This is a genomic window from Streptomyces agglomeratus, assembly GCF_001746415.1.
Taxonomy (GTDB): Bacteria; Actinomycetota; Actinomycetes; order Streptomycetales; family Streptomycetaceae; genus Streptomyces; species Streptomyces agglomeratus.
Genome location: NZ_MEHJ01000001.1, coordinates 113,597 through 344,282, shown reverse-complemented (window position 1 = coordinate 344,282; position 230,686 = coordinate 113,597). Strand labels below are relative to the sequence as shown.

Genomic DNA, 230,686 nt, shown 5'->3' with positions numbered 1-230,686 from the left:
GACAAGAGCGTCGCCAAATCGGCGGTGTAACCGGCGGCCGGATGCTGGGCAGTGGGCGGCTCTGTGCCACGAGGTCCGGAATCGCGCCGCAAGATCCGCCTGCGACGTTGCCGGGCACCGGCACGCCGCAGACGCCGTTCGCCCTCCGGCATGGACGCTTGGGCGCGGGGAGTGGGAAAGGAGCGAGCGTCGTTCATGATGTCGGCGTCGGCGTTGGCTCTGCCGCCTTCCGTTCGCACATCATGCGCCGCGCATCCCGGGCCGGCACGGAGGGCGAGTCGTCGTTTTGTGCCCCGGCGCACGACACCAGGCCGGTACGCGCCAACTGTGGGTGGTATGCGCCTTCGCCTACTCGGTCGGCCTGGGCGACTCTGGAACGTCTTGTCGCTGCGTCGGGTGGGGGCACCGTGCTGGGAGTGGAGTGCGGCAGCCGCGCTCGGTCCGGGTTTCATCAGTTTCCAGTCGTCGGCTCCAGTGCGCTGAGCGGAGAGTCATTGTGCATGCCGAATCCGCCCATCCTCCTGCTCTCGCCTCGTTGCCATGTTCCCGCCGGGCGGGTTCGGGTGTGGGAATGGAGGCCGACCGGGTCTGCCGGGACCTGGTGAGCCGGCTCGCGGCGCAGGTGACGCAGGACGGCTGTGTGCCGGGGCCGTGCGCGAGCCGGGTTCTGGAGTCGGCGCTGCCACTGACGCTGCTGCGCCGTGAGGGACAGCACGCCGGCGTGCAGGAGAGGCTCGAGGGGTTCTTGTCACGGGATACCGGTGGTGGCAGGACGCGTTTCGACTCGGCACTCAGCGATGGGGTACTGACGGGCCGGCAGGCCGACGCGGACTGGGTGCACGCGGAGCTCCTTGCCGACTTCGACCACTTCACCTTTGCCCGGAAGCGGTTGTTTTTCGATGTGTGTCTCGCGGTCGTCGGAGCGATCGACTTCGATGCGGGGATGCGGCCGGAGCGCATCGACAGCGGGAACCGGGCACCGTGGGTGCAGATGATCATGCTGGCGTTGAAGGTGACGATCGCCCACGGACTGCGGCGGCCTGAGGCTGTCACCGCCGCCGACCACGAACGGCTGGTGACGCTCCTGCGTGAAGGCCAGCGCCGCAGCGTGTGGGAGAACCACGTCACAGCGCACCTGCTGGCGCTCCTAGCCGTCAGCGCCTTCGCACCCCGCAGTGCCGACGTCGCCAAGGGCTTGCGTCTGCTGGTGGAGTGCGTGAACCCGGACGGCGGCCTGCCCAGTATCGCGAACCTGTCCGTGTTCTGCACCGGCGTAGCGGGTCTTGCCCTGGCCAGGGCGGGAGCCGATCGCCAGGTGACCGTGCGCATGGGCGACTACCTTGCGGCGATGCAGGGCCCGGACGGCGGCTGGCCGTTCGGCGAGAACATGATGCAGAGTGACGTGGACACCACCTCCTACGCCCTCGCCTTCCTCGCCTCACTCGATACCGGGCGCTACGCCAAACCCCTCCAGCGGGCTGGGAGCTACCTGTCTGCGGTCGCGGGCCAGGACGGGGGCTTTCCCACCTACGTGGCGGGGGACCCGTCCGAGGTGGGAATGACCGGCGGGGCCGCCAGCGCCTTGGGCTGGGCCGGGGACGCACATGCCGGTCTGCTGGAGAACGCCGCGCGCTACCTGCTCGGGGCGCAGAAGCCTGATGGCACGTTCGAGCGCAGCTGGACGTTGAGCGAGGCGAACACCATCTGGCGGGCCATGTGGGCCCTGCACTCGCTGCCCCCTTCCCGCCTGCCGCAGCTGCGTGCCGGTCGCGAACAGGCGGTTGCTCGCTCGTGGGGCTTCTTCGATCTGGCGCAGAACGATGACGGAGGCTGGGGCTACCGTCCCGGGGATGCGAGTGACACCACCAGTACCGCCTACTCGCTGCTTGCCCTGTCCGCGATGGGGCGGCCCGCCGGGGCGGACGTCACCGCACGCCGCGGCGTCTTCCACCTTCTGGCCCGCCAGGAGGCCGATGGAGGATTCACCGCCCTGCCCGACCAGGTCGCCCCCCGGCCGCTGCTCTTCGACGCACCCGTCTTCGCTGACATCTGGGCACTGCTCGCGCTCGGCGCCTGTAACGAGAGCTGGCGCTGGTGACCAAGGCCGACGACTGCCACACCGGGCACCGTAGCCATGCCACGGATCGGACGACCGGCCGTGGGGCACCGCAGGGTGCTCTTCCGTTCCCGCCGCCGGGACGGCCACCAGCCACGCCTAGGGCCGGGTAGGAGATGAGCCGCTGTGAGGCTCGCTCGCATGGGCTGGTCCCCGACCCCGGCGAGTGTGCGCGGCCGGTCAGGATGCGCCTGGGAACCTGGGCGGGATACGTCCATCCGCTCGGTACCGCAAGCCTGCGCCGGATCAGACCGGCTCCCGGGCCGAGGCGCAGGGCATGGCCCACGCGATGCTTCACAGCCACCTGCGTCACTTCCACGCCGCCGCACGCCTGAGCCCGCCTGCGTCAGCGGCGCCCCGCATCTCGCTGTCAGTGAAAGGGAACCGATGATCGAGCCGACCCGGGCCCCAGGGCTGCTCACGCACGACTTCGGGATCCTTGTTCCCGACCGGATCCACCCGCGAGCCGAGCCCGTCGGCAACCGCCTGGCCGCGTGGGCTATGCGGGTGGGCCTGACCACCAGCGCCGCTGAGGACACACGCCTGCGCCGTTCAGCATTTCACCTGGTGGCCGCCCGCTTCCTGCCCGACGAAGCCGAGGCGGACGTCGAACTCTTCGCCCAATGGGTCGTCTGGCTCTTCCACCTCGACGACGAGCAGGACGAAGGCGCTATGGGCCGCTCACCCCAGAGCGTGCACGCCACCTACACCGCTGTCACGGCCGTCATCCAAGGGCGGCCCACGCCTGCCACAGGTTCGCCCGCGGTCAGGGCCCTGGCCGACCTGTGGCCCCGCACCACCGCCCGGATGTCCCCGGCGTGGCACGAGCGGATCCTGGGCCACGTCCACCGGCACCGCGACGCCTTCCTCACTCAGGTCACCCACCGGCAGGCTGGCACCTTCCCCACCCCGGAGGAGTATCCGAGCCTGCGCCGGGACGCCAACGGCATGTTCATGTACGACCTCGTCGAAGTCGCCTGCCGCACCGAAATCCCCCCGCACCTGGCCGGCAGCGCGGACTGGAACGAACTGTGCGCGGCTTCCAGCGACATCACCGCCTGGTGCAACGACGTCGTCTCCCTGCCCCGCGAACGGGCCAACAACGAACCCACCAACTACGTCACCGTCCTGCGCCACGCCCAAGGCTGCACCGAGCAGAAAGCCGTCGAGCAGGTCCGCGCACACATCACCCGGCGATTGCAGGACCTCCGCGAAACCGAGCGCGCTGTCCTCACCGCGGCACACCAGGAAGACCACGCCTCGGACCGGCTTCATCGCGTCGTGGGCATCATCGGTGACATGCCAGGCACTCACCTCGGCTGGATGCTCGCTTCCGGTCGCTACCTATAGCTGCAGACTGTGACCCCCCGGTGTGGCGGCAGGCCGGGAAACCGGCTGTCGCCACACCGCACAAGACCAGGTGAGCGGAACGGAGGACGGCGCACATGAAGGATGAGACCCGCACCGCACCGATCACGGCACTGCCCAGCGAACGCCGCTGCCCCATGGACCCACCGGACGAATACGCCCGCCTGCGGACCGAACAGCCGGTGGCGCGCCTGGCTTTCCCCGACGGCCCCCCAGGCTGGTTGGTCACCCGCTACGACGACGTCCGCGCCGGCCTGGCCGACCTGCGGCTCAGCTCCCGCCGACCCCACCTCAACTCCCAGGTCAGACCCAGTCTCATCACCGAAGAAGAGATGGCGCAGTTCCGGACATCGGACCTGCTCACCACCGATCCGCCCGAACACACAAGGCTGCGGCATCCGCTCATCGGACAGTTCTCCATGCGCCGCATCCGCACGCTGCGTCCTCGCATCGAGCAGTACGTGGACGAGCACCTCGACGCCATCGCGGCAACGCCTACTCGCCCGGTCGACCTCGTTCCCGCCCTCGCCCTGCCTGTGCCTTCCCTGGTGATCTGCGAACTGCTGGGCGTCCCCTACGCCGACCACGACCACTTCCAGCGCCTCACCGGCGAGCTACTGGCTCTTAACCGGACGCGACAGCAACTGCTGGCCAGCAAGAAGGCCATGCACGCCTACCTGAGCGGCCTGGTGGAGACCAAGCGCCAAGACCCGGCCGACGACCTCCTCAGCGCGCTGACCCAGCACCGTCCACCCAGCGGCCCACCACTGGCCATCGGCGAGATCGTCTCCCTCGGCCAGCTGATGCTCATCGCAGGTCACGAGACCTCGGCGAACATGATCTCCCTCAGCATCCTGACCCTGCTGCGCTCACCCGCCCTCTGGCAGCGCCTGCAAGCAGACACGTCGCTCATCGACAACGCCGTCGAGGAACTGCTGCGCTACCACACCATCCTGCAGTTCGGACTTCTCAGGATCGCCAGAGAAACACTCGCCATCGGGGGACAGCGGATCGAACCCGGAGAACGCGTCGTCCTCCACATGCCTGCCGCCAACCGTGATCCGCGGAAGTTCCCCGATCCCGACCGCCTCGACCTCCACCGCCACAACAGCCGCCAGCACCTCAGCTTCGGCCACGGACCCCACCAGTGCATCGGCCAGCAACTAGGGCGCCTCGAAATCGAAATCATCCTGACCAAGCTGCTGCACCGTTTCCCCACCCTCCAACTGCACGACGCAAGCGCCCCACCTGCTACCCACGACCATGCGGTCGTCTACGGACTCCGGGCCCTGCAGGTCAACTGGTGATCTACCAAGGAGCCGGGAGGAGAGTGTCGGCCGGCTCCGCGGTGGGTGCACACGCGTGCCGGTGAAGGTGATTACAGCGAAAGCGGCAGGAACGGCACTGGCCACGGCTTAACCAGCGTCTGCGGGAGGGATCGGCGACTTTTGTCATGGGACTTCGGCACGACACTGCGGTGACCATCACGGCACCCGCGCGGATGGAGCTCTGCGAGCCAGCGCACGGGAATGCTCGGTGGCAGCCTTGCTGGGCTGGGCTGTGGGTCGGTAGCCCCGTCAACCGCTGCGGCACGGACGGGGGGTCTCACTCACGCTTGTCGGCTGCTGCACGGCCCGGCAGCGGGTGCAGCTCCGGGCCGGCGGCAGGTTCGGCGCTTCTCTGATCAAGGGGCTCAGCCCTCCGCGATGACCTCGTCCGCCTGCATACCTCTCTGGCCCTGCACCGCGACGAAGGGGGTGATGAAGCCGAACCCCTTCTCGTCGTTGAACCACTTCACGGTGCCGGACTGTCGCTCCGCCATATCCACTCCCTCGAATCACATGCTCTGGTTGGACGTGCACGACGCCCCGATGAGCTGATCAACCCCGGTGGTGGGACGAAGGTTGCGCAGTTCAGGCGCCTGGCCGGTAAGTGTCGGGCCGCTCGGGCGTGCCTCCGCGCGCTGTCTCCCGCGTCTTTGCTCAGCCTTCGGTGCGTCGCACCGAAAGGGGGGTGGTCGCATGAGGAACCCCTTCCGTTCCAGGGAGGACGAGGGGAGCCCCCTTGCCGGGACGACGGGGCAGAGGGTCTCGCGCACAGACGATGTATCACCACTGGTGGCTTTCTGTACATAGAAAGTAACTCCGCCGGGTGAGCGATCCACTGCAAGGAGTGACAATCTCGCCGTAGTGCGCATGTCTGTCGCGGCGTGGCCCAACACTCCTGACTATGCCGGGCGCTCATGCGGCTGAAGTGCCTTGTGGGTGCCGAACGGCGTTGTCCGGCATGCCGTTTTCCAGTGAGGGGACGTGGGGGAGTGCGCACATTGACAGGCAAACGGTGGGGTGCCCGGTGGGCCTTGGTGGCGGCCGCGGGGCTGACCGTGCTGACAGGGTTCGCGGCCGAAGGGCCAGCCCAGGCTGTTGCGGGGCCCGAGGTCATGAGCTGGGGGGCAGGGGATGCGGGGCAGTTGGGCGATGCGGGCAGCGGGGACCGTTGGTCGCCGGGGCCGGTGACCGGGCTCAACCGGGGACAGGTCGCGGAAATCTCTGCGGGCGGTACGGGCAGCGACACCTCGTTCGCCGTGGCCCGGCTGGAGGACGGCACGGTACGCGCCTGGGGCCATGACGCGGCGGGGCAGCTGGGCAACGGCACCCGCCACGACCGGGCCGTACCCGATGTGGTGGCCGGGCTGCAGGGCGTCGATGACGTGGCGGCGGGCGGCGCGCACGCCCTGGCGACCGGCAAGGGCCGGGTGTGGTCCTGGGGCGAGAACGGGGACGGCCAGCTGGGCAACAACCGCTTTGGTGACGACAGTACGGTCCCGGTGCGGGTGCCGAGCATCTCGCAGGCCCGGCAGGTGGCCGCGGGCTGTGACTTCAGCCTCGTGCTGATGGAGGACGGCACCGTGTGGTCGTGGGGCAGCGGCGAGCGCGGGCAGCTCGGCACGGGCGAGCGCGCCGCGCAGAGCTTGCCCCAGGAGGTCAAGAACCTGAGCAACGTCGCCGAAGTCGTGGCGGGCTGCCACCACGGCGTCGCCCGCACCGAGGACGGCATCGTGTGGACCTGGGGCGACAACGGTCAGGGCCAGCTCGGCGACGGCACCGCCAAGACCAGCAGCAGCGAACCGGTCAAGGCCAGGTGGCTGCGGGACATCCGCCGCATCACCGCCGGCGCCGACCACACCTTCGCCCTCCGCAACGACGACACCGTCTACGGCTGGGGAAGCAACCGCTACGGGCAGTTCCTCGAGCCCGAAGCGACCGACGCCGCCCGGACCAACCGCAACACGCCCGTCGCGATCGACGTGCTGGAGGGTGCCCGGGAGCTAGCCGTGGGCCGTAACCACAACCTCGCCGTCTTCGCGAACAAGGTCGTCGCCTGGGGCGCCAACGGCCAGGGCCAGCTTGGCGACGGCACGAACGCCGACCGCTTCACACCGGTGACAGCGGTGAGCGGCGACTTCCACCACGTCGCCGCCTCGCTGGCGGGCAACTCCAGCTACGCCTACTGAGCGCCCAGGAAGGGCACACCCGAATGAAGACGAACCAGACCAATGTCAGTGCCCGACGACTGCGGGCCACCGGCGCGGCGTCAGTGACCGCTGCCGTGATCCTCGGGGCGCTCGCGGGCGCCGCCGCGCCGTCAGCGGCCGACACCGGCTCGCCCGACCCGTGGGTCTACAGCTGGGGGCAGAACGCCTCCGGTGAGCTGGGCAACGGCTCGACTGTCGAACTCCACATCCCGGGCCCCGTCCAGGGGCTGGCGCGCCAGGACGTGAAGCAACTGGAGGCCGGCGGGAACGCGACTACCGGACCGTTCGCGGTGGCGCTGTTGAAGAACGGCAGGCTCAAGTCCTGGGGTGACAACACCTACGGACAGCTCGGGGACGGCACCGTCAAGGCCCGCTACTTCCCCGCCACTGTCACAGCCCTGAACGCAGTCAAGTCCCTCGCTGTCGGCTGCAACCACGCGCTCGCGCTGAAGGACGGGCGGGTGTGGGCCTGGGGCCGCAATGACAGCGGCCAGCTGGGCGACGGGACCTTCAGCACCAAGGACACCGGCTCCGGCAAGCCGGTCGCCGTGCAGGGCCTGGACAAGGTCAAGGCTATCTCGGCCGGATGCAACTTCAGCGTGGCGTTGAGCCAGGACGGCACGGTATGGACCTGGGGCAGCAACGACAACGGCCAGCTCGGCATCGGCGGCACAACGAACCGCAACACCCCCCAGCAGGTGCCCGGCCTGGACGAGGTGGTCGCGCTCGCACCGGGGGCCTTTCACGCCGCTGTGCTCACCGCCGGTCACACCGTCAAGACGTGGGGCGACAACAGCGTCGGTCAGCTGGGCAACGACAGCAGCATCACCGTCGACAGCAGTACACCGGTCGATGTGAAGCACCTGGAAGGTGTTGAGAAGCTCTTCGGCGGCGCTTACTCCGACTATGCGCTTCTGTCCAACGGCAGCGTCAAGGGCTGGGGCCGCAACTCCGAAGCGCAACTGGGCGACGGCACGCAGGTCAACCGCACCGCTCCCGTTCTTGTCGACGGGCTCACCCATGTCCGGGACATCGCCGCAGGGCAATTTCACACGGCAGCCCTGCGTGAGGACCAGTCCGTCGTCGCTTGGGGTTACAACGCCAGCGGCCAGTTGGGCGACGGCACGACGGCACTCGCCTTTAAGCCGGTGACCGCGCTTGCCGCCAACAGCGGCGTGAACCACCTCACTGCTGGCCGCAACGCGAACAACACCTTCGCGTACTGAGCCTCGGCTTTCTCGAAAGGAACCCACCGTGACCGTTCGTACCGTATGGGCCCGACGTGCCCTGGCCCTGGCGGCCGTCATGTGCGCCGGCGCTCTCTACACCGCCCCGTCAGCCGGGGCCATCGCCGCTCCGCCGCCGCCAGCTGAGTGCGCCGAGGACGACAAGCAGTGTCAGGAGGAGCAGAAGGAAAGGGAGCAGGAGGCCAAGCGCGAGAAGGGGGAGAAGGAGGCCGACTCCGGACGCGAGCAGGTCGCCAAGGACTCCACCGCCGCCAAGCAGGACATCTCCAAGGCCAAGGGCCAGGTGGAGTCCTGCCCGCCGGAGTCCAAGGACTGCATGAGCAAGCTCGTGGGCGACGGCAAAGAGCAGCAAACAAGTATGGATGAGGCCAAGCAGAAGGTGCAGGACTTCAAGCCCGAGCCGCAGAACAACGCCGGTGTTGCGGTGGGCCGCGCCTGCGACGGTTTCGCCGCCACGCTGCCGCCCTCCGCCGCCAATGACCCGTCCCTCACCGACATCTGCGAGCTGATGGCCCAGTGAACAACACCCCCCGCACCTCTCGCCCCTCCCGCGGCCGGCGCCCCCGACTCACCGGTCCGCTGTCTCTCACCGCACTGGTGGTGGCCGCGCTTGTGCCGGAATCCGCAGCCGTAGCGGCCGGGCCCCTCGCCGCCGACCAGGCGACAACACGCCCGGCCATCCCCCAGGCACAGGCATTCGACAAGAACAACAAGCCGATGGCTTCGGTCGAGCCGGTCGTGCGGTACTGCGCCGGCACACCCGGCGGCTGCAACTTCAAGATGGCCGCCGCGGCCCAGCCGCAGCAGTTCTTCAGCACCGTGAAGTCCCTGGGCAACGCGGTCATCAACTGCACCAAGAACGACATCACCGTGGACCGCACGGTCCAGCTGCAAACCGGCAGCCAGGACAACCTCGGCGGTGAGATCACCGGCTCCGCCGCCGTACAGGGCCACATCAACGCCTCCGGCGAGGTCTCGGCCGGGGTGAACGGCGAAGGCCACGCCACCGCCAAGACACCCAACCTCAAGGACGGGCCGAACGCCGAGGTCGGCGCCAAGGGCGGCGTCAACGCCGGCGGCAAGGTCGGCGCCCAGGTCGGCCTGCAGGCCTCCTTCTCCGCCGCGTTCAAGGCCCACTACGCCAAGACCTGGACTACCACGCACACCGAGTCCACCAAGTACCAGATGACCGTCAAGCGCGGGGACGTACTGGTCTTCGGGGCCAGCGCGGCCATGGAGCGGATCTCCGGCACGCTGAGGACCAACACCGGCCAGAGCGTGACCAACGTGATCGTGGACGGCCCTTCCACCGTCAACAGCAGCTCGTTCATCGCCCGCACCAACACCGCACCCGGCGACACCTGCGACCGGCTGCGCCCCGCGGGCAGCACCGCGGCCGACAACAACCGCTCACTGTCCCCCAAGGCCACCGACCGCTCCCTGCCGGTACCCAAGGCACAAGGCTCCGCCCCGGGCACCGGCGGCGGCCCGTCCACGCCACAACTCCCGGACGGCCTGACCCCGCTTCCGGCCGATCTCGCAGGAAAGGCACGGCAGCCCCAGTGACCCGACCCCGATCACTCCAGCACCGCACAGCGCGCGCGTCCGTAGGGCGCCGCCCGGCCTTCACCGCGACAGTCTTCGCCGCCGTGGCCGGCACCGTACTGGCCGCGGCGGCCACCACCGCGCCGACGGCCACCGCAGCCGAGCCCGCCCGCAGTGTTCCCGTGATCAACGGGGACTTCACCGAGCCGTCCTTCACCGCCAGCGGCAGTGGGGACAAGCTCAGAGGGTGGACCGTGCAGTACCCCTACCGGCTCCTGCCCGCAGACGCCGCCCACCCCGACAACCTGCCCGCCCTGCTGCTGCGCAACAAGCGGGCCACCGACCAGAGCGTAAGCCAGCGCCTGCGCGGTGTACGGACCGGTGCCAAGGTCACCATCACCTTCGACGACAACACCGGCGCCTGCACCGGCGCCCAGCTCGCCAACGGGCAGCCCTACACCCTCCAGGGCTCCGGCGGCCCCCAGCAAAAAATCACCACCGATCCGGGCAGCACCGACTGGCACCGCGGCCGCACCTACACCTTCACCGCCGGCGAGAACGAACCGCTGATCACCTTCGCCTCCACGCAGACCACCGGACGCTGGGAATGCGGCCCCCTCATCGCCAAGGTCCGCGCCACCCACGTACCGCCCCTGGTCGACAAGACGGTCCCCAAGAACCGGCTGCCCGCCCCCGAAGCCTTCGAGGGCAACAACCGCATCGACACCCGCACGGCGGCAGACCACTGCGCCAGCGCCCGCAACAACTGCACCTACACCGTCGACAGCACCTACTCCTACACCTACTACGACAAGGCGCGCATCATCGGCGAAACCTACCTCAACTGCACCCGCAACACCGTCGAACACGACCGCCCCGTGCGATTCACCGGCCGCTCCCAGGACAACCTGAGCCAGCAAGCGGGCATCGACCGCCTACCCAACCTCAAAGACAACCTCAATCAGCAGTTCGAGACCGGCGTCACCAAAAGCTCATCCGAGCCGTGGCGCTGGACCACCACCGCGGACCGCAAGATCCACGAAATCATCGAAGCCGGCGAAGCCAGCTGGATCGAAGCCCAGCCGGGCCGCCAGCGCACCGACGGCTGGTTCACCAGCGACACCGACGACCCTGACAAGCAGATCCGCCTGTACGTCGTCGCCGACGGACCATCACCCCTGGTACCCGACCGCATCTACCAGCGCACCGGCCCCATGACCTCGGCCGAGCAGCAACGTTGCCGCTCCGACCGCCCTACCGCCCCCACCCCCGTGGACGCGGACGCCCCGGCATCAGCCACCGACCGCGACGACTGACCCCCGTCTCGTCCGCCAGCGAAACCGCGCAGACGTGCCGCTTCGGACCTGCAAGTTGTGCAGATTCTGGTAGTTGATATTGCGCATGACCGCCATCCCGTGGAGCGGGCGAGCGCAGGAGGAATCGGAAGATGCTTGTTGAGCGGCGGACGCTGAGCACCGGCGTCAACCCGGTATCCACATCAGGACGCCGAGGATCACCGGAGTCTCGCGGTTTCCGAGGCGTCCGAGGTCTCCCATGACCTTGGCGATGACGCCGGAGGAGGAGATCCAGGTGACACCGGCCAGAGCGACGTCTTCCTTGCCTATGCCAGTACTCGTGGCCGCACGCTGATCGACCGGCGCCGCCTGGATCGGCAGCGCACCCGACGACTAGCTAGGCAGCGGCGTAGGGGTTGTGATGCGATGTGGGCGGCGGGCGGTCGCGAGGACGGGCTGGGGGAACTGCGGGCCCGCGACGTAGTGGCGGCCCTTGGTGTGCCCGACCGCGGTCAGCACGCCGGCCTTCGTCAAAGCTTGCAGGTTCCGGGTCGCCTGCTGGGTGTTGATCGCTTCCTGCCGCTCGTAACGCGAGCGTCGTACCCGGTTCACCATGGCCACCTCGTGCAGAGCGGTGACCTGCCGCTCGCTAATTCCGTGCGCCTCGGCATGCTGCATCAGTTCGAGCCACACCTGGTTCGAGCGATCGACCCGGTACTGCACCCGCTGCGTCTGCTCGTGGTAGGCACGCAGGTTGAACTTGATCCAAGGCAGGGTGTCGCGCTCGGGGGAGTACACCGGGCCGCCTACTTCCCGCAGTACCTCGTAGTACTCCCAGGTGTTGCCGGGCATTCCAAGCCACTCCTCGATCGAGGAGAACTCGGGTGCCAGGACGCCGCCGCGGGCGCCCAGCAGAGTCTGCAAGGAGCGGGACATGCGGCGTTTCCGTCGGACCACGGGTGGATCTTCACCAGGTTCAGGTGCGCCATAGCCGCCCGGATCAGGAAATGCGTTTCGGTGTCGCCGTCGTTGAGCCAGTCCACCAGCTCGGCCATCAGGCCCGGCACGAGTTCCGGATCCGGGCCGTCGTAGTCAGTGGCCAGCTCATCCCCGGGCGCCGTGATCCGGATCGAAGTCTTGCGCCACTGCCCGGCCGTGCGCTGCGAGTGGTGCCCCTGCAGCATCCAGTGCAGAGCGTGGACCCACGTCCGCAACGACTCCGCGGTGATGCCGAGATCCGCGGCAACGGCGGCGTACGTCCGATTCCCGGCTGCGCCGCGGTAGAGCGCGACAGCGTCCTTCCTAAACTCCTCCGGATACAGAGACATGCGTCCCACCTGGACATCCCTCCCTGGACCATCAACATCCATTGTCAGGGTGTCCACTCCCAAAGGATCAGCCTCACTGCACGACAAGGCCCCCTACCGAGAACTCGGAACCGACCACTTCACCCGCCGCGATCCCGGACGTGCCATGCGCCGCATGATCAAGGAGGCGAACAGTCTCGGACTGACCATCCGCTTCGAACCGATCACAGAGTGACCGGCTCAACCACGGGGTCATTTTCGTGTCAGTCCCGCTGAGCGAGTCGAGCCGACGGCGGTGCTTGGGCCGGTAGCAGCATCGCCTCGTCCATCCGAAGCCAGGGCTGTGAACAGGGCGTCGAGGGCGCCTGGGTAGGCGTGTTCGGATGGGGCTGCGAAGCCGATCAGCAGGCCATGGGGACAGTGGGCGGGGTCATGGTGGAGTTCGGTGAGACCGCGCAGGGCGACGCCGTGGTGGGCACATCTGGTCAGGAGTTGGTGTTCGGTGGGGCCGTCGGAAGGGAGGGTGAGGAGGGTGTGCAGGCCGGCGGGGACGCCGTGGGCGGTAAGGCCGGGGATGGCAGCTGCTCGGTTAACGAGGAGTTCACGGCGGCGGCGGTAGCGCAGGCGGGCGGCGCGGGTGTGGCGGTCGTAGGCGTGAGTGGCGATCAGGTCGGCGAGGACGAGTTGCCCCAAAGTCTCGGTGTACAGGTCGGCTTCTCGTTTGGCCCGCACCATCGGTGACACCAGGTGGGGCGGCAGGACCATCCAGGCCAGGCGGAGGGCGGGGCCGAGGGTCTTGGACGCGGTGCCGCAATAGACGACCTGGTCGGGGGCGATGCCTTGGAGGGCGCCGACGGGTTGGCGGTCGTATCGGTACTCGCCGTCGTAGTCATCCTCGATGATCAGGCCGCCGGTGGAGCGCGCCCAAGCGCGCAGTGTCTGGCGGCGACTGGGATGCAGCGGAACGCCGGTCGGGTACTGGTGCGAGGGGGTGAGGAACACAGCCCCCGTGCCCTGTGTCAGCGCATCGACGTGGGCGCCGTGGGCGTCGACGGACAGGGCGAGGGTGGTGAGCCCGGCGCGCCGGACGACTTCGCGGAGGAGGTTGTGTCCTGGATCCTCCACGGCCGCAGTGCTGATCCCGCCCGCCGTCAGTACGCCGCTGAGCAGACCCAGGCCCTGGTGGTAGCCGGAGGTGATCACAATCCGGTCCGGGGTTGTGAGCACGCCGCGAGTACGGCCCAGGTAGTCGGCGAGCGCGCTGCGCAACTCGATCCGCCCCTGCGGGTCTCCGGCGCCGAAGACCTCGGGGCGGGCGTGGGTGAGTACCCGGCGGGTGGAGGCGAGCCAGGCTCGGACAGGGAAGGCGCTGACGTCAGGGAGCCCGGGGCGAAGGTCGTGGCGGGGAATCGTCGGCGACGTAGGTGCGGGGCGGGCGGGAGCCGAGGGGCGTTGCGGTGCCTCGGCCACGGTGGTGCCCGAGCCGGGCCGTGTGGTCAGGTAGCCCTCCTCGACCAGTTGGCCGTAGGCAGCACTCACAGTGCCCCGGGAGAATCCGAGTTCCTTGGCAAGTCCGCGGGTGGACGGCAGGAGCGTCCCGGCGGACAGGCGTCCCTGGCGAATCGCCGACCGGAGTGCGCACTCCAGGCCGGAACGCCGCCCGCCCGCGGCATCGAGGTCCACGTGCAGGTCGAGCCGGGAACTGGCCCAATGATTCGGCATGGAACTGGATCTTATGCCTGGCCCGGTGGCCCTCTACGTTCGAGGTCGAACTGGACGAGGGGAGAATGAACGTGAAACGGATCGATGTCATCGGGTTCGGCGCGATGGGTACGCCGATCGCCCACCGGTTACTGGCCAATGGCCGGCAGGTCATCACCGTGAATCGCTCGCCGCGATGGGGAGCGACGCTGCAAGTGTGGGTGGGTGGCCCCCAAGAGCTGGTCAAGCGATGCTTGTCCTTGCCTGCGTGGTCGGGCTCACCGACGTTCCGTCGGGGGACTGGGAGCCGACGTGTTCAGCGGATCCCTCGCGCTGAGCGGGGCATGGGGAAAGTCCGGGAGGCTCTGCACGAAGTCCCGGGCGCGACGCCGTTGGACTGGGGAAGCCACGCGTCGACGCCATGTGATCGGCGCCCACGACTGTCCCACGCGCTTCGAGTTCGCACCGGCCCGCAAGGACGCCGGCCCCGTCGCTGACGTAGTCAGTGACGTCGGGCGCGGCACCGGTCCGACCGCCGAGGGCCGGGACTGGCTCGTCGACGCCGAGCCCGCGGGGCGCGCCGGTCAGGACTACTCGGCCGTGCCGGCACACAACCTGTACGCCGCGACGAAGGGACCACAGCGGTGATCGTGATCGCTCACCTCAGCGACATCCACATCGACGGCGGGCACCGCAGCTTCGAGCGCACCCGGACCGTTATGGACTACCTCGAAGACCTCCCCTATGACCTGGACGTGGTCCTGGTCACCGGAGACATCGCCGACCATGCCCTCCCCGCCGAATATGAGCAGGCCCGCCGCCTCCTGACCTCCCGGCACCCGGTTGTGATCTGCCCCGGCAACCACGACGCGCGCCCCGCGTTTCGACAGTTTCTGCTGGGGCAGCCGGAATCGGCGACACCGATCAACCAGGTTCACCACGCCGACGAACTCGTCATCGCGCTATGCGACTCTTCCGTGTCGGGCAGCGACGAAGGCTTCTTGGATGACGAGACGCTGGTGTGGCTGGAGGATGTCCTGACTCAGACCCCGGCCGAGATGCCCGTACTAGGCCGTGTCTGACAAATGATCACGGACGGGTTCGCGGAGCCAGAGGATCAGCGAGGCCAGGACGACTCCGGCGCGGTAGCGGTCGGCGAGCTTGTCGAACCTGGTCGCGATTGCGCGGAACTGCTTAAGGCGTGCGAAGCATCGTTCGACGACGTTGCGGTCGCGGTAGATCTCCTTGTCGAAGGCGGGCGGCCGGCCGCCGAAGCGCCCTCGGCGCCGGCGGTTGGCCGCTTGGTCGCGGCGCTCGGGGATCGTGACGGCGATGCCCCGACGCCGCAGCAGGTGCCGGATCGCCCGGCTGGAGTAGGCCTTGTCGCCCAGGACTCGGGTCGGTGTCGTGCGCGGGCGGCCGGTGTCGGCTCGCGGAACGCGTATCCCGTCCAGGACCTGACCGAATGCGGTGGCGTCGTTGACGTTGCCGGGCGTGAGCACGATCGACAGGGGCAGGCCCCGGCCGTCGACGGCGAGGTGGACCTTGGTGGTCAGCCCGCCTCGGGACCGGCCGAGGGCCTGGCGCGTCTGCGAGCGGCCCGGATCTTCCAGTTCGTCCCCGTCTGCGGCCCCTTTTTACGTGCGCCGGCGGCGTGCTGGTGGGCACGGTTGACCGTGGAATCGACCGCGACGGTCCACTCCACCCGGCCCACCGCGTCGTCACGGACCTGCGCATGCTCCAACAGCCTTGCCCACGTGCCATCCGCCTCCCAGCGGGCGAATCGCTCGTAGACGGTCTGCCACGGCCCATACCGCTCCGGCAGGTCACGCCACGGAGCCCCGGTCCGCAACCGCCACAGCACACCATTGACCACCTGCCGGTGATCACGCCACGGCCGACCACGCCCGTCCACCTGCGGCAACAAGGGCTCTATCCGCTCCCACGCCGCATCATTCAACTCACCTCTACCTGCCACAAGATCAATTATCAGACAGGCCTTAGTGCCGCATCAGGCAACGTTCGCCCTGTCGACCACGGCCCGTAGCCGTTGATCGTCGGCATGACGGTTCCGCCAGATGATGTAGCGACGGATGATGCTGCCCTGCTCCTTGTGGCTGGCGTGGTCGGTGCCGTCGAGGGTGAAGTAGCGCAGGGCGGTGAACTGGGCCTCGATGCGGTTCAGCCACGAGCTGTTCGTCGGCGTGTAGGCGAACTCGACGTTGTTGGCCGCGGCCCAGTCGCCGACCCGGTTGTCCTTCTTCGTGGTCAGGTGCGGGGAGAAGTTGTCAAGCACGATCGCGATGCGGATCTCCGGCGGATAGAGGCTGCGCAGGTAGCGGCAGAACTCCAGGAACCTCGTCCGGTTCTTCTTCGGTTTGATGTGGCCGTAGAGCTTGTCTTTGCCGAGGTCGTAGGCGGCGAACAGGTGCCTGACCCCGTGCGGGCGGGTGTAGGTCGCCCGCCTGCGGGGCCTCGGCTCCCGGTCGGGGTCCTTGTGCCGTCCTCCGCGCTCGGCCCACTGTCGGCCGGGGTGGGGCTGGAGGTTGAGCGGGCCGAACTCGTCCAGGCATAAGACGATTTCGGGTTCGCCGTCCTCGGGTATGACCTCGCCGTCGGCGATCGAGTAGAGGTGCTCGACGCGGGCTTTCTTGGTGGCGTAGTCGGGATCGCGGGAGGTCTTCCAGGTCTTTATGCGTTGAAACGACACGCCCTCCTCGCGGAGCAGAACCCGAAGGCCCTCGTGGCTGATGTCGTCGACCACCCCCTCGGCGACCAGGAAGTCGGCCAGCTTGGCCAGGCTCCAGGTCGAGAACGGCAGACCGTGCTCGGCCGGCCGGGACTTGGCGATCTTCTTGATCTCACGCCGCTCGGGCAGGGTGAATGTCCTGGGCCGACCGCCTTTGTACTTCGGGTAGAGGGAGTCGAAGCCGTCGGCGTTGAAGTTGTGGATCACATCCCGGACCCGGTCCGCGCTGGTGAACGTCACCTCGGCGATCTTCTCCGCGGACATGCCCTGCGCGGACAGCAGCACCATCTGTGCCCGCCGCCACGTCACCACCGACCCGCTGCCCCGACGGATAATCCGCAGCAGGCGCTGTCCCTCGTCGTCATCGATCTCGCGGACGCGTACTCGCTCAGCCACCAGCACAGCTTCCCTGCCGCGCGCTGCCAGCGAGTGTCATTCCGTCGGCGTGCCGATCCGAAGCCGGTTGCTGTCAGGGTCGCGCAGCTCAATCTCACGCGCCCACGGAGCGTCCTTTGCCTGCACACCGAACTCGGAAGCGATTACGTCGACATCACGAACGCGTAGGTAGACCAACGTGTCGGGACGGGCGTCGCCCTTGTGCTCCGACAAGAACAAGCGCACCCCGCCCCGGGCGACCTCGACGAACGCAGGAAGTCCCGGTTCGAAACGGTGTTCCCATTGCTTGGCGAAGCCCAGCCGCTCGTACCAAGCGACCGCCGCCGTAGCGTCCTCGACGCGAAGAATAGGGATGACTTCCTCGTCCATAGAGTTATCGTCGCAGACCGCCCAGGGCGAACGTTGCCTGATGCGGCACTAGTCGGGTTCCACCACCCGCCGGCCCTGCTGCACGTTCCCTACATCGACGGCATCCGCCAGTTCGGCGCAGAGCGGCTCGCCGCACTGACGGGCCGCCACCCCAACCTCGCGGCCTTCCTGTGCGGTCACGCCCACACCCCTGCGGCGACCACCTTCGCCGGACGCCCGCTGCTGGTGGCACCAGGAGTCGTATCCACACTCCGCCTCCCCTGGGAGCGCCGGGCCCACGCCGAGGATCACGTACACCTCGACCAGCCACCCGCGCTCGCCTTCCACATCCTGGACAGCAAGGGAGGGCTGACTACTCATTACCGGTGCGTCAATGCCCAATCATGGGCGAACAGAAGGCAGCCAAGCAGAACCTGAGGCAGTCGCTGAGACAGTAACCCTCGTCGCTGCTGTTCCGGATGGCGTCCCGCTGCGTGGTAGGGGATCCCCGCAGCTGAGTCCGCAGGTTCCGCTCCCTCACATACGGGTTGCACTGCCCGTTCATCCAAGGCCAGTGGCAGCCGCCATCACCGTCGACCGCGGTGCATGGCGCCATCCGCAGCGCTTCGTCCGGCTGCGCCTGGCGTGGCGGTGGCCGACGTGCCGCCGTTGGAGCCGAGCGCTGGATGGCAGGACTGAGCTTCTTGGCGGGACTCAAATCTGTTGGTCGTTGCTGTGGCGGCCGTGGCCGAAGCGTTCGAAGAGGGCCGGCATCAGGCTCTCGCCGTCGGCTGGGCAGTCCAGGCCGAAGAGTAGTCAGGGAATTCCACGTTCTGCTGCACCGCCCAGATTCCTTCGTGGTCCTCTGGCGGAGAGATGCGCACCGGGTCGCCGACTGCAACTCAGCCGATCGGTACCATCCAGTCGGCGGGCAGCACGGTGCGCAGATGCACGATGCCGTTGATCCGCCCCTCGGAGCGGGTTCCGATCCATGCTCCGTTGAAGACGCGGCTGCCGGTGGCCAGGAAGACCTCGTCCTCGACCCGGCAGCCGGTCAGGTAGGAGGTTGGGCCTACCATGCCTGCCGTCCTATGCTCAGCGGATCCCGTCGGGTACCACGCAGGACCGCGTTGTCCATCACGATGCTGCCCTCGCCTAGCTCCACTGGCCCGCCCTGCGCGGTGAGCACCGCACCGAGCAGCACCCGGCACCACTTACGGCCCTCATGGTGCAGGACGGCGTCCGTCTCCTGCGGGCTCGGTCTCGTCGCGGATATCGGACCGGTGACGGGCCCCTCGTCGTCGCGCCTCCTGTCAGGAGCCGCAGAGGTAGCGCTCGAGGTCCGAGCTCGTCATGGCCACGACGGCGGCATCCTTTCCCACTTCGGCAGGAAAGTGTGCCCGGTCCTTCTCCTCACGGAGAATCACCGGCCGACCTGTCGGGGGCAGACTCGCGCCGAGGCGGTCCGCCAGCTCGGCCAGGAGCTCAAAGAACTGGCCGGGCGGGTAGCGGTTGGCGGCGACGCAGGCTTCGTTCACGTCCATCTCGTAGCCGTCGGTGGTACGGATCAACACACCGTTTGTGAGGTCCCGGGGTAAGCAAGTCCGGCCAACATCTGAGCAGCGGGTGGGGAAATTCAGTAAGCCTCATCAGCACTGGCCACGCAGGCGTGCCAGTGTTCCTGCAACTCCGCACGGCGCGCGCATTCTCCAGTCCGGCACGCGCCAATCAGACCGCCCGAGTATCCCGGGCTGTTCGAGCTGCCGCGCTGAAGCGCACATACGCGGCCTGCGGTTCCTGCGGCAGACAGCGATCCCGCGCCACGTTTCCTGCGGTGGCGCTCTTCTCAGGCTCTGTGGATCCCGTGGAACGGGTCACCTAGCATCCGGGTATGGCGATGCTCATGCATTTGACCTGTTCCCCACCCCTGACGGGGGAGACTACTGCGGGAGCGCGGTACCGCCACGGCTGCGGAGGTAGGCCAGGACGGCGCGGACGCGGCGGTGCCCGCTGTCGCCGGCCGACAGTCCGAGTTTGAGGAAGACGTTGCCGATGTGTTTGTGGACAGCATTGTCGGTGATGAGGAGTCTTTGGGCGATGGTCGCATTGCTGTGACCCTCGGCCATCAGCGCGAGTACCTCGCGCTCGCGTGGGGTCAGTGTATCGACAGGGTCACCGTGTGTCAGGAGTTGGGCGATTACCTCGGGGTCCATGGCGGTGCCGCCGTCAGCCACGCGGCGCAGTGCGTCGGTGAACTCCGCGACGCGGCTCACTCGGTCCTTGAGTAGATAGCCGATGCCGCCCCGGGCGTCGGCGAGGAGACGGCCCGCGTATTCATGCTCCACGTACTGCGACAGGACCAAGACGGGAAGTCCGGGGTGGTCTCGGCGGGCCTGGACCGCGGCCCGGACGCCCTCGTCGCGGAAGGTTGGCGGCAGCCGCACGTCCACGATGGTGACGTCCGGCCGGTGGGTCTTGACGGCGGTGAGGAAGCCGGCGGCGTCGACCGCGATCGTGACGACCTCGAACCCTCGGGAGTTGAGCAGGAGTTCAAGCCCGGATGACAGCAAGACGTTGTCCTCGGCGATCACTACGCGCACGGCAGCTCCAGGGTCATGACGGTCGGCCCGCCCGGCGGGCTGCTGATCTTCATGGTGCCGTCCAGAGCGGCCACGCGGCGGTGTATTCCGCCCAGGCCGGATCCTTGGGCGGCGTCCGCTCCGCCGGTCCCGTTGTCGGCGATCTCCGCGCAGAGCAGCGCGCCGTTGCGGGTGACGCGAACCGATGCTCGGGTGGCCCGGCTGTGTCGGGCGATGTTCGCCAGCGCCTCGGTGACGGCGAAGAAGGCGATCGCTTCGACCGCTGCGGGGACCTCACCGAGCGTACCGATGTCGATGCGGGTCGGCACCCCGGTCCTGGCAGCCAGGGTGCTGAGCGCGCCGGTGAGGCCCAGGTCAGCCAGCACCGGCGGGTAGATGGTGCGGATGACGGAGCGTAGCTCGGTCATCGCGTGCTCCGTCTCGGCGTGGGCCTGCCGTACCAGAACGGCGGCCCCGGCGGGGTCGTCGGAGAGGCTCTCGCCGGCCACTGCGAGCCGCATCGCGATGGCCACGAGGCGGGCCTGGGTGCCGTCGTGCAGGTCTCGTTCGATCCGGCGGAGTTCCGCACTGTGTGCCTGCAGGACGTCTGTACGGGTTTGGGTGAGTTCTGTGACGCGTTCGACCAGATGCTCCGCGGGCGATGGCGCCAGGACCGCGAGGCAGCACCGGGCGTGCGCTCGGGCGAGCGGCGGGAGGCCGATGGCGGCCAGTCCCGCGAGGACCACGAGATTCACCAGGCCGAGCGACAATGCGGTGCCCCAGTCGGTGATGCGAACGCTGATTACGGGCAGCCACGGCGCCGTGGGAAAGGCCCACCACGACACGGTGATGACGGACGTGAACAACAGGCTGCCCAGGCAGATAAGGCCCAAGGCGCCCGCCGGCAGACCGGTGACCACCTGCGTCACGAGCCACACAAGGTTGCGGCGGGCGGCGCGAGGGCGCGGCTCGACCGACTGGCCCAGCTGCATGCCGGCACGCCGGCGATGCTGCTCCGTCCAAGACTGTGCCAGCGACGGAACACATAGCAGAGGCGCCGCGGCGAGCGTCACCGTCGCGGCCACCAAGGTGCCCAGCAGGTAACGCCCGCTGCACCATGTCCTGAGCCACCGTGTGCGGGCCGCGACGGGTATGCCTAGCACCTGTCTCGCTTTCCCTGTGTCGTGCAGGAGGATTGTGGGAGGCCCACGGGATTCACCCTAGATAACCAGGAGAGCGTGCGGCACTACAGGTGGCTGTACCTTTCATGCGGGAGCCTGTGGTAGCGACTCGCACCGAGGTGCTTACCTAGCGTCGGGGAATGACATCCACGAGCCCAACCGTCGCGCCGCACCACGCGGACGCTCCCCAGTCCGACCAGTCCGATCGACAGCACCGCTACATCGGCAAACGCTGGCTGGCCGCCGCTGCGGCCGTCCTCGTCACTGCCGGCGCGGCCGTTGCCGTCCAGCTGCCGGCAGACGGACACGAAGCGACCGCGCCCGGATACGGGCAGGACGATCTACGCCGGGACACTGACGCCATCCGGGCGCTGGGGGTCACCGGCGTTCAGGCACGGGTGACCACCGGCCCTGGCCGTGACCTGCTGGCCACGAGCGGCGTCGCCGAGGTGGGCACGAACCGTCCGGTACACCGCAGCGGCTACTTTCGAATAGCCAGCACGAGCAAGGCGCTTGTGGCAACCGTGGTCCTGCAACTGGTCGACGAGGGCAGCCTGGCGCTCGACGACAACGTGGAGCGCTGGCTGCCAGGCTTGGCGGACAGTAACGGCAACGATGGACGCCGGATCACCATCCGCCAACTCCTTCAGCACACCAGCGGCATCCACGACGACGATCTCCCCGGCTACACGAGCCCGCAGGAGTACTACGAGCGTCGGTACGACACCTACGCACCCCAGCAGATGGTCGCGCTGGCGATGAGGCACCGCCCGGACTTCCCACCCGGCACTGGTTGGAGCTATTCAAACACCGGCTACGTCCTGCTCGACATGATCATCGAGAAGGTCACAGATCGCCCCTGGCACCAGGAGGTCGAGAACCGGGTCCTGAAACCGCTCGCTATGGACCACACATACCTGCCGGGCCGGACCCCCACACTCCGTAGTCCACACGCCAACGGCTACCAGGTCTTCCCCTCCGGCGAACGGGTCGACGTCACCAACGTGATCCTCCCCGACCCCGGGGGCCTCGTCTCCACCACTGCGGATGTAAACCGCTTCTTCCGGGCCCTGCTCGGCGGCGAGCTATTGCCCCAGGCGCGGCTGGCCGAGATGCAGGACACCGTCCCGGTCAACAAGGAAGTCCAGGTGTTCTGGCCACACGGACGCTACGGCCTCGGCCTGGTCAACCGGCCCCTGTCCTGCGGTGGCAGCTACTGGAGCCACGAGGGAGGCAATGGCGGCTACATCACCCTGAACGGCGCCACCGACGACGGCAGCCGCACCGTCACCGTCTCCATGTCCACCGCCCTGCACGACTCACCCGACAACGCACTCAGACAGGAGCAAGCCGCCAGTAACCTCGTCGACCACGCCCTATGCGACACCCCCGGCAACGGACGGCACAGGCAAGGCGCCTTCCCCGACATCCGGGCATGGCCGACGGTGGACGGTGTCATCGGCGAGTGGAACGAGGGAAGGTCGCCGGCGAGGTCCGCAACCGCCCCAGCGCCGAGACCTCTTCAGCGGCCAGCACCAGAAGCACGGCCAGTTCACCTGCCACCCGAGCCGCCCGCCCGCGCCGAACTCCTGCCGGCACTCCCGATCCAGCTCGCCCCGCGTCAGCAGGCCCAGCCCCGGCACCCGCTGTAGCCCTCAACCACCCGCACTGCCCACACCGCACCAGCCAATCACCATCGTCGCGCTGCCGTCCGCACCAGGGGCGGCCCGGCCGGTGACATGCTGCGGTCGCCGTCCGCGGGATCGGGGGCGGTGGAGGACCACTCGGTGGTGAACGGCCCGCCCCCGCGTTTGCGGACGTCGTTGATCCATGGTCAGGCGTGTCCACACCACAGGGATCACCTCACTGGTCGTCCCGCCCGGGCAACTGGACACCCCGCCCAGTGCGCTCAGCCCAGATGTTGCGGCACTTGCCCTGTCTCCCGGTCAATGCCTGGATCCCCGACCAAGGGGGGACCGGAGCCATGACCGCCCTCTGCTGCCGCGCCGCGTCAGCATCCTCGTTGAACCGGACAGGGGCCCGGAGTCTGTCCCGCTGCTGTCCGGCAGTTGCTCGACCGGCTGGTCGTCTCCGACCACTGCGGGACAGGCCGGTGACGCACCCGCTTTCGCGGAATGGCACTCTACGCGTCCCACGTCGACGCGGACGGCCCCGAACCCAGCCGGACATGGTCTTGGCCGACAAGGCGTATTCATCGCGCGCCATCCGCGAGCATTTGCGTAATCGCGGTATCCGCGGGGTGATCCCTGTCCCCGGGGACCAGAGGGGCCACCGACCTCGTGCGCAGCGTGTTCGGCCCGCTCCAGCAAGCCCCCCGAAGCGCAGCCGCTCATCGACACCCTCAACGCGTACTTCGACACCGGGTGTGGTCGCCGAGGCCGCCCGGCGGCTTTCCTTGAGCGTGAGAGCGATGACGTACCGGCTCGGGCGGATCCACCAGTTGACGGGCGCGGATCCCGGCGATCGGTACACCTTGCAGACGGCGGTGGTCGGAGCCCGCCTGTTGGACTGGCCGGGCCAGGCGCTTTGACGACGGAGCTGCGTCGAGTGACCGGCGAGCAGGCTGGTCATCTTCTCGCAGCGCGCCCCGGTCCTGTGGCGTACAGCCGGCCGTGCGGCGCGGATGGAAACCGCGCGCGTGCCCATGACACGCCGACGACCCCGGCTGCCGCCACCCCGTAGGCGCTTGTGGCGGCAGTGCCACCCGCGAGGTAGGCCACCGCCCCGGCAAGGGCGACGCCGATCCACTCCCACCGGCCCCCGAGGGCGACCAGGGCGACGAGCAGGAGGGCGTACCAGGAGTAGCCGGGGGTCAGGAGGAGGAACGCCGTGCCGGTGGTCAGCAGCGCGCCTTTCCAGGGGGCTTCGGGGGCGCCGGGCACCGTGACCCCCAGGGCGACCGTGACCAGGCCGAGCAGCGCGGCCGGGAGCGCCCACGCGTCGGGCAGGACGAGCCGGAGCAAGGCGTACCGGCCGCCCGCGCCCGGGTTGTCGTACCCCTCCTCACCGGCGTATCCGCCCAGGTAGCCGAGCACGGACTGTCCCCGCCGACACCCCGGCCCTCTGCGCCTGACACCCCCTGGCCCGGCCCGGTCCCCGGCGCCGCTGCGGTGGCCTGGGGTTGCGGTGATCATCACCCCGCCCCCGGGCCGCCCTAGACCCGCCCACCGCCCCGGGGACTTGTGCGCCTGGGGCCCCTGCTCACACGACTGTTGAGAACTTCGCGATGAGTGCCACGCTCCGCGCCCACCATGCCCGCACAGCCCGCTCGCCCTGCTACGCCGACCGCCGTCCCCGCCCGGCCCGCGCTCGACGAGCCGTACCGTCGGAGCTGCCCGCTCCCGTCTCGCCCGCTCACAGGCGTCCGGATGGCATCGTGCCGTGGGGCAAGTCGCGCGTGCTGAAGGGGGAGCGGCGGCACAGCGTGCAGCAGGCCGCCATCCGTCGCGGGGGCATGGCGGTGGCGACGGTGTGGCGCTGCGGGACGTACGGCCGTGCCGTGTGGTTCCCGAACGTCGACCGCTCGATGCTGTCTCGCGGGGAGCGCATCGGCCGCCCCCGACGCTGAGAGCCTCCCACGCGCCCTTCCCTACGGCCCGTTCGCCACCGACGACGACGCCCGTGCCTGGGCCGCAGCCCACCTCGCCCCATACATGACGTTCACCGTTGCCTCCCTCGCCATGGCGCCGTGCGGGGCTGGTGGCTCTGGCAGCTATGGCAGGCCTGACACGGTGAATGACGGGCGAGGCGGTGACGGGCGTCGATGAACTTCTCGACGTCCCCGGTCGGCCTTCCCTGACGCAACCGTGGTCGCGGAGACCTCGACCGGCCAAGCCGACGCAGGGGAGGACGGAGGCTCAGCAGGTGCGGATCGCCGCTCCCTGCACAAACCACTGAACAACGGCGAGGTGGATTCCTGCCCTGGAAGATTCCAGGGTCTCGGGCACGGTGCAGGCCTGGGCGCCGTGGCGCGACGTCTGTCCCTCTCACAGGGCACGCATCATCGCTTCGCCGGGGTGATCGGATCGCGAGCGGCGCCACACCGCAACCGTGCACAAAAATCCGGATCCCGCCTCCCGGGACACCCGGCGAGGCTTTTTTGGGGGCAGCTCCTTCCCTTCCACCCCTTGGGCCGCACTCACCAGTCGGCTTGTTGCAGCGACGGAGCACGGCACAGCCTTCGAGGAGCCCACCGACTGCGTCGAACGGAGCTGACATGGATGAGCCCGGAGCTCAAGCGCTCACCTGGGCTTCCCGACTGGTGGTGGGGGGGGGAAGGGCCGCCCGTACGCGCATCCGCACCCGCGCCCCACCCCGCCCCGCGCTACGCCCCCAGCGCGTCCAGGGCCACGTCCGCCTCCTTCAGCGCGTCCGCCCCCGCCCCCAGCGAGTCGTACGTAAAGTGCACCTGCGCGTCCTCGATGCCGCAGTACTCCGAGATCCCCACCCGCAGCAGACGCCCGACCAACTCCTTCCAACCCCGCTCCACGAACGGCTCCTCGCCGTAGGCGGCCAGCGCGAGCCACAGCATCCGCTTGCCGCGCAGGCGCGGCGCGCGCTGCCCGTAAGCGAAGCCGTTGTTCCACACCCGGTCGATCCACCCCTTGAGAATGGCGGGCAGCCCGAACCACCACAGTGGGAAGACCACGACGATCGTGTCCGCCGCCTCGACGCGCCGCATGTGGGCCCGCACCTCGGCGGAGTACTCCTTGTTTAGGTCCGCCCAGTCCGGCTCGTCGCTCGGGCTCATCCGCGGGTCGAACTCCTCGGCGTGCAGGTCGAGTACGTCGACGCTGTACCCGTCCGCGGCGAGGCGCGCGCGGGCCCGCTCCGCGAGCTGCGCGGTGAGGGAGTCGGGACGTGGATGAGCGACTACCAGCAGTGCGTGCTTGCTCATCGACGGCCGCCCTCGAGACGGACCAGCATCTTGCCGGTGTTCGCGCCGCGCATCATGCCGAGGAACGCGGCCGGCGCCTGCTCGATGCCGTCGGTCACGGTCTCCTCGGTGTGCAGTGAACCGTCCGCGATCCAGCCCGCCGCCTTGCCGATCCACTCGGGGAAGACATCGAAGTAGCTGCTGACAAGCATGCCCCGCATGGTGACTTCGCGGGCGGCGGCCTGGAACAGGTTGTTGGGACCGGGCGCTGGTTCGGTGTCGTCGTAACCGCTGATCGCGCCGACGAGGGCGATGCGGCCGTTGGTGTTCATGGCACCGATCGCGGCCTGGAGATGGTCGCCGCCCACGCTGTCCAAGTAGATGTCGATGCCATCGGGGGCGGCCTGCGCGAGCTGCTCGGCGACGGCGCCCTGGCGGTAGTCGACGGCCGCGTCGTAACCGAAGACGTCGAGCAGCTTCTTGGTCTTGGCCGGGCCGCCCGCCGAACCAATCACCCGGGAAGCGCCGAGGTTTCTTGCCAGCTGCCCGGCGACGCTGCCGACCGCCCCCGCGGCGGCGGACACGAACACCACGTCGCCCTCGCGGACCGGGGCGACCCGGGTGAGCGCGGCGTACGCGGTCAGGCCGGTGGTACCCAGGGCGCCGAGGTAGTCCTGCGGGCGGACCAAAGCCGGGTCGACCACGGCCGCCGCCGCCGCGTCGAGGACGGCGTACTCCCGCCAGCCCAGGAAGTGCGAGACGGTCGCGCCGACGGGGACGGAAGCGTCACGGGAGGCGATGACCTCGCCGATCGCGCTGCCCTCCATCGCGGTGTCCAGGGCGAAGGGCGGGATGTAGGAGGGGGTGTCGTTCATCCGGCCGCGCATGTACGGGTCGACGGACATCCAGGTGTTACGGACAAGGATCTGACCCTCGGCGGGCTCCGGCACGGCGGTGGTGACGAGGGCGAAGTCCTCGAGGACGGGGGCGCCGACGGGGCGGGAGGCGAGCCGGACTTCCCGGGAGGCGGGGGCGGTGGCAGTTTGAGACATGGTCTGTGGGTCCTTTTCTCGGTGCTTCGGTCGGGCTGATGTGACTACTTTGGAGTGGGCCGCGCACGGACCACTGACGGTCCGCGCACGGCCGCCCAACAGCACTTCCGTAGCGCGCATTAGCGTGGGTGCCATGCGATTCGAAGTGCTGGGCCCGCTGAATGTCACGACGGACGACGGGGCACCGGTCGCCGTACCCGAGCCCAAGGTCAGGGCGCTGCTCGCGTGTCTGCTCGTTCACCACGGGCGGCCTGTGGCCGTGGACCGGCTGATCGACGACCTGTGGGGCGAGGACGCGGCACCGGGCAACCCCGGCAACGCCCGCAACACCCTCCAGACCAAGGTCTCTCAGCTGCGCCGGACCCTGGAGAAGGCGGAGCCCGGCGCCCGCTCGCTGGTGGAGTACGGTCCGGCCGGATACGCCCTGCGCGTCGCGGACGAGGCGGTGGACGCGGCCAGGTTCGGTGCGCTGACCGCGCGTGCCCGCGCCCGCGCCACCGCGGGCGGTGTTGGGCAGCGTATGAAGGTCGCGCTGTTCGCGGATGCGCTGAGCCTGTGGCGAGGCGACGTCGCGTACGCCGAATTCCGCGACGCCCCGTTCGTACGGGCGGAGGCGACCCGGCTGGAGGAGCAGCGGCTGACCGTGGCGGAGGAACTCGCCGAGCTGCGCCTGGAGCTGGGTGAACACAGCATCCTGGCCGACGAGTTGGCGGGCCCGGTGGCTCTGCACCCGCTGAGGGAGCGCCTGCGTGCCGTTCACATCCGGGCCCTCTACCGGGCCGGTCGCCCCACGGAGGCGCTGGACGCCTACCACGACCTGAAGCAGCGTCTGGCCGACGAACTGGGCCTCGATCCCGGGGCCGAACTGACCGCCCTCCAGCAGGCGGTGCTGGAGCAGGCCCCGGCGCTGGCCGCCCCCAAGCCCATCCCCTCTACTACCGCCGCCTCCGTCGATGCCAGGCCGCCGCATACCAACCTGCCCGCCCCGGTGACCACACTGGTCGGGCGCGACGACGTGGTCGCCCGGGTCTGCGCGCTGGCAGGCGACGCCCGGCTGGTTACGCTCACCGGCCCCGGCGGGGTGGGCAAGACGCGCCTGGCGCTGGAGGCGGCGGCGCGACTCACGGACGCCTTCGCCGAAGGCGTTTGGCTCGTCGAACTCGCGGGCGCCCGCGGCGGCGAGGCGGCGTCGGTGGTCGAGAGCGTGGCGGCGGCCCTGGGCATACGCGACGACACGCCACGCGACGGGATCACCGCTGCCGGCACCACGCTGGACCGCCTCGCCGAGGCGATGGGCCACCGGAGGCTGCTGCTCGTCCTGGACAACTGCGAACACGTCGTCGAGCCCGTCGCCGACCTCGCCGAACAACTCCTGCGCCGGGCGCCACACCTGCACATCATCGCCACCAGCCAGGAGCCGCTGGCCATCGCGGGCGAGACCCTGGATGCGGTGGCGCCGCTGGCCGAGGCCGACGCGGTGCGGCTCTTCGCGGCCCGCGCGGCGGCGGCCGCGCCCGGATTCGTACTGGACGAAGGGAACACCGAGGCCGTCGCCCTCATCTGCCGCCGCCTCGACGGCATCCCGCTCGCCCTGGAACTCGCGGCGACCCGCGTACGTGCTCTGGGTGTCCACGTACTCGCGGACCGCCTGCACGACCGCTTCCGGCTCCTCAACCAGGCCCGCCGTGACGCCCCCGCGCGCCAGCGCACCCTGCGCGCGGTGATCGACTGGAGCTGGGAGCTGCTGACCGCCCCCGAGCGGAGCGTCCTGCGCCGGCTGGCGGTGTTCCGGGGCGGGTTCGTGCTCGACGCGGCGGAGGAGGTGTGCGCGGCCGAGGACGTTCGTACCGACGACGTGCTCGACGTGCTCACCCGCCTGGTGGACCGCTCGCTAGTTGTCCCGGTCGAGGACGTGTACGACACGTACGACGCCCGCTACCGGATGCTCGAATCCGTGACGGCGTACTGCAGGGAGCGGCTGGAGGAGGCGGACGAGTCCCTGTCGGTACGGCTCCGGCACGCCTCGCACTTCGCCGATCTCCTCGAACGGGCCGAGCGCGGGCTCTACGGCGGCGACCAACGCCGCTGGCTGCGCAGAATCGACAGCGAAGCCGCCAACATGCGCACCGCGCTGGACACCGCCGTGGAACAGGGCGACGCGGCGCTCGCGCTGCGCCTCGTCAACGCGATGTCCTGGTACTGGTTCCTGCGCGGACGCCTCGGCGAGGCGTGCCGGACGCTGGATCTCGCGCTGGGCTGCGCGGGCGGACCGGCGCGCGCCCGGGCCGACGCCGGGGCGAGACGCGCGGCCTTCGCGCTGCTCACCGGGGACGATTCGCTGCTCGGTGAGAACTTCGAAGCGGCGGAACCGCGGGCGCGCCTTCTGCTGGAGTACGCACGGTGCGGATTCGAGGGCATGGAGGTCCGGGACGCCCCGCTCGACACGATGCTGGCGGAGTTCAGATCAGCCGGCGACCGCTGGGGTGTGGCGGCCGTACTGAACGCCCGCGCGACCAGGGCGAGCTACCAGGGCGACCTGCCCGCCCTGCGCGCCGGCGCGGAGGAGAGCGCGGCGCTGTTCGGCGAACTGGGCGACCGCTGGGGTCAGCTGCGCTCATCGGAACACCTGGGCGTACTTGCGGAGATCGCCGGATCGTACGAGGAGGCGGCGCACCTGCACCAGGAAGGCGTACGCAGCGCTCAGGAACTGGAGCTGTGGACCGACGTGTCCTACCGGCTGGCCCGCCTCGGCCGCGTCGCGCTGCTGACGGGCGACGACGCGAGAGCCACCGACTACCACGAACGGGCCGCGCGGCTCGCGGCGGAGCAGTCCCACCGGCCCGCCGAACAGTTCGCCGAGACGGGCCTCGCCCTCGGCGCCCGCCGACGGGGGGATCTCGACACCGCCGAGAAGCACCTGCGCCCCTGGCTGGAGTGGAACCGTCGCCTGGGCGTCGACTCCGGCACCGCGCTGATCCTCGCGCAGCTCGGTTACGTCGCCGAGCAGCGCGGGGACGCGGAGAGTGCGCTGGCACTCCACCGGGACGGGCTGGCGGCGGCCCGCAGGACGGAGGACCCGCGGGCGGTGGCTCTGGCCTTGGAGGGCTTGGCCGGCGCGCACGCGGCGGCAGGTGCGGCGATTCGTGCCGCGGAACTCCTGGGCACGGCCGCCGCGCTCCGCGACTCGGTGGACGCGAGTCTGCCGCCGGCTGAACGCGCCGACGTGGACAGGGCGGCGGCGCGGGCGGTGGCGGCGCTGGGCGAGGCAGCGTTCACCCAAGCGATGTCCCGGGCCGGACCCTGCCCCGGAGGCCCACGGCTGACCCTGCGGGGTGTTCTCCCCACCCAGCCCCCTCCCGAACTGGGGCTCCGCCCCAGACCCCGGACGCCCTTCGGGCGTGTCCTCCAACTCCGGACGGGCTGGATGCGCCGGTTTGCCGCGCACCGGACACGCCCCGCGACCAGCGCCCCGCACGGCGGGCCGTCCCGCGCGGTGGACCCATCTTCACTTAAGCGGTTGTACGCACAGCTGGGACAGCCGTTCCTGCTGCTCGGGCGTGAGGTGTGCCCAGGTGCCCGGCTGGGTCTGCCGCTCCAGCCATCGTCCGATGTCGTTGCCGTCCATCAGCACGCCGGGTTGGATGTCGGGCAGGTGGCCGTCGGCGTCGACCAGGGCCGCGAGGACGCGGTAGTGTTCGTTGCCAGTCCAGCGGCCAGGGGCAGTTCCAGTCCTCACCGATCGCGGTCAGTTGTTTCGCGCGCTCCACCGCCCCCTCCGCGCCTTTGCCAAGGCCGTCTTTGCGGCGGAGGTTGGCCATGTGCCCCCCGATGGGCACCATCACTTCAAGATGTCCGACGACCGCTGTGATCCCTTAGTTGGCCTCGCAGCCGATGCCGTCACCGTCGCGGTCGAGGTTGTGTGGGTCGGACGGGCCGACCCAGACGGGTCCGGGAAGCTCTGGGCAGTCGACGTCGGGCTCACCTTCGGAGGGCCCGGGCGGGTAGGCGCTCTCGCGTTCGTCCGGCGCCGGCGCTTCAACAAGGCGTATGGCGGCGTCAACGATAATTCCGCCCCTGACTGTGTAGGTGCCCTCGAAGGACTGCTGGGTCCCATCTGGCCGCAATACATCGATCACTACAGTTACGGTCCCGCCGCTGACATCAAGGATGTGAACGGTGTCGCGTTCAACATCGGCAAACCCTGCCGCGAAGGACGAGTAGGAAGGGTCGCCAAGGTTCTTGCCTCCGAGGTCCCACGCCCGCCGATAGTCGCGCGCATTGATGGCATCGAAGTACGCCTCGACGGTGGAAGCTGCGTCAGTGGGGGCGGACGGCTTAGACGTGGTCGGGGCTGGGGGCGGAGGCGGCGTAGTGGCTTCGGGCGGTGTCGGGGAGGGCGTTGGCGGCTCAGGGGCGGCGGTCCGGGTCTCGGTCTGGGTCTGCGTCCGGGTGACTGTTGGAGTGGCCTCCTGCGGCTTCTCGTCGTTGTCGGAACCACAGCCACTTAGCCCTGCCACAGCAACGGCCGCCGCCAGCAGGAAGGCGGAGCCTGAGGACAGGACGCGGCGCATAGGCATCACCTCACGCAGAGGATCCCGCATTCACTCCAGTGTGCGCCGACGGTGTAGGACGCGCCTGTGGACCACGTGTCCCGAGATGGTAGGTAGCTTGCCTCGTACGGCAGCAGCCGGGCTGCACCCGACCGAAGGAAGCGTGAGCGCCGCCTGGCTGAGTTCCGTTACGCGGAGGCGATGAACACGATCGCGGCCAGCACATCCCGGTCCCATGCGGGCGTGGGCCACCGCCCTGAGGCCGCGTCGGTGCCTGCGGCGCTGCCCGCTGGAACAGCACCCGCAAACTCGTCCCGGCCCTGGCCCCGGCACGGGCGCCGGGACCGGTGCTGGCACGGGCCTGGTGCCGGCGGTGTGCGGGATGGTGTGGGTGGTATGAGGCGGCCCGGTCGCTGAATGTCGCCGGGAGCGGGGGTTGCGCGGGTGGTGCGACAGGGGTTGCGCGGGGTGTTGCGGTACGCGTTGCACTGGGTGTTGCGCGTCGCGGGGCCGCCTGTGTGTCAGCGCAGGTCACCAGGAGATTTCGGCGTGGTCGGTTTGCTGACATCCCCGTTGCGGCCGCTTTTGCCCATGTTCCTGGCTGGAGTTGAGGGGTGGGAGGGCGGGTTGGGCGGTGCGGACGCGGCCGGAGATCGGGGCGCTGGGCCGGGTTGCGCGTCGGCCGTGCCGCCGCGCCGCCGTCAGGGTGGTGGTGACGTCGGGCGTGGGGTGTCGGTGGGGGGAGGGTTGGGGCGGGCGTGGTGCCGGCGTGCGGGGTGTCGCCTTCGGCTGGAGGCGTCCGGGTGATGTCGACGCCCACTTCCACGACCGGCTCTGGCTCCACCAGCGTGACGACCAGTTTTCATGGCTGCTACCGGCCTGGGAGAGAGCGGTCAGCCCGTCCATGGATGACCGCGCCCGTCCCGCAGTGAGCAGGCCGGTGACCGCAACTTCTGTTGCCCGGGCGAGGGTGGTGGTGCGGCCGGCGTGCTCAAGCCGCCTATCGGCGTCGTATCTGCCGTGCGGCAGCGTGCGGTGAGCGGCCAGAGGGCCGGTGACTGCGCCGACGTTCGCCTCGTTCGTGTCGCGGACCTTGGATTTCTGCCGGCTCTTTACCGGGGGCCGGCAGGCGTTGTTCAGCCTCTTGAAGACGCACACGAGAGGAGGCCACGTTGGGTGGTCTTGGCGTGCGCGTGTGCGGGGGTGACGGCGAACAGCACTCCGCCCTGTGTGTCGGTGCGGGTCTTCGCGCGGCCTCAACCGGTTTCGGCCAGGGCGGGTAGCGCCAGTCCCCGATCTGGGCGGTCTGGAGGCCGGGCGACTCGGCGCGTTCACCGGTACCCCGGCCGATCCCGGAACTGCGACCTCGAGCCTGGCCCACACCGAACTCGACAAGCAGATCCGTTTCCCTGGAGATTGCCGCCAGGCTCCTGGGCTCGCTCGGCGCCCCTCGCGGGCCTGCGGGTCAAGGACGCGGGCAGCTCCGGGGTTCCCTCGGCGCGCTCGCGGACGGCCCTCGGTGGGCATGTGGGGCCGGCTGCCGGCGGGTGCGACGGCTTTGAGGGGCGCGTTGCTCTTCTCGTGCCTGGAGGAGCGAGGGCGGGCCTGATTCCCGTACGGCGTTCCTCGAAGGGCGGGAACCCGTACGCCGGTTCCCGCCCTTCGGCGGTTCGCATACGTCGGTGTGTGCCTCGCCTGTGCTCAGCCGGCGTAACTGCCCACCAGTCGCGCCAGCTGTCGGCCTGCGGCTCTCAGTGGCTCCTCGCTGCGGTTGACCTGGGCTGTGACCTCGGCGCCCTCCAGCGCGCTGATGACGGTGGTGGCCACCTCGCGTGCGTCCTGGTCGGTGAACCCGCAGGCGCGGAGTTTCTCGGCGACGATGTGTTCCCAGCCGTGCAGGGCCTGGGCGCACACCTGCTGGATCTCGGAGTTGGTGCCGAGGGTCTCCAGGGCGGCGGCGGTGAGGGGGCAGCCGTCCATCCAGCCGGAGGCCCGCAGGCCGGTGGCGAGTTCTACGGCGCAGGCCTCGACGGCCGCGGCGGGGTCGTCCTGGCCGGCCAGCACCGTGCGCAGCAGCGCCGCGAACTCTTCGTCGCCGTGCTTGATCGCGGCCACGGCGACGGCTTCCTTCCCGCCGGGGAAGAAGTGGTAGACGGAGCCCAGGGTGGCATCCGCCTCCGTGGCGATCTGTTTGATGCCGGTGCCCACGTAACCCTGGCGCTGGATGAGCCGTGCGGCGACGGCGACGATCCGCTCGCGTGTGCTGGCCGTGGCGGCGACGGCGGACTTCTGAGGCATGGGGCCACTCTACCCACCTTCTAAGTAGAGCGTTCGTTCTAGAGCTGTGCTACGTTTCCCCGCAGCGCTAGATAGAGCGCTCGTTCTAGTCGCTCCACGTATACTCTGGAGGCACTCATGTCGCAATCCGTCACCGTCATCGGTCTCGGCCCCATGGGACAGGCGATGGCCGCCGCATATCTGGACCACGGCTACGAGGTCACGGTCTGGAACCGCACCCCGTCCCGCGCCGACGCGCTCGTGGCACGCGGCGCCACACTGGCAGCGACCCCCGAAGAAGCCCTGCGCACCAACACGTTGGTGATACTGAGCTTGATCGACTACGAGTCGATGTACACGGCGTTCGAGGGGGCCGAGCAGGCCGTCGCGGGCCGGGTCCTTGTGAACCTCAGCTCGGACGTGCCGCAGAAGGCGCGCGCGGCGGCCCGCTGGGTGGCCGAACTCGGCGGCACGCATCTGACGGGCGGCGTCCTGTCCCCGCCGCCGGGCATCGGCAGCCCGGACGTGTCGACCTTCTACAGCGGCCCACGCGAGGCGTACGACAAGCACCGCGCGGACCTGGAGGTCATCACCGGCAGAACCGACTACCGGGGCGAGGACCCGGGCCTTGCCGCCCTCATGTACCAGCTCAACATGGTCATCTTCTGGCCCGCGATGCTCGCGTACTGGCAGGCCGTCGCCCTCGCGGGCGCGCACGGCATCACCGCCTCACAGATCGCTCCGTACGCGGCCGACAACTACGCGGGCATGCGCCAGTTCATCGACTTTTACGCGCCCCGGATCGACGCCGGGAACCACACGGGCGACGTGGACCGCCTCTCCATGGGCGTGGCGAGCATGGAACATGTCGTCCACACGAACGCCGACGCGGGCGTGAACATAGCGTTCCCGCAGGCGGTCCTGGACACCTTCCGCCGGGGCGCGGAGGCGGGCCACGGCGCGGACAGCTTCAGCAGCCTGGTGGAGCTGCTCCGCAAGCCGGCCTGACCGGAGCTGTCAGGCCCGGCCTTCCAGCTGCTGTCGCGTGGGGCGGCTGAGCTGCCAGGCAGGACCGCGCCCCCCGCTCAGGGCCTTCCCGCGCTCCTGGCATGGTCTTCCCCGCCTGCTGCTCCAGGTGCGCATCAGCCCTGTGCTGATGATCTGCAGGCTCTTGCCGGTGGCGGTTCGGCGTTGTCATGTCAGTGGGTGAGTAGCGGGTCCTCTGCTGTTCGGTGGGTTGTCGTGGGTGGCTCGGCTGCTGCCGCCCCTGCCGGTCAGGGGCTGACGCTCTTGGTGATGATGCGGGTCAGTTGGCTGCTGGCCGGTACAGCGTGAGTCCTGTTATCGCTCGTCCGTCAGGCTCGCCTGACGCCCGTCTGCTGGCATCGTGAGTCTCGAGTCGTTCGGAAGGCGGGCCGTGGGGACACCCGGCTGTGGTGAGTGGGGCTGGTTCGGAGCAGCGTCGCCCCCAGGGCCGGCCGCACCGGCGGCCGGCCCCGAGTCGTGCAACCCGCGCCCTGCCGGATGCTGCACCCTGGTCGGCTCGCTGCACCGCCGATCACCAGTCGGCTGGGGCTGTTCCCGTCGTCGCCCTGCTTCCCAGTCGAGTCCCGGCCCGGCGCGTTGCTTGTGTAGCGGATCACCCGCGAGAGCGAACAGCGCCGTGCTCCAACCGACTTCTCCACTGGGGTGGGGCTGGGTGCGCCGGGGCGGCTACCGCTGCTGCGGGGGACACCGCCACACCCGAAGCAGGAACCGGCGCGTGAGGTCGTCACGCACCGCCGCGGCTGTGAACCCGGGCCGACTGCGGCGCGCCCACGTGAGGGTGTCGGCGTACCGGGGCGACCGCCTGGCGGTCCTCGGCACTCTCACCGGCGAGCAGCGGCGCCACAGTGGTCTCGTCCCGCAGATCGACCACAGGGTGGAACACCCGGTCGGCGGGCAGATCCCCTCCAGTTACCCGAGCCAGCCGCTCCGACAGCGGCATCCCGGGCCCGGCGCCAGCCGGGTGCAGGGAGCGGTGTTCCAGGTAGGCCGCCCACCTCTGGTCGAACTCCGCATCGAATACCTGTTGGTAGACGACGCGGTCTTCGGCCGACAGCTTCAGCCCGTCGACGCGCGCATGGGCGAAGGCGTTGGACCACCGCCTGAAGTGAGTGGTCGCCCAGGTCCCGAACGGACCGGGCTGCCACTGTCGGTCGGTATCTCGGGTGCGAACATGCATGACAGCCAGGGCCTGGAGCCGCTCGTGCGGGGTATCCCGCCGATCCGCTCGCGACGCGGGCCGCGCCGCCGCAAGCCCGGCAAGCTGCACGGCGATAAGGGGTACGACTACCGCCACCTGCGCCAATGGCTTCGCAGCCGGGGCATCACACACCGCCTGGCCCGGCGCGGCGTTGAGTCCTCCACGCTTGCGTGAAGGGGGCGGGCGGGGGGCAACCTGTGGGGCGCGCTGCAGAAAAGGCTGTGCTGAGTGATTCCCGGCTGCTTGCAAATGCGCCATGAAAGACCTGGGGCCTAATCGGCGGAGGGGAATCGGGGGAGGCTGTATAAGCCGAAATTCTCCCACGACTGTCCCTAGGGTTCTCCTTAGAGATTCCCGGCTGTCAATGCTCCTGCACGTCGACCATTGGGGATTCCCCTAAAGCTGATCCGATGCAGCGGCGGAGCGCGGCTGCGGGACCGAAACTAGGGTCACACCGCAACTTGTTGCCGCCCGGTCGAACCGATCGCCTGTGCCGTGGCCGGCACGGTGCGGTGCCTTTTCATTCTCTGTGCGGGTGGGTGGAGTGCAATATGGTCGAGTCCGAGCTCAACGGAATGGTGAATCGGTCCGGTTCGGCTTCGGCGGATTCGGCCGATGGTATAGCTGTGATCGGCTTGGCGTGCCGACTGCCGGGGGCCGCCGACCCAGCCGCCTTCTGGCGGCTGCTCAGCGAGGGCGCGGACGCGATCACCGACGTCCCCCCGGACCGGTGGGACGGGGCCGCGGTGGGTGACGCCGACCCGTCCGCACCCGGCAGGACCGACATCCGACGGGGAGGATTCCTCGACCGCATCGGCCACTTCGACGCCGGGTTCTTCGGAGTCTCCCCCAAGGAGGCCGCCGCCATGGACCCGCAGCAGCGGCTTGTGCTGGAGCTGGCCTGGGAAGCGCTGGAGGACGCGCACGTGCGTGCCGGGACGCTGCGCTCCACCCGGACCGGGGTATTCGTCGGCGCCATCTGGGACGACTACGCGACCTTGCACCACCGCTCCGGGCTCACCGCCATCTCTCCGCACACCGTCACCGGCCTGCACCGCAGCATCATCGCCAACCGGGTCTCGTACTTCCTCGGGCTCAACGGCCCCAGCCTGACCGTGGACTCCGGCCAGTCCTCCTCTCTGGTCTCGGTCCACCTCGCCTGCGAGAGCCTCCGCGAGGGCGAATCGACGATCGCCCTCGCGGGCGGCGTGAACCTCAACATCGTTCCCGAGAGCGCCATGGGCGCCGCCAAGTTCGGCGGCCTGTCCCCCGACGGCCGCTGCTTCACCTTCGACGCCCGCGCGAACGGCTACGTCCGAGGCGAGGGCGGCGGCATCGTCGTGCTCAAACCTCTCGCCCAGGCCGTCGCGGACGGCGACCCCGTCTACTGCGTGATCCGCGGCAGCGCGGTCAACAACGACGGTGGCGGCGACGGGCTGACCGTGCCGCTGCAGGCGGGGCAGGAACAGGTGCTGCGTCTCGCCTACGAGCGGGCCGGGATCGACCCCGCCCACGTCGGCTACGTGGAGTTGCACGGCACCGGCACCAAGGTCGGCGACCCCGTCGAGGCAGCCGCGCTCGGCGCAGTGCTCGGTGCGGGACGCGAGCGCGGCCGCCCACTGCGGGTCGGCTCGGCCAAGACCAACGTCGGCCACCTGGAGGGAGCCGCCGGCATCACCGGCCTGCTGAAGGCCGCCCTGTCGCTCAGCCACCGCGAACTGCCCGCCAGCCTCAACTTCGAGACGCCGAACCCGGCGATCCCCCTGAACCGGTTGAACTTGCGGGTGCAGACCGAGCACACGTCGTGGGAGGGCCAGGAGGACCGCCCGCTGCACGCCGGCGTCAGCTCGTTCGGCATGGGCGGCACCAACTGCCACATCGTGCTGGCGGAACACCGGGCGACCGCGGCGGGCGCGGCCGCGGAGGCGGGTACGAGCGCGGCGCCGACCCTCTGGCCGCTGTCCGCTAGGACCGCGTCCGGGCTGCGCGCCCAGGCCGCCGCCCTACTCGCACACGCCGAGGCGCACCCCGGTCTCGTCCTGCCCGACGCCGGCTGGTCGCTGGCCACCGGCCGCACCGCCTTCGAACACCGGGCGGTCGTCGTGGGCGAGGATCGCGACGACTTCTTGCGCGCCCTGCGAGAGCTGTCCACCGGCGGCATCGACGCCGCACTGACCACGGGCCGCACGAGCGCGCGCGGCGAGCTCGCCTTCCTCTTCTCCGGCCAGGGCAGCCAGCGAGCTGGCATGGGACGCGAACTGGCCGAGGTCGTCCCCGCGTTCGCCACCGAGCTGGACGAGGTGTGCGCCCACCTCGACCCCTTGCTGCCGCGGCCGCTGCGCGAGGTCATGTTCGCCCCCGAAGGCACCGAGGAAGCGGCCGAACTCGACCGGACCCTCTACACGCAGACCTCGCTGTTCGCCCTCGAGGTCGCCCTGTTCCGGCTTCTGGAGAGCTGGGGCATCACCCCCGGCGTGCTCGTGGGCCACTCCATAGGCGAACTCGCCGCCGCGCACGTCGCCGGCGTCCTCTCGCTCGCCGACGCCTGCGCCCTCGTGGCCGCGCGCGGGCGTCTGATGCAGGCGCTGCCCGCCGGCGGCGTCATGATCGCCGTCCAGGCCACGGAGGACGAGGTCCGCGCCCGCATCGGCGACCGCACGGACCGCGTGAGCATCGCCGCCCTGAACGGACCGGACTCCGTCGTCGTCTCCGGCGACGAGGACCTCGCCACCGAGATCGCCGACGCCTTCGCTGCCCTGGGCCGCAAGATCAGCCGGCTGAGGGTCAGCCACGCCTTCCACTCCCCACACATGGAACCCATGCTGGCGGAGTTCCGCGACGTGGCCGAGGGCCTCACCTTCCACGCCCCGCGCATCCCGATCGTGTCCAACGTGACGGGCCGACTGTCAGAAGAGCCCTCGGAGTACGAAGGGTGCACGGCCGCGTACTGGGTCCGCCATGTGCGCGACGCGGTCCGCTTCGCCGACGGCATCGCCCGCCTCGACGAGCAGGGCGTCCGCACCTACCTGGAGCTCGGCCCGGGGGGCGTGCTCACCTCCATGGCCCGCGCCGGCGCTGACAGCGAGTCCCTGTTCGTCCCCGCCCTGCGCGCCCGTCGCCCCGAGGCGCAGGCCCTGCTTGCGGCAGTCGCCTCGCTGCACGTCCACGGCGTGGAGCCGGACTGGGACGCCCTGTTCGGCGGCGGGCGAGACGCACGCCGCAAGGTCGCACTGCCCACCTACGCGTTCGAACGGCAGCGGTACTGGCTGGACGGCGACGCCACGTCGTCTGTCGCCACCACCGGCTGGGCTCCCGCGGCTCCGGAGCCGGACGCCATCGCCATCGCCATCGCCGAGACCGACAGCGCGCCCCTCGGAGCCCTGGGCCGACGGCTGACCGGACTGCCCCGGTCCGAACGCGACGAGGTCGTGCTCGACCTGGTCCGCGCACACATCGCCGCCGTCCTGGGCCACGCCGAAGCCCGCCAGGTCAAGACCGAGTGGACGTTCAAGGACCTCGGCTTCGACTCGCTCAGCTCGGTGGTACTGCGCAACCAACTGGGTGAGGCCACCGGCCTGCGCCTGCCCAGCGGGCTGCTGTTCGACCACCCGACCCCTGCCGCGCTCGCCCGCCACCTCGCCGCCCGGTCCCTGGGCGGCGAGGACACGGCGGCCTGCGCGTCCGCGACGTCGGCCGACCCCGACGAGCCCATCGCCATCGTGGCCATGAGCTGCCGTCTGCCCGGCGGGGTGAGTTCCCCCGAGGACCTGTGGCGGCTGGTCGCCTCAGGTGGCGACGCCATCTCCGGATTCCCGGCGGACCGCGGCTGGGACGTCGAAGCGCTCTACGACCCGGAGCCCGGGACGCTCGGCAAGTCCTCGACGCGGCACGGCGGCTTCCTGCACGAGGCGGCCGAGTTCGACGCCAGCTTCTTCGGCATCAGCCCCCGCGAGGCCGCCGCGATCGACCCGCAGCAGCGGCTGGTCCTGGAGACCGCGTGGGAGGCCTTCGAGCGGGCCGGCATCGACCCGGCCACGCTACGCGGGAGCCGGGCGGGCGTGTTCATCGGCGCGACGGCACAGGACTACGGCCCCCGGCTGCACGAGCCGGCCGACGGCATCGAGGGCTATCTGCTGACCGGCACGACGACCAGCGTCGCCTCGGGCCGCGTGGCCTACTCGTTCGGCCTCGAAGGCCCGGCGGTCACCGTGGACACGGCCTGCTCGTCCTCGCTGGTGGCGCTGCACCTGGCCGTCCAGTCGCTGCGGAGCGGCGAGTGCACGATGGCCCTGGCCGGCGGCGTCACCGTGATGTCCACGCCCGGCATGTTCGTGGAGTTTAGCCGCCAGCGGGGCTTGTCGGCGGACGGCCGGTGCAAGGCGTTCGCGGCCGGTGCGGACGGTACGGGCTGGGCCGAGGGCGCGGGCATGCTGCTGGTGGAGCGGCTCAGCGACGCCCGGCGCAACGGTCACCGGGTGCTGGCCGTCGTGCGGGGCAGCGCGGTAAACCAGGACGGCGCGTCGAACGGACTCACGGCGCCCAACGGCCCCTCCCAGCAGCGCGTCATCCGCCAGGCCCTGGCGGCCGCCGGACTCGCGCCCGCGGACGTCGACGCCGTGGAGGCGCACGGTACGGGCACGCGGCTCGGCGACCCGATCGAGGCAGAAGCCCTCATCGCCGCCTACGGCCAGGGACGGGACGGCGACCGGCCGTTGTGGCTGGGCTCGCTGAAGTCGAACATCGGCCACGCCCAGGCCGCGGCGGGCGTGGCCGGTGTGATCAAGATGGTCATGGCGATGCGGCACGGCGTGCTGCCGCAGACCCTGCACGTCGATGAGCCGACACCGCACGTGGACTGGTCGGCCGGTGATGTCCGGCTGCTCACCGAGGCCGTGGAGTGGCCTGCGACCCACGCGCCGCGGCGTGCCGCTGTGTCGTCCTTCGGCATCAGCGGCACCAACGCCCACGTCATCGTCGAACAGGCCGCGACGAGCGACGAGCCTGCCCGCGAGACGGCCGTTACGGGGCCGGTGCCGTGGGTGCTGTCGGCGAAGAGCGATGGGGCGCTGCGGGAGCAGGCGGGCCGGTTGCTGTCCTTTCTGGACGCCGATGGCGTCGGGGGCGCTGGGGTTCGGCCGGAGGATGTGGCGTTCTCGCTGGCGACGTCGCGTGCGGTGCTGGAGCGCCGTGCGGTGGTCGTGGGGGAGGAGTTCGGGGAGTTCCGGCAGGGGTTGGAGGCGCTTGTTTCCGGTGCTGCTGTGGTGGGCGGTGCCGTCGGGGGCAAGGTCGGGTTCTTGTTCTCGGGTCAGGGTTCGCAGCGGGTCGGTATGGGCCGCGGACTCTATGACGCCTTCCCGGTGTTCGCCGCTGCCTACGACGAGATCCGCGCCCATCTCGACGTCACGCTTGACGCGGACGCGGGGGAGTTGAACCAGACGGGTTGCACGCAGCCGGCGTTGTTCGCGGTGGAGGTGGCGCTGTTTCGGTTGCTGGAGTCGTGGGGTGTGCGGCCGGATTATGTGGCTGGTCATTCGGTGGGTGAGATCGCGGCTGCGCATGTGGCGGGTGTGTTGTCGCTCGGGGATGCGGCGAGGTTGGTGTCGGCGCGGGCAGCGTTGATGCAGGCGCTGCCCGCTGGTGGTGCGATGGTGGCGGTGCAGGCGGCCGAGGACGAGGTGCTGCCGCACCTGACCGACGAGGTCGGGATCGCCGCGGTCAACGGCCCCCGGTCCGTGGTCGTTTCCGGTGCGGAGGACGCGGTTACGGCGATTACCGAGGTGTTCGTCCGACAGGGCCGCAAAACCTCGCGGTTGAAGGTCAGTCACGCGTTCCATTCGCCGTTGATGGATCCGATGCTGGAGGAGTTCGCGCAGGTCGTTCGCGGTCTGGCTTTCGACGAGCCGCGGATCCCGGTGGTCTCGAACCTCACCGGTCGCCTGGTTGAGGCGTACACGCCCGAGTACTGGGTGCGGCACGTGCGTGAGGCGGTGCGCTTTGCCGACGGCATTGAGACTCTGGGCGATCTGGGTGTGAGCACGTTCGTGGAGATCGGTCCCGGCGGTGTGCTGAGCGGCATGGCGCAGGGCTGTGCGGACGACATCGTCACCATTCCCGTGCTCCGGGCCGACCGTCCCGAGCGGCAGGCCGTCGTGACCGCGCTCGCCGAGTTGCACGTCAGCGGTGCCGAAGTGGACTGGCACGCCTTCTTCCCGGGCGCCCGGCGCGTCGACCTGCCCACCTACGCCTTCCAGCGCGAGCGCTACTGGCTCGACGCGCCTCAGGCGACCGCCGGCGCCCCGGAGGCGATGGACGCCGAGTTCTGGGACTCCGTCGAGAGCGAGGACCGGGCATCTCTCGGTGCACTCCTGGGACTGGAGCCCGCCGAACTGGGCGTGGTCGCACCCAAGCTGGCCGCATGGCGCCGGCAGCGGCGCCAGCAGTCCACCGCCGACGGCTGGCGCTACCGGATCACCTGGCAGCCGCTCGGTGACATGGTCGGGGCCGCTCCGTCGGGGACCTGGCTCTACGCGGTCTCCGAGGAGACCGCGTGGACCGAGGCGATCCGCGCCGGGCTCACGGAACTCGGCGTCGCGCTCGTACCGTTCGCCGTGGGCGAGGACACCGACCGCGACGTGCTCGGCCGGGCCTTCGCCGACACCGGGCACGAGCAGGCCGACGGCATCCTGTTCGCCGCAGCACAGGGAGAAGCGGGGGCTGATGCCCTCCAGCGGCTCGTTTTGTTGCTCCAGGCCCTCGGCGACGCCGGGATCGAGGCCTCGCTGTGGTGTCTGACCAGCGGCGCGGTGTCGACCGGCACGACGGACCTGCTGACCGACCCCGTCTCCGCCCAGCTCTGGGGCCTGGGCAGGATCGTTGCCCTGGAACAGCCGCAGCGCTGGGGCGGGCTCGTCGACCTGCCTGCCGAGCTCGACTCCCGCGCGCTGGAGCGACTGGTCGGCGTGCTGGCCCAGGCCGACGAGGACCAGCTCGCCGTACGCGCCTCCGGAGTGTCCGGCCGCCGCCTCGTGCGCGCGCCGCAAAGCACGGAACCCGCGGACGCACCCTGGTCGCCGCGCGGCACCGTGCTCGTGACCGGTGGTACGGGTGCGCTGGGTGGACACGTGGCCCGCTGGCTCGCCGGTGCCGGTGCCGAACACCTGGTGCTCACCAGCCGCCGGGGCCCCGACGCCCCGGGCGCCACCGAACTCAAGGCGGAGCTGGAGGAGTTGGGCGCCCAGGTCACCGTCGTCGCGTGCGATGCGGCCGACCGCGACGCGCTCGCCGAGTTGTTCGGCCGGCACACCGTGAACGCCGTGGTGCACACCGCAGGCGTACTCGACGACGGTCTGGTCGAATCGCTCACGCCCGAGCGCCTCGACCACGTGCTGCGCCCCAAGGTGGACGCAGCGCTCAACCTGCACGAGCTCACCCGGGACCGCCAGGGCCTCGACGCCTTCGTGCTCTTCTCCTCGATGACCGGTGTCTGGGGCAACGGCGGCCAGGGCGCCTACGGTGCCGCGAACGCCTTCCTCGACGCCCTCGCCGAGCAGCGCCGGGCGCAGGGCCTGCCCGCGCTGGCCGTTGCCTGGGGATCCTGGGCGGACGGAGGCATGGCCGACGGCGCCGCCGGTGACCATCTGCGGCGGCGCGGCGTACGGGCGATCGCGGCCCTTCCCGCGATCTCCGTGCTGCACGGTGCGCTGACCCACGGCGAAACCTCCGTGACCGTCGCGGACGTGGACTGGGACCGCTTCGTCCCGGCCTTCGCTAGCACGCGCCCTTGCCCGCTGCTGCACGGTGTACCCGAGGCCCGCAAGGCCCTCGAAGTACGCGCCCAGGCCGCGCAGAATGCCGAAGTGCCCGCGTCCGCGCTGGTCCAGGGCCTCCTCGGCGCCACGCCGGGGGAGCAGAGCCGCATCCTGCTGGACCTGGTCCGCGAGCAGGCCGCCACGGTGCTCGGCCACACGGGCAAGGGCGCCTTCGAAGCCGACCGGACGTTCCGCGAGACCGGCTTCGACTCGCTCACCGCCGTCGAACTGCGCCACAGGCTCAACACGGCCACCGGCCTCACGCTGCCCACCACCTTGGTCTTCGACCACCCGACCCCCACCGCCCTCGCCCGTCACCTGGGCGTGGAACTCCTCGGCCGGCACGGGCCGGCGGCGGACGCCGCGCAGGCGACGGCCGCCGCCGCGGCCGACGAGCCCCTCGCGATCGTCAGCATGAGCTGCCGCTTCCCCGGTGGCGTTCAGTCGCCGGAGGACCTGTGGGAGCTGCTGAGCTCCCGCCAGGACGCGGTGTCCGGCTTCCCCACCGACCGCGGCTGGGACATCGATGCGCTCTACGACCCCGACCCCGACCGACCCGGCAAGACGTACGCGCGCGCGGGCGGCTTCATCCAGGGCGCCGACCGCTTCGACGCCGGTCTCTTCGGGATCTCGCCGCGCGAGGCGCTGGCCATGGACCCGCAGCAGCGGCTGCTGCTGGAGACCGCGTGGGAGGCCTTCGAGCGCGCCGGTATCGCCCCCGCCTCCGTCCGCGCCAGCCGCACCGGTGTCTTCATCGGCACCAACGGCCAGGACTACGCCAACGGACTGCGCAATGCGCCCGAGGAGATCGAGGGGTACGCGCTCACCGGCAAGGCGGCCTCGGTCGTCTCCGGACGCATCTCCTACACGTTCGGCCTGGAGGGTTCGGCGGTCACGGTCGACACGGCGTGCTCGTCGTCGCTCGTGGCCCTCCATCTCGCCGCGCAGGCACTGCGGAGCGGCGAGTGCACGATGGCCCTGGTCGGGGGCGTCACCATCATGACCACGCCGGACCTGTTCGTGGAGTTCAGCAGGCAGCGCGGTCTATCGCCCGACGGGCGGTGCAAGGCGTTCGCGGCCGGTGCCGACGGTACGGGTTGGGGCGAGGGCGTCGGTCTGCTGTTGGTGGAGCGGTTGTCCGACGCCCGTCGGAACGGCCACAAGGTACTGGCCGTCGTGCGGGGGAGTGCGGTGAACCAGGACGGTGCGTCCAACGGTCTGACCGCGCCGAACGGTCCCTCGCAGCAGCGGGTGATCCGGCAGGCGCTGGCGAACGCCGGGCTCACGCCGGCCGACGTGGACGCCGTCGAGGCGCACGGCACGGGCACGAGGCTGGGCGACCCGATCGAGGCGCAGGCGCTCCTCGCCACGTACGGGCAGGAACACTCCGACGACCGGCCGTTGTGGCTGGGCTCGGTTAAGTCCAACATCGGTCACACGCAGGCCGCCGCGGGTGTCGCCGGTGTGATCAAGATGGTGTTGGCGATGCAGCACGGCATGCTGCCGCAGACGCTTCATGTGGACGAGCCGACCGCGCACGTCGACTGGTCGGCGGGCGCCGTGCGGCTGCTGACCGAGTCGGTGCGATGGCCCGGGACCGCCAGGCCCCGCAGGGCCGCGGTGTCGTCCTTCGGCATCGGCGGCACCAACGCGCACACGATCATCGAGGAGGCGCCCGCCGCGGCCGTGGCCGACCCGGCCCGGGAACACCGCCCGGTGCCCGTGCCGTGGGTGCTGTCAGCAAAGAACGAAGTGGCGCTGCGGACCCAGGCGGAGCGTCTACTGGCCTTCGCGACCGACGATGTGTCGCCCGTCGACGTCGGATTCTCGTCGGCCACGACGCGGTCGGCGCTGGAGCACCGGGCTGCGGTGATCGGCACCGACCCGGTCGAGTTGCGGGCAGGTCTTGAGGCCGTCGCGGCAGGCGAACCGGTGGCGAACGTCGTCGCCGGACGCGCTCACTCGGCGGACAAGGTCGGGTTCTTGTTCTCGGGTCAGGGTTCGCAGCGGTTGGGGATGGGGCGTGAGCTGTACGCGGCGTATCCGGTGTTCGCGGCGGCGTACGACGAGGTGTGCGCACATCTTGAGGTCACGGTCGATGTTGGTTCGGATGAGCTGAACCAGACCGGTTGCACCCAACCGGCCTTGTTCGCCGTCGAGGTGGCGCTGTTTCGGTTGCTGGAGTCGTGGGGTGTGCGGCCGGATTATGTGGCTGGTCATTCGGTGGGTGAGATCGCGGCTGCGCATGTGGCGGGTGTGTTGTCGCTCGGGGATGCGGCGAGGTTGGTGTCGGCGCGGGCAGCGTTGATGCAGGCGCTGCCCGCTGGTGGTGCGATGGTGGCGGTGCAGGCGGCCGAGGACGAGGTGCTGCCGCATCTGACCGACGAGGTCGGGATCGCCGCGGTCAACGGCCCCCGGTCCGTGGTCGTTTCCGGTGCGGAGGACGCGGTTACGGCGATTACCGAGGTGTTCGTCCGACAGGGCCGCAAAACCTCGCGGTTGAAGGTCAGTCACGCGTTCCATTCGCCGTTGATGGACCCGATGCTGGAGGAGTTCGCGCAGGTCGTTCGCGGTCTGGCTTTCGACGAGCCGCGGATCCCGGTGGTCTCGAACCTCACCGGTCGCCTGGTTGAGGCGTACACGCCCGAGTACTGGGTGCGGCACGTGCGTGAGGCGGTGCGCTTTGCCGACGGCATTGAGACTCTGGGCGATCTGGGTGTGAGCACGTTCGTGGAGATCGGTCCCGGCGGTGTGCTGAGCGGCATGGCGCAGGGCTGTGCGGACGACATCGTCACCATTCCCGTGCTCCGGGCCGACCGTCCCGAGCGGCAGGCCGTCGTGACCGCGCTCGCCGAGTTGCACGTCAGCGGTGCCGAAGTGGACTGGCACGCCTTCTTCCCGGGCGCCCGGCGCGTCGACCTGCCCACCTACGCCTTCCAGCGCGAGCGCTACTGGCTCGATGCCCCCGCCTCGGCCGGTGATCTGCGCGCGGTGGGGCAGGGCGAAGCCGGTCACCCGCTCCTCGGCGCCGCCGTGCCGCTGGCCGACGGCGACGGACACCTGCTCACCGGGCGGCTCTCGACGCACACGCACCCGTGGCTGGTGGACCACGCCGTCAGTGGGGTCGCGCTCCTGCCGGGAACCGCGTTCGTCGAGCTGGCGATCACCGCTGCCGACGCCGTGGGCTGCGACCTGTTGGAAGAGCTGACATTGGAGACACCGCTGCTCGTGCCCGAGCGCGGCGGCGTCGCCCTGCAGGTGCGCGTCGGCGCCGACGACGGCTCGGGCCGCAGGCCGCTGACCGTGCACTCGCGGATCGACGACGGGGACGTGTACGCCCACGAGGACGACTTCGAACGGGTATGGGTCCGGCACGCCTCCGGCTCGCTGACCGTCGCCACAGGAGGGCCCGCGAACGGCTCGCTCACCGCGTGGCCGCCCGTGGGTGCGGAGCCGGTCGACGTCGACGGGTTCTACGACCGCCTCGCCGACATGGCGCTCGACTACGGCCCCGTCTTCCAGGGGCTGCGTACCGCGTGGCGGAGCGGGGACGACTTCTTCGCCGAGGTGGAGCTGCCCGGCACGGAGCGGACGGACGCCGGGAAGTACGGACTGCACCCCGCCCTGTTCGACGCCGCCCTGCACTCCGTCTGGCTGGGCGCGGTCGAGCCTGAGGCCGGGACGGGGAACGGACTGCTGCCGTTCGCCTGGAGCGGCGTGCGCCTGGCGGCTGCCGGAGCCTCCGACCTGCGGGTGAAGGTCTCGCGCGTCGGAACCGGCGCCTCCATGGTGTCGCTGGTACTGGCCGACGGCACCGGTGAACCGGTCGCGCAGGTCGACTCGCTGACGCTGCGCCCGGCGCCCGCCGACCAGTTGCGCGCCGGTTCCGGCAGCGACGACGCGGTCTTCGGCCTGGAGTGGACGCCGTTCGGCCTGCCGTCCGCGCCGGACGGCATGAGGATCGAGACGTACGAGGATCTCGCCGCGCTCCGTTCCACTGACTCGCCGGCGGACAGCGATGCCGCAGCCGTCGCCGATGCCGTGGTCCTGCCCTGCCCGACCGGGACCGGTGCGGACCTGGCCACCCGGATCCGTGAGGTCACCCACGCCGTGCTGGAGCTGGTGCAGTGGTGGCTTGCCGAGGAACGTCCGGCGCGTCTGGTGCTGGTGACGCGTACGGGAGACCTCGCCCAGTCGGCGGTCCGCGGACTGGTGCGCTCGGCGCAGACCGAGAACCCCGACCGCATCGTGCTGGTGGAGACCGCCGGTGATGCCCGTGCCGACGTCGTCAGCGGTGTTGACGGTACCCGTCTTGCCCGCGTGCTGCCCGGCCTGATCGCGTCGGGTGAGCCGCAGGCCGCGGTGCACCCGGACGACGAGGTCCGGGTGCCGAGACTGGTCCGCGTCGCTGCGCCGAACGCGGAGCCGGAGCTGCCCGGCCTCGGCTCCGGCACCGTTCTGTTGACCGGCGCGTCGGGCGGGCTGGGTGGACTGTTCGCCCGGCACCTGGTCGCCGAGCACGGCGTCCGCAGTCTGCTGCTTGTCAGCCGCCGCGGCGGCGACGCACCCGGCGCGGCCGAACTCACCGCCGAGCTGACCGCGAACGGCGCCGACGTCACCTGGGCCGCGTGTGATGTGGCCGACCGCGACGCCGTGCGTGCACTCCTGACCGGCCCCGGGCAGAGCCTGTCCGCGATCGTCCACACCGCCGGCGTCCTGGACGACGGAATCATCGGCTCACTGACCCCCGAGCGGCTGGACGCCGTGTTCCGTCCGAAGGTGGACGCGGCGCTGAACCTGCACGACCTGGCGGGCGAGCTGTCCGGCGACCTGTCCGCGTTCGTGCTCTTCTCCTCGGTGGCGGGCACCCTCGGCACGCCCGGCCAGGCGAACTACGCCGCTGCCAACACCTTCCTCGACGCCCTCGCCGAGCACCGCCGTTCCGTGGGCCTGCGGGCCACGTCGCTGGCCTGGGGCCTGTGGGCGCAGGACAGCGAGAGCGCCATGACCGGCAGCCTCGACCACACCGATCTCACCCGCATCAAGCGGATGGGCCTCGCCGCGATCCCGCCGACGGACGGCCTGCGGATGTTCGACGCGGCACTGGCCATCGATCGGGCGGCAGTCGCCCCGATCCGGCTCGACACGTCCACCTTCCGTGACGGACCGGGGCAGCCCGTGCCGCCTGTCCTGCGCGGCCTGGTGCGGGTCGCGCCGGTGCGGCGCACGGCGAGGACCGCGCCGAAGGGATCGCTGGGTCAGCGGCTGGCCGGGCTGCCGGAAGCCGAGCACGAGCACGTGGTGCTGGACCTGGTGCGTACTCAGGTCGCCGCTGTGCTCGGGCACGCCGCCGCACAGTCGGTCGGCGCGGACGACTCGTTCAAGGACATCGGGTTCGACTCGCTGACCGCCGTCGAACTGCGCAACCGGCTCAACTCGGCCGTCGGTATGCGCCTGCCCGCCACCCTGGTCTTCGACTACCCGAACCCGCTTGTCCTCGCCCGCTTCCTCACCGCCGAAGCCGCAGGCGCCGGCGAGGCGGCGGCAGTCGTGCCGGCGACCCTCTCCACGCCCACCGGAACGGCGGACGAGCCGATCGCGATCGTGGGGATGGCCTGCCGCTACCCCGGCGGCGTGCAGTCGCCCGAGGACCTGTGGCAGCTGGTGTCCTCCGGCGGCGACGCCGTGTCGGGCTTCCCCGAGGACCGCGGCTGGGACGTGGAGCGGCTCTACGACCCGAACCCCGACCAGTGGGGCACCAGCTACACCCGAGAGGGCGGCTTCCTGCACGACGCGGCGGACTTCGACGCGGACTTCTTCGGGATCTCGCCGCGTGAGGCGCTGGCGATGGACCCGCAGCAGCGGTTGCTGCTGGAGACGTCGTGGGAGGCGTTCGAGCGGGCCGGGATCGACCCGGCGACGGTACGGGGCAGCAGGACCGGTGTCTTCGCCGGCGTGATGTACCACGACTACGGCGGCCGCGTGCACACCTCGCCGGCAGGGCTGGAGGGCTACCTCGTCAACGGCAGCGCGGGCAGCGTCGCTTCGGGGCGTGTTTCGTACTCGTTCGGGCTCGAGGGGCCGGCGGTCACGGTCGACACGGCGTGCTCGTCGTCGCTTGTGGCCCTCCACCTTGCCGCGCAGGCACTGCGGAGCGGTGAGTGCTCGATGGCCCTCGTCGGCGGCGTCACGGTGATGGCAGGCCCGTCCGTGTTCGTGGAGTTCAGCCGTCAGCGGGGCTTGTCGGCGGACGGCCGGTGCAAGGCGTTCGCGGCCGGTGCGGACGGTACGGGCTGGGCCGAGGGCGCGGGCATGCTGCTGGTGGAGCGGTTGTCCGACGCCCGTCGCAACGGGCACAAGGTGCTGGCGGTCGTTCGCGGTACGGCGGTGAACCAGGACGGCGCGTCGAACGGTCTGACGGCTCCGAACGGTCCGGCGCAGCAGCGGGTGATCCGGCAGGCGCTGGCCAATGCGGGCCTGTCTTCGGAGCAGGTCGATGCGGTGGAGGCGCACGGTACAGGTACGAAGCTGGGTGATCCGATCGAGGCGCAGGCGCTGATCGCCACGTACGGTCAGGAGCGTTCGGAGGAACGGCCGTTGTGGCTGGGCTCGCTGAAGTCGAACGTCGGTCATGCGCAGGCGGCCGCGGGTGTCGGTGGTGTGATCAAGATGGTCATGGCGATGCGGCACGGTGTGCTGCCGCAGACCCTGCACGTGGACGAGCCGACGCCGCACGTGGACTGGTCGGCGGGCGCGGTACGGCTGCTCACCGAGGCTGTGGAGTGGCCGGTGACCGACGTGCCGCGCCGCGCCGCCGTGTCCTCCTTCGGTGTGAGCGGCACCAACGCCCACGTGATCGTCGAACAGGCGCCTGGTGTGGCGGAGGATTCCCCGGCTTCAGCTTCGGCTTCGGCCTCGGGTGCGGTTGTGCCGTGGGTGCTGTCGGCGAAGAGCGATGGGGCGCTGCGGGAGCAGGCGGGCCGGTTGCTGTCCTTTCTGGACGCCGATGGCGTCGGGGGCGCTGGGGTTCGGCCGGAGGATGTGGCGTTCTCGCTGGCGACGTCGCGTTCGGTGCTGGAGCGCCGTGCGGTGGTCGTGGGGGAGGAGTTCGGGGATTTCCGGCAGGGGTTGGAGGCGCTTGTTTCCGGTGCTGCTGTGGTGGGCGGTGCCGTCGGGGGCAAGGTCGGGTTCTTGTTCTCGGGTCAGGGTTCGCAGCGGCTGGGGATGGGGTGCGAGCTGTATGCGGCGTACCCGGTGTTCGCGGCGGCGTACGACGAGGTGTGCGCGCTTCTGGACGTGCCGGTCGGCGTCGACTCGGAAAAGCTCAACCAGACGGGTTCGACGCAGCCCGCGCTCTTCGCCGTCGAGGTCGCCCTGTTCCGGCTTCTCGAATCGTGGGGCATCCACCCGGACTACGTGGCCGGTCACTCGGTCGGTGAGATCGCGGCCGTGCACGTGGCGGGTGTGTTGTCGCTCGGGGATGCGGCGAGGCTGGTGTCGGCGCGGGCAGCGTTGATGCAGGCCCTGCCCGTCGGCGGGGCGATGGTGGCGGTCCAGGCCACCGAGGACGAGGTACTGCCCTACCTGACCGACGAGGTCGGGATCGCGGCGATCAACGGCCCGCGGTCGGTCGTCGTCTCCGGGGCCGAGGACGTGGTGGTCGCCATCGGTGAGGCCTTCCGGGAGCAGGGTCGTAAGACGTCCCGTCTGAAGGTCAGTCACGCGTTCCATTCGCCGTTGATGGATCCGATGCTGGAGGAGTTCGCGCAGGTCGTTCGCGGTCTGGCTTTCGACGAGCCGCGGATCCCGGTGGTCTCGAACCTCACCGGCCGACTGGCCGAGCCGTACACGCCCGAGTACTGGGTCCGGCACGTCCGTGAGGCGGTCCGCTTCGCCGACGGTGTGCGGACCTTGCACGAGCTGGGCGTGAGCACGTTCGTGGAGATCGGCCCCGGCGGTGTCCTCAGCGCCCTTGCCGAAGGCTGCCTCGACGACGGCACAGACATCGTCACCGTCCCCGCCCTGCGCGCCGACCGTGCCGAGCCGTACGCCCTCGTCACCGCCGTAGGGCGGCTGCACACCCACGGCGTCTCCCCGGACTGGCAGGCGCTCTTCCCCGGCGCCCACCGCGTCGACCTACCGACCTACGCCTTCCAGCGCGAGCGCTACTGGCTCGACGTTCCCCAGACGTCCGGGGACGTCCGGGCCGCCGGCCTGGAGGCGGCGGACCATCCGCTGCTTGGTGCCGCGATTGCGACGGCCGACAGCAACGGGATCCTGCTCACCGGACTGATTTCCCTCAAAACCCACCCGTGGCTCACCGACCACGCCGTGAACGGGACCGTTCTGCTGCCGGGCACCGCGTTCGTCGAGTTGGCGATCCGGGCGGGCGACGAGACGGGATGCGGCTGGGTCGAAGACCTCACCCTCGAGCTTCCCCTGGTCGTGCCCGAGCGCGGTGGCGTCACCCTTCAGGTGGCTGTCGGTCCGGAGGACGAGTCCGGCCGGCGGCAGCTGAGCGTGCACTCGCGCGTCGACGACGGTTCGTGGCTGCGACACGCGACGGGTGTGCTGTCCTCGGCAGAGGCACCGTCCGCTGCGGACCTCGGCGCATGGCCGCCGACGGGTGCGGATGCCGTCGACCTGACCGGGTTCTACGAGGGCATGGCCGCTGCGGGCCTGGACTATGGTCCGGTCTTCCAGGGGCTGCGCTCGGTGTGGCGCGCCGGGGACGACGTCTTCGCCGAGGTCGAGCTGCCGGACGAGTCGGCTGCCGAGGCAGCGGAGTTCGCCCTGCACCCGGCGCTGCTGGACGCCGCCCTGCACGCACTGGCCGCCGGTGGGCTGGTGGCGCTGGACGAGGGCCCGGTCCTGCCGTTCGCGTGGTCCGGCGTCGCCGTACAGGCTGCCGGTGCCGCGATGGCGCGGGTGAAACTGTCGCGGACGGCCACCGGTTCGGTGACGCTTGCCGTGGCCGATGGCACCGGTGACCCGGTGGCCTCGGTCGAGTCGCTGTCGTTGCGGGCCGTCTCGGCGGAACAATCGCGCGGTGCCGGTGGCGGCGATCAGCTGTTCGCGCTGGAGTGGACGCCATTCACCCTTCCCTCCGCCACCGACGCGCTGGTGATCGAGACTGTCGCGGACTTCGACGCACTGCGGGAGTCGGAAGGGGCACCGGACGTCGTCGTCGTTCCGTGCCCGGCGGGGTCCGGTACGCAGACCGCCGACCGTGTGCGCAGCGTCGCGAGTGAGGTTCTGGCGCTGGTGCAGTGGTGGTTGGCGGAGGAGCGTCCGGGGTGTTTGGTGCTGGTGACGCGTCCGGGCGATCTGGCTCATGCTGCGGTGTGGGGGCTCGTGCGGTCCGCGCAGTCGGAGAACCCGGACCGGATCGTGCTGGTGGAGGCCGAGGACACCGATGAGGCGGTCGGTGTGCTGCCCGCCGTGCTCGCTTCCGGTGAGCCGCAATTCGCGGTGGTCGACGGGGAGGTGTTCGTACCGCGCCTGGTGAAGGCCACCGGGACCGCCACCGGCACGCCGGACTTCGGCTCCGGCACCGTCCTGCTGACCGGCGCGTCCGGTGCGCTGGGCGGGCTGTTCGCCCGGCACCTGGTCGCCGAGCACGGTGTGCGCAGTCTGCTGCTGCTCAGCCGTCGCGGCGCGGACGCACCCGGTGCGGTCGAGCTGGAGGCCGAACTGGCCGCGTGGGGCGCCGAGGTGCGTTGGGCGGCCTGCGACGTGGCCGATCGGGACGCCCTCGCCGAGGTGCTGTCCGGCACGCCGGTGACGGCCGTGGTGCACACGGCCGGCGTCCTCGACGACGGAGTGATCGCCGCGCTCACCCCGGAGCGCATGGAGAAGGTGCTGCGCCCGAAGACCGACGCCGTGCTCAATCTCCATGAACTGACGAGCGACCTGTCGGCGTTCGTCGTCTTCTCCTCGGTGTCCGGAATCCTGGGCAGCGCGGGACAGGGCAACTACGCGGCGGCGAACACCTTCCTCGACGCCTTCGCCGAAGCCCGCCGCGCCCGGGGGCTCCCCGCCACGTCGCTGGCATGGGGCCTGTGGGAGCAGGGCAGTGGCATGGCCGACCGGCTCGACCAGGCGGACCTCGCCCGGCTCAAGCGGGTGGGCCTGGCCCCGATGGCCGTCGACGAAGGACTGCGGCTGTTCGACGCGGCACTGGCCCTGGACCGGGCCGTCGTCGCCCCGCTGAGGCTGGACCTGGGCGGGCCGCAGGGCACGGTGCCGCCGGTCCTGCGAGGGCTGCGTGGCCCGGCACGGGGCACCGCGCGGCGCACGGCGAGGACCGCGCCGAAGGGATCGCTGGGCCGGCGGCTGGCCGGGCTGTCCGAGGTCGAGCGCGAGCAGGTGGTGCTGGACCTGGTGCGTACCGAGGTCGCCGCCGTGCTCGGCCACGCCTCGGCCCAGGCCGTCCAGCCGGAACACGCGTTCCAGGACGCCGGTTTCGACTCGCTCACCTCGGTGGAACTGCGCAACCGGCTGAACACGGCGACCGGGCTGCGGCTCCCCGCGACCATGGTCTTCGACCACCCCACGCCCGTCGCGCTCTCCCGCTTCCTGCTCGCCGAGACACTGGGCGTCCAGGAGCAGTCCGAGGCCGCGGTCGCCGCGGTGACCGGAGCGGCGGACGAGCCGATCGCAATCGTGGGCATGGCCTGCCGGTTTCCCGGTGACGTGCGGTCGCCTGAAGACCTGTGGCGCCTCGTCGCCTCCGGCGGCGACGCGGTCTCGGGATTCCCCGAGAACCGCGGCTGGGACGTCGAGAACCTCTACGACCCGGACCCCGACCGCTCCGGCAAGTCCTACGTGCGCCACGGCGGCTTCCTCCACGAGGCTGCCGAGTTCGACCCGGCTTTCTTCGGGATCTCGCCGCGTGAGGCGCTGGCGATGGACCCGCAGCAGCGGTTGCTGCTGGAGACGTCGTGGGAGGCGTTCGAGCGGGCCGGGATCGACCCGGCGACGGTACGGGGCAGCAGGACCGGTGTCTTCGCCGGCGTGATGTACCACGACTACGGCGGCCGTGTGAAGACGGCTCCGGAGGGCATGGACGCCTACCTGGGCAGCGGCAGCGCGGGCAGCATCGCCTCCGGCCGGCTCTCGTACACGTTCGGGCTCGAGGGCCCGGCGGTCACGGTGGACACGGCGTGCTCGTCCTCGCTGGTGGCGCTGCACCTGGCGACCCAGTCGCTACGCAGCGGCGAGTGCTCGATGGCGCTGGTCGGTGGTGTGACCGTCATGGCGACTCCCTCGACGTTCGTGGAGTTCAGCCGTCAGCGGGGCTTGTCGGCGGACGGCCGGTGCAAGGCGTTCGCGGCCGGTGCGGACGGTACGGGCTGGGCCGAGGGCGCGGGCATGCTGCTGGTGGAGCGGTTGTCCGACGCCCGTCGCAACGGGCACAAGGTGCTGGCGGTCGTTCGCGGTACGGCGGTGAACCAGGACGGCGCGTCGAACGGTCTGACGGCTCCGAACGGTCCGGCGCAGCAGCGGGTGATCCGGCAGGCGCTGGCCAATGCGGGCCTGTCTTCGGAGCAGGTCGATGCGGTGGAGGCGCACGGTACAGGTACGAAGCTGGGTGATCCGATCGAGGCGCAGGCGCTGATCGCCACGTACGGTCAGGAGCGTTCGGAGGAACGGCCGTTGTGGCTGGGCTCGCTGAAGTCGAACGTCGGTCATGCGCAGGCGGCCGCGGGTGTCGGTGGTGTGATCAAGATGGTCATGGCGATGCGGCACGGTGTGCTGCCGCAGACCCTGCACGTGGACGAGCCGACGCCGCACGTGGACTGGTCGGCGGGCGCGGTACGGCTGCTCACCGAGGCTGTGGAGTGGCCGGTGACCGACGTGCCGCGCCGCGCCGCCGTGTCCTCCTTCGGCATCAGCGGCACCAACGCCCACGTGATCGTCGAACAGGCGCCCACCTCTGCGGAGTTGTTGCCCGTGTCCGACACCGGCGCGGTCGTACCGTGGGTGCTGTCCGGCAGGACGGAGGCGGCGCTGCGGGCACAGGCGGAGCGTCTGCTGTCCCTGGCGACGGCTACGGACCTGCAGGCGCCCGACATCGGGTTCTCGCTCGCCACCACACGCTCGGCCATGGAGCACCGGGCCGCCGTGGTGGGGGAGCACCGGGACGAATTCCTGGAAGGGCTCCGTGCGCTGGCCGCAGGCTCTCCGTCCAACCGGGTCCTCCTGGGTGAACCGGGCACCAGCGGCAAGGTCGGGTTCTTGTTCTCGGGTCAGGGTTCGCAGCGGGTCGGCATGGGGCGTGAGCTGTACGCGGCGTACCCCGTGTTCGCGGCGGCGTACGACGAGGTGTGCGCGCTTCTGGATGCGCCGGTCGATGTCGACTCGGAGGAGTTGAATCAGACGGGTTCGACGCAGCCCGCTTTGTTCGCCGTCGAGGTGGCGTTGTTCCGTCTCCTCGAGTCGTGGGGTGTGCGGCCGGATTATGTGGCTGGTCATTCGGTGGGTGAGATCGCGGCCGTGCACGTGGCGGGTGTGTTGTCGCTCGGGGATGCGGCGAGGTTGGTGTCGGCGCGGGCAGCGTTGATGCAGGCCCTGCCCGCGGCGGGGCGATGGTGGCGGTCCAGGCCACCGAGGACGAGGTACTGCCCTACCTGACCGACGAGGTCGGCGTCGCGGCGATCAACGGGCCTCGGTCGGTCGTGGTTTCCGGTGCGGAGGACGCGGTCGTCGCCATCGGTGAGGCCTTCCGGGAGCAGGGTCGTAAGACGTCCCGTCTGAAGGTCAGTCACGCGTTCCATTCGCCGTTGATGGATCCGATGCTGGAGGAGTTCGCGGAGGTCGTTCGCGGTCTGGCTTTCGACGAGCCGCGGATCCCGGTGGTCTCGAACCTCACCGGCCGACTGGCCGAGCCGTACACGCCCGAGTACTGGGTCCGGCACGTCCGTGAGGCGGTCCGCTTCGCCGACGGTGTGCGGACCTTGCACGAGCTGGGCGTGAGCACGTTCGTGGAGATCGGCCCCGGCGGTGTCCTCAGCGCCCTTGCCGAAGGCTGCCTCGACGACGGCACAGACATCGTCACCGTCCCCGCCCTGCGCGCCGACCGTGCCGAGCCGTACGCCCTCGTCACCGCCGTAGGGCGGCTGCACACCCACGGCATCTCCCCGGACTGGCAGGCGCTCTTCCCCGGCGCCCACCGCGTCGACCTACCGACCTACGCCTTCCAGTACGAGCGCTACTGGCTGGATGTGCCCGAGGAGTTCACCGGCAGCGCCGCCGCCACCGGACTCGGGCTGGGTGCGGCGGAGCACCCGTTGGCCGGTGCGGCGGTCGCACTGCCCGGCGCCGACGGGTTCCTGGTCACCGGGCGGCTCTCGCTCAGGACGCACCCCTGGCTCGCCGACCACACGGTCATGGACAGCGTGCTGCTGCCGGGTACCGCGCTCGTGGAGCTGGCGGTGCGTGCGGGCGACGAGGCCGGTTGTGCACAGGTCGAGGAGCTGACACTGGAAGCACCGCTGATCGTCCCGGACCGCGGCGGTGTGGCCGTGCAGGTGTGGGTTGGGGCCGAGGAGGAGCCGGGCAGGCGCGCGCTGAGCGTGCACTCGCGACGGGAGGATGCCCCGGACGACGCGCCGTGGGTGCGGCACGCGGTCGGCTCCCTGACGGACGCGCTGCCCGAGCCGCCGCATGGTGCAGACCTCGGCGCGTGGCCGCCGGCGGGTGCCGAGGCCGTCGACCTGACCGGGTTCTACGAGGGCCTGGACGGACTCGGCCTGGGCTACGGCCCGGTCTTCCGGGGCCTGCGGTCGGTGTGGCGCAGCGGGAACGACGTTTTCGCCGAGGTCACCCTCCCCGAGGGCACGGAGGCGGGCGCGTTCGCCGTTCATCCGGCGCTGCTGGACGCGGCGCTGCACGCGATCGGCGCGGGCGGGCTCGGCCCCGTCGTCGACGGGCCGCTGCTGCCCTTCGCTTGGTCCGAGGTGGGTGTGCGTGCCGCGGGGGCGACGGCGCTGCGGGTCAAGGTCTCTCGCACGGGTACGGACGCGGTGTCGCTGACCGTGGCCGACGCCTCGGGCGGTCTGGTGGCCACGGTCGGCTCACTGTCGCTGCGGCCGGTGTCGCGCGAGCAACTGCTCGTGGCGGGCGGCTCCGGCAGGCGTGCCGACGACTCGCTGTTCCGCCTCGTATGGCAGCCCGCGGCCCTCACGGCGACTGACGCTGCCGTCGGCCTCGACGTACGGAGCTACTCGGATCCGGCCGCTCTGCCCGCCGAGCCGGCCCTTCCCGATGTCGCGGTGGTCACCGTCGTTCCGTGCCCGGCGGGGTCCGGTACGCAGACCGCCGACCGCGTGCACCGCACTGCGAGTGAGGTTCTGGGATTGGTGCAGTGGTGGTTGGCGGAGGAGCGTCCTGGGCGTCTGGCCTTGGTGACGCGTCCGGGCGATCTGGCTCATGCTGCGGTGTGGGGGCTCGTGCGGTCCGCGCAGTCGGAGAACCCGGACCGGATCGTGCTGGTGGAGGCCGAGGACACCGATGAGGCGGTCGGTGTGCTGCCCGCCGTGCTCGCTTCCGGTGAGCCGCAATTCGCGGTCCGCGACGGGGAAGTGTTCGTACCGCGCCTGGTGAAGGCCACCGGGACCGCCACCACTACCGCCGCCGACCTGCCGGACCTCGCCGACGGCACTGTCCTCGTGACCGGTGCCTCCGGGGCGCTGGGCGCGCTCGTCGCGCGGCACCTGGTGTCCGAGCACAAGGTGCGCCGACTCCTGCTGGCGAGCCGCCGGGGCGCGGACGCACCCGGTGCGGCCGAGCTGGAGGCCGAACTGGTCGCATGGGGTGGCGAGGTCACCTGGGCGGCCTGTGACGTCGCGGACAGGGAGGCCGTCTCCGGAATGCTGGACGGGCTCGGCGAGCATGCGCTGTCGGCCGTCGTGCACACCGCGGGTGTTCTCGACGACGGGGTCGTCGCCTCGGTCACACCGGAGAGGATGAGGGAGGTCTTCCGCCCCAAGGTGGACGCCGTGCTGAACCTGCACGAGTGCACCCGGGAAATGGGCCTGACCGCCTTCGTGGTGTTCTCGTCCGTCGCCGGCATGGTTGGCAGCGCCGGTCAGGCGAGCTACGCGGCGGCGAATTCCTTCCTCGACGCCTTCTCGGCGCACCGGCGCCGTGAAGGGCTGCCCGCCACATCGCTGGCATGGGGTGTGTGGGAACAGTCCGGTGCGATGACGGACGGCCTCGCCGAGGCCGACCGGGCGCGGATGGCGCGCAGCGGAGTGCTGTCGCTGCCGCCGGAGGAGGGGCTGCGGCTGTTCGACGCGGCACTGGCTTCGGACGAGGCGGTACTCGCCCCGGTCCGCATCGACACCGGCGCGCTGCGCGCCGGTGAGGCCCCGCCGGTGCTGCGCGCCCTCGTGCCGGCCACGGCCGCCCGGAGGGCCGCGCAAGCTGCCGCCGCTCCCTCCGCGTCCTTGCTGGCCGAGCGCCTGGAGGGGCTGCCGGAGGCTGAGCGGGAGAAGACCGTGCTGGACCTTGTCCGGGCCGAGGCGGCCGCGGTCCTGGGGCACGCGTCGGACCGTACGGTCCGGCCGGAACACGCCTTCCAGGACCTGGGCTTCGACTCCCTCACGGCCGTCGAACTGCGCAACCGGCTGAACAAGGCCTCCGGGCTGCGGCTCCCCGCGACGCTGGTCTTCGACTACCCGACACCCGCTCTTCTGGCCCGTCACGTACTCATGGAGACGGCGGGGGCGGCCGGACCGGCCCTAGTAAATTCCCTACTTGCCGACCTGGACAGGATTGAACAAGAATTGGTCACGCAGTTGTCAGCGAGTGAAACTCGCGACCGGATCGTGTCAAAGCTCCAGGCCGTATTGGCGATTGCCGGTGAATTCGGCAAGGTGCCGGTCCAGGAAGGACCTGGTACGGGCGGTAGCGATCTGGAATCGGCTACGGACGACGAAGTATTCGATCTGCTCGGCAAGGAATTCGGGATTTCCTGACCGCTTCGGCGCGGTCCGGTGACCCCTTGCCGAATTCCGGTAAGTCTTCGCAGGGGTGAGGGACGATTTCGGTGGCGAACGACGACAAGCTCCGCTATTTCCTGAAGCGAGTCACCGCAGATCTCCAGGAGACCCGGCGGCGCCTTCGTGACTACGAGGACGCCGCCGGGGAGCCGGTGGCCATCATCGGGATGAGCTGCCGCTACCCGGGAGGGGTCGACTCGCCCGAGGATCTGTGGGAGGTGGTCGCAGGCGGCCACGACGCCGTCTCGGAGTTCCCCGCCGACCGCGGCTGGGACCTGGACGCGCTCTACGACCCGGACCCGGAGTCCCGCGGGACCAGCTACGCCCGCGAGGGGGCGTTCCTGCGGGACCTGGCGCGGTTCGATGCCGGCCTCTTCGGGATCTCGCCGCGTGAAGCGCTCGCCATGGACCCCCAGCAACGGCTGCTGCTGGAGACGTCGTGGGAGCTCTTCGAGCGGGCCGGTATCGATGCCGCCTCGCTGGCGGGGAGCAGGACCGGCGTGTTCGCCGGCGTGATGAACCACGAGTTCCTCGCCGCCCTCCAGAACTCCCCGCAGGACCTGGAGGGTTACCTTGGGACGGGCACCTCGGGCAGTGTCGCCTCCGGCCGGGTGGCCTACACCTTCGGCCTCGAAGGCCCGGCCGTCACGGTCGACACGGCCTGCTCGTCGTCCCTGGTGGCCCTGCACCTGGCTGTCCAGTCGCTGCGCAACGGCGAGTGCTCGCTGGCCGTGGCGGGCGGTGTCACCGCGATGGTCGGTCCCGCCACTTTCGTCGGTTTCAGCCGCCAGCGCGGACTGGCACCCGACGGCCGCTGCAAGGCGTTCGCGGCCGGTGCCGACGGCACTGGCTGGGGCGAGGGCGCCGGCCTGCTGCTCGTGGAGCGCCTCTCGGACGCCCGCCGCAACGGACACGAGGTCCTCGCGGTCGTCCGGGGCTCCGCCGTCAACCAGGACGGCGCGTCCAACGGCCTGACCGCCCCCAACGGCCCTTCCCAGCAGCGGGTGATCCGACAGGCCCTGGCCGCCGCCCAGTTGACCACCGCACAGGTCGACGCGGTGGAGGCGCACGGCACGGGCACCCGGCTCGGCGACCCGATCGAGGCGCAGGCGCTGCTCGCCACGTACGGGCAGGGCCGTCCCGACGACAAGCCGCTGTGGCTGGGCTCGATCAAGTCCAACATCGGTCACACCCAGGCCGCGGCCGGTGTGGCGGGCATCATCAAGATGGTCATGGCCATGCGCCACGGCGAACTGCCGCGCACGCTGCACGTCGACGCGCCGTCCCCGCACGTCGACTGGTCGGCGGGGGCCGTACGGCTGCTCACCGAGCGCACGCCCTGGCCGGCGTCGGACAAGCCGCGCCGGGCCGGTATCTCCTCCTTCGGGATCAGCGGCACCAACGCGCACACGATCATCGAGGAAGCCCCGTCGGCCGAAGCGTTCGCGCAGGACGCCGAGGCCCGACAAGCGCCGGAGGAAGGCGCGGAGAGCGCCGGGGCCGTCGTCCCGGAGGCGGCGCGCCCGGCCGCGGGCGGACCGGTGCCGTGGGTGATCTCCGGCAGGACCGAGGAGGCCCTGCGCGCACAGGCCGAACGCCTGCTGTCCCGCACGGACGCCGAAGTCCCCCCGCTCGACGTCGCGTTCTCGCTCGCCGCGACGCGCACGGCCCTGGAGCACCGCGCGGTGGTCCAGGGCGGGACGCCGACGGAACTCGCCGAGGGATTGCGGGCCGTGGCCTCCGGCTCCCCGGCACCGGGCGTCGCGCGCGGTCTCTCCGGCACCGGCGGGCGCGTCGGGTTCCTCTTCTCCGGCCAGGGATCGCAACGCCCGGGCATGGGGCGTGAGCTGTACGCGTCCTACCCGGCGTTCGCCGCCGCGTACGACGAGGTCTGCGCGCACCTCGGCACCGCGGCCGACGTCGACTCGGAAGAACTGCACCGCACGGGCGTAGCACAGCCTGCTCTCTTCGCGGTCGAGGTGGCGCTGTTCCGGCTCCTCGAATCCTGGGGCGTGCGGCCGGACTATGTGGCCGGTCACTCCGTAGGCGAGATCGCCGCCGCACATGTGGCCGGGGTGCTGTCGCTCGACGCCGCCGCGAAGCTCGTGTCCGCCCGCGCCCGCCTCATGCAAGCCCTGCCCGCCGGCGGAGCGATGATCGCTGTCCAGGCCACCGAGGACGAAGTCCTTCCGCGTCTCACCGCCGGCGTCGGCATCGCCGCGATCAACGGCCCGCGGTCCGTCGTGGTGTCCGGAGCAGAGGACGCGGTCACCGCGATCGCCGAGGTCTTCCGGCAGCAGGGCCGCAAGACCTCCCGGCTGAAGGTCAGCCACGCGTTCCACTCGCCGCTGATGGACCCCATGCTGGAGGAGTTCACTCAGGCCGTCCGCGGGCTCGCCTTCGGGAAGCCGCAGATTCCGGTGGTCTCCAACCTCACCGGCCGCCTGGCCGAGCCGTACACCCCCGAGTACTGGGTCCGGCACGTCCGCGAGGCGGTCCGTTTCGCCGACGGCGTCCGGACTCTGCACGACCTGGGTGTGACCACGTTCGTCGAGATCGGGCCGGGGGGCGTGCTGAGCACCCTGGCCCAAGGCTGCCTGGACGACGACGTGGTCACCGTGCCCGCCCTGCGCGCCGACCGCCCCGAGCGGGCCGCACTCGTCGCCGCCGTCTCCGAACTGCACGCGCACGGCGTCTCCCCGGACTGGCACGCCTTCTTCCCCGGCGCCCGCCGCGTCGACCTGCCGACCTACGCCTTCCAGTACGAGCGCTACTGGCTCGACGGCTTACCGGCCGCACCCGGTGACGTCCGCGCCGCCGGACTGGGCTCGGCCGACCACCCGCTGCTGGGCGCCGCCGTCTCCCTGGCCGGCGGCGACGAGCGGCTGCTGACCGGCCGACTCGCCCTGCGCACGCACCCGTGGCTGAGCGACCACGCCGTGCTCGGAACCGTGCTGCTGCCGGGCACCGCGTTCGTCGAACTGGCCGTGCGTGCCGCCGACGAAGCCGGCTGCGACCTGCTGGAGGACCTCACCCTCGAAGCGCCCCTGATGGTGCCCGAGCGGGGCGGCGTCGCGGTTCAGGTGTGGGTCGGTGCGGCCGACGGCACCGGCCGCAGGCCGCTGACCGTGCACTCGCGCCCCGAGGACGACACCGACCTGCCGTGGGTCCGCCACGCGACCGGCTTCATCACCGAAGGGACCGAAGAGACAGGCGCCGCGGCTGCCGGCCGGGCGCTCACGGCGTGGCCGCCGACGGGCGCCGAGCCGGTCGACCTGGACGGCTTCTACGACCGGCTGGCCGCCCTCGGCCTGGCCTACGGACCGGCGTTCCGTGGACTGCGGAACGCCTGGCGCGCGGGCGAGGAGGTCTTCGCGGAGGTCGCCCTCCCCGACGGCACGGACACCGGCTGCTTCCTCCTGCACCCGGCTCTGCTGGACGCGGCGCTGCACGCGATCGGCGCGGGCGGTTCCCTCGCGGCCGAGACGGACGGGCCGCTCCTGCCGTTCGCCTGGTCCGGGGTGTCCGTGCGCGCCATGGGCGCGTCCACCGTACGGGTCAGGCTGGCACCGGCCGGTACGAACGCGGTGTCCCTGCTGGTGGCCGACGGCGCCGGCGAGCCGGTGGCGTCCGTCGAGTCGCTGACACTGCGCGCAGTGTCGGCCGAGCAGCTCCGCAAGCCCTCCGGTGACGCGATGTTCACCGTCGGGCGGGCGCCGCTGACCCTGCCCTCCGACGACGCGGACGGGACTGCGGTCGCGTACGTCCCGGACATCGCCGCACTGGCCGAGGCCGACGGGCCGTCGCAGCCGGACGTGGTCGTGGTTCCGTGCCCCGACGGCCCGGAAGGGGCGACCGGGGCCGAGCGGGTGCGTGCGGTCACCATCGACGTGCTGCGGCTGGTTCAGCGCTGGTTCGCCGACGACCGGACGCCACGCCTCGTGCTGGTGGTGCGCTGCGACGACCTCGCGCACGCTGCGGCGGGCGGACTGGTGCGCTCGGCCCAGGCGGAGAATCCCGGTCGGATCGTGCTGCTCGAAACCGACCGCCCGGACGAGGCGGCCGCGTTCGTGCCCGGCGTCGTACTGTCCGGCGAGCCCCACGTCGTCGTCCGCGAAGGGGAGGTCAGCACACCGCGCCTGGCCCGCGCCGCCTCCCCGGCAACGCAGGACGCGGCCACCGGCCTTGCGGACGAAGCGGCCTCCGCCCCCGCCGAGGGCGCTGCCTTCGGCCTCGGCACCGTGCTGCTCACCGGCGCCTCCGGCGCGCTGGGCACAACCCTCGCCCGTCACCTGGTGACCGGACACGGCGTGCGTCAGCTGCTGCTCGTCAGCCGCCGCGGCGCGGACGCCCCGGGCGCCGCGGACCTGAAGGCCGAACTCGCGGCGCTCGGCGCCGAAGCGACGTGGGCCGCCTGCGACCTCGCCGACCGTGACGCCCTCGCCCGGCTGCTGGCCGCCACTCCGGTCGACTCCGTCGTGCACAGCGCGGGTGTGCTCGACGACGGTGTGATCGCCGCGCTGACCCCGGAGCGCGTGGGCGCCGTCCTCGTGCCCAAGGCCGACGCCGTGCTCAACCTGGACGAGCTCACCGGCGAGAGCACGACGTTCGTGCTGTTCTCCTCCGCAGCGGGCGTCTTCGGCAACCCCGGACAGGGCAACTACGCCGCGGCCAACGCCTTCCTCGACGCCTTCGCCCGGCGCCGCCACGCCCAGGGGCGGCCCACGGTCTCGCTGGCGTGGGGCCTGTGGGAGCAGGAGGGTGCCATGGCCGACGCCCTCGACGAGACGGGCAGGTCGCGGATGGCGCGCTCCGGCGTCCTGCCGCTGTCCACCGAGGACGGCCTGCGGCTGTTCGACGCGGCGCTCGCCTCCGACGAGCCCGTGCTCGTCCCCGTCCGCCTCGACACCGCCACCCTGCGCAACCGGGGGGCAGAAACCGTACCGGCCCTGCTGCGCGGACTCGTCCGCGTCCCCATACGCGGCACGGCCCAGCGCGCCGCCACCAAATCCCTGGCCGAACGCCTCGCCGCTCTGGCCGCCGACGAGCGCGACGAGGCCCTCCTGGAACTGGTCCGGGCCGAGGTCGCCGCCGTGCTCGGTCACTCCTCGCCTCGGGCCGTACCGCCCACGCACGCCTTCCAGGACCTGGGCTTCGACTCGCTGACGGCCGTGGAGCTGCGCAACCGGCTGTCCCCCGCCATCGGCCTGCGCCTGCCCGCCACCCTCGTCTTCGACCACCCCACCCCCGCCGCCCTCGCCCGGTACATCGGCACCGAACTCCTCGGCGAGGCCCCGGCCGCTCCGGCCGCGACCTCGGCGAGGCAGGCCGCGGCCGCCGTCGACGAGCCGATCGCCATCGTCGGGATGAGCTGCCGCCTCCCGGGTGGGGTCCGCTCGCCGGAGGACCTGTGGCGGCTGGTGGCCTCCGGCCGGGACGGCATCTCCCGGTTCCCGGACAACCGCGGCTGGGACGTCGACGGGCTCTACGACCCCGACCCCGAGCACCTCGGCAAGACCTACGCGCGCGACGGCGGCTTCCTGTACGAGGCGGCCGAGTTCGACGCCGGCTTTTTCGGCATCAGCCCCCGCGAGGCCCTGGCGATGGACCCGCAGCAGCGGCTGCTGCTGGAGGCGTCCTGGGAGGCGTTCGAACGCGCCGGGATCGACCCGGCGACGGTCCGGGGCAGCCGTACCGGTGTCTTCACCGGCCTGATGTACCACGACTACGGCCAGGGCCCGCGCGAACTGCCCGAGGGCGTCGAGGGTTTGCTCACCACCGGAGGCTCCGGCAGCGTCGCCTCCGGGCGCGTGTCCTACACGTTCGGTCTGGAGGGTCCCGCCGTCACGGTCGACACGGCGTGCTCGTCGTCGCTCGTCGCCCTGCACCTGGCCGTCCAGTCACTGCGCAACGGCGAGTGCACGATGGCGCTGGCCGGCGGCGTCACCGTCATGGCCGTCCCGACGGTCTTCGTGGAGTTCAGCCGGCAGCGCGGGCTGTCGCCCGACGGGCGGTGCAAGGCGTTCGGTTCCGGTGCCGACGGCACGGGCTGGGCGGAGGGCGTCGGCATGCTGCTGGTGGAGCGGCTGTCCGACGCGGAGCGCAACGGCCATCGTGTGCTGGCCGTCGTGCGGGGGAGCGCGGTCAACCAGGACGGTGCGTCCAACGGTCTGACCGCGCCCAACGGCCCCGCGCAGCAGCGGGTGATCCGGCAGGCACTCACCTCCGCGGGCCTCACCACCGCTGATGTCGACGCGGTGGAGGGGCACGGTACGGGCACGAGGCTGGGTGACCCGATCGAGGCGCAGGCGCTCCTCGCCACGTACGGGCAGGGACGGGACGGCGACCGGCCTTTGTGGCTGGGCTCGTTGAAGTCCAACATCGGTCACACGCAGGCCGCCGCGGGCGTCGCCGGTGTGATCAAGATGGTCATGGCGATGCGCCACGGAGTGCTCCCGCGAACCCTGCACGTCGATGAGCCGACGCCGCACGTGGACTGGTCGGCCGGTGACGTCCGGTTGCTGACCGAGGCCGTCGACTGGCCCGAGTCGGACCGTCCGCGCCGTGCCGCGATCTCGTCCTTCGGTGTCAGCGGCACCAACGCCCACACCATCATCGAGCAGGCCTCCGCGACCGAGGCGCTGCCCCCGGCGTCCGGATCCGGCACGGCCGTGCCGTGGGTGCTCTCCGGCAGGACCGAAGCAGCGCTGCGGGCGCAAGCCGCCCGCCTCGCGTCCTTCCTGGACGACAACGACAACGACAGGGACAACGACAACGACGGCGACAGGGACGACGACGGTGAGGCGGCCCTGGCGGCCGACGTGGCGTACTCTCTGGCCACGACCAGGGTGGCCTTCGAACACCGCGCCGCAGTGGTCGGGCAGACTCTCCAGGAACTCCGGCGGGGACTGGCCGGTGTCGCCGGCGGCGCTACGCCACCCGGCGTGGTGACCGGGACCGCACGCACCGGCGGCAGGACCGTCTTCGTCTTCCCCGGGCAGGGGTCGCAGTGGGTGGGCATGGCCACCGAACTGCTGGAGACCTCCCCGGTCTTCCGTGACCGGATCGAAGCCTGCGAACGCGTCCTCGCGCCGCACGTGGACTGGTCGCTGACCTCGGTGCTGCGCGGCACCTCCGAGGCCGAGCAGGACCGGGTCGACGTGCTGCAGCCCGTGCTCTGGGCGATGACGGTCGCCCTCGCCGAGGTGTGGCGCTCCTTCGGAGTGACCCCCGACGCGGTCGTCGGGCACTCCCAGGGCGAGGTCTCCGCGGCGGTGATCGCCGGAGCGATCTCCCTGGAGGACGGAGCGCGCATCGTGGTGCGGCGCAGCCTCGCGGTCCGCGAACTCCAGGGCTGCGGTGCCATGGCCTCGGTGACGCTCCCGGACGAGAAGGCACGGGAACTGGTCGGCCGGTGGACCGGCCGCCTCGGCATCGCCGCCGTGAACGGGCCCGCCACCGTCGTGGTCTCCGGGGACACCGACGCCCTCGACGAACTCCTCGCGCACTGCCGACAGGAGGGCGTCCAGGCTAGCAAGGTCGCCGTCGACTACGCCGCACACTCGCCGCAGATCGAACGCGTCGAAGCACAGGCGAGCGAGGGGTTCGCCGGCATCAGCCCGCTCCCCGGCTCCGTGCCCTTCTACTCCACGGTGACGGGCGGGAAGCTGGCCGCGGACGAGCTCGGCTCCGGCTACTGGTACCGCAACATGCGGCAGACGGTACGGTTCCACGACGCGATCCGGTCAGCTCTCGCCGACGGGCACGACGTGTTCGTCGAAGTCAGCCCGCACCCCGTCCAGTTGGCGGGCATCCAGGATGCCATCGAGGCCGCCGACGCGGACGCCGCGGTCGTACCGACGCTGCGCCGCCGCGACGGCGGACGGACCCGGCTGATGCTCGCCCTGGCCCAGGCCCAGGTGCACGGTGTCGCCATCGACTGGGACGCCGTCCTGCCGGGCGCGCGCCGTGTCGGCCTCCCGACCTACGCGTTCCAGCACGAGAGGTACTGGCTGGAGTCGGGCGCTCCGGCCGGTGACGTACGAGCGGCTGGGCTGGACGCCACCGATCACCCGTTCCTCGGCGCCGCGGTGGAGCTGCCGGACGCCGGCGGCCACCTGCTGACCGGGCTGCTGTCCCTGCGGTCCCAGCCCTGGCTGGCCGACCACGTGGTGCTGGGCACGGTGCTGCTGCCGGGCACGGCCTTCGTGGAACTGGCCGCCCATGCCGCGGCCGAGACCGGCTGCGACCATGTCGAGGAACTCACCCTGCAGGCACCGCTGGTGCTGCCCGAGCACGGCGGCGTCGCGCTCCAGGTCCTCGTGGGAGCCCAGGACGACTCCGGTCGCCGCCCGCTGAGCGTGCACTCGCGAGCCGGGGACGGCTCCTGGACACGCAACGCCACCGGCGTCCTCACCACCGGCGCAACCCCCTCCGGGACAGACCTGAGCAGCTGGCCCCCGGTCGACGCCCAGCCGGTGGACCTGGACGGCTTCTACGACCGCCTGGCGGACCTCGGCCTGAGCTACGGCCCGCTGTTCCGGGGGCTGCGCGCCGTGTGGCGCGGCCACGACGCGGTCTACGCCGAACTCGCCGTCACCGACGAGGCGCAGGCGGACGCGTTCGGCGTGCACCCGGCCCTGCTCGACTCCGCGCTGCACGCGCTGGGCGCGGGCGGCCTCGTACCGGCCGCCGACGGGCCCCTGCTGCCCTTCGCGTGGTCCCGCGTCACGCTGCACGGAACCGGAGCGGCGAGCCTGCGGGTACGGCTCTCCCCGGCCGGTGGGGACACGGTAAGGCTGGAGGCCGCCGACGGCACGGGCCGTCCCGTCATGTCGGTCGAGTCGCTGACGCTGCGTCCGGTGTCGGCCGAGCAACTGCGCACGAGCTCCCGGGACTCCCTGTTCACCGTCGAGTGGGCACCGCTCGCCGCCACGGCTGACGCGCGGACACCGGTCGTACAGGCCTACGACGACATCGCCGCCCTCCTCGCTGCCCCCACGGTGGAGACCGGGGCGCAGGCGGACACGGACGCCGTCGTCGTCCCCTGCCCCGGCGGGTCGGGTACCGATGCCGAGCGGGTCCGGAGCGTCCTCGCCGAAGTGCTCCGGCTGGTCCAGTGGTGGCAGGCCGAGGACCGGGCCGCCCGCCTGGTGCTGGTGACCCGGGGCGCGGTCGCCGCCGGGGACGAGCCGGAAGAGGGCGACCCGGTGCAGGCGGCCGTGTGGGGCCTGGTCCGGTCGGCACAGTCGGAGAATCCGGACCGCATCGTCCTCCTCGACAGCGAAGAGAATGCCGACCTGGAGCGGGCCGTGGCGACAGCCGTCCCCCGGCTCCTCGCCTCCGAGGAGCCGCAAGCGGCGCTCCGCGGCGATGCGCTCCTGCTGCCCCGGCTCGCCAGGGCCGCCGCCGACGCCCCGCGGGCCACCCCGGACCTCGGGACCGGCACAGTGCTTCTGACCGGCGCGTCCGGCGCTCTGGGCGGGCTCGTCGCCCGGCACCTGGTCGCCGAGCACGGTGTGCGCAGCCTGCTGCTGATGAGCCGGCGCGGCGCGGATGCCGAGGGTGCGGCGGAGCTCCGGGCGGAACTGACCGCCGCGGGTGCCGAAGTGCTCTGGGCCGCCTGCGACGTGGCCGACCGGAACGCCCTCGCCGAGGTGCTGTCCGGCACGCCGGTGACGGCCGTCGTCCACACGGCCGGCGTCCTCGACGACGGCGTGATCGGTTCGCTCACGCCGGAGCGCCTGGAGAAGGTGCTGCGCCCCAAGGCCGACGCGGTGCTGAACTTGCACGAACTGGCGGGCGACGTGTCGGCGTTCGTGCTCTTCTCCTCGCTCGCGGGCACGCTCGGCACCCCCGGCCAGGCCGGCTACGCCGCGGCCAACGCCTTCCTGGACGCCTTCGCCCGGCACCGCCGCGCCCAGGGGCTGCCCGCGGTGTCGCTGCCGTGGGGCCTGTGGCAGCGCACCGGCACCATGACCGAGTCCCTCGGCGGCGCCGACCGGACCCGGCTCGCCCGCGGCGGCGTGCTGCCACTGTCCGACGAGGACGGCCTGGAACTTCTCGACGCCGCGCTCGCGCTGCAGGAACCCCTCGTGGTGGCGGCACGGCTGGACCTCGCCGCCCTGCGGAACGCGACCGCACCGGTGCCGCCGCTGCTCAGGGCGCTCGTAGGCGGCCGGCCGCGGCGCATGGACCGGGCGGCTTCCGTACCGCTGGCGCAACGGATCGCGGGCCTGCCCGAGAGCGAGCGCGAAGAGGCCGTCCTGGACCTCGTCCGCTCCGAGGTCGCCGCCGTACTCGGCCACAGCTCGGCCAAGGCCGTCCAGCCCGACCAGGCCTTCGGCGACCTGGGCTTCGACTCGCTGACCGCGGTGGAGCTCCGCAACCGGATGCACAAGGCCACCGGCCTGCGGCTGCCCGCGACGCTGGTATTCGACCACCCGACGCCCGCGGTACTCGCGCGGCGGGTGCTGAAGGACCTCCCCGGTGGTACGGGCGGGACGGCGCCGGTCCTCGACGAGTTCGACCGCCTCGCCGCCGCCCTCGACGGCGCCGGAGCGGACGGCGTCGACAACGCCACCCGAACCAAGATCAACATGCGTCTCCAGGCGCTGCTCGCCCGCTGGAACGGGGACGAGCCGGCCGATCCGGGAGGCGCCGGCGGAGCCGGGGACGAAGACGACCTCAGCTCGGCGAGCGACGAAGAGCTGTACGAGCTCCTCGACGACGAACTCGGCATCTTCTGAACTGCGCAGGTCAAAAGGGGGCGGGCGACACCGATGATGAACGAGGACAAGCTCCGGGACTACCTCAAGCGGGCCACCACGGACCTGCGCCAGGTCCGGCGGCGCGTGCGCGAGCTGGAGGCCCGCGACCAGGAGCCGATCGCCATTGTGGGCATGAGCTGCCGGTTTCCCGGCGGCGTCGGCTCCCCCGAGGAGCTGTGGCGGCTGCTGGCCGAGGGCGAAGACGCCATTTCGCAGTTCCCCGAGGACCGCGGCTGGGACGTCGACGCGCTCTACGACCCCGACCCCGAGCAGCCCGGCAAGGTCTACACCCGGCACGGCGGCTTCCTGCACGACGCGGCGGACTTCGACGCGGACTTCTTCGGGATCTCGCCGCGTGAGGCACTGGCCATGGACCCGCAGCAGCGGCTGCTGATGGAGACCGCCTGGGAGGCCTTCGAGCACGCGGGCATCGACCCCGCCGGCCTCAAGGGCAGCCGCACCGGTGTTTTCGCCGGCCTGATGTACCACGACTACGGCTTCACGCCCGGAGTCCTCCCCGAGGGGGTCGAGGGGCTGATGAGCACCGGCAACTCCGGCAGCGTCGCCTCCGGGCGCATCGCCTACACCTTCGGGTTCGAGGGCCCCGCGGTCACCGTCGACACCGCCTGCTCGTCCTCGCTCGTCGCCCTGCACCTCGCCGTGCAGGCGCTGCGGAGCGGCGAGTGCTCCATGGCGCTCGCCGGCGGCGTGACGGTCATGGCGGGCCCGAGCGCCTTCGTCGAGTTCAGCCGCCAGCGTGGACTCGCCCCCGACGGCCGCTGCAAGTCCTTCGCGGCGGCCGCGGACGGCGCGTCCTGGTCCGAAGGCGTCGGCCTGGTGCTCGTGGAGCGGCTGCGGGACGCCCGCCGGCTCGGCCACAAGGTGCTCGCCGTCGTCCGGAGCAGCGCCGTCAACCAGGACGGCGCGTCCAACGGCCTGACCGCGCCCAACGGCCCCTCCCAGCAGCGCGTGATCCTCGAAGCGCTGGCCGGCGCCCGGCTGTCCGCCGAGGAGGTCGACGCCGTCGAAGCACACGGCACGGGCACGAACCTCGGCGACCCGATCGAGGCGCAGGCACTGCTGGCGACCTATGGACAAGAGCGCGAACGACCGCTCCTGCTCGGCTCGCTGAAGTCCAACATCGGCCACACACAGGCCGCGGCGGGCGTCGCCGGCGTGATGAAGATGGTGCTGGCGATGCAGCACGGCGTGCTGCCGAAGACGCTCCACGTGGACCGGCCGACCCCGCAGGTCGACTGGTCGGCCGGCTCGGTCGAGCTGCTGACCGAGGCGATCGCGTGGCCGGAGACCGACCACCCACGCCGGGCCGGGATCTCGTCGTTCGGGATCAGCGGCACCAACGCGCACGTCATCGTTGAGCAGGCGCCCGAACCGGAGGCGGAGGACCCGGTCGGCGACAGGACCGAAGGCGAGGGCGCGGCCGAGGAACTGCTGCGGGCCCGGACCACGGTGGTGCCGTGGGTACTCTCCGCGAAGACCGGGGAGGCGCTGCGGGAGCAGGCACAACGACTGCTGTCGTCCGTGGACCTCGCGGCCGCGTCCCCGGCCGACGTGGGGTTCTCGCTGGCGGCCACCCGCTCGGCGCTGGAGCACCGGGCGGCGGTCGTCGGCGCGTACGGGGCAGAGCTGCGCGCGGGGCTGACCGCCCTCGCGGCGGGCGAGCCCGCGGCACAGGTGGTGACGGGGCGCGCCGGTGCCGACCGGGGCAAGGTCGGGTTCTTGTTCTCGGGTCAGGGTTCGCAGCGGCTGGGGATGGGGTGCGAGCTGTATGCGGCGTACCCGGTGTTCGCGGCGGCGTACGACGAGGTGTGCGCGCTTCTGGATGCGCCGGTCGATGTCGACTCGGAGGAGTTGAATCAGACGGGTTCGACGCAGCCCGCTTTGTTCGCCGTCGAGGTGGCGTTGTTCCGTCTCCTCGAGTCGTGGGGTGTGCGGCCGGATTATGTGGCTGGTCATTCGGTGGGTGAGATCGCGGCCGTGCACGTGGCGGGTGTGTTGTCGCTCGGGGATGCGGCGAGGTTGGTGTCGGCGCGGGCAGCGTTGATGCAGGCCCTGCCCGTCGGCGGGGCGATGGTGGCGGTCCAGGCCACCGAGGACGAGGTACTGCCCTACCTGACCGACGAGGTCGGCGTCGCGGCGATCAACGGGCCTCGGTCGGTCGTGGTTTCCGGTGCGGAGGACGCGGTCGTCGCCATCGGTGAGGCCTTCCGGGAGCAGGGTCGTAAGACGTCCCGTCTGAAGGTCAGTCACGCGTTCCATTCGCCGTTGATGGATCCGATGCTGGAGGAGTTCGCGGAGGTCGTTCGCGGTCTGGCTTTCGACGAGCCGCGGATCCCGGTGGTCTCGAACCTCACCGGCCGACTGGCCGAGCCGTACACGCCCGAGTACTGGGTCCGGCACGTCCGTGAGGCGGTCCGCTTCGCCGACGGTGTGCGGACCTTGCACGAGCTGGGCGTGAGCACGTTCGTGGAGATCGGCCCCGGCGGCGTGCTGAGCGCCCTCGCCCAGGGCTGCCTCGACGACGCGGACATCGTCACTGTTCCCGCCCTGCGTACCGACGCCCCCGAACCCCAGGCGCTCACCCTCGCCCTCGGGCAGGTGCACGCGCACGGTGTCTCCCCGGACTGGCAGGGGCTGTTCCCCGGCGCCCGGCACGTCGACCTGCCCACGTACGCCTTCCAGCGCGAGCGCTACTGGCTCGAAGGCACGGCCGCGTTCGACGTCTCCTCGGCGGGCCTGGACTCCTCCGGCCACGCCCTGCTCGGCGCGGTGGTTGAGACCGCCGGTACGCGGGACGTGCTGTTCACCGGTCGGCTGTCCCCGGCCGACCTGCCCTGGACCGCGGAACACACGGTCGGCGGCGTGCCGGTGCTCCCGGTCGCCGCGTTCGTGGAGCTCGCCCTGTCCGCGGGACGGCAGACCGGGTTCTCGCACCTGGAACAGCTGGACGTGGACGCCCCGCTGGTCCTGGCCGAACAGAGCGCCGTACGCGTCCAGGTGCAGGTCGGTGCGGGCGACGATCCCGACCGGCGCTCCGTGCGCGTCTTCAGCCGACGCGCTGCCGACGGCACCGGCGAGCCCTGGGTCTGCCACGTCACCGGAGAGCTCACCCGGAACGCTCCGGCGCCGGAGTTCGACATGACGATGTGGCCGCCGACGGGTGCCGAACCCGTCGACATTGAGGGCCGTCCGGGTCTGCGCGCCGCCTGGCGCGCCGGGGACGAGCTGTACGCCGAGGCCGTACTGACCGTCGCGGAGCGGGACCGGGCGGACCGCTACGCCCTGCACCCCGTACTGCTGGACGCCGCCCTCGACATGCTGGCGTCGAGCCGCGCCGAAGACCCCGGCAAGGTGCTCATGCCCCACGCCTGGAGCGGCATCTCCGTGCACGCTCCGGGGCCCGGGGCCGTACGCATACGCATCCGGCCCGCCGCCGACGACGCGGTGGCGATCGAACTGTCCGACGCCGACGGCTCTCCCGTCGCCTCGGTCGCGTCCGTCCGGACACGGTCGATGTCCCCGCAGCAGGTGCTGGCCTCGCGCGTGGCGCACCAGGACCGGATGTTCGAGGTCGACTGGGTCGAGCACACCGCGGCTTTCGCCCCCGCACCCGCCACCGCTCCCAAAGCCGCGTGGGCGGTCCTGGGCGACGAGGGTTCCCACTCCGACATCGACGGGCTCCGCAAGGCGGTCGACGGCGGCGCGGCCACGCCTGCCCACGTCCTCCTGCCCTGCGCCCCGAGCGAGGGCGATGCCGCCGCCGCGACGCGCGGGCTGCTGGCCGATGTGCTGTCGGCCGTCCAGGAGTGGGTCGCCGACGAGCGGTTCTCCGACGCTCGGCTCGTCGTGATGACGCGCGGAGCCGTCGAGCCGGACGGCACAGCTCCGGACCTCGCGCACGTCGCGGTCTCCGGTCTGGTGAAGTCGGCCCAGACCGAGCACCCGGACCGGCTCCTGCTCGTCGACGCGGACGACTCGGTCACGAACGGCGGCACGGTCACGAAGGGCGGCCTCGACCCGGCGCTGGCCGCGGCCCTCGCCGCTCTGGACGAACCGCAGGCCGCGGTGCGCGACGGAAAGCTGTACGTGCCGCGCCTCGCCCGGATCACCCCGCCCGAGGAGCCCACCGGTCACGCGTGGGACCCCGAGGGGACCGTGCTGCTCACCGGCGCGACCGGTGGCCTCGGACGGTCGCTCGCGCGGCACCTCGTCGCCGAACGCGGCGCACGGAGGCTGCTGCTGACCAGCCGACGGGGCCCCGCGGCCGAAGGCATCGGCGAACTCGTAGCCGCCCTCTCCGAACTGGGCGCGCACGTCGACGTGGCCGCCTGTGACATCGGGGACCGGGACGCCCTCGCGGAACTGCTGGCCTCGGTCCCGGCCGAGCACCCGCTCGTGGCCGTGGTGCACGCGGCGGCGGCCCTGGACGACGGCGTGGTCACCGCCCTGACCGCGGAGCGCCTGGACTCCGTGCTGCGGCCGAAGGCCGACGGGGCGCTGCACCTGCACGAGCTGACCCGGGACCTGGACCTCTCCGCGTTCGTGCTCTTCTCCTCCCTGGCCGGAATCCTGGGCAGCGCCGGCGCGGCGAGCTACGCCGCTGCGAACGCCTTCCTGGACGGGCTGGCGCGGCAGCGCCGGGCCGCGGGCCTGCCCGGCACCTCGCTGGCATGGGGCCTGTGGACGGACAACGGCGGCATGGGCGACCGGATCACCAACGCCGACCGCAACCGGATGGGGCGGGCCGGAGTCGTGCCCTTCACCCCGGCGGAGGGGCTGGCCCTGTTCGACGCCGCCCTCACCGTGGACCGGCCGGTGATCGTGCCGGCCCAGCTGGACGTTCCAGGACTGCGCGCCATGGCCCGCGCCGGCATGCTGCCCGCCGTCCTCCGCGGCCTCGTCGGCGACACCGGCGCCGCGGCCGGCGAGACCGCGGCCGCACGGACCCCCGTCCTGGCCCGCCGCCTCGCCGGAATACCGGAGGCCGACCAGGAGAAGGTCCTGCTGGACCTGGTGCGCCATCAGGCGGCAGCCGCCCTCGGCCACGCCACCGCTGCCCGCATCGAGCCCACCACGGCCTTCAAGGACATCGGCTTCGACTCCCTGACCGCCGTGGAACTGCGCAACCGGCTCAAGGTCGCGACCGGGCTCCGGCTCAAACCCACCCTTGTCTTCGACCACCCCAACCCCGTCGCGATCGCCCGGCTCCTCCACAAGGACCTGGTGCTCGACCTCACAGCCGAGGCCCCGCCCGTGCTCGCCGAACTGGACCGGCTGGAGGCGCAGCTCGCCGCGCTCGCCCCACAGGACGCGGTGCGAGACAAGGTCACCGCCCGGCTCAAGGCGCTGCTCTGGAAGTGGACGGACACCCATCAGGACGCCGCGGCGAACACCGCCGACGCCGGCCCCGGCACCGACCGCGACATCGACCTGGACCGGATCGACGCCGCCACCGACGACGAGATGTTCGACCTCATCGACCAAGAGCTCGGGTCCCACTGACCCATCTCACGCACTGCTACCGAGGACGTAAAACATGTCGAACGACGACAAGCTCAGGGATTACCTCAAGCGCGTGATGGTGGACCTGCGCCAGACCCGCAGGCAGCTGGGTGAGCTGGAGGCGAAGGACACCGAGCCCATCGCCGTCGTCGGAATGGCCTGCCGCTACCCGGGCGGCGTCGGCTCGCCCGAAGACCTGTGGCAACTGGTCGTCTCGGGCGGTGATGGAGTGTCCGAGTTCCCCACCGACCGCGGCTGGGACCTGGACACGGTCTACGACCCCGAGCCCGGACGGACGGGCCGCATATACGTGCGCGAGGGCGGCTTCCTCCACGACGCCGGCGAGTTCGACCCCGCGTTCTTCGGGATCTCCCCCCGCGAGGCACTGGTCATGGACCCGCAGCAGCGGCTGCTCCTACAGACGTCCTGGGAGGCCCTCGAACGCGCGGGCATCGACCCCGTCACCGCACGCGGCACCCGGGCCGGCGTGTTCGTCGGCACCAACGGCCAGGACCACGCCTACCTCCAGCGGCAGGGCGACAGTGACATCGAGGCCCACCTCGTCACCGCGAACACCGCCGCCGTGGTGTCCGGTCGCATCTCCTACGCCCTCGGTCTCGAAGGCCCGGCGGTCACCGTCGACACGGCCTGCTCGTCCTCGCTGGTGGCGCTCCACCTGGCCGCCCAGGCGCTGCGCCGCGGCGAGTGCTCGCTCGCCCTGGCCGGCGGCGTGACCGTGATGGCCACGCCGAACACCTTCATCGCGTTCAGTGCCCAGCGCGGCCTGTCGTCCGACGGCCGCTGCCGCGCGTTCTCCTCGACCGCCGACGGCACGGGCATGTCGGAAGGCGTCGGCGTGCTCCTGCTGGAGCGGTTGTCCGACGCCCGCCGGCTCGGCCACGACGTGCTCGCCGTCATCCGCGGCAGCGCCGTCAACCAGGACGGCGCCTCCAACGGCCTCACGGCCCCGAACGGCCCGTCGCAGGAGCGTGTGATCCGGCAGGCGCTGGAGAACGCGCGCCTGACCGCCTCCCAGGTCGACGCGGTCGAGGCGCACGGCACGGCCACCACCCTCGGCGACCCGATCGAGGTGGAGGCACTGCTCGCCACGTACGGTCAGGAGCACTCGGGCGACCGGCCGCTGTGGCTGGGATCCATCAAGTCCAACATCGGTCACACGCAGGCCGCCGCGGGTGTCGCCGGTGTGATCAAGATGGTGATGGCCATCCGCAACGGCGTCCTGCCACAGACGCTGCACGTGGACGAGCCGACCGCTCAGGTCGACTGGTCGGCGGGCGGCGTCAAGCTCCTGACCGAGGCCGTCCGGTGGCCCGAGTCGGACCACCCCCGCCGCGCCGCCGTCTCTTCCTTCGGCGTCAGCGGCACCAATGCGCACACGATCATCGAACAGGCCCCGGCCCTCGACGAGGAGCCCGCCGCCGAGCAGGCCGGGGCCCCGGCCGACTCGGCGCTGCCGTGGGTGCTCTCGGCGAAGAGCGACGCGGCACTGCGTGCCCAGGCGGAGCGCCTGCTCTCCTTCCTGGAGGACGGCCGGAGCGGCCCCGGGAGCGCCCCGGCCGACATCGGCTTCTCCCTCGCCACGACACGCACCGCCTGGGACCGCAGGGCGGCCGTCGTCGGCGAGAGCTTGGAGGAACTCACGGAGGGTGTAAGGGCGTTGGCGTCCGGCGCCCCGTCCGCGGCCGTGGTCCACAACGCGGCCCGCCTCGGCGACAAGACCGGGTTCCTGTTCTCGGGTCAGGGTTCGCAGCGGGTCGGTATGGGCCGCGGACTCTATGACGCCTTCCCGGTGTTCGCCGCTGCCTACGACGAGATCCGCGCCCATCTCGACGTCACGCTTGACGCGGACGCGGAGGAGTTGAACCAGACGGGTTGCACGCAGCCGGCGTTGTTCGCGGTGGAGGTGGCGCTGTTTCGGTTGCTGGAGTCGTGGGGTGTGCGGCCGGATTATGTGGCTGGTCATTCGGTGGGTGAGATCGCGGCTGCGCATGTGGCGGGTGTGTTGTCGCTCGGGGATGCGGCGAGGTTGGTGTCGGCGCGTGCCGCGTTGATGCAGGCGCTGCCCGTTGGTGGTGCGATGGTGGCGGTGCAGGCGGCCGAGGACGAGGTGCTGCCGCACCTGACCGACGGCGTCGGCATCGCTGCGGTCAACGGGCCTCGGTCCGTTGTGGTCTCCGGTGCCGAGGATGTCGTGTTGGAGATCGCCGAGGTGTTCGCTGCACAGGGTCGTAGGACATCCCGTCTGAAGGTCAGTCACGCGTTCCATTCGCCGTTGATGGATCCGATGCTGGAGGAGTTCGCGCAGGTCGTTCGCGGTCTGGCTTTCGACGAGCCGCGGATCCCGGTGGTCTCGAACCTCACCGGTCGCCTGGTTGAGGCGTACACGCCCGAGTACTGGGTGCGGCACGTGCGTGAGGCGGTGCGCTTTGCCGACGGCATTGAGACTCTGGGCGATCTGGGTGTGAGCACGTTCGTGGAGATCGGTCCCGGCGGTGTGCTGAGCGGCATGGCGCAGGGCTGTGCGGACGACATCGTCACCATTCCCGTGCTCCGGGCCGACCGTCCCGAGCGGCAGGCCGTCGTGACCGCGCTCGCCGAGTTGCACGTCAGCGGTGCCGAAGTGGACTGGCACGCCTTCTTCCCGGGCGCCCGGCGTGTCGACCTGCCCACCTACGCCTTCCAGCAGCAGCGCTACTGGCTCGATGCCCCCGAGGCCGAGACGGCCGCCGTGGACGCGGTCGACGCCGAGTTCTGGGCGAGCGTCGAGCGCGAGGACGCCCAGTCCCTCGCCGCCACGCTGGGGCTGAGTCCCGAGGAACTAAACGTCGTAGTGCCGAAGTTGTCGGCCTGGCGGAGTCGGCGGCGCGAGCAGTCCGTCGTGGACGGCTGGCGCTACCAACTGGCCTGGCAACCGCTGAACGGCCTGTCCGCAGGCGACCTGTCCGGCAGCACATGGCTGTTCGCCGCACCCGAGGGCGACGAGTGGGCCGGCACGGTCCGCGCGGCCCTGGCCGGACGCGGCGCGTACCTGATCCCGCTGACGGTCGGCGCCGACGCCGACCGCGCGTCCCTGACCGACGAGCTGACCCGGGTCGCGGGCGAAGCCGGATCGCTCGACGGCGTCCTGTCCCTGCTCGCGACCGACGAGACCGCCTCGCCCGAACACCCCGCGCTCTCCCAGGGCTTCGCGCAGACCGTGGCCCTGGCCCAGGCACTTGGCGACGCGGGCATCGACGCGCCGCTGTGGTGCGCCACCCGCGGAGCGGCCGCCACCGGCCGCTCCGACGACGCACCGCTCAGCGCGGTGCAGAACCAGGTGTGGGGCCTCGGCCGTGCCCTGGCCCTGGAGCACGCCCGGCGCTGGGGTGGCCTGATCGACCTGCCAGCGGCCGTCGACGAGCGCGCCGCCGGCCGTATCGCCGCCGTACTGAGCCAGGGAGCCGGCGCCGCCGATGGCCAGGAGGACCAGGTCGCCGTCCGCGCCACCGGCGTGTTCACCGCCCGGCTCGCCCACGCCCGAAGCGGCGCCGGCCGGCCGTGGTCGCCGCGCGGCACGGTGCTGATCACCGGTGGTACGGGTGCGCTGGGCGGACACGTGGCCCGCTGGCTCGCCGGTGCCGGTGCCGAACACCTCGTGCTCACCGGCCGCCGCGGCGCCGACGCTCCCGGTGCAACCCGCCTCAAGGACGAACTGGAGGAGCTGGGAGCGCGCGTCACCCTCGCCGTGTGCGATGTCGCCGACCGCGACGCGGTGGCGGCGCTGCTCGCCGAGCACACGTTCACCTCCGTCTTCCACGCCGCGGGCGTGGGACAGTTAGCCCCCTTCGACGAGCTGACACCGGCCGACTTCGCCCGCACGGTGGCGGCGAAGGCCCACGGCGCCGCACACCTGGACGAACTGCTCGGCGACCGCGAGCTCGACGCCTTCGTCATGTTCTCCTCGATCGCCGGCGTGTGGGGCAGCGGCCACCAGGCCGCCTACGCGGCCGGCAACGCCTTCCTCGACGGGCTCGCCGCCCGGCGGAGGGCCCGGGGCCTGGCCGCCACCGCGATCGCCTGGGGCCCGTGGGCCGACGGCGGCATGGTCACCGACGCCGACGAGGAGTACCTGCGCCGCCGCGGCGTCGTCACCCTGCCCGCCGCACTCGCCGTGACCGCGGTCCAGCGCGCCCTGGACTGCGACGACACCGCGGTCGTCGTGGCCGACATCGACTGGGAACGGTTCATCGGACCGTTCACCCTCGGCCGCCCGAGCGCCCTGCTGTCCGAGTTGCCCGAGGTGCGCCGCGCCGGCACCGCCGCACCGGCCGGCGCCGCCACCGGCGCCGCGCCCCTGGCGGCCCGGCTCGCCGGACTGCCGGAGGCCGAGCGCACGGAGAGACTGATCGACCTGGTCCGCGCGCACGTCGCGGCCGTCCTGGGCCACTCCTCGGCGGCGGAGGTCGAGCCCGACCGGGCGTTCAAGGACCTGGGCTTCGACTCCCTGACCGCCGTCGAACTCCGCAACAAGGTGAACACGGCGACCGGTCTCGCGCTGCCGCCCACGCTGGTCTTCGACCACCCCAACGCCACGGCGCTCGCCCGCTTCCTGCAGAGCGAGCTGCTCGGATCGAAGGCCGCCGTGGAGCAGGAGCGGCACGCGGCCGCCGACGACGAGCCCATCGCCATCGTGGCGATGAGCTGCCACCTGCCCGGCGGCGTCGACTCGCCCGAGGCGCTGTGGGACCTGGTGACGTCCGGCGGCGACGCCGTCTCCGCGTTCCCGTCGAACCGCGGCTGGGACGTCGAGGCCCTCTACGACCCCGACCCCGACCGCCCCGGCAAGACGTACGCGCGCGACGGCGGCTTCCTTTATGGCGCCACCGACTTCGACGCCGGCTTCTTCGGGATCTCCCCGCGTGAGGCCCTGGCGATGGACCCGCAGCAGCGCCTGCTGCTGGAGGCCTCGTGGGAGGCCTTCGAGCGGGCCGGGATCGCCCCCGCGCAGCTGCGCGGCAGCCGGACCGGCGTCTTCGTCGGCATGGCCTACCAGGGCTACGGAGCCGATGTGCGCCGCGCGCCGGAAGGCGTCGAAGGACACCGGCTCGTCGGCGGCGCGTCGAGCGTCGTCTCCGGCCGGGTGGCCTACACCTTCGGACTCGAAGGGCCCGCCGTCACGATCGACACGGCGTGCTCGTCGTCCCTGGTCGCCCTGCACCTGGCCATCCAGTCGCTGCGCAACGGCGAGAGCACGATGGCGCTGGCCGGCGGCGTCACCGTCATGGCCAGTCCGAGCGTTTTCGTGGAGTTCAGCCGCCAGCGCGGGCTGGCCCCTGATGGACGGTGCAAGCCGTTCGCCGCCGGGGCCGACGGCACCGGCTGGGCGAGGGCGTCGGCATGCTCCTGGTGGAGCGGCTGTCCGACGCCCTCCGCAACGGGCACCAGGTGTTGGCGGTGGTACGGGGCAGCGCCGTGAACCAGGACGGGGCGTCCAATGGCCTGACCGCGCCGAACGGCCCGGCGCAGCAGCGGGTCATCCGCCAGGCCCTGGCCTCCGCCGGGTTCGCTCCGGGCGATGTGGATGTCGTCGAGGCGCACGGTACGGGCACGAGGCTGGGTGACCCGATCGAGGCGCAGGCGCTCCTCGCGACCTATGGACAAGAGCGTGAACGGCCGCTCCTGCTCGGCTCGTTGAAGTCCAACATCGGTCACACGCAGGCCGCCGCGGGCGTCGCCGGTGTGATCAAGATGGTCATGGCGATGCGCCACGGAGTGCTCCCGCGAACCCTGCACGTCGATGAGCCGACGCCGCACGTGGACTGGTCGGCCGGTGACGTCCGGTTGCTGACCGAGGCCGTCGACTGGCCCGAGTCGGACCGTCCGCGCCGTGCCGCGATCTCGTCCTTCGGTGTCAGCGGCACCAACGCCCACACCATCATCGAACAGGCCCCCGCCACGACGGAGTTGCCTCACACGCCCGACTCCGGCGCGCTCGTGCCGTGGGTGCTGTCGGGCAAGGGCGAGCCGGCGCTGCGTGCCCAGGCGGCCCGGCTGGCCGGCCACCTCGACGCGAACGACGGCTGGACGGCTTCCGACATCGGCCTCTCCCTGGCCTCCCGCGAGACGTTCGAGGACCGAGCGGTGCTCCTGGCGGAGGGCTCGGACAAGCTCCGGCAAACCCTCACCGCCCTCGCCGCTGGTCAACCGGCGGCGAACGTGACGCTGGGACGAGCCCGCTCCGAGGGCAAGGTCGGTTTTCTGTTCTCGGGTCAGGGTTCGCAGCGGATCGGTATGGGGCGTGAGTTGTATGAGGCGTTCCCCGCCTTCGCCGATGCGTACGACGAGGTGTGTGCGCGTCTGGAGGCACCGGTCGACATCGATGCCGAGAGCCTGCATCAAACGGGGTGCGCTCAGCCCGCGCTTTTCGCGGTGGAGGTGGCGCTGTTTCGGTTGCTGGAGTCGTGGGGTGTGCGGCCGGATTATGTGGCTGGTCATTCGGTGGGTGAGATCGCGGCTGCGCATGTGGCGGGTGTGTTGTCGCTCGGGGATGCGGCGAGGTTGGTGTCGGCGCGGGCAGCGTTGATGCAGGCGCTGCCTGCTGGTGGTGCGATGGTGGCGGTGCAGGCGGCCGAGGACGAGGTGCTGCCGCACCTGACCGACGGCGTCGGCATCGCCGCGGTCAACGGGCCTCGGTCCGTTGTGGTCTCCGGTGCCGAGGACGCCGTGCTGGAGATCGCCGAGGCTTTCACTCAACAGGGCCGCAAAACATCGCGGTTGAAGGTCAGTCACGCGTTCCACTCGCCGTTGATGGACCCGATGCTGGAGGAGTTCGCCGAGGCTGTCCGCAGTCTGACGTTCAGGCAGCCGAAGATTCCAGTGGTCTCCAACCTCACGGGTCAGCTCGTCGAGGCCTACACCCCTGAGTACTGGGTCCGGCACGTCCGTGAGGTGGTCCGCTTCGCCGATGGCGTCGGGACCCTGCACGGCATGGGCGTGACCACGTTCGTCGAGGTCGGCCCCGGCGGCGTCCTCAGTGCCCTGGCACAGGCCTGCGCGGACGACATCGTCACCGTCCCCGTACTCCGAGCCGACCGCCCCGAGCAGCAGGCACTCCTCACCGCGCTCGCCGAACTGCACGTGCACGGCGTCTCCCCGGACTGGCAGGCCCTCTTCCCCGGCGCTCACCGCGTCACCCTGCCCACCTACGCCTTCCAGCGCGAGCGCTTCTGGCTGGACGGGGAGGGGGACGAGGACCTGACCGCCGCCGGCACCCCGGCCGACGCGGCGGACTCCGGCTTCTGGGACAGCGTGGAACGCGAGGACGCGGAGTCCCTCGCCGCGACCCTGGGCGTCGGCGCGGACGCCTCGCTGAGCGCGCTCCTGCCCAGGCTGTCCGCGTGGCGCCGTCAGCGCCGCGAGCAGTCCGTGGTCGACGGCTGGCGTTACCGCGTCACATGGAAGCCACTCGGCCCGCTTCCTCGGCCCAGCGCGTCCGGGACCTGGCTGCTCGTCGTGGCCGGCGAGAGCGAGTGGACCGCCTCGGTGCGCACCGCGCTCGGCGAGCTCGGCCTGGAACTGGTGACGCTCGTCGCCGGTCCCGGCACCGACCGCGGGACGCTGGCCGGCGAGCTGGCCGGCGTCGGCCCGCTGACCGGCGTGCTGTCCCTGCTCGCCGAGGACGAGAGCGCCTCGGCAGGCCACCCCGGCCTGTCGCACGGCCTCGCGGCGACCCTCTGCCTCGTGCAGGCGCTCGGCGACGCGGGCGTCGACGTCCCGCTGTGGTGCGCCACGCGCGGCGCGGTGGCCACCGGCCGCTCCGACCGCGTGGACCGCCCGCTGCAGTCGCAGGTGTGGGGCTTCGGCCGGGCGGCGGCGCTGGAACACCCGCAGCGCTGGGGTGGACTGCTCGACCTTCCGGATCTGCTGGACGCCCGCGCCGCGGCCCGCGTGGCCGCCGTTCTCGGCCAGACGGCCGAGGACCAGGTGGCGGTCCGGGCCTCGGGCCTCTTCGGGCGCCGGCTCGTCCGGGCCGCCCGCGCCACCGGCCCCGCCCAGGAGTGGTCGCCTCGCGGCACGGTGCTGATCACCGGTGGTACGGGTGCGCTGGGCGGGCACGTGGCCCGCTGGCTCGCCGGTGCCGGTGCCGAACACCTCGTGCTCACCAGCCGCCGAGGCCCCGCGGCGCCCGGCGCCGCGGAGCTCGTCGCGGAGCTGGAGGAGCTCGGCGCGGCCGTGACCGTGGTGGCCTGTGACGCGGCCGACCGTGACGCCCTGCGGGCGCTGCTGGCCGAGCACCCCGTCAATGCCGTCGTCCACGCCGCCGGCGTCGGCGACCACGTCATGATCGAGGACTCCGATCCGGCCAGGTTCGCCGACTCGGTGGTGGCCAAGGCCGCAGGTGCCACGCACCTGGACGAACTGCTGGCCGGTCAGGAGCTCGACGCGTTCGTCATGTTCTCCTCGGGCGCCGGCATCTGGGGCGGCGCCGGCCAGGGCGCCTACTCGGCGGCCAACGCCTACCTGGACGCCCTCGCCGAGTACCGGCGGGCACATGGGCGCACCGCGCTCGCTGTCTCCTGGGGCGGCTGGGCCGAGGGCGGCATGGCTGGCGTCGGCGACGGAGAGGAGATGCTGCGCCGCCGCGGTTTGCCGCCCATGCGGCCCGCCCTCGCGGTCTCCGTGCTCCAACAGGCGCTGGCCCACGGCGAGACCGCCCTCACCGTCGCGGACTTCGAGTGGGAGCGGTTCATCGGCCCGTTCACGGTCATCCGCCCCAGCGCTCTGTTCTCCGATGTGCCCCAGGCGCGCCGAGCCCTGGAGGCGCCGGCCTCCGGCGGCGCCGAAGCTGGCAACGCGCTCGCCGCGAAGCTGGCCGGGCTGTCGGCGGGCGAGCAGGACCGCACGCTGGTGGACCTTGTCCGTACGCACGCGGCCGCCGTGCTCGGCCACGACGGTGCCGCGGCGGTGGAGCCCGGCCGGGCGTTCAACGACCTCGGCTTCGACTCGCTCACCGCCGTCGAACTGTGCAACAAACTCACGGCCGACACCGGCCTGAAGCTGCCCACCACTCTGGTCTTCGACCACCCCAACGCCACGGCTCTGGCCCGGTTCCTGCGTGCCGAACTGCTCGGTTCGCAGGGCGCCGTGCCGCAGGAGCAGCGCACGGCCGCTGTCGGCGACGAACCCATCGCGATCGTGGCCATGAGCTGCCGCCTTCCCGGTGGCGTCGGCTCGCCCGAAGACCTGTGGCAGCTCGTGACGTCCGGCGGCGACGCGATCTCCGGCTTCCCCGAGGACCGCGGCTGGGACGTCGAGGACCTCTACGACCCCGACCCGGGCACCCCCGGCAAGACCTACGCGCGCGACGGCGGCTTCCTCTACGACGCTGGCGACTTCGACGCCGCGCTGTTCGGGATCTCGCCGCGCGAGGCGCTCGCGATGGACCCGCAGCAGCGCCTGCTGCTGGAGGCCTCGTGGGAGGCCTTCGAGCGGGCCGGCATCGACCCGGCCTCTCTGAAGGGCAGCCGCACCGGCGTGTTCGTCGGCATGTCCTACCAAGGCTACGGCGCGGGCCTTCAGGAAGTCCCGGAAGGTGTCGAGGGCCACCTGCTCACCGGCAGCGCCGCGAGCGTCGTCTCCGGGCGCGTGGCCTACTCGTTCGGCCTGGAGGGCCCGGCCGTCACCGTCGACACGGCGTGCTCGTCGTCCCTGGTCGCCCTGCACCTGGCCATCCAGTCGCTGCGGGGCGGCGAGAGCACGATGGCCGTCGCGGGCGGGGTGAACGTCATGGCCGTACCGGCCGCGTTCGTGGAGTTCAGCCGCCAGCGCGGTCTGTCGCCCGACGGCCGGTGCAAGGCGTTCGGCGCCGGCGCCGACGGCACCGGCTGGGCGGAGGGCGTGGGCGTGGTGCTCGTGGAGCGGCTGTCCGACGCCCTCCGCAACGGGCACCAGGTGTTGGCGGTGGTACGGGGCAGCGCCGTGAACCAGGACGGGGCGTCCAACGGGCTGACCGCGCCGAACGGCCCGGCGCAGCAGCGGGTCATCCGCCAGGCCCTGGCCTCCGCCGGGCTCACCGAGGCCGACGTCGACGCGGTGGAGGCACACGGCACGGGCACCGCTCTGGGTGACCCGATCGAGGCGCAGGCGCTCCTCGCCACGTACGGCCAGGAACGCCCGGAGGACCGGCCGCTGTGGCTCGGCTCGCTGAAGTCCAACATCGGTCACGCCCAGGCTGCGTCCGGCGTGGCCGGTGTGATCAAGATGGTGATGGCGATGCGCCACGGCGTCCTTCCGCGGACACTGCACGCCGATGAGCCGACGCCGCACGTGGACTGGTCGGCGGGCGCGGTGCGGCTGCTGACCGAGGCCGTCGGCTGGCCGGAGACGGACCGTCCGCGCCGTGCCGCGATCTCGTCCTTCGGTGTCAGCGGCACCAACGCCCACACCATCATCGAGCAGGCCCCGCCGGCCGAACCGGCCGCCGTCGCACCGGTCGAGGTCGCCTCGCCAGCCGTACCGTGGGTCCTGTCCGGCAAGTCCGAGGCCGCGCTGCGCGCCCAGGCCGAGCGCCTGCTGTCCCTCACGGCCGACGGCGCCGAACCGTCCCTCACCGACGTCGGCTTCTCGCTGGCCACCACCCGGACCGCCCTGGAGCACCGCGCCGCCGTGGTCGGTGCCGACCACGGCCGGATCGCCGAGGGCCTGCGGGCCCTGGCTTCGGGGGCGCCCGCTCCCGGCGTCGCTCTCGGCCGCGCCGGCGCCGGCCAGGTCGGGTTCCTGTTCTCCGGGCAGGGCTCGCAGCGCATCGGCATGGGGCGGGGACTGTACGAGGCGTTCCCGGTCTTCGCGGAGGCGTACGACGAGGTGTGCGCCCACCTCGACCGGCACCTCGACCGGCCACTGCGGGACGTGGCCTTCTGCGAGAACGGTCACGAGGACGGCGAGGAGCTGAACCGCACCGTCTTCACCCAGCCGGCGCTGTTCGCGCACGAGGTTGCCGTGCACCGCCTGCTCGAATCGTGGGGCGTGCGGCCGGACTTCCTGGCCGGGCACTCCGTGGGCGAGATCGCGGCCGCCCACGTGGCCGGGGCCCTGTCGCTGGAGGACGCGGCCGCACTGGTGACGGCTCGTGCCGCGCTGATGCAGGCCCTGCCCGCCGGCGGGGCGATGATCGCCGTCCAGGCCACCGAGGACGAGGTGCTGCCGCAGCTCACCGACGACGCCGACATCGCGGCGGTCAACGGCCCGCAGTCCGTCGTGGTCTCCGGAGCCGAGGACGCAGTGGCCGCCGTCGCGGACCACTTCGCCCGGGAGGGCCGCAAGACCTCCCGGCTCACCGTGAGCCACGCGTTCCACTCGCCGCTGATGGACCCCGTGCTGGCGGACTTCGCCCGCGTCGTCGGCGGTCTGCGCTTCGAGACACCCCGGACACCGGTCGTCTCGAACCTCACCGGTGAGCTCATCGACGCGTACACACCGGACTACTGGGTCCGGCACGCCCGCGAGGCCGTGCGCTTCGCCGACGGCATCCGGACCCTGGCCGGGCTGGGCGTGACCACGTTCGTGGAGACCGGCCCCGGCGCGGTGCTCAGCGTCATGACCCTGGGCTGCCTGGACGGCGCGGTCACCGTTCCCTCCGCACGGTCCGGCAGCCCCGAACCCGAGGCGATCACCGGCGCCCTCGCGCAACTCCACGTGCACGGTGTTCCCGTCGACTGGCAGGCGTTCTTCGCCGGCCGCGGCGCCGGGCGCGCCGACCTGCCCACCTACGCCTTCCAGCACCGGCGGTACTGGCTGGAGACCACCACGCCCACGGCCGCCGCCGTCGCGGGGACCGACGCCGTGGAGGCCGGGTTCTGGGCGACGGTGGAGCGCGAGGACACCCAGTCCCTCGCCGCCACCCTCGACCTGCCCGCCGAGCAGTTGGACGCGGTGCTGCCCCGGCTGTCCGCGTGGCGGCGACAGCAGCGCCAGGAGTCCGCCGTGGAAGGCTGGTCCTACCGCACGGGCTGGAAACCGCTCAGCGGCCTCCGGGCGCACGAACTGCCGGGCGACTGGCTGTTCCTGGTCACCGAGGACACCGAGGACACCGCGGACGCCGAGGATGTCGAGTGGACCGCCGCCGTCGCCGACGGGCTCGCCGCCCGCGGGGCCCGGCTGGTCCGGGTGGCAGTCGACCCGGCCGCCGACCGCGGCGCACTGCTGCGGCAGCTCGGCGACGCCGTCCGGGAGACCACGGTCGACGGGGTGATCTCCCTGCTCGGCACCGACGAGCGTCCCCACACCGGACACCCGGCTCTCTCCGTCGGCATCGCGCTGTCCCTCGCGCTCGTCCAGGCCCTGGGCGACGCAGGCATCGACGCCCCGCTGTGGGCGCTGACCCGGTCCGCCATGTTCACCGGCCGTGCGGACACGGTGCCGAGCGCCACTCAGAACGCCGTCTGGGGCCTCGGCCGGGTCGCCGCGCTGGAGCACGCGCCGCGCTGGGGCGGTCTGATCGACCTCCCGGACACGGTCGACGACCGGGTCGCCGACCGCCTCGCCGCAGTGCTCGGCCAGTCGGTCGAGGAACAGTCGGCCGAGGACCAGATCGCGATCCGCGCCCGCGGCGTGTTCGGCCGCCGGCTGTCCCACACCGCCGCCCGCAGGAACACCCGGGCCGGGCAGCGGTGGTCGCCGCGCGGCACGGTGCTGATCACCGGGGGTACGGGTGCGCTGGGCGGGCACGTGGCCCGCTGGCTCGCCGGTGCCGGTGCCGAACACCTTGTGCTCACCAGCCGCCGCGGCCTCGACGCGCCGGGCGCGGCCGGTCTCCTCGCAGAGCTGGAGGCGACCGGTGTCCGGGTCACCGTCGCCGCGTGCGACGTCGCCGACCGTGAGGCGCTCGCCGCGCTGCTCGCCGAGCACCCGGTAAACGCCGTCGCCCACACGGCGGGCGTGGACCACCTGGAGCCGCTGGAGGCCATGACACCGGGCTCCTTCGCCGACGTACTGTCCGCCAAGGCAGCCGGCGCCCTACACCTCGACTCGCTCCTCGCCGACCGGGAACTCGACGCCTTCGTCCTCTTCTCATCCATCGCCGGCGTGTGGGGCAGCGGCCATCAGGCCGCCTACGCGGCGGCCAACGCCCTGCTCGACGGACTCGCCGAACGCCGCCGGGCCCAAGGCCTGCCGGCGACCGCCGTGGCCTGGGGCCCGTGGGCCGGCGGCGGCATGGCCGAAGCCGACGGCGCGGACGAACGACTGCGCCGCCGCGGCCTGATCCCGATGCCCGCCACGCTCGCTGTGGCCGGCCTCCGGCAGGCGCTGGAATCCGGCGAGGCGACCGCCACGGTGGCCGACGTCGACTGGGAGCGGTTCCTGCCTCCGTTCACCCTGGGCCGCCCGAGCGCCCTGCTCGGCGACCTCCCGGAGGCCGACCGGATCCTCACCGCGGGCAGCACCGCCGGCGGGCCCGGCACGGCCGCCGCCTCGCCCTTGGCCGACCGCCTCACCGGGATGCCCGAGACTGAGCAGCACGCGCTGCTGGTCGACCTCGTCCGCACACACGCGGCGGCCGTCCTAGGTCACAACAGCGCCGGCGAGGTCGAGGCCGACCGGGCCTTCAAGGACCTGGGCTTCGATTCCCTGACCGCCGTCGAACTCCGCAACAAGGTGAACACGGCGACCGGTCTCGCGCTGCCGCCCACGCTGGTCTTCGACCACCCCAACGCCACGGCACTCGCCCGGCAGCTGCGCACCGAGCTCACCGGCCTCACCGTCGCGGCCTCACCGGAAGCCGCCGCCGCGCCCGCCGAGGACGACGACCCCATCGCGATCGTCGGCATGGCGTGCCGCTACCCGGGCGGGGTGCGTTCCCCCGAGGACCTGTGGCAGTTGGTGGTCTCCGGCGGCGACGCGGTCGGCGAGTTCCCGGCGGACCGCGGCTGGGACGTGGAGGACATCTACGACCCGGACCCGGACGCGTCCGGCAAGACGTACACGCGCCGCGGTGGATTCGTCTACAACGCGGGGGAGTTCGACCCGGGGTTCTTCGGGATCAGCCCGCGTGAGGCCGTGGCGATGGATCCGCAGCAACGGCTGTTGCTGGAGACCACGTGGGAGGCGTTCGAGCGCGCCGGTATCGACGCGGAGTCGGTGCGCGGCAGCCGTACAGGAGTCTTCGTCGGTTCCGGATACCAGGACTACGCCGCCCAGGCCTTCCACGCGATCGACGACTCCGAGGGCTTCTTCGGCACGGGCAACTCGGCGAGCATCATGTCCGGCCGTATCGCCTACACCCTCGGCCTGGAGGGACCGGCCGTCACGGTCGACACGGCCTGCTCGTCGTCGCTCGTGGCCCTGCACTGGGCGGTCCAGGCCCTCCGCAACGGCGAGTGCTCCATGGCGCTGGCCGGGGGCGTGATGGTCATGTCCACCCCGCGCGCGTTCGTGGAGTTCAGCCGCCAGCGCGGGCTGGCCCCTGATGGACGGTGCAAGCCGTTCGCCGCCGGGGCCGACGGCACCGGCTGGGCCGAGGGCGTCGGCATGCTCCTGGTGGAGCGGCTGTCCGACGCCCTCCGCAACGGGCACCAGGTGTTGGCGGTGGTACGGGGCAGCGCCGTGAACCAGGACGGGGCGTCCAATGGCCTGACCGCGCCGAACGGCCCGGCGCAGCAGCGGGTCATCCGCCAGGCCCTGGCCTCCGCCGGGTTCGCTCCGGGCGATGTGGATGTCGTCGAGGCGCACGGTACGGGCACGAGGCTGGGTGACCCGATCGAGGCGCAGGCGCTCCTCGCGACCTATGGACAAGAGCGTGAACGGCCGCTCCTGCTCGGCTCGTTGAAGTCCAACATCGGTCACACGCAGGCCGCCGCGGGCGTCGCCGGTGTGATCAAGATGGTCATGGCGATGCGCCACGGAGTGCTCCCGCGAACCCTGCACGTCGATGAGCCGACGCCGCACGTGGACTGGTCGGCCGGTGACGTCCGGTTGCTGACCGAGGCCGTCGACTGGCCCGAGTCGGACCGTCCGCGCCGTGCCGCGATCTCGTCCTTCGGTGTCAGCGGCACCAACGCCCACACCATCATCGAACAGGCCCCGCCGGCCCCGACCGAAAAGGCCACAGCCGTTCCGGCCCCGGCACTCCTGCCGTGGGTGCTCTCCGCCAAGACCAGCGATGCTCTGCGCGACCAGGCACGACGGCTGCTGGACTTCGTGGAGGACGGCACGTCACCGGCCGATGTCGGCTTCTCGCTGGCCACCACCCGGAGCACCCTGCGCCACAGGGCGGCCGTCATCGGCGAGAGCTGTGACGACTTCCGCCGCGGACTGGAACGCCTGGCAGCCGGAATGCCGTCGCCCGGAGTCGTCCAGGGCCGACCGGGAGGCAGGGTCGGTTTTCTGTTCTCGGGTCAGGGTTCGCAGCGGATCGGTATGGGGCGTGAGTTGTATGCGGCGTTCCCCGTCTTCGCCGATGCGTACGACGAGGTGTGTGCGCGTCTCGAGGCACCGGTCGATGTAGACGCCGAGACTGTGCACCAAACTGGGTGCGCCCAGCCCGCGCTTTTCGCGGTGGAGGTGGCGCTGTTCCGTCTTCTCGAGTCATGGGGTGTGCGGCCGGATTACGTGGCTGGTCATTCGGTGGGTGAGATTGCGGCCGCGCATGTGGCCGGGGTGCTGTCGTTGGACGACGCCGTGAAGCTGGTGTCGGCGCGTGCCGCGTTGATGCAGGCGCTGCCTGCTGGTGGTGCGATGGTGGCGGTGCAGGCGGCCGAGGACGAGGTGCTCCCGTACCTGACCGACGAGGTAGGGATTGCGGCGGTCAACGGCCCGCGATCGGTCGTGGTCTCCGGTGCCGAGGATGCCGTCCTTGAGATCGTCGAGGTCTTCACCCAACAGGGCCACAAGTCCTCTCGGTTGAAGGTCAGTCACGCGTTCCACTCGCCGTTGATGGACCCGATGCTGGAGGAATTCGCCGAGGTCGTCAGCGGTCTGACGTTCAGTGAGCCGCAGATTCCTGTGGTCTCGAACCTCACCGGCCGGCTGGCCGAGGCGTACACGCCCGAGTACTGGGTCCGGCACGTGCGCGAGGCGGTGCGCTTCGCCGACGGCATCGAGACCCTCGGCGATCTGGGTGTGACCACGTTCGTGGAGATCGGTCCCGGCGGTGTGCTGAGCGGCATGGCGCAGGGCTGTGCGGATGACATCGTCACCGTCCCCGTACTCCGAGCCGACCGCCCCGAGCGGCAGGCACTCGTGACGGCGCTGGCCCATCTGCACACGCACGGCGTGTCCGTGGACTGGAGCTCGTTCTTCGCCGGTGCGCGGAAGACCGACCTGCCTACCTACGCCTTCCAGCACGAGCGGTACTGGGTCGACGCCCCGGAAACCGCTGCCGCCAGCGCGGTCGCGGCGGACCCGGTGGACGCGGAGTTCTGGGAGACCGTCGAGCGCGAGGACCTGCTGTCCCTCGCCGAGACGCTCGACATCGGGGCTGGGGACGCGTTCAGCGACGTGCTGCCGAGGCTGTCGTCGTGGCGGCGGCAGCGCAAGGAGCAATCCACCGTGGACGGCTGGCGCTATGGCGTCACCTGGAAAGCGATACCCGACCCCTCCCCGGAGGACCCTGCCCGGAACGGCATATGGCTGGTTCCGGTCAGCGCTGCCCAGCTCGGCGACGACTGGGTCGCCGCCTGCCTCCGCGCGCTGACCGAGCGGGGCCTGGCCCCGCTGCCGGTCCCGGTCGAGCCGGCCACCGGCCGTGAGGACCTGACCGCGCAACTCGCCCGAGCGGCCGGGGACGAGACCGTGGCGGGCGTCCTGTCGCTGCTCGCCGTCGACGGCGAGGCCGCCCCGCAGGCCGCCGCGATGCCCGTCGGCGTCACGCTGTCCGTGCTGCTCGTCCAGGCCCTGGGCGACACGGGCATCGGCGCCCCGCTGTGGTGCGCGACCCGGAACGCGGTGGGCTTGAACTCCGCCGACGAGGCGGCGGACCCGTACCAGTCCCTGGTCTGGGGTCTGGGCAGGGTGGCGGCGCTGGAGCACTCGCGGCGCTGGGGCGGTCTCGTCGACCTTCCCGGCACGGTCGACGACCGGGTCGCCGGCCGCCTCGTCGCGGTGCTCGGCCAGTCGGCTGAGGACCAGGTCGCGATCCGCGACCACGGGGTGTTCGCACGGCGCCTGTCGCGTCTGCCCGCAGCCCGGAGCGACCGTTCGTGGTCGCCGCGCGGCACGGTGCTGATCACCGGTGGTACGGGTGCGCTGGGCGGGCACGTGGCCCGCTGGCTCGCCGGTGCCGGTGCGGAGCACCTGGTGCTCACCGGCCGCCGCGGCGCCGACGCTCCCGGTGCAACCCGCCTCAAGGACGAACTGGAGGAGCTGGGAGCGCGCGTCACCCTCGCCGTGTGCGATGTCGCCGACCGCGAAGCGGTGGCGGCGCTGCTCGCCGAGCACCCGGTGAACGCCGTCGTCCACACGGCCGGCACCGCCGAGGCGGGCATGCTCGCCGAGACGAGCCTCGGCGACTTCGCGGCGACGGTCGCCGCGAAGGCCGTGGGGGCCGCGCACCTCCACGAACTGCTCGGCGATCAGGAGCTGGACGCCTTCGTCCTCTTCTCCTCCATCTCCGGTGTGTGGGGAGGCGGCGGGCAGGCCGCGTATTCGGCCGCGAACGCCTTCCTCGACGGCCTGGCGCAGCACCGGCGGGCCCGGGGCCTCACCGCGACCGCGATCGCCTGGGGCCCGTGGGGCGAGGGAGGCATGGTCGCCGACGCCGGGGACGAGGAGCGGCTGCGACAGCGCGGCCTGACCGTGCTGCGGCCGGACCGGGCTGTCTCCGCGCTGCACGGTGCGCTGAGCGGCGGGGACGGCACGGTCACCGTGGCCGACGTGGACTGGGAGCGGTTCGTCGTCCCGTTCACCGTCGGCAGGCCGAGCGCGCTGCTGAGCGACCTGCCCGAGGTCAGGGACGCCCTCGCGGAGGAGCCCGCCGAGCAGACCGCGGAGCCGTCCGCGCTCAAGGCGAAGCTGTCCATGCTGTCCGAAGGCGAACAGCAACACCTGCTCGTGGACACGGTGTGCGCGCACGCGGCGGCAGTACTGGGCCACAGCGGATCCGCGGCGGTGGAACCGGACCTGGCGTTCCGGGACCTCGGCTTCGACTCCCTGACCGCGGTGGAGCTGCGCAACCTGCTCACTGCCGACACCGGCCTGACCCTGCCCGCGACGCTGGTCTTCGACCACCCGACGCCCGAGGCGATCGCCCGCCACCTGCGGAGCGAACTCACCGGCGAGACGGGCCCGGAGGAGGTGTCGGTCTTCAGCGAGCTCGACCGGCTGGAGTCGGTGATCTCGACGGCCGCCTCGGCCGAGGAGACGGTCCGGTCGGGGGTGCGGAGGCGGCTGCAGGAACTGCTGTCCCTGGTGAATTCCGCCGGAGAGCAAGGCGCGGAATCCGCCGACGCGCAGCGACAGCTCCAGGACGCGACGATCGACGACATCTTCGATCTGATCGATCAAGATCTAGAAATTTCCTAGTTCTTGGCGCTCTACCTTTAACGACAGCCGAGGACGGATGAGGCGGATGAGCAGCAACGAAGACAGGCTTCTCGAGTATCTCAAGCGCGTCACCGGAGACCTTCGTCAGGCCCGGGAGCGCCTTCGCGAGGTCGAGGAGAAGGACCAGGAACCCATCGCGATCGTCGGCATGGCGTGCCGGTATCCGGGCGGGGTGCGTTCGCCCGAGGACCTGTGGCAGTTGGTGGCCGCCGGTGGTGACGCGGTCGGCGGGTTCCCGGCGGACCGGGGCTGGGACGTGGAGGACATCTACGACCCGGACCCGGAGGCGACGGGAAGACGTACGCGCGGCACGGCGGATTCCTGTACGACGCGGGGGAGTTCGACCCGGGGTTCTTCGGGATCAGCCCGCGTGAGGCCGTGGCGATGGATCCGCAGCAGCGCCTGTTGCTGGAGACCACGTGGGAGGCGTTCGAGCGCGCCGGTATCGACGCGGAGTCGGTGCGCGGCAGCCGTACCGGAGTCTTCGTCGGCTCCGGCTACCAGGACTACGTCAACCTCCTGGTCGGGGTGGGCGGCGAGTCCGACGGCCATCTCGGGACCGGCAACTCCGCCAGTGTGATGTCCGGTCGCATCGCCTACACCTTGGGCCTGGAGGGCCCGGCGGTCACCGTCGACACGGCGTGCTCGTCGTCGCTGGTGGCGCTGCACTGGGCGATCCAGGCGCTGCGCAACGGCGAGTGCTCCATGGCGCTGGCCGGCGGCGTGCAGGTGATGACCACGCCTACCGCGTTCGTGGAGTTCAGTCGCCAGCGCGGGCTGGCCCCCGACGGCCGCTGCAAGCCGTTCGCCGCCGGGGCCGACGGCACCGGCTGGGCTGAGGGCGTCGGCCTGCTCCTGGTGGAGCGGCTGTCCGACGCCCGCCGCAACGGGCACCGGGTGCTTGCCGTCGTCCGTGGCAGCGCAGTCAACCAGGACGGTGCGTCCAATGGTCTGACCGCGCCGAACGGCCCCGCGCAGCAGCGGGTGATCCGCCAGGCGCTGGCATCGTCCGGCCTGTCTCCCGCCCAGATCGACGTCGTCGAGGCGCACGGCACGGGCACGACGCTGGGCGATCCCATCGAGGCACAGGCACTGCTCGGCACGTACGGCCGGGAGCGGCCGGAGGACCGGCCGCTGTGGCTGGGCTCGCTCAAGTCCAACATCGGCCACGCGCAGGCGGCCGCGGGCGTCGGCGGCATCATCAAAATGGTCATGGCCATGCGCCACGGAGTGCTTCCGCAGACCTTGCACGTGGACGAGCCGACGCCGCACGTGGACTGGTCGGCGGGCGCGGTACGGCTGCTCACCGAGGCCGTCCAGTGGCCGGAGACCGATCACCCACGCCGTGCTGCCGTGTCGTCCTTCGGCGTCAGCGGCACCAACGCCCACACCATCATCGAGCAGGCCCCGCCGGCCCAGGACGAGGAGCCCGCGGGGGTTTCCGCCGACGGCCCCTGGCGTGGGTGCTCTCCGCCAGGAGCGACGTGGCGCTGCGGGCCCAGGCGGACCGGCTGCTGCCCTTGGTACGGGGCGAGGTCCGGCCCCAGGACGTCGGACTGTCGCTGGCCACGACTCGCGCGGCCATGCGTCACCGGGCCGCGGTCGTGGGGAGGAACCGTGAGGAACTGCTCCTCGGGCTGGCGGACCTGGCCGCCGGGACCCCTTCGTCCCGTGTGCTGCTGGGGCGCCCGGCCGGCGGCAGGACCGGCTTCCTCTTCTCCGGGCAGGGATCGCAGCGCATCGGTATGGGGCGCGAACTGTACGCGGCGTTCCCCGCCTTCGCCGCGGCCTACGACGAGGTGTGCGCGCACCTGGACGCCCCCGTCGACGTCGATGCCGAAACGCTTCACCGGACCGGGTGCACCCAGCCCGCCCTCTTCGCGGTCGAGGTGGCCTTGTTCCGGCTCCTCGAATCCTTAGGCGTCCGGCCCGACTTCGTCGCCGGCCACTCCGTGGGCGAGATCGCCGCCGCGCACGTGGCCGGTGCGTTGTCCCTCGACGACGCGGCGAAACTGGTGTCCGCGCGTGCCGCACTGATGCAGGCACTGCCCGTGGGCGGCGCGATGGTCGCCGTGCAGGCCACCGAAGAGGAAGTCCTGCCCCACCTCACCGACGGGGTGAGCATCGCCGCGGTCAACGGCCCTTCGTCGGTTGTGGTTTCCGGTGTCGAGACGGCGGTCCTGGCGATTGCCGCGGGCTTCGCCGAGCAGGGCCGTAAGACGTCCCGGCTGAAAGTCAGTCACGCGTTCCACTCGCCGCTGATGGACCCGATGCTGGAGGAGTTCGCCGAGGTCGTCCGTGGCCTGGCCTTCGAGCAGCCGCAGCTCCCCGTCGTCTCCAACCTCACGGGTCAGCCTGTCGAGGCTTACACCCCCGAGTACTGGGTCCGGCACGTGCGCGAGACCGTCCGCTTCGCCGACAGCGTCCGCACCCTGCACGACCTGGGCGTGAAGACCTTCATCGAGATCGGTCCGGGCGGTGTGCTGAGCGGCATGGCGCAGGGCTGTGTGGACGACATCGTCACCGTCCCCGTACTCCGGGCCGACCGCCCCGAGCGGCAGGCCGTCGTGACGGCGCTGGCCCATCTGCACACGCACGGCGTGTCCGTGGACTGGAGCTCGTTCTTCGCCGGTGCGCGGAAGACCGACCTGCCTACCTACGCCTTCCAGCACGAGCGGTACTGGGTCGACGCCCCGGAAACCGCTGCCGCCAGCGCGGTCGCGGCGGACCCGGTGGACGCGGAGTTCTGGGAGACCGTCGAGCGCGAGGACCTGCTGTCCCTCGCCGAGACGCTCGACATCGGGGCTGGGGACGCGTTCAGCGACGTGCTGCCGAGGCTGTCGTCGTGGCGGCGGCAGCGCAAGGAGCAATCCACCGTGGACGGCCGGCGCTACCGCGAGTCGTGGAAGCGCCTGGGCGAGCCCGCGTCGGCCGGCATCGGCGGCACCTGGCTGTTCGCCGTGCCGGAGGAGGAGAACGAGCAGACCGCCGCGGTCCGCACCGCGTTCACCGCCCGCGGCGCCACTCTGAAGACGCTGGCCGTCGGCGCGGCGAGCGACCGCGCCGGTCTGGCCGGGGAACTGGCCGGGATCGGACCGGTCGACGGCGTGCTGTCCCTGCTCGTCACCGGCGACCCCGTGCTGCCCACCCTGCTGCTCGTCCAGGCCCTGGGCGACGCGGGCGTCGACGCCCCGCTGTGGTGCCTCACCTCGGGCGCGGTGGCCGTGAGCGGCTCCGACGCTGTACGCGACGCCCGGCACGCCCAGGTCTGGGGCCTGGGCCGCACCGTCGCCCTGGAGCTGCCCCGGCGCTGGGGCGGCCTGATCGACCTGCCGGAGTCCGTCGACGACCAGGCCGCCGCACGCCTGGCCGACGTGCTGGGACAGGCGCTGACGGGCCGGTGGGAGGAGGACCAGCTCGCCGTCCGTTCCTCCGGCGTCTTCGCCCGGCGGCTCGCCCACGCACCGGCACGGGCGGCCACCCGCCGCTGGCAGCCCCGCGGCACCGTCCTCATCACCGGTGGTACGGGTGCGCTGGGCGGCCACGTCGCCCGCTGGCTGGCGCGCGGCGGCGCCGAACACCTCGTCCTCACCAGCCGTCGGGGCGCGGACGCCCCGGGCGCCGCCGCCCTGCGGGACGAGCTGGAAGCCCTCGGTGCCCGCGTCACGCTGGCCGCCTGCGACGTGGCCGACCGCGACGCCGTGGCGGCCCTGCTCGCCGAGCACGCCTTCACCGCCGTCGTGCACGCCGCGGGGGTCGCCGACGCCGGCACGGTGGACGCCACCACCCCGGCCGTCTTCGCCGCCGCGCTCGCCGCCAAGGCCGGCGGCGCGGCGCACCTGGACGAACTGCTGGGCGACCAGGAGCTCGACGCCTTCGTCCTCTTCTCCTCCGTCTCCGGCGTCTGGGGCAGCGGCGGCCAGGCCGCCTACGCCGCCGGCAACGCCTTCCTGGACGGTCTCGCCCGGCGGCGCCGCGACCGCGGACTCACCGCGACCGCCGTCTCCTGGGGCCCCTGGGCCGACGGCGGCATGGTCGAGGAGGGCGACGACGAGGAGCGACTGCGCCGCCGCGGCCTTCGCGCGATGACCCCCGCATCGGCGATCACCGCCCTGCAGCACGCGCTCGACCTCGACGAGATCCTGCTGACCGTGGCCGACGTGGACTGGCCGCGCTTCATCGTGCCCTTCACCCTCGGCCGGCCCAGCCCGCTGCTCGGCGACCTCCCCGAGGTACGCGCGACCCTCACGGAGGGCGCCCCCGAAGCGGGCCGCGGCTCCGGGGCGCTCGCCGAGAGCCTGGCCGGGCTGTCGCACGAGGACCGTGCACGGGCCCTCGTGGACCTCGTGCGCACGCACGCCGCCGCCGTCCTCGGCCACCGCGGAGCGGGCGCCGTCGAGACCGACCGGCCCTTCCGGGACCTCGGCTTCGACTCCCTGACCGCGGTGGAACTCCGCAACCGCATCAACGAGGCCACCGGCCTCGCCCTGCCCACGACGCTGGTCTTCGACCACCCCACGGCCGCGGACCTCGCCGCCCACCTGCTCACCGAACTCACCGGCGGCCAGGACGCGAAGGCCACGGCCGCCACGGCCGCCGCGGTGCTGGACGAGCCGATCGCCATCATCGGCATGGCCTGCCGCTACCCCGGCGGCGTGCGCTCACCCGAGGACCTGTGGGAGCTGGTCGCCTCCGGCCGCGACGCGATCTCCCGCTTCCCCGGCAACCGCGGCTGGGACGTCGAACGGCTCTACCACCCGGACCCCGATCACCCCGGCACCACGTACACCACCCAGGGCGGATTCCTGCACGACGCGGACGAGTTCGACCCCGCGGTCTTCGGAATCAGCCCGCGTGAGGCCGTCGCCATGGACCCGCAGCAGCGCCTGCTGCTGGAGACCACCTGGGAGGCCTTCGAGCGCGCCGGGATCGCCCCCCACGCGATGCGCTCCACCGCCACGGGCGTCTTCGTCGGCTCCGGCTACCAGGACTACACCGGCCGCCCGCTCAAGGTGCCCGACGGCGTCGAGGGCTACATTCCCAGCGGCAACGCGGCCAGCGTGATCTCCGGCCGGCTCTCCTACACCTTCGGCCTGCAGGGCCCGTCGGTCACCGTCGACACCGCCTGCTCGTCCTCGCTGACCGCCCTCCACCTCGCCGTGCAGGCGCTGCGGGGCAGCGAGTGCTCCATGGCACTGGCCGGCGGAGTGATGGTGATGGCCGGACCGTCCGCGTTCACGATGTCCAGCCGGCAGCGCGCGCTGTCCGCCGACGGCCGCTGCAAGGCGTTCTCCTCGTCCGCCGACGGCACCGGCTTCGCCGAGGGCGTGGGCATGCTCCTGGTGGAGCGGCTGTCCGACGCCCGCCGCAACGGGCACCAGGTCCTCGCCGTCGTGCGGGGCAGCGCGGTCAACCAGGACGGCGCCTCCAACGGCCTGACCGCGCCCAGCGGCAAGGCCCAGCAGCAGGTCATCCGGCAGGCGCTGGCCAATGCCCGGCTCGCCGCGGACGAGGTGGACGCCGTGGAGGCCCATGGCACCGGGACCCGGCTCGGCGACCCGATCGAGGCACAGGCGCTGCTGGCCACGTACGGCGAGGAGCGTTCCGAGGACCGGCCGCTGTGGCTCGGTTCGCTGAAGTCCAACATCGGCCACGCGCAGGCGGCCGCGGGCGTCGGCGGCGTCATCAAGATGGTGATGGCCATCCGCAGCGGCGTCCTGCCGCGGACGCTGCACGTCGATGAGCCGACCCCGGACGTCGACTGGTCCAGGGGGAACGTGCGCCTGCTCACCGAGCAGACCGCCTGGCCCGACCGGGACAGGCCACGGCGTGCGGCCGTCTCCTCGTTCGGGATGAGCGGCACCAACGTGCACACCATCATCGAGCAGGCCCCGCGGACCGCGCCCGCCACCGAGGGCGAACAGACCCCCGCAGCGCAGGACGCGACCGCCGCCCGACCCCTGGACGTGCTCCCGTGGGCGCTGTCCGCGAAGACCGCCCGGTCCCTGCGCGAGCAGGCCCGACGGCTCCTGAACCACCTCGACCGTGCCGAAGGGCTCTCGCTGCCCGACGTCGGCCGCGCCCTCGTCACCACGCGGACGCCGCTGGAGCAGCGGGCCGTGGTCGTCGGCCACGACCGGCACGAGCTGCGGGTCGGGCTCGCGGCGCTCGCCGACGGCGAACCCGCGGACACCGTGGTCCAGGGCACCGCCGCGGCCTCCGGCAAGGTCGCCTTCGTCTTCCCCGGCCACGGCTCGCAGTGGACCGAAATGGCCCGCGAACTGCTGGAAACCGCCCCGGTCTTCGCCGAGCAGGCAAAGGCCTGCGCCGAGGCGTTCGCCCTCTACCTCGACTGGCCTCTGCTCGACGTCCTGCGCGCCGAGCCCGACGCGCTGGACGTGGCCGAGGTGGAGGTTGCCCAGCCCGCGCTGTTCACCGTCATGGTGTCGCTGGCCGCCCTGTGGCGCTCCTACGGTGTGACGCCTGCCGCCGTCGTCGGCCACTCGCAGGGCGAGGTCGCCGCCGCGTACGTCGCGGGCGCGCTGACCCTGGACGACGCGGCCCGGATCGTGGCCCTGCGCAGCCGCTCGCTGACCAAGCTCATCGGCAAGGGCGCCATGCTCGCGGTCACTATGCCCGCCGACCGGGTGCGCGCGAGGCTGGAGAAGTACGGGGACCGGCTGTCGGTCGCCGCCGTGAACGGGCCCGCCGCCCTGACCGTCTCCGGAGAGCCCGACGCGGTCGACGAACTCCTGGCGGAACTCGAAGCCGAGGGCGTGCGCGTGCGCAGGGTCCGCGGCGCCACCGGCGCCGGGCACTCCGCCCAGGTCGAGAGCCTGCGCCCCGAACTGCTCGAGCTGCTCGCCCCGGTCGCGCCGCGCGCGGCGGACATCCCCTTCTACTCCACGGTGACCGGCACCGTGCTGGACACCACCACCCTGGACGCCGAGTACTGGTACCGCAACGCGCGGCACACGGTGGAGTTCGAGCGGACCGTACGGTCGCTGCTGACGGACGGGCACGGGGTGTTCGTCGAGTGCAGCGCGCACCCGCTGCTGGCCGGCTCGGTGCAGGAGATCGCGGAGGAGGCCGGTGCCGACGCCGTGACCGGCGCCTCGCTGCGCAGGGGCCAGGGCGGCATGGACCGCTTCCTGCGCTCCGTGTCCGAACTGCATGTGAGCGGCGTGCCCGTCGACTTGACGGTCCCCTTCGCCGGGCGTCCGGTACGGCGCGTGGACCTGCCGACGTACGCGTTCCAACGGCAGAGGTACTGGCTGGAGAGCGCCGACCCGGTGCCCGCGGGCACCGATCCGGTCGAGGCCGGGTTCTGGGAGCTGGTGGAGAACACGGACCTGTCCGGGCTCGCCGATGAACTCGGGGCGGATGACGCCGACCTCGTCGGCCCGGCGCTGCCGGTGCTGTCCGCGTGGCGTCGGCGCAGTCGCGAGAAGTCCACCGTGGACGGCTGGCGCTACCGAGTCTCCTTCCGGCGGCTGACCGACCACCCGGCCCCCGGCCTGGACGGCCTGTGGCTCGCCGTTTTCCCCGCCGGAATGGCGGACGAGCAGTGGGCGCCCTGCGTCGTCGGCGTGCTCGGCGCCCACGGCGCCAAGGTGCGGGTCGTCGAACTCCCCGTCGACTGTGACCGGTCGCAGGCCGCGAAACGGCTCACCGAGGAACTCGGCGGCGAACAGCCCGCCGGTGTCCTGTCGATGCTCGGCCTCGCCCCCGGCCGCCACCCGGCCCACCCCACGTTGTCCGCGAGCCTCGCCGCGACCGTCACCCTGGTGCAGGCGCTGGGCGACGCGGACGTCCAGGCACCGCTGTGGTGTGCGACCCGCGGAGCCGTGTCCACCGGAGCCACCGACCCGCTGCGCGACGCCGGCCAGGCACAGCTCTGGGGCCTGGGCGTCGTCGCCGCACTGGAACTGCCCCGGCGCTGGGGCGGTCTCGTCGACCTGCCCGAGAAGCTGGACGAGCACGCGCTGCGCCGCCTGGCCGGGGCGCTGGCCCGGCACGACGAGGATCAGCTCGCCGTACGGGTCGACGGCGTGTACGGCCGGCGCTTGGTCCGGGCGCGGCCCGCCGACGTGGAGTCCGCGACACCGTGGCAGCCGCGCGGCACCGTCCTGGTCACCGGCGGAACCGGTGGCGTGGGCCGGCACCTCGCCCGTTGGCTGGCCGGCGCGGGCGCGCAGCACCTGGTGCTCACCAGCAGGAGCGGGCCCGACGCCCCCGGTGCGCGGGAGCTGCACGCGGAGCTGACCGCCCTGGGCGCCGAAGTGACCATCGTCGCCTGCGACATCGCCGACCGTGACGCGGTCGCCCGGCTGCTCGCCGGCATCGAGTCCCGGCACCCGCTCACCGCGGTGCTGCACGCCGCCGGCACGGCACGGTCGTCCCCGCTGGCCGACGCCAGTCTCGACGAGTTCACCGAAGCCGCAGCCGCCAAGGTCACCGGCGCTATCCACCTCGACGAGTTGCTCGACGGCCGTGAGCTGGACGCGTTCGTCCTCCTCGCCTCCGGTGCCGGCGTCTGGGGCAGCGGCGGGCAGGCCTCCTACGCCGCCGCCAACGCCTTCCTGGACGCCCTGGCACTGCGGCGGCGGGCCCGCGGCCTGACCGCGACCTCGGTCGCCTGGGGCGGCTGGGCGGGCGGCGGCATGGTCGACGACGCGGTCCAGGAGCGCGGCGAGCGGCGGGGCCTGGGCCTCATGGCCCCCTACCTCGCGATCACCGCCCTGCGCCAGGCCGTCGAGCACGACGAGGCGGCCCTCACCGTCGCCCCGATCGACTGGGAGAAGTTCCTGCCCGCCTTCACCGTCGGACGGCCCAGCCCGCTGCTGGCCGACCTGCCCGACGTACAGCGGCTCCTGGAGGCCGAGCAGGCCGCCAGCGAGGAGACCGGCGCCGAAGCGGCGCTGGCGACCGAGCTCGCCGCACTCGCCCCGGCCGAGCAGGAGGAGCGGCTGCTGGAGCACATCCGCGCCCAGAGCGCCGTGGTCCTCGGCCACGCGTCGGCCGAGGACGTGCCGCCCACCGCGCACTTCCTGGAGCTCGGCTTCGACTCGCTCACCGCGATCGACCTGCGCCGGCGCCTGTCGGCGGCGACCGGTGTCCGCCTGCCCGCCGGACTGGCCTTCGACCATCCCACGCCCGCCAGGCTCGCCAGGCACCTGTTGACGCGGCTCCGGGGCGCCGGCCACGGCACGGCGGAGGAGCGGCCCGCCGACATGCTGGTGCAGCTCTACCGGCACGCGAGCGAGAACGGGACGGCCGCCGAGGCCATGGGGATGCTGATGGAGGCGGCCCGTTTCCGGCCCTCGTTCCAGCGGCCCGAGGAACTGGCCCAGCGGCCCGCCCCGGTACGGCTGTCGCAAGGCGACCGTCCCCTCGCGCTGATGTGCTTGTCGCCGTACGTCGTACCGGCCGGGGCGCATCAGTACGCGCGGTTCGCCGCACCCTTCCGCGACCGGCTGGACGTGTGGGCGCTGGTCCACCCCGGCTACGAGAAGGGCGAGCCGGTCCCGTCCGATCCGGACGTCGTGCTCCGGCTGCACGCGCAGACCGTACGGGAGTGCGCTGGCGGAAAGCCGGTCGTCCTGCTCGGCTACTCCTCGGGCGGCTGGATCGCCCACGGCGTGGCGGCACACCTGGAGGCCATGGGCGAGCGGCCGGCGGCCGTGGTCATGGTCGACAGTTTCAGCCGCGAGGTCCCCTTCGACCACCAGGTGCTCAACGCGATGGCCCAGGCGCAGTCGCAGCGCCTGGACTTCATGAGGTCCGGCGGCGAACAGCTCACCGCGATGGGCCGCTACATGTGCCTGTTCGACGACTGGGCCGCGCCGCAGATCGCCGCGCCGACCCTGCTCGTACGGGCGAGCGAGCCCATGCTGGCCGACGCCACGGACGGCGACGGGCGCGCGGCACCGCCCGAGCACGTGGACACGATCGTCGAAGTGACTGGAAACCACTACTCGATGCTGGAGGACCACGCCGGCAGCACCGCGGCGGCGGTGGATTCCTGGCTGGCGGACGTCGTCACCGATCCGTCCGGCCCTGCCGCACCTCCGGACGCAACGACCGCATGACCGGCCCGCGACCACCGCGGGCACCCCGGACCCGGACAGAGCAGATGTGGGAGAGAAACCATGACGAAGACTCTCTACGAGATAGGCGAGACCCCGCCCCTCGGTGAGGTCCCGCGGCAGATGTACGCCTCGGTGATCCGCCAGAACCGCTTCGGAGAGCCGAAGCAGGCGTTCCGCACCGAGGTCGTCGACACCCCCCAGGTGGGCCGGGGCCAGGTGCTGGTCTACGTGATGGCCGCCGGCATCAACTACAACAATGTGTGGTCCTCGCTGGGCGAGCCGGTCGACGTCATCGGCATGCGACAGCGCCAGGGCCAGCCCGAGGACTTCCACATCGGAGGCTCGGAGGCCTCCGGCGTGGTGTGGGCCGTCGGCGAAGACGTCCGCAACGTCGAGGTGGGTGACCACGTGCTGCTCACCAGCGGCCAGTGGGACGAGGCCGCCGCGGACATCCGGCTGGGCACGGACCCTCTGGTCTCGGAGAGCATCAAGGCCTGGGGATACGAGACCAACTTCGGTTCCTTCGCGCAGTTCTGCCGCGTCGACGAGTACCAGTGCCACCCCAAGCCCGCCCATCTGTCGTGGGAGGAGTCGGCGGCCTTCCTGCTCACCGGGCCCACCGCCTACCGGCAGCTGTTCGGCTGGCAGGGCAACACGGTCCGCCCCGGCGACCCCGTGCTGATCTGGGGCGGTGCGGGCGGCCTCGGCTCGATGGCCATCCAGCTCGTCAGGCTGGCCGGCGGCATCCCGATCGCCGTGGTCTCCAGCGAGGACCGCTCCGAGTACTGCCGCCGCCTCGGGGCGGTGGGCACCATCAACCGCCGTGACTTCGATCATTGGGGCCGGCTGCCCGATGCCGGGGACGCCGAGGCGTCGGCGCGGTTCCTGCGCGGCGCTCGCGGGGTCGGCAAGAAGGTCTGGGAGATCCTCGGTGAGCGCAGGTCCCCGCGGATCGTGCTGGAGCACAGCGGCCAGGACACCCTGCCGACCTCGATGTACCTGTGCGACAACGCCGGCATGGTGGTGATCTGCGGTGGCACCTCCGGCTACAACGGCGACGTCGACCTGCGCCACCTGTGGATGCGCTCCAAGCGCCTCCAGGGCTCGCACTACGCCGACACCCGCCAGTGCCGCGAGGTCATCAGCCTCGTCGGCGCCGGCATGCTCGACCCCTGTCTGTCCGTCTGCGAAGGCCTCCAGGACATCGGGCGCATGCACCAGATGATGCACGACAACGTGCACCCCTCCGGGAACATGGCCGTCCTCGTGAACGCGCCCCGGCGCGGCGAGATCGCGCTCGAACTCGCCGCCGCCTGACCGTCCCGCCGTACGAACCCCCTTTCCACAAGCTCAAGGAGAGTCATGCCCGAGCCCACCGTCGACGTGCCCGCCGTCCCCAAGGCCCGCAGCTGTCCGTTCCTGCCGCCGGACGGCATCGCCGACATCCGGGCGGCCGCCCCGGTGACCCGGGCCACCTTCACCAGCGGCCACGAGGCGTGGCTGGTGACCGGTTACGAGGAGGTGCGCGCCCTGCTGCGCGCCCCCTCGTTCAGCGTCCAGGTGCCCCACGCACTGCATACCCAGGACGGCGTCGTCACGCAGAAGCCCGGCCGCGGCAGCCTGCTGTGGCAGGACGAGCCGGAGCACACCTCGGACCGCAAGCTGCTCGCCAAGGAGTTCACCGTCCGGCGCATGCAGGCGCTCCGGCCGAACATCCAGCGCATCGTCGACGAGCACCTCGATGCCATCGAGGCGCAGGGCGGCCCGGTCGACCTGGTGAAGACCTTCGCCAACCCGGTGCCGTCCATGGTGATCTCCGACCTGTTCGGTGTCCCGGTCGAGCGCCGGGCGGAGTTCCAGGACATCGCCGAGGCGATGATGCGGGTCGACCAGGACGCCGCCGCCACCGAGGCCGCCGGCATGCGCCTGGGCGGGCTGCTCTACCAGCTCGTCCAGGAGCGCCGGGCCGACCCCGGGGACGACCTGATCTCGGCGCTGATCACCACAGAGGACCCCGATGGCGTCGTCGACGACATGTTCCTCATGAACGCGGCCGGCACCCTGCTGATAGCGGCCCACGACACCACCGCCTGCATGATCGGCCTCGGCGCGGCGCTGTTGCTCGACCGCCCCGACCAGCTGGCCCTGCTTCGCGAGGACCCGTCGCTGGTCGCCAACGCGGTAGAGGAGCTGCTGCGCTACCTCACCATCGGCCAGTTCGGCGGCGAACGCGTCGCCACCCGGGACGTCGAACTCGGTGGCGTGCGCATCGCCGAGGGCGAGCAGGTCGTCGCGCACGTCCTCGCCGCCGACTTCGACCCCGCCTTCGTGGAGGAGCCGGAGCGGTTCGACATCACCCGCCGCCCCGCCCCGCATCTGGCCTTCGGCTTCGGCGCACACCAGTGCATCGGCCAGCAACTCGCCCGGATCGAGCTGCAGATCGTCTTCGAGACCCTGCTCCGCCGTCTCCCGACCCTGCGCCTGGCCAAGCCCGTCGAGGAACTCCGCTTCCGCACCGACATGGTCTTCTACGGCGTGCACGAGCTGCCCGTCACCTGGTGACCTCCGCACCACGGCTCACTCCCAGAGGTGATCAGCGCCCGCGGACCGCGTGCGCTGATCACGCCTTCCGTCGCCGCCTCGCGCCGGGGGCGGCCAAGGCGGCCGTGCGCACCACTGGTTGCCTGCTTCGGGTGCGTGACCGTCGGACCTGGAGAGCCCGCATGCCGGTCTTCGTGCCGCCGGGACTCTCCCGCCGCTGCCGCGGTCCTCGCGCCGGCCGTCCCCGAAGCCGCTTGCCGCACGCCACAGCGCGACGCAGCGGCGGTCGCGTCCCGGGCGGCCCGGCGCGCAGTCCCGTTCACCGAGGCGGCCGTCACCGAGCACGGAGCCGGTCACTTGCCCGACGAAAGGGTCCGGGGCCGGACGGCCGGGTGCAGACAGGGCTGCTTACGGCTTGCCGACGGACTGAAACCTGTTTCCCGTAGCCCATCACTCACCGATGAACGACCGTACTGCCGATTGCGAAAGGCACGACATGACCGAGAGCGAAATGCGCCTCACCGGGTCGCAGACTCCGTCCTTCCCTCAGGACCGGACCTGCCCGTACCAGCCGCCGAAGGCCTACGCGGAATGGCGGGGTGAGAGCCCGCTGACGCAGGTCACGCTGTTCGACGGCCGACCGGCGTGGCTGATCACCGGGCATGCCGAGGGACGGGCGCTGCTCGTCGATCCCCGGCTGTCCTCCGACTGGGGTCACCCGGCCTTCCCCGTCGTCGTCCGGCGCACCGAGGGCCGCGGCGGGCTCGCCTTCCCGCTGATCGGCGTCGACGACCCCCTGCACGCCCGTCAGCGGCGCATGTTGATCCCCAGCTTCGGCGTCAAGCGCATGAACGCCATCCGTCCCAGGCTTCAGAGCCTCGTCGACCGGCTTCTGGACGACATGCTGGCGGAGGGGCCGGTCGTGGACCTGGTGTCGGCCTTCGCCCTGCCGGTGCCCTCCATGGCGATCTGCGAGCTGCTAGGCGTCCCGTACGGCGACCATGACTTCTTCGAGGAGTGCTCCCGCGACTTCGTGGGCGCCGCGACGTCGGCGGAGGCCGACGCGGCTTTCGGCGAGCTCTACACGTATCTGCACGGCCTGGTCGGGAAGAAGCAGGCCGAGCCCGAGGACGGTCTGCTGGACGAGCTGATCGCACGCCAGTTGGAGGAGGGCGAGCTGGACCACGACGAGGTGGTCATGATCGCGCTGGTCCTGCTGGTGGCCGGCCACGAGACCACCGTCAACGCGATCGCCCTCGGTGCACTCACGCTCATCCAGCACCCCGAGCAGACCGACGTGCTGCTGCGCGACCCCGGTGCGCTCCCGGGAGTGGTCGAGGAGCTGCTGCGGTTCACCTCCGTCTCCGACTACTTGGTCCGGATGGCCAAGGAAGACATCGATGTCGGCGGCGAGACCGTCAGGGCCGGGGACGCGGTGCTGGTCTCCATCACACTGATGAACCGCGACGCGAAGGCGTACGAGAACCCCGACGTCTTCCACGCCCGGCGCACCGCACGCCACCACGTCGGCTTCGGCCACGGCATCCATCAGTGCCTGGGGCAGAACCTCGCCCGCGCCGAACTCGAGATCGCCCTCGGCGCGCTCTTCGCCCGCATCCCGGGCCTGCGGCTGGCCGTACCCCTGGACGAGGTGCCCATCAAGGCTGGCCACGACGCCCAGGGCCCGATCGAGCTCCCGGTCACCTGGTGAGGGGCCGGGCGGAAGGAACGGAAGGAAGCGAGGCCGGCCACACCATGCGCATCACCGTCGACCGCGACCGGTGCATCGGCTCCGGCCAGTGCGTCATGACCGCACCCGGCGTCTTCACCCAGGACGACGACGCGCTGGTCGCCCTGGTCCCGGGACATGAGGACGCGGCGGCGGACCCGCGCGTGCGCGACGTCCCTATGGCCTGTCCGGTACAGGCGATCGCGATCCACGAGGACTGAGCTGCATCGGCCGTGAGGCCCGGGGTCCCCAACCGTGCGAGTGGTGGCTCTCCGGGAGCCGGTCGGTCAGGGCCACCGCTTGCTGAATCCCGCAGCGGCGCGTCACGGGGACATGGAACTGGATGAGTCGACCGGCGAGGCAGAGCATGGATGCATCACGCTCGTCGGCCGGAGCCGGGCCCGTCCCGTCCCGGGCCCCGCCCCGTGAGCGCGTCGTCGGCACCGTGGCTCAGCAGTTCGTGGAGCAGCGGGGTCGCGGGCAGTGCCGGGTGGAGGTACACGCGCTCGCGGCGTTGCTCGACGGCGGCCAGCAGCTTCCGGAAGGTGGTCCTCGCCTCCTCGATTCGCCCGCCGTGATGTTGCGCCTGGCCCAACAGGCCCAGGTGGAGCGGGTGGCGTAAGTACGTCCTGGACTGGCCTAATTCAGCCAGTGAGGTGTGGATGAGGGCGAGGCCGTCGTCGTGATGTCCTGTGTGCGCCAGGCCCCACCCTTTGACGACGCCCAGCATTGCCTTCCAGTAGAGCAGTCCGTGTTCGCCCGCGACGCGGATGCCCTCGTCGCTCGAGGCGAGTGCGGTGAGGGTGTCACCCTCCCAAGTCGCCACGACCCCGTCCACGTACAGCGCGAAGGAGCGGTCGGACGGCCTGCTTTCGTACTCGGTGAGGCTCAACAGCTCACGTCGGCGCGCGCAGGCGGTCCGCCGGTGTCCAAGGAGCCAGTGGGTGAAGGTGTCGTAGGAGCGGCAGGAGACGCGTGGGTCGTGCTGGAAGGTTCGCGCCAGCGCGTGATTCTCGTTGGCGAAACGATCCGCTATGCCGACGCCGCGCTCCAATTCGGCGAGTGCCTGCGGGAGCATCCCGCGCACATGCAGCACGATGCCTTCGCCGTACGCCGCACCGAGCGCCGCCACGGGCTCCCAGGTCTGCCGCGAGATCTTCCGCAGCAGGCCGGAGAACTGCCGCGAGGCGTCGTAGCGGCCGGTGACCATGTACGCCGTACACAGCGCCCAGAGCACCGACGGGTCCTCGGGGGCATGAGCGGCCGTGCTGAGGGCGCGACCGCGCGTCAGTGCCGTCTCGGCCTCAGGGTGGCCGTAGCCGCGAGTGGTGGCGAGTACCTGGCCGAGTTGGATGTGCAGGTCCTGTTCCAACCTCCCTGTGGCGGGATCGTCCTGCGGCAGGAAGCCGACCAGGTGCACGGCGCGGCGCAGCCAGATCTCCACCTGCTCGTACGCCATGGACTGCTCGGCGTGTTCCGCGGCGAGCAGAAGCCGAGGCAGCACCTCGGCGGCGGGCAGCGCACTCTTGGCGTGCCAGCTGTGATGCGCCACCCGCTCGATCTCCTCGTCCCCCACCTGCCCGCGCCTGCGCGCGCACAGCGCGTCGGCGACCCTGGCGTGCAGACGGTGGCGGTCCTCACGGGGGAGCTCGTCGACGAGCGTCTCCTGGACCAGGGCGTGAGCGAAGTGCAGCCGCCCCGGATGGTGCGGGTCCTCCCAGAGCAGGCCAGCACGGATGGCCGACTCAAGACCCGCGACGACCGGTTCGTCGTGCGTGGCGGTCCGGTGCAACAGGTCGGTGTCCACCTCGGCGCCGATGACGGCGCACAGGTGAAGCACTCGCAGGACCGGCTCGGGCAGCGCGGCGAACCGCTGGTGCAGTGCCTCGCGTACTCCGGTGGGAATGTGAGCCAGGAGCGTGTCGGCCGCATCCGGGCGACGGAGCTTACGCGCGTCGTCCACGAGAGAGAGAAGCTGGATCACCGAGTACGGGTTGCCTTCGCTGCGCCGGTGCAGCACCTCGACGACCTTCGGGTCCACACCGGGTCCTGCGTGTGCCTCGACGAGGGCACCGACGGCCTGCAGGGAAAGCCCGCCGAGCCGCAGCGTCTCGGTCCTGGGGCCGCGTAGCACCTCGGAGACCATCCGGCGCAGCGTCGCGTCCGACTCGGCCTCGAACGCCCGCGCCGTGAGCACGATGCTGATCGGATGGCCCTGGCAGCGGGTGCTCAGCAGCCTGAGCAGGTCGAGGGAGGCGGTGTCCGCCCATTGCAGATCTTCGAGGAGCAGGACGAGCGGGTGTTGTCCGGCGAGGGCGAGCAGCACCTCGCAGACCGCGTCATGGGCGAGGAAGCGGGCCTGGCGCCAGTCGGATGCCCATCCCGGGTCTCCGGTCCGGGCCGCCGACCGTTCGGGCATCAGTGGGGCGAGCAGGGCGCCGAACGGTTCCGTCGCCTCGCGAAAGGCATCCGGCCGGGTCGCGGACAGCCGCCGCAGGATCTGCGTCCACAGCCAGTAGGCGGGCACGCCCTCGCCGGGGAAGCAGTGGCTCCAGAGCACCTCCAGCCTGGAGCCGTTCTCGTGCGCGTCCATGCTCTCCAGACGCGCCGCGAGTTCGAGCAGCAGGCGGGTCTTTCCGACTCCGGGGGGGCCGAGGACACCGGCCACATGGCCGTGGCCCACGACCGCGCTCGCGGCGGCGGTCGTCAGGCGGTCGAGCTCCTGGCCACGGCCGGTGAACGGCGAGGGGGCAGGCGCCCACCCCGACTCGAACTCCGGGGATTCCCCGGCTTCCCGGGCGGCAGCCGGCTCGTGTTCCGGTCCGGGTACGGGCCGCGACCGGGACGACCCGGTCCGCGCGCCGGCGGCATCCGCCCGCGGGCCCGGCGGCACATCGGTTCGCGCCCTCGGGCGCGCGTCGGTCCCCGCGATCCCCTCGCGTTCGACGGCCGTGCCGGACTCGTCCGTCCCGTTGGCGCCGCCGGATGCCACCGCCGGGCCGTACCCCCGGACCGTGACGGCCGTCCCGCCGTTCCAGGAGGCCCCGAATCTCTGCAAGCCCTCGGAGTCTTGTACTCCGACGTCACCGATCTCGTTCGTCACCGGCGGGACACACGACGCTCCGGTGGACTCGAGCGGTGGGGGAGGCAGCTTCTTCGAGGGGGCGCTCGTTCCCGGCTCCTGGCGCAGGATCGCGCCTCTGACCCGGCGCAGTTCGGCCGAGGTGTCCACGCCGAACTCCTCGACCAGATGACTGCGCGTCCGCTCGTACACCTCGAGCGCCTCGGCCTGCCGCCCGAGCCGGGACAGTGCCGTCATGAGGTGGCCGACCAGCCGCTCCCGCGTGGGATGACGGCGCGCCTCCCCGTCCAGATCGGCGGCCACCTCCTCGGCCGCGCCGAGAGCCAGCCGTGCCTCGGCGCGGGACTCGACGGCGGTGAGCCGGATCTGTTCGAGTCGGGTGCACTCGTCGCTGAGCGGCGGATGGCCGTCGAACTCCGCGTACGGCGAGCCGCGCCACAGCCCCAGAGCCTCGGTGAGCCGTGCATGCGCGGCGCGCGGATCGCGCTGCTCCAGCAGCCGCCGTCCGTCGGTGACCAGACGCTCGAAGCGGCAGGCATCGACCTGTTCGGGGTCGAGATCGAGGACATAGCCCGGTGTCCGATGACGCAGCACCGAAGTTTGGCCTGTTCCCGTCTTTGCGCGCAGGGACCGTCGCAGATGGGAGACGTGACTCTGGAGTGTGGCGACGGCGTGCCGGGGCGCCTGGTCACCCCACAGTTCCTCGACGAGCAGCTCGGTGGGCACCACACGGCCGAGGCGTACGAGCAGCAGGGCGAGCAGGGTTCGCCGACGTGGCGGGCCGAGCGGCAAATCATGCCCGTCGTGTCGCGCCGACATGGGCCCCAGAACGCTCAGGAGGAGCTCAGCCTGGCCGGTCGTCCCGGGTGACACGTCTGCGGGCGGAGGGAAAGGCATGAACGGTCCTCATCGTGCTTGCGGATATGGCTGACGGACGGTTCGAGCTGGCTGGTCTCACACCTTCTTCTGTGGATCCTGACATGGCGAACGGCGCCCTCCAAGCCGGAGATCCGGCGATTGGCAAGAAAGCGTCAGGTGTCCGGCAAGGATTTCGACAAGGGGGCCGAAAAACGACGGCGGGCGGCGGCAAGGTGCCGCCAGCGGCTCGACCAGAACCCTGCAAGGGCCGTGAAGCACGATGTTCGCATCTGGAGTTACCGCTGGTCCCAGGGCCGATGACGCCCCTGCCGACAGCCTCACGGCCGTTCGCCGGCGTCCGAGTTTATTTCGCCCAAGTTTCCTAACTGGGAGGTCTCTCTTGCTGAGTCCAGCACCTGCAACTCCGGGCCTGTGCATGGCGAGCCTCGATAAAACCTTGACCATCCAGCAGGCGAACCAGGAGTTCTTCAGGCAGTTCAACGGATCGTCCGAGGACATATGCGGTCGCAATTTCCGTGACGTCGTGCACCCGAGCGTGCAGCAACCGTTGATGCGTCAATTATTGAATTTACTCGAAGGGAAACACCAGCGATTCGTCACGCCCGTCATCGCCGTGGGGCCCAGCGCGGAGTCCGCCTTCACCGTTCCCCTCACCGCGGTCGCGGTACGCGGCGTCCTGCCCGACACGACCGCGATCCTGGTCATGATGCCCACGGCCGGGGACGCCGAGCAGACACCTGTGATGCCCCGACGCAAGAAGATCCTCTCCTCGATGGACGCGCGCATCCTCGAAGGCATCGCCGCCGGCGTCTCCACCATCCCCTTGGCGGCAAGCCTCTACCTCAGTCGGCAGGGCGTCGAGTACCACGTGACCTGCCTGCTGCGGAAGCTGAAGGTGCCCAACCGCGCCGCGCTGGTCTCCCGTGCCTACTCACTGGGCGTACTCAAGGTCGGCACCTGGCCCCCCCAGGTCGTGGACGGCTTCGTGAAGTGAGCGGGCACGGGGCCCGCGCCGGGCGCCCGCGCGCGGGTGGCCGGCGCGGCGTTCGCCCGGGCCGGACACAGGGTCGCCGGACTCGCCGTTCACCCGGTATCCGGCAAGCACATGGCGGAGCGGCTCGCGTGCGTGCACGCGCGGTGGACGAGCACCTCACCGGCGCCTACCACAGGCTCCGGGCCGCCGGACGGCCCGAACCGGCCGCGTCCTGCCCTCTGCCGCCCGGTCCGGCGGACGCCTGAAGACATGCGTGAACTCTGCCCGCGCCCGGGAACGGCCGTACCGTGACGCCCTCTTCCGCGCCCCGGGCAACCGAACAGCCGTGCCTGGCCTTCACCGGGTCGACTCGCGTCCGATCCGGACGTCGCCGACGGCCTTTGCGCGATCTTCACACGGTCCGTTCCGCCCCGGACCGCCACTCCGGTCGGCGTTCCGATTCATCTTTCCCTCCAAGTTCAGGAGCCACAGCGTGATTGACCACCAGCCTCTGTCCCGCCGCCGCATGCTCGGCCTGGCGGTCCTGGGTGCCGCCGCACTCGGGGGGCAGACCACGATCACCGCCGCCCCCCGGGCGGCCGCTGCCACCGCAACCAGTGGTTCCGGCGGCACGTTCGTCCCTGCCGTCGTGGTCGGCACCGGTTACGGCGCGGCCGTCTCCGCCCTGCGCCTCGGTGCGGCAGGGGTCCCCACCCTGATGCTGGAGATGGGCCGACTGTGGAACCAGCCCGGTCCGGACGGCAACGTGTTCTCCGGAATGCTCAAGCCCGACAAGCGCTCCAGCTGGTTCAAGACCCGCACCGAGGCGCCGCTCGGCTCCTTCATGTGGCTCGACCTCGCCAACCGGGACATCGAGCCCTACGCGGGCGTACTGGACCGGGTCAATTTCGACCAGATGTCCGTGTACGTGGGACGCGGGGTCGGTGGCGGTTCGCTCGTCAACGGCGGCATGGCGGTCACGCCCCGGCGCTCGTACTTCGAGGAGGTGCTGCCCCAGGTCGACGCCGAGGAGATGTACTCCAAGTACTTCCCCCGCGCGAACTCCACCCTCCGGGTCAACAACATCGACAAGAGCTGGTTCGAGCAGACCGACTGGTACTCGTTCGCGCGTGTCTCGCGCCGGCAGGCCTCGAACGCGGGCCTGAGCACCACCTTCGTGCCCAACGTCTACGACTGGGACTACATGCGCCGTGAGGCGAACGGTGCGGTGCCCAAGTCCGCGCTGGCCGCCGAGGTGATCTACGGCAACAACCACGGCAAGGTCTCACTCGACAAGAGCTACCTGGCGGCCGCCCTGGGCACCGGCAAAGTCACCATCGAGACCTTGCACGAGGTCAGGACGATCCGTCAGCAGAACGACGGCACATATGCGCTGACCGTCGAGCAGAGGGACGCCGACGGCAAGCTGCTCGCGACCAAGGAGGTCTCCTGCCGCCACCTCTTCCTCGGCGCAGGCAGCCTCGGCTCGACCGAGTTGCTGCTGCGTGCCCGGGAGACCGGCACCCTCCCGAACCTCAGCCCTGAGATCGGCGGAGGCTGGGGCCCCAACGGCAACATCATGACCGCCCGCGCCAACCACATGTGGAACCCCACGGGCACCAAGCAGTCGTCGATCCCCGCCCTCGGCATCGACGACTGGGACAACCCGGACACCCCCGTCTTCGCCGAGATCGCCCCCCTGCCGGCGGGAGTCGAGACCTGGGCCAGCCTCTACCTGGCCATCACCAAGAACCCGGAGCGCGGCACCTTCGTCTACGACGCCGCCAAGGACCGGGCGGACCTGCGCTGGACCCGGGACCAGAACGCACCCGCGGTCGCGGCCGCGAAATCGCTGTTCGACCGCATCAACAAGGCCAACGCCACCGTCTACCGGTACGACCTCTTCGGCAAGCAGATCAAAGCCTTCGCCGACGACTTCTGCTACCACCCGCTCGGCGGCTGCGTCCTCGGCAAGGCCACCGACAACTACGGCCGCGTCGCCGGATACAAGAACCTCTACGTGACCGACGGCTCACTCGTCCCCGGCAGTATCGGCGTCAACCCGTTCGTGACCATCACGGCACTGGCGGAGCGGAACGTCGAGCGCATCATCAAGCAGGACGTCACGGATTCCTGACCAGCGGTAGGCGCGGCCCGACAGCGCCCCACCCCTTCTCCTCCCGGCGAACGCCCCGCCACGGCGGGCGGTCGAACCGAAACCGAAAAGGAACGACTCCGTGAACTCCGCGCTCACCGAGAACAACAGCCTCTGGATCCGCAGGTTCCACCCGCGCCCCGACAGCCGCGCCCGGCTGGTCTGCCTGCCCCACGCGGGCGGCTCCGCCAGCTTCTACTTCCCCGTTTCCCGGTCCATGCCCGACAGCGTCGACGTGCTGTGCGTGCAGTACCCCGGCCGCCAGGACCGCCGCACCGAACCTCTCCTGGACTCCGTACCGGCGCTCGCCGACAAGGTCTACGAGGCCCTCCTGCCCTGGACCGACCGGCCCATCGCCCTGTTCGGCCACAGCATGGGCGCCTCCCTCGCCTACGAGATCGCCCGACGGCTGGAGCAGGAGCGGGGCGTCATGCCCGCCGCCCTCATCGCCTCCGGCCGCCGCGCCCCGTCCACGCACCGTGACGAGACCCTCCACCTGCGCGACGACGACGGCCTCGTCGCCGAGATGCGCGGCCTCAGCGGCACCAACCCCCAGCTGCTGGGCGACGAGGAAGTCCTGCGCATGATCCTCCCGGCCATCCGGGCGGACTACCGCGCAGCCGAGACCTACGTCTGGGAACCCGGGCCGCCCCTGCGCTGCCCCGTGACCTGCCTCGTCGGCGACGACGACCCGAAGGTCACCGTGGAGGAGGCCGCCGCCTGGTCCGGGCACACCGACGGCCCCTTCATGCTGAAGGTCTTCCCCGGCGGCCACTTCTTCCTGGCCCAGCACCAGACGGAGATCGTCCGCCTCATGGCCACCCAGCTGGAGGCGTCCGACCGGGCATGAGGACCGGCCTGCCCGTCGCGCCGTGAGACCTCCGCACAGCGCGGCGATCCTGCTGCAGCACGTTGCCATGGCCTGCCAGCAGCAGGTCGTCCTGCAGAGCCCCCGACGGAGCGCTCCGTCACCAGCTTCCCGCACGTGCGGCGCGAGCTGACCGACGCGTACGTCAGGCTCGTCGGCATGAAGTCGTTCAGCGACCGCGCTGTCGACTGCGAGACGCCGCGGCCAGTGTCTGACCAGTCGGTGACCGGATGGATCCGCTGCCAGCCCTGATGCGGCCCTGCCGGCGCCCACCTGGCCTGCGGACAGGCCAGCACGGCCCCCGGCGGTGGAGATCAGCGCGGCCGGGGGATCTGCTCGCGTTGGCGGCGGCGCCCGTAGCGGGTCAACCCGCGCGGCTTGAACACCGACAGGGCGGCCGCCGTCAGGAGCACCAGCAGAGCGGCGGCCGCGTCCGCGATCAACTGGATGCGCATGCCCTGAAGCTCGCCTCCCGCGAGGGCGGCCCGGGCAGCCGCGTCGGCCAGGTGTCCGACCGGCTGCATGTGGACCAGCAGCAGAACGGTCGCGCCCACGGTGATCAGAAGTTTCGCGATGACCCAGTAGTGCCGCAGCAGCCCCCACACCGTGCCGAACGACTGCACCAGGCCGGTCAGCAAGGAGGCGACGCTGAACGGGACGATCACGTACCAGCCGATCACGTCCATGGCCAGGTATGCGCCCCGCACCATCTGGGGCTCGCTGCTGGTCAGCCCGGCGACGGCGAGGGCCAGGAAGGCCGCGACCGAGCCCAGCCAGCCTACCGAGGCAGTGACGTGAGCCGTGAGCGTCAGCTTGCGCAGCCGCAGCCGCAGCCGCAGCCGCAGCCGCAGCCGCAGCCGCAGCCGCAGCGGGAACGCGGTCACGGCGTATGCCCCGTCATGCCGCCACCCGCCAGGTGCACGATCACGAACACCACGAACAGAACAACAGCGATCGCCGCGGAGACCTTCACCCCGCGCGGCGCCCCCTCGCCGTCGTCATCGTGCCGGTCCGGTGAGCCTGCCATGAGGTTGGTGACCTTGATTGAGCGGTAGAGCATGCCGTACTGCAGGACGAGCATCGCCGCGTCGCGGCGCCCGATCCGGGTGCCTTGGTCAATCTTGCTAAGCACCTTGACCAGGTACTTCAGAGCGAGACCGGCGGATCCGATCGGGTTCGGTACCTCCGCACGCCGAGACCGGCGCGCCGTATCCGACGCCGGCTGCTGCGTAGAGCAGGGAGAATCCAGTCGCCCGGACTCGTTCCGGCAGTTGGCTTTGGAGAGCAGGTTCCGCTCATGGACGATCGAGGCTAGAACTTCGCCAGGAGGTCCTTTACCAGCACCAGTTCCTCTTTCTTGGGCATCTTGATCAGGAATCCGCTGATGTCCAGAGCAAATTCCATCGCATCCATTGCGTGAAAATTAGGGCGGGAGAACTTGTTCGCACACGCCACGCCGAGGCGGAGAGTGAACAGGCCATTAAGGGTGGCATTCACTGCGACTGCGGCCGGAACTCCTGCCACCGGAAAGGCTAAAATCAAGGGTGCTGCGGCCCATGTCAGTAATTTCGATCCTAAAACGTAGCCAGAAACTGCGCTTACGCCTGCTGCCGCAAGCTTCGCGGTGACCGTCAGGCTCAGATCGTGTCCGGCTTTCTTGGCGATTGCGCCTATCATCACCGCCCACGTGGCACCCACGCCGGCCATGTCGAGCGTCGGTACGAAAAGACCAGGAACGGCGATTCCGCTTGCCGCAATAACACCCGCCCCGATGGCATCTTGATATTTCGAATCAATGCGCGACACATGGGGAGATTAGCAGATGGGCGAGGTCTTCTTGTATGGCTGGGTTCAAGCGGGCGTGCCTTTTTTATCGCCCTGGATAAGTTCTGCCTGGTGAATCGTTCCTGCGGTAATTGAGGCACATCGTTTGTTACATGAATGTCTCCCCGAAACATGCGCCTCATAGTTCTGACTCATGGTCAACCAGCCCCGAAGCCGCCGGCGATATGCACACGAGGGCGACCCGAGCGCAGGTCCGACATCTTCGCCACCACCATCCCCCGCGACCAAAAGCGCGGCTCCCCCAGAACGTCGCCTATCGACGATGTCGTCGGCCGCGCCCGGCTGCACATGAGCCGTGTACCCCGCAGTACATCAATGCGGCCGCCGCCTCGCGTTCGCCCGGCCGTTACTGCCACCTGCCACGCCCTGTAACGCCGCACATCGGCACGGCCCCGCCCCGCACGCCGTGCCGTCTTGCCCGCGTAACCCTGCTCCTGCTCCTGCGGCTGAGGTGGCTCGCAGGCCGGGCGGCGCTGGGGTGGATGAGTTTCGTATGGGCGGTGCTGGCGCCCGACGTGTCCTCAGCAACCGAACACCGACCAGCAGATGTCGTTGCGCAATCGCTGGTCGTCAAGTACGAGTTCGCGAATCTTCTTTGGGAGCTGGTCGCGCTGCCACTGGCACTCGCGTCGCCCTGCGGCCTCACTCTCGCCTTTTGGTGTGCCGGCGCGTGCGGCCTTGATCGCATAGGCAGCCGCTCCGAGCTCGTGCGCGGCGACGTGTGCGACGACTGCGGCCTGGCCGGCGGCGTAGGCGGCATACCGTGCTGCGCCATGCAGGTCTCGAGCCGCGCCCATCGCATGGCCGCCCGCCGCGCGGGCCTGCATCATCTTGACCTCGCCACGCACCCAGGCGCGGGCATGTTCGATCGCCTGGCGCGGCCGTGGGTCCTCAGACTTGGCCGACTCGAAGAGGTCAAGGACGTGCTCGGCGCAAGCTGCCGCCCAAAGGGCGAGGAGATGGTGATCCGAATCAGTGAGGGTCCCACCGCGGCGGATCGTCACGAAGCGAGGGTCCCTGACCTTCGGGAGAATCATGGCTGACATTCCTTCCTGCTGGGATGAAGCGAAGCCTGTGAACCCGGTGGGCGATCCACGTTCGCAACCACCGATAGAACTCAAGCAGGGTCGAGGAGCCGGTTCTGCCACTCGGCCATGCCCTCGAGGACCTTGTCGGTGATTGTGCAGATCGTCTGGCGGGAGACCTCGGCGCCATAGACCTCGGCCAGGTGGGCCTGGACCTCTCCGGTTGTCAGGCCCTTGGCCGCGAGCGAGATGACCATCTCGTCCACACCGGAAAGGCGCTTCCGCCGCTTCTTGACGATCTTCGGCTCGAAGCTGCCTTCCCGGCCCCGGGGCACGGTTATCTCGACCGGGCCGACGTCGGTCAGCACGGTCTTGGCTCGGGTGCCATTGCGCGAGTTGCCGCTGTTCTTCCCGGCCGGATCGTGCTTGTCGTAGCCGAGGTGGTCGGTGATCTCGCCCTCGAGAGCGGACTCCAGCAGCCGCTTCGTCAGCTGCTGGAGCAGCCCGCCTTCGCCGGTCAATTGGAGCCCCTCAGCCTGAGCCCGGCCCACCAACTCATCGATCAGACGGTCGTCCACAGACTTCACCGACACCGCCTCAGACGGCTCTGCAGACTCGGCCTCGGTCACGTTGTTGCTGGTCATCGATGCATCTTCCATGATCGGGAGTTACACCGAACGTTTTACAGTCCCCGGTCCGGGTGCCGCCGGGCCCCGCCCGAAGGGGCGCGAGCCCGGCCCCCATCACCCGAGCCGGAAGTCCCGATGCCGAGGCATGGTTCACCCGGCGCCCTGCGTGAACGCGCGTCAGCGCCCGGTGTCGGCGAACCAGACAAATCCGTCTGCCTCCCGGTCCCCCTCCCCGCTCACCTCCTCGAGCACCGGTCCCCCGGCGCCCGGGTGCCTGTCGGCGCGGTCGGGCAGGAGGACTTCGACCCGTACGGATCCGGTCTTGCGCTGCTGGGCTACGAACTCGTCGATCTGGGTCCGGCACGCGTGGTCCAGGTGCGTCAGGGCCGTCAGGTCCAGGCGCATGCGGGGTGTTCCGGCGGCCGAGAGCGCTTCGAGGGCTTCCAGCAGCTGCGGGAGCCGGACGAAGGTGGCGCTGCCCGTGATGATCAGCTTCGCCGTCTGAGCGTCGGTCGTCTGCCGGAAGGTGGTCCGCGACATGCGCAGCACCGCGAGCAGGGTCCCGGCCGCCAGTCCGACCAGGACGCCCTCCAGCAGCGCCGTACCGAAGATGGCCAGCGTGGTGACGGCCATGACGGTGGCTTCGCCGCGATCCTGCTTCCACAGCAGGCGGAACTGTTCCGGGGCGAACAGCTTCCATCCGCTGTGCACGAGGACGCCGGCCAGGACCGTGATGGGGATGAGGGCGAGCAGGCCGGGGAGCAGGAGCGCGAAGGCGAGGAGCCACAGGCCGTGCAAGGTACGTGAGAGGCGCGTACGTGCGCCGGCCTGGACGTTGGCGGAGCTGCGGGCTACGACGGCCGTCATGGGCAGTGCCCCGAGGGCGCCGCAGACGGTGTTGCCGATGCCCTGGGAGAGCAGTTCGGTGTTGTAGCGGGTGCGCGGTCCGGTGTGCATGCGGTCCACGGCGGCGGCGGTGAACAGGCTCTCCGCCGACGCGATCGCGGTGAAGGTGAGGATGGTGGCGATGACCGCCGGGTCGGCCAGTCCCGCGAGTTCCCCGGGTCCCGGCAGGTGGACGGAGCCGAGGAGGTCGCCGACCTGGAGGGTCTTGATGTCGACGCCCGGCAGTGCGGCGACGCCCATCCCGAGGACGACGGCGACGAGTGCGGCGGGCACCCGGCTCAGTGGGCCCGGCGCCTTCTTCCAGAGGAAGCTGAGGAGCACGGTGATCGTCCCGAGCGCGGCGGCGACGAGCGCGTCGGGCGTACCGAAGGTCCTGGTGACCAGTCCGGGCAGCCCCAGCAGGTTCTCCATCGGCGTGCCCGGCGCCTTCGAGTCGGCGACGGCGTACGACTGACCGATCATCAGCGGCAGTCCGATCCCGGCGAGCATGCCCTGGACGACCGCGACCGAGATGGCCTGGAACATGCGGCCCAGGCGTACGAGTGCCAGAACGATCTGGAGCAGGCCGGTGGCCAGGACGATGATGCCGAGCATGGCCAGTCCGTGTTCCAGCACGGCCTCGGCGACCAGTGCCGCCAGGCCGGCGGCGGGCCCGCTCACCTGGAGCGCACTGCCGCGCATGAGGCCGACCACCAGTCCGCCGACGATGCCGGAGACGATCCCCAGCTCGGGCGGCGCGCCGGACGCCACGGCGACCCCGATGCACAGCGGGAGGGCGACCAGGAAGACCACGAACGAGGCGGTGATCTCCGTACCGAGGGACGCGCCGCGCAGTTCGGCGACGAGTCCCGGCGCCGCCGCCGGGGGCGCGGGAGTCGGCGTGGAGGGGCCGGCGGCACGGGTGGTGTAGCGGGGGCCGGTGGGGCGGGCGTGCCGGGCTCGCTGTCGGGGCGGGGACGGGGAGGACATGGTGGGGGGACTCCTTGTGCGGGCCGGAAGCGGGCTGGGCGGTCAGTGGGGCGCGAAGGTGCCGTCCTCGCCCAGCTCGTGGAGTTCGCCGGTGTCGACGCGGTAGTACCAGCCGTGGAGCCGCAGCGAGCCGTCGTCCAGGAGGTCGCGGACCACGGGGTAGGTGCCCAGCGTCGCCAGCTGGTGCACCACGTTGAGCTGGACCAGCCGTTCGACGGAGCCGGCGTCGTCCGGAGTCCGGGAGGTCAGCACGGGGCGCACCAGGGACAGCCACGCGTCGACACCGGGGAGGAGCGAAAGGTCGCGTCCGGAGGCGAGCGCGCTCATGGCGCCGCAGTGGGAGTGGCCGCAGACGACGACGTCACGGATGCCGAGCACATTGAGGGCGTACTCGATGGTGGCCACCTCGCCGGACGCGTCGGCCGCCCAGCGCGGCGGAACGATGTTGCCAGCGTTGCGCAGTTCGAAGATCTCACCGGGGCTCGCTCCGGTGATCAGCGAGGGAACGACGCGGGAGTCCGAGCAGCTGATGACGAGGGCCTGCGGGGACTGGCCGTCGGCGAGGCGCCGGTAAGTGTCACCGGCGTCGGCGACCCGCTGGTGGAAGGAACGGGCGTGGTCGAGAAGGGCCTGCATGAGTGGTGTCCTCCTGATCGGGGCAGTACGGGCTGGTGCGGCGGTGCGGCACGGTGCCCGGGGACTGTGCGGACGACACTAGGAAGCCGTCCTCAAGGCGCAGGCCAGCGATTGGCTAACGAGAGTCCAGCAATCGCCCAGAACTTCGCCGCGGGAAGGTGTGAGGTATCGCTCGAAGAGCGAAGACGGCGGCATCTGGCGACTGGCCCTGTTGTACGGTGCGAAATCTCGAACAGATGCTTCGGGAAACGGCAGTTGACGCATTCCGGGCGCCGTTCGGCACGTCGCGCCGCGGTGGGATCCGGAAGGACGGGAACGACGTATGCGGGTGCTGCTCGTCGAGGACGACGAATCCATCGCCGAACCGCTGGCCGAGGGGCTCTCCCGTTACGGACTGGCGGTCGACCGGGTGGCGACGGGCGGGGATGCGCTCGCCGGGCCGTTCGGGGACATCGTGCTGCTGGACCTCGGTCTGCCGGACATGGACGGCATCGACGTCTGCCGCCGGATCCGGCAGGTCTCCCACGTGCCCATCATCATGCTGACCGCCCGCGGCGAGGAAGCGGACCGGGTGGTGGGGCTCGAGATGGGGGCCGACGACTATCTGGCGAAACCTTTCAGCATGCGGGAGCTCATCGCACGGATCCGCGCCGTGACCCGCCGCACGCGCGCCGGGGCGCCGCACGCGGCCCTCCCCGTGCCCGCCGTGCCGCAAGCCGGGCACGCGCGTCTGCCGGGGGCCGGCGCCGCCGGCCCGGCGCCGCTCCGGCCGGAGGCGCTGGTGGTGGACCGCCGTACCCGCCTGGCGTGGGTGGGCGACGCCCTGCTGGCCCTGACGCCCAAGGAGTTCGACCTGCTGGCGCTGCTGGCCGAGGACCCGGGCGCGGTGTACTCGCGCCAGCAGATCCTCGACCAGGTGTGGGACCCGCACTTCCACGGCCCCACCAAGACCCTCGACGTCCATGTGGCGGCCCTGCGGCGCAAACTGGGCGATCCCGCCTGGATCCACACGGTCCGGGGAGTGGGGTTCCGCCTCTTCGTCCCCGCGTCGCGCGGCTGAGGGGCGGGAAACGCCATGACCCGCCGCCTGCTCCTGAGCTACCTGACGGTGGCCCTCCTGGTTCTGCTGTGCCTGGAGGTGCCTCTGGGCATCGTCTACGGCCGGGCCGAACAACAACGCGCCACCCGGGCCGCCGAGGACGAGGCGGAGTCGCTGGCCGCGTACGCCGCGGTCTCGCTGGAGGGCGGGCGGATCAGCGCCCTGGAGGACCGGGTGGCGCACTGCGCCGAACGCATCGGCGGCGAGGTGGTCGTCTTCGACGCTTCCGGCCGCCCCGCCGCGTCGTCCCGGCCGCTGACACCCAATCAGGTATCGGATCTGGCCGGCACCCGGGAGGTGCGGTCCGCGCTGCGGGGGCGGGCGGCCGTCGGTGTCCGTACCGCTCCGGTGGGCGGCGGGGTGGGGGTGCCGGCCGCCGCGGCGCCGGTGCCGTTCGGCCCCTCCCGCTACGGTGCCGTACGCGTCACCCTCCCTGGCGAGACCGTGCGCCAGCGGGTCCACGGCGTGTGGCTGACCCTGGCGGCGGTGGGCCTGCTGGCCCTGACGGCTGTGGCGGGGGTGGCGTTCTGGCTGGCCCGCTGGACCAGCCGGCCCGTCCTGGAGCTGGAGCGGGCCACGGCCCGCCTCGCCGAGGGCGACCTCTCGGTGCGGGCGACCCTGGCCACGTCGACCGGCCCGCCCGAGGTCCGGCGGCTCGCAGTCACGTTCAACGAGACGGCCGCACGTCTGGAGCACCTGCTCGCCTCGCAGCGCGCGTTCGCCGGCGAGGCCTCGCACCAGCTCAGGACACCGCTGGCCGCGCTGCGGCTGCGCCTGGACAACCTGGAGCCGGACGTGGCCGCCCACGCGAGGGGCGGACTGACGGCGGCGGTGACCGAGACGGACCGGCTGGGCCGGATGGTCGAGGGGCTGCTGGCGATGGCGCGGCTCGACGAACAGGCGGTCACACGCGTGCCGGTGGACCTTGACCGCATCGCTCTGGAACGCGTGGAGACCTGGGGCCCCGTGTTCGCGGCGCGGGGCTGCCGGCTGGCGCTGGGTGTGGAGCACGCCGGGCACGCCCTCGCCGTACCGGGCGCCGTGGAGCAGATCGTGGACAACCTGCTCTCCAACGCCCTCCGGGTATCGGGGCGCGGGTCCGTGGTGCTGCTGGACCGCCGGCTCCCCCGCGCGCCGCGCCGCGGGCACCGCGAACACCGTCCGCAGTACGCCGAGTTGCATGTCATCGACGAGGGCCCGGGGATGACGCCGGAGCAGCGGGAACGCGCCTTCGACCGGTTTTGGCGGGCACCGGGCTCCACCGACGGCGGCAGCGGCCTCGGTCTGTCCCTGGTGCAGCGGCTCGCCGTCGCCGGTGGCGGCCACGTCGTCCTGGAAGAGGCAGCCCGGGGCGGCATCGACGCCGTGGTACGGCTGCTCGCCGTCCCGTCACGCGGCGGGACCGGACCGGCGCCCGGCCGGGGCGAGGCGCTCCGGCAATGGCCCACCCTGAGGACCGTGCCCGTCCCCCGCCTCCGCTCCAGGCCGCACAGCGGCGCCCGGCCGTGAGCGAGCGGCAGCGGGGAGGAGCGACTGGACCCGAGGAGGCCCACTCGCGGAGCCGGAGGAGCGGTCGGAGCAGGCGAACCCAGCGCGGCCGCACATCTGGTGCGTGAGCGTCCTGATCCGGTGGACGCGGCCTTCAATCACACCCAACATGACCACCCTCACCCCCGCCCCCAGCATCACCATCCGCCCCGTGCGGGCCGACGGACTCGATACGTACTTCGACCTCACCCTGCTCGTCGACCTCCGAGTCCCTGCCGATCAACTCCCCGCCCTCAAGAAGACAATCGCAGCGGCCCTGCGGGCCGAGAGCGGGCCGTTCACTCACGGCCTGAACCACTTCCTGTTCGCCGAAACCGCCGACGGCACCCTCGTCGGTGCCGTCCACGTAGGCCCGGCCCAGTAGATGCTCGACCGTCAGATCCCCGCCCGCCTACGGCACACCCTCACCGGCCGGGTCAGTAACATCGACACCATCGCCGTTCACCCCGACCACCGCCGCCAGGGGATCGCAACCCGCATCCTGACCCGCGTCGAGACCGACTTCCGCAACGCCGGTTACCGGGCCCTGACCCTGCGCCACGAGCACGTCAAGAAGCGCTTCTTCACGGCACACGGCTTCACCATCCTTCCCAGCCTGGCCGTGGACCTCCCGCACCTCGGACTGTTCACCCGGCACGAACCCGGGCTGGAAGCACGCCGTCAAGCCGCTCGACCCCACCGTCACCTTCACCCAACAGCGGGGCCTGACGACCGTCACCGGCCTCCTGAACTGACCGCCTGGCACCGGCCCAATCCGTCCCCCCGGCGCTGTCCCGCGACGGGGCCGGGGGCGGACGCAGCCCCCTCACCAGCGCCAACTGAACCCGCCCCACCCCCGGCCCCGCCCCTGTACCGGAAACGGGGCCGTGCGCGTCCCCGCGCCACCAGCCGCCGCTGAACCACAGCCGCCGCCCCACACGGCCCCGCGGCCGGGAGACCTCGTCCCGGCCGCGGGGGGCGACCTCGTACCGCGCTCCGCCCTGGCGAGCAGACCCGGCCACCATCCCCGGCTCCCCCTTGCCGCTCTAAAGCCCAAGCCCTCGACCGTGGGCCTGCCGCGCCCCGCGCTGGCCCACCCTCGTCGCCCACGAAGACGACCCGCTCTCGGCAGGCCGGCTGGTGCACTGTGCACTGCGCCTGGCCGACACCCACCAGGCCGGACTCGTCGTCCGTGCCCAACAGCCGGCTCTCCCACCGCGCCTACATACGCCGCCGGTTCACCCCCGGCCCCCTCAACCCGCGCATCCTCATCCGCCCGCCGCACCAGGCGAACCGGAACCACGACAACAGCCCTGGTCAGTCACCTGACCCAGCTGTCCGTGACAGCCGAGCACCGAAGGGACCGGAGCGGCGACCTGACTGGACGCGTACGGGCGTACACCGACAAAGGGTGGAGACGACCACCGCCCGCCTTGACTTACCCGGATCGCTGCCTTCCGGGAATATCGCTGGGTCCTGTCGTCATCGGCCGCTACCGTGCGACCCCAGGACCAAAGAAGGGTGGGCTGATGCGCCCAACGCTGCTGGTGGACGTGGACGGACCGCTCAATCCGTATGCCGCCAAGCCGCACCGGAGGCCCGCCGGCTATGAGACGCACCGGCTCCTCACACCACGCTGGGAAGCCGCCGAGCGGCGCCGCCTGACCGAGTGGGGGCTGCCGAACAAGCGGATGAAACCGCTGCGGGTGTGGCTCAACCCGGATCACGGCCCGGCCCTGGACGCGCTGCCCTTCGACCTGGTGTGGGCAACAACGTGGGAAGAAGAGGCCAACGCCTACGTCGCACCGGTCCTGGGATTGCCCGAGCTGCCCTTCATCGCCTGGTCCTCGCCGCGCCCCGTGCCCGACAACGGTGTGTTCTGGAAGACGCCTGAGATCGTCACGTGGGCGAAAGGCCGGGCCTTCGCCTGGATCGACGACGACATCACCGAGGCAGACCGAACCTGGGTCAAGGAGCACCACGACGGCCCCGCCCTACTCCACCGAGTCGACCCCCGATACGGCCTTGCTCTCGACGACTTCGCCGCGCTGACAGCGTGGGCGACCACCCTGAACTGAACTCAACAGCCGGTCGGCAACCGGCTGTGACGTGGTTCCACATGAGCGGCTCTGCACGCGATCTGGCGCTGTCCCGCCACCGGTGGGAGGAACTTACCTACGAGCCGCCCCGGGCCGAAGGGTACCTGCGCACGTACCGGGCGATGGTGGAGGAGTTCAACCCCGGGACCGCGAGGGCCGGCACGGGCACCCTGTTGAGCCCGCAGGAAGCCGCGATGGCTTCGTGCGTACGTCACCGGGTACTGAACGCGCTGCCGCTCTGGGAGACGTGCGTGTTCTGCACGGCCGGGGTCTGAGGATCTGCTCCTGTTGGGGCAGTTCGCGCCGCAGTTCCCCCGCCCGAACGCCTGGGGGAGCAGCACCGCCCTTCCACCTTCAAGCCACCCCCCGTGCTGCTGCCCAGGCACCCTTCGTCGCTCAGGACACTAGGCGTCCGCCGGGACCTTCTCGCTCACCTTCTCGGCGGCCGGCTCGGACACCGACGCGGCATCGGCGTCCACGGGCGCGGTGTACATCACCGAGTTCTGCTTGCTCTCCTTCTCGATGCTTCCCTTCTTGACGAGGCTCTCCAGGCTGTTGCGCACCACCTGGATCGAGGTCGACCGGCCGTGCTTCTCCGCCAATTCGGTGTGGACCTCGCGGGCCAGGTGCGGATGCCCGGTCTGAGCACGCAGAACGCCCAGAACAACCTCGTGCAGCGGCGGCTCAACACTCGTCGTAGCCTCGGCGCCTGCCTTGGTTGCCTTCTTCGCCGGTGCCTTGTTGACGGGCGCCTTCTTCTTCGGCGCGGCCGCCCTCTTGGCCGACGCCTTGGTCCGCGCCACCCTCTTCTTGGTACCGGAAGGAGCGGCGGCCTCCGGCGCCAACTCCTGTCGCGGCCGCGGCACAGCCTGCGGTGCTTCAGCCTCGGCCGGTGCAGCAGACTCCTCGGCCACGGGTGCGTCCTGCAGCTGCACCACCAGCCACTTCTCATCGCTCTGCAGTTGCTTCAAACGCCCACGCAGCTCCGCCTGCTCCTCACGGTTCGCCTTGAGATCGGCGGCATACTGCTGCGCATACCTGCTCTGAATGGGGGTGTTGTTCTCGGCCACAGGGAACCACTCTCCTCGTGCTTGGTTGTTGCCGCCGGATGCTACCCATCCCTGAGAGGCTGTAGATGCCTTCCTGCGCGATCCGCACCCCTTGCGGGTACATGTCTTCAAGGCCGAACTCACAGACCTGCGGGCAGTGGTGCCCCGGTCGGCCGGCGGCCGGAGGACCGGAACCAACACCGGCGACACCCCGCCAGACACCCGGCACAACCATCCTGGCCCTGAATACCGAGGGAGTGGGGGAGTGGCACGACCCGGCTGCGGCATAGGCTCGTAGGCGAGGCGAGCCTCGATGAGGGAGGGGACGAGATGACGAGTTCGAGTGCCCAGTGGAGCGAGGGCGCGGCCTGCCGCAGCTCCCACCGGGAGGACCTGTTCGCAGACGCCGCCCGGCAGAACCGGGCCAAGACGGTGTGCTCCGGATGCCCGGTGCGCATCGCGTGCCTGGCCGAAGCCCTCGACAACCGGATCGAGTTCGGCGTGTGGGGCGGCATGACCGAACGCGAGCGCAGAGCACTGCTACGCCGCCGACCCCACGTGACATCGTGGCGTCAGGTACTGGAATCGGCGCGATCGGCTCACGAGCAGTCCCGAGCCAGCTCACCGGCGCCGGCCTCGACAGCCTCGCCGGCCCGGCACACCGGCTGAACCACCAGGGCCTCCAGTCACCGCCTCCGTGCCCAACTCACCGCGCCCGCAGGCGAGCGAGACGCTCGAGCAGCGGGCCGCACAGGGACCCTTCGTCCCGCCGCCGAGCCTCGAACTCAAGCGGCGCTTCATCGACCAGCTCAACCAGAAGCCCCGTAGCTGCGGCAGACGTGCACGCCGACGACAGCATCGACTACACCGACCTGCTCGCGACAGCCGGCGCAGACCATCGACCTCGACCAACTGAAAGCCGAGGAAGAAGCACAGCTCGAGCGCGCAGCCCAGACGTCGCAGCACGCGCCGCAGCGCTGCGTGATCGTCTGCGCAAGGGTGTCGAAGCCGCGCCCTGCCGCACCAGCAGCCGCAGGCACAGCATTCCCGGGCGCAGGAGCAGTCCACCGCCGCCCACCACCCAGCGGACCAGCAAGGGATGCACGGGAACTGATGCCTGCTCACACGATCGTGCGCAGCTGTGGTCGGAGCCGGGGGGTAGGCGTCATCGTGACGCGGGAGGCGGCCGTTAGGCTGGCGGAGCCGATGGGCAGGTTCCCTGGTCCCGTGGGGCCCGCGAGTGAGATCCGGGCCCCGCAGTCGTCGGTCTCCTCACGCGCGACAGGGGCCCGCTTCCGACGCGGACTGACCCGCAAGAGCCTCGGGCCGCGCTTTCCTGACGACCTTGCGCAGAGTCGAAGGGATCCACGCCCCGGCTCAAGGGCGGTGGGGCCCGTGTCGTTGCTCTCTGGTGACGGGAGGTTCGGCCGTGTAGCGTTTTGGCAGATGTCGTGGTTCGCAGTGCATGCCCGCGCCCTGGTGCGGGCATTTTGCTGTGCAGTACCAACCAAGGCACATCCGGGGCCGCGCGGTGCGGGTCCGGATCTCAACGGAAGGCAGCAGCATGGCCAGCGGAACCGTCAAGTGGTTCAACGCCGAAAAGGGCTTCGGCTTCATCGAGCAGGACGGCGGCGGGCCGGACGTCTTCGCGCACTACTCCAACATCAACGCGACCGGCTTCCGCGAGCTCCAGGAAGGCCAGGCCGTCACCTTCGACATCACCCAGGGCCAGAAGGGCCCGCAGGCGGAGAACATCACCCTGGCCTGACCCCGTAGCGAGACACCCACCCTCGGGGCGCGCTTCGGGCCTGATGGCATTGCCGAAGCGGCACACGCCGCCCTGCGCAGGGAATCGAAGCAACTGCGGGGATGCGGCGCCCGAGTCCTTGCTGTGGTGTGCGGCCCTACGCCACGTGCGAATGAAAACGTAGGGCCGCAGCCGCCCGTCCTGTCTGAAAGGCGGCCTTCCGCCAGACCGTACGACGACGGGCAGACCACCGCGCGCTGCGCCCGGCCGAACGGGCGTGTCAACCGCCCACCGGAGGAATTCGCGCTCCGGCACAGCGGGCGCGCCTGCGGCCCGAAGCCCCGGCTTTGAGGCGGGAGGGCAGGCGGTGAAGACCGTCAGGGCTTACTGCCGGGCTTTCGATTCATCGAGCACCCACCCTGGATGAGAAGTGCCGAGGTAGGGCACGTGCACGTCCCAGTCCGCAGCTGTCAGTGACTGAACCTGTTGCAGCGTGATGCGACTGGCCGAGTCGATGTTGAACCCCCAGGAGAAGCCGACCAGCGGCGGCACGCGCCGGTCAGTGTCATCCATCGGTGTCCATGCCAGATAGCTGTGTGCGGTCCAGGTCAGAGGGCATCGCTTGATTCGTGACGGTGCGTCAAACAGGGTGGGATTGATGCCGAACAAGGCGTACGGCGACGGGGCATCCTCGAACAGGTAGAACGGGTCCATGTCGAAGGCGGCCCCGGCGGAGGAGTTGTCCGTCGAACGCACCAGCTGAACCCAGCCGAACAGGGCCCGATAACCCTTGCCCGGAAAGTCCACCTCAGCGGTGCAGCACGGGAAACCACCGGCTGAGGGGTGCTTGCCGATCGCAGCAGGATCATTGACGCGCTCCAGCGTCACGGTTACTGCACCCTGCGTGCCGTCGCGTAAGAACGGAATGATCACGACGTCACTCTGCCGCTCGGACACGTCGGCGGCAAGGGCCCGGGACAGGCCAAGAGCCCTCGGTAAAGCGATCACAGCCGTGACCGACAGCGTCAGCAAGCTTCCCCAGACGAACGAAGACGACTACCGCGACGCGATCGACGCCCGGTAACCACCGTGATCGAGGCGGGCCCTGCGACGCTCGCAGGGTCCGCGAGCGGGCACGCACGGCCGACGAGGTCAGTGCACTCAACCGCGCCCAGCCCGGCGGATAGTCTTCACGGACAGCACCGGATCTGCGGGCGGTACCAGCTCTTCGGTGGCGACCGCTACAAGCTGTGCCGGAGCATCGCCGCTCTCCAGGGCGCTCACGTACGCGATGCCCTGGGCGTGGGAGAGCACGGGAACCCGTTGGCGCAGGGTGCGCATGGCGTGCATTCTCCCGCGCGCGTCTGCCACCGCTCGGACTTCATCGTGCAGATCGTCCACTGCGGTCCGTATGACCTGACCCCGAATGCGGACTCGGTAGTCCGCCTCCCACGCCCTGGTTACCGCGGAGAGGACACCGATCTGGTGCAGACTGCCGTCGAGGCGGTCCACCAGGTACGGCCCATTGCCGGCCAGCGCGAACCGGGAATCTTGGGTGCGCAGGTACTCCTCGGACGTCCACGAGACGATCCACGCCAACTCGTGCTGCGCGACACGCGACACGGCCATGCGCAGAGGCTCCAGTCCCGCCCTCAGCTCCCGTTGGTAGTCATATTCCAGCTCTTCTTCCACGATCCGAACCGCGGCATCTCGCTCCGTCACGCGTGCAGCATCCCCTACGGACGCGGACGACGCCCACAACGTTTCCCGCCCCTCACGCCCGCCGCCCTGCGCGCGGTGCCGTACCCACCCGCGCCCCAGCGGCCGCGCAGAGCCGCTGCTCGCAGCCGCCGCCCCCCGCGCCTGTGAAGTCGGCCATCGGCTCCCATGGCGGGACGGCAGCTCTGCGCGCGGCAGGCCACGCCTCGACCGTCCGATGCAGCGCCGCCTCAGGGCCCCCGGGTGGCTGCTGCGAAACCTGACTTGGTTGACCTGGACGGCGAAGAGGGCATGGAGGAGCGAGCCGGGCCGGACGGCCCGGCTCGTCGACTGTTCCCCGGAGGGCTGACGAATTATGCGGGACCAGAGCTGCTGGGAAGTACCAGTGCCGAGTGCGTGTGGAGCGTGATGCGCACCGATGTGAAGGTGGTGGCGTCCACCGGCGACGCACCGGTGCCGGGATTGCGGGCGTAGCGTGGGTGGGCGCCTCCGCTGATCTGCCAGCGTATGCGGTGGCCGACGGGGAAGCGGTGGGCGGTGGAGCTCATCGGCACGGTGACCTGCGAGGGCACCTGCTCGGCCGTCCGGAGTCGGACGAACCCGTCGCAGATGTTGACGGAGCGGCCTTGTGGGTCTACGTCGCACAGGCGGGTGAAGACATCGGCGTGCCCGGTGTTGGTGGAGATGCTCAGCCGTGCGGAGACGGGGCCCAGGATGTCCATGGGCTCGGCCAGTGGTGGACCGGTGAATGTCAGGACGTCGTCTCGGGCCTCCAGGGTGGCGTTGTTCCGGGGACCGGCGGTGCGGGAGAGCAGTGGGCCGCCCAGGGAGGGGGTGGGGTCGGCCGGGTCGTAGCGGAACGCCGCCACGGGTGCGGAGTTTGCGGGGGCCTGCTGGGTGAGATGCCCGCCCGGGATGGGGTACCACGAGGCGGCAGCCGCGGCTGGCGGCCAGTCGTCGAGGTCCCGCCAGGTGTCTTCGCCGCCGATGTGCACACGCACCGCGGTGGGACGCAGGCCGGAGGGATCGGCGTACAGGTGGGCGCGCAGCCACGCGAGGCTTTCGGCGAATACCTCGGGCCATCCTTGCTGCAGGGCGGAAGTGTGGGTCCAGGGACCGACGAGCAGGGCGGTCTCACATCCGGCCTGGCGCAGCCGGTCGTACTGCTCGAAGGTCTGGTCGGCCAGTGCGTCGTGCCATCCGGTGATCAGAGCCGTGGGCACGCGGAGCCGCTCCGCCGGCTCCGCCAACGACGCGCCGCGCCAGTAGGCGTCCTTGGCGTCCGGGTGTGTCATCACGTCGTCCAACCAAGGCAGCTCGCTTCCTAGGGCTGACACGTACGCCCCACGCAGGGGCTGCGCGGTGGTGACGTCGCGCAGGCGGCGCTGCAGGCGCAGCGTCGCCTTGAGGAACGGTGCCATGCCCTGGTGCTGGTAGTTCATGCCCACGCCCACGGCGAGGGCGTTTTCCAGGCGAAGCGCACCACCTGCGTGGAACAGGGCGTAGGGATCGTGCAGCCCTACTTGCACCACCATTGCCTTCAGTTCTGGCGGTGGGTCCAAAGCGAGGGCCCATTGCACGTAGCCCAGGTAACTAGGGCCGACGGTCCCCAGTGTTCCGTTGAACCAGGGTTGCTCGCGCAGCCAGGACATCGTGGCCTGGCCGTCGGCGGCCTCGTTGCGCCACAGATCGAACATGCCGCCCGAACCTCCGGTGCCGCGGCAGCTCTGCAGGATCACGTGAAAGCCCTGTTCGGCGAAGAGTAAGCCGTACTGGGGTGACCACGGCAGGCCTCGGCCATAGGGCGAGCGGACCAGGAGAGTGGGGAAGTCGCCCTTGGCACGCGGAAAGTAATGGTCAGTGATCAACGGGCTGCCGTCGGCGGCCGGCACCAACAGTCCCGGCTCCCATCCGGCCTCATGACGTTTCGTCGGCAGACCTCGCCAGGTCGCCCTCATCATCCGCGAGGAAAGCGGCGGTTTTCCGGCGGGTGGCACCCAGGCTGGTCTGGCTATGGCGTCGGGCGTGCGTGGTGGCATCGTTCCCCTCCTCTATTCTCGTACGATGTACGAGAATAGCGGATGCTTGGATGACCTTGGCAAGAGTCGCCTCAACAACCAGGGGAAGGAGTGCGAGGCCGTGTCCAGTGACGGAAAGTCCGGTGCCGAGAGCCTCGATCCCGAACAGCTCTGGCTGCGTCCCACCGAGCCCCGCAGGGGCCGCAGGCCCTCCTTCAGCCGGGAGACGATCACCGCGGCGGCCGTCACTCTGGCGGACGCGGAAGGACTCGACGCGGTCACCATGCGGCGGGTGGCCGCCGAGGTGGGAGCGGGCGTCATGTCGCTCTACAGCTACGCCCCTGACAAGGAGACGCTGCTGGAACTGATGGTCGACCACGTCAGCGGCGAACTCACGGTCACGGACCCACCCAGCGGCGACTGGCGTGCCGATCTGAAGACCGTGGCCCGACTGCAGCGCGCCCACATGCTGCGCCACCCTTGGTTGCCCGTCGCCTTGTCCACCCGTCACGTTCCGGGCCCCAACACGCTGGCCTTCCTGGAACACGTGCTCGCCGTCCTGCGGCCCACCGGGCTGGACGGTGCGGCGAAGCTAGAGGTCTTTGCCCAGATCACCGCATTCGTGGCCGGGCACGTTGCTCATGAGATTGCGCAGGCCGCAGTCTCACGATCACCAGACCGGGCCGCAGCCGAGGGCCGCTACCTCGCCGCTGTTGCCGCCGACGGCTGCCACCCGGAACTCGCCGAAGCCCTTTCCGCTCCCGGACGTCCCCTCACTCCCGACGCCACCTTCACCCGATTCCTCAGCCGTCTGATTGACGGCCTCGATACTGACTGATGCCACGCAGCTGTGACTGCCGTCCCGCCCACGGCACCTCCGAGGAGAACAGACCATCGGCTTCTCCAAGGCCACGGCCGCGACGAAGGCTGCCGCCAGCTCCGTTCTCGGCGGTAGACCGGCTACCTGCTGAGTGGGGCCTGCGTGGGCAGCGCGCGGATCACAGCATGGCGGTCGGCGAGTTGCTGGCGCAGGTGAAGGTTCTCCATCGTGGCCTGGTGCAGGGCGCCCACCAGTGCCTCGACGTCGGCCTTGAGCTGGGCGAGCTCCTCGGCGTCGGCGGCTCGGAGTTCCTTGAGGCGGCGGATCTGCTTGCGCAGGCGCCGCTCACTGTCCGGAGTGCCACCCCGGGCGCGGACCTTGTCGTAGAACTAATTCTTCAGGTCGGTGTGCCGCTGGGTCAGTGCGTTGCGCGGGACACCGGCTTCGAGCGCAAGAGCAACGATCGTCAGGGCGCCGTTGGAGTGCTCGGGGGTGCCGCCCAGGATGCGTTCCATCGCGGCACGGATGCGGTCGCGTTCGTCCGGGGCGGGGCTCATGATGTCGGCTCCTGGAAGTGGATGCGGTCGTGTTTGTGACGGTCGGCTACGTCGGTGTGGATGGCGCGGATCTCACTCACGGTCCGCTTCTCCTCGGCTTGGCGCTCGGCACGGGCCTGGTCGGTGGCCAGATGCCGGTAGTAGCCGGCGCGGGACGCCCCGAGCACCCGGCAGATCCGCTTGACGCCGAACTCGGCGCGGTTTTCGGAGATGAAGCCCCAGCGGCGGGATCTCACTTCACCTCCCGAGCGAAATAGGCGGCTGCCCGGCGCAGGATCTCGCGCTCCAGCCGCCACTCCTGCTCGGCTTTGAGCAGCCTGGCGTTCTCAGCCCGCAGCCGGCCCAGTTCCTCTGCCGCACTGACGCTTCCGGCGCGGCCCTCGGGCACCGCCTGGGCCTCGTCCTTGCGGACCCACGTCCGCAGCGACTCCGCGGTGATACCGAGATCCGCGGCCACGGCGGCGTACGTCCGATTCCCAGCTGCGGCGCGGTAGAGCGCGACAGAGTCCTTCCTGAACTCCTCCGGATACGGAGACTTGCGTCCCACCTGGACATCCCTCCCTGGACCATCAAGATCCATTGTCAGGGTGTCCACTCCAAAGGATCAGCCTCAAGCACCGGATCACCCCGCCACCAGGACATATACCCAGAGAAAGAGGAATCCAGCACTAGGCAGTGCCGCTTGGGCGCGGCCGTCGGGGTGTTGGCCTGACTCCAGGCGCAAGGGCATGGTCGCTCATTGGGGTGATGCCTGCCGCGCGTCCGGTTCATCGGGCTTCGCGGGCGGTTCATAGTGGAGGGTCGAGGGCGACGGGAGGTGCTCGTCGGCGACTCTGCGGAGGCGGTCCCTCGGGAGAACGCATCAAACGTCCCCTTTCAAGTTCATCGATTCAGAGCGAGAGGTTGGGGAGACGCCATGGCCAATCTACGACGTCGCAGGCTGGCCGGCACCTGCATCGCCATGGTCACAGCGGGCCTGCTCGCCACCTGGGCGGCCCTCGCCTGGCTGCCGGAGAACGAGTCTGAGAGGGGCTCCGGGACCGGGGTCGCGATGGGGGCCTATCTCCATTACGGGCCGCCTGGCGTGGAGCGGATGGAGGAGCTCTCTCGTTGGCTGGGTGGCACCGAACTGCGGGTCGGACACACCTACTTGCCCGGCGACGCGTGGTCGAATATTGAGGGCGCCCCTGACTTCCTGCGCAGCTGGGCGCGGTGGCGCCGGGCCGAGCCCGACCGGTTGTTCGTGCTGAACGTGCCTATGCAGGAGCGTAACGAGGCCGGTGTCCCGGATGATGAGGTCGCCGAGCTGATCGGGTCGGGCGCCCAGGGTAAGTTCGACCATCATTTTCGGCGGCTGGCCGAGCGGCTGGTCGAGGTCGGGGTGCCGGACACGGTGATCGTGCTCGGCTGGGAGATGAACGGCACCACCTACACCCACCGCTGCGGGCCCGATCCGGAGAACTGGAAGGTGTACTGGCGGCGGATCGTGACCACCATGCGTTCGGTGGATGGCCAGCGCTTCGACTTCGACTTCGCGCCGAACCGGGGTGTCGACGCGGTCGGCTGGACGGAGTGCTACCCCGGTGACGACGTGGTCGACATCATCGGGATGGACTCCTACGACCAGGCGCCGGGACGCACCTTCGACGATCAGGTCAGCCAGCCGTACGGGCTCCAGGCGCACATCGATTTCGCGAAGGCGCACGGCAAGCGGATCTCGTACCCGGAGTGGGGACTGTTCCGGCACGGCGACAATCCCGAGTACATGCGGCGCATGCTCGAGTGGATCGACGAGCACAAGCCGCTGTACCACACCATCACCGACTACTGCCCGCACGGCGTGTGGCAGTGTGGACAGAACCCGCGGTCGGCGCAGGTGTTCCGCCAGGCGCTTTCGGGGTCTTGAGCGAAGCGTGGATGAAGACTCGGCCACGATCTGCGAAGTCCGGGGCTCCTCCAGTTTGCGGTTTGCCGCGTGGGCGCTCGATGGCGCGGCCGGGGTGTGGGGGTCGGGGGAGGCGTCGGCGTGGCGGGGGCTTCTCCACGCTGTGGCCCGCGGCCGGTCACTCGGCAACACCCTCCGGCGACAGCCACTTCATGAGGCGCCGCGGGTCGCGGTGCCCGGGGCGGCATCGGAACGGACGCCGCCTTCGTCCCGCTGTCAGCGATCGGTCCACCTCTTGCCCGAGGGCGCTGAAGCTCAGCGCAGCTTCAGCGCCCCGTGTGCTCAGGCCGCCGCGGTGCTGAGGGGCTTTGCTCGCGAGGCCGCTGGACGGTTCGGTTCTCGCGGCGCGCGTTCACTGGGTCCGGGAGGAGCTTCGGCTTCCCGCAGCAGCTCGATCAATGAGGTCCGGGCGCGCGCTACGCGCGAGCGGACGGTACCGATGGGACAGCTGATGGCCAGGGCCGCTTCGGAGTAGGGCAGTCCCAGGAGCTGGGTGAGCGCGAAGGCTTCGCGGCGTTCGGCCGGGATCACCGTCAGGAGTTCGGTGAGCGCTATCCCGCCCTCGAATCCGGGCAGGTTACGGGGCTGTGTTCCTTCGGCGGCGGCCTGCAAGTCGTCCCTGTCCGACACCTTGGGGCGGGCGGCGGTATGGCGGAGGCTGTCCACGACGGTGCGCCTGGCGATGGAGAGCAGCCACGTACGGGCGGAGGAGCGGCCTTCGAACCGGTGCAGGCTGCCCAGTGCGCGCAGGAAGGTTTCCTGCGTTCGGCGAACGGAACCGGGTGACGGAAGTTGGGAGACGTGAACTTGTGGGCTGAGGAGACGGTTCACGGGTTTGTCGTACTTGTCACTTCTCGGTCTGCTGCCAGACGGAGGTGAGCGCCGTGACGGGATCGGCGTCGGCCGGCGCTGCCGGCCACCAGTCGCCGTCGGCACCCTGGAGGTAGGGGTACCAGCGGGTGTCGGGGCCCAGGCGCAACTGGATGAGGTGGTCGGTGAGGGTGAGGCGGTTGCGCCAGGCCCTGAGGGCGATCGGGGTGGTGGTCATTTCGGTGAGGGCCTCGGTCAGGGCGGTGCGGGCGGCTGCCATCGCCGTCGGGTCGGGGGCGTGGGGCTGTTCGGCGACGGTGATGCCGGCTGGGCCGCCATACCGCCAGGCGCGGGTGAGGCGGGCGAACGCCGTTGGTCTGGCACCCGTGTTCTGGATGAGGTGGTGGAACCACTCGGGGCCGCAGTTGCCGGCGGCGATCCGTGCCGCGTCCTCATGCTGGGACAGGTGCAGGCTGGTGGTGTCGCCCGTGAGCAGCCGTGCGGCGCGTGCGGCGGTGTCCGCCATGAGGCGTTCGAGGTCTGTGGCCGACAGACCAGTGCCGAGGGGCGGGGCGGCGGGCAGTGCGGCGGTGTGGGGGGCCGGCCCGGGGAGTTCGGGAAGGGGCGGAGTGTGTTCGGCCGGGGCGGCCCAGGCTGCGTAGGCGCCGGCGGCCGGGAGGCCGGCTGGGGCCGATGGGGTGGAGGTCACCTGGGCGGCCGTGCGGCGTGTGCGCAGTTGGGCGAGGACCTCCTCCCGTCCGCGGCCGCGCAGGGCGAACACTACGAAGGGGTCGGCGTCGATGGTGGAGGCGATGGCGTAGCAGAGCGCGGCGGCGTGTTTGCACGGGTAGCCCCAGTCGGGGCAGGAGCATTCGGGGTCGAGTTCGGTGGGCCGCGGGAGCAGGGGGACATCGGCGTGTCGGGCATCGTCCACGAGTTCGGCGGGCATCTCGCCGTCGAGGAGGGCGGCCAGATGCCCGGCTCGGGCCGCGATGGTGTCGAGGAGGGTGGCCCACTGGGTGTCGGTGAGGACGGGCAGGTGGACGGCGGAGCGGTAGGGGCGGGGCCTGCTGCCCTGGACGGCGGCTCTGACCTGGCCTGGGGCGATGGTGACAGGGCCGACCCTGCCCTGGCGGGCGTAGGTGCGTCCGCGGGACAGGCGCCCCGAGTCCAGGGTGGAGTCCTCCAGGGCCGTCACCCACGCCTGGCCCCACCAGGTCGCGGCGAAGGCACGCCTGCCGCGGGCGGGCGCGCGGCGCGGGCCGGGGAGCGAGGGGCTCATGACCGCCTCCCCAGGGCGACGAGTTCGGCGAGATCGTCGTCGGACAGTTCGGTCAGAGCGGCCTCACCGGATCCGACCACGGCGTCGGCGAGCGCGCGCTTGGATTCGAGAAGCTTCGCAACCTTGTCCTCCACGGTGCCCTCCGCGAGAAGTTTGTGGACCTGTACGGGCTTGTCCTGGCCGATGCGGTAGGCACGGTCGGTGGCCTGATCCTCGACCGCCGGGTTCCACCAGCGGTCATAGTGCACGATGTGGGTGGCTCGGGTGAGGTTGAGGCCGGTGCCCGCGGCCTTCAGAGAGAGCAGGAACACCGGCACCTCGCCGCGCTGGAAGCGATCCACCATCTCCTCGCGCGCGGTGACGGGGGTGCCGCCGTGCAGGAAGAGAGTGGGGACGCCTCGTTCCGCGAGGTGCTTCTCCAGCAGGGTCGCCATCTGCTTGTACTGGGTGAAGACCAGCACCGACTCGCCTTCGGCGGTGATGGTGTCAACCAGTTCGTCGAGCAGGTCGAGCTTGCCGGACCGGCCGCGCTGCGCATTGGGCTGTCGCAGGTACTGAGCCGGGTGATTGCAGATCTGCTTCAGGGTGGTGAGCAGTTTCAGTACCAGGCCGCGGCGGGCGATGCCCTCGGATTCCGAGATCTTCGCCATGGTCTCGCGGACCACCGCCTCGTACAGGCTGGCCTGTTCGGCCGTTAGCGGGACGACACGGTCGGTCTCGGTCTTGGCGGGCAGTTCGGGTGCGATGCCCGGGTCGGACTTCCTGCGGCGCAGCAGGAACGGGCGGACCAGGCGGGACAGCCGTTCGGCGGCCTCGGGGTCTTCGCCCGACTCGATCGCGCGGGCGTGCCGGTCACGGAAGGCGGGGAGCGGGCCGAGGAGCCCGGGGGTGGTCCAGTCGAGGAGTGCCCACAGTTCGGAGAGGTTGTTCTCCACGGGGGTGCCGGTGAGGGCGACGCGGGCGCGGGTGGGCAGGGCACGCAGCTCACGGGCGGTGACGGCGTAGGGGTTCTTGACGTGCTGGGCCTCGTCGGCGGCGATCAGCGACCAGGCGTTCTCTGCGAGGGCCTCCCGGTCGCGGCGCAGGACACCGTAGGTGACCAGGACGATCTCGTCCCCGGCCAGGTCCTTCAGGTGGCGGTCGCCGCCGTGGTAGCGGCGCACCGGCGTGGCCGGCGCGAACCGGGCCGCCTCGCGCTGCCAGTTGCCGAGCAGCGAGGCGGGGCAGACGACGAGCGTGGGGCCCGCGGTGGTGGGATCGGTCTGGCGGTGCAGGTGCAGGGCGAGCAAGGTGATGGTCTTGCCCAGGCCCATGTCGTCGGCGAGGCAGCCGCCGAGACCGAGCTCGCACATCTCGGCCAGCCAGGCAAGACCCCGCTTCTGGTAGTCGCGCAGCGTGGCCTTCAGAGCGGCGGGCTGGGCGGCGGGGGTTCGGGATCCGGGGTCGCGGATACCGGCGACGAGATCACCGAGCTCTCCGACCGCAGCGCAGCGAAGAGTCTCCCCGTCCCGCTCCACCTCGCCGGTCAGCGCGGCGCTGAGTGCCTCCATGGGGGTGAGCGGTTCCATCCGGCGGCGCCTGGCGCGGGCCACCAGCTTCGGGTCGGCGACCACCCACTGATCGCGCAGCCGGATCAGGGGGCGGCGTGCCTCGGCGAGGGCGTCCATCTCGGCCTCGGTGAGCGGTTCGCCGCCGAGCGAGAGCTGCCAGCGGAAGTCGAGGAGGGCGTCGGCGTCGAGGAGGCCGCCTGCGCTGGAGCCGGGCGCGGTGCGTTGCCCGATCTCCGCGGTGGCGGTGAGTGCCTTGACCAGTTCGCGCGGCCAGTGCACGTCGATACCGGCGGCGCGCAGCGTGTCGGTGGCGTCGCCCAGAAGGTCGAACGCCTCGTCGTCGGTCAGCCGCAGCTGGTCCGGAGCGGCGTCCTTCAGCAGCCGGTCGAGCGGTGGCCAGAGGGGGGCGCCGCGGCGCAGCGCCAGCAGGGTCTCGGATTCGGCGCGCGGGCCGAGCAGGCGCTCGGTCTCGGCCGGCTCGTTCCACAGCCGTGCGGCTTCCACGACGAGGGCCGGATCCGCCACGGTGTGCAGCTGCAGGACGGCCCGGAACTGCCGGCGCCGTCCTTCGGGTACGTCGACGCGTAGCGAGACCCTGATGCCGGCGGTGAACGCGGCGGCGGTCTCCTCGGCCCACTCGCGCAGGGCGGGCACGGCACGCGTCTCACGCCAGGCGTACGGCAGCGCTCCCATCGCGAGTGGTGCGGCAGGAGTGCGGACCATTTCGTCGGCGACCGCGTCGCAGAACTGACGTACCAGCGCGCTCGGTTCGGCGATCCGCAGCGGGGCCGGACCCGGCTCCGGCAGGCAGTGGGCGTGCGGCGGGAACGCGGCGGCGAAGGCGTCCAGCGTCTGCCGCTGTGCGGCGGTGAAGGGGCCCGCCTGCCAGGTGTCGTAGCCGGCGGAGGTGAGGGCCGGGTGGAGACGGCCGTCGGCGAGCAGCCGGAGCGCGAAGCGGGCGGCGGCCTGCCAGGCGACGGCGGACGGGTGAGGCGGCTGTGTCCCGGACAGCGCGGCAACAGCGAGGGCGACGGGCAGCGCGTAACCCTCCGCCGTGCGCCGTCTGACCGAGCGGCCGTGCGGCAGCACCAGCTCCACCGCCTCCGTCTCGACGCCCGCGGGTGCCATGCTCTCAGCGGCGGCTGCCCCGGCGGGCCGCCACAGCAGCAACCGGCCGAGGCGGGCAGGCTCGCCGGGCAGGAACACCGCCGCCCAGCCGTCGTTGAGCAGACTCCGCGCCCAGGCGGCCGATTCCGGTGTGGCCAATGGCGGCACGCTCCCCGTGCCCGTGCCCTGCTCCCGTACGAGGACTCGTGCCACTCTTTCTTTCGCCTCACCGTCGTCCAGGCGGTCTTCACCGCGTCTTCGTCCACCAGCAGGTTCCGACCCTGCTGTCACCGGCGGGAGTGGGCCTTGTTCGCCGCGGTACGCATGCGTTTGGCCAGCCGCTTGTCGACGCCGCGCAGGCCCTCACCCACTTCGGCGAGCACTTGGGCGGTGGCTGGGTGCTTCACTCGCCACAGGTCGTCCACCCACTGTTCGAGCGCCTCCGGCGCCGTGTTCCAGTTCTCCAGGAAGCCCCGGGTCAGGTCCTCGCTCTCCCCGGCACCAGCGAGGATCGACAGCCCGTCGATGAGCAGCCACAATCCGGCCTCCTCCGCCCGCGCCGGGTCCACGGGTGCTTCTGCCTCAAGGTCCGCGCCCAGGGTCGCGGTGGCCACCTGTCGGCACCCATCGACGTCGGAGTCCGCTGCCTTGCGCAGCACGCGCAGTGCCCGGGGGTCGTCGAGGTCGGCCAGCACCAGTTGGGCCACGGCGCGCTTCGCCGCTGCTTCGGGGCCGGCTCCCACGCACGCGTCGAGCAGCCCTACCGCGGCATCCGCCGCGGAGCGGTGTCCCAGCCACCCTTCGACCTCCCGGCGCATCTCCTCGGGGGAGTAGCCCAGGAGACCCTGGAGCAGAGCGCCGGCGTCCGCTTCGGCGTACTCACCGAGCAGGGGCGCGGGCACACCACACTCCATCAGGTAGGCGCGGAGCCCGTAGCGACCGAGCGGCGTGAGTCGCATGCGGTCCCCGCGCCTGCCGTCCCGCGACCGGTTCGACGCCGACGGCGAGGTTCCCGAACCGCCCGGCTTCTGTCCGCCCACGGTGTTCAGAAGTGTGCGCAGAGGCTCCTCGGCCGAATCGTCGCCGTCACCGGGCTCGTACTTCACCGCGCCCAGCAGGGCGAGCCCTTCCCCCAGTTCCCGGAAGGACGCCTCGAACAGCGCCTGGAAGAGATCGAACTCCGGCCCGTTCTCGCCCGCCTCACGGGCCTTCGCGCGCAGGTCGTCGACGTCCACCCAGGCGTCGTCCGGGGCGTCGTACAGCAGGCCGACCAGTCCGTCGGCGATCTCGGCCGTCAGCTCGCCCAGCTCACCGTGTAGCCCGTCCAGCACCCCCGACTCACCGATCTCCTCCAGCAGATCGCCCAGCGTGGCGGTCCAGAACGCCATAAGGTCCCCGCCGGCGAAGTCGGTCGCCGCGCCGCCCCACGCGCGGCCCCTGTTGATCGTGATCATTCCGCCGTCCACGGCGAGCCACCACGGATCGTCGAGTACGGCCACGTCCTTGGCGCTGCGCAGCGATTCCAACGCACGAGCCCGCGCGACGGCATCGGCGTACGGCGAGCCATCGCCAGCCAGCTTCCACAGCCGGAGTTCCTCGACGGCCTCACGGGCGAGCGCGGGCCGCAGCACCCGGCTGGCGGTGACCTGCCGTCCCTCGCGGCACCAGGCGGCGAGCCGGAGCGCCGCGTCGAAGAGCGGAACACCCCGCACGGCAGCGACAAGGTCCTCCTGCGGCGCCAGGGTCACCGGGCGCAGCACAGGCACATCCTCGGCCGGTCCGTCGACTCCGGCAGTGACCGGATCGCCCACCCGGCACTGCCCGCAGTTACACAACGCCGAGTCCGCGGTGGTCAGCCGACGGACATCGCCGCGCCCGGCCCGGTCACCGGCCGGCGGCTTCGCCTTTCCGGACACCGCTTCCGGCGTCAATTGGGCCAGCCGCGCCGTGATCCCGTCCCGGTCGAAGGCCGCCGGATCGTAACCGGCCGCCCGCAGCTCGGCGACAAGCTCACCGTACGGGCCATCCCCGGCCCCGTCCGGGGTGTCGAGGAACTCCAGCACCTTGGCCAGCCCCCACACGCCGCCGATGTCCTCGGCCGGTGCGTCGGCGCGACGCCCGCCGACGCAGCGCACCGTCCGCTCCGCGCCGACCGGGCGCGGCAGTGTCTTCTCCAGCGTGATTCCGTGCTCCCAGTCGTCGCCGAAGTCGTAGACGTAGCGCAGCCGTGCTCCCTCCTCGGCCAGTACGTCGCCGAGCGCGGTGGCGTCCTCGTCGCCGACCCCGCGGCGGAAGCCGAGACCGATGTCGGTGAGTCGGGCCGAATCGCCGTACCCCCGGCCGAACTCGTCGGTGAAGAGGTGCAGATGGCCGCCGTGCCATCCGAAGGCGATCTGGATGGCGTCGTGCAGCGTCCCGAGGGAGGTGTCGGACGGCAGCACGACGCGCCGCCACAGGGGCGGTCTCGTGCCGTGCAGCACGATCTTCAGCTGGAGATCGGACGGGGCCGACTTCCCGTCTCGCCGCATCTGCTGCTCCCACCGCACCGGGGCCACCCTAACGGCTCCATCATGGCGCTGTCAGTGTGCCCGGCTCAAATCCGGTTGTGGCGTCCACCGTCCTTCCGGTACACACGACCGGTGCTTTCTTCAGAGCGAGGTCGTGCGGCGGTTGGGGACTGTGCCAGGAGACGGGCGACGGCCACGCCTTGAAGGGTGCTGGGCCGGCGCGTGGAGTCTGTTCGAGGCGGCGTGCCGGTTTTACGGGGAAGACCGGCCGGGTGAGCTGGTGCGGGCGGTGCGGCGGGCTCACGAGGAGTACACGCGGCCAGTGCACTACACGCAGACGGACGGGTTCCTGTCATTCATGTACGCCGAGCTGGTCCCGGGGCGGAGATCAGGGACGCTGATGCCGGGTGAGGTGCCGGTGGGGGTCGAGTGGGCCGCACGTTCATTTGACGCGGTGCGGGCCGGGCTGCGGGGTGAGGATTTCGGCCGCTGGGTCCGGGTGCGCGATGAGGCGCTGGCGGCGGTGGAGGAGGAGCCCGCAGTGCTGGCTTGACCAGGAGGCTGGCCATGGACCTCTGATGTCCCTCAAGTCATGCGTGGCCGGGAGTGCGAGGGGCGACTATGCCGGTATGACGAATCCCGGGTGGTCCAGCCAGCTGACAGTCTCCGACCGCGCCTGCACCAAAACTCCGAGAACAATGCGTCGGGTATCAGGGTCGCCGAGGGCGAACAGCAGCGACAGCTCCTGAGAGGCGAACGTCAGGTCGTAACCGGTACGCCCCCGGCGCTGCGGACCTGTACGTGCGGTCAGGTAGCGGCCGAGCTCGGCACCGTCGGCCGGAGCCCGGTGGTACTCGGCCGCGAAGGCAAGCGCGGCAGTACGGTGGCGCAACTGCCCGGTCTCCGCCTTCGTCAGCGGGCGGCACAACTGCTCGGCAGCCTCCTGCAGGACCTGCTCGATGCTCTGGTCCAGTGGTGAGCGTTCGGACAGCCGGGGCACGGCCGGCCCGAGCTTGGCCGCTTTCACAGCCTGCCTGAGCGAGGCGCCCAACGCCCAGCTCCCGGGCCGGGATCGCCTCCGCGTCCGGATGCATTTGCCGAGGCCGGACAGGGCACGCATCTGCGGTTCTGTGACCACGCCCTCGAGTCCCAGGGCCCGGGCGGCCAGTCCGTGCCAGATACCGTGCGGCACCCCCGGCACGGTGGAGGACACGGTCGGCTCACTGCCCTGAGCGCCGTCACCGGTCGCGATGATGCGCCGGTAGTAGTGGTAACCCTTGGCCGTGATCCCCTTCGCCGTCATCCCCACAGCGTCAGTCGACCCGACCGCGAGGGACCCTGTCCGTACGCGTCCCGGAACGTCCCAGGCCCCTGGAAAGAATCATCGGACGCGTCACGCCACAAGGGAAACACACGCCCTGCCCTGCTTTGAGAACTTTCGTCCTGTAGGCGGAGAATGACTTTCTCCGGAGCCGAGGCTCGGCCATCCGTCTCGTTCGCTTTTGTACTCGGAAGTCCGTCTGGTTTGAAGATGCCGTGGAATCGCCTGATGAACAGCGGAACCTAGCCCTCCGGCTCGCCTGTGATCACGCTACGTCGTGAGCGAGCGCAAGCCGTACCCCAGCGACCTGTCCGACGCCCGATGGGCCCTGATCGGGCCGACGCTGACGGCCTGGAGAAAGGCCCGGCTCGACCGCAGGCCAACGGGGCAGCCGGCCAAGGTCGATTTACGCGACGTCTTCAACGCGATCCTTTACGTAAACCGCACGGGAATCCCCTGGAAATACCTCCCGCACGACTTCCCGAACCACGGCACCGTCTATGCCTACTACGCCGCGTGGCGCGACGAAGGGATCTTTGCCCAGCTCAATTACGACCTGACGGGACTGGGCCGGGTGAAGGAGGGGCGCAAGTCCGAGCCGACCGCCTCCGTGATCGACACCCAGAGCGTGAAGACCTCCAGCAACGTGCCCCTGACCAGCCAGGGAACGGATGCGGCCAAGAAGATCGTCGGGAGGAAGCGCGGCATCCTCACCGACACGATCGGCCTCATCCTCGCCGTGACCGTCACCGCCGCCGGCCTCTCGGAGAACGCCCTGGGAATACGCCTTTTAGACCAGGCGAAGGAGAAGTACCCGACCATCTCTAAGAGCTGGGTCGATACCGGCTTCAAGAACGCCGTCGTCGAGCACGGCGCCCGCCTGGGAATCGATGTCGAAGTCGTCAACAGAGCCCCGGATACCCGTGGGTTTCACGTCGTGAAAAGGCGCTGGGTGGTCGAGCGGAGTATCGGTTGGATCATGATGCACCGCCGTCTCGCCCGCGACTATGAGACCCTCACCGCCAGCTCCGAAGCCATGATCCACATCGCTCCTCGATCGACAACCTTGCCAGACGCATAACGGACGAGACTACCCCTACCTGGCGAGGGACTTACTAGGGCATCAAGGGCAATCTGCCTACTTCAAACGCCCTCTGAGGACTGCTGTTGGTTTTAAGGGTGTGTCATGCGGCGGTGGTGTGGTGGGTTTGGGGGCTGGTTGGTGGTGGGGTGAGGAGTTGGCGGGCGCGTTGGGTGCTGAGGCCGAGGCGGTGGAAGCATTCGGGGCGGCTGAGGCCCAGGCGGGTGAGGAAGGCCAGTTCGTGCTGCAGAAGGGAAGAGTCCCAGCGTTGTGGAAATCCGGGCCTGCGGGTGCCGTTGGGAGTGGTGTCGAGGTTGTCGATGCTGTGTTCGTCCCAGGCGAGGGGAGGGTCCCAGGCTTTGGCTGCGGCGCGCCGCTGGGCGTGGGGGGAGGGGCCTTGTTGGTGGGAGAGCTGGGCCCAGGCGGTGAGGATGGCCCCTCGGACAGCGGGTGTGCTGGTGCGCGTCTTCGCGAATTCGGTAAGGGATTTTGCTGTGGTGGCGCCGGCTTGGGCTATGGCGTGGAGTGTCCAGCCTGCGGCGCACATGGCGCGCAGGCGTCGCAGGAGCCCGGTGTCCGTGACATGAGCGCGGTGTGGGAAGGCGGGCGGGGGCAGTTCGTGCACGGCAAGAACCCGTCGTGCGATGTCAGCGCTGATCCCCCGTCGTGCGTCACGTTGCTGATCGATCAGAGCGGAGGTGAGCGTGCTGGGATTGACTTTGGCGGTCTGCGCGATGAATGCCACGGAGGCCCGGTCGTAGCGCAGCTGCAGTGCCCGGATGTGGCTGACGACTTGGTGGGCATCGACGGTGTCGCTGCGGCGCGGAGTGGGTTCGGGCACAGGAGTGCGGTTGCCGAGGGCGAGCAGCCGGTCGGCGGCCGCTGCCTGGATTCTGCGGGGTCGGCCGGCGTCCACATCGTGGAGAGCGGCGGCGAGTGTCGTCAGCGATATGTCGGCCGCGCGGGCCAGAGCGGCTTGCGTCAGGTGGGGGTGCGTGGTCAGGAGTTCGCTTACGTGACGGCAGGCGGCTGTGGCGTCGGTGGAGCGTCCGCCGTAGCCACGGTCACGGTGCGGCAGGTCGTCCGGCACGACGGCCAGCAAGCGGACCGCTGTCGCCCTGTCGACAGTGCGTGCCCTGTCTGGCCGGCGCCGGGCGTCGGTCAAGATCGTTTTGAGGGTGGAAGGGGCAACACCGGCCCGCCTCGCGATGACTGTCACCGGCAGGTGGGGACGCTGGGCGATCAGGTGCTGGACGTGGTCCGCCACTGGGCGGGCGGCAACCCGGTCGATGTGCATGTGAACGTGGCCTGGGTCTCGAGGTTTTATGCTGTAGGAGAGATTGTAGAGCCGTCTCGCTGGCGGAGATTGGGGCCGAGCTGGAATGTGGCCTGCACGGTCGCGAGCCAACGCCGGCAGGCCGCCGCCGGTCTGATCGCCTCCGGCTGCACGATGAGCATCTCGGTGCGGCCGTTAGCCTGTTGGGTATGTCAGAGCGTGTCATCCCCGGCCATAGGGGCGGTCTGATCACTCTGGGTGCCGCGGACGCTCTGTGGGTGGAGTTGACGACTGGCAGTGCTGTGCCGACGGCTTTGGCGGCGTTCACCTGCTCTCCGGCCGGTGCCCAGCTGGGGTACGTCTTGCTCGGCGGACGTGTGGTGACGACGGTGAAGGCAATCGGCGGCCAGTGGAGTGTTCCGGAGAGTGAGGTGCGCCGAGCGGCAGCGGAACTGAACGCGGTCGAGATGGACCGCCAGGATTTGGTCCGCATCGGTCCCTTCCGTAGCGCGCCGAAGCAGGAGCACATGGAGGAAACGCCGCTGCACTGGCGCCGGCGCATCATGCGGGAACTGCAGGGCGACCCCGAGCGGGCGGCACGAGGTGAAGGCGGCCTGCCGGACTATGTGGCGGGGATCGACTGGCGGCGGATACTCGTGGAGGAAACCCGCGGCCAGGCGGCGCGGTCATGGTGGCTGCCGCGCGCCGTGGTCAGACTGCTGGACACCGCCGAGCACACCGAAAGGCAGTGGCTGCAGGCCGCGCAGACCCGCCAGCAAAGGGAAGCCGTCAGCGAGCCGCCCTCCCACCACCGGCAGGCCCGAGCCGCCGGCGGCCGGGAGACGATGAGCCCCGACTGCCCAACCGCCCCCCTGCGCCGCCCGTACAAGGGGGAGCTGCAAGGCCACCTGTACTCGGCGCTGCGCAGGAAGCCCGGCACCTCCCGCAAGGTGGCCGGGTGGACCTGCGCCATCTGCCGCACCGCACCCGCCGCGGTACTCGACCACTGCCACGAACACGGCTACGTCCGCGCCCCCGTGTGCCACTCCTGCAACACGCAAGAGCGTCCCGACCACCTGTACAGCAACGACATCCGCGTGGCCAACCACTACACACGCCTCTTCGACACCCACACCACCGACTGGCTCCGCCACTGGCACCGCTGCCCCGGCTGCCGCACCCGCACCACCCTGCCACTGCCCCACCTCGCAGCCTGGACCGCCCACACAGCCTGCCGACCACTGCGCCCCACCCACCACGACCCCCGCTCCTCCCGCGGACGCAAACCCTGCGGTGCGCTGCGCGTGTCCTGGACCGGCAGTCACAACGCGCCCGCCTCCTGCCTGCTCACTGTCGCCGTCGACTTCTGCCCCTCCGGCGAGCACCGTGTCCTGGCACAAGTCCCCTACCGCGAAGCCGCCGAGCGGTTCGGCACCTGGCTGACCGAGACCGCCCCTGCGGTGGCCGCCGCGGCCGGCCCCGACCGCCTCGACGGCCTCCCCACCCAATTCCGGCCCGTAATCGCCGACACCAGCGGTGAGGGTCTGGCGCTGTTCTGAGCGAACAGCGCCAGACCCGACACCAACGTCAACCGGCACCCGCCCGGCCTCGGTGGCGTCATCAAACGCGGCGCGGCTCTGTCCAGTAAACGGCTCTGGTACACAAACCGTGGTGACACAGCGTCATGTTAATTCCGGTGTCGCCTTGTCGGGACGTTTCCGCCCTCGCGGTCCACCGTCGTAGGCAGTCTGTCAGAGGTGTAGTCGTCTCGGATGCGGCTGATGCGCTGCATTAGCCGAGTCACTGAGACGCTGGTATGCCGATTCTGCAGCATCTCCACGGTCTGCTCGTACCACCACGCCCACAGCTGCCTCATGAAGGAGTCGGCATGCCCGTCAGGAAGCGCGGCCCTGAGCTTCACCCGCACCTGCGCGTCAAGATCGTCGATAGACGGCCTGCCGTCGATGACCCGCATCCGCTGCACGAAGACAGCGCGCTGCGCGGGCGGGAGCTTCAAGAACGCCACTCGTGCGTCCTCGGTCCCTTTGGCAGCCGACTCCTCAGCGGCGGTGGTTACTGACCTTGAAGCCCGTCTTGTCATAGGGGCTGACGGGCGGTGATCGTCGCGGTATGCCGGAGGTATGAGGTTTCCGCAGGGTGGGGGCCTGACCGCGGAGAGGCAAGCGTTCCGTGAGCGGGTCCGGATGGCAGCGGTCGGGATGTTCGCCGATGGGCGGGGCAGCACGGAGATCGCCAAGGAGTTACGGGTCAGCGTCCGTTCGGTTCAGCGGTGGCGCCGGGCCTGGCAGGAGGCAGGTCCGGACGGGGTTCGTTCCCGTGGTCCGGCTTCCCGGCCGAAGCTCAGCGATGCGCTGTTCGCTGTGCTCGAGGAGGAGTTGGCCAAAGGTCCGGTCGCTCACGGGTGGCCTGATCTGCGGTGGACGCTGGCCCGGATCAAGACCCTGATCGGGCGGCGGTTCCACAAGTCCATGACGCTGAAGCTGAACGGAAAATCCCCGTTTCTCCGGGCAGGCGGGAGCGCCGTACGGCGGAGCCGGACGGTTTCTCTGTGGGTGGGGGTGACTGAGGTCAGGCCACGATAGTGGGTGCGAGGGTGACGTGGTGGCCGAGGGCCTGGAGCTGGCGGACGAGGTCGCGGGTCTTGCGGGCGGGATTGAGATGGCGCTGGTGCCAGTCGGTGCCGAGTTCCTGGTATCGGGCGTCGGGGTCGTTGATCAGGTGCCAGGTGATGACGAGGATGGAGCGGGCGACGGCGACGAGGGCTTTGGCGTGGCCGCGGCGTTTGACGATTCTGCGGTAGCGAGCGCCGAGGAAGGTGTCGGTGCGGGCAGCGGCGTTGGCGGCTTCGCCGAGGGCGCCCTTGAGCCATGGGTTGCCCTTGCCCGCCGGGCCGGCGGTGTTCTTCGCTCCGGACTGAATCGTGCGGGGGCACAGCTTCGCCCACGAGACGAGGTGTTCGGGGGTGGGGAAGCGGCTCATGTCCAGGCCGATCTCGGCGAGGACGATCTGGGCGGTGGCGGGACCGATGCCGGGGACCGCATCGAGACGCTCGGCCAGTTCCTGCGCGGTCACACCGTCGCGGACAGACGGCCCGCCGGTGTCGTCCCCGTCCGACGGCCCGCCGGTGTCGTATGGAGCCGTGGTCTGTTTCATGAGGTCGGCGATCAGCCGGTCGAGTTCCTGGACCTGCGTGGTGAGGTGGTCGACGGTGCCCAGCAGCACGCCCAGCAGGCGGCCGTGATGTTCTTCGAACTGCCCGGTGAGTGCCTCGGCCAGGGCCGGCTTCTTCTTCACCAGGCTCCCTCTGGCGAGATCCGCCAAAGCTCGGGGGTTGCGTTCACCGGCGGCCAGGGCATCGAGCATGGCCCTGCCGGACAGACCGAAGAGGTCGGAGACAACGTCGGACAGCTTGATCTGCGCGTCCTGCAGGGCCTTGTCCACCCGGTGCTTGTGCCGGGTGCGTTCCTGGATGAACACTGTGCGGGTGCGGGTGAGGTCTCGTAGCTGCCGGACTGGCTTGGGCGGTACGAACGAAGCGCGGACCATGCCGCGTTCGGCGAGCTTGGCCAGCCAGACCGCGTCGAGCTTGTCGGTCTTCGGCCGGCCGGGGACGTTCTTCACATCACGTGCGTTGACCAGCCAGCATTCCAGGCCGCGGGCCTCCAGGAGGTAGAAGAAGGGCCGCCAGTAGCTGCCCGTCGCCTCCATCACCACCCGCTGGACCCCCTGGCAGACCAGCCGGTCGCCGAGTTCGAGGATCGCGTTCGTGGTGGACGCGACCGTCCAGACCTGCTGGACGCGCCGGCCTTCGATGGTGTCGTGCGGGATGCGCAGGCACACCATCCCGGTTGCCTTGGCGATGTCGATCGCCGCGACCCGGGCAACACTTCCGTCGTCGTGGTCGTCTTTGGACTCCTCCATCGTCTTCCTCCCCTTGGGCATTGGTGCGGGCGGGGGCTGCCCGGGGAGCCTGAGGGGAGACGGAGAAGCTGAACGGCGTGCTCGAGACGACAGTGTGCGGCCCCTCGGACGGCTCCCTCACCAGACTCCTATGCGGGCTCACAGCCCAGACATCGATCGGCGTCGGCGGACAGCCCCCGTACCGATTTTCACGCCCGCGAGGCGTCATCCGCAGGTGAACGGCTGACTCCTATAGATCGTCAAGCTGTAAGAGACGGCCCGGGTGCGCCGCTGAATGCGCTGGTGAGGTGGCGGTATACCTCTCGCGCGACGAAGCGCTTGAGGCATCTGAAGATGTCCTTCGTCTTGAGTCCTTCGAGGGTGCGTCGTGCGACGTAGTCGCGGGTGCGCGGGTCGTGGCGCATGCGGACCAGCACGATTGTGTGCAGTGCGCGGTTGGCCTGGCGGTCACCGCCACGGTTGAGTCGGTGGCGGTCGGTGCGCCCGGAAGAGACCGACACAGGTGCGGCTGTGCACAGATGGGCGAAGGATGCCTCCGAGGCGAGCCTGTCGGGGTTGTCGCCGGCGGTGACCAGCAGCTGCCCGGCGGTCTCGGTCCCGACACCCGGAAGTGCGAGCAGGCCGGGTGCGGTGCGAGTGATCAGGACGCGCAGGTCGGCGTCCGCGTCCGTTATCTCCTCGCTCAAGTGCCGGTAGCGCTTGGCCAGACGCTTAAGGGCGACTTTGACGGCTGTGGCCGGCTCTGCCAGATCGGTGCCCGGACGGCTGGCGGCCAGCCGCCGAACCAGCTCGGTGGTGGTCAGCGAGCGCAATGCTTCGCGTACCGCGGTGGGTGCGGTGATGATCAGTGATTTGATCTGGTTGATGGTCTGTGTGTGCGGGCCTTGACAGCACTGGCGCGTACCACGCGCAGTCCGCGGATTGCCTCGACCACACCGTCGCGGTGCTTCGGGATGCCCGTGGCGCGGCCGGAGAGTACAGCGGTGGCCGCGGCAAAGGCATCGATGGAGTCTGACTTCCCTGCCGCTCGGCGAGCTCGACGGTCGGGTCGGTCCACCTCGATGATGGCGATCTGGCAGCTCCAGCTTCAGCAGGTGATGGGCGACGGACTCCAGGCCGAGCGCGCAGGTGGGGGCGCAGGGAGCGTGGGCGAAGAACCGTAAGTCACTGCGGGAAGTCTTCGCGTACATCGGATGTCGGCACTCGTCGCAGGTCAGCGGGGCGGACGGCTGGGTCTTCCCCACCGCTTCCCAGCTGCGTCCGCACCCGAGATCGGGCAGGTGCGCGAAGACGGTTCCCCGCTCGGCGTGTACGGCCGTGAACGCCACGCTGGCCCCCTGCTGGTCGGCGAGGAGGCCAGTGTGGCGCGGGGCACTGACATTGATGCTGATACTCGGGTTCCGGCGGTCGTGACTCGGGCACTGACTGACGCCCTGCTGGGCTGTCTTCGCGTTGGTCTGTCCGCCCGGCCGGAGCTCGTTCTCATGGCTCCGGCCGGGCGGAACATGCGGTTTCTCGCGGTGAGGTTCCCCCGCATCTCGGGGGGAACCTCAGGCGACGTGCGGTGCGTCGGTCAGGGGGCGGATTGGTGATCCGGAAGAAACGCCCTAACCGCGCCGCGCGATCAGCGCCGCCACCCCGTCGAGCACGACCCCGAGTCCGAACTCGAAGTCCGCGTCCGGCTCGTCCGCCTGGTCCAGGGCATCGGATTCGAGGACGCGTGTGACGGCCGGGTGGCGTTCGGGGTCGGTAAGGGCGGCGAGGGTGTGCTGGTAGCGGCGCAGGACCTCGTCGGGGGAGTGGCCGCTCGCCGTGTACGCGGCATCCAGGTCGGACATCAGCGTCGCCTCGTTGCGCACATAGCCGCTGACCAGCATGATCACGCCGAGTTTCGTGCCCTCGTCGAGCCCGGTGCCGTCGAGGGTCTCGAGGCCGTACTCCATCCACGCCACCGACTTCGGGCTTGCGGGCGGCCCGGAGACAGGGATTCGCAGGAGCCATAGGTTCTCGTGGAAGAACGCGCGCTGCGCCCGCGCCCACCGGGTCAGCCCCGCGCGCCACCCGGCCCCGTCGGGCAGCGGTTCGGGGGGCGCGGGCGTGACCGCCTCTTGCATCAGGATGTAGAGCTCGTCCTTTGCGCCGACGTACCGGTAGAGCGACATCGGCGAGACGGCGAGCTCCTTGGCGACGCGCCCCATCGACACCGCCCCGATGCCCTCGGCGGCCGCGACGCCCACCGCCGCGGCCACGATGCGGTCCAGGCTGAGCCCCGGCTTCGGCCCTTTCGAGGGGCGGGCCCTGAGACCCCAGGCCGTCGCGAGGCTCGCGGGCAAGCCGGTGTTCTCGTCCGCCGCCATCCGCGTCGCCTCCCTCTGCGCCCCGGGACCGTTCCTCGGGCCTCCGGCTTGACGTACATCCTAGTTCTGCGTAACTCTTACACGATAACGCGTAAGGGTTACGCAGTAAGTAGTCATGGAGAGGCGAGGCCATGCCCGACGCACCCGCCATCGAGGCCACCGGCCTTCGCAAGACCTACGGAGAGGTCGAGGTCCTGCGCGGTCTCGACCTGGCGGTGCCCCGCGGCACCGTGCACGCCCTGCTCGGCCCGAACGGCGCGGGCAAGACCACCACCGTCCGCATCCTGGCCACGCTCACCGAGGCAGACGCGGGCACCGCCAGGGTCGCTGGGCACGACCTGCGCACCGAGCGGGCCCAGGCCCGCCGCGCGATCAGCCTCACCGGCCAGTTCGCGGCGCTCGACGAGATGCAGACCGGTGCGGAGAACCTGCGGATGATGGCCCGGCTCGCCCGCACCCACGGCGGTGCCCGCACCTCCCGCCCTGCCGCACGCACCCGGGCCGCCGAACTCCTCGACCGCTTCGACCTCGCCGACGCCGCCGACCGCCTGGTCAAGACGTACTCGGGAGGCATGCGACGGCGCCTCGACCTGGCCGCATCCCTGGTGGGCCAACCCGAAGTGATCTTCCTGGACGAGCCGACCGCGGGCCTCGACCCGCGCAGCCGCCAGGAGCTGTGGAGCGTGGTGCGCGAACTGTCGGCGCGGGGCACGACGGTCTTCCTGACCACCCAGTACCTGGAGGAAGCCGACCGGTTGGCAGACCGTATCGCCGTGCTCCACGGCGGCGAGCTGGTCGCCGAGGGCACCTCCGAGGAGCTGAAGCGGCGCGTCGCGGGCCAGCGCCTCGACGTCGTCCTGACCGACCCGGCCGCCTATCTGCGCCTGGTGTCACAGGCGGTGTACAGCGAGCCCGAGACCCGCACTCTGGGCTTCTTCACCGACGGCGGTGCGCCCCAGGTGCGGGCGCTGCTCGACGCGTTGGACCCCGACGGCACGGTCATCGAACGGTTCTCGCTGCACACGGCCACCCTCGACGACGTCTTCCTGACCCTCACGAAGCCCGCACACCAGGAGCCCAGCCATGTCTGACGCACTCATCATGACCGGCCGCTCCATCCGGCTCAGCCGCCGCAACGTCGACGCCCTGATGATGGCCATGGCGCTCCCGGTGATGCTGCTCCTGATCTTCGTGTACTTCTTCGGCGGAGCCATCAACACCGGTACGGAATACGTCACTTACGTCGTCCCCGGCGTCCTGCTGCTGTGCGCCGGCTTCGGTTCGGCCAGCACCGCCGTGGCCGTCGCCGAGGACCTCAAGGGCGGCATCATCGACCGCTTCCGGTCCCTCGACATCGGCGGCACCCCAATCCTGGCGGGCCACGTCCTCGCCTCCACGGCCCGGAACCTGATCGCCACCGCCCTGGTCTTCGCGCTCGCCTTCGCGATCGGCTTCCGCCCCTCGGCCAGCCCGGGCGGCTGGCTCGCCGCGATCGGCCTCCTGGTCGCCTACATCGCGGCGCTCTCCTGGCTGTCCGCCGCGGTGGGCCTGCTCGTCAAGTCCCCCGAGGCGGCCGGGGGTTTCACCTTCTTCGTGAGCTTCCTGCCCTACCCGAGCAGCGCCTTCGTTCCGACCGACACCATGCCGTCGTGGCTCCAGGGCTTCGCCGCCCACCAGCCCGTCACCCATGTCATCGAGGCGGTACGCGGACTGCTGCTCGGGCAGCCGGTGAGCTCGACGGGGTGGGTGGCGCTCGCCTGGTGCACGGGCATCCTGGCCGCCTCGGTGGCCGTTTCGGGAGCGCTGTTCAAGCGGCGTACGGCTTAGGTGTGTTGTCGGGATCGCCGACCCGGCGTCCTCAACGGCAACGGATGATGGCAATTGCTTCGCATATCCGGCAGCTCAGGGCCGCTGGCGTACGGTCGAGCGGACTCGGTGCAATGGCGAAGCAACTGGGTTGGCTGTCAAAGGACAGGTGCGGGGGCGGCGAGCAACCGCAGGGCCGTGCGGGACAGTTCCGTTGGCGCGGAACTTCTTGTCACAGCGTGTCCGAGGTAGGGACGAGCGCTGAACGCCAGCACGGTGGCTGACTGGTTCCCATCATTGCTCTGACCGGCCCGGACAAGGAGCACGCCGAGACGTCGATGCTCGCCCTGCACCTGCTCCAGTCCGCACTCGTGCACGTCAACACCCTGCTGGTGCAGCAGGTCCTGGCCGAACCGGCCTGGGCATCGAGGCTCAGTGTCGAGGACCGGCGCGGCCTGACCGCGCTGTTCTGGTCGAACATCAACCCCTATGGCACGTTCCGTCTGGACATGGACAAGCGGCTCGACCTGCTGTCCGCTCACGTGCCCCACCCTCGTACGCCCGTGAAAGCCGCCGACCAGAGCGCATCGGAGCCCCGCCATGTCCGCTGAACAGATCGGACGCTGGACCAGCGTCGCCGCTACCGATTTCACGCAGGACAGCGGACCGGGCGCCGCACTCGCGCTGGCATGCAGCATCCACGCCATGAACGAACTCTCCAAGAGTGTCGAGCCGTTGCCGCCCGTCGCACGGCTCATCGTTGCCCGCCCCGACGGCACCCCGCTCGGGGTCTTCTCCCTCGACGACCAGGACGCCGAGATCCTCATCAAACGCGTCCACGAGATGTCCGCCGACCCGCTACGGCCCTCTCTTCGCTACGGACCTGGAAGAGCTGACGCGCAGGTACCACGGCGACCGAAGTTGACGCTGCGCCCTGAACCCCGGTCTCTCTACCCGGCCGCGCAGATGACCGAGTCGATCGGCGAACGACCGCGGCGGTACGAGGGGTAGCGCCGAGGTACGTCCGAAGTTGCCAGTACTTGATCTTGGCCGGTGTGGTGCTCGGTCCGCTCAACGCGGGCTGACAACTGCGGCGCGGTCGACGGTGCGGGCCTGGCCGATGGCGAGCCGGGCGTGCAGCAGTGAGGCGATGTGCGGGTCCTGGCGGGGTGCGCCGGGTGTCGAGGGCGGCCCGGGTGATTTGCACGGCCTCGCGGTGGCGGCACGTGATGTGAGCGCGGCTCGTGATGTTCTGACTGTGGGGCGGGACGAGGGCCAACAGGGTGCCGGTCCAGGCAGCGTGCGACGAACAGCCGGGCTCTTCGCGTAGTGGAGGCGAACACTATGGCGATATCGCGTGCTGTCGTCGATGCTGAGGATAGGTGTGGAGGGGATAACGGTAGGTGCACGTCGGCAGCGTCCCGGCCGTGGCGGGTGGGTCACCAGAGGTGGCGCCTGCTCGACGGGGCACTGTACGTCACGGGCAACCCGTGGACGGAAGCGTGGCGGACCTACGGGGGGACGGGCATGACGACGACCGAGCCACCGGACGAGAGACGGGATGATCCGCAGCCGGGTGGTGCCGGCGGCACCCTCGCGGAGCCAGCTTCACAACAGGCCGTTACAAGCTGCAAACGTCTGCGTCACCATCGACCCGGGCCGGCCGACTGCCCTGGTGATCACGCGACTGCTTTGGGGGGCTCTACTTCTTCGTCGGGCGCATGTAAGTGCGGGATACCCGTGTTCCCGGGTGGGTCACGGTGAATTCGAGGATGTCCCCGCCGCCCTGTGCGCGGTAGATGCAGTACTTGTCCTGGCGGAACCAGTCGCCAACGGCAAGGTCCGCTTCTGCGGGGCCCACGGTGTAGCTGCCGTTTACCAGCTTGCTGTAGGAGCGGGACCACTTCTTGCTGGTCTTCACGCTCAGTCCGGTCTCGATCGTAGTGCTGACGCTTGCGCTGAATCCCTTGATGCCGAAACTCGCTTCAGCGGTGACGCTGAGATTAAGCGTCCGGTCCACGTCCGCGGCGGCTTCTTCTGTGGTGCCCTCGGTGGTGGACCAGGAATGAACCTCGGTATTGAGGGCGGGGTGCACCCTCCATTGGACTTTGTTCCAACTGGACCAGCGGCGAATGATGTAGTAAGGGCTATGTTGCCCCTGCCATTGGGCGTCGTGCCCGTGATCGTCGGCGATAAGGAAGTAAGGTACGGCGACTTCGCCTGCGATCTGCCAGGGAGTGTTTTCGGGCGGATCGGAGTAGTCGGTCAACTCGGGGGCTGCAAGCCGGGGAGGCTCCATCCTGCCCAGTTTTGCCACCTCGGGAAAGCCGCCGGGCTGTTCATCGAAGTAGAAGGTTGTCGCGTCCTTGCGGTCGTCCACGAATTGAATCGTCGCGCCGTCCGATTGGGCGTATTGTGCATGTGCACGATTCCATAGAATGCAGCCGCCGTTCTCCGTTGACTGCTCAACGCGCCAGATGCCGCCCTCCCTGTAATCGTCCGGGATGTCGCCGACGGGGAAATCCCGGATCTGCTTGTCAGGGTCGGCCCACATGATGTGGCCAGGGAGAGACGCGAACATGACGTTATTGCCATCGAGGGGGCACTTGGCCACGGAGGCGAGGATGAGGCAAGAATCAGCCTCATCGGTCCAGTGGATGACATATTTACCGGACACTTCCGGGTCCATGTAGCTTCCGTACCAGTATGTCGCGACCCCTTCGAGCTGCTGCGTCCTGAGTGTGTAGATGTTGCCGATCTTCGGCAATGCCATGAACGCCTCCGTATGCTGGTCGCTACTTCCGTAGGCCGCTGTCTCTGTCACGGCGAGTCGACTCGTGTGTGACTGCCCGAGGGCGCCAGTGGAATTCACAGATTTACAGACACCACCTGAACGAGTGATCGAAATCAAGCCACTGAGGCTTTTCCATCATCGACCTGAGCTGGTCAGTGGTCGAACAGCGGAGTTTGCGTAGGAACCGCCAGGATTTGAGGGTGGCCATGGCCTGCTCGACGAGTGCGCGGATCTTCGCGTGGGAGCGGTTCACCGCCTGCTGACCAGTGGAAAGGGTTTCCCGCCGACCCCAGGGGTACGGACCGCGCAGCCGGCACTCCCGATAGCCTTTGTCGGCCCAGCGCGTGATGTCGGCCTCGCCAGGGGCGTCGATGATGCCGTGTTCGCGGGCCGCGCGGACGTCGTGGACGGCGCCGGGCGGGGCCGGTGATGCCCACGGCAGTCGGCCGAAGGGATCGGCGTGGACCTGCACGTTCATCCCGTGCCTCTTGTGCTTGCCGGAGCAGAAGGGCCAGTCCGCAACGACGCGGTCGATCGGCAGGAGCGTGCCGGCCAGGAGCAGGTACGCCTTCGTCGACGCGGTGCGGCCGGTGTCGGCCAGGCTGGGTGCGAGGGCGGCCAGGAGGCCGACTGCCTCCGTGACGTAACGGTTTGCGGTCGTGGTTCCGACGCCGAATCTGGCCGCGAGCTGGGTGTAGGAATGCCCCCCCGCAGGTGGGCGAGGGTGAGGAGGGCCTGGCGGCCGGCGCTCAGCCGCCGCCAGCGGGAGCCGATCACACGGCGGTGGTGCCCTAACCTCGGCGTTTCGGTTGGGGTGATGAGACGTCGCTGATCGTCTGCTGCCAGATGGGCGAGGTGACTTCGGTTGCTTGAGCATGGCGGAGTCCCGGCGCGGTGGTCGGGTTCTCCAAGGTCTTTCGGGTCGTGGGTGGTCAGGGGTTTGCTGGTCAGCCGGCGGGACGGGGCAGTGCGGCAAGGCGGTTGAAAGCCGCGGCCAGTTCGTGTCTCCAGGGCCAGGTCTGTGATATCCGCAAGCGCAGTCGCCGACCGCCCCGGGTGAGGCGGGCGGCGACGTGCAGCAGCCGGTAGCGGAGCTTCTTCGGCTCGGCAGCCGCCAGCTCCCCGTCCAACAGCAGGACGCGCATCCAGGCCAGCAGGTCGATCGCCCCGAGGCTGAGTTCGAGCCAGGCCGCGTTGATCGCGAAGTGGCGGGAGGGGAAGCGGCCGAAGCCGGTGGTCTTGCCGCACCGGATGTGGTCCTCGACGGTGGCATGCCCGCGGTGACGGACCTCCAGGAACTGGGCGGAACCACCACCGGAGTAGGGAGTGTCGGTGAGAAACACCTGGTGCCGCAGGCCCTCGTCCTGGTCGAACAGGGACAGCTGGGCCCCGGGGTGCGGCCGCTCGCGGCGCACGATGATGCGCGTGCTGGCCGGATAACCGGTCAGCTCGACCATCCCGGTCAGCTCGGCGACCTCGGCGCCGGCACGGAGCGAGCCGTCCTGGTCCAGGGCGGGATGCCAGAGACGGTCGGGCATGGCCCGGATCGCGTGGCGGACAGGCTCGGTGACCGCGTATCCGACTGAGAAGAACGTACGGATTCCTCGTTTCCGCGCATCTCGGACGTGGGTGAGGAAGGCCTTCGCGGATCCGGCGCTGTCGGTGCGGACAAGGATGTCAGTGCCGTGCCGGTGGGCGTCGGGGATCTGCGCGAGTGCCTGGTCGAGCACCGTGATGTGGTCGCTCGCGGTGTTGGCGCCGGCGTTTCCGGGCCGCAGCCGGCCGGACAATCCCTCTCCGGTGTTCGCGAGGAAGCACAGCAGCGGGTGGAATCCGAAGCTGCCCTTGTAGGTGGGTGCGGCCTGGTCCTTCTCGGAATGGCAGGCGACCAGCGTGGCGTCGAGGTCCAGGACCAGCCCGGGCAGCACGCGTCCCGCGGCCCGGACTGCGGGTATGTCCTCACCTTGCTCAACGGCTTGCAGCCAGGCGACTTCCCGGGCCTGGGCACGGGCCGAGCGCAGAGCGGTCAGTGTCCTCTCGTCGGTGTCGGCGAGCAGTCGCCAGGCCGTCGGTGTCGAGGCGACGGGACCGAACACCTCGCCCTGGTCCCGCAGTACTGCCAGGTCCGCGATGGCCTCGCCTCCGTCGGCGAGCATCACCGCCAGGTCGGTGGCGATCCGGCCCGGATCGTGTCCGGTCCCGCGCGGCCGAAGCGGCCTGAGAGCGGCGGAGTACGCGGCGGTCAGCCCGGTGGCATCAGCGAGATCCGCCAGCAACCGCGCCCCGGCATGCCCGACCACCCCCGAACCATCGGCGCTGACATGGACCTTGGGACGCAACCCGATAGCCTGCACGTAGAAAGTGCCCTCCGCTTGGACCGACAGAACCCCTCAGCAAGGTTCATCGTTCCAGGTCAGGAAGGCACTTTCGCGTTTCCGCCTCACCAGCTGCCGTACCCAACCGAAACGGCGAGGCTAACTCCTAAGCGAGGAAGCGAAGCAGCAGAGAAGGACACGTCGATGCCGGACGGGTACACAAGCACGTGAAGCCTCTGGCGGAGACGGTTCTCTTGGTCGAAAACGCATCTACCAGGGGCTTCACCATGTTGCCAGCCCGACTACCAAGCTCCGCCATCAGGTTGGAAAGGGCTCAATGTCGCGGGCGTATCGGTCGGCTTCGAAATGCTGCCAGCCGTTGAGTAGCTCAAACGGTGCTGAGTCAGGTGGCAGGGCCTGTACGAAGCGGTGGAGGAAGGGCGTAGGCATGGTCGCCGCCGATTGTGGAGGCAGCCTCGACGAGGGACCCACCTCATCGCCCTCCAGGCCTTAAGGCCCCGGCAGAAGGTCCGGATGCCCGGCCCGAGCGCGGCAAGCTCCTTCGCCTCGTCCCGGGAGCGAGGTGGCATCAGGACGCGTGCGCGCTGCTCGACCAGCCTGCGAGCATCGGGCTCGATTTGCGTAGTACAAGCTGGCGGCCGCCAGGAGGTGGAGCCTGGGCCGGTGCTCGTTCTCGACATTCACCGCGCTTTATTAGGCGGCGTAGCAGATCAGCGCTTTCGGCCGGCCGGGCGTGGGCGACGGCCATGCGTACGACGTCCTCCCACTGGTCGTCGTGGGCATTGTGGACCCGTCCCGGCGCGGCAACTGCCGGTCACCCTCGACATGCCCGGCAAGGTCGCCGACTTCCTCCGCGCGGCCGACCTGGAGCCCGCTGAGCGCGCCGCGCTCGACCAGGGGATGACCGTACGGCGCGGCCAGGGATACACCCTGCGCGTCAGTGCCGTCCTCTCCGTGCACCGCCAGCTCCTCGCCCGCTGCCATTCGCTCGACGGCGGCCCAGGGCGTCCCGGCGGTCCCGGCCCAGCGCAAAGCCCGCCGCGAGTACGAGAACCGGGTCAGCACGCTCGTGCCGCCCGGACCATGATCGTTCTCGCTGATGGCCGCTGTACCCCCATGTTCCCCGAGGCCGTAAGCGCCCGACTCCGTGGAGCCTCTTCGGGTGACTCTGTGGCGCGTGTTGGTGTCTTAGGCCCGTAGCGCCGCCAAGGTGGCTGCATGGACTTCGAAGTGGACACTGATGATCTCCCTGCCCCGCGACGTGCCGTGCCCGAGGGCGTGCGGCTTGCGCGGTGGCTCACGGCCAGCGTCGGAAATCTCCAGATGCGGCGAGCGACAGTCGTACTCGGCTTTTACCGGGACGGGTACTGGCTCCGTCGGTTTGTTCACGACCCTGCCCTCAGCGGCAGCATCGAGCAGCCGGTCGACCCCCAGGTGTGGCAGCTCGTCAACGGCCGGTACAGCGTGCCCGCCTCCCCGGTCCGCACCGAGGACTCAGCATCAGTCAACTGGGACCGGGTCCTAGCCCTCCTCGGCTCACCGGACGCCCTCGACGATGACGACCTGGAGTCCGGTGCCATGGGGCCGCACCTCGCCGCACTGGAGATCGCCGCGTCCCTGGCCGTCGGCTACCCAGTCGACCTGTGCCGGGCCGCCCGGGTACTGCCCGCAGCGGACTGGCGAAACCTGTTCAGTCGCATCGTGAGCGCCGCTGACTACGTGTAACGACAGCCGGGCGCAGATGGATTGGTTGATGGACCGCGCGGCCTCGCTACGCGCCGCCTGGAGCAGCGAGCTTGATCCCGGCTTCCGGCCCCGGGCGGTGCTCGCTGCCGCCTGACCGGCGGTGTCCCGCAGTTGTCCCAGATGAGGACGATCTGTCCGCCGAGCTGCTGGTGGGCGGCGATGAGGAGGTCGCGGTACTCGGTCCAGGCGAAGCTCTTGCGCCCTCGCTTCTGTGATCGGCATGGCGTTTGGGGCGGTAGATCAGGCGGGAGCGTTCGCCCGGTTTGTAGCAGCACAAGGCAGCGATCGAGTAGCGACGCTGAGAACGGCCGCGGACCCGGATGACCGGTGTGCTTCCGCGTTTGGCCCAGGTGCGGGAGGTCGGCGGCGTCATCGAGAATCCTGCTTTGTCTTCGAAGACGAGCCAGGCCCCGCACGCCGCCGCGAGCCTTTTACCCGGGGCCATACCTCCTTCTTCCACAGCTCCACCGCGTGCTCGTCACGCTCCAGTGCTCTGCGGGCGGGTGCCTGCCAGGACCAGCCGTGCCGTTTCAGTAGCCGCCACACCGTCGCCACCGACAGGCTCACTCGCAGCCGACCGTGCGTCGCCGGGCCTTTGCCGAGTTCCTCCTCCAGCACGGCGAACTGAGCGTCGGTGATGGTCGGCGAGTTCGCCGGACCCGCGGAACGCAGACCCTCCATGCCACCCTCGCGCCAGGCACGGCGCCAGCGTTCGACCGACCGACCGACCGCACGCTCACTCGCAGGTCCTTCGCGATCACCGCGGTCTTCTCACCCGCCGCGAACCGTTGTCCGGCCTGAAGCCGGATCCCCTCACGAAACACCCGACGCTCAGCGGTCAGGCCCCCACCCTCCGAATACCTCACCTCACCGGCATACCGCAGGGATCATGAACCGTCACTACCCCACGACGACACGAAAACCCCAGTAGGGAGGCGGGGACCTTCCGTAGACGTCAACAGGTGCCCGCCGAAAGAGAGACGCGGTGGCCCACAGGCCCCAGTGAGGGCGGGGGATACTTGAGCTTCCCCGCTTGGTGTTCACGTGGAGGAGCTGCGTCTGCGAGCGGTGCGTCACCCTGGGTTGTCGCTGCGGCCGGGCCGACCTGCGCTGGATCCGCGCACACTGGAAGCATGCACGGAATGACCGTCGGCGAGACGGCGGAGCGTGAGGATCTACTCGCTGCAGCCGTCGTCGAAGCCGTCGAAGGAACCAGTGCCTACGCGGGGAGCGTCTTTCTCCGCTCCCGCGATCGTCGGTCAGTCGTGCTCGCCGCGACGTGTGGGGTGCCGCCCTCCCTGCTCGGTGGCTGGCGCCTCATTCCGGTGAACAGTCCCATCCCGATTGCCGCGGCGTACAGCTCCGGGCGCACTGTCCACCTGGCCGACGCAGAGGAGACGATGCGCCGGTATCCCCAGCTCGCGGTGGCTCTCCCGTACGCCTTCGGCTCCTGCTCCGTGCCGGTGGGCACAGGCAGGGAGACCTTCGGATCCCTGGCGATCGTCTGGGCGGCATCCCCCGGCAGCGAAGGGCTGTCCAAGGCCCAGCGCCGCCACCTGCGGAGCGTCGCCAACCGACTTGGTGACTCCCTGTCCGCACTCCGCGCCCGTACCGGCAAGCCTGTGGAATGCGACCCGGGAACGATTGCCGTCGAGACCCCGGCCCCCTCGGCAGCGGCCGTGAGGGTCGGCTTGTTCCAATGGGACTCTGCCTCTGGCGCCTGCGTCGTGGACGACGAGCTCTGCGCGATCTTCGGTCTCGACCCGCGTGCTTTCGACGGACGAGCCGAAACGCTAGCTTCTTGCCTCCACCCCGGCGATCTTGCCGCTTTCCGGTCCTGCGCCCGAGAGGCAGCCATGGAAGGCCGAACCAGCAGACGCCTGCGGTTGCGGGACTACGAGCACGGCGGCGAGGGGTACCGCACCGTCGAGTTGTGGGGCCGCGTACCGAAGGCTGACGACATGCGGGCACGTACCCACCTGGTCGGCGCGGTCGTGGACGCCCGCGCCGGCCAGGTGGCCGTCGCAGCGGTCGAGCGGCTGCGGGACGGACTGTTCTCCCTCGCCCCCGACGGGCGGGTCACCTACGTCAACCACAGCGCTTTGCAGCTATTGGGGGTTTCCGCCGACGAATTGCTGGGCCATTTCCTCTGGGACGTACTGCCGTGGCTGTCCGATCCCGACATCGAGTACCGGCACCGGTCCGCGATGATCTCCCAGGCGCCGGCCTCCTTCGTGGCCTGCCGCTCCCCAGACCGGTGGCTCGCCTTCTCCCTCCACCCGGAGGCGGACGGGGTGACCGCCCGCGTCGTGCCTGTCGGTCAACCGCCCCCAGCATCGACACCACCCGCCTCCCCGCCCGAGACAGCGACCGCCACCGCACCGGCACGCCTGGGCGTCATGTATCACGTCCTGCAGCTGGGCAGCGCTCTGACCGAGGCGGTCACCGCCCACCAAGTCTGTGAAGTCGTCGCCGACCAGCTCCTGCCTGCCTTCGGAGGCCAGCGGCTGGCAATCTATGTGGTCCGCGACGGAACGATGCACCTGCTCTTTCACACCGGCGGCCACGAAGACTTCCTCGAATGGCTGGAGGGCGTACCGCTGCACGCCCGCCTGCCCGGTACGGAGACCCTGACGTCCGGCACTCCGCTCTTCATCGAGTCGCAACAGGCTCTTTCCCGGGGCTACCCGGGCATCCCCACGGGCGAGGTGAGCTCCTGGGCGTATCTGCCACTGATCGCTTCCAGCCACCCTGTCGGCACCTGCGTCCTCGGCTTTGACGAGATCCATCCATTCACGGAAAAGGACCGCGGCGTCCTGACCGCTCTCGCCGGGCTGATCGCCCAGGCTCTGGAACGAGCGCGGCTGTACGACTCGGAGTTCGCCCTCGCGCGCGGCCTCCAGCAGGCGCTCCTGCCGCACCGGCTCCCGATAGTCCCGGGCATCCATACCGTGGTGCGCTATCTGCCCGGCACCAGCGGAATGGACATCGGCGGCGACTGGTACGACGTCATCCCCACCGACAGCGGAGTCTGTCTCGTCATCGGAGACGTGGAGGGGCACAGCATCGCCGCCGCGGCCACCATGGCCCAGTTGCGCAGCGCGGTACGGGCCTTCGCGGCCGTAGGGCATACGCCCAGCGATGCGATGGCGGGCGTCAACCGAACTCTATTCGACCTCGACCCCGGGCTGCTGGCCAGCTGCTGCTACATCCACCTCGAAGCACACAGCCACCACGCCTACGCCGTCACCGCCGGCCACCCCCCACCCCTGCTCCGCCGTCCCGACGGGACGACCGATGCCCTTGACCTGGACATCGGACCGTTCCTCGGCGTGGAGCGTGCGAGCACTTATCCCGAAACCCGGATCGCCCTCCCGCCGGGGTCCGTCCTCGCCCTCTACACCGACGGCCTGATCGAGGAACCCGGAACCGACATCGACGTGGGCATCGACCGCCTGCGGGCATCCCTGGCCCACGCCCATGCGGACACACTGGACGAACTCGCCGACCGGCTTCTGCACAACGCTCGTCGCTCCTCCTACCGGGCCGACGACATCGCCCTGCTGCTCACCGCGATCCGGTCACCACGCCCTTGATGACACAACGGGCCATCCAGGCTCTACGGCACCAGCTGGGACGGACAGACGGGGTCGAACATCTTCAGGATCCAATGGGTCCGTTCGGCCTGCGGCTTGGTCATGATCCACACCGTAGGGCGGTATCCGATCGGAAACCAGCCCCCGGCCCACGTTCTCGCATATGGAAGCGAAGAGCAGCAGGATCCTCGTGTTCGGGTCGGGCGGACGGGTGAGCCGGGCGGCCGTGGCGGAGGCCAGCGCCGGGGCCACGAGGTCACGACACAGGGCGGGCCGACGGGGACGTGACGGACCCATCGACCGTGGCGCGGCTCGCGGGCGGTCACGACGCGGCGATCCTCGCCGTATACGACCCCGGCATGCGCCCCGGCGACAGTCGGGGGTCCTGCAGGCGCCGGTGCTAGTCCTCCGGTCAGCCAGGCATCATCCGCCAGTATGAGTTGAGACGAAACCGACTGTGCCGTGGCGCCCGAGTGCGCCTACTTCGTTGATCGGGACGCGACAAAGCTAAACGAGACGTTCATCACAGGGGCCGGGCCCTGTGGGGGTGGGTTGCCCGGGTTTGTCGGATCACCGGACAGTGAGCGGCAGCCGCCCCGAAATGCGCAACCCGCACAGGAGGCCACTTGTGATCGAAGCGCCTCGCGATGCTTGCCATTCAATTTCGCTTTTGATTTTGCATGAGTAAAACGCGATGCATTGCGCGAAATCCTGGCCGTCTCCGGGTTTTGAGTGGACCGCGTGGTCGTCATCGGCCATAACGCTCCGTGTCGATGGCGCGACGGTCGGTCGGAGAAGTACTGTCCCGGCACCGGTATTCGAACCGGCGAACAGACAGGCCCTGGCGTCAGGGGTCCAATCCGTGCCAGGGCCTGTCACTCACTCTGCGACTCCGACAGAAAGGACTGGGAAAATGTCTTCCGGTCGTCGTCTGGACCAGTGCCACAAATGGCTGCTGGCCTCTCGAATTGAACGTTCCTTGATCTTCGCCACGCCGGCCTCGCCGCGTTCCTCGACGACGTCGGTCGCGCCGTAGAACCGGGCCAGCTTCCGTCGCTCGGGGTGGCGGGACATCGCCGGAGTGCACCGCTCGCAAAGCCCGGGGGTTGTCGTAGGGGCGCACGGGGGCGTGCGAGAGACAATCCGCACGCCGGTGACAGGTAGAGGTAGTCCAGGTACTTTTCGGGTCGGCGGCCAAAAAACTGCGCGCCAGCAGGGGGATCCGACGCATTGGCCATTTGCACCTCCGGTGACGGTCAGGTTTTGGTGATGCGCGGATTATATCCGGGATCAAACATTTGGGGTGGGGACGTGCCTGAAAACCCAGACGATGAACTGCGGAATCTGGACGATACTCTTAACAAATTGCTGTCCATGCTGGATATCCTTCCGGAACCTGCTCGCACCCGGGTTCAAGAAGAGATATCGCAACTGCTAGCCATGCTCCAGGAGCGGCGCAATCCCCGCGTCATGATGGTGGGCAGGCGCGGCGCTGGGAAATCAGCATTGACGAACGCCCTACTCGGCGCGCAGGTGAGAAAAACGGGGGTTGGCGCAACGACCGGTAAGGCGCAATGGGAGGTATGTTCTGTCGCCGGTAGGGAAATCGAGCTTCTTGACACTCGCGGCGTTCAGGAAGGATCCAAGCCGGTCGAAGACGACCCTGCAGCTTCTGCAGAAGAATCGCTACTGACAGCCGTTCGAGACAAGTGCCCGGATATCATCCTTTTCCTTGTCAAGGCAACGGAGGTCGATTCCGCAATCACTGGGGACTTGGCAGCCCTCGAATTGGTTCATCGCGAAGCCTGCCGCGTTCACAAAACAGAAGTGAAGGTGGTCCCGGTACTAACACACTGCGACGAACTTCCTCCCGGAGACGTCAGGTTCCCACCCCACGACAGCGAGGACGAGGAGAAGATGGAAAATGTGCGCAGGGCATGCATGATTCTCGCTCGGCACTTAAAAGCTAGTACGTACCTATCGGCTAATGTGGCATGCGAGGCGGTTCCCACGTCGGCACTCATGATCTTCGATGACGCCGGCAATATCAACCACCGTCGGGATTATCGCTGGAATATCGACACCCTGGCTCTCAGGATGCAGGAAATCCTTCCGGATGCAGCTCAGCTTGCCTTCGTTCGTCTGGCACAATTCCGCGTGGTGCAAAAGCGTGCGGCGAGGACGGTAGTAGGGATGGTTGCAGCTGTGTGTGGCGTCATCGGTATTCAGCCAATACCGTTTGCGGACTTGCCCTTCATCGCAGCACTGCAAGCCGTGATGATCGTCGTGATCGCGTACATTTCCGGGAAGGAGATATCGCTTGCGTCGGCTCGAGAATTGCTCACAGGTCTAGGAGTAAATGTCGGAGCTGGGCTGGCGTTCCGGGAGATTTCTAGGGCGCTTGTGAAGCTGTTGCCCATGGCAGGAAACGTGGTCTCCGGTGCGGTGGCCACGGCCGGGACGAAGGCTCTTGGCGAAGCCGCCATACTCTACTTCATCGACAAGAAGCCGTTGAGTGCCGCCCGGCGGCGATTTGAATCAGGAGATTAAGACCGCCCCCTGCGACTGCGGTTGCTTTCCCCTTAGAGCTGGCAACACGATCATGATCGGTGTTTCGGCGTCTCCAGTAGATGAGGCTGCAAGCGAGGGATACGAAGGCGTCGTGGAGTTCGGTTCGGCGTTCCCAGCAGACGGCGAGGTTGGTGGAGCAGGGCGAAGGTCTGCGGGCGCCCTTGCGTGAGCCATGGCGTAAACAGCAGCGGAGTGCACCCTCTCGGACCTGGCTGGCGGTGACTGCCATCGCGTCGTCCCAGGGCCGTAGCCGGAGCACGTCCAACACGGCCGTCCACGACGTCCGGCCCGGCTCCACAGCGGCAAGGAAGGAGTAGGGCCAACCGGGGATCATTGGCGGGCGTACCGCTCCAAGGAGCGCACGGAGGCGTGACGGGAGCGGGCCAGCAGCATCGGGGTGGAGGTGCCGCCCTCCGCGTCGTGCGTGAGCGCGGAGTGCCGCAGCCGGTGCAGGGTCCAGCCGTCCAGGTCCTCAATGTCCTCGGGCGAGGCGAGCGGGTTGGCCAGCCGCCGGGTGTTCTCCTCGAAGATCTCCTCGGCCCGCCGGTAGGAGAGCCGGGCCCGGCCGGTCTCCAGGCACACGTCGAGCGTCGGCGTTCCGGCTGGGGCCTTGCGGTCGGTGAGGAACAGCGGGCCGCGGGTGCGGCGGGCGATCAGTCGGGGCGAGCCGGGCGGTGCCGGACTGCCAGTGAACCCACTCCGCCGCCCGCCCTTGGCAGTGATCTTCCCGCGCTTGTCCTGTGGGTACAGGTCTTCCACGTTCAGGCACAGCACCTCGTCGGCGCGGGCTGCCGACTCGTAGAGCATCTTCCAGAACGTCTTCTCCCGTAGGGCGAGTCCAAGCGCCATAGGGCGGCGATCTGGTTCTCGGCTAGGGCCTTGGCGCGGTCCGGCGGTGCTGGCCGCCGCTCGATGCCGATCGTCGGGTCACTGTCAATCCAGCCCTGGCGCTGCCACCAGCCGATCGCCTTGCGCGCGATGGACAACTCCCGGTGCTCGGCCAGCACTTCCGGCAGCGCCGGATCGTCGATCGCGGCGACGGGGAAGACGGGCGGCTTCGCGCCCCGGCGGGCCGTACTCTACCGGTCGGCGCCGCCCCGCCGGCGAGCATCCACCCCCACGTCGTCAGCGAGATCCGGTAGATCCGCGCGATGCCCGCACCGGTGAGGTACCGCTCGACCGCCGCGGTGTACGACGAGGGCGGGGCGGGCAGGGGCACCACCCGGGCGCGCGGCAGCCGGAGCGCGCCCCCACTCCCGGACTCGGTCATTGGTTCGATCGTTACGTCCGTCCACCCTTCCAGTCCTGCCGCAATTAATGCGTACACCTCGCCCCGGCGGCTGGAGTGGCCCGCCGCAGGTCGCGATGATCACCGTAGAGGCCCTGCCGCAGTAGATCCGGCATTTACCGTGACAGAGGCTTCATTGAAGGGCAGCGATACGGAATGCACTCAAGGGGGAGAACGAAGTGACCGATCGGTAGGCATGCACACGCATAGCGTTATACCGCTTCCTTCGGCTACCTTGCTCATCACGGGACAGACCGTGATGGATGTCGGCACGTTGTGTGCCAATGAAGTGCGTGCTGCCGGCGGTCGGGGGGGGCGATGGCAGGATCCGACGAGCGGCGAGTGATGCTGAGGGACTGGTGGACGGTCCCGGCGGTTCCCGAAGGAACTCTCCGTCAGGTCTATGGTGAGCGGACCCCTGATCCCCGTGTTGAGTTCGTTGGATTGACGGTCCAGTATTACGTCCGCGCCCACGCGACCCGCTGGCTCACACGTGAGCGCGTACTCGAGGCCATGCGCAACCGCATCACCTCCGCCAACGTCTGGGACCTGGTATCCCTGCTGGCCAAGCTCGGCATAGCGGAGGAGTTTTTTGACCTCGCGGCGGTGGACGTCGATCGTGACGGTGCCTTCCGCCGATTCCTGCTGACTCTTGATCCTGTGCTCTTGGACGCCATCCGGCACTACTCTGCCTGGAATGCCATCAACCCCAAGCTCTTCTTTGAGGGGTTTGTCGTCGGAGTTGCTGACTCCTTCGCGACGGTTGTCGTCGACCTGGGCAGGCTCGTGCAGCTCATCGTCCGCCTGCAGCAAGAGCAGTTCCGCACCTTGTTCCTGCTCTCCACTGACCCGGCTGCCGGCGTATTGAGGATCGATCGGCAGGCATTGGTCGTCCGGCAGGCGTTCAGCGGCGTCGTAGCCTCGCTCAACCCCGCAGCCGTCCCAGACAAGGTACTGGGGGTCTGGCGTGGCTGGGAGCAGGAGTTCGAGCGGCATCTGGAAAACCTCGACCCCTTCGAGGCCGGCAGGCTGCTCGGGCGCATCGCCGGTGACTTGTGGCAATTGCTCACCGGGATTGCGGCGCTGGTAAAACTCCTGCGGGTTACCGCGCGAGCCGCTGCCCGCTACGTGCCCTTGCTCCTGCAGACCGTCCGGGGGGTCGCTGCCCAAGGGCGACTCGTTGTCCGCGAACTGGCCGCGCTCCTTGTCGCGCTCGGCAAAGCTGCCGTGGAGGGAGCGCCGCGAGTCGGGATGGAATTCCTGCGCACCCTGTTCCCACCGGAGGTACTGCGGCCGCTGATCCAGCAGGGCCGAGCCCTGCTGGTCCACGGCGACCTGAGCCTGGCGGTAGTGTTCCAGGCGGCTCACGCGGAGGCTTTTGCCGGAGCAGGCGCCGGGACACGGTTCGGCGTGCTGGTGAGCCGGGAGAACAAGCCTCTGTTCATGGCAGCGATGTCCGAGACCGTGTCATCGGCAGGTCGGCAGGCCACACGGGCGGAGCTAGACGAGGCGCTTGATGCGATCCTTGTAGGTCTCGATGACTTCTTGGCCGAGGCGAAGGCCCCCACCCTTATGAACGATGCCTCGGCCGCCGCCGTCAAGGCAGCACGGGCGGCGCAGCTCGAACAGCGGCTGAGCACTCACCTCAACAGGCGGTTGCAAGAGGTGGCCTACGGCGCCTTCCTGGACCTCCGCAAGGCAGGCCGGGTCAATCCGCGGGAGCTTGGCCAGCTTGTCCACCAACGGATGGCAGCGGAAGTGGGGCAGCTGATTGCGCAGGGTCCACCCGGGCTGAAGGTGTTCACCGAGCGGAGCCTGCGGACCACGATCGAGGCATTGCGCGCCTCCAGCCCCGAATTCGAGGCGGCACTCAAGGGGGCAGGCGGAGCGCTGGATCGTACGGTCGCACAGATGCTTTTGGACCGACCAGACCGCGATGTCCTGCTCAAGCTGATCGGCTTCGAGGCCAACGCGGCAGCAGACACAGAGAAGGCATTGGCGAGTCACCTCAGCAAACAGTTCGGCTGGAAGGCGAGCACCACAGTCGGCGACCTCCAATCCGATCTCCTCCTTGTCGACCCCGCCACGCGCCGGGTGACAAACATCGACTGGACGTCCTCCACCAAACTCGACGCGCATGAGCGCGCCTGGGGCAAGGTCGTCGATGACCTGGGCAAGGACTTCGACGGCAACTGGGAAGCCATCGCCCAGGCGTACCAGCAAGCGCTGGGTGACGGCCCACCGGCCGAGGTCCTCCGTCACTTGGAGCACCTCACCAGGCACGCGGTGCGCGAGACCGTCGTCCGCCAGGCCGCGCTGCGCTCCGTTTTCGGCGAGACGTGGTTCGTGCTGTCGCACGAAATGCTCTACAAGGGTCTGAACTCGCTCTTCAAGAAATGATGCGCAAGCCAGGGAGGCAGGCTATGGGGGAAATCGTGGTCGCGTCGGTCGACACGAGCGCACTCGGCTTCACGCCGGCATTTTCCGACCGATACGTGTATTCCAACTACTTCGTACCCGTCCTCATCACCTTCGACGACGGCGTAACACCGATCCTGCCCTTTTACACGAAGCAGTCCCTCCTGGAGGCCCTGCGATACGGCGGATACGGCGGACTGGACAGCGATGTGCTGCCGCACATCCTCAAGGACCTTGGGTGGAGCCGCCTGTGGCAGGCCAACAACATGGACGCTGCGCAGGAGACCCTTCCGACCACCGATCCTACGATGGGCGAACGAGTGCCGCCGGATCACCGGCCAACTCTCCTCGGCGGGCAGGAAACCGAGTTCGTGGCCGGGTTGCTGCAGTCCGATCTGGGGTTCGCCTTCCTAGATCGCACATGCATCCGGCCTGTCGGATTCGCGCTGGGGGAGCATGTCTACTCCCTCGCGCTGGCCCCGGGCGAGGAAGTTGTGCTGGAGCAGAAGACCTACACCAAGCGCCAGCTCACACTGGAGGAACAGAACGAGACGGAACGACAGTTCGACATCGAACTGACGAGCACCCTCAGCACCGAAATCCAGGAGGGCTTCGAGCGACAGCGCTCCCTCACCGACAGCTGGGGGCTCAACGCCAGCCACACGGGCCAATACGAGAGCCCGCAGTTCTTCTGGGGAAAGTTCAACGCCAGCCACACCGTGGGCTACACCAAGAATGTCACCGAGGCACACCAGGAGAGCAGCCGACGCACGGTAAAGGACAGCCAGACGGCCAGCTCCAAGGTGGCCGCCCGCTACCGCACCCAGCACAAGACGGACTTCAAGCTCGTCACCGAGGAAGGCTTGGAGACGACATCGAAGCGCACGGTGCGCAACCCCAACCGGGCAACCCCCATCACCTTGCACTACTTCAAAGTGCTGCAGCGCCTCGAACTGCGACAAGAGCGCTACGGCGCACGATTGTGCTGGGCCCCGAGCGTCAAGGATCCCGCGCAGACGTTCTTCGACAAGATCCGCAAGGGCCGCGAGGCCATCATGGCGAAGGCCATCGCCGGCCTGCCTCCTGTCCCCCAGGAACCGAAGAAGACCGAACCGGCTGGCGGGCCGACCCCGACGGCCCCCGCCACCCGAGTCTTTCCCTCTGCCGTTGCAACGGCGGATAAATGGGGCTTCACCGGCGATATGCGCGCCGATTATGACATCGACATCCCCTACGACGGCGCCCTCGAGTGGGACGGCGACCGTGCCTTCATCGAGGACAACCTCGCCATCATCACCCGCCGGCCACTCGACACGATCAGCCGATGGGTCGTCGGAACGCCCTACCTCACCGCCGCAGACGGTGCCTCGGTGCTAAGGGTGCGCGTACACATCGGGGCGCCCCCATGGATGGGGGGCCCGGGTATCGAGCTACAGGTGAAGGCGCGCTTCCGCGAGAAGCCGACGATCGTGCAGCAGGTGGGCGAGGACACGAAATACAACGACGACCTCGCAACTTACCGAACGGCTCTTAAGGAATGGACCGACAAACGCGACGCTGCTATCGAGACGGCTCGCCAAGCCGGAGACGCCTTCGAACTGCAGCTCAAGCGGGGCCTGAATCCGGTGAACGAGATGGTGTCACAGATCATTGAGCAGCACTTCCCCGCGAGCGTACGCGACGAGTGCTGGGAGATCGACTACTGGCAGCGTATCTTCGACTGGGAACGGGCCTCGTTTGTGGCCTACCCGAGCTGGTGGTCCACCGGGGCGACACGTGATCCCGAACTGGACCCGTCGGATTTCATCAACGCCAGCTGGGCCAAGATCTATCTCCCAGTGCGTGCTGGCATGGAATTGCTGGCCCTACGCTGGATCTACGGAAAGGCCGTCGTCAAGCAGCTGAGTCCAGAGATTGAGGCATCGTTCGAAAAGCTCGTCGAGGAGCTGCGAACATTCCGAGGCGACATCATCGGCGACCCGGACGAAGTACCCGAGCTGACCGCTGAGTGCCAAGAAACCCCTGCCCCCGTCCGCTGCCTTGCGAAGTGGTCGGAACTCATGCCAACAGACGGCACGCACGTCGAGATCGTGCAGGGCGTGACGAGCGCCGCCGACCCCGTTACCACGCAGGAGATCGAGGACGCCCAAGCCATGAGGCAGGCACTCCTCGCCGGTGAACAGCAGGCGGCCAAGCTCAAGGACCGTGCCTACGATCGCATGACCGAGCCCGCTGACATCGAGGTCCACATCGGCTCGATACAGTCGGGAACCAACCAGAACTGAAGCACCCTCGTTCTGCGGCACGCGGAGGGCACACCGGCGTGGGGAGCGCACGGAGTGCGCCTTTCATCCGTGGTTCAGGCGGCCTGCCCAAGGCCCCCAGTGGGCAGGTCCTGCTCGTGCAGCGGGGTGAAGTCAACATCAAGCTTCGGATCGTACGCCTTGGGTTCGACGCCAAGTTCGTGGGTGATGCCGATCAGGCCGGCTCCGCCGAACAGGCCGCCGCCGATGCCGAACCGTTTGCCCTTCTGCTGCATCTCGGCCTGCGCGAGCTGCAGCTCCTGCCGCATCAGCTGGGAGATCTGCTCCGAGGCCTGCTTGACCAGTTCCCCGACTGGCTCCTTGGCCTCGGGGCTCTGACGCGGCGGGGGGTCCATGGACGTGCTCGTAGTCCTACCTGCCTTTCCATGCTCAGCCGAGGCACGGTCGTACACGCGCCCAGGCGTGACTGGCGACGGCCGCGGCCGGGGATGTTAGCTTCCCTTGCCGGCGTCGGGGGTGACGTCGTGGACGGGGGCGTTGGCGTTGCGTTTGACCGAGTCGATACCGCCCAGGCAGGCGCGGTGGGTTCGTAGTGCTCGCTGGTGGCGATGACCTGCCCGTTGGTGGCGATCAGTACGAAGTGGTAGCCCTTTGCGGGCTGGTGCCGGACCTCAAACCGCGCTGCCATGACGCCTGCCTTCCATTCGTGTCCGCGTACGGGGGTTTGTGGTTGCCCGGCGCGTACCCGAGCTCCGCCATGCCATGCGGTTGTCCGCCAGCCCTCCACCGGGCGGTCACAGCAGCTTGCGGAGCAGCAGTCGGGGCGTCCGGTGCACAAGCCAGGCGCTGGCCAGGCCGATGACGGCGCCGGCCGCGACGTCGCTGGGGTAGTGCGCCCCGCTGTGGACGCGTTCGACGGCCACCATCGCGGCGGGCACCGCGGCCGCCGTGCCCCACCACGGCGAGACCACGGCGACGGCGGCGGTGAAACCGACAGCCGCCGCGGTGTGCCCCGACGGGAAGGACGAGGAGTCCGGCCGGTCCTCGACATCGTCGTGCGGAATCATGTCCGCTGGCGGCCTGCGCCGCTCGTACAGCTGCTTGCACCCGGCGTTTCCGATCACCTGCGCGCTCAGCATCCCGGCAACGCCCGCCACCGCGGCTCTGCGCTCCCTGTGCCCACCTGCGGCGGCCATGACAACGGCGATACCCCACCAGAGCTTCGTCTTCTCCGCCGCGGACTCCACCGCCGGCAGCACCTGCCGGACCCAGGGGGAGTCCCAGGAGGCGGCCCGGCGGGTCAGCTGCCGGTCGACGCGACGCAAATCATGAAGAAGATGCATGACCTGCTGGTTCCCCTCACCCGGTATTCAACACGCCGACTCCGGCACACAACGGGGCCCGCTCGAGCACGCACGGCCTGGGGTCAGACGGTGCCCATCTCCCTGCGGTCCTCGTCGGTCCATTTGCGGGGGTCACGCGGCTGGACGTAGGGCTCTTCGTCCTTGGGATGGCCGCCGATGATCACGCGCTCCCTGGCCATTTCCGCGTCGAACTCCAGGCCGAGCAGGATCGCCAGGTTGGTGAGCCACAGCCAGACGAGGAAGATGATCACACCGGCGAGGGTGCCGTAGGTCTTGTTGTAGGTGCCGAAGTTCGCCACGTACAGGGCGAAGCCGGCTGAGGCGATCATCCAGATGGCCAGCGCGAGGAAGCTGCCGGGGGTGACCCATGTGAAGCCGCGGCCCTTGGCGTTGGGCGAGGCCCAGTAGAGGATCGCGATCATGATGGTGACGAGGGCGGCCAGGACGGGCCACTTGGCGATCGACCACACGGTCAACGCGGAGTCCCCGATGCCGAGCGTCGCGCCTACCTGTCGTGCGAGGCCGCCAGTGAAGACCACGATGAGCGCGCTGACGCAGGCCATGACCATCAGCACCACGGTGACGCCCACCCGTACGGGGAGGATCTTCCACACCGGCCGCCCCTCGGGCAGGTCGTACACGGCGTTGGAGGCGCGGATGAAAGCGGCCACATAACCGGACGCCGACCACTGCGCGCCCAGCAGACCGGCGATCGCCAGCACCGAGCCGGTGCCGCCAAGATCCGCGAGCGGTTCCTGGCCGGGCAGACCGAGCAGGCGTGCAGACGGCACACTGACCGGATGGGTCCGCGACGCCACCGGACAGGTGTGGCGGTACACCGACCCGGACGTGTGAGCCATCGACCTCGACGACGCGTAGCCGCACCGGCAGCCAGGCCAACGGCGACGGCGGTGAGGGCGCCGCAGCCGAACACGGCGGGCAGGACCCGCTGTTCCCGCCGAAGCAGAGTTAGGAGCGGTACCGGTGGAGCTGAACCGCCAGAGGTATCTGGCGCTGCTCCGAGGGCAAGGCCGCGTTCGCCGCGGGAGACCCCTCCGACACCTGCCCCTACGACCAGTACAGCGCCGACCAGGAGCAACAGTTCGGCGCCCGCGGCCATGCCGCCGACCAGCGACATCACTTTCGCCGCGGGGAAGGCCCCGGTGCCGTCCTTCGAGGACGGCAGCCGGATGCACTCATCGGCCAGAGCGCATACCGGTAGGCGCCGACGGCGACGGTCGCCATGGTGGCGGCGTCCAGACCGTGCCCCATCGCGTCGATCACGGCCGCGTGCAGGATGTTGTCGTTGAGGGCGTAGTCGAAGCTGTCGCCGGCGATGTTGTAGGCGGGCTCGAGGGCTCCGGACACGGCGACTTGCGGTACGGACATCGTCAAGGGCGGCAGCAGGGACCACTGCATCTCGGCGGCCACGCTCATCGGCTCACGGCGCCGGGCCTGGAAGAACCGGTCCGTGTAGGCGTGCTTGGTGACCAGCATGTCGGCGATTAGGCGGCGAGTCTGCGCAGCAGGCGCCGGTCGTCGTCATCGACGGTGTCCAGGGTGAGGGCCATGACGCCCACCTCGTCGCTGCCATCCAGCAACGGCAGGTACACCCGCACGCCGTCGGCCTGCCGCACCTCGACAGCGATGGCACGCAGGAACGCGGTCCCGGCCGGCGAATCAGCGATCACCTCGGGCTCACCCACGAGCAGCCTCTTGCCCGGCAGCGGCACCAGCACTTCCTGCGCATAGTCCTGCAGAAGGATCGAGAACGTCATGCCCCCACTGGCCACTTCCTCCGCGATCAGCGGAGCGATCAACTGCGGCGGCATCTCGTGCGCCCGATCCAGCAACACCCCCAGCAGCCGCTCTCCGAACCCCTCCGACCGATCCACCCCGCGTCCACCGGCCCGCCGCTCACCGTCCGCCACAACCGCTCCCTCTGGGCGTGCCCGTGGGCTGCCGATCACCTGTCCGAGGCATCCACGGTTCTCGCGCCCCAGAAGCCTGGCATCAAACGATCACCGCCCGCCGGCTCCCGACACGCAGGCCGCAAGGGCTCTTGTTCCTGATGTATCCCTCTGACGGCCGCAGGCGGGGCCGGGAAAGACTCGGCGAGCCGTTCACTCGCTGGTCCGATGACGGCAACGGGTGCGAGGGAAAACGCTCCGAGGACATCAAAATCCTGCCGACCGGCCCGCGGGGCTGGCAGCAGCACAGCAGCCGGACCCCAGTACGCATGCCACGCGGCGCCCCCAACGGCCGCGCGTTGGCCTGGCTGGCCCGTCCGCGGCGTCGAAGTCGACGGCTACGGAATCCTGCGCGCCGAAGTCCCCGCCGCGCCGCACGTCATCGCCACGATCCTCCTCGCCCTGCGCGACAACACCGGTGTGTGGTCACACTGTTACTTCGCCTGGGTCGAAGGCAGTTCTCTCGTCAGCATCACCCCGGGTCCCCGGCATTCTCCTCAAAGGATCGGGCCCGGAGTCGGTCTGGTGCCGTCAATGGGCGCTGCGGTCCGGAGAGTGAGCTCATTGGGTGAGTGAGCGGCATGGCAGCCGCAGTCCTGTGTTTTCGTTGCCCATTCTCCTGATATGCAGGGATTGCGTCCCGGGTTGTGGCGCACCGCGTCAACGGATCTAAAGGAGACTGCTGTGCTCAGTTCCGTGAAAACCGCACTGGCGCTGACCGTGGGAGGCCTGGCGTTGGGGTTGCTCGGCGCCGCCACTTCGGCAACAGCGGCCGACCAGATCAGGACCCCGGTTGCCGGTGCCACGGCGGATCAGGCAAGTGGGGCGGCGGCCTATACCAAGTACGGCAGGGTCACCGCGAGTACCGGAGTCAAGATCCGCAGCAGGGCAACCACGTACTCCGGGGTACTCGGCAGCTTCTACTCAGGAGCCAAGATCGCCCTGGTCTGCAAGGTGTACGGCCAAGACGTCGACGGCAACAACATCTGGTACAAGCTGGACCACCGCAGCGGCTGGGTCACCGCTCGCTACGTCAAGAACCTGGACTACATCCCGTGGTGCCGCTGACCCACACACAATGGGCCAGGCGTCGCTGACCAAGAGCTGAGCGCTGCCCATGCGGCGCAAGGCCGTGACGAGGTGTGTGTACGGGAGCCTCGAATCCCTGGCACAGGTAGGGGGCTCACGGCCCGCCGGCCGGCGGGCGGGCGGGCGGGCCGCCGAGGGGTGGCCTGTTTACGTCTGGTTGTACCCGGCCAATGAGGTTGGCAGCAGGCGCGTCATGTCGCTCTCGGTCCGGGAGTGTCCCGGCGCGAAACCTGGTGGATCAGACGTGAGCAAGGCTCACATCGTGGAACGGTGGCGTCATGAGGGATGAAGCGGCGGCCGCATTGCGCGGAGATATCAACGATGCGATGTCGTACCTCATGGGTGCGATGCACGGGATCGCTGACCGATACCGGGAATTGGGGTCAGGCACCGGGCGAGGGTTCGGGCCGGACGCCGAGTTTCGCGAAAACAGGATCCCCACCGGCAGGCCACTGCAGGCACTGGCCGAGGTCCTCGCTGCCGAGGCTGCGGACATCGCCGTACGCTGTGCTGCCTTGGACGTCCAACGAGCCGCGCTCAAGCAATTTGAGGACGAAGATCTGAGGCGCAGAGTCCTTTCAGCTGCCCACGATTGAGGTCATCACCGATACGTCGTCACTCGGCTTAGTCCGCGTCCGTCGAATTCCTCAGTCGAAGGCTGAAAAAGGGAACGTTCTTCCCTGTCTTGGTGGGCGAGCGCGCACTGCTCCAGTCCAGGGCCTGCTGCGCGTTGACGGTGATCCTTGCCGCATTCTGTCGGACTGTCAGTAGCCGCTGTCTTCAAACGCGATGGATGCGAGGTTCCGAAGGTCGCGCAGGGTGGCCCGCCTTGCGGCCCTTTCTGGTTTGGCGCGTCAGCCATGAGTTCCGTCGGAATCGCCCGGGTCTATCCGCTGTCGTGGGCAGCGTATGGCGTGAGGTTGATTCCCGTGAGTGGACACCGGGTTTCATGGGACGAGTGACCTTCCTCGAGCAGATGTAGATCACCGTGGCGAGACAGAGCCACGACACGCCGACGGGTATGTAAGTGATGTCGCCGCACCACCTGGTGTTCAGCGTGTCCGCGGTGAAGTCGCGCATCACCAGGTCAGGCACGGGCGGCGCGGGCCCTGTCCGCTCGTCGTACGCTTCTTCTTCCGCACGTGCCGGCCGACGATGTGGTTGTTCCGCATCAGCCGGGTGACGCGCTTGCGGTTGATTCTCCGTCCCCTGACACGCAGTTCAGCATGGACGCGCGGAGCGCCCCTGGTGGTGCGAGACGATGCCCCTGTGACCCATTGGAATGTCTCATCGAGAGCGCTTGCGGCCAGGCGCTGTGGGCGCGTCGCGCAGCTCAGCGACGCAGCCGCCCAGTGGGGCAAGAAGGTGCCGGAAGACCCCGGCATCACGGAACTGGCCGACCTCCTGCAAGAGGTCGCTGACCGATTCGCTCACCCTGATGAACCCCGGCACCCGGTGAGAGCGGAACTGGCCGCGGCGGTCGAAGACCTGAGTGCAGCCGCCCGGCTCGGCGGCCTGCTGCCTGTCGTGACTCTCTGGCATCTGCACCGTGCTGTGCTGCAGGAACGTGCCGCGCGTGAGCGCCTGGCCCTCATCGTGTTGGGTCAGCCGTGTGTTGGGCCCGCGCTCGTCGCTTCCATCCGACGAGCAGCTCCGCCGCCCGGCGATAGTGCTCGGACTGTGCCTCGGCCAGCTTCCGCAGAGCGGGCAGACCGCCCTTTCAGAGCCGCTCCTCCGCCGTCTGCTGGCAGGCCAACTCGTAGTCGGCGAGCCGCGTGAAGGAGTCGGCGCGGACGTCCGGCGGCCATGCAGCCGCCGCCTGCAGACCAGCGGCTCGCTGCGCCGTGGCCGGCCTGGGTTGCGGCTACGGCGCATAGCGCACCCGTCGAGGCGGTCCGTTGTTGCGTAGGCGTCGGCGGGTTTAGGCATGTGGTCGCCCGGCCGCCGTGCCGGGCGCGTTTCGGACGTCGTTGAAGGGTGGAACGCGGCCGGTATTCACCCGGTGTCGCGCTGTCTCCTTACGGGCTCGGCCTGCTTGGCAGGCGCTGGGGGAGGGGCTCTCGACTGTCCGGCACTTAGCTGGAAAGTGACTGCTCGTGGTTGCGGTGTCACGCTGTCGATGCGGGTGTGGTCTGCGGAATCGGGTGTTGGGACCGCCCGGGACCCGCTGCGCCGGGACCCGGGCTGGATAGCCCCTTGGACTATGCCGCAGGCCTGAGAAGACTTGGCCGTCGTCCCCGCAGGAACCCCGTCCACCCACGGCCCGTCCGGGTCTGGGTGGGCCATCGTGAAGGAGAATCTCAATGATCGTGTCAAGCCGTTTGCGTGACCGGCGGGACGGGGGTGAACAGCCTCTTGTCGCGCAGCATTGCTCAGAGCACGTCGACGCGTCGGCGGGCCAGTGCAAGCAGGGCCTGGGTGTGCAGCAGCCCCTCGCCCCTCTTCTTGAGGTAGTAGTCCCTCGATGGTCCCGGCCGCATCATCGCGGTCTGGGCGGACATGTAGAACAGCCAGCGCAGACGGCGGTTGTAGCGTTTGGGCCGGTGGTGGTTGCCGGTGCGGCGCCCCGAGTCGCGGGGCACCGGGGCGAGCCCGGCGTGGGAAGCCAGGCGGCCGGCATCGAGGTAGCCGGACAGGTCGCCGACGATAGCGACGAACTCGGCGCCGAGGATGGGTCCCATGCCGGGCATGGATTCGATGATCTCGGCGCGGTCGTCGGCGCGGAAGACCTCGCGAATCTCCCGGTCGTTGTCCTTGATCCGCTCGTCCAGGGTCAGGAGCTGGTGGGCGAGGTCGCAGACCAGCTTGGCGGCGCTTTTCTCGCCTGGCAGCGCGATCTGTTGGGACTGGGCGGCTTCCACGGCCTTCCCCGCGACATCACCGGCACCGCGGACCTTGCGGCGTTCCAGCCAGGTGGTCAGCCTTTTGACGCCGATTCGGCGCAGGGCGGCCGGGGTCTGGTACTCGGTCAGCATCACGACCGGGCCCTTGGCCGAGGAGTAGTCGAAGGCCCGTTCCAGAGCAGGGCAGATACCGACCAGGAGGTCACGGAGCCGGTTGATCAGTCGGACGCGGTCGGCGATCAGGTCGGCCCGGTGATGGGTCAGCACTCGCAGTGTGGTCACCAGCTCCGGCGGTGTGTCCAACGGGGCGAAGTCCCGCCGCATGCGGGCCTGATCGGCGATGACGCGGGCGTCCTTGGCGTCGGTCTTGCCCTCCCCCTTGTAGGCGCCGGACATACGGTTGACGGTGCGGCCGGGTACGTAGACGACCTGCTGGCTGTGAGCGAACAGCAGGGCCAGCAGCAGCGTGGATGCACGGCCAGAGATGTCGACCGCCCACCGCACGTCGTCAGCCCGTTCACGGGCGGTCTCTATGAGGGCGAGGATCTGCGACTCGTCGTTGATCACCTTCGTTGAGAACACCGTCTCACCGTCGCCATCAATGGCCACGGCCCAGTGATGCCCCTTGCCGACATCGATGCCGACCCATATGCGTGCATGCCGCGTTGTCAACCGCGCCGCTCCTGTTCCTCCGTGACCAGCACTTTCATGGCCCGAAGAACACCCCGCCGACAGGTCCTTAACCAGCGATGACCGCAGTTCTCAATCAGTGGTCGGAGCGTCCCGGAGGACCGGGCGGCCAGTCTCCTGGAGCCATCAACGGCAGACAACTGTCAGCCACACCCGGTCCTCCCGGACCGCCAACCATTCTTAAGGACGACTGTGAAGCTCGCCCGTTTCGCGACCGCGACCGCTCTCGCCGCGGCCCTGGCCGGTGCGGCCATCGCGACGGCAGCAGCCCAGCAGACCCGCACCACCACCCACCCCTACTCCTGCTCCAACGTGGGCGGCGGTCCCGGCCACACTGTCAACTGCTCCGGTCTGGTCACGGTGAACAACGTGCTCAACGGCACGGTGTGATGCCCAAGGACCGGATGAGCTGGGCTATTTCTTCGCGGAAGAGCTTTTCGGGGCTGAGGTGTGGGTCTGCAGATGGCCGTAGATCTCCAGAGACACCAGGCCGTGCAGGTGGCTCCAGATGCGCAGGGCAAGGGCTACGGCGGCCGGGGGCAGGTCGGGGAAGGCCGGGCGGACCTTGTCCAGCAGGCCGGGGTCGAAGTCGGACCACTCGAAGTCGCTGTCAGAGTGGTGGGGTGCGGCGTGCGGCCAGGCTGCGGCCGCGAGTGCCGTGATGCCGGTGCAGACACGGTGGGCGGCTTGTGGGGCGGCGCCGCCCTCGGGGGGTCGGTAGCCGGGGACGGGATCGCCGTAGACGAGGCGGAAACCCTCCGGGTTGGCCAGTGCCCAGTTCCTGAAGCCGCGTGCGTGAGGTGCAAGCTTGTCCCATGTGGCATGAGTGCACACCGTTGCTCGAGGAGGAGTCCGGCCCGGTCGGGCGGGAGATCACCGGCTGGCGGATCCCGGGCATCGGGGAGATGGACATCGAGTCGGAGGGATTCCGGCTCACCGTGCTGTCCTCGGGCGAGACCGTCCGGGCGGAGATCGCTTTCGCTGGTGGGTACGTCGAGTCGCCGAGCGAGCCGTACCGTCCGCTGGGACCGGTGACGCTGGTGCTGGCGGACGTGTTCTCGCTGCAGCTCTGCACGCCGCGGGCTCCGGCCGGCTCGTTGTGGAAGCGAGTCCTGCGCGGTGAGCCGTACGACGAGGTCCTTCGGATGACGTGGGACCAGACGCAGGACGTACTGCATGTGCGGGCGGGCGGCTCGGCGCTCGTCTGCCGAGGCGGGACCTGGCGCTGGCGGACCGGCGGATGAGCGATCCACGGCTTCGTGGGCCACACAGCCACCGCTGGACACATCCCGCGCCGGGGGCCCTTCGGTACATGGCACGGCTCCGGCGCCGGCGCGAGGGTGGCTTCTCCTTGCAACGCGTGAAGACCTGGAAGACCTCCCGCGACCCCGGCCAAGCCGCCAAGAAGGCCAGGGTCGAGCACGGAAGAATCTGCCATGGCGCTTTCGGGCGCGTAAGGGAGTCGGCGTCATGGCGACGGCGTAGCTCTTGACGGTGATCAGTCGTCGGACGCATGGTGGCGCTTCGCACGAACCCACCCCGAAGGGGGCCCCACCGTGTCTCTCACCTGGCGCTATCACCTACGCCCCGACGGCTCGTTCTCGCGCTCCGCGAACATTGACGGAGCCCTCGACCCGGTCACCGACGAACAGTTCGCGCGTACGGATCCCGGCGACCGCGACGAGAGGCCCAAGCGGTCTTGTTCACGCTGCTCCCGGGACCTCCTGCTGCGCTGGCACGGCCCGCTGATCACCGGCGAGTGGATGGAGCTGTGCTCGGCCTGCGACGCCGACCGGCCCGCCGCACGTGCCTTCATCCGGTGGCACCTCGATCCGGAGAGGACGGTGGAGAAACTGCCTCAGCTCTTCGAAGACTGGGAAACGGAAACGATGCAGGCCAAGGGATGGGTCCGTGTTCCGTAGGTCCAGCTCTCTGTCCGGACTTCCGCGCTTACACCTGTAGGTGCGGCGCCCCGGAGCGAGCGATCCGAAACCAGGGGCCGCGCGAAGCCCGGCTCAACTCGTATCCGCCCCAGCCGCGTGCCCAGCCTGATTCCACTGGGTTCTCGGCTGGTCTCGGGAGCATCGGTGGCTTTGCGCACACTGCTGGGCATGACGCCCCCGCTCCCCATCCGCATGCACCTGATGATCACGTGTCTGATGGTGACGTTCGGGACATTGGCCGGGGCCACGCTCGGCCTCGTAGCGTCCGGCCAGCGGCTGGCCCTCGTCCTCGCCGGGGCCGGCGGTCTCGGTGCGGGAATCTGGGCGCTGCTCTCCCGCCGCCAGATCGTCGGCTTCTTCCAGGCGCTACTGCGGCCCGCCCGGGAGGTCGCGCCGGTTGACGGTCGCGCGGAAGGTCTTGCCGACATCGTGCTCGCCAGTCTGAGCATGTACCAGGCGGCGATGTGCCCGCTCACCCCGAGCGGGTGACTGACCAGGAGCGTAAGGCGCGCCGGGAGGTCGCCTATCGACTCTCCCCTACGAGGGTATGCAACACGAGGTCCAGGTGTCGGCAGCCGCCTGCGGGAGCCATCGACCAGGCACAGGACGCCCGACGGGCCGCTGCCGCGATGAGCGAACTGCACGTCACCGTCTACAACAGCCGCGGCGGCCGATAGCCCAGGCCAGGCTCCACTCCATGAAGCCCAACTGCATCGGAGCACCTCGCTGGCGGGCCCGCCACGTTGCCGAGGCCGAGGCGGGTGCGCTGGCCCGGTGGGGCATTGCTCCCGGCATGGCTGTTCATCGAGCAGAAGCCGGCCGCATCCGCTTGAACGCCCGCGGTCCCTGAACCCGCCCCTGGGCAGCGACCCACATGGCGTTGTCCAGATGCGCGGGCGGGCTCGCGCTGTTTGGCTGGTGTGGCCCGGCCTTTCCGGTCGGCCAACACGATGGAGTGAGTGATCATGAGCGTTGCGGATGAGTCCGGTGGCCGTGCCCAGCAGTTGCGCGCCAAGGTGCAGGAGATAGAAGAGGCTGCGGAGCGTGCCGCCGACCCGGAGAAGCGCCAGCGGCTGAAGGAAGAGGCGCGCCGGCTCAAGGAACAGAGCAGGCAGCAGGGCAGCAGGGGGAGCGAGAATATCGACCCTATATAGAAGCGGCCGTCTGCGCACGCACCGGCCGGTGGTCCCCCGCGGTTCCGACGGGGAGGCCACCGGCCGGTCACTTGTACGCATGGGTGGGGGAGTAGCGCGTGGCGTGTGCGGATGAGCGCGATCTGGCCGGTGCTGGTGGAAGCAGGCCAGGGCAGCGATCGGGGGCAGGGCGGCGACGGCGATGCCGGGCAGGGTCTTGGGGGCGTGGCTGATGCACAGGTCGACGGCCACCGCGGTGAAGAACACCATGACATCCAGCCGTGCAGGGCGCGGCGCCGGTGCACAGCGGCGACAGGACCGTGAGGCAGGCGACCAGCCAGGCCCGAAGACCAGCAGTGGCCAGCCCTGTTCCAGCCCGGCCGGTACGGACGGGGCAGCGAGGTACGGGTGGTAGGCGACGACCGCGCCGAGCACACTAGTTACCCCCGGGTTTCCCCCCGGGAATGAGAGCGGCTCGAGCGCTCCGCCGCCAGTGTCGCGAACTCCTGGAGCACTTCGGCTTCGACGCTGGCTGAGCTCTCGCCCGTCCTGATGGAACCTCGCCCTTCCTGATCCGTGAGGGCCATCAGTTCGGGCAGACTGGCTGCCATGTGGATGGGGCTGGACAAGAAGGAAGTCAAGGATGCGCTGGAAGGCGTGATGCCGTGGCTGGCGCCGACGGGGAAGCTGACCGTGGAGGCGCTGTCGAAGCTGGACCGGCCGCTGCTCGCGTGGGCGCCGGAGTCGCAGGCGTACCTGTTCGACTCGGCCGACTTCTACGCCGACTACACCGATGAGCCGGGCGGCATGTCCCCGCTGGAGAAGAAGATCGCGAAGCTGCCGCCGCGGCGGGAGTGGAAGATGGAGCGGGTCTGGACCCCGCACGAGGAGTCCGACGAAGAGCACGAGCATGCGCATGAGAAGGCCAGCGTGACGATCGGCGGCCGCCTGCTGCACCCCCGCGATCTGGACGCCTACGCCACCTTCGCCTACGAGTACGCAGGCCTGGAAGACGAAGACGACTTCACCGACGCCGAAGACGGCACCCCCGGCCTCCAGCGCGTCACCGGCGACCTCACCCGCGCCCTCGCCTGGGCGGCCGCCGGCGTCTGCGTCCTCCAGCAGTCCCTGCCCCACCCCTTTAGAGACGTCATGCTCTACGGGGAAACGGACAACCGGCCCGCCCACCGCATCCTGTTCGCCTACGCCTCACTGCTGCGCATCAAGCACCCGCGCAAGGCCGCGCCCTGGTTCACCGCGCTGGTCTACCTCAACCCGATGGACAACGTCGGCGCACGGTTCCTCGCCCCTGGCGGCCCCACGTACCAGAGCACGCATGGCTGAACGCCCGCAACGAGGACTGCTGCCGCGCCGGGGTGTAGGAGCTGGCTGGCCTCGCCGTGCGGGCCCCGGGAAGAGGAACACGGCCTCGGATCACGGATTCGGCGGGGGTGAGTCGGCAGCAGCGGGTTCACCCCGATGCGCCTAGTGCATCGGCATCGTGGTGTTCGCCGCCGCCCTGGTCTACCTGGCTGTCGGGGGCGATTACCTCTCTGTCGGACACGCGTAAATCTATGTCGGCTGGAGTAGACATTGCTCGGTGGTGTGGTTATGGTTTCTCTCGTAGCTCAGAGAGACCGCAGGGCTTGGCAGAGATGAACTGCCGGGCCGCAGTACACGTAGTTGGTTGTAGTTCGTAGTGCGGTGCGGTGGTGGAGTTTCGAAGCCAGGGTTGTTGTAGGACGGTGACGGGACTGACGACCGGACCGGGTGGCCCGCAGTGATCAGGGGCCGCCGTGAGTAGTACCGCAGAGCAGCACCTCGGTGAAGGCGTCGGCTGCGGGCGCGCGCACCGGGAGGTTCGGCAGTGGGGTTCTAAGCCAGAGCAGACGCAGGACGGGCGACGGGGCTGGCTGCCGAAGGGGTGGCGCTGTGGCAGGCCACTGAGAAGTTCGCATCACCAGCAATACGCGGTACCAGTAGTACCTGGCAGTACCAGCAGTACCCCGTTTGGTAAGTAGTTGATCCCAGAGGGAAGAACGGAGGAACAGGGCGCCATCAGGATCGCCCGGGCGGAAGTCTTGAGCCCGGGTACCGCAGGACATCCGATAGTGAGGTGGTCTCCGGTCAAGCAACCGCGATCCCCGCACCCCCGACAGCATCCTGGTCGGGTTAGCGGAAACAAAAGGCCGGCGCAGTATGAGGGCCGGCAGATGGTGTAGCAGTTCCTTCGGGGCCCTGGTGCCAGTACGGCACCAGGGCCCCTCCAGCGTGTTCCACAGAGAGGTGCGATGACCGCAGACAACTCGTTCAGCCGTCTCGACGACGACGATTACCCCGCCTACACCATGGGCCGGGCCGCCGAGATGATCGGCGCCACCCCCGCCTTCCTGAGAGCCGTCGGCGAAGCCCGACTCGTCACCCCGCTGCGCTCCGACGGCGGCCACCGCCGCTACTCGCGCTATCAACTACGCATCGCCGCCCGCGCCCGCGAACTCGTCGATGCCGGTACCCCGATCGACGCGGCCTGCCGCATCGTCATCCTCGAGGACCAGCTCGAAGAAGCCGCGCGCATCAATGAAGAACTGCGTGGCTCGCCCTCCACCTCCCGGCACAGGGCTGACGCCTGAGGGCGAGTCCGCGCCCAACGACCAAGAGTGCGGTGGTGCGTCAGGCTCGCGAGGAAGTGCCCAGTAGGTGGCGGCCCCGTGCCACGAAAGGGGCGGCAGGCGGTCCTGCAGTACAGCCGTCCAAGGCTGGCTGGAACCGACCCCGCGCCGCCCGCCGCACCTCTACGATCATCACCCCACGAACCGGCGTTACACGAGGGGTTTGCCATCATGCCGAAGCGAGTTACGGGATCGGATCGCGACAAGATCACGGCCGAGTACAAGAGCCGCTACGAGGCCGGCGAGTCCATTCGCAAGATCGCCGAAGCAAGCTCCCGCAGCTACGGCTTCGTGCACGGCATCCTCACTGAGTCCGGAACCTCCCTACGCCGACGCGGCACGGAACAGCGCAACTAGTGCCGCATCAGGCAACGTTCGCCCTGGGCGGTCTGCGACGATAACTCTATGGACGAGGAAGTCATCCCTATTCTTCGCGTCGAGGACGCTACGGCGGCGGTCGCTTGGTACGAGCGGCTGGGCTTCGCCAAGCAATGGGAACACCGTTTCGAACCGGGACTTCCTGCGTTCGTCGAGGTCGCCCGGGGCGGGGTGCGCTTGTTCTTGTCGGAGCACAAGGGCGACGCCCGTCCCGACACGTTGGTCTACCTACGCGTTCGTGATGTCGACGTAATCGCTTCCGAGTTCGGTGTGCAGGCAAAGGACGCTCCGTGGGCGCGTGAGATTGAGCTGCGCGACCCTGACAGCAACCGGCTTCGGATCGGCACGCCGACGGAATGACACTCGCTGGCAGCGCGCGGCAGGGAAGCTGTGCTGGTGGCTGAGCGAGTACGCGTCCGCGAGATCGATGACGACGAGGGACAGCGCCTGCTGCGGATTATCCGTCGGGGCAGCGGGTCGGTGGTGACGTGGCGGCGGGCACAGATGGTGCTGCTGTCCGCGCAGGGCATGTCCGCGGAGAAGATCGCCGAGGTGACGTTCACCAGCGCGGACCGGGTCCGGGATGTGATCCACAACTTCAACGCCGACGGCTTCGACTCCCTCTACCCGAAGTACAAAGGCGGTCGGCCCAGGACATTCACCCTGCCCGAGCGGCGTGAGATCAAGAAGATCGCCAAGTCCCGGCCGGCCGAGCACGGTCTGCCGTTCTCGACCTGGAGCCTGGCCAAGCTGGCCGACTTCCTGGTCGCCGAGGGGGTGGTCGACGACATCAGCCACGAGGGCCTTCGGGTTCTGCTCCGCGAGGAGGGCGTGTCGTTTCAACGCATAAAGACCTGGAAGACCTCCCGCGATCCCGACTACGCCACCAAGAAAGCCCGCGTCGAGCACCTCTACTCGATCGCCGACGGCGAGGTCATACCCGAGGACGGCGAACCCGAAATCGTCTTATGCCTGGACGAGTTCGGCCCGCTCAACCTCCAGCCCCACCCCGGCCGACAGTGGGCCGAGCGCGGAGGACGGCACAAGGACCCCGACCGGGAGCCGAGGCCCCGCAGGCGGGCGACCTACACCCGCCCGCACGGGGTCAGGCACCTGTTCGCCGCCTACGACCTCGGCAAAGACAAGCTCTACGGCCACATCAAACCGAAGAAGAACCGGACGAGGTTCCTGGAGTTCTGCCGCTACCTGCGCAGCCTCTATCCGCCGGAGATCCGCATCGCGATCGTGCTTGACAACTTCTCCCCGCACCTGACCACGAAGAAGGACAACCGGGTCGGCGACTGGGCCGCGGCCAACAACGTCGAGTTCGCCTACACGCCGACGAACAGCTCGTGGCTGAACCGCATCGAGGCCCAGTTCACCGCCCTGCGCTACTTCACCCTCGACGGCACCGACCACGCCAGCCACAAGGAGCAGGGCAGCATCATCCGTCGCTACATCATCTGGCGGAACCGTCATGCCGACGATCAACGGCTACGGGCCGTGGTCGACAGGGCGAACGTTGCCTGATGCGGCACTAGTGTCCTGCGCCAGTAGTTGATCGTTAGTTTGTCTATGACTGCTTCTGCAGATGTGCCGGTGCCACGTCGTGGCCCGAAGTTGGAACCGTTGTTATTGTCGCCCGATGAGCGTGTGGTGTTGGAGCGTTGGGCCCGGCGGGCGTCGTCCGCGCAGGCAGTGGCGTTGCGGGCCCGCATTGTGCTGGCGTGTGCCGGCGCTGATGTTCCACCGATTGTCGTGGTGGCGCGGGAGTTACGTATCGCGGCGGACACGGTCCGCAAGTGGCGCCGCCGGTTTCTGACCGCCCGGCTGGACGGGTTGGTGGACGAGCCCCGGCCGGGCCGGCCGCCCACCATCAGCGTCGACCAGGTGGAGGCGGTCGTGGTCAGCACGTTGGAGGAGATCCCGAAGAACGCCACTCACTGGTCGCGGTCATCGATGGCCGACCGCAGCGGTCTGTCGAAGTCGACCGTGGGCCGGATCTGGCGGAAGTTCCAGCTCAAGCCGCATCTGACCGACACCTTCAAACTGTCGACGGATCCGCTGTTCGTGGAGAAGGTCTACGACGTGGTGGGGCTGTATTTCAACCCGCCCGAAGGCGCGGTGGTGCTGTCGGTGGACGAGAAGTCGCAGATCCAGGCGCTGGACCGCTCCCAGCCGGTACTACCGATGATGCCGGGCATGCCCGAGCGCCGCACCCATGACTACGTCCGCAACGGTCTGACCACCTTGTTCGCAGCCTTCGACGTCGCGACCGGAGAAGTCATCACCTCCCTGCACCGCAGGCACCGGGCAGCGGAGTTCAAGAAGTTCCTCGCCAAGATCGATAAAGAGGTTCCTGGGCACCTGCAGGTCCACTTGATCTGTGACAACTATGGCACCCACAAGACCCCAGCCATCAAAGCATGGCTGGCCAAACACCCACGTTTCCACCTGCACTTCACACCTACCGGCTCCTCCTGGATCAACCAGGTGGAGCGGTGGTTCGGCTTCCTCGCCGACCAGAAGATCCGCCGCGGCGCCCACAAGAGTGTGCGCTCCCTGGAAGCCGACATCCGGGCCTGGGTCAAGCAGTGGAACGAGAACCCGACCCCGTTCACCTGGACCAAGACAGCCGAAGAAATCCTCGACTCACTCGCCCGCTTCTGCCAACGGATCTCTGGCGCAGGACACTAGCATGAGGCTGGATTGGGGGCCCCGAGCCGAGGCGCGGTTTCGAGGCCCCGGGAACGCGAGCAATGGAATCCCAAGGGTTGCGCGCGTCGCCCGGCTCAACTGCGGTGGTGAACCCTGCGTCACGGGCCCGGCCGGGTGAAGCGTGGCGGGCGCTGCCGTTTCGGTCGGGGGGACCTTTCGGGGGTGGGGCATGCTGCTGGCAGGCGCCCTCGGGGGCACCCGGCAGAACAGCGTGGTGCGGGGCCATCCCTCCCCCGTCCCTGCACCACGCTGTACCGGCCGGTACAGCCGGACCCCCACATCCGGATGAGGGTGGGCGCTGGTCGTCGTGGCGTCTTGGCGATCGCCTGGGGGCGGGGATACGAAGGCCGTCCGCACGTCTCCGGGTGGGCGAGGAGCTGGGGCCGGCCGCACGTCTGCCGGTCAATGCCGCTGGTCTTGTACTGCTGCGACGAAGGCCGTCATGCAGGAGGAGCAGTACCGTTCGGTAGCTTCGTTCTCGGTGAGCGGTGCGGCTGGGGAGGCAGGGTCCAGGAAGCGCCCGCACAGGGAGCTGGTGGTCAGGTCCTTGCGGATGACATGCCAGATCAGTTCGCCCGTGCCGATGGTCGACTCCGCGCGCATCTCGTGCATCGGCGCGCCTTTCTGCGCCGGCGGCGTGTGGGGCCTTGTCCGCATGCTGCTTCCATGAGAAGGCATGGCGTCCGTTGGGGCGAATCGGCATAGGCCGGCGGGGGGATTCGGGGTGCCGGGCAGCGACGCGGCCCAGGAGCACCCTTTGACGCGCCGTCCAGGCCCACCGACACCCGCTCCGAGAGGTGTGACGGGCCGCGTGTGCGACCGGGGGAGTATTTCGCCGAGCACCGGAACCGCTGGGCGTGGGTGGGGCCCCGGGCCAGGCGCGGTTGTCGGGGCCCCCGAAGCGAGCAGTCCGAATCCGTAGGTTCGCCCGCGTCGCCCGGCTCAACTCTGCTGATCAGTTTTGGGTCACGGATTCGGCGGGATGAAACGGCAGCACGGACGCGCCTCGCCAATGGGAGCCTTCTCCTGCGGTCGGCCGGTGAGCTGTACAACACTCCAAGAATGGGGCTGGTCGTGTTCCACCGTGGACTGGAGGGTAGGGGCGAAGTGATCTGGCAGGAGTCCCGCCGCAAGGGCCCGGCGGCAGTGGGGGCCAGACGCCCTGGTGAGCGAGGGCCGTACGGGCTGAGGCCCGCCGACAGCGAAGACGAGAACGCTGGTGCCGCCGAACAGGCAGTCACAGGCCCCGTGGAGCCGGGGTCGGGAGAGGAAGACTGGTGAGTGGACTGTGGAAGCGGGTACTTGCCGCCTACACGACCGACCGGTACCCGCAGCACGACCGCGAACAGCTGCTCGCCCGGGGCGCTGCCGAACTCGCCCACACCCGCAGTCCCGGCGGCCGGGCCGCGACCGTCAAGGACGTCCAGCGCGTCGCCCGGGAAGAGTTCGGCCTCCTCCTCGACGAACGCCAGGCGCGCACCGCTCTTGCCCAGCGCCGCACGGGGCGCCCCAGGTGACATCGGGCGGGACTTCCTGAGCTGGGACGATGGACCTTGTCTAGGGGTTCTGTCGTCGCCAGAGGAAGGCACTTTCTGCGTGAAGGATATCGGTTCGCGGCCCCGGCTTGTGGTGTCCACTGACGGGTCGGGGGTGGTCGGGCACGCCGGAGCACGTTTGCTGGCGGACCTCGCCGAAGCGACCGGGCTGACGGCGGCGTATTCCACCGTGCTCCGGCCGCTTCGGCCGCGCGGCACCGGCCATGACCCGGGCCGGATCGCCACCGATCTCGCAGTGATGCTCGCCGACGGTGGCGAGGCGATCGCGGATCTGGCCGTTCTGCGGGACCAGCGCGAGGTGTTCGGCCCGGTGGTCTCCACGCCGAGGTCCTCGATCTGATCGTCAAACGGTGAGCATGGCCTGCAGTTGGGCCGGACAGCGGCCGCGCGTGCCGTGGCCACCGGTGTGAGGCCCGGACGGGCGGGCGCACGCCTGGCCAGGACCGCCCCCGGTCCTCAGCCCGAGACGGCCTCGGCCCAGCCGCGGTTGACGGTCCCTCTCGCCTTCTCCGTCTGTGCCTTCGTCGGAAACGTCGGCGTGCCTTCGACCGTCGGCAGTTTCTCCGCGGCGGCCTTGTCGAGGGTGCCGTCCTTTTCCATGGCGTCCATGAGGACGGGGCGTGCATAGGCGCCGAGCCGGATGTTCTGGCCTTCCGGGGTGAAGACGTACTCCTGCCACAGACGTGCCGCCGCGGGGTGTGGGGCGTCTTTGTTCACCCCGTTCGCGTAGTACTCGGCGAAGCTGCCGTCGAAGGGGATGGCGGTCCGCCAGTCGACGTCAGCGCCCTTCTCGCGGAATTCGTCGGCGTATCCGAGGTTGAGGAAGTCCCAGTCGAGGCTGATCGGGGTCTGGCCCTTCGCGATCGTAGTCGCTGAGGATTCGACCGGGATGAAGTTGCCGTTCTTGCTGAGCTCGGCGAAGAAGTCGATACCGGGCTGGATGTCGCCGAAGGAACCCCCGTTCGCCAGGGCCGCCGCATAGACTCCGGCGAAGGCGGAGCCGGATCTGGCGGGGTCGCCGTTGAGCGCGACCTGGCCCTTGTACTCCGGCTTGCGCAGATCAGCGAAGGTCGAGGGGCAGGTCTTGACGCGCTTGGCGTCACAGCCGATCGAGATATAGCCGCCGTAGTTGTTGTACCAGCGGGCCTGCGGGTCCTTCTGTTCCTTGGGGATCTGGTCGTACGCGGCGACCTTGTACGGAGCGAGCAGGCCCTGCCGGGCCGCGGACTGCGCGAACGAGCCCCCCACGTCGATCACGTCAGGGGCGCGGCCTTCGCCCCTGTGCTCCTTCAGAGCGTTGATCTCGTCCTGGCTGGTACCTTCCGGGTTCTCCACCATGACCTTGATCCCGTACTTCTTCTCGAAGCCGTCGATCAGTGCGCCGTAGTTGGCCCAGTCGCTCGGGAGCGCGATCGTGTTGAGCGAGCCCTCTTTCTTCGCCGCTGTGGTCAGTGCTGCCATGCCGCCGGCGTCCGCGGCGGAGGTGGCCACCGCGGGTGCTCTGGGCGCGGCGGTGGGCTTGTCTCCGCAGGCGCCGAGGGGCGCCGCCGCGAGGGCCAGGCAGGCGGCGACGGACGCTGTCCGGAGACGGGGTGCGGGCACAAAGGCTCCATAACGGGCGGTCGCGTACTGATCGAGGCCAGCGTACGTTCGGCGGCCTCGGCAGCGCAGTCCCAGCCGGTGGTGTCCGCTGTCTTCCCTGCGGCTGCAGTACCGGCGCATTCTCAGTACGCCTCGTCGTCCCACTCAGCCAGGAGCGCCTCCCCCAGATCCATCCCGGGCGGGGCGGCCCCGTCGTGGAGGGCCTGCTCGCTCCAGATGATCTTGCCGCGAGCCGTGTAGCGGGTGCCCCAGCGCTCGGCGAACTGCGCGATGAGGAACAGGCCACGGCCGTCCTCGTCGGTGGCCTCGGCCCGGCGCAGGTGCGGGGAGGTGCTGGACCCGTCGGAGACCTCGCAGATCAGGCTGCGGTCGTACAGCAGCCTCACCCCGATGGGCTCGGTGCCGTAGCGGATGGCGTTGGTTATCAGCTCGCTGAGGATGAGTTCCGTGGTGAAGGCGATGTCCTCCAGGCCCCAGTCCGCCAGTCGGCGGGCGCAGGCGTTGCGCACCGGGGACACCGCCGCAGGGTCGAGGGGCACGTCCCACTCGGCGATCCGCGCGGGGTCCAGTCGGCGGGTGCGGGCCACCAGCAGCGCGACGTCGTCGCTGGGCCTGGTGGGCAGCATCGCGTCGATCACCACGGTGCAGGTTTCCTCCGGGGTGCGGGCGGGCCCGGCCAGAGCGGCGCGCAGCGCTGCCAGGCCCGCGTCCGGATCGCGGTCGCGGCTCTCGATCAGCCCGTCGGTGAAGAGTGCCAGCCGGGAGCCTTCGGGCAGGGTGGCCGTCATGGTCTCCATGGGCAGACCCGCGCCCAGGCCCAGCGGCGGGGAGACCGGCACCTCGGGGAAGGACACGGTTCCGTCGGGGCGGACCAGAGCGGGGCCCGGATGCCCGGCGGTGGCGGCCGTCACCTGCCCCGAGACGGGATCGTAGATGGCGCACAGGCAGGTGGCTCCGGTGATCCCCTGCCACTCCTGCTCATCGATGTCGATGTGGGCGACCAGCTCGTCCAGGTGGCTCAGGAGTTCGTCCGGGGGCAGGTCGAGGGTGGAAAAGTTGTACACGGCGGTGCGCAGGCGGCCCATGGTGGCGGCGGCGTGGAGACCGTGGCCGACGACGTCGCCGACCACCAGGGCCACTCGGGCGCCGGGCAGCGGGATGACATCGAACCAGTCACCACCCACCCCGGCCTGGGCGGCCAGATAGCGGTGCGCGACCTCGACGGCGGACTGCTCCGGTACGCTCCGGGGCAGCAGGCTGCGCTGCAGGGTGACGGCCATGGCGTGCTCGCGGGTGTAACGGCGGGCATTGTCGACGGACAGTGCCGCCCGGGCGGTCAGTTCCTCGGCGAAGGACACATCCTCCTCGTCGAACGGCGGGGAGTCCTGCCCCCGCCAGTAGCCGGCCATCCCCAGCACCACGCCGCGGGCCCGCAGGGGCACGACGATCAGGGAGCGGATGCCGCGGTCCAGGATCTGCAGGGCGTTGGCCTGGTCCTGGGCCCGCCAGCGGTGGGTGGCGCGCAGGTCCGCCTCCAGGACCGCATGGCCGCCGGCCAGCCCGGCGGCCACGGGACCGGTGGGAGTGAACCGGATCAGCTCGCCGACGGGGGAGAGAGGGTGGTCGCCCTGAAGGCCGACGACGGCAGTGCGGCGCATCTCGGTCCTCGCTTCGGGCGGCTCCTCGCCGCGCAGTACCGGGTCCAGCAGGTCGACGGTGACCACGTCGGCGAACCGCGGGACCGCCACCTCCGCCAGTTCCTCCGCGGTGCGCTCCACGTTCAGCGTCGTTCCGACCTGCACCCCCGCGTCGTAGAGCAATTTCAGCCGTTCGCGGGCCACCTCGGCCCTGCCGGAGAGTGCCCGCAGCTCGGTGGTGTCCCGCAGCGTGACGACGGTCCCGGCTTTCCCGTAGGGGGCGGTGGGCCGGATGTTCACGGCCAGCAGCCGATCGGCTGCCATGTGCAGCTCGTCGGTCGCGGAACGGCCCGATGCGATCGGATCGGCGATCCCCTCCTCCATACCCAGGTCCTTGACGGGGAGCCCTTCAGCGTCCACCGGCAGATCCAGCAGCCGCCGCGCCTCGTCATTGGCCAGCAGCAGCCGTCCGCCGCCGCCGACGATCAGTACGCCCTCTCGCACCGCGTGCAGCACCGCGTCGTGGTGCTCGTACATCCTCGTCATCTCGGCCGGTCCCAGGCCGTGGGTCCGGCGCAGCAGCCGACGGCTCACCAGAGCCGTCCCGCCCGCGGACAGGGCGAGCACCGCGGCTGCGCTGCCGAGGACGACCGGCAGCTGCCGGTTCACCATGCTCTGGACGTTCTGGACCGTGACCGGGGAGGAGACGATGGCGATGACGGAGCCGTCGGAGTCCTTGACGGGGACCACCGAGACCACGGACCGCCCCAAGGACCCTTCGAACGTCTCGGTGAAGGACTTGCCGGCCGCCGCCCCGGCAAAGGGGCCGACGACGTGTTTCCCGATCTGTTCCGGGTCGCTGTGGGTGAGGGTGACCCCGTCGAGCGTGTACACGTTGATGCCGTCGACCCCGGCAATCTTCCGGGCCGCCTCGGCGCTCGGCTGTAGCACTGCGCTCGGATGGGGGCTGCGCAGAGCCGCGACGATTCCCGGAGATTCCGCGAACGTTCCGGCGGCGGCGAGCGTACGGTGCCGGGCGTCCAGCATGCCGGCGCTCTGGGCCTGCACCACGAGCGCCACCACCGCGGCGGCGACGAGAAGCACCACGACGGCCAGCTGCAGGAGGAACACCTCGCCAGCCACGCTGCGCACGCTCAGTAGGGAGGACAGACGCTGCGGCCGCCGCGCCCCTCCCTTGGGGGGCTGGGCGTGCTCCTGATGCTCCTGGTGGTGTCCTGCGCGGGGACGCCGAGGGGGAGAGGAAGAGCTCGTGGTCGAGCCGAGCAGCCGACGCCGGAAATGTCCAAGGAGGTCGCTCATACTCCATTTTCTAACCTCTTTGGGCCGTCGGCATCGGGGAGCGACGGTCGAATAGTAGCGATCCGGGCGCCCCTTCGCAGAGCGAGGGTGTGGCGCGGCGCGTGGGGGGCGCGGGCGGGATCCGGGCGAAGCAGTCATCACGCCTTCTCCGCACCGGGCCCTCCGGGTAGCGGACGCGGCCTCGCTGTCCGCGCCGCCAGTCACCCGGCCCTTCATATTTGCGCGACGCTCGCCACCACGTCGCCCGAGACCGTCCTGGCGCTGATCGCCATCGGGCAACAGGGGCGGCGCTGGAGCGCCGGCAGGACCTGTTTTGGGCTGTCTCGCCTTTACTTCGAGCCCACCGCTGTGCGGGTCGGTAACGATGCCAGGAGGGCAGCCGACGAGCGCGGTGTCAGTCAGCCCCGAGTCCCGGACGGTTCCGTGAAGCGCAGCCCGTGGGCGCCTACGTCCAACGCATTGAAGACCACGTCTCGGCCCCGAGCTCGAAGTCCGCCCGCCCGGTTCGCGGATCACACCGCCAGCGAACACGAAGGCCGCGCACCGGCCGAGCTCGGCCGGTGCGCGCCTGGCTCAGGACGAGGCTTCCAACCGAGGCGGCCAGTACACCAGCCACGCCTCGTCCGCCTACCGGCAGAACCGGGGGGAAGGACCGCTTGGACAGTCCCGGTCGTGCTCGCCGCTGGCCATCTCGCCGGGCCGGGAGTCACTCACCCGGCAGTCGGCGACGTTTGCCGGCCACCATCGGTGGCTCCAACGCCGGGGCAGGAGGGCGCCCGGCGTTGGACGGCTGGCGCAGCCGCTCCCGGACCGAGGCCAGCGTGATGCTCTACCCGTACCCTGTTCCGGCAGCGACCAGACGCCCACGGAGACCGGTGAACCGGAGTGGCGGCCATGCGTCCGGGCGAGGCAGGCTGTACTCATGAGAGCGCCTTTGCGCTCGCCCCCGGGACCGGGAGCTGGCGGCCACCACCAGGTCCTTTTCGCCCTCGCAGAGTGCCTGCCCTTCGCGGTCGCCCTGCTGGTGCTCCTCGTCGAGCTCACGCCGGCGCACGTCGTGTATACCGGCCCCCTGCTGGTTGCGACACCCGCTCTGGCGGCGGTGACGATGGGTCCCAAGGGTACGCTCGCGGCGACGGTAGTGGCCGTCGGCGTCAGCGTGACCACCGCCACCTACAACCATGCCTGGGGTGGCCAGCAGGTCTACACGAACTTCCTCGCCTTGTTCCTGGTCTCGGTGGCGAGCTTCATGACGAGCCGCGCCGCGCGCACGCGCCGGGAGAACGAGCTCAACCAGCTCCGCCGGATCGCCACGGCCGCCCAGGAGGTCCTGCTGCGGCCGGTGCTGGACCGGCTGGGCCCCGTACGGGCGGCCAGCATGTACCTGGCCGCTGAGACGGGCGCGCAGATCGGCGGAGATCTGTACGACGCGGTCCAGACCCGGTACGGAGTCCGGATGATCGTCGGGGACGTCCGGGGCAAGGGACTGCCCGCCGTACGGGCCGCCGCGGTTGTGCTGGGCGCATTCCGGGAGGCCGTGCACTACGAGGACGACCTGGTGGAGGTCATCAACCACTGCGGAGCGGCCCTGCGGCGGGACGCCGTCGTCGCGGGCGTGGGCGCGGGCGCGGCCGGCGGTGACGACGCCCTTCTCGAGGGATTTGTCACCGCTCTCGTGGCCCAGATCCCGGACGGCCACCGCGTTGAGGTGATCAACCGGGGCCATCCGCCGCCGCTGCTGCTGCTGCGCAACGGCACGGTCCGGTCCTTGATGCCCACCGCCCCCCTGCCGCCGCTCGGTCTTGAGGAATTCATCAGCGGTCCTCCCGGGCGGACCGACAGCTATCCGTTCGCACCGGGGGACCGGCTGCTGTTGTGCACCGACGGCGTCATCGAGGCCCGCGACCGGGACAGCACCTTCTTCGACTTGCCCGAGGCCATGGTGACCATGCGCGACCACACCCGGCAGGCGTTCCTAGAGGGCTTGCGCCAGGCATTGCTTCGCCACACTCAGGGCCGCCTGGTGGACGATGTGGCGGTCATCCTCGTCGACCGGCGCGAAGACGAGGGGCACGGGTCGACCGGAGGCCCGGCCCAGGGGCCGCGGTAGGCCCCGTGATCACGCGCCGGCCATGGCGCGCCTACCGCCGGTTAGCCTCGCTGTTTCGTTTGAGACGGGACGAGTTGATGGCCGAGAACACGAAAGTGCCTTCTGAGCTGGGACGATGGACCTCGTCGAGGGGACTTGTCGTCGTCAGAGGAAGGCACTTTCTGCGTGCAGGGTATCGGTTCGCGTCCCAAGCTCCTGATCTCCGCTGACGGTTCGGGGGTGGTCGGTCATGCCGGGGCGCGGTTGCTCGCGGATCTCGCTGGGGCGACCCGGGCTCACCGCCGCGTACTCCACCGCGCTCGGGCCGCTGCGGCCGCGCGGGACCGGGCATGATCCGGGCCGGATCGCCACCGACCTGGCGGGGATGCTCGCCGACGGCGGAGAAGCCATTGCCGATCTGGCCGTACTGCGCGACCAAGCAGGAGTGTTCGGTTCGGTCGCCTCGCCCCCTACGGCCTGGCGGCTGCTCGCCGACACCGATGAGAGGGCACTGTCTTCTCTGCGCTCGGCCCGTGCCCAGGCCCGGGAAGTCGCCTGGCTGCAGGCCGCCGAACAGGGCGAGGGCATTCCCGCAGCCCGTGCCGCGGGACGCATTCTGCCCGGGCTGGTCCTGGACCTCGACGCCACGCTGATCACCTGCCACTCCGAGAAAGAGCAGGCCGCACCCACCTATAAGGGCGGTTTCGGCTTCCACCCGCTGTTGTGCTTCCTGGCCAACACCGGCGAGGCACTGTCCGGCCGGCTGCGGCCCGGGAACGCTGGCGCGAACACCGCCGCCGACCACATCACGGTGCTCGACCAGGCACTCGCGCAGATCCCCGACGCCGACCGGCACGGCACCGACATCCTGATCCGCACCGACAGTGCCGGATCCGCGAAAGCCTTCCTCGCCCACGTCCGAGACGTGCGGAAACGAGGAATCCGCACCTTCTTCTCGGTCGGATACGCCGTCACCGAGCCGGTCCGCCGCGCTGTCCGGGCCATGCCCGATGGCCTCTGGCATCCCGCCCTGGACCAGGACGGGACTCTGCGTGGTGGCGCCGCGGTCGCCGAGCTGACCGGCATGGTCGATCTGGACGGCTACCCGGCCGGCACCCGCATCATCGTGCGCCGAGAGCGGCCGCACCCCGGCGCCCAGCTGTCCCTGTTCGACCAGGACGAGGGCCTGCGACACCAGGTGTTCCTCACCGACACCCCGTACTCTGGTGGTGGCTCCGCCCAGTTCCTGGAGGTCCGCCACCGCGGGCATGCCACCGTCGAGGACCACATCCGGTGCGGCAAGAGCACCGGGTTCGGCCGCTTCCCCTCCCGCCCCGCTCGGTCCGGTGGCCGCGCCACCAAGGAGACGGCATGCGCCGAGCGGAAAGGCAGACGTTGACCCGGGCCGGATAGGCCCCGGTTGCGTGCCGTGCCTCCTGCCCTCGCCCGCCCGGGTCATCGGTGGGGAGCGGGTGGCCCTGTCGTGGATGGTGGTGAGGCGTCGGTGAGGTCGGCGCCGTTGGTGGCGTCTCGCTCGGAGTTGTGGACGCCGTGCCAATCCAGGCACATGACGGTCGCGTCGTCGTGGAGGTGACCGTCTCCGGCGTCGACGATCGCTTTGATGAGGGTGCGGGCGGCCTCACGGGGGTGCAGTTCGCGGGTGCGGATGATGAGGTCTGCGAGGTCGAGGTTCTCGGCGTGGCGCTCCAGCATTCCGTCGGTCAGCATGATCAGCCGGTCGCCTGGCTGAAGGTCCAGCGTCTGCACCCGGTAGGTGTTGGCCTGTGATGTACGGACGTTGAGACCGAACGGCCGGTCGACTTTCGGAACGATCTCCTCCACCTTCCCATCGCGCATCCGCAGCGGCCAGGGGTGCCCGGCGTTGACGAACTCCGTCCGGCCGTCGAGCAGGCTGATGCGCAGCAGCTGGCCGCTGACGAAGCCCCTGCGCCCGTGGTCGCGCATGGCCTGGTCGGCGTGGCGGGCCTGTTCGGCTAGGTCGGCACCTTCCCGCCGGGCCCGTCGCAGGGCGCTCACCACCAGGGTGGCGAGCAGTGCGGCGTCGACGTCGTGGCCCATGGCGTCGGTTACCGAGAGCTGGACGGTGTCCCGGTCGATGACGTAGTCGAAGGTGTCGCCCCCGACGTGTTCGGCGGGCTCCAGGGCCCCGGCGACCGCGAACTGCGCCGCCTCGCACGCCAGTGACGCCGGGAGCAGCTGGTGCTGGATCTCCGCGGCCAGGTTCAGTGGCTTGGTGCGCCGGCTCCACTGGTACACGTCGCTGTGGGACCGGTTCGCGATGACGATGTACGCGAGCGCGTGCGCGGTCTCACCGATGTCCCGCATCACCTCCGCGTCAGGTACGGAGGGCAGGAACAGTTCGAGGAGTCCGATGGCGTCCCCGCGGTTGGTCACCGGGGCGACCACGCACACGTGCCGGCCCTCGTGCTCGACCTGCGGCTGCTGGCTGCGGATCACGTCCTCGTACAGGGTGCCGCGCAGCGGGATCCGCTGGGCCGGCTCATCGGTATCGACGCTGTCCGCGGCCCCCATCCGTACGACCGAACTGCCGGTGAAGTCCGTGATCAGGAACGACACCGACGCCGCCCCGAGGTGCTCCCTGAGCATCCGCGCGACCACGTCGAGCGACTCCACGGGCGCCGCAGCCTCCGCCGCCTCCAGTATCCCCGCCAGAGTCATCGCCCTGCCAGGGCGGCTTCCGCCCGCGTCAGGACGAGAGGCCCGCCCGCCGTCCGGCTCTCCTGCGCTCACAGCGGACCCCTTGCTGCTCGATGCCGCCCGGGACTTTCATCCCGCGGTAGGCGAAGATCCGAGCCGAAGCGGCACCGGACAGGCCCCATTGCACCATGAGGCTCTCGGGGCCCGGCCGCCCGGCTGGCCCGCCCCTCTCGGACCACGTGCGGCCAGGAACTACACCGGTCGTGCGAACCCTGTGCCGCGGGGCACCCGTCATGGTCCGGTTCGTCGACCCGGGCAGCGGTGATCGCCGCACAATCGCAGTCAGTGCGCCTCGTACAGCCGCTCGCACACCTTGGTTGGACCCCGGCCGTTCCGGCGGGCATGAAACCCCCGCGCCCGCGAGACGATCGAGCACATGGTGTCCGCAACGGCGACGATGCGGCCATCCGTACCTTGCTGGCCGATCTGGCCGCGGTCGCGGACACCACCGCCCTGCTCTGCGTTTGGGGCGCAGGGGCAACAACAAGCGCCGTGTCCGGTAACCCCTACCAGGCCTGCACGAGAGCGCGATGCGGCTCACCGTGCCCCAGTGCCCGTAACGTTGGTCAGCGGCGCATCGGAGAACCTACATACAAGAGTGGTGGACCTTGGGTACGAGTGGAGGGCAGCGCGATGAGCAAGTCGCCGACACCTGCGCTGAAGATGGACGGTGCCGGCTGCACCCCATCAGCCGGCTCCGGGGCACCGCCTCCTGGACACCGCATGCCGCCACGACGTATGCGCGTAACCTGCCCGGCCGGCATGACATCGGCACCGCGCTGCGGCGGACACCAGCATCGGTGTGGAACGACAATCTGACGGACTACGCCGCCGCGCTCACTTATTATGCGGTGCTTGCGCTTTTCCCCACCCTCCTGGTCACGGTCTCGCTGATCGGGATCGCCGGCCCCTCGGCCACAGAGAACCTCATCAGCAATGTGATCGCTGTTGTCCCGGCCGAGTCACGCCCGGTAATGCACAGCACGCTCAGGAGCATGGCCGACCAGCGCACAGCTGCCTGGATTCTGGCGGTCTTCGGCACGATCGGCGCTCTGTGGTCTTCCTCCAGCTACCTGGGAGTCTTCCGCCGAGCCCTGCACGCCATGCACGGCGTCGAGGACCTCCGCCCCGCATGGAGGACCGCACCACGACTGGTGATCACCGCTCTGGTATTGCTGGCGCTCCTGGTCACCAGCGCCCTGGTGCTCATCCTGACCGCCGAAGCGGCCCCCGCCCTCGGCCGGCTCGTAGGCATGGACAGCATCATGGCCGGCACCGCATGGAACCTACTGAAGTGGCCACTCCTAATGGGCCTGGTCGCCGTCCTGGTGCTGGTGCTGTTCCGCTCGGGCCCGGCCCAGACGCGCGGCGTGCGGCAAAGACTTCTAGGAGACGCTCTCGCCATAACCCTGTGGCTCGCCGCCTCCGCCGGCTTCGCCCTCTATGCCTCGCAGGTCGACTCCTACAATCGGCTGTACGGCTCCCTCGCCGGGATCGTCGTCTTCCTGGTGTGGGTCTGGCTGTCCAACCTCGCCCTGCTCATCGGTGCCCAGTTCAACGCCGAACTAGCCAAGATCCACCGCTGACAAGAACCCGCACCTCTCTCACGCCCCCAGGGAAACCCGATGGCTGGGCGGTTCGGCCAAGGGGCATCAAGGGGGTCCGACTGGAGAATGCCGACCGTGTTGCCCGCTTCAGGCTATGGGGTAGCCAGGTCCGTTGTGGCAGCTGTTGCGGTCGTTGCTGTTGTCGAGTGTCACGCTGCCGTACTCTCGGTCGGCCACCTACTCGACCTTGAGCGAGATTCGGATATCCCGCTTATCGGGGTGGAACCTGAGGTGTAGTTGTTCTGGGCTGTCGGCCGAAATTGATGAGGGGGAAGCCTCTCCGGTCAGGTTCAGCGCTCTTGGCTGTTGGCTCTACGGGGCGACCGCCTCCAGCTGCTCGGCCAGGGTCACCGCGCGCTCCGGGTCCTTCCCCAGGCCGGAGTTCGGCGACCAGTTCGGTCTCGATGCCGTGGGACCGCGACCCCCAGCGTCACACGGGGCCCAGTTGAGGCTCGTCGAAGGCGGCAGCGACCTTGCGCCATCCTGACGCGTGCACGAGCCGGTCGTGATCCCGGCGCCACTGACTGGGCCGCCGGCTGAGGTCGCCAACAGCAAAGACCAAAACCACCCGGGCGTCGCGCCAGCGAACCCGGCCATGACACAATCAAACTGATCCGTCGGTGGTCAATGTCCGCCACGGTCTCTGAGGTACCCGACGACGCGCTGTCGCGCCGCATGCCCGCCCACCGTCTCCTGGGCGAGACGACCTGTACGGACACGTACGGTCCCTGCGTGAACCGCTGCGAAGCGCGCCGCTCCACAGCTCGGGTATCGGAACGTCCAAGCAAACTACCCCTGGCTGGGAGCTCGTAATGGCGCGGATAGTCCTGCGTAACAAAAACGCGAAGAATTCTGGGGAGCGGGTTCCCGGAAAACCTCCCCTGTCTACGCTCGGCCGGGTGCTGGCCATGATACTGGCCTTCGCGGGGACGGTCGCATTTGCGGTGGTGCTGGCCCGGCTCACTCTGGAATCCTCGGCAGCATCCGTGCCGTTGACGCACACTAACCTGCGCCCTGGTGACTCCATCCGTGCTTATCTCGTGCAGCCCACGGCCGCTGACACAGTCAAGCAGCTCGGCGGCAATATCGTGATGGGGATACCGTTCGGTGTGCTGCTGCCGGTACTGGTACCCCGAACGCGAGGACTGGTCCGCGTAGCGGCGGCCACCGCTCTCACGATGCTCCTCGTCGAACTCGTCCAAGGCGCCCTCATTACCGGGCGCGCTTTCGACGTCGATGATGTTCTGCTCAACACCACGGGTGCCCTCATTGGTTACCTGCTGATCGGCCTCCGGCTGGGTCGCGCAGTGCATCCCCGACGCCGCCACTGGTGGCACCGGTTCACCAAACGCCAGGTGACCGCCGAAGACCCGGCATAGGTACGCCGCGCCGCGCCCTCTGTCCCGCCGCCCGTCGCGGGGCGCACCATGGAGTGAGCGAGCCGGGCGATGATCCGGCCATGGAGGCGGTTCGCCGGGCGGATGCGGTACGACTGACCGAGCAACTGCGGGCGGCGATTGGTGAAGCACGGCCGGCCGCAGTGGTCCTGGCACAGCGGGTACGGGACGCGCGCCGGGCGCGGGTGTGGATACCGTTTGGGTATAGCGGCGGGTGGGGTGAGTACGCGCAGGGCCTTGGGTCAAGGCCCGACCTCACTGGCCCCCAACGCGTGCGCATCGCCACCACCGCGTACGCCGAAACCGTAGATGCGCCGGACGCGGCGGCGGGGTGGGGGCGGCTGTCACGGACTGCGGTCCCTGGCAAAAAATCACCTCGTGGCCGGTCAACCGAGACTGACCACCCCTATGGAATGGAAAAACGCATGAACGGCATCAACAAGAACGACCTGGACGAGGTCATCGCCAAGACCTTCAAGGAAGTCAAGACGGCCGTCGACACGCACAGCGAGAAGAGCATCCAGATGTACAGCCAAGCCCTGCGGGCACTGGTGGAACTGCGCCAGCAGATCCTGTCCGAGGAGCGCGCCAACAGCTGACTCTCCTCGTGTCCCGTCCCCCAATAGCCACGGCAGCGCCGATGGTGAATCAGAAGGGGCGCGTGCCGTCAGTCCTTGAGATCTGATTGTGGCCTTGAGGACCGACGGCACAGGCACTGCAAAAGAAACGGCTCTGTCGCCCTCGAGAACGCCGTACCGATGTCACGGCGCCTGCGTCCCCCTTGACGGTGATCCGCGCACCGACGCATGGTTGTCGGCGACGCTTGAATAGTGAGCCGCATCCGACGCTTGGGTTCTAACGCTTGTCGCAACATTCCTTGATCATTGATCATTGATCATTGATCATTGATCATTGATCATTGATCATTGATCATTGATCATTGATCATTGATCATTGTGGAGTGTTGATGGCGAGGCGGGGACGCAAGCGCAGACTGGAGCTCGAGGCCGAGTACTGGCGCCTTCTGGCGGCTGGAGTGGGCAGCGTCGAGGCGTGCAGGCAACTCGGGATCGGGCGCAAGACGGGCTACCGGTGGCGGGCGGAGAATGGCGGCCTGCCACCCGACTACCTCCCGGAAGCCTCGCGTTCGGGTCGGTACTTGTCGCTGTCGGAGCGCCGAAGGATCGCTTCGTTGCGTGGCCGCGGCCTGGCCATCCGGGAGATAGCCGGCCTGCTCGGGCGGGCACCGTCGACGGTCAGCCGGGAGTTGCGGCGCAACAGCCGCCCGCACGACTACGGCCGATACGACGCCGATCTGGCGCACCACCGCGGCCGCGAACGAGCAGGACGTCCTAGACGATCCAAGCTGTCCACGGACTCCGAGCTGAAAGCCGAGGTGCAGTCCAAGCTCGACGTGGAGTGGAGCCCGGAGCAGATCGCCGCCCATCTCAAGACCCGCTGGCCCGACCATCCCGAGCGGCACCTCTGCCACGAAACCATCTACCGAGCCCTCTACCAAGGCGCCAAAGGCGGCTTGAGCAGGACTCTGACCAGGAAACTTCGCACCAGCCGACCGCTGAGGAAGAAGCGTCGCCGTTCTGACCAGCGTATGCCCAGATTCGTGGCCCCGGCCGTCCTCATCGACCGCCGGCCGTCGATCGTCGAGCTGCGCGAGCGTCTCGGCGACTGGGAAGGCGACCGTGCGACACGAAGTTGCACGAATTTGAGTGGACTGACCGATTGGAGAGACGGTTGATGAAGCTGTAGGTGCAGTCACGGGTCTGTGTCCGTATGACCCGTCCCCGCCCTTGACGTGCGATGCCGGTAACGGCGTGGTGCGAAGCTCAGGGGAAAGCCCAAGGACTTCCGTTCCATCCGGGAGTTACCGGCAAGGGGAAGACCGGACGGGTGAAGTACATGAACTCCCGATGATGCCTCGTGATCCCAAGCCCAGGGCCTCGGCGAAGTCGCGTGATGCCCGGTTTGTGATCGTGGGGGCCCAGGAGGCGAGGGGTGCCGAACGTCCAGGAACTTGAGTGCTGGTAGCTTCGCGCCCGTGATCGTGTATCCGCTGTGGCATGTCGGCCACCAGAACGAAGCTGGCGACGACGGCTCGACAGTGCACGTTGATGAGAGTGGCGTGTTCTGCGACGAGTCGGACGGCGACGACGTAAAGCTGCTCGGTATCTACTCAACCCTTGAACGGGTTGAAGAGCGTGTGCGTCAGGCTCGCTGCTACCGGGCTTCCGTGATGAACCGGAGTGCTTCTACTTCGACCCCTGCGAGCTCGATGAGGATGACTGGACCGAGGGCTTCGTTCGAGTTCCGCCGGGCGAGTAGGTCCGTGGGCAGAGCCTTGGTCGGCTGCCGTTCCGTGGTCACATAAGCCCCAGGGCTTCGGCACAGGGCTTCGGTGTTGTCGGATGACGCCCGCTCCCTGACGGATGACCAGATTGGGCGGGGTCGGGTGCAGAACAGGCACGGACGCCCGCGATCATGGAGTTCTCTACGCTCTGTAATCCTGGGAAGTCCGTGCCTGCCGACGTATCATCTCTGATCCCCCTGCCCTGGATCAACTCGGCCCCCGTCCGGGAGCCACCCCCAGGGAGATCCCCGACCTGCTGGAGTGCCTCGCCCAGGTCCCCGATCCGCGTAATCCCCGCGGAGTGCGGCATCCGCTCGCCGCGGTGCTGGCCCTGACCGCCTGCGCGGTCCTCGCCGGTGCGAGGTCGCTGCTGGCGGTGAGTGAATGGGTGGCCGAGGCCCCCGAAGAACTCCTCGAGCGGCTGGGTATCCGCGTCGACCCACTCTTCCCGAAACGCTCCTGGCCTGCGGAGACAACGATCCGCAGAGTCCTGGCCAGGATCGACGCAAACGCCCTGGACCGGGCGGTCGGGACCTGGCTTGCCGGCCGGCAGCAGCACGCGGGCGGGTTGCGGGCACTGGCCGTCGACGGGAAGTCGCTGCGGGGCGCCGCCCGCGCCAAGGGCCGGAGAGTCCACCTCCTGGCCGCCTGCGACCACGTCGGCGGGCTGGTCCTCGCACAGATGGACGTCGGTGAGAAGACCAACGAGATCACTCGTTTCCGACCCCTGCTGGACACGCTGCCCGACCTGTCTGGCACCGTCGTGACCAGCGATGCCCTGCACACTCAAACCGACCACGCCACCTATCTGCGGGGGCGGGACGCCCATTACATCGTGATCGTGAAGCGCAACACGAAGAAACTCAGCACGCAGCTCAAATCCCTTCCCTGGCAACAGATTCCGCTCCAGGACCGCACCCGCACGACGGGCACGGACGCTGTGAGATCCGCAGGCTGAAGGTCTGCACGGTCAACAACCTGCTCTTCCCTGGCGCCCGCCAGGCCGTCCAGATCGTCCGCCGCCGCGTGAATCGCACGACGGGGAAGATCAGCCTCAAGACCATCTACGCGGTCACCAGCCTCGCCGCGGAACAGGCCCCGCCCGCCCGGGTCGCCCAACTGATCCGCGGGCACTGGACGGTCGAGGCCCTGCACCACATCAGAGACGTCACCTTCGCCGAGGACGCCTCCCAACTGCGGACCGGGAACGCACCCCAGGCGATGGCGACCTACAGAAACCTCGCAATCGGAGCCCTCCGCCTCGCCGGCGTCCGCAACATCGCCGCCGGCCTCCGCCGGACAGCCAGGGACCAAACCCGCACCCTCACCCATCTCGGCCTCACATGATCAAAAAGGACGAGGTGCGACTACGCCGAAGCCTTGATCCCAAGCCCCGCTGATGGAATGCGTGAGTGGGGTGCATGGCTAGCCGTTGAGAAGCGGCAGGCGCTGGCCGGTAGAGGTCACTCCGGCCAGGTGGACACCGCCGCCTCGGGGTAAAGGGAGCACCCACCCCGGTCGTATCTCATTCGTGTGGAACGTGGAAACCCCGTTGGGGTCCGGGCCGATTTGGCTTGGTCAGCCGACCGTAAGGAAGGCTCAACTCCCCAGCGGGAACAGGACGGCCCAAGAAGCCAATGCCGGAAGCCGAAAGGAAACGGGAACCCGGGGCAGACGATCGGACTCTCCGCCGGTCGCCCCGCATAACCGTCCGGATACGGGTGAACTGCCCGGACCCGAAAGGGTGCTGACGTGGGCCGGGTGAGCCTATGCAGAATCACTGAACGACGACGACGGAATCGAGGGGCAAGTTGGACACCACGCAGACAGCGGACGGATCGGCCCCGGCCGTTCCGACTGCTTCTGTTCCGGTGAACGGACCCGAGGGCGAAGACTTGGACTGGGCGTCGATTGACTGGCGGCGGGTCGAGGAAGACGTACGGCGTCTGCGGCAGAGAATCTTCACTGCATCGCAGGCAGGGGACCTGAAGAAGGTCCGCAATTTGCAGAAGCTGATGCTCCGGTCCCGCTCCAACACGCTCCTGAGCGTGCGACGGGTCACGGAGATCAATGCTGGACGCGCGACGGCGGGAGTCGACGGGAAGGTGGTGCTGCTTTCCCAGTCCAAGGCCGCATTGGCCCACTGGGTTCAGCACCGTGCCCGACCTTGGATTCCCAAGCCCGTCAAGCGGGTGTTTATCCCCAAGCCGGGGACCATGAAGAAGCGCGGACTCGGGATTCCCGTGATTGTTGACCGGTGCCTGCAAGCTGTGGCATTGGGAGCACTGGAGCCCGAGTGGGAAGCGCGGTTCGAGCCGAAGTCGTACGGCTTTCGGCCCGGCCGCGGCTGTCACGACGCGATCGGGGCCATCTACTCCACGCTCAACGGGAAGAACCCGCAGCGTGCGTGGGTACTCGACGCGGATCTGACGGCGGCGTTCGATCGCATCGACCACGCCCGGCTCATGGCCGCTCTCGGCACCTTCCCCGCCCGGGGACTGGTCCGTCAGTGGCTCAAGGCCGGGGTCGTGGATCTCGGCCGGTTCGCCCCGACCGAGGAGGGAACTCCGCAAGGTGGGGTGATCAGCCCGTTGCTCTTCAACGTGGCCCTGCACGGAATGGAGGAAGCCGCAGGGGTCCGCTATTACACCACCGGCAGAGATGCCGGGAGTGCACAGAGCGGCAGCCCTGTGCTGGTGCGGTACGCAGATGATTTTGTCGCGATGTGCACCAGCCGTGAACAGGCCGAGCAGGTCAAGGAACGGCTGGCTGCATGGCTGACGCCCAGGGGACTCGCTTTCCACGAGGACAAGACACGAATCGTCCACGCGGAGAGCGGATTCGACTTTCTGGGATTCAACGTCCGCCGCTATCACGGCAAACTGCTGATCAAGCCGAGCAAAGCGGCTCAGAGACGGATACGGGAACGGCTCAGTACCGAAATGGTGGCCCTGCGAGGGGCCAACGCCGGTGCGGTACTCAAGAAGATCAATCCGATCGTGCGGGGTTGGTCGGCCTACTACCGGACGGTAGTGTCCAGCAGATCTTCACGGCGCTGGACAATCACATGTGGAAGCTCGCTTACAAGTGGGCCAAGCACAGTCACCCGAACAAGCCGAAGCACTGGATATCTGACAAGTACTTCGGCCGGTTCAACAGGTCCAGGAAGGACCGGTGGGTGTTCGGTGACCGCGACAGCGGTGCCTACCTGCTCAAGTTCTCCTGGACGAAGATAGTCCGGCACCAGTTGGTCAAGGGGAAGGCGTCCCCGGACGACCCAGCCCTGGAATCATATTGGGCTCAGCGGCGACGCAAGGGAACTCCTCTGCCAGTCGACGCCATGACCGTGCGCCTTCTACAGGCACAACACGGCCGTTGTTCGATCTGCGGAGGGCTCCTGTTGCACGCCGATCATCCGCCACAAAGCCCGCAGGAATGGGAAGCGTGGCGGGTCATCATTCGGAAAGCGATCTCCAAGCAATACATCGCCTTCCCGGGCGAGAGTACGCCGGACGGTCAACGACTCCGTCTCCTCCACACCCATTGTCAGCGGCGGAATGGAGCCGCCACGATGACGAGTTCAGCACTTGTGCCTGCCGGCGAGCCTCTGGGGCTTGCTTGAGCCGTGTGCGGTGAATAGCTGCTTGCACGGTTCTGAGGGGGCGGGGACGCAGTAATGCGTCCCCGCTACCCGATTCGTCGTGGGTGCCCGCAGCCAGTCCGCCGTCGCCACGCTCGTCGACCGACGAACCCGCTATCTCCGTCTGGTCCCGCTGCCGGAGGGGCACTCGGCCGGCCAGTTGCGTGATGCCCTCATCGCTGCCCTGGGCAAACTGCCGGAACGGGCACGTCGCAGTCTCACCTGGGACCAGGGCTCCGAGATGTCACGCCATCATGAACTCGCGCCCTACTTCACCGACGGGATCTTCTTCGCGCGCCCCGACAGTCCCTGGGAGCGAGGAACGAATGAGAACACCAATGGCTTGATCCGGCAGTACCTGCCCAAGCGCACGAACCTGTCCCTGCACACCGCTGACGACCTTCGTGTCATCGAGCAGCGGCTCAACAACCGACCCCGCAAGACACTGAGTTGGCAGACCCCGTCCCGCTGTCAGTGGTGGACGAGGCTCAGCGATCATGAGCAGATCCATACCCACGAGCCAGCCCCGGCTATCCATCCCGAAGATCGCTGTTTCCGCCTGCCCCAGGCCCGCCCACGGGCGTGACGCTCAGTCGAAGGCGGGCCGCTCAAGCGGCGGAGCGGGTTCTGCAGCTTGGCTGCAAGGGGCCGACCCGTGCCTGCGGGGGTGTGGGACAGTCGTCCGCGATGTTGAAGCGGACTGCACGGGACGCTGACCGCTGCGTCGGATTGCTGTCCCGCACCTAGCGAGCCGGTAGGGCGGCCTGAGGTGGGCGCGCCTGTTGCCGGTTGCGTGCCGCCTCCATGCTGTCGGCGGTCGTGAACAGGGCGCGGCATTGTGTGATCTCCATCAGCCGGTCCAGCTGCACGGGTATCGGGCCGGCCAGCACCAGGCGGCCGGAGCGCAGGAGCATCAGCAGCGTGTTGAGCATGGCGGAGTCCGCGAAGGTGACCCGGCTGACGTCCAGGACGATCCGGCGCAGGGCGGGGTCGCCGGCGGCCTCGGTGGTAGCCGCTTTGAGCGGGGGCAGGGTGTCCTGGTCGAACTCCCCCGCGCACTCGATGACGCGTACGCCGTCCTTGTCCTGCAGCACCGTTACCTGCTGCTCCATCTGCATACTCCTAGCTGCGTTGAGCCTGCGTGCATTGTCCGTGCCAGCTGGCGTGTGGTGTGGGACCACCGGTCCCAGGCAGGGGCCCGGCGCTGCGCCCTCCGGTTCCTCCCGCCGGCACTGTCGTTGAGCACGCGTTGGGCGGGTTGAGGAAGCCGGAGCACGAAGGCTGCAGCAGGCGCGTGTGTTTCGGTCAGGTGCGGGGGAGGCGGACGACGGTCACGAAGAAGTCGTCGATCTGCCGGATGGCGGAGACGAACTGGTCGAGGTCGACGGGCTTGGTGACGTAGGCGTTGGCGTGGAGCCGGTAGCTGCGCAGGATGTCCTCCTCGGCTGAGGATGTGGTCAGGACGACGACGGGGATGTGGGCGAGGTCGGGATCGGACTTGATGCGTTCGAGGACTTGGCGGCCGTCGTATTTGGGGAGGTTGAGGTCCAGCAGGATCAGGTCGGGGCGTGGTGCGTTGGTGTGCTGGCCTTTGCGGTAGAGGAAGTCGAGGGCTTCCTGGCCGTCGTGGGCGACGTGGAGGGTGTTGCCGATCTTGTTGTCTTTGAAGGCTTCACGGGTCATGAGCTCATCGCCGGGGTCGTCTTCGACCAGGAGGACTTCGATGGGCTGGATGGTCGGGGTGCTCACGCAAGGGCTCCTTCACGGGCTGATGGCTGGTCGGTGTGGGTGGGGGCGGGCTGGGCGGGCTGGGCGGGCAGGGTGAAGCAGAGCCGGGCCCCGTCGGTGTGGGTGGTGTCGATCCAGATGCGGCCGCCGTGGTGCTCGATGAGCTTCTTGCACAGGGCCAGGCCAATGCCGGTTCCGGTGTAGGCGTCGCGTCCGTGCAGGCGCTGGAAGATGACGAAGACCTTGTCGGCGAACTCCTCGGGGATGCCGATGCCGTTGTCGGTGACGCAGAAGAGCCACGTGTTGTCTTCGGCGCTGTCGCGGGCGACGGTGATGTGCACGGCCACGGTGCGGTCGGGGGCGCGGAACTTGATGGCATTGCCGATGAGGTTTTGCCACAGCATGGTCAGCAGGGTGGGATCACCGGTGACGTGCGGCAGCTGCTCGGGGCGCTCGATGCGCGCGCCTGCTTCGTCCACGGCCACGGTGAGGTTGGCCAGGGCCTTGTCCAGGGTGGTGTCCAGGGCGACGGGTTCGCGGGCGTCGTTGAACCGGCCGACCCGCGAGAAGGTCAGCAGGTCGTTGATCAGTACCTGCATGCGCTTGGCGCCGTCGACGGCGAAGTCGATGTACTGCTTGCCGCGGCCGTCGAGCTGCTCGCCGTAGCGTTTTTCCAGGAGCTGGCAGAAGGAGGTCACCTTGCGCAGGGGCTCCTGCAGGTCGTGGGAGGCGACGTAGGCGAACTGCTCGAGTTCTGCGTTGGAGCGCCGCAGCTCGGCCGCCTGGGCGTCCAGGTCTTGTGCCTGCTGGGCCAGGCGTCGCTCCTGGGAGCGGGAGGCTGCGAGTTCGTCCACGATGCGCTGGCGCATGTCTTCCACGCCCAGAGCCACGGAGCGCAGGTCGCTGGGACCGCGGGCGGAGATGCGGTGGCTGAAGTCGCCGTCGGCGATCCGCCGGGCGTCGGCCCGCAGGTGACGCAGCGGCCGGGCCACGATGAAGTGGAGCATGGCAGCCAGAGCTGTTCCGATGAGGAACACGGCCGCAAACATCGCGGCAAAAGACCAGTTACGGACAGAGCGGGTGTGCGCCAGTTCTGCTTTGGCCTGCTCTCTGGCCTGCTCGAGGTGCGTGTTCTGCTGGTCGAAGAGGGTGCGGAGGCGGTCGAACGCCTGGCGTCCCTCCTCCATCTTTGCCCGGTCGCCGTCGCCTGCCGGTCCCGCCTGCGCCGCGGTGATCAGCGGTGTCGCGTAGCGGCGGCGCCAGTCGTCCGCCTCCTGGCGCAGGGTTCGGAGGTCCGTCTCCAGCTGCTTGTCATGCGCGATCAGGTTGCTCATGGTGCGGGCGTGGACCTGCTCGGCCTGCAGGCCCTCGGTGTACGGCTTGAGGAGTTGCCGGTCGCCGGTGATCGTGTAGCCGCGTACTCCGGATTCCTGGTCCACGAGCGCGGTCTGGAGACGGAAGGCTTCCGCTCGGGCGGGCTGGACCTGGTTGATGAGCCGGTCGGAGACCTCGGCGGTCTGTGACAGCTGGTGCGAGCCGATGACTGCGGCCACGAGGAGGATCGCTCCCATCAGGGCCAGGGCCAGGTGAACCCAGCCCTGAACCGTCAGACGAGCGGCCGACGCCAAGCCCTCGGGCCTGGCGGCCGAGGCGTTCCCTCTCGGGGCGGGAGGCGGGCTGGTGGTACTCACTGCGTGTTCCATTCCAGGTGTACGAGGGCGCGGTCATCGATGTGCCCGCCGTAGGCGGCCGACAGTGCCTGCGTGCGGGCGATGAGGGTGTCCAGGAGCTGCTCGGCCGGCAGGTGTGCGTGGTGCTGGACGAGGGAGAGGAGCCCTTCTTCGCCCAGGCGCTGTCCCGCCGGTCCTGTGCGGCCTTCGAAGAGGCCGTCGGTGAAAAGGAGGAGTGCTCCGGCGCCGGGCAGGGCCATGCTGGTCTGCGGCCAGCTGGCCAGACAGGCGGGGAGTATGCCCAGGGCCGGCCCTGTGGGGGTCTGCAGCAGTTGTGCCCGGTTTGCGCCGGTGATGAGGAGAGCGGGCGGGTGGCCTGCCTGCAGGATGACCGCCACGTCCCGGTCCGGGGTGAAGGTCAAGGTGGTGAGGGTGGCGAAGATTTCGGCGGAGGAGCGTTCGGCGCGCAGGATCTCTTCCATGAGGTGCATGAGGTCGTTGCCCCGTGCTCCGGCCATGGTGAGGGAGCGCCAGGCCACCCGCAGGCAGACGCCGAGCGCGGCTTCGTCGGGCCCGTGTCCCGAGACGTCGCCGATCAGCGCGTGCACGCTGCCGTCCGCCGATTCGACGACGTCGAAGAAGTCACCGCCCAGGAGAGCGTCGGTGCGTCCGGCGTCGTAGCGGGTGGTGACGCGGACGGTGTCGGATCGCAGCAGGGGGGAGGGCAGCAGTCCGCGTTCCAGGCGGGCGTTCTCCTCGGCGCGCAGCCGGCTGGCCTGCATGACGGCCGCGGCCTGCTCGCTCTGGCGGCGCTGGATGGCGTAGCGGATCGCCCGCCCGAGGGCGGACGGCTCGATGAGTCCTTTGACGAGGTAGTCCTGGGCGCCGGCGGCGACGGCGGACAGGCCCATGTCTTCTTCGGCGAGCCCGGTCAGCACCACTACGGCCGCGTGTGGTGACGCGCGAAGGACCTCCCGCAGCAGATCCAGCCCCTGCGCATCGGGAAGATGCAGATCCAGCAGGACACACTGCGGGGGCTGCGTGCCCTCCAGCATGCTTCGGGCCTGCGCCAGTGTCCGCGCCCGCAGCAGCTGTGTGGCCGGGGTGGTGTCGTGGACAAGCTCCTCCACCAGCAGGGCGTCCCCGTCGTCGTCCTCGACGAGCAGGATCTGCGCCAAGGCCCCTTCACGGGGCGCGGAGGGAGGCGGCAGCCGGTCGGCCGCCCGGCCGACGGCGTTGATGAGCCCCACCATGATTCCCTCCACTTCGCCGCCCTGCTGGCGGCTCCGCGAGAGAATACTTGTCGCAACTTAAGAGTTGCAACGGGGGCCCGTCCTACTCCGCTTCTTCAGTCCCGCCCTGCCAGTCCAGGCACACCACCATCGCGTCATCAGCCGGCGCCGGAGTGCCCCTCCACTCCTCGAGCGCGCGCAGCACTGCGGCCGGTACTTGGGCTGCGGGCAGCAGCCGGGTGTCGGTCAGAGCCCTGGCCAAGGCACGCTCGCCGTACTTCTCACCCTCCGCCGAAGCGGCGTCGTAGATGCCGTCGCTGACGAACAGCAGCCGGTCCCCGCGCACCACGTCCATGTACTGGACGTCGTAGGGCGTCTCCTCCACCATGCCCAAAGGCAATTGGGCATCGAAGGGCACAAGCGAGACCGTGCCGTCGCGCAGCAGCCAGGCCTGGGGGGAGCCGGCGTCCACCACTTCCACCCGCCCGGTGGAAAGCTCGAACCGCAGCAGCAGCGTGGAGACGTGCATACGCCCTTGGTAGTGGGCGTAGATGGCCTGGTCTGTGAGCGCGGCCTGGCCTGCCAGCTCGGTGCCGCCGCGCCTGGCGTTGCGCAGGGCGTTGACCGCCAGGTTCGTCAGCAAAGCCGCGTCGATGCCCTCACCCATGCCGTTGGTCACCGTGAGCGTCAGGTAGTCGGCCTCGGCACACCAGTCGAAGTTGTCGCCGTGGATGTTGTAGGCCGGTTCGAGCTGGGCGCCCAGCTCGTACTCAGGACGAGCACAGGCCCGGGCCGGCAGGAGCTGCCACTGCAATTCGGCCGCCAGCGTCAGCCGCCGGGTGCGGCGCGCCTGCAGATACAAGTCGGTGTCCCGCTCGGACATCACCAGCTCCCGACCTAGGACGCCCGCGATCACCTCCAGCTCATCCACATCGCACGCCTCGGCGGGCAGCGTCACGCGCAGGACGCCCAACCGGTCACCGCGCACCGTCACCGGCACCAGCGCCTCCACCCGCCCCGGCGCGACTTCTCGGACAGTGGTCTCCTGCGAGCCGAACAGGCGCCCCAGCTCCCCGGTGAACGCGGAGATCGGCTTCCCCGTGTAGGGCGGGATCGACACAGGCTGCAGCACGGTCATCCCGTAGTCCGCCAGCAGCAGCTCCACCGGATCCGCACCCCAGTGCCGAGCCAGCAGGTCACGCAACGTGTCCAGCAACTGGTGCGGAGCCGCGCTTTGCAGAGCCCGCTCCAGCGTAAGAAGAGTCTTCATTCGGTGGACCGCCTTCACAGATCGCCAGCCGCCCGGTGCGGATGGGAGAAGCACGCATAGAAACGCGAAAAACGACTTCATCAGGTCGTAGACGTCGGGGCGGCCCGTGGCAGACAGGTCGGCTGCGGGATGACACAGTGGGCGGGTGACGCACTCCCGCGCTTTGCCCACCCACGTCGCCGAGGCTGCCAGCCGCGCTCTTGACCTGATGGAGGAGCGGTGGGCGAACGCGTCCGATGTGAGCATTGCGCCCTTGTCGCCCTCGCAGCTGCGCGTGCTGTACACGCTCGAAGACCACGACGGCACGAACCTACGCACTCTCGCGCAGACACTGTCGATCACCTCTGCGGCCACCAGCCAGCTCTGCGACCGCATAGAGGCAGTCGGCTTCCTCGAACGCGCCGCAAACCCGCACAACGGGCGGGAGGTCCAGGTGCAGCTCACCGACCCGGGACGCGCCTACCTGGAGCGGCTGCGAAGTGAGCGCCGCGAAGTCCTGATGCCGATCATCGAATCCCTGCCCAGCCGCGACCGCGCCGCACTGCTGGACGGTCTGTCCGCTGTGGCCGCCGTCACCGCCTCTGAGGCTCCCCCGCCCGCGGGCACAGCACGCGGGGCCTGAGGCTGTCGCAACCATCCCGCTCCCCGTTCCGAAGGCGACACGCCTACCTGCACACGAGGACGCAGACCTTCTGCCCCGGTTTCCGGATGCCATTCTGGCCCCGGAGCAACGATTGTCAAATCTTAACGATCGGCGTGGCAGTCAGGTATTCATCCGCTGCGCTATCCACCTGAGGCCGGCCCGCCTGTGCCCTCCCAGAGGGGCGACTGATCCAACGCGGTCATGCCCTGCAGGAGAGCCTGCCGGCCGCGGAGCCCCAGCGGTTTCAACAAGCGGCGAAGCTCATCCACGCGCTGCTCCTGCACCTGGCGCAACAGTTCCTGCCCGTCAGCGGACAGCCTGATCAGGGTTTCCCGTCGGTTGCTGCTGTTCTCCTCTTTCACCAGCAGGCCGGCGCCCTGCAGCCGGCCGATCAGCCGGCTGATCGACGACGGCATTGCGCCGGTCGCCTCGGCGATCTTCGTGGACGTGACGACACCGGCGGCGCCCACCACCCTCAGCACACGGAACTGAGCGGGCGGAACAGCGGGGGCGACTCGACGGTCTACGGATTCCCACAGCCGAACAAGCCCGTCCGCCGCCTCGGCGGCGCCCCCCTCAGACCCGCTCAAGTCGACCACCTGTCCCATCCCGCGTTCGCGCCCTCCACCAGTCCAGCGCGCTGAAGTGCTCTCATCCCCACGCCGGTGGCCCACCGGCATCACGCCGGCAGGGTCAGCCAGCGTAAGCCACCCTTCTCACTCCCACGCCGTCTCGCCCTCGGCGGCGACCGAGACGGGGTGCCGCACCTGATGATCGTCAGCGACCAGGTCCGCGGTTGCCGGGATGGGGCATTTCTGTTCCCTGGAACTCGAAGATCCCCGCCGGGGGGGGGGTTTGTGTGATGTGGACAGCCGTGCTGCTGGCCCCAGAGTGTGCAGTGCGGATTGTTTGCTGGCCAGCACAGTTTAGGTCGTGGCTCGCAGCGTGTCAGCCGGTGTTCCTGCTCAGCTCACGCACGTGGGCTCTCGCCTGGCGGCGTACGGTGCTTCGACGCTGAGAGTCCTTGAGGAGGGCCTGCCGACGGACCCCGTCCTCTTCCCCGCGCAGCCAGGACATGGCTTCGGTTGCGGCATCGAGGGGCTTCAGTCCGTCCAGCTCTCGGTCGAGGCACCACTCTTCGATGAGGTCCGCTTCCTCGTAGACGCCTCCATTGGCGTTCTGGAGCTCAAAGGTCGGTACGACGACGCGGCTGAAGTGGTGAACACGGCGCTGCAGCAGGAGGTTGCGCCCGAAGTTGCGGATCATCCTGGCGCAGCAGGGCAGGGGGCGCTGGCGGGTCCGACACGAGGCTTGCGACAGACGCGGCCGGCCGACCGGGTGCGTGATCAAGAGCGCCCCCACTGCCTGGGCGGTGTCCGACGGGCGGCAGGCGGCACCGTCAAGCGGATGCTCCGGAAGGCCCCGGAAAGGGCGGAGGCGGCCGGCGGCGTCGACGGGTTGGCGTGCTCGGCCGACTCCAATGTCGGCCGAGCACGCCAACCCGTCGACGCCTTCGAGTTGTATCCCTTGTCACCGAGGACATGAGCGGGGCGGACCCGAGGCCGTCCCGGTCCGATGCCAGACATCCGGATTGCCTCCATCACCGCGGTGAATTGGGTGCAGTCGTTGGTTCCACCCATGACGCTGTTGCGAGCGGGCGGCCCAAAGCGTCGCAGGCGAGGTGGACCTTGCTGGTCAGACCGCCTCGGGACCGGGCCGAGGGCCCGGCGAAGCCTCGAAGTCAGGGACCGTCTGCTTGGTTGGCACTCCACTGGGTCACCGGGTCACCGGGTCACCGGGTCAACGGGTCACCGAAAAACGTCGATGTTCTCGCTCACCCATTCGTCGTACGTGCGCAATGGCCGACCGATGATGCTCTTCACGGTCGGCCGCTGGTCGAGTGTCCACTGCACGAGCTCGGTGTATCGGGTGCCGTACTCCTTCAGCGCGTACAGGGTCACGTCGATGGCGCTGTCGGGCCAGCCGAGGCGCTGCCAGACGGCCCGGCTCTCATCGGGTTGCAGGTCGACGGTGTCGATGTCGTGGCCAAGAGCGGCGGCGATGCTCTCTATCCGTGAACGCGTGCTCAGGGGCAGCCCTACCCCCTCGATGATCGTGCCGGCGTGCTCATGGCTGAGCAGGGCGGCGACTGCTACGGCGGCGAGGTCCTCTTCATGGATGAAGGGGTACTTGCCCTGATCGAGGAAGGCTTCCCGTACCACCGCATTGGCCCGGATGGTGTCGGGCCAGTCCGCCCCCGTCGCCGGATAGGTGCCCTCGACGAGAGCCCCCATCACGGCCGATGGGCGGAGGTGGGTCCAGACGAGGCCCGAACGCTCCGCCGCCTTCTCGATCGCGAGCCAGAACCAGGTCTCCGGCGGATAGGCCTCCTCGTACTCCGGCCCGTGGGACGACAGCACGACAACCCTTCCCGCGCCGGCGTTTCGCGCCAGAGAGAGGGTCTCCTGCACCGTCGACGGATGGGCGCCGGCGAGGAATACTGCGCCGACGTCATTGAAGGCCTGGGCACACTCAAGCGGCTGGGTGATGGACCCTTCCACCACTTCAACGGTTTCGGGCCAGCCATCGCACTGGCTCGGCTCGGCCACCACCCGTACCTGCCTGCCCGCCCCAAGCAGCTGTCGTGCCACGTGTCGTCCGATGATCCCGGTGGGGCTGCTGCCTTCGCCCTTGCGCGGGCTGACGACGGTCAGCAGGCAAAGCCCTTCGGTTGCTGGAGTCTCTTCAAGCTGCTCGAACCAGTCCACGACAAGACCCTTCAACGCGTGAGCGGAGATCTTGCACCCGACCCTGATCCTGGGCGACGTTTGCCATCAGGGGTGAGCAGAGTCAAGGGTTGCGGATCGAGACCAGCAGGTTACCAGCCAGCGAGCGAGGGGGGGGGCGATCGTCCAGTTTCTACCCGTGTGCTGTTCTCGTGTACGGGCTTGCTTCGGTGGTGCCTTCAGCGACCGTGGGCGCATTCTGCGCTCGGGCGGTCCGGCAGCCTGGAGGCGCTGCCGCACACACCCTCGATGTACCGGCATCTGCCCAGGCCCACCGCGAGGGACGCTTCCCCGACCTGATCGACACCCCGCGCGAAGTCCACGTCCCACCGCCTGGCTCGACGCGGGCGAGTCCCTACGCGAGAGCGTCGACCGGTTCGGCCTGGACCGCACGACCGGTCAGCAGCACGCGGGCTGCCATACAGGGCGCATGGAGCGGGCCCCACCGAGCATGTGAGGGGCCCCTCTCTGAACAGCTCTGGGTCGGGGGCGCGCTACCCGATGCAGCCGGGGACGGGTGAGGGGCTGCCGGTGCAGTTGGTGGGGGTGTTGGCGGTCACCGAGGAGGAGTTGAGTGTTGCGGATCCGGCGACGTGGTAGATGCCGCCGGGGTGGCCGAACTGGCGGCTCACCGTGGCGACGACGACACTGCCCCTGCTGACCCCGCACGGGCCCGAGCGGCCGGTGTGGCGGGTTGCCGGCCAGGGTGAGAACCGCCGGCCTCTGGCAGCGCTGCCGGCACCGCGCTGAACGTGGCGGCGGGCTGGCTGTACGGCCTGCCGCGGCTGCTGGGCAAGCCCAAGGGGAGCCTGGGCAAGCCGCCCCGAACGGCGGCTTGCCCAGCCCGGCCAGGCTGCGCTGAGGTGGTGCCCACCCCGCCAGACGTCCCGGGCGGGCCGTCGCGGAGGAGGGCCTGATGGAGAGCTTCAAGGCAGGCGAGACGGTCGTACGGCGCGACGTGCACCGCTCCGGCCGGGTGTGGAGCGAGCACGCGCTGCGCGTCGTCGCCGACACCAGCGAGGCCCTGGTGGCCGCTTGCCCGCCGGGCGCGCGCTCTGTACGTCAAGGCCCGTACCGACGGCGACCGGTCGGTGCGCACGGAGGCGTTCGACGCGATGGCGACCGGTGTGTGGGAGCTCGCGGCCGCGGTGTGGCAGGAGATCGAGCTGCTGCTGTGGAAGCCGCCGACGGAGTGGTTCAGCGTCAACGCCTTCTACACGAGCGCCGGACTGCGGAACTGGTACGTGAACTTCGAGCGTCCCACCTGCCGTACGACGGAGGGGTTCGACACCTTCGACCTGACCGTGGACCTGGTCGTCGACCCCGACCTGACCGGCTGGCAGTGGAAGGACGAAGACGAGTACGCGCATGTGCGGCGGCTCGGCATCATCACCGACAGTCATAGTGATATCCGGGTCCCCGGTGGTCGTGACCCAATCACTGACTGACGTCCTGCTGGGCTGTCCTTGCTTTGATCTGTCCGACCGCCGGGGCCCGGTTCCCAGGGCTCCGGCCGGGCGGAGCATTTTTTCGCGCCGGTGGTGATGACGAGCCGGGTGGCGATGTCGCGCAGGTTCATCTCCTGGTCGCGCAAGTGGAGGGCCATGGAGAGCATGGCGTCGTCCGTGACGCCCGCGCCGCCGATGGTCTTGCCGCGCTTGCGGGAGCCTCTTCGGGTAACTCTGTGGCGCGTGTTGGTGTCTTAGGCCCGTAGCGCCGCCAAGGTGGCTGCATGGACTTCGAAGTGGACACTGATGATCTCCCTGCCCCGCGACGTGCCGTGCCCGAGGGCGTGCGGCTTGCGCGGTGGCTCACGGCCAGCGTCGGAAATCTCCAGATGCGGCGAGCGACAGTCGTACTCGGCTTTTACCGGGACGGGTACTGGCTCCGTCGGTTTGTTCACGACCCTGCCCTCAGCGGCAGCATCGAGCAGCCGGTCGACCCCCAGGTGTGGCAGCTCGTCAACGGCCGGTACAGCGTGCCCGCCTCCCCGGTCCGCACCGAGGACTCAGCATCAGTCAACTGGGACCGGGTCCTAGCTGTATTGCCCTGTGAGGTTGGGGACGCGGCTGGCGGGGGGTTGGCCCTTCAGCGCGGTGTGTCCGCGGTGGTGATTGTAGGTGTGCAGCCACTCGGGGAAGACGTCGCGTCGTTCCTGCTCGGAGCGGTAGGGGCGGGCGTAGGCCCATTCGTCGAGCAGGGTCCGGTTCAGGCGTTCGACCTTGCCGTTCGTCTGGGGCCGGTAGGGGCGGGTGCGCTTGTGGGTGATCCCGGCCTCGGCGAGGACGTTGCGCCAGTCTCGTGAGCGGTAGCAGGAGCCGTTGTCGGTCAGGACCCGCTCCACGGTGATTCCGGCTTGGGTGAAGAACGCGTGGGCACGGGTCCAGAAGGCTGTGGCGGTCTCCTTCCTCTCGTCGGTGAGGATCTCGCTGTAGGCCAGGCGGGAGTGGTCGTCGACGGCCGTGTGGATATAGCTGTAGCCGGCCCCGCGCCGTTTGCTGCGGCCTTCTTGTCTGCCGAGAACCTTGTGGCCGCCGCCGTTGGGGATGTTGCCGAGTTTCTTGATGTCGACGTGGACCAGTTCGCCGGGCCGCTCGCGTTCGTAGCGGCGTATGACGCGGCCGGTGGCCCGGTCCAGGTGGGTGAGGCGGGCCAGGCCGTAGCGGGTCAGGACGCGGTGCACGGTCGAGGGCACCAGGTGCAGCAGGCCTGCGATGCGGGCCGGTCCCCAGCGGCGCAGGATGCGGACCTTGATGATCCGCCGTTCGGTGCGGGTCGGGGTGCGGCGCGGGCTCGTGTGCGGGCGGGAGGACAGATCCCTCATGCCGGCCTCGCCGTGTGTGCGGTAGCGGTCGGCCCAGCGCTGGGCCGTGGTCGGTGAGACCTGGAAGCGTTCGGCGGCCCGGCGCAGGGGCCAGCCGTCCTCGACCACGCAACGGGCAAGACGCAGCCGTCCGGTCTCGGTCAGGGGTGCATTACGGTGGGGCACGAGGGCCTTTCTGTAGGTGTAGACGTCGCAATCCACACCGAACCGGAAGGCCCTCACCCATTTCAAGATCCCTCAGCCGAGACATGGCTCACCCGTCCACAACCTCCCGGGGCAGAACACCTAGCCCTCCTCGGCTCACCGGACGCCCTCGACGATGGCGACCTGGAGTCCGGTGCCATGGGGCCGCACCTCGCCGCACTGGAGATCGCCGCGTCCCTGGCCGTCGGCTACCCAGTCGACCTGTGCCGGGCCGCCCGGGTACTGCCCGCAGCGGACTGGCGGGACCTGTTCAGTCGCATCGTGAGCGCCGCTGACTACGTGTAACGAGCCTTCGACTACTCGGGGCCGGTGACTGACTGCAAGGAATGCTACTCTTGTTCGATTTTCTAGGGTCGGCAGGCGCGCTCAGACACAAGGCGATCAGCCCCCTGGTCGATCCCGCGTCGCCGGGTGCATGCCCGCGCCGTCAAGGTGGGCGGCCGGATGTGGTCCCGCCCCCTGACTCTGCTCGTCCGAGGAAGTCACACCCTCATGGCGCTCCCCCCGGGAGCCCGGGCGGACAGGGGGCGCGAGAAGCACATGCGCTGCCGGCCGGTAGGAGGGTGAGGGCCCTGGGGTGGGCAGGGCCCTCACGACGCGGGTCTGCGGGGGCGGATATGCCTGGGGGGCAAGCTTCAAGAACCCGCGGTAGTAGCTATGGCCTGTGCTGACGTCTTGGTCGTCTCCTGAGCCCGGCGGCTGGATCGTGCGTAGATTGGAGGTGCAGGCGGTCGCGCTCACAGGTCACGGAGAGCGTGTGATGACAGTCGACATTGATTTCACGGCGTTCTTCGACGCCACACCAAGCCCGTACCTCATGCTGGACACGGACCTGGTGATCCGCTACGCCAACACGGCATACCTGCAGACCACCGGCCGGTCCAGAGACCAGCTGATCGGGAAGTATTTCTTCGACGCCCTGCCTGCAAATCCCGGCACCCTCGATGACACACAACAGGACCTGAAGGCGTCACTGCGCCGGGTGCTGGACACTGGGCAATCGGACACCTTGGTGCTGCAGCGGTACGACATCCCCGCCCTCGACCAGCCAGGCGGGTTCGAGGAGCGATGGTGGTCCGAGATCCACACCCCGATTCTCGGGCCTGACGGCAAGGTGAGGTGGATCGTCCAACGGGCCGAGGACGTCACCGCCTTCGTCCACTCACGCCTGGCACGCCAGCTCACCGAGGAGTTCACCGAGCGGGAGAAGGGGATGGCAGCCGAGCTGTACGCGCGGGCCGGCGAGCTGAACCGCCTGAACCTGGAACTCCGTGAGGCCCACGCCCGTGAACGCCAGGTCGCCGTCGCCCTGCAGGAAGCCATGCTCTCCGCCCCCGACCTGGAGCACCACACCGACAACATCGCCGTGCGCTACCTGCCGGCGACCGCATCACTGAACGTGTGCGGCGACTGGTACGACGTCGTCGACCTGCCACCCGACCGCTACGCCGCGGCGGTCGGAGACGTTGTCGGCCACGGCCTGCACGCCGCGGCCGTCATGGGCATGCTCCGCAGCGCCCTGAGCGCGGTCATCCGTGCCACTCCCAGTCCCGCCCAGGCCCTGGAGGTCCTCGGGCTGTACGCCCGCTCCCTGGACGGCGCGACGGCCGCAACCGCGGTGAAGGTCCTCATCGACACCCGCAGCAGACTGATCATCTACAGCAGCGCCGGACACCCACCTCCCGTCCTGCTCCACCCTGACGGGACCTTTGAACTGCTGGACCAGGCGACCGATCCGCCGCTCGGCGCCCGCCCCCACCATGTCCCCCGCCCCCAGGCCGGCCTCGCCTACACCCGTGGGGACACCCTTGTGATGTATACCGACGGCCTCATCGAGCGCCGTGACGAGGATATCGACGCCAGCCTGGCACGCTTGACCACAGCCCTGGCCCAGGTCAGCACCCTCGCCCCCGACCAGCTGGCCGACGCGCTGCTGGACCGCCTCGTCGCAGAGGGCACCGACGACGACATCGCCCTCATCGTCATCCGCCTATAGCCATGAGGCCTCTCGAGAGCTTACGACACGAGAGCGAGCCTCTGGCGCCTATCAAGCAGTTGCACTCGGACGGCTGGCAGCAGGCAGCGCCGGGCGGGGCGGAGAACCTGCCCGTCCTCAGCGTGATGCTCGGCCTCGCCGCGGTGTTCGTCGGACAGGGAGGGCTCGGCGGTGACGAGCTGGTCGTAGACGGCGGCTCGGGCGTCGTGATTGGCGGCGGTGGCGGTGAGCACGCCTGCCAGGCGGAGGAGACCGTCTTCGTCTTCGGCGTCCTTGAGCCCGTGGTACTGGGCATCGAGCGCCTTGGCTTGCTCTCGCAGCTCCAGGAGCCTGGCGTGCAGGCTTGTGCCCCGCTTCCTTTGCGCGGCTTCATAGGCGTCGGTGCCGGGGTGACGGGTGGCATCAAGTCCTGCAGTGACAGCATGCGGCTCATCGGCCCACATTCGCTTGTATCGGCTGTCGAGCCAGCGCGCAGTGTCCATGGAGCGCTCAGTCGATGCGCCGGTCGGACTTGACGACCGGTGGCCGCCCAGGCCCGTACTTGGGGGGCTCACTTCTCGTGGGCCGACTGCCGGGTCATCTGCGCGGCCTGGGCGATTTGCTCCCAGGTGCTTCCGCACTCCCGCTCCGCGATCACGGCAGCATCGATCAGCCGGTCGAGCTTCCTGCGCAACTCCAGCGCTCCGCTCAGGAAGTCACCGGGCGAAGTCTTGGACGCTGTCGGCATGAGGGCCAGGGCGTCATGGCTGAGAAAGCAGGCCCGTCGCGCGATCTCGATGCGCGACTCATCCCGTGGCGAGAGGATCTCCGGGCCTTCCGCTGTTTGCTGCCGTTCAGGCGGTCGCGTCGGTTCTTCTAGTCCGACAGCCAGACCCCAGGTCGAACAGTCATTTCACAGTCCTCCAAAACCTGTGTGCGCCCTGGCACGACGGTGCGGGGACTCCCACGTGGCTTCGTACATCTCAGGGACAGCGATTGTCGATTGGTTCCGGAGTCAGTTGCCAATCAGTTGGCTCGTGAATGTCGAAGAGAAATGACGGCACTGCCGAGTCCGCGCGCCGGACGGCCAGCTGCCCGTCATAGCAGCGGGCCGTCGTCATCGGGTGCTTGGCGGTGATCGTCAGTCTTGCTCCGCTGGGCAGGCCCCTTCTTATGGGACGTGGAAGGGGACGCTCGTGATGACGATCTTGGGTAGTGGTCGCAGGGCGTGTCTGAGGCGGGTGGCGTCCTTGCTGTGCAGGAGCCGGTGGCGCAGGTGCTGGGTGACGATCTCGGGGAGGATCACGGTGATGGTGAGGTCGGGGCGTTGGCGGTGGAGTGCCTCGATGTAGTGGATCAGTGGCGCGGTGATCGCGCGGTAGGGGGAGAGGACGACGTGCAGCGGCACGTGGTCGCCCCAGGTGGTCCAGTAGTCGCGGAAGCGCTGGGCTTCCTCCTCGCTGGGGCTGATGTGGAGGGCGAGCGTGGGCTGCTGGAGTGAGGCTGCGTAGGCGAGGGCGCGCAGGCCGGCGAGGTCGAGGGAGGCGAGGGCGACGACCGACAGGTGATGGATGGCCTGGGGTGTTTCCTCCTCTTCTGCTTCCTCTGCGTCGCGGTCGGTCCGTCTGGCTTCGGGCTGGGCCGTGGGGTGTGGTGGAGTCAGTGGAGGTGCAGGAGCCGGCGCGAGGGTACGGTCGGGCGCTTCGACTGTGTCAGGGTGCAGCCGGAGCGCTGTGCCGACCGTTTGGTAGTGGTGACGGATGCGGGTGGCCAGGAGGAAGAACAGGCCGATGGCCACGAGGGCGACCCAGGCACCGGCGGTGAACTTGGTGATGGCGGCGGTGATCAGGACGAGGGTGGAGAGCACTGCCCCGGTGGCGTTGAAGGCGAGGCTCTTGCGCCAGTGCGGGGTGCGGACGCGGCGCCAGTGCACCACCATGCCGGCCTGCGACAGACTGAAGGCGAGGAAGACGCCGACGGCGTACAGCGGGATCAGCGAATTGGTGTTGCCGTCGAATACGACGTAGACGAGGGCGGCAGCCGCCGACAGCAGGGCGATGCCGTTGCTGAAAGCCAGGCGATCGCCCTGTCTGAGGAAGATGTGAGGGGCGTGGTCGTCGCGGGCGAGGAGGAACAGCACGCGCGGGAAATCGTTGTAGGCGGTGTTCGCCGCAAGGAGCAGGACCGCCGCCGTTGCCGCCTGGACGAACACGTACATCGCGCCCGAACCGAAGGTCAGGTGGGCGAGTTGCGACAGTACGGTCTCGCTGCTGCTGGGAATGACGCCGCTGAGGTGAACGATGGCGACGACACCCGCAAACAGGGCGATGAGCAGGCCGATCATCCAGGTGAGGGTGGTGCGCGCGTTGCGCCATCGAGCGGGCCGGAAGACCGGTACAGCATTGGAGATGGCCTCGATGCCGGTCATGGCCGTAGAGCCGGAGGCGAAGGCGCGCATGACGAGCAGGACTCCGAGGCCCTCGGCTGCGTTCAGGTGTGGGGTGGGGGCCGGCTGGAATCCGCGCTCCGTGGCGTCCGCCAGGCTGCTGATGATCAAAGCGAACATCGCGAGGATGAAGGCGTAGGTAGGTGCGGCGAACAGCGCCCCGGCCTGTCGGATCCCGCGTAGGTTCCCGACGAGCAGCAAAGCGATCATGGCCAGGCCCATGGGGACCGCAGCTGGCGCCAGTGAGGGGACAGCGGAGGTGATCGCGGCGATCCCGGAGGCGATCGAGACCGCGACGGTCAGGACGTAGTCGATCAGCAGGCCCCCCGCCGCCGTCAGCCCCGGCAGAAGGCCCAGGTTGTCACCGGCGACGATGTACGAGCCGCCGCCATGGGGATAGGCGCGGATCGTCTGCCGGTACGACACCCCCACCGCCAGCATCAGAAACGCAATGGCGGCAGCGATCGGCAGGCAATACGCCAGCCCAGCAGTGCCCGCGAGCACGAGTACGCCCAGCATCGCTTCGGGGCCGTAGGCCACCGACGACAGAGCATCAGCCGAGAGCACTGGCAGCGCCACCAGCTTGCGCATGCTCTCACGCGCGACGGCGGTGCTCTTCAAAGGCGCTCCGAGCATCGCCCGACGGGCGCGACGGGCGATGCGGCCCATCCGCGACCCAGGGATCTCTCCAGCGACGTCGGCCGCCTGGGCCGATGCATGTCCGCCCAGCGGGGTGATGTGCACAAGCTGGCCGAACCGGGTAGGGCGAATGTCCGCCGCCGGGGGAAACGCCCCCAAGTCGGGGTCAACAGGAAGCGCCCGGTGTGCTACCCCGAGGAGTGGGGATACCCGACCCCACTGCCGGCCGACCTGGCGCAGCACCCGAAGTTGTTCCCGGTCCAGCCCAGGCAGCACATCGGAAGGACGAGAAACGCCAGAATCCGGCTCACCCTCATCGCCACGGTCCTTGGAGCGCGCCTTGTTCATATGGCTCAGTGTGCTCAGCAGCAGTGCGAAATCCGGCGAAGGCGCCAGCGCATGCGAGCGTGGCGGATCCCCCCGACTTCTGTGTCACCAGGAGCACCCCGATGCTCTTCCTGCGGCGCTGAAGCACCGAAGCTCTGGCGGTTTGTACACGCCGCCCCGTCGCTTGGGCCCGATGGGGCT

The 230,686-nt window shown here is 69.9% G+C and carries 139 protein-coding genes and 22 pseudogenes (1 of these 161 only partly in view); 87 read left to right on the top strand and 74 right to left on the bottom strand.

Annotation, left to right across the window (positions count from 1 at the left end; all coding sequences use genetic code 11):
• A protein-coding gene (locus tag AS594_RS45330) for a hypothetical protein (RefSeq protein WP_176743498.1) crosses the window boundary here: on the bottom strand, positions 1–17 show its 5' end (the start). It extends 133 nt beyond the left edge of the window; the window shows 17 of its 150 coding nt (coding positions 1–17); it begins with the start codon at positions 15–17; its stop codon lies off the left edge, out of view.
• Positions 18–571: 554 nt separating this feature from the next.
• Between AS594_RS45330 and AS594_RS01265 the strand changes: the two genes are divergently transcribed.
• The 3 genes from AS594_RS01265 (at position 572) to AS594_RS01255 (ending at position 4,791) form a co-directional block, all read left to right on the top strand.
• On the top strand, positions 572–2,098 hold the full coding sequence (locus AS594_RS01265; protein ID WP_069934913.1) for a prenyltransferase/squalene oxidase repeat-containing protein: 1,527 nt from the start codon (positions 572–574) through the stop codon (positions 2,096–2,098).
• Positions 2,099–2,503: 405 nt separating this feature from the next.
• The gene (locus tag AS594_RS01260; RefSeq protein WP_069925235.1) at positions 2,504–3,466 is read left to right on the top strand and encodes a terpene synthase family protein; all 963 of its coding nucleotides are present in this window, start codon (positions 2,504–2,506) and stop codon (positions 3,464–3,466) included.
• A 95-nt stretch (positions 3,467–3,561) separates the two neighbouring features.
• Complete coding sequence (locus AS594_RS01255) at positions 3,562–4,791, top strand: cytochrome P450 (RefSeq protein ID WP_069925234.1); 1,230 nt, start codon at positions 3,562–3,564, stop codon at positions 4,789–4,791.
• 386 nt (positions 4,792–5,177) lie between these two features.
• Here AS594_RS01255 and AS594_RS40570 read toward each other — a convergent pair whose 3' ends face one another.
• Positions 5,178–5,306, bottom strand: coding sequence for a cold-shock protein (locus AS594_RS40570; protein WP_079148372.1), 129 nt, complete (start codon positions 5,304–5,306; stop codon positions 5,178–5,180).
• Positions 5,307–5,924: 618 nt separating this feature from the next.
• Between AS594_RS40570 and AS594_RS01245 the strand changes: the two genes are divergently transcribed.
• The 5 genes from AS594_RS01245 to AS594_RS01225 are packed head-to-tail and all read left to right on the top strand — an operon-like array spanning position 5,925 to position 11,127.
• Positions 5,925–6,998, top strand: a complete 1,074-nt coding sequence (locus tag AS594_RS01245; RefSeq protein ID WP_167367962.1) for an RCC1 domain-containing protein — start codon at positions 5,925–5,927, stop codon at positions 6,996–6,998.
• 23 nt (positions 6,999–7,021) lie between these two features.
• Entirely contained in the window at positions 7,022–8,245 is a 1,224-nt protein-coding gene (locus tag AS594_RS01240) for an RCC1 domain-containing protein (RefSeq protein ID WP_069925232.1), read from the top strand.
• A gap of 28 nt (positions 8,246–8,273) precedes the next feature.
• Complete coding sequence (locus tag AS594_RS01235) at positions 8,274–8,786, top strand: hypothetical protein (protein WP_069925231.1); 513 nt, start codon at positions 8,274–8,276, stop codon at positions 8,784–8,786.
• Positions 8,783–9,832 carry a hypothetical protein gene (locus AS594_RS01230; protein WP_069925230.1) on the top strand — a complete coding sequence of 350 codons (1,050 nt, stop codon included), beginning with the start codon at positions 8,783–8,785 and terminating at the stop codon, positions 9,830–9,832. The genes AS594_RS01235 and AS594_RS01230 overlap by 4 nt, the downstream gene beginning before the upstream one ends.
• A complete protein-coding gene (locus AS594_RS01225) occupies positions 9,829–11,127 on the top strand; it encodes a hypothetical protein (protein WP_069933641.1) in 1,299 nt (432 codons plus the stop codon). The genes AS594_RS01230 and AS594_RS01225 overlap by 4 nt, the downstream gene beginning before the upstream one ends.
• Positions 11,128–11,499: 372 nt before the next feature.
• Here the strand turns inward: AS594_RS01225 and AS594_RS47835 are convergent.
• A pseudogene (locus AS594_RS47835) lies at positions 11,500–12,443 on the bottom strand (Fic family protein).
• Between the two features lie 40 nt (positions 12,444–12,483).
• Here AS594_RS47835 and AS594_RS44375 point away from each other — a divergent pair.
• On the top strand, positions 12,484–12,648 hold the full coding sequence (locus AS594_RS44375; RefSeq protein ID WP_167367961.1) for a hypothetical protein: 165 nt from the start codon (positions 12,484–12,486) through the stop codon (positions 12,646–12,648).
• Positions 12,649–12,665: 17 nt separating this feature from the next.
• Here the strand turns inward: AS594_RS44375 and pdxR are convergent, their stop codons facing one another.
• Entirely contained in the window at positions 12,666–14,135 is a 1,470-nt protein-coding gene (pdxR, locus tag AS594_RS01215) for a MocR-like pyridoxine biosynthesis transcription factor PdxR (RefSeq protein ID WP_069933642.1), read from the bottom strand.
• A 65-nt stretch (positions 14,136–14,200) separates the two neighbouring features.
• Between pdxR and AS594_RS48350 the strand changes: the two genes are divergently transcribed.
• The 3 genes from AS594_RS48350 to AS594_RS01205 are packed head-to-tail and all read left to right on the top strand — an operon-like array spanning position 14,201 to position 15,196.
• Complete coding sequence (locus AS594_RS48350) at positions 14,201–14,611, top strand: NAD(P)-binding domain-containing protein (protein ID WP_478078919.1); 411 nt, start codon at positions 14,201–14,203, stop codon at positions 14,609–14,611.
• The gene (locus AS594_RS01210) at positions 14,538–14,762 is read left to right on the top strand and encodes a hypothetical protein (RefSeq protein ID WP_069925227.1); all 225 of its coding nucleotides are present in this window, start codon (positions 14,538–14,540) and stop codon (positions 14,760–14,762) included. Before AS594_RS48350 ends, AS594_RS01210 begins: the two co-directional genes overlap by 74 nt.
• Positions 14,759–15,196, top strand: a complete 438-nt coding sequence (locus AS594_RS01205) for a metallophosphoesterase (protein WP_069934911.1) — start codon at positions 14,759–14,761, stop codon at positions 15,194–15,196. Before AS594_RS01210 ends, AS594_RS01205 begins: the two co-directional genes overlap by 4 nt.
• Here the strand turns inward: AS594_RS01205 and AS594_RS40565 are convergent.
• From AS594_RS40565 to AS594_RS01165, 8 genes are all read right to left on the bottom strand, one after another.
• Positions 15,182–16,092, bottom strand: a protein-coding gene (locus tag AS594_RS40565) for an IS5 family transposase (RefSeq protein ID WP_107364778.1) whose coding sequence is annotated in 2 segments (ribosomal slippage) — positions 15,182–15,738 and positions 15,738–16,092 — 912 coding nt in all. Because the reading frame shifts where the segments join, the coding sequence is not laid out codon by codon here. The genes AS594_RS01205 and AS594_RS40565 overlap by 15 nt on opposite strands.
• Before the next feature lie 33 nt (positions 16,093–16,125).
• A complete protein-coding gene (locus AS594_RS01190) occupies positions 16,126–17,259 on the bottom strand; it encodes an IS630 family transposase (RefSeq protein WP_176742703.1) in 1,134 nt (377 codons plus the stop codon).
• 36 nt (positions 17,260–17,295) lie between these two features.
• Positions 17,296–17,628 carry a glyoxalase superfamily protein gene (locus AS594_RS01185; RefSeq protein ID WP_069774802.1) on the bottom strand — a complete coding sequence of 111 codons (333 nt, stop codon included), beginning with the start codon at positions 17,626–17,628 and terminating at the stop codon, positions 17,296–17,298.
• Between the two features lie 48 nt (positions 17,629–17,676).
• Positions 17,677–17,988 carry a hypothetical protein gene (locus AS594_RS44370; RefSeq protein ID WP_069934910.1) on the bottom strand — a complete coding sequence of 104 codons (312 nt, stop codon included), beginning with the start codon at positions 17,986–17,988 and terminating at the stop codon, positions 17,677–17,679.
• Positions 17,989–18,509: 521 nt separating this feature from the next.
• Positions 18,510–18,686 (bottom strand): hypothetical protein, encoded by a 177-nt coding sequence (locus AS594_RS44365; RefSeq protein ID WP_167367960.1) that lies wholly within the window; start codon positions 18,684–18,686, stop codon positions 18,510–18,512.
• Between the two features lie 234 nt (positions 18,687–18,920).
• On the bottom strand, positions 18,921–19,178 hold the full coding sequence (locus tag AS594_RS01175) for a hypothetical protein (protein WP_141747133.1): 258 nt from the start codon (positions 19,176–19,178) through the stop codon (positions 18,921–18,923).
• Between the two features lie 369 nt (positions 19,179–19,547).
• A complete protein-coding gene (locus AS594_RS01170; protein WP_069925224.1) occupies positions 19,548–20,207 on the bottom strand; it encodes a LuxR C-terminal-related transcriptional regulator in 660 nt (219 codons plus the stop codon).
• Positions 20,198–21,178: a sensor histidine kinase gene (locus AS594_RS01165; protein WP_240508886.1), complete on the bottom strand. Its 981-nt coding sequence runs from the start codon at positions 21,176–21,178 to the stop codon at positions 20,198–20,200. Before AS594_RS01165 ends, AS594_RS01170 begins: the two co-directional genes overlap by 10 nt.
• A gap of 329 nt (positions 21,179–21,507) precedes the next feature.
• Here AS594_RS01165 and AS594_RS01160 point away from each other — a divergent pair, with 329 nt between their 5' ends.
• From AS594_RS01160 to AS594_RS47830, 3 genes and pseudogenes are all read left to right on the top strand, one after another.
• Complete coding sequence (locus AS594_RS01160; protein ID WP_240508885.1) at positions 21,508–23,019, top strand: serine hydrolase domain-containing protein; 1,512 nt, start codon at positions 21,508–21,510, stop codon at positions 23,017–23,019.
• A gap of 445 nt (positions 23,020–23,464) precedes the next feature.
• Positions 23,465–23,699 (top strand): annotated as a pseudogene (locus AS594_RS40555) (transposase); the annotation flags it as partial.
• Positions 23,659–23,918 (top strand): annotated as a pseudogene (locus tag AS594_RS47830) (PucR family transcriptional regulator); the annotation flags it as partial. The pseudogenes AS594_RS40555 and AS594_RS47830, both read left to right, overlap by 41 nt.
• A 37-nt stretch (positions 23,919–23,955) precedes the next feature.
• Here the strand turns inward: AS594_RS47830 and AS594_RS01155 are convergent.
• Positions 23,956–24,423, bottom strand: coding sequence for a hypothetical protein (locus AS594_RS01155; RefSeq protein ID WP_069933645.1), 468 nt, complete (start codon positions 24,421–24,423; stop codon positions 23,956–23,958).
• Between the two features lie 191 nt (positions 24,424–24,614).
• Here AS594_RS01155 and AS594_RS43755 point away from each other — a divergent pair, with 191 nt between their 5' ends.
• On the top strand, positions 24,615–24,956 hold the full coding sequence (locus AS594_RS43755) for a hypothetical protein (protein ID WP_141747132.1): 342 nt from the start codon (positions 24,615–24,617) through the stop codon (positions 24,954–24,956).
• A gap of 756 nt (positions 24,957–25,712) precedes the next feature.
• Here the strand turns inward: AS594_RS43755 and AS594_RS01145 are convergent.
• Together AS594_RS01145 and AS594_RS01140 are read right to left on the bottom strand one after the other, a co-directional pair.
• Entirely contained in the window at positions 25,713–26,285 is a 573-nt protein-coding gene (locus tag AS594_RS01145) for an NAD(P)H oxidoreductase (protein ID WP_069925220.1), read from the bottom strand.
• The gene (locus AS594_RS01140) at positions 26,282–27,316 is read right to left on the bottom strand and encodes an NADP-dependent oxidoreductase (protein WP_069925219.1); all 1,035 of its coding nucleotides are present in this window, start codon (positions 27,314–27,316) and stop codon (positions 26,282–26,284) included. The genes AS594_RS01145 and AS594_RS01140 overlap by 4 nt, the downstream gene beginning before the upstream one ends.
• Positions 27,317–27,449: 133 nt before the next feature.
• Here AS594_RS01140 and AS594_RS47825 point away from each other — a divergent pair, with 133 nt between their 5' ends.
• A complete protein-coding gene (locus tag AS594_RS47825) occupies positions 27,450–31,184 on the top strand; it encodes an AfsR/SARP family transcriptional regulator (protein ID WP_069934909.1) in 3,735 nt (1,244 codons plus the stop codon).
• 4 nt (positions 31,185–31,188) lie between these two features.
• Here the strand turns inward: AS594_RS47825 and AS594_RS01130 are convergent, their stop codons facing one another.
• Together AS594_RS01130 and AS594_RS01125 are read right to left on the bottom strand one after the other, a co-directional pair.
• Positions 31,189–31,887, bottom strand: a complete 699-nt coding sequence (locus AS594_RS01130; RefSeq protein ID WP_107358013.1) for an excalibur calcium-binding domain-containing protein — start codon at positions 31,885–31,887, stop codon at positions 31,189–31,191.
• Between the two features lie 1,680 nt (positions 31,888–33,567).
• Complete coding sequence (locus AS594_RS01125; RefSeq protein WP_069925216.1) at positions 33,568–34,164, bottom strand: TetR/AcrR family transcriptional regulator; 597 nt, start codon at positions 34,162–34,164, stop codon at positions 33,568–33,570.
• Between the two features lie 117 nt (positions 34,165–34,281).
• Between AS594_RS01125 and AS594_RS01120 the strand changes: the two genes are divergently transcribed.
• Positions 34,282–35,151, top strand: coding sequence for an NAD(P)-dependent oxidoreductase (locus AS594_RS01120; RefSeq protein ID WP_069933649.1), 870 nt, complete (start codon positions 34,282–34,284; stop codon positions 35,149–35,151).
• A 763-nt stretch (positions 35,152–35,914) separates the two neighbouring features.
• Here AS594_RS01120 and AS594_RS44355 read toward each other — a convergent pair.
• Positions 35,915–36,367: a hypothetical protein gene (locus tag AS594_RS44355; protein WP_167367933.1), complete on the bottom strand. Its 453-nt coding sequence runs from the start codon at positions 36,365–36,367 to the stop codon at positions 35,915–35,917.
• Here AS594_RS44355 and AS594_RS40535 point away from each other — a divergent pair.
• From AS594_RS40535 to AS594_RS01070, 13 genes and pseudogenes are all read left to right on the top strand, one after another.
• Positions 36,254–36,550, top strand: a pseudogene (locus tag AS594_RS40535) (transposase); the annotation flags it as partial. The gene AS594_RS44355 and the pseudogene AS594_RS40535 overlap by 114 nt on opposite strands.
• A gap of 413 nt (positions 36,551–36,963) precedes the next feature.
• Positions 36,964–56,832 (top strand): type I polyketide synthase, encoded by a 19,869-nt coding sequence (locus AS594_RS01110; protein WP_276207461.1) that lies wholly within the window; start codon positions 36,964–36,966, stop codon positions 56,830–56,832.
• On the top strand, positions 56,787–60,179 hold the full coding sequence (locus AS594_RS47165) for an SDR family NAD(P)-dependent oxidoreductase (RefSeq protein WP_276207379.1): 3,393 nt from the start codon (positions 56,787–56,789) through the stop codon (positions 60,177–60,179). The genes AS594_RS01110 and AS594_RS47165 overlap by 46 nt, the downstream gene beginning before the upstream one ends.
• Positions 60,180–60,250: 71 nt before the next feature.
• Positions 60,251–70,951, top strand: coding sequence for a type I polyketide synthase (locus AS594_RS01105; protein ID WP_069931761.1), 10,701 nt, complete (start codon positions 60,251–60,253; stop codon positions 70,949–70,951).
• A 33-nt stretch (positions 70,952–70,984) separates the two neighbouring features.
• A complete protein-coding gene (locus AS594_RS01100) occupies positions 70,985–76,495 on the top strand; it encodes an SDR family NAD(P)-dependent oxidoreductase (RefSeq protein WP_478078918.1) in 5,511 nt (1,836 codons plus the stop codon).
• 34 nt (positions 76,496–76,529) lie between these two features.
• Positions 76,530–81,971 (top strand): type I polyketide synthase, encoded by a 5,442-nt coding sequence (locus AS594_RS45325; protein ID WP_206281701.1) that lies wholly within the window; start codon positions 76,530–76,532, stop codon positions 81,969–81,971.
• A complete protein-coding gene (locus tag AS594_RS01095) occupies positions 81,893–95,011 on the top strand; it encodes a type I polyketide synthase (RefSeq protein ID WP_206281744.1) in 13,119 nt (4,372 codons plus the stop codon). The genes AS594_RS45325 and AS594_RS01095 overlap by 79 nt, the downstream gene beginning before the upstream one ends.
• 37 nt (positions 95,012–95,048) lie before the next feature.
• Positions 95,049–96,403: pseudogene (locus AS594_RS47815) on the top strand (type I polyketide synthase); the annotation flags it as partial.
• A gap of 374 nt (positions 96,404–96,777) precedes the next feature.
• Complete coding sequence (locus AS594_RS01090) at positions 96,778–105,123, top strand: type I polyketide synthase (RefSeq protein WP_069934908.1); 8,346 nt, start codon at positions 96,778–96,780, stop codon at positions 105,121–105,123.
• Positions 105,124–105,183: 60 nt separating this feature from the next.
• Positions 105,184–106,440: a crotonyl-CoA carboxylase/reductase gene (ccrA, locus tag AS594_RS01085; protein ID WP_069933656.1), complete on the top strand. Its 1,257-nt coding sequence runs from the start codon at positions 105,184–105,186 to the stop codon at positions 106,438–106,440.
• 45 nt (positions 106,441–106,485) lie between these two features.
• Positions 106,486–107,685 carry a cytochrome P450 gene (locus AS594_RS01080; RefSeq protein ID WP_069925206.1) on the top strand — a complete coding sequence of 400 codons (1,200 nt, stop codon included), beginning with the start codon at positions 106,486–106,488 and terminating at the stop codon, positions 107,683–107,685.
• A 475-nt stretch (positions 107,686–108,160) separates the two neighbouring features.
• Complete coding sequence (locus AS594_RS01075; protein ID WP_069925205.1) at positions 108,161–109,375, top strand: cytochrome P450; 1,215 nt, start codon at positions 108,161–108,163, stop codon at positions 109,373–109,375.
• A 44-nt stretch (positions 109,376–109,419) separates the two neighbouring features.
• Positions 109,420–109,614, top strand: a complete 195-nt coding sequence (locus AS594_RS01070; RefSeq protein ID WP_069925204.1) for a ferredoxin — start codon at positions 109,420–109,422, stop codon at positions 109,612–109,614.
• A gap of 155 nt (positions 109,615–109,769) precedes the next feature.
• Here AS594_RS01070 and AS594_RS01065 read toward each other — a convergent pair whose 3' ends face one another.
• Positions 109,770–113,294, bottom strand: a complete 3,525-nt coding sequence (locus tag AS594_RS01065) for an ATP-binding protein (RefSeq protein ID WP_079148374.1) — start codon at positions 113,292–113,294, stop codon at positions 109,770–109,772.
• A 496-nt stretch (positions 113,295–113,790) separates the two neighbouring features.
• On the opposite strand from AS594_RS01065, the gene AS594_RS01055 reads away from it, so the two are divergent.
• The 3 genes from AS594_RS01055 (at position 113,791) to AS594_RS01045 (ending at position 117,332) form a co-directional block, all read left to right on the top strand.
• Positions 113,791–114,348, top strand: a complete 558-nt coding sequence (locus AS594_RS01055; protein WP_420877762.1) for a LuxR C-terminal-related transcriptional regulator — start codon at positions 113,791–113,793, stop codon at positions 114,346–114,348.
• A 505-nt stretch (positions 114,349–114,853) separates the two neighbouring features.
• On the top strand, positions 114,854–116,464 hold the full coding sequence (locus tag AS594_RS01050; protein ID WP_069934024.1) for a GMC oxidoreductase: 1,611 nt from the start codon (positions 114,854–114,856) through the stop codon (positions 116,462–116,464).
• Positions 116,465–116,564: 100 nt separating this feature from the next.
• Complete coding sequence (locus AS594_RS01045) at positions 116,565–117,332, top strand: thioesterase II family protein (RefSeq protein WP_069925200.1); 768 nt, start codon at positions 116,565–116,567, stop codon at positions 117,330–117,332.
• A gap of 332 nt (positions 117,333–117,664) precedes the next feature.
• Here the strand turns inward: AS594_RS01045 and AS594_RS01040 are convergent, their stop codons facing one another.
• The 7 genes and pseudogenes from AS594_RS01040 to AS594_RS01015 all read right to left on the bottom strand — a co-directional run bounded on the left by AS594_RS01040 (position 117,665) and on the right by AS594_RS01015 (position 123,360).
• Positions 117,665–118,234: a hypothetical protein gene (locus AS594_RS01040; protein ID WP_240508884.1), complete on the bottom strand. Its 570-nt coding sequence runs from the start codon at positions 118,232–118,234 to the stop codon at positions 117,665–117,667.
• Entirely contained in the window at positions 118,231–118,482 is a 252-nt protein-coding gene (locus tag AS594_RS01035; protein ID WP_069925199.1) for a site-specific integrase, read from the bottom strand. Before AS594_RS01035 ends, AS594_RS01040 begins: the two co-directional genes overlap by 4 nt.
• A gap of 179 nt (positions 118,483–118,661) precedes the next feature.
• A complete protein-coding gene (locus AS594_RS43750; RefSeq protein WP_141747131.1) occupies positions 118,662–119,156 on the bottom strand; it encodes a hypothetical protein in 495 nt (164 codons plus the stop codon).
• 560 nt (positions 119,157–119,716) lie between these two features.
• Complete coding sequence (locus AS594_RS01030) at positions 119,717–120,232, bottom strand: putative immunity protein (RefSeq protein WP_069933660.1); 516 nt, start codon at positions 120,230–120,232, stop codon at positions 119,717–119,719.
• A gap of 89 nt (positions 120,233–120,321) precedes the next feature.
• A pseudogene (locus AS594_RS01025) lies at positions 120,322–120,864 on the bottom strand (transposase); the annotation flags it as partial.
• A 162-nt stretch (positions 120,865–121,026) separates the two neighbouring features.
• A complete protein-coding gene (locus AS594_RS01020) occupies positions 121,027–122,724 on the bottom strand; it encodes a SulP family inorganic anion transporter (protein ID WP_079148375.1) in 1,698 nt (565 codons plus the stop codon).
• A gap of 42 nt (positions 122,725–122,766) precedes the next feature.
• Positions 122,767–123,360: a carbonic anhydrase gene (locus tag AS594_RS01015; RefSeq protein ID WP_069925197.1), complete on the bottom strand. Its 594-nt coding sequence runs from the start codon at positions 123,358–123,360 to the stop codon at positions 122,767–122,769.
• 322 nt (positions 123,361–123,682) lie between these two features.
• Between AS594_RS01015 and AS594_RS01010 the strand changes: the two genes are divergently transcribed.
• From AS594_RS01010 to AS594_RS00985, 6 genes are all read left to right on the top strand, one after another.
• The gene (locus AS594_RS01010; RefSeq protein WP_069933661.1) at positions 123,683–124,420 is read left to right on the top strand and encodes a response regulator transcription factor; all 738 of its coding nucleotides are present in this window, start codon (positions 123,683–123,685) and stop codon (positions 124,418–124,420) included.
• Positions 124,421–124,435: 15 nt separating this feature from the next.
• A complete protein-coding gene (locus AS594_RS01005; RefSeq protein ID WP_069933662.1) occupies positions 124,436–125,968 on the top strand; it encodes a sensor histidine kinase in 1,533 nt (510 codons plus the stop codon).
• Between the two features lie 148 nt (positions 125,969–126,116).
• A complete protein-coding gene (locus AS594_RS01000; RefSeq protein ID WP_069925194.1) occupies positions 126,117–126,371 on the top strand; it encodes a hypothetical protein in 255 nt (84 codons plus the stop codon).
• Positions 126,372–126,905 carry a GNAT family N-acetyltransferase gene (locus AS594_RS47810; RefSeq protein ID WP_079148376.1) on the top strand — a complete coding sequence of 178 codons (534 nt, stop codon included), beginning with the start codon at positions 126,372–126,374 and terminating at the stop codon, positions 126,903–126,905.
• Positions 126,906–127,515: 610 nt separating this feature from the next.
• Positions 127,516–128,064: an HAD domain-containing protein gene (locus tag AS594_RS00990; RefSeq protein WP_069933664.1), complete on the top strand. Its 549-nt coding sequence runs from the start codon at positions 127,516–127,518 to the stop codon at positions 128,062–128,064.
• Positions 128,065–128,105: 41 nt separating this feature from the next.
• A complete protein-coding gene (locus AS594_RS00985; protein ID WP_141746899.1) occupies positions 128,106–128,360 on the top strand; it encodes a hypothetical protein in 255 nt (84 codons plus the stop codon).
• Between the two features lie 129 nt (positions 128,361–128,489).
• Here the strand turns inward: AS594_RS00985 and AS594_RS00980 are convergent, their stop codons facing one another.
• On the bottom strand, positions 128,490–129,155 hold the full coding sequence (locus AS594_RS00980; protein WP_069933666.1) for a BlaI/MecI/CopY family transcriptional regulator: 666 nt from the start codon (positions 129,153–129,155) through the stop codon (positions 128,490–128,492).
• A 309-nt stretch (positions 129,156–129,464) separates the two neighbouring features.
• Between AS594_RS00980 and AS594_RS00975 the strand changes: the two genes are divergently transcribed.
• Both AS594_RS00975 and AS594_RS00970 read left to right on the top strand, forming a co-directional pair.
• A complete protein-coding gene (locus tag AS594_RS00975; protein WP_069933667.1) occupies positions 129,465–129,803 on the top strand; it encodes a WhiB family transcriptional regulator in 339 nt (112 codons plus the stop codon).
• An 895-nt stretch (positions 129,804–130,698) separates the two neighbouring features.
• Positions 130,699–130,902 (top strand): cold-shock protein, encoded by a 204-nt coding sequence (locus AS594_RS00970; protein WP_069933668.1) that lies wholly within the window; start codon positions 130,699–130,701, stop codon positions 130,900–130,902.
• Between the two features lie 363 nt (positions 130,903–131,265).
• Here the strand turns inward: AS594_RS00970 and AS594_RS00965 are convergent, their stop codons facing one another.
• The 3 genes from AS594_RS00965 to AS594_RS00955 all read right to left on the bottom strand — a co-directional run bounded on the left by AS594_RS00965 (position 131,266) and on the right by AS594_RS00955 (position 134,558).
• A complete protein-coding gene (locus AS594_RS00965; protein WP_240508883.1) occupies positions 131,266–131,913 on the bottom strand; it encodes a hypothetical protein in 648 nt (215 codons plus the stop codon).
• Positions 131,914–132,042: 129 nt separating this feature from the next.
• Positions 132,043–132,603, bottom strand: coding sequence for a YrhB domain-containing protein (locus AS594_RS00960; protein WP_069933669.1), 561 nt, complete (start codon positions 132,601–132,603; stop codon positions 132,043–132,045).
• A 350-nt stretch (positions 132,604–132,953) separates the two neighbouring features.
• Positions 132,954–134,558, bottom strand: a complete 1,605-nt coding sequence (locus tag AS594_RS00955) for a CocE/NonD family hydrolase (RefSeq protein WP_069934027.1) — start codon at positions 134,556–134,558, stop codon at positions 132,954–132,956.
• A gap of 181 nt (positions 134,559–134,739) precedes the next feature.
• Here AS594_RS00955 and AS594_RS00950 point away from each other — a divergent pair, with 181 nt between their 5' ends.
• The gene (locus AS594_RS00950; RefSeq protein ID WP_069933670.1) at positions 134,740–135,456 is read left to right on the top strand and encodes a TetR/AcrR family transcriptional regulator; all 717 of its coding nucleotides are present in this window, start codon (positions 134,740–134,742) and stop codon (positions 135,454–135,456) included.
• A 371-nt stretch (positions 135,457–135,827) separates the two neighbouring features.
• Here AS594_RS00950 and AS594_RS45785 read toward each other — a convergent pair whose 3' ends face one another.
• Together AS594_RS45785 and AS594_RS45780 are read right to left on the bottom strand one after the other, a co-directional pair.
• The gene (locus AS594_RS45785; protein ID WP_240508882.1) at positions 135,828–135,995 is read right to left on the bottom strand and encodes a hypothetical protein; all 168 of its coding nucleotides are present in this window, start codon (positions 135,993–135,995) and stop codon (positions 135,828–135,830) included.
• Positions 135,996–136,012: 17 nt separating this feature from the next.
• Positions 136,013–136,542 (bottom strand): annotated as a pseudogene (locus AS594_RS45780) (transposase); the annotation flags it as partial.
• 369 nt (positions 136,543–136,911) lie between these two features.
• Here AS594_RS45780 and AS594_RS00930 point away from each other — a divergent pair.
• Positions 136,912–137,892, top strand: a pseudogene (locus tag AS594_RS00930) (glycoside hydrolase family 26 protein); the annotation flags it as partial.
• A 330-nt stretch (positions 137,893–138,222) separates the two neighbouring features.
• Here AS594_RS00930 and AS594_RS00925 read toward each other — a convergent pair.
• The 4 genes from AS594_RS00925 to AS594_RS00910 form a co-directional block, all read right to left on the bottom strand.
• A complete protein-coding gene (locus AS594_RS00925) occupies positions 138,223–138,771 on the bottom strand; it encodes a sigma-70 family RNA polymerase sigma factor (protein ID WP_240508881.1) in 549 nt (182 codons plus the stop codon).
• Between the two features lie 16 nt (positions 138,772–138,787).
• Complete coding sequence (locus AS594_RS00920) at positions 138,788–140,032, bottom strand: SWIM zinc finger family protein (protein WP_069933673.1); 1,245 nt, start codon at positions 140,030–140,032, stop codon at positions 138,788–138,790.
• A complete protein-coding gene (locus AS594_RS00915; RefSeq protein ID WP_420877880.1) occupies positions 140,029–142,848 on the bottom strand; it encodes a DEAD/DEAH box helicase in 2,820 nt (939 codons plus the stop codon). Before AS594_RS00915 ends, AS594_RS00920 begins: the two co-directional genes overlap by 4 nt.
• Before the next feature lie 128 nt (positions 142,849–142,976).
• Positions 142,977–145,244 carry a plasmid pRiA4b ORF-3 family protein gene (locus AS594_RS00910; RefSeq protein WP_069933674.1) on the bottom strand — a complete coding sequence of 756 codons (2,268 nt, stop codon included), beginning with the start codon at positions 145,242–145,244 and terminating at the stop codon, positions 142,977–142,979.
• 274 nt (positions 145,245–145,518) lie between these two features.
• Here AS594_RS00910 and AS594_RS00905 point away from each other — a divergent pair, with 274 nt between their 5' ends.
• A complete protein-coding gene (locus AS594_RS00905; protein WP_069925182.1) occupies positions 145,519–145,749 on the top strand; it encodes a hypothetical protein in 231 nt (76 codons plus the stop codon).
• 66 nt (positions 145,750–145,815) lie between these two features.
• On the opposite strand, the gene AS594_RS00900 is transcribed toward AS594_RS00905, so the two are convergent.
• Positions 145,816–146,499, bottom strand: coding sequence for a relaxase domain-containing protein (locus AS594_RS00900; protein ID WP_069925181.1), 684 nt, complete (start codon positions 146,497–146,499; stop codon positions 145,816–145,818).
• Positions 146,500–146,794: 295 nt separating this feature from the next.
• Between AS594_RS00900 and AS594_RS00895 the strand changes: the two are divergent.
• Positions 146,795–147,636: pseudogene (locus AS594_RS00895) on the top strand (IS5 family transposase).
• Between the two features lie 65 nt (positions 147,637–147,701).
• Here the strand turns inward: AS594_RS00895 and AS594_RS00890 are convergent.
• Positions 147,702–148,700: a hypothetical protein gene (locus AS594_RS00890; RefSeq protein ID WP_141746902.1), complete on the bottom strand. Its 999-nt coding sequence runs from the start codon at positions 148,698–148,700 to the stop codon at positions 147,702–147,704.
• Between the two features lie 383 nt (positions 148,701–149,083).
• Here AS594_RS00890 and AS594_RS00885 point away from each other — a divergent pair, with 383 nt between their 5' ends.
• The 3 genes and pseudogenes from AS594_RS00885 to AS594_RS00875 all read left to right on the top strand — a co-directional run.
• Positions 149,084–150,433 carry an endonuclease domain-containing protein gene (locus AS594_RS00885; protein ID WP_069925179.1) on the top strand — a complete coding sequence of 450 codons (1,350 nt, stop codon included), beginning with the start codon at positions 149,084–149,086 and terminating at the stop codon, positions 150,431–150,433.
• Positions 150,434–150,762: 329 nt separating this feature from the next.
• Positions 150,763–150,954, top strand: a complete 192-nt coding sequence (locus AS594_RS44350) for a hypothetical protein (RefSeq protein WP_167367959.1) — start codon at positions 150,763–150,765, stop codon at positions 150,952–150,954.
• Positions 150,955–151,015: 61 nt separating this feature from the next.
• Positions 151,016–151,372 (top strand): annotated as a pseudogene (locus tag AS594_RS00875) (helix-turn-helix domain-containing protein); the annotation flags it as partial.
• A 91-nt stretch (positions 151,373–151,463) separates the two neighbouring features.
• Here AS594_RS00875 and AS594_RS00870 read toward each other — a convergent pair.
• The 3 genes and pseudogenes from AS594_RS00870 to AS594_RS00860 all read right to left on the bottom strand — a co-directional run bounded on the left by AS594_RS00870 (position 151,464) and on the right by AS594_RS00860 (position 155,173).
• Entirely contained in the window at positions 151,464–152,816 is a 1,353-nt protein-coding gene (locus AS594_RS00870) for an IS110 family RNA-guided transposase (RefSeq protein ID WP_069774610.1), read from the bottom strand.
• A 239-nt stretch (positions 152,817–153,055) separates the two neighbouring features.
• Positions 153,056–153,891: pseudogene (locus tag AS594_RS00865) on the bottom strand (transposase); the annotation flags it as partial.
• Positions 153,892–154,423: 532 nt separating this feature from the next.
• Positions 154,424–155,173 (bottom strand): TetR/AcrR family transcriptional regulator, encoded by a 750-nt coding sequence (locus AS594_RS00860; protein ID WP_069925176.1) that lies wholly within the window; start codon positions 155,171–155,173, stop codon positions 154,424–154,426.
• Between the two features lie 131 nt (positions 155,174–155,304).
• Here AS594_RS00860 and AS594_RS00855 point away from each other — a divergent pair, with 131 nt between their 5' ends.
• The 4 genes from AS594_RS00855 (at position 155,305) to AS594_RS00840 (ending at position 157,990) form a co-directional block, all read left to right on the top strand.
• Positions 155,305–156,264 (top strand): ABC transporter ATP-binding protein, encoded by a 960-nt coding sequence (locus AS594_RS00855; RefSeq protein WP_069925175.1) that lies wholly within the window; start codon positions 155,305–155,307, stop codon positions 156,262–156,264.
• The gene (locus tag AS594_RS00850) at positions 156,257–157,000 is read left to right on the top strand and encodes an ABC transporter permease (RefSeq protein ID WP_069925174.1); all 744 of its coding nucleotides are present in this window, start codon (positions 156,257–156,259) and stop codon (positions 156,998–157,000) included. The genes AS594_RS00855 and AS594_RS00850 overlap by 8 nt, the downstream gene beginning before the upstream one ends.
• Before the next feature lie 263 nt (positions 157,001–157,263).
• A complete protein-coding gene (locus AS594_RS00845; protein ID WP_079148379.1) occupies positions 157,264–157,590 on the top strand; it encodes a Tn3 family transposase in 327 nt (108 codons plus the stop codon).
• The gene (locus tag AS594_RS00840) at positions 157,580–157,990 is read left to right on the top strand and encodes a hypothetical protein (protein WP_069925173.1); all 411 of its coding nucleotides are present in this window, start codon (positions 157,580–157,582) and stop codon (positions 157,988–157,990) included. Before AS594_RS00845 ends, AS594_RS00840 begins: the two co-directional genes overlap by 11 nt.
• Before the next feature lie 691 nt (positions 157,991–158,681).
• On the opposite strand, the gene AS594_RS00835 is transcribed toward AS594_RS00840, so the two are convergent.
• The 4 genes and pseudogenes from AS594_RS00835 to AS594_RS44345 all read right to left on the bottom strand — a co-directional run bounded on the left by AS594_RS00835 (position 158,682) and on the right by AS594_RS44345 (position 163,174).
• Positions 158,682–159,752 carry a hypothetical protein gene (locus AS594_RS00835; RefSeq protein ID WP_141746903.1) on the bottom strand — a complete coding sequence of 357 codons (1,071 nt, stop codon included), beginning with the start codon at positions 159,750–159,752 and terminating at the stop codon, positions 158,682–158,684.
• A gap of 103 nt (positions 159,753–159,855) precedes the next feature.
• Positions 159,856–160,592: pseudogene (locus AS594_RS00830) on the bottom strand (transposase family protein).
• A gap of 128 nt (positions 160,593–160,720) precedes the next feature.
• Complete coding sequence (locus AS594_RS00825) at positions 160,721–162,157, bottom strand: IS1380 family transposase (RefSeq protein ID WP_079148677.1); 1,437 nt, start codon at positions 162,155–162,157, stop codon at positions 160,721–160,723.
• Positions 162,158–162,802: 645 nt separating this feature from the next.
• On the bottom strand, positions 162,803–163,174 hold the full coding sequence (locus AS594_RS44345) for a hypothetical protein (RefSeq protein ID WP_069925171.1): 372 nt from the start codon (positions 163,172–163,174) through the stop codon (positions 162,803–162,805).
• Positions 163,175–163,327: 153 nt separating this feature from the next.
• Between AS594_RS44345 and AS594_RS00815 the strand changes: the two genes are divergently transcribed.
• Complete coding sequence (locus tag AS594_RS00815; RefSeq protein WP_069933678.1) at positions 163,328–163,834, top strand: hypothetical protein; 507 nt, start codon at positions 163,328–163,330, stop codon at positions 163,832–163,834.
• Between the two features lie 122 nt (positions 163,835–163,956).
• On the opposite strand, the pseudogene AS594_RS47805 reads toward AS594_RS00815, so the two are convergent.
• Positions 163,957–164,721: pseudogene (locus tag AS594_RS47805) on the bottom strand (IS630 family transposase); the annotation flags it as partial.
• A gap of 267 nt (positions 164,722–164,988) precedes the next feature.
• Here AS594_RS47805 and AS594_RS00810 point away from each other — a divergent pair.
• Positions 164,989–167,451 carry a SpoIIE family protein phosphatase gene (locus AS594_RS00810; RefSeq protein ID WP_240508877.1) on the top strand — a complete coding sequence of 821 codons (2,463 nt, stop codon included), beginning with the start codon at positions 164,989–164,991 and terminating at the stop codon, positions 167,449–167,451.
• Positions 167,452–168,426: 975 nt separating this feature from the next.
• On the opposite strand, the pseudogene AS594_RS42615 reads toward AS594_RS00810, so the two are convergent.
• Positions 168,427–168,528, bottom strand: a pseudogene (locus tag AS594_RS42615) (IMP dehydrogenase); the annotation flags it as partial.
• Between the two features lie 297 nt (positions 168,529–168,825).
• Between AS594_RS42615 and AS594_RS40495 the strand changes: the two are divergent.
• Positions 168,826–170,001, top strand: a complete 1,176-nt coding sequence (locus AS594_RS40495; RefSeq protein ID WP_167367958.1) for a GTPase — start codon at positions 168,826–168,828, stop codon at positions 169,999–170,001.
• Positions 170,002–170,352: 351 nt separating this feature from the next.
• On the opposite strand, the gene AS594_RS00805 is transcribed toward AS594_RS40495, so the two are convergent.
• Positions 170,353–170,871: a site-specific integrase gene (locus AS594_RS00805; RefSeq protein WP_079148384.1), complete on the bottom strand. Its 519-nt coding sequence runs from the start codon at positions 170,869–170,871 to the stop codon at positions 170,353–170,355.
• A 952-nt stretch (positions 170,872–171,823) separates the two neighbouring features.
• On the opposite strand from AS594_RS00805, the gene AS594_RS00800 reads away from it, so the two are divergent.
• The gene (locus AS594_RS00800; protein ID WP_206281699.1) at positions 171,824–173,710 is read left to right on the top strand and encodes a hypothetical protein; all 1,887 of its coding nucleotides are present in this window, start codon (positions 171,824–171,826) and stop codon (positions 173,708–173,710) included.
• A gap of 23 nt (positions 173,711–173,733) precedes the next feature.
• Positions 173,734–176,013: a hypothetical protein gene (locus AS594_RS00795; RefSeq protein WP_069925168.1), complete on the top strand. Its 2,280-nt coding sequence runs from the start codon at positions 173,734–173,736 to the stop codon at positions 176,011–176,013.
• A 185-nt stretch (positions 176,014–176,198) separates the two neighbouring features.
• Here AS594_RS00795 and AS594_RS45770 read toward each other — a convergent pair.
• The 5 genes and pseudogenes from AS594_RS45770 to AS594_RS00775 all read right to left on the bottom strand — a co-directional run.
• Positions 176,199–176,387, bottom strand: a pseudogene (locus AS594_RS45770) (phage holin family protein); the annotation flags it as partial.
• On the bottom strand, positions 176,300–176,680 hold the full coding sequence (locus AS594_RS47800; RefSeq protein ID WP_079148386.1) for a DUF1508 domain-containing protein: 381 nt from the start codon (positions 176,678–176,680) through the stop codon (positions 176,300–176,302). The pseudogene AS594_RS45770 and the gene AS594_RS47800, both read right to left, overlap by 88 nt.
• Before the next feature lie 106 nt (positions 176,681–176,786).
• The gene (locus AS594_RS00785) at positions 176,787–177,335 is read right to left on the bottom strand and encodes a phosphatase PAP2 family protein (protein ID WP_069925167.1); all 549 of its coding nucleotides are present in this window, start codon (positions 177,333–177,335) and stop codon (positions 176,787–176,789) included.
• An 83-nt stretch (positions 177,336–177,418) separates the two neighbouring features.
• Positions 177,419–178,090: pseudogene (locus tag AS594_RS00780) on the bottom strand (YihY/virulence factor BrkB family protein); the annotation flags it as partial.
• A 475-nt stretch (positions 178,091–178,565) separates the two neighbouring features.
• Positions 178,566–179,287 (bottom strand): annotated as a pseudogene (locus AS594_RS00775) (PP2C family protein-serine/threonine phosphatase); the annotation flags it as partial.
• 723 nt (positions 179,288–180,010) lie between these two features.
• On the opposite strand from AS594_RS00775, the gene AS594_RS00770 reads away from it, so the two are divergent.
• Together AS594_RS00770 and AS594_RS00765 are read left to right on the top strand one after the other, a co-directional pair.
• On the top strand, positions 180,011–180,394 hold the full coding sequence (locus AS594_RS00770) for an SH3 domain-containing protein (RefSeq protein ID WP_069925166.1): 384 nt from the start codon (positions 180,011–180,013) through the stop codon (positions 180,392–180,394).
• A gap of 299 nt (positions 180,395–180,693) precedes the next feature.
• Positions 180,694–181,011, top strand: a complete 318-nt coding sequence (locus AS594_RS00765; RefSeq protein ID WP_069925165.1) for a hypothetical protein — start codon at positions 180,694–180,696, stop codon at positions 181,009–181,011.
• Positions 181,012–181,375: 364 nt separating this feature from the next.
• Here AS594_RS00765 and AS594_RS42605 read toward each other — a convergent pair.
• A pseudogene (locus tag AS594_RS42605) lies at positions 181,376–181,671 on the bottom strand (IS3 family transposase); the annotation flags it as partial.
• A gap of 1,116 nt (positions 181,672–182,787) precedes the next feature.
• Positions 182,788–183,930, bottom strand: coding sequence for an IS110 family RNA-guided transposase (locus AS594_RS00755; protein ID WP_069934903.1), 1,143 nt, complete (start codon positions 183,928–183,930; stop codon positions 182,788–182,790).
• Between the two features lie 210 nt (positions 183,931–184,140).
• On the opposite strand from AS594_RS00755, the gene AS594_RS00750 reads away from it, so the two are divergent.
• The gene (locus tag AS594_RS00750) at positions 184,141–184,338 is read left to right on the top strand and encodes a hypothetical protein (RefSeq protein WP_069925163.1); all 198 of its coding nucleotides are present in this window, start codon (positions 184,141–184,143) and stop codon (positions 184,336–184,338) included.
• Between the two features lie 24 nt (positions 184,339–184,362).
• On the opposite strand, the gene AS594_RS00745 is transcribed toward AS594_RS00750, so the two are convergent.
• On the bottom strand, positions 184,363–184,782 hold the full coding sequence (locus AS594_RS00745; RefSeq protein WP_240508876.1) for a TetR-like C-terminal domain-containing protein: 420 nt from the start codon (positions 184,780–184,782) through the stop codon (positions 184,363–184,365).
• A 2-nt stretch (positions 184,783–184,784) separates the two neighbouring features.
• On the opposite strand from AS594_RS00745, the gene AS594_RS00740 reads away from it, so the two are divergent.
• The 10 genes from AS594_RS00740 to AS594_RS00695 all read left to right on the top strand — a co-directional run bounded on the left by AS594_RS00740 (position 184,785) and on the right by AS594_RS00695 (position 192,768).
• Positions 184,785–185,192, top strand: a complete 408-nt coding sequence (locus AS594_RS00740; protein ID WP_240508875.1) for a hypothetical protein — start codon at positions 184,785–184,787, stop codon at positions 185,190–185,192.
• 312 nt (positions 185,193–185,504) lie between these two features.
• A complete protein-coding gene (locus AS594_RS00735; RefSeq protein WP_069925161.1) occupies positions 185,505–185,870 on the top strand; it encodes a DUF6300 family protein in 366 nt (121 codons plus the stop codon).
• A gap of 165 nt (positions 185,871–186,035) precedes the next feature.
• The gene (locus AS594_RS00730; protein WP_069934902.1) at positions 186,036–186,380 is read left to right on the top strand and encodes a hypothetical protein; all 345 of its coding nucleotides are present in this window, start codon (positions 186,036–186,038) and stop codon (positions 186,378–186,380) included.
• 476 nt (positions 186,381–186,856) lie between these two features.
• Positions 186,857–187,045 carry a DUF6381 family protein gene (locus AS594_RS00725; protein WP_069930171.1) on the top strand — a complete coding sequence of 63 codons (189 nt, stop codon included), beginning with the start codon at positions 186,857–186,859 and terminating at the stop codon, positions 187,043–187,045.
• Positions 187,046–187,633: 588 nt separating this feature from the next.
• Positions 187,634–188,368: a hypothetical protein gene (locus tag AS594_RS00720; protein WP_069925159.1), complete on the top strand. Its 735-nt coding sequence runs from the start codon at positions 187,634–187,636 to the stop codon at positions 188,366–188,368.
• A 947-nt stretch (positions 188,369–189,315) separates the two neighbouring features.
• Positions 189,316–189,654: a MerR family transcriptional regulator gene (locus AS594_RS00715; protein WP_069925158.1), complete on the top strand. Its 339-nt coding sequence runs from the start codon at positions 189,316–189,318 to the stop codon at positions 189,652–189,654.
• A 210-nt stretch (positions 189,655–189,864) separates the two neighbouring features.
• Complete coding sequence (locus AS594_RS00710; protein ID WP_069925157.1) at positions 189,865–190,050, top strand: helix-turn-helix domain-containing protein; 186 nt, start codon at positions 189,865–189,867, stop codon at positions 190,048–190,050.
• Between the two features lie 48 nt (positions 190,051–190,098).
• Complete coding sequence (locus AS594_RS00705; RefSeq protein WP_069774802.1) at positions 190,099–190,431, top strand: glyoxalase superfamily protein; 333 nt, start codon at positions 190,099–190,101, stop codon at positions 190,429–190,431.
• A 36-nt stretch (positions 190,432–190,467) separates the two neighbouring features.
• A complete protein-coding gene (locus tag AS594_RS00700) occupies positions 190,468–191,601 on the top strand; it encodes an IS630 family transposase (RefSeq protein ID WP_176742703.1) in 1,134 nt (377 codons plus the stop codon).
• Positions 191,602–191,646: 45 nt separating this feature from the next.
• Positions 191,647–192,768, top strand: coding sequence for an IS630 family transposase (locus AS594_RS00695; RefSeq protein WP_069774651.1), 1,122 nt, complete (start codon positions 191,647–191,649; stop codon positions 192,766–192,768).
• Between the two features lie 423 nt (positions 192,769–193,191).
• On the opposite strand, the gene AS594_RS00690 is transcribed toward AS594_RS00695, so the two are convergent.
• On the bottom strand, positions 193,192–193,401 hold the full coding sequence (locus AS594_RS00690; RefSeq protein WP_069925154.1) for a hypothetical protein: 210 nt from the start codon (positions 193,399–193,401) through the stop codon (positions 193,192–193,194).
• Positions 193,402–194,066: 665 nt separating this feature from the next.
• On the opposite strand from AS594_RS00690, the gene AS594_RS00685 reads away from it, so the two are divergent.
• A complete protein-coding gene (locus AS594_RS00685) occupies positions 194,067–194,306 on the top strand; it encodes a hypothetical protein (RefSeq protein ID WP_079148390.1) in 240 nt (79 codons plus the stop codon).
• 49 nt (positions 194,307–194,355) lie between these two features.
• Positions 194,356–194,670 (top strand): annotated as a pseudogene (locus tag AS594_RS00680) (IS1380 family transposase); the annotation flags it as partial.
• 131 nt (positions 194,671–194,801) lie between these two features.
• Here the strand turns inward: AS594_RS00680 and AS594_RS00675 are convergent.
• Complete coding sequence (locus AS594_RS00675) at positions 194,802–195,947, bottom strand: ABC transporter substrate-binding protein (RefSeq protein WP_069925152.1); 1,146 nt, start codon at positions 195,945–195,947, stop codon at positions 194,802–194,804.
• A gap of 122 nt (positions 195,948–196,069) precedes the next feature.
• Positions 196,070–198,736, bottom strand: coding sequence for a SpoIIE family protein phosphatase (locus tag AS594_RS00670; protein ID WP_069925151.1), 2,667 nt, complete (start codon positions 198,734–198,736; stop codon positions 196,070–196,072).
• Between the two features lie 1,090 nt (positions 198,737–199,826).
• Between AS594_RS00670 and AS594_RS00665 the strand changes: the two genes are divergently transcribed.
• Together AS594_RS00665 and AS594_RS40455 are read left to right on the top strand one after the other, a co-directional pair.
• A complete protein-coding gene (locus AS594_RS00665; RefSeq protein WP_069934901.1) occupies positions 199,827–201,014 on the top strand; it encodes a PP2C family protein-serine/threonine phosphatase in 1,188 nt (395 codons plus the stop codon).
• Positions 201,015–201,149: 135 nt separating this feature from the next.
• Positions 201,150–202,323: pseudogene (locus AS594_RS40455) on the top strand (IS1380 family transposase); the annotation flags it as partial.
• 125 nt (positions 202,324–202,448) lie between these two features.
• Here AS594_RS40455 and AS594_RS00655 read toward each other — a convergent pair.
• Complete coding sequence (locus AS594_RS00655) at positions 202,449–203,693, bottom strand: PP2C family protein-serine/threonine phosphatase (RefSeq protein WP_069925149.1); 1,245 nt, start codon at positions 203,691–203,693, stop codon at positions 202,449–202,451.
• Positions 203,694–204,532: 839 nt separating this feature from the next.
• Between AS594_RS00655 and AS594_RS00650 the strand changes: the two genes are divergently transcribed.
• The 8 genes and pseudogenes from AS594_RS00650 to AS594_RS00625 all read left to right on the top strand — a co-directional run bounded on the left by AS594_RS00650 (position 204,533) and on the right by AS594_RS00625 (position 213,327).
• The gene (locus tag AS594_RS00650; RefSeq protein WP_069925148.1) at positions 204,533–205,318 is read left to right on the top strand and encodes a YihY/virulence factor BrkB family protein; all 786 of its coding nucleotides are present in this window, start codon (positions 204,533–204,535) and stop codon (positions 205,316–205,318) included.
• A gap of 929 nt (positions 205,319–206,247) precedes the next feature.
• Positions 206,248–206,718, top strand: coding sequence for a VanZ family protein (locus tag AS594_RS00645; RefSeq protein ID WP_069930168.1), 471 nt, complete (start codon positions 206,248–206,250; stop codon positions 206,716–206,718).
• Between the two features lie 443 nt (positions 206,719–207,161).
• Positions 207,162–207,335, top strand: coding sequence for a hypothetical protein (locus AS594_RS44340; RefSeq protein ID WP_167367957.1), 174 nt, complete (start codon positions 207,162–207,164; stop codon positions 207,333–207,335).
• Positions 207,336–207,703: 368 nt separating this feature from the next.
• On the top strand, positions 207,704–208,492 hold the full coding sequence (locus AS594_RS00640; protein WP_069934900.1) for an IS30 family transposase: 789 nt from the start codon (positions 207,704–207,706) through the stop codon (positions 208,490–208,492).
• Positions 208,493–209,402: 910 nt separating this feature from the next.
• Positions 209,403–210,059: an ISAs1 family transposase gene (locus AS594_RS47160; protein WP_276207376.1), complete on the top strand. Its 657-nt coding sequence runs from the start codon at positions 209,403–209,405 to the stop codon at positions 210,057–210,059.
• Positions 209,981–210,286: pseudogene (locus tag AS594_RS47155) on the top strand (hypothetical protein); the annotation flags it as partial. The gene AS594_RS47160 and the pseudogene AS594_RS47155, both read left to right, overlap by 79 nt.
• A 626-nt stretch (positions 210,287–210,912) precedes the next feature.
• Complete coding sequence (gene ltrA / locus AS594_RS40440; protein WP_338120125.1) at positions 210,913–212,337, top strand: group II intron reverse transcriptase/maturase; 1,425 nt, start codon at positions 210,913–210,915, stop codon at positions 212,335–212,337.
• Positions 212,338–212,802: 465 nt separating this feature from the next.
• On the top strand, positions 212,803–213,327 hold the full coding sequence (locus AS594_RS00625) for an IS30 family transposase (protein WP_069925144.1): 525 nt from the start codon (positions 212,803–212,805) through the stop codon (positions 213,325–213,327).
• 157 nt (positions 213,328–213,484) lie between these two features.
• On the opposite strand, the gene AS594_RS00620 is transcribed toward AS594_RS00625, so the two are convergent.
• The 5 genes from AS594_RS00620 to AS594_RS00600 all read right to left on the bottom strand — a co-directional run bounded on the left by AS594_RS00620 (position 213,485) and on the right by AS594_RS00600 (position 218,641).
• On the bottom strand, positions 213,485–213,853 hold the full coding sequence (locus AS594_RS00620; RefSeq protein WP_167367956.1) for an STAS domain-containing protein: 369 nt from the start codon (positions 213,851–213,853) through the stop codon (positions 213,485–213,487).
• Positions 213,854–214,046: 193 nt separating this feature from the next.
• Complete coding sequence (locus AS594_RS00615; protein WP_069925142.1) at positions 214,047–214,490, bottom strand: response regulator; 444 nt, start codon at positions 214,488–214,490, stop codon at positions 214,047–214,049.
• Positions 214,487–216,040 (bottom strand): sensor histidine kinase, encoded by a 1,554-nt coding sequence (locus AS594_RS00610; protein WP_240509224.1) that lies wholly within the window; start codon positions 216,038–216,040, stop codon positions 214,487–214,489. Before AS594_RS00610 ends, AS594_RS00615 begins: the two co-directional genes overlap by 4 nt.
• Before the next feature lie 116 nt (positions 216,041–216,156).
• Positions 216,157–217,392 carry a PP2C family protein-serine/threonine phosphatase gene (locus AS594_RS00605; protein ID WP_079148392.1) on the bottom strand — a complete coding sequence of 412 codons (1,236 nt, stop codon included), beginning with the start codon at positions 217,390–217,392 and terminating at the stop codon, positions 216,157–216,159.
• An 82-nt stretch (positions 217,393–217,474) separates the two neighbouring features.
• Positions 217,475–218,641 carry a PP2C family protein-serine/threonine phosphatase gene (locus tag AS594_RS00600; protein WP_069925140.1) on the bottom strand — a complete coding sequence of 389 codons (1,167 nt, stop codon included), beginning with the start codon at positions 218,639–218,641 and terminating at the stop codon, positions 217,475–217,477.
• A gap of 253 nt (positions 218,642–218,894) precedes the next feature.
• Between AS594_RS00600 and AS594_RS00595 the strand changes: the two genes are divergently transcribed.
• Positions 218,895–219,263, top strand: a complete 369-nt coding sequence (locus tag AS594_RS00595) for a MarR family winged helix-turn-helix transcriptional regulator (protein WP_167367955.1) — start codon at positions 218,895–218,897, stop codon at positions 219,261–219,263.
• Between the two features lie 161 nt (positions 219,264–219,424).
• Here the strand turns inward: AS594_RS00595 and AS594_RS44335 are convergent, their stop codons facing one another.
• The 5 genes and pseudogenes from AS594_RS44335 to AS594_RS44330 form a co-directional block, all read right to left on the bottom strand.
• On the bottom strand, positions 219,425–219,892 hold the full coding sequence (locus AS594_RS44335; protein WP_069925138.1) for a MarR family winged helix-turn-helix transcriptional regulator: 468 nt from the start codon (positions 219,890–219,892) through the stop codon (positions 219,425–219,427).
• 340 nt (positions 219,893–220,232) lie between these two features.
• Entirely contained in the window at positions 220,233–220,550 is a 318-nt protein-coding gene (locus AS594_RS00585; RefSeq protein WP_069925137.1) for a hypothetical protein, read from the bottom strand.
• A 242-nt stretch (positions 220,551–220,792) separates the two neighbouring features.
• Positions 220,793–220,998: pseudogene (locus AS594_RS45765) on the bottom strand (transposase); the annotation flags it as partial.
• Positions 220,999–221,092: 94 nt separating this feature from the next.
• Positions 221,093–222,052 (bottom strand): SDR family oxidoreductase, encoded by a 960-nt coding sequence (locus AS594_RS00580; RefSeq protein ID WP_069925136.1) that lies wholly within the window; start codon positions 222,050–222,052, stop codon positions 221,093–221,095.
• Positions 222,053–222,564: 512 nt separating this feature from the next.
• A complete protein-coding gene (locus AS594_RS44330; RefSeq protein ID WP_167367953.1) occupies positions 222,565–222,702 on the bottom strand; it encodes a hypothetical protein in 138 nt (45 codons plus the stop codon).
• A gap of 459 nt (positions 222,703–223,161) precedes the next feature.
• Between AS594_RS44330 and AS594_RS00575 the strand changes: the two genes are divergently transcribed.
• Complete coding sequence (locus AS594_RS00575) at positions 223,162–223,518, top strand: ribonuclease FAU-1 family protein (RefSeq protein ID WP_240508873.1); 357 nt, start codon at positions 223,162–223,164, stop codon at positions 223,516–223,518.
• Between the two features lie 587 nt (positions 223,519–224,105).
• Here AS594_RS00575 and AS594_RS00570 read toward each other — a convergent pair.
• Positions 224,106–225,059 carry an IS481 family transposase gene (locus AS594_RS00570; RefSeq protein WP_069935928.1) on the bottom strand — a complete coding sequence of 318 codons (954 nt, stop codon included), beginning with the start codon at positions 225,057–225,059 and terminating at the stop codon, positions 224,106–224,108.
• A 177-nt stretch (positions 225,060–225,236) separates the two neighbouring features.
• On the opposite strand from AS594_RS00570, the gene AS594_RS44325 reads away from it, so the two are divergent.
• Positions 225,237–225,383 carry a hypothetical protein gene (locus AS594_RS44325; RefSeq protein ID WP_167367952.1) on the top strand — a complete coding sequence of 49 codons (147 nt, stop codon included), beginning with the start codon at positions 225,237–225,239 and terminating at the stop codon, positions 225,381–225,383.
• A gap of 475 nt (positions 225,384–225,858) precedes the next feature.
• Positions 225,859–227,094, top strand: coding sequence for a PP2C family protein-serine/threonine phosphatase (locus AS594_RS00565; RefSeq protein WP_069935927.1), 1,236 nt, complete (start codon positions 225,859–225,861; stop codon positions 227,092–227,094).
• 20 nt (positions 227,095–227,114) lie between these two features.
• Here AS594_RS00565 and AS594_RS00560 read toward each other — a convergent pair whose 3' ends face one another.
• From AS594_RS00560 to AS594_RS00555, 3 genes are all read right to left on the bottom strand, one after another.
• Positions 227,115–227,576 carry a hypothetical protein gene (locus tag AS594_RS00560; protein ID WP_069925134.1) on the bottom strand — a complete coding sequence of 154 codons (462 nt, stop codon included), beginning with the start codon at positions 227,574–227,576 and terminating at the stop codon, positions 227,115–227,117.
• A 68-nt stretch (positions 227,577–227,644) separates the two neighbouring features.
• A complete protein-coding gene (locus AS594_RS43745; RefSeq protein ID WP_141746906.1) occupies positions 227,645–227,821 on the bottom strand; it encodes a helix-turn-helix domain-containing protein in 177 nt (58 codons plus the stop codon).
• 423 nt (positions 227,822–228,244) lie between these two features.
• Entirely contained in the window at positions 228,245–230,110 is a 1,866-nt protein-coding gene (locus tag AS594_RS00555; protein ID WP_420877879.1) for an APC family permease, read from the bottom strand.
• Positions 230,111–230,686: the final 576 nt, after the last annotated feature.

Excerpts from the sequence above, each read along its gene's own strand:
- AS594_RS01265 (WP_069934913.1), top strand. The coding sequence starts at position 572 with ATGGAGGCCGACCGGGTCTGCCGGGACCTGGTGAGCCGGCTCGCGGCG.
- AS594_RS01260 (WP_069925235.1), top strand. The coding sequence starts at position 2,504 with ATGATCGAGCCGACCCGGGCCCCAGGGCTGCTCACGCACGACTTCGGG.
- AS594_RS01255 (WP_069925234.1), top strand. The coding sequence starts at position 3,562 with ATGAAGGATGAGACCCGCACCGCACCGATCACGGCACTGCCCAGCGAA.
- AS594_RS40570 (WP_079148372.1), bottom strand. The coding sequence starts at position 5,306 with ATGGCGGAGCGACAGTCCGGCACCGTGAAGTGGTTCAACGACGAGAAG.
- AS594_RS01245 (WP_167367962.1), top strand. The coding sequence starts at position 5,925 with ATGAGCTGGGGGGCAGGGGATGCGGGGCAGTTGGGCGATGCGGGCAGC.
- AS594_RS01240 (WP_069925232.1), top strand. The coding sequence starts at position 7,022 with ATGAAGACGAACCAGACCAATGTCAGTGCCCGACGACTGCGGGCCACC.
- pdxR (WP_069933642.1), bottom strand. The coding sequence starts at position 14,135 with ATGCCGAATCATTGGGCCAGTTCCCGGCTCGACCTGCACGTGGACCTC.
- AS594_RS48350 (WP_478078919.1), top strand. The coding sequence starts at position 14,201 with ATGAACGTGAAACGGATCGATGTCATCGGGTTCGGCGCGATGGGTACG.
- AS594_RS01185 (WP_069774802.1), bottom strand. The coding sequence starts at position 17,628 with ATGGACGAGGAAGTCATCCCTATTCTTCGCGTCGAGGACGCTACGGCG.
- AS594_RS44370 (WP_069934910.1), bottom strand. The coding sequence starts at position 17,988 with ATGAGTAGTCAGCCCTCCCTTGCTGTCCAGGATGTGGAAGGCGAGCGC.
- AS594_RS44365 (WP_167367960.1), bottom strand. The coding sequence starts at position 18,686 with ATGGTAGGCCCAACCTCCTACCTGACCGGCTGCCGGGTCGAGGACGAG.
- AS594_RS01165 (WP_240508886.1), bottom strand. The coding sequence starts at position 21,178 with ATGCAGCTGGGCCAGTCGGTCGAGCCGCGCCCTCGCGCCGCCCGCCGC.
- AS594_RS01160 (WP_240508885.1), top strand. The coding sequence starts at position 21,508 with ATGACATCCACGAGCCCAACCGTCGCGCCGCACCACGCGGACGCTCCC.
- AS594_RS43755 (WP_141747132.1), top strand. The coding sequence starts at position 24,615 with ATGAGTGCCACGCTCCGCGCCCACCATGCCCGCACAGCCCGCTCGCCC.
- AS594_RS01145 (WP_069925220.1), bottom strand. The coding sequence starts at position 26,285 with ATGAGCAAGCACGCACTGCTGGTAGTCGCTCATCCACGTCCCGACTCC.
- AS594_RS01140 (WP_069925219.1), bottom strand. The coding sequence starts at position 27,316 with ATGTCTCAAACTGCCACCGCCCCCGCCTCCCGGGAAGTCCGGCTCGCC.
- AS594_RS47825 (WP_069934909.1), top strand. The coding sequence starts at position 27,450 with ATGCGATTCGAAGTGCTGGGCCCGCTGAATGTCACGACGGACGACGGG.
- AS594_RS01130 (WP_107358013.1), bottom strand. The coding sequence starts at position 31,887 with ATGCGCCGCGTCCTGTCCTCAGGCTCCGCCTTCCTGCTGGCGGCGGCC.
- AS594_RS01125 (WP_069925216.1), bottom strand. The coding sequence starts at position 34,164 with ATGCCTCAGAAGTCCGCCGTCGCCGCCACGGCCAGCACACGCGAGCGG.
- AS594_RS01120 (WP_069933649.1), top strand. The coding sequence starts at position 34,282 with ATGTCGCAATCCGTCACCGTCATCGGTCTCGGCCCCATGGGACAGGCG.
- AS594_RS44355 (WP_167367933.1), bottom strand. The coding sequence starts at position 36,367 with ATGCATGTTCGCACCCGAGATACCGACCGACAGTGGCAGCCCGGTCCG.
- AS594_RS01110 (WP_276207461.1), top strand. The coding sequence starts at position 36,964 with ATGGTGAATCGGTCCGGTTCGGCTTCGGCGGATTCGGCCGATGGTATA.
- AS594_RS47165 (WP_276207379.1), top strand. The coding sequence starts at position 56,787 with ATGGTGGCGGTCCAGGCCACCGAGGACGAGGTACTGCCCTACCTGACC.
- AS594_RS01100 (WP_478078918.1), top strand. The coding sequence starts at position 70,985 with ATGATGAACGAGGACAAGCTCCGGGACTACCTCAAGCGGGCCACCACG.
- AS594_RS45325 (WP_206281701.1), top strand. The coding sequence starts at position 76,530 with ATGTCGAACGACGACAAGCTCAGGGATTACCTCAAGCGCGTGATGGTG.
- AS594_RS01095 (WP_206281744.1), top strand. The coding sequence starts at position 81,893 with ATGCTCCTGGTGGAGCGGCTGTCCGACGCCCTCCGCAACGGGCACCAG.
- AS594_RS01090 (WP_069934908.1), top strand. The coding sequence starts at position 96,778 with ATGGGGCGCGAACTGTACGCGGCGTTCCCCGCCTTCGCCGCGGCCTAC.
- ccrA (WP_069933656.1), top strand. The coding sequence starts at position 105,184 with ATGACGAAGACTCTCTACGAGATAGGCGAGACCCCGCCCCTCGGTGAG.
- AS594_RS01080 (WP_069925206.1), top strand. The coding sequence starts at position 106,486 with ATGCCCGAGCCCACCGTCGACGTGCCCGCCGTCCCCAAGGCCCGCAGC.
- AS594_RS01075 (WP_069925205.1), top strand. The coding sequence starts at position 108,161 with ATGACCGAGAGCGAAATGCGCCTCACCGGGTCGCAGACTCCGTCCTTC.
- AS594_RS01070 (WP_069925204.1), top strand. The coding sequence starts at position 109,420 with ATGCGCATCACCGTCGACCGCGACCGGTGCATCGGCTCCGGCCAGTGC.
- AS594_RS01065 (WP_079148374.1), bottom strand. The coding sequence starts at position 113,294 with ATGTCGGCGCGACACGACGGGCATGATTTGCCGCTCGGCCCGCCACGT.
- AS594_RS01050 (WP_069934024.1), top strand. The coding sequence starts at position 114,854 with ATGCTCGGCCTGGCGGTCCTGGGTGCCGCCGCACTCGGGGGGCAGACC.
- AS594_RS01030 (WP_069933660.1), bottom strand. The coding sequence starts at position 120,232 with ATGATTCTCCCGAAGGTCAGGGACCCTCGCTTCGTGACGATCCGCCGC.
- AS594_RS01020 (WP_079148375.1), bottom strand. The coding sequence starts at position 122,724 with ATGTCCTCCCCGTCCCCGCCCCGACAGCGAGCCCGGCACGCCCGCCCC.
- AS594_RS01015 (WP_069925197.1), bottom strand. The coding sequence starts at position 123,360 with ATGCAGGCCCTTCTCGACCACGCCCGTTCCTTCCACCAGCGGGTCGCC.
- AS594_RS01010 (WP_069933661.1), top strand. The coding sequence starts at position 123,683 with ATGCGGGTGCTGCTCGTCGAGGACGACGAATCCATCGCCGAACCGCTG.
- AS594_RS01005 (WP_069933662.1), top strand. The coding sequence starts at position 124,436 with ATGACCCGCCGCCTGCTCCTGAGCTACCTGACGGTGGCCCTCCTGGTT.
- AS594_RS01000 (WP_069925194.1), top strand. The coding sequence starts at position 126,117 with ATGACCACCCTCACCCCCGCCCCCAGCATCACCATCCGCCCCGTGCGG.
- AS594_RS47810 (WP_079148376.1), top strand. The coding sequence starts at position 126,372 with ATGCTCGACCGTCAGATCCCCGCCCGCCTACGGCACACCCTCACCGGC.
- AS594_RS00990 (WP_069933664.1), top strand. The coding sequence starts at position 127,516 with ATGCGCCCAACGCTGCTGGTGGACGTGGACGGACCGCTCAATCCGTAT.
- AS594_RS00985 (WP_141746899.1), top strand. The coding sequence starts at position 128,106 with ATGAGCGGCTCTGCACGCGATCTGGCGCTGTCCCGCCACCGGTGGGAG.
- AS594_RS00975 (WP_069933667.1), top strand. The coding sequence starts at position 129,465 with ATGACGAGTTCGAGTGCCCAGTGGAGCGAGGGCGCGGCCTGCCGCAGC.
- AS594_RS00970 (WP_069933668.1), top strand. The coding sequence starts at position 130,699 with ATGGCCAGCGGAACCGTCAAGTGGTTCAACGCCGAAAAGGGCTTCGGC.
- AS594_RS00955 (WP_069934027.1), bottom strand. The coding sequence starts at position 134,558 with ATGAGGGCGACCTGGCGAGGTCTGCCGACGAAACGTCATGAGGCCGGA.
- AS594_RS45785 (WP_240508882.1), bottom strand. The coding sequence starts at position 135,995 with ATGAGCCCCGCCCCGGACGAACGCGACCGCATCCGTGCCGCGATGGAA.
- AS594_RS00920 (WP_069933673.1), bottom strand. The coding sequence starts at position 140,032 with ATGAGCCCCTCGCTCCCCGGCCCGCGCCGCGCGCCCGCCCGCGGCAGG.
- AS594_RS00900 (WP_069925181.1), bottom strand. The coding sequence starts at position 146,499 with ATGACGGCGAAGGGGATCACGGCCAAGGGTTACCACTACTACCGGCGC.
- AS594_RS00885 (WP_069925179.1), top strand. The coding sequence starts at position 149,084 with ATGTCAGAGCGTGTCATCCCCGGCCATAGGGGCGGTCTGATCACTCTG.
- AS594_RS44350 (WP_167367959.1), top strand. The coding sequence starts at position 150,763 with ATGCCCGTCAGGAAGCGCGGCCCTGAGCTTCACCCGCACCTGCGCGTC.
- AS594_RS00870 (WP_069774610.1), bottom strand. The coding sequence starts at position 152,816 with ATGGAGGAGTCCAAAGACGACCACGACGACGGAAGTGTTGCCCGGGTC.
- AS594_RS00860 (WP_069925176.1), bottom strand. The coding sequence starts at position 155,173 with ATGGCGGCGGACGAGAACACCGGCTTGCCCGCGAGCCTCGCGACGGCC.
- AS594_RS00855 (WP_069925175.1), top strand. The coding sequence starts at position 155,305 with ATGCCCGACGCACCCGCCATCGAGGCCACCGGCCTTCGCAAGACCTAC.
- AS594_RS00850 (WP_069925174.1), top strand. The coding sequence starts at position 156,257 with ATGTCTGACGCACTCATCATGACCGGCCGCTCCATCCGGCTCAGCCGC.
- AS594_RS00840 (WP_069925173.1), top strand. The coding sequence starts at position 157,580 with ATGTCCGCTGAACAGATCGGACGCTGGACCAGCGTCGCCGCTACCGAT.
- AS594_RS00835 (WP_141746903.1), bottom strand. The coding sequence starts at position 159,752 with ATGGCATTGCCGAAGATCGGCAACATCTACACACTCAGGACGCAGCAG.
- AS594_RS00815 (WP_069933678.1), top strand. The coding sequence starts at position 163,328 with ATGGACTTCGAAGTGGACACTGATGATCTCCCTGCCCCGCGACGTGCC.
- AS594_RS00810 (WP_240508877.1), top strand. The coding sequence starts at position 164,989 with ATGCACGGAATGACCGTCGGCGAGACGGCGGAGCGTGAGGATCTACTC.
- AS594_RS40495 (WP_167367958.1), top strand. The coding sequence starts at position 168,826 with ATGCTGGATATCCTTCCGGAACCTGCTCGCACCCGGGTTCAAGAAGAG.
- AS594_RS00805 (WP_079148384.1), bottom strand. The coding sequence starts at position 170,871 with ATGGCGCTTGGACTCGCCCTACGGGAGAAGACGTTCTGGAAGATGCTC.
- AS594_RS00800 (WP_206281699.1), top strand. The coding sequence starts at position 171,824 with ATGCGCAACCGCATCACCTCCGCCAACGTCTGGGACCTGGTATCCCTG.
- AS594_RS00795 (WP_069925168.1), top strand. The coding sequence starts at position 173,734 with ATGGGGGAAATCGTGGTCGCGTCGGTCGACACGAGCGCACTCGGCTTC.
- AS594_RS47800 (WP_079148386.1), bottom strand. The coding sequence starts at position 176,680 with ATGGCAGCGCGGTTTGAGGTCCGGCACCAGCCCGCAAAGGGCTACCAC.
- AS594_RS00785 (WP_069925167.1), bottom strand. The coding sequence starts at position 177,335 with ATGCATCTTCTTCATGATTTGCGTCGCGTCGACCGGCAGCTGACCCGC.
- AS594_RS00765 (WP_069925165.1), top strand. The coding sequence starts at position 180,694 with ATGAGGGATGAAGCGGCGGCCGCATTGCGCGGAGATATCAACGATGCG.
- AS594_RS00725 (WP_069930171.1), top strand. The coding sequence starts at position 186,857 with ATGAGCGTTGCGGATGAGTCCGGTGGCCGTGCCCAGCAGTTGCGCGCC.
- AS594_RS00720 (WP_069925159.1), top strand. The coding sequence starts at position 187,634 with ATGTGGATGGGGCTGGACAAGAAGGAAGTCAAGGATGCGCTGGAAGGC.
- AS594_RS00715 (WP_069925158.1), top strand. The coding sequence starts at position 189,316 with ATGACCGCAGACAACTCGTTCAGCCGTCTCGACGACGACGATTACCCC.
- AS594_RS00710 (WP_069925157.1), top strand. The coding sequence starts at position 189,865 with ATGCCGAAGCGAGTTACGGGATCGGATCGCGACAAGATCACGGCCGAG.
- AS594_RS00705 (WP_069774802.1), top strand. The coding sequence starts at position 190,099 with ATGGACGAGGAAGTCATCCCTATTCTTCGCGTCGAGGACGCTACGGCG.
- AS594_RS00695 (WP_069774651.1), top strand. The coding sequence starts at position 191,647 with ATGACTGCTTCTGCAGATGTGCCGGTGCCACGTCGTGGCCCGAAGTTG.
- AS594_RS00690 (WP_069925154.1), bottom strand. The coding sequence starts at position 193,401 with ATGCACGAGATGCGCGCGGAGTCGACCATCGGCACGGGCGAACTGATC.
- AS594_RS00665 (WP_069934901.1), top strand. The coding sequence starts at position 199,827 with ATGAGAGCGCCTTTGCGCTCGCCCCCGGGACCGGGAGCTGGCGGCCAC.
- AS594_RS00655 (WP_069925149.1), bottom strand. The coding sequence starts at position 203,693 with ATGACTCTGGCGGGGATACTGGAGGCGGCGGAGGCTGCGGCGCCCGTG.
- AS594_RS00645 (WP_069930168.1), top strand. The coding sequence starts at position 206,248 with ATGATACTGGCCTTCGCGGGGACGGTCGCATTTGCGGTGGTGCTGGCC.
- AS594_RS44340 (WP_167367957.1), top strand. The coding sequence starts at position 207,162 with ATGAACGGCATCAACAAGAACGACCTGGACGAGGTCATCGCCAAGACC.
- AS594_RS00640 (WP_069934900.1), top strand. The coding sequence starts at position 207,704 with ATGGCGAGGCGGGGACGCAAGCGCAGACTGGAGCTCGAGGCCGAGTAC.
- AS594_RS00620 (WP_167367956.1), bottom strand. The coding sequence starts at position 213,853 with ATGGAGCAGCAGGTAACGGTGCTGCAGGACAAGGACGGCGTACGCGTC.
- AS594_RS00610 (WP_240509224.1), bottom strand. The coding sequence starts at position 216,040 with ATGGGAGCGATCCTCCTCGTGGCCGCAGTCATCGGCTCGCACCAGCTG.
- AS594_RS00605 (WP_079148392.1), bottom strand. The coding sequence starts at position 217,392 with ATGGTGGGGCTCATCAACGCCGTCGGCCGGGCGGCCGACCGGCTGCCG.
- AS594_RS00600 (WP_069925140.1), bottom strand. The coding sequence starts at position 218,641 with ATGAAGACTCTTCTTACGCTGGAGCGGGCTCTGCAAAGCGCGGCTCCG.
- AS594_RS44335 (WP_069925138.1), bottom strand. The coding sequence starts at position 219,892 with ATGGGACAGGTGGTCGACTTGAGCGGGTCTGAGGGGGGCGCCGCCGAG.
- AS594_RS00585 (WP_069925137.1), bottom strand. The coding sequence starts at position 220,550 with ATGATCCGCAACTTCGGGCGCAACCTCCTGCTGCAGCGCCGTGTTCAC.
- AS594_RS44325 (WP_167367952.1), top strand. The coding sequence starts at position 225,237 with ATGGGGCCGCACCTCGCCGCACTGGAGATCGCCGCGTCCCTGGCCGTC.
- AS594_RS00565 (WP_069935927.1), top strand. The coding sequence starts at position 225,859 with ATGACAGTCGACATTGATTTCACGGCGTTCTTCGACGCCACACCAAGC.
- AS594_RS00560 (WP_069925134.1), bottom strand. The coding sequence starts at position 227,576 with ATGGACACTGCGCGCTGGCTCGACAGCCGATACAAGCGAATGTGGGCC.
- AS594_RS43745 (WP_141746906.1), bottom strand. The coding sequence starts at position 227,821 with ATGCCGACAGCGTCCAAGACTTCGCCCGGTGACTTCCTGAGCGGAGCG.
- AS594_RS00555 (WP_420877879.1), bottom strand. The coding sequence starts at position 230,110 with ATGCGCAAGCTGGTGGCGCTGCCAGTGCTCTCGGCTGATGCTCTGTCG.